General features: G+C 62.2%; 213 protein-coding genes, 3 tRNA genes and 4 pseudogenes (2 of these 220 cut by a window edge). 91 read left to right on the forward strand and 129 right to left on the reverse strand.

Going from position 1 to position 223,537, the window contains the following annotated elements:
* The 3 genes from CAF70_RS03535 to CAF70_RS03545 all read right to left on the reverse strand — a co-directional run.
* A protein-coding gene (locus CAF70_RS03535; RefSeq protein WP_085622456.1) for a FecR family protein crosses the window boundary here: on the reverse strand, positions 1-483 show its 5' portion. 354 nt of this gene lie to the left of the window's left edge; 483 of the gene's 837 nt are visible here — the first part of the coding sequence; the start codon lies at positions 481-483; its stop codon lies beyond the left edge, outside the window.
* Positions 480-1,004: an RNA polymerase sigma factor gene (locus CAF70_RS03540; protein ID WP_085622454.1), complete on the reverse strand. Its 525-nt coding sequence runs from the start codon at positions 1,002-1,004 to the stop codon at positions 480-482. The genes CAF70_RS03535 and CAF70_RS03540 overlap by 4 nt, the downstream gene beginning before the upstream one ends.
* 83 nt (positions 1,005-1,087) lie before the next feature.
* A complete protein-coding gene (locus tag CAF70_RS03545) occupies positions 1,088-1,483 on the reverse strand; it encodes a MerR family transcriptional regulator (protein WP_085622452.1) in 396 nt (131 codons plus the stop codon).
* 73 nt (positions 1,484-1,556) lie between these two features.
* Here CAF70_RS03545 and CAF70_RS03550 point away from each other — a divergent pair, with 73 nt between their 5' ends.
* Together CAF70_RS03550 and CAF70_RS03555 are read left to right on the forward strand one after the other, a co-directional pair.
* A complete protein-coding gene (locus CAF70_RS03550; RefSeq protein WP_085622450.1) occupies positions 1,557-2,657 on the forward strand; it encodes an SDR family oxidoreductase in 1,101 nt (366 codons plus the stop codon).
* 172 nt (positions 2,658-2,829) lie between these two features.
* Positions 2,830-4,341, forward strand: a complete 1,512-nt coding sequence (locus CAF70_RS03555) for a diguanylate cyclase domain-containing protein (RefSeq protein ID WP_085622448.1) — start codon at positions 2,830-2,832, stop codon at positions 4,339-4,341.
* A 28-nt stretch (positions 4,342-4,369) separates the two neighbouring features.
* On the opposite strand, the gene CAF70_RS03560 is transcribed toward CAF70_RS03555, so the two are convergent.
* The 4 genes from CAF70_RS03560 to CAF70_RS03575 all read right to left on the reverse strand — a co-directional run bounded on the left by CAF70_RS03560 (position 4,370) and on the right by CAF70_RS03575 (position 9,576).
* Positions 4,370-5,623: an OprD family porin gene (locus CAF70_RS03560; RefSeq protein ID WP_085622446.1), complete on the reverse strand. Its 1,254-nt coding sequence runs from the start codon at positions 5,621-5,623 to the stop codon at positions 4,370-4,372.
* Between the two features lie 58 nt (positions 5,624-5,681).
* Positions 5,682-6,986 carry a CitMHS family transporter gene (locus CAF70_RS03565; protein WP_085622444.1) on the reverse strand — a complete coding sequence of 435 codons (1,305 nt, stop codon included), beginning with the start codon at positions 6,984-6,986 and terminating at the stop codon, positions 5,682-5,684.
* A 123-nt stretch (positions 6,987-7,109) separates the two neighbouring features.
* On the reverse strand, positions 7,110-8,423 hold the full coding sequence (dctA, locus tag CAF70_RS03570; RefSeq protein ID WP_085622442.1) for a C4-dicarboxylate transporter DctA: 1,314 nt from the start codon (positions 8,421-8,423) through the stop codon (positions 7,110-7,112).
* A gap of 73 nt (positions 8,424-8,496) precedes the next feature.
* Positions 8,497-9,576 carry a 4-oxalomesaconate tautomerase gene (locus tag CAF70_RS03575; RefSeq protein WP_085622440.1) on the reverse strand — a complete coding sequence of 360 codons (1,080 nt, stop codon included), beginning with the start codon at positions 9,574-9,576 and terminating at the stop codon, positions 8,497-8,499.
* Positions 9,577-9,723: 147 nt separating this feature from the next.
* Between CAF70_RS03575 and CAF70_RS03580 the strand changes: the two genes are divergently transcribed.
* Positions 9,724-10,617 carry a LysR family transcriptional regulator gene (locus CAF70_RS03580; protein ID WP_085622438.1) on the forward strand — a complete coding sequence of 298 codons (894 nt, stop codon included), beginning with the start codon at positions 9,724-9,726 and terminating at the stop codon, positions 10,615-10,617.
* Between the two features lie 60 nt (positions 10,618-10,677).
* On the opposite strand, the gene tcuB is transcribed toward CAF70_RS03580, so the two are convergent.
* The 3 genes from tcuB to CAF70_RS03595 all read right to left on the reverse strand — a co-directional run bounded on the left by tcuB (position 10,678) and on the right by CAF70_RS03595 (position 14,363).
* Positions 10,678-11,859 carry a tricarballylate utilization 4Fe-4S protein TcuB gene (gene tcuB, locus CAF70_RS03585; protein WP_085622436.1) on the reverse strand — a complete coding sequence of 394 codons (1,182 nt, stop codon included), beginning with the start codon at positions 11,857-11,859 and terminating at the stop codon, positions 10,678-10,680.
* Entirely contained in the window at positions 11,840-13,294 is a 1,455-nt protein-coding gene (gene tcuA, locus CAF70_RS03590; protein ID WP_085622434.1) for an FAD-dependent tricarballylate dehydrogenase TcuA, read from the reverse strand. Before tcuA ends, tcuB begins: the two co-directional genes overlap by 20 nt.
* Positions 13,295-13,442: 148 nt before the next feature.
* Positions 13,443-14,363 carry a LysR family transcriptional regulator gene (locus CAF70_RS03595; protein ID WP_085622432.1) on the reverse strand — a complete coding sequence of 307 codons (921 nt, stop codon included), beginning with the start codon at positions 14,361-14,363 and terminating at the stop codon, positions 13,443-13,445.
* A 262-nt stretch (positions 14,364-14,625) separates the two neighbouring features.
* Between CAF70_RS03595 and CAF70_RS03600 the strand changes: the two genes are divergently transcribed.
* The 4 genes from CAF70_RS03600 to chrA all read left to right on the forward strand — a co-directional run bounded on the left by CAF70_RS03600 (position 14,626) and on the right by chrA (position 18,695).
* Positions 14,626-14,982: a metalloregulator ArsR/SmtB family transcription factor gene (locus tag CAF70_RS03600; RefSeq protein ID WP_085622428.1), complete on the forward strand. Its 357-nt coding sequence runs from the start codon at positions 14,626-14,628 to the stop codon at positions 14,980-14,982.
* A 33-nt stretch (positions 14,983-15,015) separates the two neighbouring features.
* Positions 15,016-16,020 carry an ArsJ-associated glyceraldehyde-3-phosphate dehydrogenase gene (locus tag CAF70_RS03605; RefSeq protein WP_085622426.1) on the forward strand — a complete coding sequence of 335 codons (1,005 nt, stop codon included), beginning with the start codon at positions 15,016-15,018 and terminating at the stop codon, positions 16,018-16,020.
* A 9-nt stretch (positions 16,021-16,029) separates the two neighbouring features.
* Positions 16,030-17,244, forward strand: coding sequence for an organoarsenical effux MFS transporter ArsJ (gene arsJ / locus CAF70_RS03610; RefSeq protein ID WP_085622424.1), 1,215 nt, complete (start codon positions 16,030-16,032; stop codon positions 17,242-17,244).
* Positions 17,245-17,324: 80 nt separating this feature from the next.
* On the forward strand, positions 17,325-18,695 hold the full coding sequence (gene chrA, locus CAF70_RS03615; protein ID WP_085622422.1) for a chromate efflux transporter: 1,371 nt from the start codon (positions 17,325-17,327) through the stop codon (positions 18,693-18,695).
* An 8-nt stretch (positions 18,696-18,703) separates the two neighbouring features.
* Here the strand turns inward: chrA and CAF70_RS03620 are convergent, their stop codons facing one another.
* The 4 genes from CAF70_RS03620 to CAF70_RS03630 form a co-directional block, all read right to left on the reverse strand.
* Positions 18,704-19,189 carry a glycine zipper domain-containing protein gene (locus tag CAF70_RS03620; protein ID WP_085622420.1) on the reverse strand — a complete coding sequence of 162 codons (486 nt, stop codon included), beginning with the start codon at positions 19,187-19,189 and terminating at the stop codon, positions 18,704-18,706.
* 147 nt (positions 19,190-19,336) lie between these two features.
* Entirely contained in the window at positions 19,337-20,020 is a 684-nt protein-coding gene (locus tag CAF70_RS03625) for a DUF2238 domain-containing protein (protein WP_085622418.1), read from the reverse strand.
* Entirely contained in the window at positions 19,998-20,147 is a 150-nt protein-coding gene (locus tag CAF70_RS27620; protein WP_178076343.1) for a hypothetical protein, read from the reverse strand. The genes CAF70_RS03625 and CAF70_RS27620 overlap by 23 nt, the downstream gene beginning before the upstream one ends.
* 8 nt (positions 20,148-20,155) lie before the next feature.
* A complete protein-coding gene (locus tag CAF70_RS03630) occupies positions 20,156-20,389 on the reverse strand; it encodes a PLDc N-terminal domain-containing protein (protein WP_085622416.1) in 234 nt (77 codons plus the stop codon).
* A 185-nt stretch (positions 20,390-20,574) separates the two neighbouring features.
* On the opposite strand from CAF70_RS03630, the gene CAF70_RS03635 reads away from it, so the two are divergent.
* The 8 genes from CAF70_RS03635 (at position 20,575) to CAF70_RS27550 (ending at position 24,655) form a co-directional block, all read left to right on the forward strand.
* Positions 20,575-21,078, forward strand: a complete 504-nt coding sequence (locus CAF70_RS03635) for a CinA family protein (RefSeq protein ID WP_085622414.1) — start codon at positions 20,575-20,577, stop codon at positions 21,076-21,078.
* A gap of 12 nt (positions 21,079-21,090) precedes the next feature.
* Positions 21,091-21,597: a hypothetical protein gene (locus CAF70_RS03640; RefSeq protein WP_085622412.1), complete on the forward strand. Its 507-nt coding sequence runs from the start codon at positions 21,091-21,093 to the stop codon at positions 21,595-21,597.
* A 9-nt stretch (positions 21,598-21,606) separates the two neighbouring features.
* Positions 21,607-22,050, forward strand: a complete 444-nt coding sequence (locus tag CAF70_RS03645) for a DUF421 domain-containing protein (RefSeq protein WP_085622410.1) — start codon at positions 21,607-21,609, stop codon at positions 22,048-22,050.
* A 148-nt stretch (positions 22,051-22,198) separates the two neighbouring features.
* Entirely contained in the window at positions 22,199-22,663 is a 465-nt protein-coding gene (locus CAF70_RS03650) for a hemerythrin domain-containing protein (RefSeq protein WP_085622408.1), read from the forward strand.
* Positions 22,663-22,908, forward strand: coding sequence for a hypothetical protein (locus CAF70_RS03655; protein WP_085622406.1), 246 nt, complete (start codon positions 22,663-22,665; stop codon positions 22,906-22,908). Before CAF70_RS03650 ends, CAF70_RS03655 begins: the two co-directional genes overlap by 1 nt.
* Positions 22,909-22,953: 45 nt before the next feature.
* Positions 22,954-23,091 (forward strand): hypothetical protein, encoded by a 138-nt coding sequence (locus tag CAF70_RS27545; protein ID WP_158090303.1) that lies wholly within the window; start codon positions 22,954-22,956, stop codon positions 23,089-23,091.
* Positions 23,092-23,174: 83 nt separating this feature from the next.
* Positions 23,175-24,284: a mechanosensitive ion channel family protein gene (locus CAF70_RS03660; RefSeq protein ID WP_085622404.1), complete on the forward strand. Its 1,110-nt coding sequence runs from the start codon at positions 23,175-23,177 to the stop codon at positions 24,282-24,284.
* A gap of 35 nt (positions 24,285-24,319) precedes the next feature.
* On the forward strand, positions 24,320-24,655 hold the full coding sequence (locus CAF70_RS27550; protein WP_158090304.1) for a hypothetical protein: 336 nt from the start codon (positions 24,320-24,322) through the stop codon (positions 24,653-24,655).
* 78 nt (positions 24,656-24,733) lie between these two features.
* On the opposite strand, the gene xth is transcribed toward CAF70_RS27550, so the two are convergent.
* The 3 genes from xth to CAF70_RS03680 form a co-directional block, all read right to left on the reverse strand.
* Complete coding sequence (xth, locus tag CAF70_RS03670) at positions 24,734-25,531, reverse strand: exodeoxyribonuclease III (protein WP_085622400.1); 798 nt, start codon at positions 25,529-25,531, stop codon at positions 24,734-24,736.
* A complete protein-coding gene (locus CAF70_RS03675) occupies positions 25,528-25,770 on the reverse strand; it encodes a hypothetical protein (RefSeq protein WP_003257678.1) in 243 nt (80 codons plus the stop codon). Before CAF70_RS03675 ends, xth begins: the two co-directional genes overlap by 4 nt.
* 250 nt (positions 25,771-26,020) lie before the next feature.
* Positions 26,021-26,635, reverse strand: a complete 615-nt coding sequence (locus CAF70_RS03680; RefSeq protein WP_085622398.1) for a hypothetical protein — start codon at positions 26,633-26,635, stop codon at positions 26,021-26,023.
* A gap of 889 nt (positions 26,636-27,524) precedes the next feature.
* Here CAF70_RS03680 and CAF70_RS03685 point away from each other — a divergent pair.
* Positions 27,525-28,313: a formate/nitrite transporter family protein gene (locus tag CAF70_RS03685; RefSeq protein WP_025339522.1), complete on the forward strand. Its 789-nt coding sequence runs from the start codon at positions 27,525-27,527 to the stop codon at positions 28,311-28,313.
* A gap of 134 nt (positions 28,314-28,447) precedes the next feature.
* Here CAF70_RS03685 and CAF70_RS03690 read toward each other — a convergent pair whose 3' ends face one another.
* The 8 genes from CAF70_RS03690 to CAF70_RS03725 form a co-directional block, all read right to left on the reverse strand.
* On the reverse strand, positions 28,448-29,125 hold the full coding sequence (locus CAF70_RS03690) for a GntR family transcriptional regulator (protein WP_046613855.1): 678 nt from the start codon (positions 29,123-29,125) through the stop codon (positions 28,448-28,450).
* 119 nt (positions 29,126-29,244) lie between these two features.
* The gene (locus tag CAF70_RS03695; protein WP_085622393.1) at positions 29,245-30,285 is read right to left on the reverse strand and encodes an ABC transporter permease; all 1,041 of its coding nucleotides are present in this window, start codon (positions 30,283-30,285) and stop codon (positions 29,245-29,247) included.
* Entirely contained in the window at positions 30,278-31,789 is a 1,512-nt protein-coding gene (locus CAF70_RS03700; protein WP_085622391.1) for a sugar ABC transporter ATP-binding protein, read from the reverse strand. Before CAF70_RS03700 ends, CAF70_RS03695 begins: the two co-directional genes overlap by 8 nt.
* Positions 31,790-31,843: 54 nt before the next feature.
* Positions 31,844-33,085 carry a sugar ABC transporter substrate-binding protein gene (locus CAF70_RS03705; RefSeq protein WP_178076344.1) on the reverse strand — a complete coding sequence of 414 codons (1,242 nt, stop codon included), beginning with the start codon at positions 33,083-33,085 and terminating at the stop codon, positions 31,844-31,846.
* A 32-nt stretch (positions 33,086-33,117) separates the two neighbouring features.
* The gene (locus CAF70_RS03710; RefSeq protein WP_085622387.1) at positions 33,118-34,626 is read right to left on the reverse strand and encodes an aldehyde dehydrogenase; all 1,509 of its coding nucleotides are present in this window, start codon (positions 34,624-34,626) and stop codon (positions 33,118-33,120) included.
* A 69-nt stretch (positions 34,627-34,695) separates the two neighbouring features.
* Positions 34,696-35,970: a carbohydrate porin gene (locus tag CAF70_RS03715; RefSeq protein WP_085622385.1), complete on the reverse strand. Its 1,275-nt coding sequence runs from the start codon at positions 35,968-35,970 to the stop codon at positions 34,696-34,698.
* Positions 35,971-36,091: 121 nt separating this feature from the next.
* Complete coding sequence (locus CAF70_RS03720; protein WP_085622383.1) at positions 36,092-37,264, reverse strand: iron-containing alcohol dehydrogenase; 1,173 nt, start codon at positions 37,262-37,264, stop codon at positions 36,092-36,094.
* Between the two features lie 4 nt (positions 37,265-37,268).
* The gene (locus tag CAF70_RS03725) at positions 37,269-38,465 is read right to left on the reverse strand and encodes a glycerol dehydrogenase (protein ID WP_085622381.1); all 1,197 of its coding nucleotides are present in this window, start codon (positions 38,463-38,465) and stop codon (positions 37,269-37,271) included.
* Between the two features lie 306 nt (positions 38,466-38,771).
* Here CAF70_RS03725 and CAF70_RS03730 point away from each other — a divergent pair, with 306 nt between their 5' ends.
* The 6 genes from CAF70_RS03730 to CAF70_RS03755 all read left to right on the forward strand — a co-directional run bounded on the left by CAF70_RS03730 (position 38,772) and on the right by CAF70_RS03755 (position 44,879).
* Positions 38,772-39,575, forward strand: a complete 804-nt coding sequence (locus CAF70_RS03730) for a shikimate dehydrogenase (RefSeq protein ID WP_085622379.1) — start codon at positions 38,772-38,774, stop codon at positions 39,573-39,575.
* Positions 39,576-39,659: 84 nt separating this feature from the next.
* Positions 39,660-40,352: an SDR family NAD(P)-dependent oxidoreductase gene (locus CAF70_RS03735; protein WP_085622377.1), complete on the forward strand. Its 693-nt coding sequence runs from the start codon at positions 39,660-39,662 to the stop codon at positions 40,350-40,352.
* Positions 40,353-40,493: 141 nt separating this feature from the next.
* Positions 40,494-41,585 carry a glycerol dehydrogenase gene (locus CAF70_RS03740; RefSeq protein ID WP_085622375.1) on the forward strand — a complete coding sequence of 364 codons (1,092 nt, stop codon included), beginning with the start codon at positions 40,494-40,496 and terminating at the stop codon, positions 41,583-41,585.
* A 48-nt stretch (positions 41,586-41,633) separates the two neighbouring features.
* A complete protein-coding gene (locus CAF70_RS03745; protein ID WP_085622373.1) occupies positions 41,634-42,521 on the forward strand; it encodes a transketolase in 888 nt (295 codons plus the stop codon).
* 3 nt (positions 42,522-42,524) lie between these two features.
* Positions 42,525-43,505: a transketolase family protein gene (locus tag CAF70_RS03750; protein ID WP_085622371.1), complete on the forward strand. Its 981-nt coding sequence runs from the start codon at positions 42,525-42,527 to the stop codon at positions 43,503-43,505.
* A gap of 63 nt (positions 43,506-43,568) precedes the next feature.
* On the forward strand, positions 43,569-44,879 hold the full coding sequence (locus CAF70_RS03755; protein ID WP_085622370.1) for an MFS transporter: 1,311 nt from the start codon (positions 43,569-43,571) through the stop codon (positions 44,877-44,879).
* A 39-nt stretch (positions 44,880-44,918) separates the two neighbouring features.
* On the opposite strand, the gene CAF70_RS03760 is transcribed toward CAF70_RS03755, so the two are convergent.
* Genes CAF70_RS03760 through CAF70_RS27625 form a run of 4 tightly spaced genes read right to left on the reverse strand, consistent with a single transcriptional unit; the run spans position 44,919 to position 50,792 of the window.
* Positions 44,919-46,301 (reverse strand): efflux transporter outer membrane subunit, encoded by a 1,383-nt coding sequence (locus CAF70_RS03760; protein WP_085622368.1) that lies wholly within the window; start codon positions 46,299-46,301, stop codon positions 44,919-44,921.
* Positions 46,298-49,471, reverse strand: a complete 3,174-nt coding sequence (locus tag CAF70_RS03765) for an efflux RND transporter permease subunit (RefSeq protein WP_085622366.1) — start codon at positions 49,469-49,471, stop codon at positions 46,298-46,300. The genes CAF70_RS03760 and CAF70_RS03765 overlap by 4 nt, the downstream gene beginning before the upstream one ends.
* Entirely contained in the window at positions 49,468-50,637 is a 1,170-nt protein-coding gene (locus tag CAF70_RS03770; protein ID WP_256573254.1) for an efflux RND transporter periplasmic adaptor subunit, read from the reverse strand. Before CAF70_RS03770 ends, CAF70_RS03765 begins: the two co-directional genes overlap by 4 nt.
* 17 nt (positions 50,638-50,654) lie before the next feature.
* Positions 50,655-50,792 carry a hypothetical protein gene (locus CAF70_RS27625; RefSeq protein ID WP_178076345.1) on the reverse strand — a complete coding sequence of 46 codons (138 nt, stop codon included), beginning with the start codon at positions 50,790-50,792 and terminating at the stop codon, positions 50,655-50,657.
* 415 nt (positions 50,793-51,207) lie between these two features.
* Here CAF70_RS27625 and CAF70_RS03775 point away from each other — a divergent pair, with 415 nt between their 5' ends.
* Positions 51,208-52,353 carry a redoxin domain-containing protein gene (locus tag CAF70_RS03775; protein ID WP_256573253.1) on the forward strand — a complete coding sequence of 382 codons (1,146 nt, stop codon included), beginning with the start codon at positions 51,208-51,210 and terminating at the stop codon, positions 52,351-52,353.
* Positions 52,354-52,516: 163 nt separating this feature from the next.
* On the opposite strand, the gene CAF70_RS03780 is transcribed toward CAF70_RS03775, so the two are convergent.
* From CAF70_RS03780 to pedF, 10 genes are all read right to left on the reverse strand, one after another.
* On the reverse strand, positions 52,517-54,244 hold the full coding sequence (locus tag CAF70_RS03780; RefSeq protein WP_085622362.1) for a NahK/ErcS family hybrid sensor histidine kinase/response regulator: 1,728 nt from the start codon (positions 54,242-54,244) through the stop codon (positions 52,517-52,519).
* Positions 54,228-55,391, reverse strand: a complete 1,164-nt coding sequence (gene ercA / locus CAF70_RS03785) for an alcohol dehydrogenase-like regulatory protein ErcA (protein WP_085622360.1) — start codon at positions 55,389-55,391, stop codon at positions 54,228-54,230. The genes CAF70_RS03780 and ercA overlap by 17 nt, the downstream gene beginning before the upstream one ends.
* A gap of 89 nt (positions 55,392-55,480) precedes the next feature.
* Positions 55,481-55,753 (reverse strand): pyrroloquinoline quinone biosynthesis peptide chaperone PqqD, encoded by a 273-nt coding sequence (gene pqqD, locus CAF70_RS03790; protein ID WP_085622357.1) that lies wholly within the window; start codon positions 55,751-55,753, stop codon positions 55,481-55,483.
* Positions 55,754-55,804: 51 nt separating this feature from the next.
* Positions 55,805-55,876 carry a pyrroloquinoline quinone precursor peptide PqqA gene (pqqA, locus tag CAF70_RS03795; protein WP_003253598.1) on the reverse strand — a complete coding sequence of 24 codons (72 nt, stop codon included), beginning with the start codon at positions 55,874-55,876 and terminating at the stop codon, positions 55,805-55,807.
* Positions 55,877-56,131: 255 nt separating this feature from the next.
* Positions 56,132-57,652 (reverse strand): aldehyde dehydrogenase family protein, encoded by a 1,521-nt coding sequence (locus CAF70_RS03800; RefSeq protein ID WP_085622355.1) that lies wholly within the window; start codon positions 57,650-57,652, stop codon positions 56,132-56,134.
* 162 nt (positions 57,653-57,814) lie between these two features.
* Entirely contained in the window at positions 57,815-59,599 is a 1,785-nt protein-coding gene (gene pedH / locus CAF70_RS03805; protein WP_085622353.1) for a PQQ-dependent alcohol dehydrogenase PedH, read from the reverse strand.
* Positions 59,600-59,756: 157 nt separating this feature from the next.
* The gene (locus tag CAF70_RS03810; RefSeq protein ID WP_085622351.1) at positions 59,757-60,689 is read right to left on the reverse strand and encodes a quinoprotein relay system zinc metallohydrolase 1; all 933 of its coding nucleotides are present in this window, start codon (positions 60,687-60,689) and stop codon (positions 59,757-59,759) included.
* Positions 60,690-60,729: 40 nt separating this feature from the next.
* The gene (locus tag CAF70_RS03815) at positions 60,730-61,497 is read right to left on the reverse strand and encodes a quinoprotein dehydrogenase-associated SoxYZ-like carrier (protein ID WP_085622348.1); all 768 of its coding nucleotides are present in this window, start codon (positions 61,495-61,497) and stop codon (positions 60,730-60,732) included.
* Between the two features lie 146 nt (positions 61,498-61,643).
* Complete coding sequence (locus tag CAF70_RS03825) at positions 61,644-62,519, reverse strand: ABC transporter substrate-binding protein (protein ID WP_085622344.1); 876 nt, start codon at positions 62,517-62,519, stop codon at positions 61,644-61,646.
* Positions 62,520-62,524: 5 nt separating this feature from the next.
* Positions 62,525-62,986 (reverse strand): cytochrome c-550 PedF, encoded by a 462-nt coding sequence (gene pedF / locus CAF70_RS03830; RefSeq protein ID WP_085622342.1) that lies wholly within the window; start codon positions 62,984-62,986, stop codon positions 62,525-62,527.
* A 253-nt stretch (positions 62,987-63,239) separates the two neighbouring features.
* On the opposite strand from pedF, the gene exaA reads away from it, so the two are divergent.
* On the forward strand, positions 63,240-65,132 hold the full coding sequence (gene exaA / locus CAF70_RS03835; RefSeq protein WP_085622340.1) for a quinoprotein ethanol dehydrogenase: 1,893 nt from the start codon (positions 63,240-63,242) through the stop codon (positions 65,130-65,132).
* A gap of 125 nt (positions 65,133-65,257) precedes the next feature.
* Positions 65,258-65,917, forward strand: a complete 660-nt coding sequence (locus tag CAF70_RS03840; protein WP_085622338.1) for a pentapeptide repeat-containing protein — start codon at positions 65,258-65,260, stop codon at positions 65,915-65,917.
* Between the two features lie 161 nt (positions 65,918-66,078).
* On the opposite strand, the gene CAF70_RS03850 is transcribed toward CAF70_RS03840, so the two are convergent.
* Positions 66,079-66,717: a response regulator transcription factor gene (locus CAF70_RS03850; protein WP_085622336.1), complete on the reverse strand. Its 639-nt coding sequence runs from the start codon at positions 66,715-66,717 to the stop codon at positions 66,079-66,081.
* The gene (locus tag CAF70_RS03855; RefSeq protein ID WP_085622334.1) at positions 66,717-67,991 is read right to left on the reverse strand and encodes a histidine kinase; all 1,275 of its coding nucleotides are present in this window, start codon (positions 67,989-67,991) and stop codon (positions 66,717-66,719) included. Before CAF70_RS03855 ends, CAF70_RS03850 begins: the two co-directional genes overlap by 1 nt.
* 154 nt (positions 67,992-68,145) lie before the next feature.
* On the opposite strand from CAF70_RS03855, the gene CAF70_RS03860 reads away from it, so the two are divergent.
* The 6 genes from CAF70_RS03860 (at position 68,146) to CAF70_RS03885 (ending at position 73,309) form a co-directional block, all read left to right on the forward strand.
* Positions 68,146-69,339 carry an ABC transporter substrate-binding protein gene (locus CAF70_RS03860; RefSeq protein WP_085622332.1) on the forward strand — a complete coding sequence of 398 codons (1,194 nt, stop codon included), beginning with the start codon at positions 68,146-68,148 and terminating at the stop codon, positions 69,337-69,339.
* A gap of 31 nt (positions 69,340-69,370) precedes the next feature.
* Positions 69,371-70,360 carry a YVTN family beta-propeller repeat protein gene (locus CAF70_RS03865; protein WP_085622330.1) on the forward strand — a complete coding sequence of 330 codons (990 nt, stop codon included), beginning with the start codon at positions 69,371-69,373 and terminating at the stop codon, positions 70,358-70,360.
* Positions 70,357-71,097, forward strand: a complete 741-nt coding sequence (locus CAF70_RS03870) for an ABC transporter ATP-binding protein (RefSeq protein ID WP_085622328.1) — start codon at positions 70,357-70,359, stop codon at positions 71,095-71,097. Before CAF70_RS03865 ends, CAF70_RS03870 begins: the two co-directional genes overlap by 4 nt.
* A complete protein-coding gene (locus CAF70_RS03875; protein ID WP_085622326.1) occupies positions 71,094-71,885 on the forward strand; it encodes an ABC transporter permease in 792 nt (263 codons plus the stop codon). Before CAF70_RS03870 ends, CAF70_RS03875 begins: the two co-directional genes overlap by 4 nt.
* Positions 71,886-72,024: 139 nt before the next feature.
* Positions 72,025-72,585: a PQQ-dependent catabolism-associated CXXCW motif protein gene (locus tag CAF70_RS03880; RefSeq protein ID WP_085622324.1), complete on the forward strand. Its 561-nt coding sequence runs from the start codon at positions 72,025-72,027 to the stop codon at positions 72,583-72,585.
* 58 nt (positions 72,586-72,643) lie between these two features.
* Positions 72,644-73,309: a response regulator transcription factor gene (locus CAF70_RS03885; RefSeq protein WP_085622322.1), complete on the forward strand. Its 666-nt coding sequence runs from the start codon at positions 72,644-72,646 to the stop codon at positions 73,307-73,309.
* Positions 73,310-73,415: 106 nt separating this feature from the next.
* Here the strand turns inward: CAF70_RS03885 and CAF70_RS03890 are convergent, their stop codons facing one another.
* The 4 genes from CAF70_RS03890 to CAF70_RS03905 form a co-directional block, all read right to left on the reverse strand.
* On the reverse strand, positions 73,416-75,314 hold the full coding sequence (locus CAF70_RS03890) for a NahK/ErcS family hybrid sensor histidine kinase/response regulator (RefSeq protein WP_085622320.1): 1,899 nt from the start codon (positions 75,312-75,314) through the stop codon (positions 73,416-73,418).
* Positions 75,283-76,446 (reverse strand): nitric oxide-sensing protein NosP, encoded by a 1,164-nt coding sequence (gene nosP, locus CAF70_RS03895; RefSeq protein WP_085622318.1) that lies wholly within the window; start codon positions 76,444-76,446, stop codon positions 75,283-75,285. Before nosP ends, CAF70_RS03890 begins: the two co-directional genes overlap by 32 nt.
* Before the next feature lie 272 nt (positions 76,447-76,718).
* Positions 76,719-77,903, reverse strand: coding sequence for a porin (locus CAF70_RS03900; protein ID WP_085622316.1), 1,185 nt, complete (start codon positions 77,901-77,903; stop codon positions 76,719-76,721).
* A 207-nt stretch (positions 77,904-78,110) separates the two neighbouring features.
* Entirely contained in the window at positions 78,111-78,998 is an 888-nt protein-coding gene (locus CAF70_RS03905) for a MerR family transcriptional regulator (protein WP_085622314.1), read from the reverse strand.
* Between the two features lie 154 nt (positions 78,999-79,152).
* On the opposite strand from CAF70_RS03905, the gene CAF70_RS03910 reads away from it, so the two are divergent.
* From CAF70_RS03910 to CAF70_RS03940, 7 genes are all read left to right on the forward strand, one after another.
* Positions 79,153-79,599: a PAS domain S-box protein gene (locus CAF70_RS03910; RefSeq protein ID WP_085622312.1), complete on the forward strand. Its 447-nt coding sequence runs from the start codon at positions 79,153-79,155 to the stop codon at positions 79,597-79,599.
* 101 nt (positions 79,600-79,700) lie between these two features.
* Positions 79,701-80,123 carry a nuclear transport factor 2 family protein gene (locus CAF70_RS03915; protein WP_085622310.1) on the forward strand — a complete coding sequence of 141 codons (423 nt, stop codon included), beginning with the start codon at positions 79,701-79,703 and terminating at the stop codon, positions 80,121-80,123.
* A complete protein-coding gene (locus CAF70_RS03920) occupies positions 80,120-80,887 on the forward strand; it encodes an SDR family oxidoreductase (protein ID WP_085622308.1) in 768 nt (255 codons plus the stop codon). Before CAF70_RS03915 ends, CAF70_RS03920 begins: the two co-directional genes overlap by 4 nt.
* Positions 80,878-82,125 carry an NAD(P)/FAD-dependent oxidoreductase gene (locus CAF70_RS03925; RefSeq protein WP_085622306.1) on the forward strand — a complete coding sequence of 416 codons (1,248 nt, stop codon included), beginning with the start codon at positions 80,878-80,880 and terminating at the stop codon, positions 82,123-82,125. Before CAF70_RS03920 ends, CAF70_RS03925 begins: the two co-directional genes overlap by 10 nt.
* Positions 82,122-82,931 carry a DUF1365 domain-containing protein gene (locus CAF70_RS03930; RefSeq protein WP_085622303.1) on the forward strand — a complete coding sequence of 270 codons (810 nt, stop codon included), beginning with the start codon at positions 82,122-82,124 and terminating at the stop codon, positions 82,929-82,931. The genes CAF70_RS03925 and CAF70_RS03930 overlap by 4 nt, the downstream gene beginning before the upstream one ends.
* Entirely contained in the window at positions 82,906-84,168 is a 1,263-nt protein-coding gene (locus CAF70_RS03935) for a cyclopropane-fatty-acyl-phospholipid synthase family protein (RefSeq protein WP_085622301.1), read from the forward strand. The genes CAF70_RS03930 and CAF70_RS03935 overlap by 26 nt, the downstream gene beginning before the upstream one ends.
* Entirely contained in the window at positions 84,168-84,656 is a 489-nt protein-coding gene (locus tag CAF70_RS03940) for a DUF2878 domain-containing protein (protein ID WP_085622299.1), read from the forward strand. Before CAF70_RS03935 ends, CAF70_RS03940 begins: the two co-directional genes overlap by 1 nt.
* Here the strand turns inward: CAF70_RS03940 and CAF70_RS03945 are convergent.
* The 14 genes from CAF70_RS03945 to pstS all read right to left on the reverse strand — a co-directional run bounded on the left by CAF70_RS03945 (position 84,594) and on the right by pstS (position 97,421).
* On the reverse strand, positions 84,594-84,776 hold the full coding sequence (locus tag CAF70_RS03945) for a DUF2256 domain-containing protein (protein WP_085622297.1): 183 nt from the start codon (positions 84,774-84,776) through the stop codon (positions 84,594-84,596). The genes CAF70_RS03940 and CAF70_RS03945 overlap by 63 nt on opposite strands.
* Complete coding sequence (locus tag CAF70_RS03950; RefSeq protein ID WP_085622295.1) at positions 84,773-86,299, reverse strand: cryptochrome/photolyase family protein; 1,527 nt, start codon at positions 86,297-86,299, stop codon at positions 84,773-84,775. Before CAF70_RS03950 ends, CAF70_RS03945 begins: the two co-directional genes overlap by 4 nt.
* Before the next feature lie 44 nt (positions 86,300-86,343).
* On the reverse strand, positions 86,344-86,865 hold the full coding sequence (locus CAF70_RS03955; protein WP_085622293.1) for a chalcone isomerase family protein: 522 nt from the start codon (positions 86,863-86,865) through the stop codon (positions 86,344-86,346).
* Between the two features lie 199 nt (positions 86,866-87,064).
* Positions 87,065-87,619: a helix-turn-helix domain-containing protein gene (locus tag CAF70_RS03960; protein WP_063913578.1), complete on the reverse strand. Its 555-nt coding sequence runs from the start codon at positions 87,617-87,619 to the stop codon at positions 87,065-87,067.
* 251 nt (positions 87,620-87,870) lie between these two features.
* Complete coding sequence (locus CAF70_RS03965) at positions 87,871-89,229, reverse strand: aspartate aminotransferase family protein (RefSeq protein ID WP_085622291.1); 1,359 nt, start codon at positions 89,227-89,229, stop codon at positions 87,871-87,873.
* Positions 89,230-89,298: 69 nt separating this feature from the next.
* Positions 89,299-90,072: a gamma-glutamyl-gamma-aminobutyrate hydrolase family protein gene (locus CAF70_RS03970; protein ID WP_085622289.1), complete on the reverse strand. Its 774-nt coding sequence runs from the start codon at positions 90,070-90,072 to the stop codon at positions 89,299-89,301.
* 72 nt (positions 90,073-90,144) lie between these two features.
* Positions 90,145-91,491: a glutamine synthetase family protein gene (locus tag CAF70_RS03975; RefSeq protein ID WP_085622287.1), complete on the reverse strand. Its 1,347-nt coding sequence runs from the start codon at positions 91,489-91,491 to the stop codon at positions 90,145-90,147.
* A 27-nt stretch (positions 91,492-91,518) separates the two neighbouring features.
* Complete coding sequence (locus CAF70_RS03980; RefSeq protein WP_085622286.1) at positions 91,519-92,073, reverse strand: helix-turn-helix domain-containing protein; 555 nt, start codon at positions 92,071-92,073, stop codon at positions 91,519-91,521.
* Between the two features lie 159 nt (positions 92,074-92,232).
* Positions 92,233-92,832 carry a hypothetical protein gene (locus tag CAF70_RS03985; RefSeq protein WP_085622284.1) on the reverse strand — a complete coding sequence of 200 codons (600 nt, stop codon included), beginning with the start codon at positions 92,830-92,832 and terminating at the stop codon, positions 92,233-92,235.
* On the reverse strand, positions 92,832-93,530 hold the full coding sequence (locus CAF70_RS03990) for a hypothetical protein (protein ID WP_085622282.1): 699 nt from the start codon (positions 93,528-93,530) through the stop codon (positions 92,832-92,834). Before CAF70_RS03990 ends, CAF70_RS03985 begins: the two co-directional genes overlap by 1 nt.
* A 93-nt stretch (positions 93,531-93,623) precedes the next feature.
* Positions 93,624-94,385, reverse strand: coding sequence for a phosphate ABC transporter ATP-binding protein PstB (pstB, locus tag CAF70_RS03995; protein ID WP_031324478.1), 762 nt, complete (start codon positions 94,383-94,385; stop codon positions 93,624-93,626).
* Positions 94,386-94,460: 75 nt separating this feature from the next.
* The gene (pstA, locus tag CAF70_RS04000) at positions 94,461-95,354 is read right to left on the reverse strand and encodes a phosphate ABC transporter permease PstA (RefSeq protein WP_085622277.1); all 894 of its coding nucleotides are present in this window, start codon (positions 95,352-95,354) and stop codon (positions 94,461-94,463) included.
* Positions 95,354-96,319 carry a phosphate ABC transporter permease subunit PstC gene (gene pstC / locus CAF70_RS04005; RefSeq protein WP_063913585.1) on the reverse strand — a complete coding sequence of 322 codons (966 nt, stop codon included), beginning with the start codon at positions 96,317-96,319 and terminating at the stop codon, positions 95,354-95,356. The genes pstA and pstC overlap by 1 nt, the downstream gene beginning before the upstream one ends.
* Before the next feature lie 70 nt (positions 96,320-96,389).
* On the reverse strand, positions 96,390-97,421 hold the full coding sequence (gene pstS / locus CAF70_RS04010; RefSeq protein ID WP_085622275.1) for a phosphate ABC transporter substrate-binding protein PstS: 1,032 nt from the start codon (positions 97,419-97,421) through the stop codon (positions 96,390-96,392).
* A gap of 267 nt (positions 97,422-97,688) precedes the next feature.
* Here pstS and CAF70_RS04015 point away from each other — a divergent pair, with 267 nt between their 5' ends.
* The 3 genes from CAF70_RS04015 (at position 97,689) to CAF70_RS04025 (ending at position 100,978) form a co-directional block, all read left to right on the forward strand.
* Positions 97,689-98,066: a termination factor Rho gene (locus CAF70_RS04015; protein WP_085622273.1), complete on the forward strand. Its 378-nt coding sequence runs from the start codon at positions 97,689-97,691 to the stop codon at positions 98,064-98,066.
* A gap of 385 nt (positions 98,067-98,451) precedes the next feature.
* The gene (locus CAF70_RS04020) at positions 98,452-99,327 is read left to right on the forward strand and encodes a universal stress protein (RefSeq protein ID WP_085622271.1); all 876 of its coding nucleotides are present in this window, start codon (positions 98,452-98,454) and stop codon (positions 99,325-99,327) included.
* A gap of 424 nt (positions 99,328-99,751) precedes the next feature.
* Positions 99,752-100,978, forward strand: a complete 1,227-nt coding sequence (locus CAF70_RS04025) for an MFS transporter (RefSeq protein WP_085622269.1) — start codon at positions 99,752-99,754, stop codon at positions 100,976-100,978.
* Between the two features lie 17 nt (positions 100,979-100,995).
* Here the strand turns inward: CAF70_RS04025 and CAF70_RS04030 are convergent, their stop codons facing one another.
* Positions 100,996-101,568 (reverse strand): hypothetical protein, encoded by a 573-nt coding sequence (locus tag CAF70_RS04030; RefSeq protein ID WP_256573252.1) that lies wholly within the window; start codon positions 101,566-101,568, stop codon positions 100,996-100,998.
* A gap of 66 nt (positions 101,569-101,634) precedes the next feature.
* Positions 101,635-102,396, reverse strand: coding sequence for a hypothetical protein (locus tag CAF70_RS04035; RefSeq protein ID WP_256573251.1), 762 nt, complete (start codon positions 102,394-102,396; stop codon positions 101,635-101,637).
* A gap of 286 nt (positions 102,397-102,682) precedes the next feature.
* Between CAF70_RS04035 and CAF70_RS04040 the strand changes: the two genes are divergently transcribed.
* The 3 genes from CAF70_RS04040 (at position 102,683) to CAF70_RS04050 (ending at position 105,538) form a co-directional block, all read left to right on the forward strand.
* Complete coding sequence (locus CAF70_RS04040; RefSeq protein WP_143491540.1) at positions 102,683-104,524, forward strand: potassium transporter Kup; 1,842 nt, start codon at positions 102,683-102,685, stop codon at positions 104,522-104,524.
* Between the two features lie 98 nt (positions 104,525-104,622).
* Entirely contained in the window at positions 104,623-105,072 is a 450-nt protein-coding gene (locus tag CAF70_RS27825) for a hypothetical protein (RefSeq protein ID WP_085622265.1), read from the forward strand.
* Between the two features lie 133 nt (positions 105,073-105,205).
* Positions 105,206-105,538: a hypothetical protein gene (locus tag CAF70_RS04050; protein WP_085622264.1), complete on the forward strand. Its 333-nt coding sequence runs from the start codon at positions 105,206-105,208 to the stop codon at positions 105,536-105,538.
* A gap of 85 nt (positions 105,539-105,623) precedes the next feature.
* On the opposite strand, the gene CAF70_RS04055 is transcribed toward CAF70_RS04050, so the two are convergent.
* Both CAF70_RS04055 and CAF70_RS04060 read right to left on the reverse strand, forming a co-directional pair.
* Complete coding sequence (locus CAF70_RS04055) at positions 105,624-106,328, reverse strand: SDR family oxidoreductase (RefSeq protein WP_085622262.1); 705 nt, start codon at positions 106,326-106,328, stop codon at positions 105,624-105,626.
* Positions 106,329-106,417: 89 nt separating this feature from the next.
* Positions 106,418-107,323, reverse strand: coding sequence for a LysR substrate-binding domain-containing protein (locus tag CAF70_RS04060; RefSeq protein ID WP_085622260.1), 906 nt, complete (start codon positions 107,321-107,323; stop codon positions 106,418-106,420).
* Between the two features lie 222 nt (positions 107,324-107,545).
* On the opposite strand from CAF70_RS04060, the gene CAF70_RS04065 reads away from it, so the two are divergent.
* A complete protein-coding gene (locus tag CAF70_RS04065; RefSeq protein WP_085622258.1) occupies positions 107,546-108,790 on the forward strand; it encodes a DUF1835 domain-containing protein in 1,245 nt (414 codons plus the stop codon).
* A 182-nt stretch (positions 108,791-108,972) separates the two neighbouring features.
* Here CAF70_RS04065 and CAF70_RS04070 read toward each other — a convergent pair whose 3' ends face one another.
* Entirely contained in the window at positions 108,973-110,472 is a 1,500-nt protein-coding gene (locus tag CAF70_RS04070) for a PLP-dependent aminotransferase family protein (RefSeq protein ID WP_085622256.1), read from the reverse strand.
* Positions 110,473-110,550: 78 nt separating this feature from the next.
* Here CAF70_RS04070 and CAF70_RS04075 point away from each other — a divergent pair, with 78 nt between their 5' ends.
* On the forward strand, positions 110,551-112,239 hold the full coding sequence (locus CAF70_RS04075) for an NAD(P)H dependent flavin oxidoreductase family protein (protein ID WP_143491534.1): 1,689 nt from the start codon (positions 110,551-110,553) through the stop codon (positions 112,237-112,239).
* Between the two features lie 46 nt (positions 112,240-112,285).
* On the forward strand, positions 112,286-112,762 hold the full coding sequence (locus tag CAF70_RS04080) for a GNAT family N-acetyltransferase (protein WP_085622252.1): 477 nt from the start codon (positions 112,286-112,288) through the stop codon (positions 112,760-112,762).
* Here CAF70_RS04080 and dapA read toward each other — a convergent pair.
* The 10 genes from dapA to CAF70_RS04130 all read right to left on the reverse strand — a co-directional run bounded on the left by dapA (position 112,748) and on the right by CAF70_RS04130 (position 127,925).
* Positions 112,748-113,614: a 4-hydroxy-tetrahydrodipicolinate synthase gene (dapA, locus tag CAF70_RS04085; protein ID WP_085622250.1), complete on the reverse strand. Its 867-nt coding sequence runs from the start codon at positions 113,612-113,614 to the stop codon at positions 112,748-112,750. The genes CAF70_RS04080 and dapA overlap by 15 nt on opposite strands.
* Positions 113,615-114,215: 601 nt before the next feature.
* Positions 114,216-117,734, reverse strand: a complete 3,519-nt coding sequence (gene bcsC, locus CAF70_RS04090; protein WP_085622248.1) for a cellulose synthase complex outer membrane protein BcsC — start codon at positions 117,732-117,734, stop codon at positions 114,216-114,218.
* Positions 117,722-118,837: a cellulose synthase complex periplasmic endoglucanase BcsZ gene (gene bcsZ / locus CAF70_RS04095; protein WP_085622245.1), complete on the reverse strand. Its 1,116-nt coding sequence runs from the start codon at positions 118,835-118,837 to the stop codon at positions 117,722-117,724. The genes bcsC and bcsZ overlap by 13 nt, the downstream gene beginning before the upstream one ends.
* Positions 118,837-121,119 carry a cellulose biosynthesis cyclic di-GMP-binding regulatory protein BcsB gene (bcsB, locus tag CAF70_RS04100; protein ID WP_085622244.1) on the reverse strand — a complete coding sequence of 761 codons (2,283 nt, stop codon included), beginning with the start codon at positions 121,117-121,119 and terminating at the stop codon, positions 118,837-118,839. The genes bcsZ and bcsB overlap by 1 nt, the downstream gene beginning before the upstream one ends.
* Positions 121,116-123,725 carry a UDP-forming cellulose synthase catalytic subunit gene (gene bcsA / locus CAF70_RS04105; RefSeq protein ID WP_085622242.1) on the reverse strand — a complete coding sequence of 870 codons (2,610 nt, stop codon included), beginning with the start codon at positions 123,723-123,725 and terminating at the stop codon, positions 121,116-121,118. The genes bcsB and bcsA overlap by 4 nt, the downstream gene beginning before the upstream one ends.
* Positions 123,722-124,429 (reverse strand): cellulose biosynthesis protein BcsQ, encoded by a 708-nt coding sequence (gene bcsQ, locus CAF70_RS04110; protein ID WP_085622240.1) that lies wholly within the window; start codon positions 124,427-124,429, stop codon positions 123,722-123,724. The genes bcsA and bcsQ overlap by 4 nt, the downstream gene beginning before the upstream one ends.
* Entirely contained in the window at positions 124,426-124,644 is a 219-nt protein-coding gene (gene bcsR, locus CAF70_RS04115) for a cellulose biosynthesis protein BcsR (protein WP_085622237.1), read from the reverse strand. Before bcsR ends, bcsQ begins: the two co-directional genes overlap by 4 nt.
* On the reverse strand, positions 124,641-126,260 hold the full coding sequence (gene bcsG / locus CAF70_RS04120) for a cellulose biosynthesis protein BcsG (RefSeq protein WP_085622235.1): 1,620 nt from the start codon (positions 126,258-126,260) through the stop codon (positions 124,641-124,643). The genes bcsR and bcsG overlap by 4 nt, the downstream gene beginning before the upstream one ends.
* Complete coding sequence (gene bcsF / locus CAF70_RS04125) at positions 126,253-126,438, reverse strand: cellulose biosynthesis protein BcsF (RefSeq protein ID WP_085622232.1); 186 nt, start codon at positions 126,436-126,438, stop codon at positions 126,253-126,255. The genes bcsG and bcsF overlap by 8 nt, the downstream gene beginning before the upstream one ends.
* The gene (locus CAF70_RS04130) at positions 126,435-127,925 is read right to left on the reverse strand and encodes a BcsE family c-di-GMP-binding protein (protein ID WP_085622230.1); all 1,491 of its coding nucleotides are present in this window, start codon (positions 127,923-127,925) and stop codon (positions 126,435-126,437) included. Before CAF70_RS04130 ends, bcsF begins: the two co-directional genes overlap by 4 nt.
* A 347-nt stretch (positions 127,926-128,272) precedes the next feature.
* Here CAF70_RS04130 and CAF70_RS04135 point away from each other — a divergent pair, with 347 nt between their 5' ends.
* On the forward strand, positions 128,273-130,126 hold the full coding sequence (locus CAF70_RS04135; RefSeq protein ID WP_085622228.1) for an ABC transporter ATP-binding protein: 1,854 nt from the start codon (positions 128,273-128,275) through the stop codon (positions 130,124-130,126).
* A gap of 122 nt (positions 130,127-130,248) precedes the next feature.
* Here CAF70_RS04135 and CAF70_RS04140 read toward each other — a convergent pair whose 3' ends face one another.
* Positions 130,249-131,076, reverse strand: coding sequence for an IclR family transcriptional regulator (locus CAF70_RS04140; protein WP_085622226.1), 828 nt, complete (start codon positions 131,074-131,076; stop codon positions 130,249-130,251).
* 247 nt (positions 131,077-131,323) lie between these two features.
* On the opposite strand from CAF70_RS04140, the gene CAF70_RS04145 reads away from it, so the two are divergent.
* From CAF70_RS04145 to CAF70_RS26220, 8 genes and pseudogenes are all read left to right on the forward strand, one after another.
* Entirely contained in the window at positions 131,324-132,343 is a 1,020-nt protein-coding gene (locus tag CAF70_RS04145; protein ID WP_085622225.1) for an ABC transporter ATP-binding protein, read from the forward strand.
* A complete protein-coding gene (locus tag CAF70_RS04150) occupies positions 132,340-133,209 on the forward strand; it encodes an ABC transporter permease (protein ID WP_085622223.1) in 870 nt (289 codons plus the stop codon). The genes CAF70_RS04145 and CAF70_RS04150 overlap by 4 nt, the downstream gene beginning before the upstream one ends.
* A 4-nt stretch (positions 133,210-133,213) precedes the next feature.
* Positions 133,214-134,008, forward strand: a complete 795-nt coding sequence (locus tag CAF70_RS04155) for an ABC transporter permease (protein ID WP_085622221.1) — start codon at positions 133,214-133,216, stop codon at positions 134,006-134,008.
* Positions 134,009-134,022: 14 nt separating this feature from the next.
* Positions 134,023-134,313: a (2Fe-2S)-binding protein gene (locus CAF70_RS04160; RefSeq protein WP_085622219.1), complete on the forward strand. Its 291-nt coding sequence runs from the start codon at positions 134,023-134,025 to the stop codon at positions 134,311-134,313.
* Positions 134,310-135,668, forward strand: a complete 1,359-nt coding sequence (locus tag CAF70_RS04165; RefSeq protein WP_085622217.1) for an NAD(P)/FAD-dependent oxidoreductase — start codon at positions 134,310-134,312, stop codon at positions 135,666-135,668. Before CAF70_RS04160 ends, CAF70_RS04165 begins: the two co-directional genes overlap by 4 nt.
* The gene (locus tag CAF70_RS04170; RefSeq protein ID WP_085622215.1) at positions 135,665-136,798 is read left to right on the forward strand and encodes an FAD-binding oxidoreductase; all 1,134 of its coding nucleotides are present in this window, start codon (positions 135,665-135,667) and stop codon (positions 136,796-136,798) included. Before CAF70_RS04165 ends, CAF70_RS04170 begins: the two co-directional genes overlap by 4 nt.
* Complete coding sequence (locus tag CAF70_RS04175; protein ID WP_085622213.1) at positions 136,795-137,838, forward strand: ABC transporter substrate-binding protein; 1,044 nt, start codon at positions 136,795-136,797, stop codon at positions 137,836-137,838. Before CAF70_RS04170 ends, CAF70_RS04175 begins: the two co-directional genes overlap by 4 nt.
* 270 nt (positions 137,839-138,108) lie before the next feature.
* Positions 138,109-138,270: pseudogene (locus CAF70_RS26220) on the forward strand (FAD-binding protein); the annotation flags it as partial.
* Positions 138,271-138,273: 3 nt separating this feature from the next.
* On the opposite strand, the gene tssM reads toward CAF70_RS26220, so the two are convergent.
* Genes tssM through vasI form a run of 3 tightly spaced genes read right to left on the reverse strand, consistent with a single transcriptional unit; the run spans position 138,274 to position 143,995 of the window.
* On the reverse strand, positions 138,274-141,897 hold the full coding sequence (tssM, locus tag CAF70_RS04180; RefSeq protein ID WP_085622211.1) for a type VI secretion system membrane subunit TssM: 3,624 nt from the start codon (positions 141,895-141,897) through the stop codon (positions 138,274-138,276).
* The gene (gene tssA, locus CAF70_RS04185; protein ID WP_085622209.1) at positions 141,894-143,360 is read right to left on the reverse strand and encodes a type VI secretion system protein TssA; all 1,467 of its coding nucleotides are present in this window, start codon (positions 143,358-143,360) and stop codon (positions 141,894-141,896) included. The genes tssM and tssA overlap by 4 nt, the downstream gene beginning before the upstream one ends.
* On the reverse strand, positions 143,348-143,995 hold the full coding sequence (gene vasI / locus CAF70_RS04190; protein WP_085622207.1) for a type VI secretion system-associated protein VasI: 648 nt from the start codon (positions 143,993-143,995) through the stop codon (positions 143,348-143,350). The genes tssA and vasI overlap by 13 nt, the downstream gene beginning before the upstream one ends.
* 309 nt (positions 143,996-144,304) lie before the next feature.
* Between vasI and tssB the strand changes: the two genes are divergently transcribed.
* The 9 genes and pseudogenes from tssB to CAF70_RS04225 all read left to right on the forward strand — a co-directional run bounded on the left by tssB (position 144,305) and on the right by CAF70_RS04225 (position 149,954).
* Positions 144,305-144,808: a type VI secretion system contractile sheath small subunit gene (gene tssB, locus CAF70_RS04195; protein WP_085622205.1), complete on the forward strand. Its 504-nt coding sequence runs from the start codon at positions 144,305-144,307 to the stop codon at positions 144,806-144,808.
* 17 nt (positions 144,809-144,825) lie between these two features.
* A pseudogene (tssC, locus tag CAF70_RS26225) lies at positions 144,826-145,554 on the forward strand (type VI secretion system contractile sheath large subunit); the annotation flags it as partial.
* Positions 145,551-145,982, forward strand: a pseudogene (tssK, locus tag CAF70_RS26230) (type VI secretion system baseplate subunit TssK); the annotation flags it as partial. The pseudogenes tssC and tssK, both read left to right, overlap by 4 nt.
* A gap of 1 nt (position 145,983) precedes the next feature.
* Positions 145,984-146,853 (forward strand): type IVB secretion system protein IcmH/DotU, encoded by an 870-nt coding sequence (gene icmH, locus CAF70_RS04205; protein WP_085622203.1) that lies wholly within the window; start codon positions 145,984-145,986, stop codon positions 146,851-146,853.
* 130 nt (positions 146,854-146,983) lie between these two features.
* Complete coding sequence (locus CAF70_RS04210; protein ID WP_085622201.1) at positions 146,984-147,493, forward strand: Hcp family type VI secretion system effector; 510 nt, start codon at positions 146,984-146,986, stop codon at positions 147,491-147,493.
* A 91-nt stretch (positions 147,494-147,584) separates the two neighbouring features.
* Positions 147,585-147,821, forward strand: a pseudogene (locus tag CAF70_RS04215) (contractile injection system protein, VgrG/Pvc8 family); the annotation flags it as partial.
* Positions 147,822-148,027: 206 nt separating this feature from the next.
* Positions 148,028-148,921, forward strand: coding sequence for a DUF6708 domain-containing protein (locus tag CAF70_RS04220; protein ID WP_085622197.1), 894 nt, complete (start codon positions 148,028-148,030; stop codon positions 148,919-148,921).
* A complete protein-coding gene (locus CAF70_RS27555; RefSeq protein ID WP_158090305.1) occupies positions 148,918-149,073 on the forward strand; it encodes a hypothetical protein in 156 nt (51 codons plus the stop codon). The genes CAF70_RS04220 and CAF70_RS27555 overlap by 4 nt, the downstream gene beginning before the upstream one ends.
* 2 nt (positions 149,074-149,075) lie before the next feature.
* Entirely contained in the window at positions 149,076-149,954 is an 879-nt protein-coding gene (locus CAF70_RS04225) for a DUF6708 domain-containing protein (RefSeq protein WP_085622195.1), read from the forward strand.
* Here the strand turns inward: CAF70_RS04225 and CAF70_RS04230 are convergent.
* The 3 genes from CAF70_RS04230 to CAF70_RS04240 all read right to left on the reverse strand — a co-directional run bounded on the left by CAF70_RS04230 (position 149,941) and on the right by CAF70_RS04240 (position 154,138).
* On the reverse strand, positions 149,941-150,753 hold the full coding sequence (locus CAF70_RS04230) for a class I SAM-dependent methyltransferase (RefSeq protein ID WP_085622193.1): 813 nt from the start codon (positions 150,751-150,753) through the stop codon (positions 149,941-149,943). The two genes, CAF70_RS04225 and CAF70_RS04230, sit on opposite strands and share 14 nt — an antisense overlap.
* A gap of 387 nt (positions 150,754-151,140) precedes the next feature.
* Positions 151,141-153,327, reverse strand: a complete 2,187-nt coding sequence (locus CAF70_RS04235) for an OsmC domain/YcaO domain-containing protein (protein WP_085622191.1) — start codon at positions 153,325-153,327, stop codon at positions 151,141-151,143.
* Positions 153,328-153,499: 172 nt separating this feature from the next.
* Positions 153,500-154,138: a LysE family translocator gene (locus tag CAF70_RS04240; protein ID WP_085622693.1), complete on the reverse strand. Its 639-nt coding sequence runs from the start codon at positions 154,136-154,138 to the stop codon at positions 153,500-153,502.
* Between the two features lie 112 nt (positions 154,139-154,250).
* On the opposite strand from CAF70_RS04240, the gene CAF70_RS04245 reads away from it, so the two are divergent.
* Positions 154,251-154,694, forward strand: coding sequence for an Lrp/AsnC family transcriptional regulator (locus CAF70_RS04245; protein WP_085622189.1), 444 nt, complete (start codon positions 154,251-154,253; stop codon positions 154,692-154,694).
* Positions 154,695-154,730: 36 nt separating this feature from the next.
* Here the strand turns inward: CAF70_RS04245 and CAF70_RS04250 are convergent, their stop codons facing one another.
* Both CAF70_RS04250 and CAF70_RS04255 read right to left on the reverse strand, forming a co-directional pair.
* Positions 154,731-156,122 (reverse strand): amino acid permease, encoded by a 1,392-nt coding sequence (locus CAF70_RS04250; protein WP_085622187.1) that lies wholly within the window; start codon positions 156,120-156,122, stop codon positions 154,731-154,733.
* An 80-nt stretch (positions 156,123-156,202) separates the two neighbouring features.
* The gene (locus CAF70_RS04255; protein WP_085622185.1) at positions 156,203-157,027 is read right to left on the reverse strand and encodes a phytanoyl-CoA dioxygenase family protein; all 825 of its coding nucleotides are present in this window, start codon (positions 157,025-157,027) and stop codon (positions 156,203-156,205) included.
* A gap of 138 nt (positions 157,028-157,165) precedes the next feature.
* On the opposite strand from CAF70_RS04255, the gene CAF70_RS04260 reads away from it, so the two are divergent.
* Complete coding sequence (locus CAF70_RS04260; RefSeq protein ID WP_085622183.1) at positions 157,166-158,074, forward strand: LysR family transcriptional regulator; 909 nt, start codon at positions 157,166-157,168, stop codon at positions 158,072-158,074.
* Positions 158,075-158,203: 129 nt separating this feature from the next.
* Here the strand turns inward: CAF70_RS04260 and CAF70_RS04265 are convergent, their stop codons facing one another.
* The 3 genes from CAF70_RS04265 to CAF70_RS04275 all read right to left on the reverse strand — a co-directional run bounded on the left by CAF70_RS04265 (position 158,204) and on the right by CAF70_RS04275 (position 162,307).
* Entirely contained in the window at positions 158,204-159,778 is a 1,575-nt protein-coding gene (locus tag CAF70_RS04265; RefSeq protein ID WP_085622181.1) for an aldehyde dehydrogenase (NADP(+)), read from the reverse strand.
* Positions 159,779-159,981: 203 nt separating this feature from the next.
* A complete protein-coding gene (araD1, locus tag CAF70_RS04270) occupies positions 159,982-160,971 on the reverse strand; it encodes an AraD1 family protein (RefSeq protein ID WP_085622179.1) in 990 nt (329 codons plus the stop codon).
* A gap of 28 nt (positions 160,972-160,999) precedes the next feature.
* Entirely contained in the window at positions 161,000-162,307 is a 1,308-nt protein-coding gene (locus CAF70_RS04275; protein WP_085622177.1) for an MFS transporter, read from the reverse strand.
* Between the two features lie 184 nt (positions 162,308-162,491).
* Between CAF70_RS04275 and CAF70_RS04280 the strand changes: the two genes are divergently transcribed.
* Complete coding sequence (locus tag CAF70_RS04280; protein WP_085622175.1) at positions 162,492-164,225, forward strand: IlvD/Edd family dehydratase; 1,734 nt, start codon at positions 162,492-162,494, stop codon at positions 164,223-164,225.
* Positions 164,226-164,954: 729 nt separating this feature from the next.
* Positions 164,955-165,677: a FadR/GntR family transcriptional regulator gene (locus CAF70_RS04285; protein WP_085622172.1), complete on the forward strand. Its 723-nt coding sequence runs from the start codon at positions 164,955-164,957 to the stop codon at positions 165,675-165,677.
* Between the two features lie 39 nt (positions 165,678-165,716).
* Here CAF70_RS04285 and glsB read toward each other — a convergent pair whose 3' ends face one another.
* Positions 165,717-166,625 (reverse strand): glutaminase B, encoded by a 909-nt coding sequence (gene glsB, locus CAF70_RS04290; protein ID WP_025752741.1) that lies wholly within the window; start codon positions 166,623-166,625, stop codon positions 165,717-165,719.
* Positions 166,626-166,839: 214 nt separating this feature from the next.
* Between glsB and CAF70_RS04295 the strand changes: the two genes are divergently transcribed.
* Positions 166,840-167,877, forward strand: coding sequence for a diguanylate cyclase (locus CAF70_RS04295; RefSeq protein ID WP_085622170.1), 1,038 nt, complete (start codon positions 166,840-166,842; stop codon positions 167,875-167,877).
* Between the two features lie 51 nt (positions 167,878-167,928).
* On the opposite strand, the gene CAF70_RS04300 is transcribed toward CAF70_RS04295, so the two are convergent.
* Positions 167,929-168,723, reverse strand: a complete 795-nt coding sequence (locus tag CAF70_RS04300) for an NYN domain-containing protein (RefSeq protein ID WP_085622691.1) — start codon at positions 168,721-168,723, stop codon at positions 167,929-167,931.
* A gap of 191 nt (positions 168,724-168,914) precedes the next feature.
* Entirely contained in the window at positions 168,915-169,577 is a 663-nt protein-coding gene (locus CAF70_RS04305; protein WP_085622168.1) for an HD domain-containing protein, read from the reverse strand.
* A 538-nt stretch (positions 169,578-170,115) separates the two neighbouring features.
* On the opposite strand from CAF70_RS04305, the gene CAF70_RS04310 reads away from it, so the two are divergent.
* The 4 genes from CAF70_RS04310 (at position 170,116) to CAF70_RS04325 (ending at position 173,234) form a co-directional block, all read left to right on the forward strand.
* The gene (locus CAF70_RS04310; RefSeq protein WP_085622166.1) at positions 170,116-170,358 is read left to right on the forward strand and encodes a hypothetical protein; all 243 of its coding nucleotides are present in this window, start codon (positions 170,116-170,118) and stop codon (positions 170,356-170,358) included.
* Between the two features lie 165 nt (positions 170,359-170,523).
* Entirely contained in the window at positions 170,524-170,787 is a 264-nt protein-coding gene (locus CAF70_RS04315; RefSeq protein ID WP_003250694.1) for a DUF3077 domain-containing protein, read from the forward strand.
* A gap of 521 nt (positions 170,788-171,308) precedes the next feature.
* Positions 171,309-172,733: a DNA (cytosine-5-)-methyltransferase gene (gene dcm / locus CAF70_RS04320; RefSeq protein WP_085622689.1), complete on the forward strand. Its 1,425-nt coding sequence runs from the start codon at positions 171,309-171,311 to the stop codon at positions 172,731-172,733.
* Between the two features lie 45 nt (positions 172,734-172,778).
* The gene (locus tag CAF70_RS04325) at positions 172,779-173,234 is read left to right on the forward strand and encodes a very short patch repair endonuclease (protein ID WP_085622164.1); all 456 of its coding nucleotides are present in this window, start codon (positions 172,779-172,781) and stop codon (positions 173,232-173,234) included.
* Between the two features lie 92 nt (positions 173,235-173,326).
* Here CAF70_RS04325 and CAF70_RS04330 read toward each other — a convergent pair whose 3' ends face one another.
* The 15 genes from CAF70_RS04330 to thrS form a co-directional block, all read right to left on the reverse strand.
* Complete coding sequence (locus CAF70_RS04330) at positions 173,327-174,640, reverse strand: type II restriction endonuclease (protein ID WP_256573250.1); 1,314 nt, start codon at positions 174,638-174,640, stop codon at positions 173,327-173,329.
* A gap of 257 nt (positions 174,641-174,897) precedes the next feature.
* Positions 174,898-175,254 (reverse strand): EcoRII N-terminal effector-binding domain-containing protein, encoded by a 357-nt coding sequence (locus tag CAF70_RS04335; protein WP_085622160.1) that lies wholly within the window; start codon positions 175,252-175,254, stop codon positions 174,898-174,900.
* 293 nt (positions 175,255-175,547) lie between these two features.
* Positions 175,548-177,659, reverse strand: coding sequence for an AIPR family protein (locus CAF70_RS04340; RefSeq protein WP_085622158.1), 2,112 nt, complete (start codon positions 177,657-177,659; stop codon positions 175,548-175,550).
* A gap of 2 nt (positions 177,660-177,661) precedes the next feature.
* The gene (locus CAF70_RS04345) at positions 177,662-178,627 is read right to left on the reverse strand and encodes a PD-(D/E)XK motif protein (protein ID WP_085622156.1); all 966 of its coding nucleotides are present in this window, start codon (positions 178,625-178,627) and stop codon (positions 177,662-177,664) included.
* Entirely contained in the window at positions 178,617-181,352 is a 2,736-nt protein-coding gene (locus tag CAF70_RS04350; protein WP_085622154.1) for a Z1 domain-containing protein, read from the reverse strand. Before CAF70_RS04350 ends, CAF70_RS04345 begins: the two co-directional genes overlap by 11 nt.
* A complete protein-coding gene (locus tag CAF70_RS04355; RefSeq protein WP_218191419.1) occupies positions 181,349-182,860 on the reverse strand; it encodes an ATP-binding protein in 1,512 nt (503 codons plus the stop codon). Before CAF70_RS04355 ends, CAF70_RS04350 begins: the two co-directional genes overlap by 4 nt.
* A gap of 513 nt (positions 182,861-183,373) precedes the next feature.
* Positions 183,374-183,450 (reverse strand) — tRNA-Pro (locus CAF70_RS04360).
* Positions 183,451-183,549: 99 nt separating this feature from the next.
* Entirely contained in the window at positions 183,550-183,906 is a 357-nt protein-coding gene (locus CAF70_RS04365; RefSeq protein ID WP_003250681.1) for a MerR family transcriptional regulator, read from the reverse strand.
* Complete coding sequence (gene ihfA / locus CAF70_RS04370) at positions 183,887-184,189, reverse strand: integration host factor subunit alpha (protein WP_003250679.1); 303 nt, start codon at positions 184,187-184,189, stop codon at positions 183,887-183,889. The genes CAF70_RS04365 and ihfA overlap by 20 nt, the downstream gene beginning before the upstream one ends.
* 4 nt (positions 184,190-184,193) lie before the next feature.
* A complete protein-coding gene (gene pheT, locus CAF70_RS04375; RefSeq protein WP_085622150.1) occupies positions 184,194-186,575 on the reverse strand; it encodes a phenylalanine--tRNA ligase subunit beta in 2,382 nt (793 codons plus the stop codon).
* A gap of 31 nt (positions 186,576-186,606) precedes the next feature.
* Positions 186,607-187,623 carry a phenylalanine--tRNA ligase subunit alpha gene (pheS, locus tag CAF70_RS04380; protein WP_085622148.1) on the reverse strand — a complete coding sequence of 339 codons (1,017 nt, stop codon included), beginning with the start codon at positions 187,621-187,623 and terminating at the stop codon, positions 186,607-186,609.
* Positions 187,624-187,732: 109 nt separating this feature from the next.
* Positions 187,733-188,089, reverse strand: a complete 357-nt coding sequence (gene rplT, locus CAF70_RS04385; protein WP_003250671.1) for a 50S ribosomal protein L20 — start codon at positions 188,087-188,089, stop codon at positions 187,733-187,735.
* Between the two features lie 27 nt (positions 188,090-188,116).
* Positions 188,117-188,311: a 50S ribosomal protein L35 gene (gene rpmI / locus CAF70_RS04390; protein WP_003250667.1), complete on the reverse strand. Its 195-nt coding sequence runs from the start codon at positions 188,309-188,311 to the stop codon at positions 188,117-188,119.
* 61 nt (positions 188,312-188,372) lie between these two features.
* The gene (gene infC / locus CAF70_RS04395) at positions 188,373-188,924 is read right to left on the reverse strand and encodes a translation initiation factor IF-3 (protein WP_177328455.1); all 552 of its coding nucleotides are present in this window, start codon (positions 188,922-188,924) and stop codon (positions 188,373-188,375) included.
* Positions 188,924-190,846, reverse strand: a complete 1,923-nt coding sequence (gene thrS / locus CAF70_RS04400; RefSeq protein WP_085622146.1) for a threonine--tRNA ligase — start codon at positions 190,844-190,846, stop codon at positions 188,924-188,926. The genes infC and thrS overlap by 1 nt, the downstream gene beginning before the upstream one ends.
* Before the next feature lie 337 nt (positions 190,847-191,183).
* Here thrS and CAF70_RS04405 point away from each other — a divergent pair, with 337 nt between their 5' ends.
* On the forward strand, positions 191,184-191,489 hold the full coding sequence (locus CAF70_RS04405) for a hypothetical protein (RefSeq protein WP_085622144.1): 306 nt from the start codon (positions 191,184-191,186) through the stop codon (positions 191,487-191,489).
* Positions 191,490-191,651: 162 nt separating this feature from the next.
* A complete protein-coding gene (locus tag CAF70_RS04410) occupies positions 191,652-191,864 on the forward strand; it encodes a cold-shock protein (protein ID WP_003250656.1) in 213 nt (70 codons plus the stop codon).
* A gap of 220 nt (positions 191,865-192,084) precedes the next feature.
* Here CAF70_RS04410 and CAF70_RS04415 read toward each other — a convergent pair whose 3' ends face one another.
* Positions 192,085-192,396 (reverse strand): I78 family peptidase inhibitor, encoded by a 312-nt coding sequence (locus CAF70_RS04415; protein ID WP_085622141.1) that lies wholly within the window; start codon positions 192,394-192,396, stop codon positions 192,085-192,087.
* A 276-nt stretch (positions 192,397-192,672) separates the two neighbouring features.
* On the opposite strand from CAF70_RS04415, the gene CAF70_RS04420 reads away from it, so the two are divergent.
* On the forward strand, positions 192,673-192,885 hold the full coding sequence (locus CAF70_RS04420) for a hypothetical protein (RefSeq protein ID WP_085622139.1): 213 nt from the start codon (positions 192,673-192,675) through the stop codon (positions 192,883-192,885).
* On the opposite strand, the gene CAF70_RS04425 is transcribed toward CAF70_RS04420, so the two are convergent.
* The 7 genes from CAF70_RS04425 to CAF70_RS04455 form a co-directional block, all read right to left on the reverse strand.
* On the reverse strand, positions 192,857-193,858 hold the full coding sequence (locus CAF70_RS04425) for a nucleoside hydrolase (RefSeq protein WP_085622137.1): 1,002 nt from the start codon (positions 193,856-193,858) through the stop codon (positions 192,857-192,859). The genes CAF70_RS04420 and CAF70_RS04425 overlap by 29 nt on opposite strands.
* A 223-nt stretch (positions 193,859-194,081) precedes the next feature.
* Positions 194,082-194,480: a D-ribose pyranase gene (rbsD, locus tag CAF70_RS04430; RefSeq protein ID WP_085622135.1), complete on the reverse strand. Its 399-nt coding sequence runs from the start codon at positions 194,478-194,480 to the stop codon at positions 194,082-194,084.
* A complete protein-coding gene (gene rbsK / locus CAF70_RS04435; protein WP_085622133.1) occupies positions 194,477-195,385 on the reverse strand; it encodes a ribokinase in 909 nt (302 codons plus the stop codon). Before rbsK ends, rbsD begins: the two co-directional genes overlap by 4 nt.
* A 15-nt stretch (positions 195,386-195,400) precedes the next feature.
* Positions 195,401-196,423, reverse strand: a complete 1,023-nt coding sequence (locus CAF70_RS04440; protein WP_085622132.1) for a LacI family DNA-binding transcriptional regulator — start codon at positions 196,421-196,423, stop codon at positions 195,401-195,403.
* Positions 196,424-196,427: 4 nt separating this feature from the next.
* Complete coding sequence (locus CAF70_RS04445) at positions 196,428-197,423, reverse strand: ABC transporter permease (protein WP_085622130.1); 996 nt, start codon at positions 197,421-197,423, stop codon at positions 196,428-196,430.
* Positions 197,420-198,973 (reverse strand): sugar ABC transporter ATP-binding protein, encoded by a 1,554-nt coding sequence (locus tag CAF70_RS04450; protein WP_085622128.1) that lies wholly within the window; start codon positions 198,971-198,973, stop codon positions 197,420-197,422. Before CAF70_RS04450 ends, CAF70_RS04445 begins: the two co-directional genes overlap by 4 nt.
* A gap of 21 nt (positions 198,974-198,994) precedes the next feature.
* Positions 198,995-199,951, reverse strand: a complete 957-nt coding sequence (locus tag CAF70_RS04455; protein ID WP_085622126.1) for a sugar ABC transporter substrate-binding protein — start codon at positions 199,949-199,951, stop codon at positions 198,995-198,997.
* 282 nt (positions 199,952-200,233) lie between these two features.
* Between CAF70_RS04455 and CAF70_RS04460 the strand changes: the two genes are divergently transcribed.
* Entirely contained in the window at positions 200,234-200,476 is a 243-nt protein-coding gene (locus tag CAF70_RS04460) for a DUF1654 domain-containing protein (RefSeq protein ID WP_085622124.1), read from the forward strand.
* A gap of 13 nt (positions 200,477-200,489) precedes the next feature.
* Here the strand turns inward: CAF70_RS04460 and CAF70_RS04465 are convergent, their stop codons facing one another.
* From CAF70_RS04465 to CAF70_RS04480, 4 genes are all read right to left on the reverse strand, one after another.
* Positions 200,490-200,915 carry a GTP pyrophosphokinase gene (locus CAF70_RS04465; protein ID WP_085622122.1) on the reverse strand — a complete coding sequence of 142 codons (426 nt, stop codon included), beginning with the start codon at positions 200,913-200,915 and terminating at the stop codon, positions 200,490-200,492.
* Between the two features lie 118 nt (positions 200,916-201,033).
* Positions 201,034-201,603: an SPOR domain-containing protein gene (locus CAF70_RS04470; RefSeq protein WP_085622120.1), complete on the reverse strand. Its 570-nt coding sequence runs from the start codon at positions 201,601-201,603 to the stop codon at positions 201,034-201,036.
* A 131-nt stretch (positions 201,604-201,734) separates the two neighbouring features.
* Positions 201,735-201,811, reverse strand: a tRNA-Val gene (locus tag CAF70_RS04475).
* Between the two features lie 154 nt (positions 201,812-201,965).
* A tRNA-Val gene (locus CAF70_RS04480) sits at positions 201,966-202,042 on the reverse strand.
* 203 nt (positions 202,043-202,245) lie between these two features.
* On the opposite strand from CAF70_RS04480, the gene CAF70_RS04485 reads away from it, so the two are divergent.
* Positions 202,246-203,529: an FAD-binding oxidoreductase gene (locus tag CAF70_RS04485; RefSeq protein ID WP_085622118.1), complete on the forward strand. Its 1,284-nt coding sequence runs from the start codon at positions 202,246-202,248 to the stop codon at positions 203,527-203,529.
* A gap of 112 nt (positions 203,530-203,641) precedes the next feature.
* Here the strand turns inward: CAF70_RS04485 and CAF70_RS04490 are convergent, their stop codons facing one another.
* Positions 203,642-204,376, reverse strand: a complete 735-nt coding sequence (locus tag CAF70_RS04490) for a peptidase C39 family protein (RefSeq protein ID WP_085622116.1) — start codon at positions 204,374-204,376, stop codon at positions 203,642-203,644.
* 166 nt (positions 204,377-204,542) lie between these two features.
* Between CAF70_RS04490 and CAF70_RS27635 the strand changes: the two genes are divergently transcribed.
* Positions 204,543-204,719: a hypothetical protein gene (locus tag CAF70_RS27635; protein WP_178076347.1), complete on the forward strand. Its 177-nt coding sequence runs from the start codon at positions 204,543-204,545 to the stop codon at positions 204,717-204,719.
* 130 nt (positions 204,720-204,849) lie between these two features.
* Here CAF70_RS27635 and CAF70_RS04495 read toward each other — a convergent pair whose 3' ends face one another.
* Both CAF70_RS04495 and CAF70_RS04500 read right to left on the reverse strand, forming a co-directional pair.
* Entirely contained in the window at positions 204,850-205,602 is a 753-nt protein-coding gene (locus tag CAF70_RS04495; protein ID WP_019096844.1) for a TerC family protein, read from the reverse strand.
* Positions 205,603-205,631: 29 nt separating this feature from the next.
* Positions 205,632-205,871, reverse strand: a complete 240-nt coding sequence (locus CAF70_RS04500) for a hypothetical protein (protein ID WP_085622114.1) — start codon at positions 205,869-205,871, stop codon at positions 205,632-205,634.
* A gap of 133 nt (positions 205,872-206,004) precedes the next feature.
* Here CAF70_RS04500 and nhaR point away from each other — a divergent pair, with 133 nt between their 5' ends.
* The 3 genes from nhaR (at position 206,005) to CAF70_RS04515 (ending at position 209,103) form a co-directional block, all read left to right on the forward strand.
* Positions 206,005-206,898 (forward strand): transcriptional activator NhaR, encoded by an 894-nt coding sequence (nhaR, locus tag CAF70_RS04505; protein ID WP_085622112.1) that lies wholly within the window; start codon positions 206,005-206,007, stop codon positions 206,896-206,898.
* 166 nt (positions 206,899-207,064) lie between these two features.
* Positions 207,065-208,276, forward strand: a complete 1,212-nt coding sequence (gene sstT, locus CAF70_RS04510; protein ID WP_085622110.1) for a serine/threonine transporter SstT — start codon at positions 207,065-207,067, stop codon at positions 208,274-208,276.
* A gap of 179 nt (positions 208,277-208,455) precedes the next feature.
* Entirely contained in the window at positions 208,456-209,103 is a 648-nt protein-coding gene (locus CAF70_RS04515; RefSeq protein ID WP_085622108.1) for a YceH family protein, read from the forward strand.
* A 4-nt stretch (positions 209,104-209,107) separates the two neighbouring features.
* Here CAF70_RS04515 and CAF70_RS04520 read toward each other — a convergent pair whose 3' ends face one another.
* The 8 genes from CAF70_RS04520 to CAF70_RS04560 form a co-directional block, all read right to left on the reverse strand.
* On the reverse strand, positions 209,108-209,296 hold the full coding sequence (locus CAF70_RS04520) for a hypothetical protein (protein ID WP_013973178.1): 189 nt from the start codon (positions 209,294-209,296) through the stop codon (positions 209,108-209,110).
* Between the two features lie 169 nt (positions 209,297-209,465).
* Positions 209,466-211,028, reverse strand: a complete 1,563-nt coding sequence (gene ahpF, locus CAF70_RS04525; protein ID WP_085622106.1) for an alkyl hydroperoxide reductase subunit F — start codon at positions 211,026-211,028, stop codon at positions 209,466-209,468.
* Positions 211,029-211,152: 124 nt separating this feature from the next.
* Positions 211,153-211,716 (reverse strand): alkyl hydroperoxide reductase subunit C, encoded by a 564-nt coding sequence (ahpC, locus tag CAF70_RS04530; protein WP_004375926.1) that lies wholly within the window; start codon positions 211,714-211,716, stop codon positions 211,153-211,155.
* 269 nt (positions 211,717-211,985) lie between these two features.
* Entirely contained in the window at positions 211,986-213,341 is a 1,356-nt protein-coding gene (gorA, locus tag CAF70_RS04535) for a glutathione-disulfide reductase (protein ID WP_085622104.1), read from the reverse strand.
* A gap of 97 nt (positions 213,342-213,438) precedes the next feature.
* On the reverse strand, positions 213,439-214,278 hold the full coding sequence (gene galU, locus CAF70_RS04540) for a UTP--glucose-1-phosphate uridylyltransferase GalU (RefSeq protein ID WP_085622102.1): 840 nt from the start codon (positions 214,276-214,278) through the stop codon (positions 213,439-213,441).
* A gap of 298 nt (positions 214,279-214,576) precedes the next feature.
* Positions 214,577-215,491: a c-type cytochrome gene (locus CAF70_RS04550; protein WP_085622098.1), complete on the reverse strand. Its 915-nt coding sequence runs from the start codon at positions 215,489-215,491 to the stop codon at positions 214,577-214,579.
* On the reverse strand, positions 215,488-216,138 hold the full coding sequence (locus CAF70_RS04555; protein ID WP_085622096.1) for a cytochrome c: 651 nt from the start codon (positions 216,136-216,138) through the stop codon (positions 215,488-215,490). Before CAF70_RS04555 ends, CAF70_RS04550 begins: the two co-directional genes overlap by 4 nt.
* Before the next feature lie 77 nt (positions 216,139-216,215).
* The gene (locus tag CAF70_RS04560) at positions 216,216-216,575 is read right to left on the reverse strand and encodes a hypothetical protein (protein WP_085622094.1); all 360 of its coding nucleotides are present in this window, start codon (positions 216,573-216,575) and stop codon (positions 216,216-216,218) included.
* A gap of 160 nt (positions 216,576-216,735) precedes the next feature.
* Between CAF70_RS04560 and CAF70_RS04565 the strand changes: the two genes are divergently transcribed.
* From CAF70_RS04565 to csrA, 8 genes are all read left to right on the forward strand, one after another.
* Positions 216,736-217,038, forward strand: coding sequence for a DUF1883 domain-containing protein (locus CAF70_RS04565; RefSeq protein ID WP_013973185.1), 303 nt, complete (start codon positions 216,736-216,738; stop codon positions 217,036-217,038).
* Between the two features lie 6 nt (positions 217,039-217,044).
* Positions 217,045-217,215 (forward strand): hypothetical protein, encoded by a 171-nt coding sequence (locus tag CAF70_RS27640; protein WP_166674275.1) that lies wholly within the window; start codon positions 217,045-217,047, stop codon positions 217,213-217,215.
* A gap of 44 nt (positions 217,216-217,259) precedes the next feature.
* The gene (locus CAF70_RS04570) at positions 217,260-218,348 is read left to right on the forward strand and encodes a nitronate monooxygenase family protein (protein WP_085622092.1); all 1,089 of its coding nucleotides are present in this window, start codon (positions 217,260-217,262) and stop codon (positions 218,346-218,348) included.
* A 180-nt stretch (positions 218,349-218,528) separates the two neighbouring features.
* A complete protein-coding gene (modA, locus tag CAF70_RS04575; RefSeq protein WP_085622090.1) occupies positions 218,529-219,287 on the forward strand; it encodes a molybdate ABC transporter substrate-binding protein in 759 nt (252 codons plus the stop codon).
* Positions 219,287-219,967, forward strand: a complete 681-nt coding sequence (modB, locus tag CAF70_RS04580; protein ID WP_085622088.1) for a molybdate ABC transporter permease subunit — start codon at positions 219,287-219,289, stop codon at positions 219,965-219,967. The genes modA and modB overlap by 1 nt, the downstream gene beginning before the upstream one ends.
* 1 nt (position 219,968) lies before the next feature.
* A complete protein-coding gene (gene modC / locus CAF70_RS04585; protein ID WP_085622086.1) occupies positions 219,969-221,060 on the forward strand; it encodes a molybdenum ABC transporter ATP-binding protein in 1,092 nt (363 codons plus the stop codon).
* A 57-nt stretch (positions 221,061-221,117) separates the two neighbouring features.
* Positions 221,118-222,140: a DNA topoisomerase IB gene (locus CAF70_RS04590; protein WP_085622084.1), complete on the forward strand. Its 1,023-nt coding sequence runs from the start codon at positions 221,118-221,120 to the stop codon at positions 222,138-222,140.
* Positions 222,141-222,393: 253 nt separating this feature from the next.
* Positions 222,394-222,591, forward strand: coding sequence for a carbon storage regulator CsrA (csrA, locus tag CAF70_RS04595; protein WP_004375914.1), 198 nt, complete (start codon positions 222,394-222,396; stop codon positions 222,589-222,591).
* A gap of 45 nt (positions 222,592-222,636) precedes the next feature.
* Here csrA and CAF70_RS04600 read toward each other — a convergent pair whose 3' ends face one another.
* Together CAF70_RS04600 and CAF70_RS04605 are read right to left on the reverse strand one after the other, a co-directional pair.
* Positions 222,637-222,990 carry a response regulator gene (locus CAF70_RS04600; protein WP_085622082.1) on the reverse strand — a complete coding sequence of 118 codons (354 nt, stop codon included), beginning with the start codon at positions 222,988-222,990 and terminating at the stop codon, positions 222,637-222,639.
* An 11-nt stretch (positions 222,991-223,001) separates the two neighbouring features.
* Positions 223,002-223,537 carry the final stretch of an ATPase domain-containing protein gene (locus tag CAF70_RS04605; RefSeq protein WP_085622080.1) on the reverse strand. The gene runs 910 nt beyond the window's last position, so only the last 536 of its 1,446 coding nucleotides appear in the window; its start codon lies beyond the right edge, outside the window; the stop codon is at positions 223,002-223,004.

The following is a 223,537-nucleotide window of genomic DNA, read 5'->3' on the forward strand; positions in this document are numbered from 1 at the left end:
CACGGCGACGTCCACGCGGCCACGGGCCAGGGTCACACGAACCGCGTCGTCATCCAGGCGGCGCACATTGAACAGCGTACCGCGCACCTCGACTTTCGCCAGGCCAGCTGACACTACGAAGGGGCGGTACACCGCCGAGGACACATCGAAGAGCGCCTGCCCGGCGCGCAGGTCGACTTCGCGGCTGAGCAGGCGCCAACTGATAGCGAGCTGCGTGTTACTGTCGAGCAGGAGTTTGCTGCCATCGCTCAGCAGCACAGCGCGGCGCTCACCTGTGGCGGTAGCGAAACGCTCGCTCTTGTAGGCGGGGTTCAGCCAGGCCAGGGTGGCAAAGGCGATCGCCACCGCTAGCGCGATACCTGCTGACTTTACCGCCCTGGAGGGCGCTGGCCTGGACGGCGGCAAGGGGAACAGGTGCTTGAGCGCTTCCCGGTGTCGCTCAAGCGCCTCGTCCAGTGGCGCCTGTTCGGGCTGCCTGGTCATGGATGCACCTCGTCGCGCCCAAGCCGTTGCCTGCACGCCGCCAACCCCAGGCGCAGGTGCTTTTCTACAGTCTTGATGGAAATACCGAGGCGAGCGGCTACTTCGGCCTGGGGAATTTCGTGAACCTTGTGCATGACAAAAACGGCCTGGCAGCGCGGTGGAAGGTCTGCGATAGCGCTCACAAGCAGTTGAAACTCGCGCTCGGCGTCATACCGGCTCATCGGGGTGGCTGCCGGGCAGGCTACCTCAGGGAGTTCGGCAACTGCCTCTACCCAGGCGCCTCGGCGGCGATCACTACGATAGCGGCTCACAGCGGTATCGTTGGAGATTTTTCGAAGCAAAGCCAGCGGGGTCCGCACGTCTTCTTTCTCACCGCGCTCCAGCAACTGCACGCACACATCGTGCACGACATCGCGCGCCATGCTTCTGTCACCGAAGCGTCGGCGAATGTGCTCCACCAGTTCGTCATAGTGACGTACCAATGTAGACAGCAGCGTCGGTTTGGCGGGATCGAACGACACGATGCATCCTGGAAGAGGGCTAGGCGCCGAAAAGAGGATGCAAGTGTAAATGAGAAATAGTTGCGAATAAACAGGCTACAGTGTCAGCCCTGCTGATGGGCAGGAACCTGAGCCATCGTGAGGCCGTTGGCAATGGCACTGGCTTCAAGCTTTACACGCTCTGCGTCGAGAAATACATAGGCGGCTTGCAGCGTGGCGATCTTCGCTTGCACTTCGGCCATCTTGCTGGCGACAAGGGCCGCGCCCTGGGCGCAATCGATCGTGTTACCCCGCTTGGCGGCAAGGATGTCGCCGATCTCGGCGAGTGAAAAACCGCCGCACTGGGCAGTCTGGATGAAGGCCAGATCAACAACGGTCTGGTCGCTATAGCTGCGGTAGTTGTTGGCTTGCCGATGGGCCACGATCAGCCCTAGTTGCTCGTAATAGCGCACTGTATGGCGGCCGACTCCGCTGCGGCGTTCCAGCTCTCCGATATTCACGAGAAAAAGCCCTTGACTGTAGAGTACGCTCTACACCTTAGCCTGCGCCGATCATCCAGACAAGGATTCAGACATGAGCGTGGAATGCTTCGTTACAGGCGGCAGTGGGTTTGTGGGTCAGCACCTGTTGGCACATCTCACCGCAACAGGGCACACGACCCGGGTGCTTATGCGCAACCCCGAAAACATCGAGCATCTGCGAGAGCAAGTAACCCGACTGGGCGGCGACCCTGCCTGTATTCATGCAGTTGAAGGAGATATCAGCAGGGAGGGGCTTGGACTCAGTGAAGCCGACAGACAACGCGTGTCTTCGGCCGCCGTTGTTTTCCACCTCGCGGCGCAATTTACCTGGGGCCTGACCATGGAGCAGGCCCGCGCAGTCAATGTACAAGGCGCACTGAGGGTCGCCAGGCTCGCAGCTGACCTGGGCGTCCGATTGCTGATGGTAGGCGGCTTCATGGTGCAGAATCTTGCCTACCTTGCAAGTATCGGGGTTGATAACGAGCACCCTGAAAACACCGATTGGCCGGCAGTCTACGACCACGCAGGCGGTTACGAAGGCAGCAAGCTGGAGTCCCATTTCGCAGTTATCCGTTACATGCAGGAAGCGGGTGCAGATTACTCGATCGTTCATCCTGCTACGGTGTGTGGCCATAGCGAGAGTGGGCACATTCCTGAAGGCCAACCCCTGGCCGAACTCATTCGAAATCTGGCCCTGGGCCGGTTCAAGGCTGTTCCCGGCTCCGCCAGGCACTGGTTGCCCTTGGTCAGCGTCGATTACCTGGTGAAGATGATGACCTGCGTGGCGTTCGACCCTGCAATGGCCAACCGGGAAGTCCTGGCACTTTTCGAAAATACCCCGAACTTGCAGGGTATGCTCGAGCAACTGGCAAAAACGCTGAATATCAAGGCACCCCGCCGCCATGTACCGATGGGGTTGCTCAAGTGGCTATTGAAGATCCCCGGCCTGGCGACCAGATTCGCGATCAGCCCCGAATCATTGAACTTCATTCAGACACAGCGCTTCGACATGCGTGAAAGCGAGCAACTGGCACTAAAGTATCAGTTGGCACATCCCGACATGGCGGGCACGTTGGAGAAGACCGTGCGCTACGTCCAGGGTTACTGGTCTGACTTCCCTGCTCACGCTAGTGCAAACCCTGTTGCAAGATAATGACGTCGCGCGCCCGCAGGAAAACTTCAGCCCGGGTCATTCTGTCGGACAGTACAACGATTTAGCTGTTATATTATTGCACATGAACCGGATAGTTACCTTCGGACTGTCTGGTTGGTTAAAGCGTGTCGACGCTCAACTTGATCCATAGGGAAAAGGCGCGTGAATTGACGTGAAGCGTGACATTCATCTCGTTGTGCTGTTGCTATTGGTCATAGGTTTTTCTCTCGCCTCGATAACGTTCTGGAAGGTCATGGCCTCCCGAGAGCGCGCACTGGAAGACATCAATGTCCATGGCCTGAACCTGACCCAGGCACTGTCCACCTATTCGGAAGGCATCGTCCGGCAAAGCTCGATGCTGCTGCTGGGCCTGGTCGAGCGCCTGGAAACCGAGGGCACCGCACCTGCGCAGATCGAACGGCTGGGTCAGCTGGTCAAACGCCAGCAACCCTTGATGCCGCCAATGAGCGGCATCACCATCTATGCCAAGGATGGTCGCTGGCTGATGTCGTCCAACCGCCCTACCCCCGTCGGGGCCAACAGCAGCGATCGGGCCTTTTTCATCCACCACCGTGACGACCCCTCCCGCGAGCCTTTCATCGGCCTGCCAATCCGTAGCCGCGTTACCCAGGAATGGGTGATCACCATCAGCAGGCGCTTCAACGATGACCGCGGTGAATTCGCCGGCGTCATTGCCATGACGTTTGGCGTGGAAAACTTCCTGCAGCTTTTCGGCAAGCTGGACGTCGGCCATGACGGTGCCATCGGGCTGGCCTTTACCGACGGTGCCATGCTGGTGCGCTATCCGTTTCGCGAGCAGGACATGGGGCGCAACTTTTCCAAGTCGCCAATCTTCGCCAAATACCTCATCGACCAGTCAGCCGGCACCGCATCGTTCACCTCCAGCCTGGACGGCGTAGAGCGCCTCTATGCATTTCGCAAGAGTGACAAGCTGCCGCTGGTGACAACGGTCGCGCTAGGCAAGCAAGAAGCGCTGGCAGCCTGGCGGCTGGAGGCGCTGCTGTCATCGCTGGTGGTGACAGCGCTGCTCGCACTGACCGGAACCATTGGCTGGCTGCTGATTCGGGCCATGAGCCGGCGAGGCGCGGTCGAAAGCGAACTTCGGCTGACCCAACAGCAACTGCTCGAGAGCAACCAGCAGCTCGAACGCCAGGCGATGCATGATGCGCTGACCGGGCTTGCCAACCGGCGCTGCTTTGACGAGGCGCTGACCCAGGAATTCCGCACGGCCCATCGCGACGGGACCACGCTGGCTTTACTGATGATCGACATCGATCATTTCAAACGCTACAACGACACCTACGGGCATCCGGCTGGCGATGCCTGCCTGCAGCAGATGGCCCACCTGCTCTCTTCATGCATCCGCCGCCCTCGCGACCTGCTGGCACGCTACGGGGGTGAGGAAATAGCGGTGATCCTGCCCGATACCGACAATGACGGCGCGACCGTCGTGGCCAGGCTGATGCTCGAGCGCCTGGCCTTGCAATCCATCCCTCACAAAGGCAGCCCGTTCGGGCATGTGACCGCCAGTATCGGCATTGCCTGCTCCGATGGCACGGTCCTCGACAACCCGACATCGCTGATTGAACGCGCTGATCAGGCGCTCTACATCGCCAAGCAGGCGGGCCGCAATCGCCTGCATATCGAGCGGGCGAAGGTATGAAGCCAATAACCTGGCAGCGAACCTGGCATTACCAGACCGCTATATCGTAGGTCAGATAAATCCGGTTGCTGTCGCGGCCTCGGGAAAAGTCGGAACGGTAGACATAGTTACGCAGTTTCACGCCCAACCCTTTCATGGGCCCGGCTTGCACTACATAGGCAAGCTCCACATCACGCTCCCACTCGCTGAGCCCGTCGTCAGCAGAGCGACCGTTGTCCCCGCTCAGGTAGCGCGCCATGAAGGTGAGCCCCGGGACACCAGCCGCTGCAAAGTTGTAGGCGTAGCTCGCCATCCAGGTCTTCTCTTCCTCCTCGATGAATTTGCCGATACCCACATTGCTGAACGAGTACACCGTCGCGCCGCTGATGTACGGCAGCCCGGCCTCGCCGTCGAGCACCTGGTAACCGGCACCGACCGTGTGCCCGGAGTGTGTGTACGACAGCTGCCCGCTGAACATGTCATTGTCGATCTCGCCACCGTGAGCGGCTCCGCTGTCGCGGCTCTTGAAATAGCGCAAGTCGGTGGTGAACACCCCGCCAGCCAACGGCAGGTCATGGACCAGGCCGACATAGTCCTGGCGGTAGAAGTGTTCGAGCTGGCCGTGGAAGTAGCTCAAGCGCAGCTGCTTGCTGACGGCATAGTCGGCACCGGCAAAGTTGAAGTCGCCAGACTCCCCGCCGCTGTAGCCATCCAGGAACAGGCCCGTGCTGTCGGAGGAATCCCGCTGCTTGAAGCGGTCCAGGTGGCCGGCAGTCAAGGTCAGGCCAGCGACATCGGTACTGGTCAGCTGCGTGCCTTGGTAGGTCTGCGGCAACAACCGCGCATCGTTGTAGACCAGCACCGGCGTCTTCGGCAGCAAGGTGCCATGCTTGACCACGGCCTGCCCCAGGCGCGCCTTGGCCGTCACCCCGGCACTGGCGAACTCGTCAGCAGCACGGCCATCGTCATGCACTGGCAGCAAGCCGGTACCGCTGCGGCCGCGGCCCGAATCAAGCCGTACGCCTACAAGCCCCAAGGCATCGAGCCCCAGGCCCAGCGGGCCTTGAGTGAACCCCGATTGGTAGTCCAGCAAAAAGCCCTGTGCCCACTCCACCCGCTCACTCTTGGCAGTTGCAGCAGCGCGGGCGCTCATGCCTTGTTCGTCGCGGAAGTTTTCGTTGAAGTAAACGTTGCGCAGCTGCAATTTGAGCTTGCCGTCGTCGATGAACCCGGCAGCGCCGGCCACAGGCAGCCAACCGCACAGCAGGCCACAGGTGGCCCCACGGAAAACAGTTAGGGACATGTTCGATACTCTGTTGTTGTTCTTGGATGAGGTGGGCGCCAGCAGCGCCCGAGGCAGATCAGACGAAGAAGGACAACGCACCCGTGAGCAAGGCCAGTGCGGTGATGACCAGCGATGTCAGCACCGCCCATTTCACGGTGGCCTTCTGGAAGTCGCCGATGTCGCGATCGACCATGCCCACCAGCAGCAATGTCGAGGCCACCAGCGGGCTCATCAGGTGCACCGGCTGCCCCAGCACCGAGGCGCGGGCGATTTCAATGGGGTCGATGCCGTAGGCAGCCGCAGCGTTGGCAAGGATCGGCACCACGCCAAAGTAGTAGGCGTCGTTGGACAGCACGAAGGTCAGCGGCATGCTGGTCAGCGCCACCACCAGCGGGAACCAGTGGCTCCACGCCTCGGGAATCCAGTCGACCAGGGTCTGCGCCAGCGCATCGACCATCTTGGTACCCGAGAAGATCCCCGCGAAGATGCCTGCGGCGAATACCAGCAGTACCACGGTCATGGCGTTGCCCGAATGGGCGAGGATGCGTTCTTTCTGCAGGTCCAGCTGCGGGTAGTTGATCATCAGCGCCGCGACGAAGCCGATCATGAACAGCAGTGCGGAGTGCATGACGCCCATCACCAGCGCTGTCATGACGGCAATCACCAGCACCAGGTTCACATAGGCCAGACGTGGGCGTTTATGGGGGTTGTCACCGAGGATTTCCTTGATGTAGCAATTGCCGCCGCCAGACTCCAGGGCGATGTTGCCGATGCGACGGCGCTCGGCTCGGCCCAGCAGGTAAGCGGTGAACACCACCCAGGCCGCACCGCCGATCACGGTCGGCAGCATCGGGATGAAATACTCGGTCGCATCCAGCCCGAGCGCGGCAATGGCCCGGGTGGCCGGCCCACCCCAGGGGCTCATGCCACTCATGATGCTCAGCGACAGCATGGACACCGTAGCCAGGATCATCGGGTTCATGCCAATACGCTTGTACAGCGGCAGCATGGCCGCGCAGGTAATCATGTAGGTGGTGGTGCCGTCACCGTCGAGCGCCACCAGCAGCGACAGCAGCGCGGTACCGATGGCGATCTTGATCGGGTCGCCATTGACGCGCTTGAGGATCTTGCGGATCAGCGGGTCGAACAGGCCGGCATCGATCATCAGGCCGAAGAACAGGATGGCGAACAGCAACAGGGCCGCCGAGGGCGCCACCATTTTCAAGCCATCGAGCATCATCTTGCCCAGTTCGGGGGCGAAGCCGCCGATTACCGCGAAGACAATGGGTACCACGGTGAGCGCAACGATCGGCGACAGGCGTTTGCTCATGATCAGGTAGGTGAAGGTCACCACCATGATCAGGCCCAGGAGTGCGAGCATGGTCTTTTCTCTTGTTTTTATTCTGTTGCGGCCATCGCCAAGGCAGACGGCCCCCTACCCCACTCGGCATCGCCGGGATGCTGAGTGGGATTCTAAGTCAACAATGGGAAGTGGAAGAGGCTTTCAGCCGTGATGCCGGGGCTCGGCAGACCAGTCGGCCTGCGCAACACCGGCCTTGTCCGGTACAGCCGTAGTGCCGTTCAGGCGGTGCAGCAAGGTTTCCCGGTCACAGGCATTTTCCGACAGCGAGATGACCACGGTGGCCACGGCATTGCTGGCCAGGCTGGTGAGGGCACGCGCCTCGGACATGAAGCGGTCGATGCCGATCAGCAAGGCAAGCCCTGCCAACGGGATGTCGTGAATCACCGTCAAGGTCGAGGCCAGCGCAACGAAGCCACTGCCGGTCACACCCGCGGCGCCTTTTGACGACAACAGCATGATCGCCAGCATGGTCACCGTCTGACCGAGGCTCAGATCGATATTGCAGGCTTGGGCGATGAACACCGCCGCCAGCGACAGGTAGATGGCAGTGCCGTCGAGGTTGAAGGAATAGCCGGTTGGCAGCACCAGCCCGACCACGCCTTTCTTGCAGCCCAGCTTCTCCAGTTTTTCCAGCATGCGTGGCAGCACGGGCTCGGTGGACGAGGTGCCGAGCACCACCAGGAACTCCTCGCGGAAATAGCGCAGCAGCTTCCACAGGCTGAAACCATGGGCACGGCAGATGCCGCCGAGCACCACCAGCACGAAAAACGCGCAGGCGATGTAGAGCGTACCGACCAGCTTGGCCAATGCCCCCAGGGACGTCACGCCATATTGCCCGACGGTGAAGGCCAGGGCACCGAAGGCGCCGACCGGGGCGAAACGCATCAGGTAGCCAAAGATGCGGAACACCATGGTCGAAGCAGACTCCAGTACATCGAGTACCGGCTTGCCCTTCTCGCCCATCGACGACAGGGCAAAACCGCTGAGTACCGCGATGAACAGCACCGGCAACACTTCACCCTTGTTGAACGCCCCGATGAATGTGTCGGGAATGATGTGCATGAAGAAGTCGACAACACTGAGCTTCGCCGCAGACGCGGCGTACTGGCCGAGCCCCTCGGTGCTGAGCGTGGCCGGGTCGATGTTCATGCCGACACCCGGGCGGAACAGGTACACCGCTGCCAGGCCGATCATCAGGCTGACCACGGTCAGTACCAGGAACAGCAGCAGGGTCTTGCTCATCAAACGCCCGAGCGAGCGTTTGTCGGTCATGCCGGCGATACCGGTGACGATGGTGCAGAAGACCACCGGCGCAATCATCATTTTGATCAGCTTGATGAACGCATCACCCAGCGGCTTGAGCGCAACGGCCTGTTGCGCCCAGAAGTGACCGACCACCACGCCCAGCAGGACGGCGCAGAGGATCTGGAAGTACAACGATTTGGCAAGTCTCATGAGGCATCACCCATTGTTCAAATTGTGCGGATGCGCTTGTTGCGAATGTACAGGTCTGGGCTACCGCCTGGGCTTACCCCGCCAACCTGCGGAATGTAGGGGCATAAACGAAACCTGAGAACAGCCGCCGGGCGGTTCGCACCACCGAGGCCTGAATCGTCTTGCCGTCGGCACCGCTGCGCGACAGCGCGACATCGATACCGCCACTTGGGTGTTCCAGGCGTACCTCGGTCAGTTGCTCGGCGCCCTCGCCCAGCAGTTCGCCGATGACTGTGCCTGGGCTGACGCAGGCAGTCGCCAGCCCGATCGCGCCGGTGATAGCCAGAGCGCGGTGGCAGTTGTGCGGCATGAAATAGCGAACCTGCAACGTGCCGTCATAGCGCGGCCTGGACACCAGCACCGGTTTCGGGATGACCATACCGCTGACATCACCAAGGCCCATGGCCTTGCCGGCCTTCAGGCGCAACGCTTCGAGGCGCTCGAGCAGACCGGCATCGGCATCGAGTTCGGCCGGGGTTTCCGAGCCGCTGACGCCCAGCTGGCTGGCTTCTACCACCATCATCGGCATGGCCATGTCGATGCAGGTGACTGCTACGCCATCAATCACATCCTTGGCCTTGCCAGTGGGGAACAGCTTGCCGGTCTTGCTGCCGACCGCATCGAGGAAAGTCAGGTGCACCGGGGCGGCAGTGCCCGGTACGCCATCGATCGCCGTACGGCCTTCGTAGCGCACGATGCCGCCGGGGGTTTCCACCAGCGAGTTGACGAAAGTACCGGTGTTGAGGTTGCGAATACGCACCAGCGTCTTGCCGTCCTGGCCTTTGACCAGGCCTTGTTCGATGGCGAACGGGCCAACGGCGCACAGCATGTTGCCGCAGTTGGGCGCGGTATCGACCCGGCGCTGGGCAACCATCACCTGCACGAACAGGTAGTCGACGTCGGCGTCGGCATGCAGCGAGGGGCTGACAATCGCTACCTTGCTGGTTTGCGGGCTACCGCCACCGATGCCGTCGATTTCCAGCTCATGCCCGGAGCCCATCAGGTTGAGCAGCAATTCGTCGCGTTCGACCACATTGGCAGGAAGGTCCCATGCATGGAAAAACGGGCCCTTGGAGGTGCCGCCGCGCATGAGTACGCAAGGAATTCGTTGCATGATTTCGCACTCTTGTTGATCAATGGACATCATTGATGCTGTGGAAACAAGATTGACAGGGATGGATAAATCAATCCAATGCAAATATCGTAGCTATTGTTCCGATTCAAGCATCAATACCAAACCTGGCCCAAAGAGCGATCCGAGATGGAATACGAGCTGCAAGACATACGATCTTTCGTGAAAATCGCCGAACTTGGCAGTTTCCATGAAGCCGCAGAAGCGTTGCACCTGTCGCAGCCTGCCCTGAGCCGGCGGATCAAGAAGCTTGAGGAAGGGCTGGGCACTTCGTTGCTGGAGCGCACCACACGCCGCGTCAGCCTGACCAGCGTCGGGCGTGACTTCCTGCCCAAGGCCAGGCGCCTGCTTGATGACTTCGAAGACTCGATCCTGAGCATTCGCGAACTCGCCGAGCGACAGACCGGGCAGGTCACCCTCGCCTGCATCCCGACCGCGGCGTTCTATTTCCTGCCTTCGGTGATCCGCGACTACAACGAGCAATACCCGAAGATCCGCATTCGTCTGCTGGACCTCAGCGCCAACGACGGGCTCGAAGCCGTGCTGCGGGGTGAGGCCGATTTCGGCATCAACATGATGAGCGGCCAGCATCCGGACATCGAGTTCGTCTCCCTGGTACAGGAGCATTTCGTGCTGGCCTGCCGCAGGGACCACAAGCTGGCGAACCGTGACGCCGTCACCTGGACAGAACTGGCCGACTACCGCTTGATCGGCGTAGGCCGACTGAGCGGCAACCGGATGCTGCTGGACCATGCCCTGTCCGGGCTCAACCTGCGGCCCAAGTGGTTCTATGAGGTTCAGCACCTGTCCACCTCGCTGGGCATGGTCGAGGCCGGGCTGGGCGTGTCGGCCATGCCCAGCCTGGCCATGCCCAACGCCGACCACCCGACGCTGGTCAGCGTGCCGCTGATCGAACCCCAGGTCACCCGCACCCTGGGGTTGGTGTATCGCCGAGGGGCGTCGCTGTCGCCAGCAGCGGAGAAGTTCGTGTCGATCCTGCTGGACAAGTGGCCCAACCGGTAAGCGAAACGCCTTGCGTTTCGCCCGGTGCGGCACAGGGGAAATACCGGCTGCGTGCATGCTTCACTCCCCGCCCAGGCCCAGCTCGTCAGGCCGGCGCTTCTCGATCGCGAACTTCAGCAGTGCCGCGCTGCGGAACAGGCCATGGGCAAACTTGCCATAGGGCAGCGTGATGAACAGCGCCATCACGGCGCCCAGATGGATCGCCAGCAGAATCGCCATCGCTGCGGTATCACGCAGGCCCAGCAACACAAGGCCCGTGGCGCTGACCAGCAGCAGAAGGAGGATGAACGCCCGGTCCATGGGGCGCTGGGCGACATCGCCCTGCTCCGGCGCCCTGCGCAGGTTCAGCGCCAATAGCCCTGCCGGCCCGACAATCAAGCCAATTCCGCCAAGTGTTCCGAGCAACACCGGGGCACTCAGTAGCGGGTAAGGTGCCTGCTGGCCCAGCAGGTAGTGGTACCCGGTGGCGACCACCGTGGCGGCAAAGCACAGCATGAACCCGTAGAAGGTGAAGTGATGGAAGCGTCGGCGCAAGAGCGTGTAGCGATCATCGGCATTGTTGCAACCTTGGCCGTGCCCACCGTCTAGGTACTTAAGGGTCAATGCCGCGCCTGATGCCTCGAACACGGCTCCTTTGGCCGGTTGCGCCAGCGCCTCGGCCGGCGAGACCGAACGCCAGAAGCGACGTACCGCCACCGCCAGCGCCACACCTGCAGCGGCAAAGACACTACCGAACATCAGCGCCAGAGCGTTGTGCGGGAAGACCGCATAGAAGTTCCCCGCCAACCGCCCGGGCAGCAGCGTGCCGTTGACGAACAAGGTCAGCAGCAGGAACAGTGACAAGGCTACGGTCAACGCAGTGGCGACATAGGTGCCGTTGTGTCGATACAGCCGTCCGAAGCGCGCCGGCCAGGCGTACTCGGCGTATGTCTGCCCGCGCACCTTGGCCATAGCCTGCGGCACGTTGACCGCGAATTCGTGGGGCTGCGCGTACTGGCAGGCATGCAGACAGGCGCCGCAGTTGTGGCACAGGTTGGCCAGGTAATGGATGTCGGCCTTGCCGAACTCCAGCCTGCGGGTCATCGCCGGGAAAACTGCGCAGAAGCCTTCGCAATAGCGGCAGGCGTTGCATATCCGCATTTGCCGGTCCACTTCCTGCTCCTCCAGGTTCAACACCGGGATCAGTTCGAGGGCCGACCGGGCGGCATCAGGCTGGCGTGGTTCAGGCAGTTGCGCAGTCATGGCAATTCTCTTTTTCTGGATGTACGTGACCGGCCGCCGCAGCGGCGCTGGTCCCGGCGATACGGCCGAAGGCGGTGCCGATGGACATGCCGACACCTGCGGTGTAGCCCTTGCCCAGCACATTGCCCGCCATCATCTCGCCGGCAACGAACAGGTTCGGGCTGGGACGCCCATCGAAATGGACGGCGGCGGTTTCATCGGTGCGCAGCCCCAGGTAGGTGAACGTCACGCCAGGACGCAGCGGGTAGCCGTAGTAAGGCGGTGTATCGATCGGGCGTGCCCAATGGCTTTTCACCGGTTCCAGGCCTACGGTGTGGCAGTCGTCCAGCCGGGTGTGATCGAAAGTGCCCACCTGGCAGGCCTGGTTGTAGGCATGCACGGTTTCGAGAAATGCCTGCACCGGCACACCGAGCAGGCCGGCCAATGCCTCCAGGCTATCGGCGGTAGCGCCCGGGAAAACCGGTGGCATGAAGCGCCCGAGGGCCTTGCGGTCGATGATCGAGAACCCCACCTGCCCAGGCTGATGCGCCACCAGGCGCCCCCAGATGGCATAGCGTTTGGGCCAGAAATCCTCGCCTTCATCGTAAAAGCGCTGGCCGTCGCGGTTGACCACCACGCCCAGCGACACACAATCGATGCGCGTGCAGATGCCGCCATCGTATAGCGGCGCGCGGGCATCGATCGCCACCATGTGCGCCTGGGTCGGGTCGCCGATCGTGTCGGCGCCCTGTTCGATCATGCGGCGCAACAGCACCCCGTCATTGAAACGCGTGCCACGGATCAGGAAATTGTCCGAAGGCCACTCCCCTCGCTCGTTCTGCCCCCAGGCCTCGCGCAACCACTGACGGTTGGACTCGAAACCGCCGGCGGCCAGCACACAGGTACGTGCCTCGATGCGCTCGGCGGGCAGCTGGCGCCCTTGAACCTCACGTGCCGGCACATGGGCCGCCACAAAGCGGCCGCCCTGCAGTTCGATGTCGGCTACCGGTGCGTCGTAGCGTATCTGTACGCCAAGGCTTTCGGCGCTGCGAAAGTAGGCATTGACCAGCGCCTTGCCGCCGCCCATGAAGAAGGCATTGGTCCGTGCGGTGTGCAGCGCACCCGACAACGACGGCTGGAAATGCACGCCATGGCGGCGCATCCACCCGCGACAACTGGAGGATGCGCGAATCACCAGGCGCGCGAGCTTTTCGTTGGTCTGGCCACCGGTGACCTTCAGCAGGTCCTGCCAGAACTCTTCCTCCGGGTACGCCTCGACCAGTACGTCCTGCGGGGCATCGTGCATGCAGCGCAGGTTACGCGTGTGTTGTGAATTGCCACCACGCCAGGCGCGGGGTGCGGCCTCGAGCAGCAGCACGCTGGCTCCGGCCTCTCGCGCCATCAGCGCGGCACAGAGGGCGGCATTGCCCCCTCCGATGACTAGCACATCGATCATTTCACCTCCCGATCACGAGGAGCCGAATGTTCGGGTGCTCCTCGTGGCCACGGACTTTAATGAGTGCCCGGAGGGTGCGAAACGCGATCGTCGAGGGGAGGCATTCAGTTTTTCTAAAGGGGTTGGATGGGGGAACCCAGAGTTCGGGTCAAAGCAACCGCGCCCCAGGCCATCGCCCCTGCTGCACCAGGTCCCGAGCGACCTCCTGCAGTACGATCCGTGTCGCCAATGCGGCCGGCGAGAGCTCGTCATCGGTCAGGCTGACAATCACATTGCGACGCTGCGCCTGTGCTTCATCGATGGCAAACACGCGCAAGCCCGCCTGATGCGCCCGGGCCACCGTCGCGCCGGGCTGGATGGTGGCGGCATGGCCCGCGCACACGCAATCCATCAACAGCGACAAACCATCGACTTCCATGACGATGCTGGCCTCCAGCCCTGCCCGCTCGAAAATCGAGCGCAACGTCGAGCGCAGGCCATGTTGTGTGCTGGGCATCACCAAGGGGAGCGTCGCGATCTGTTGCAACGTGAGCGACTCGCCCCACTCGGCCTTGACCAGCGGGGCGGGAACCAGCACGAACAACCGCTCGGTCAGAAGCGCCCGCACGTCCAGCCGCGGCCCCGTCTCTGCCTGGAACAGCACCGCCAGGTCGAGGTGCCGGGCATTGAGCTGGTTCATCAGATAACCAGACAGCATTTCCACCAGGTGCAGGCGGATGTCGGGATAGCGTTCGCGCATCCTGTCGATCAGCGCCAGGCCAAGAATCGAGGCAGTGGTCGGTGCCAGCCCCACGCTGGCATAGCCGCTCATGCGCCCGCTTTGCGCCGCCAGCACAGCATGCTCCGCCTGGCGAAGCGCCAGGCGCGCATGGTACTCGAAGGCCAGGCCCGCCGCCGTCGGCGAAACGCCGGTGCTCGAACGTGTCAAAAGCCGGGTACTCACCTCGCTCTCCAGCTTCGACAGTTGTTGGCTCAGTGCCGAGGCGCCGACCCCGAGTTCGACCGCTGCCCTGCCAAGGCTGCCGTACTCCAGAACACTCAGGAAATAGCGAAGCTGACGTAACTCCATACAGGTCTCTTTCAACGATGGGGGGGGCGGACCTGGAGCATGTTAAACGTATTTGCACAGCCTGGATCGACAGAACGCTACTGTGGATTAGCAGGGACACAAGGCCGCTCCTACAGGTTCTGTGCCTGCCTGGAACGTGATGCAGGCCAGGTGGGAGATTCTATGGCGCGATCCATGTGGGCAGCCTTGCAATACATGCGAAAATCCATATATTTGAAAAACCACATATATCAAGCATGGAAAGCGAACGCCAGAAACTGCCATGACTGAATCGCTGACCCCAACCCAGGTCTTCAAATGCCTCGCCGACGAAAACCGCATTCGGATGATGCTGCTGATCGCTCGCGAGGAAGAGCTATGCGTCTGTGAACTGATCTGCGCCCTGGAACAAAGCCAACCCAAGGTTTCCCGCCACCTCGCACAACTGCGCACCTGCGGCCTGCTTGAAGACCGCCGGCAAGGCCAGTGGGTTTACTACCGCCTGCATCCAGAACTGCCCGACTGGGTACGCGATGTCCTGTTCACAACGCTGCAGGCCAATCGCGAATGGTTGGGCACCAGCGCCAAACGACTGGACACCATGGGTGGCCGCCCTCGGCGCGTCGCTACCTGCTGCTGACCACTGCCCGGAAATACACTTGAGAACACGATCATGGCAATCAAAGTAGGTATCAACGGATTTGGCCGTATCGGTCGTCTGGCGCTGCGGGCGTCCTGGGACTGGCCGGAGTTCGAATTCGTCCGGATCAATGACCCGGCCGGCGATGCCGAGACCCACGCCCACCTGATCAACTTCGATTCAGTCCACGGGCGCTGGCATCGTGAAGCCGGGTCGGAAGGCGATGCGCTGGTGATCGATGGCACGCGCGTCAAGGTCACCGCGAACAAGGCGATCGCCGACACCGATTGGTCGGGCTGCGACCTGGTCATCGAGGCCAGCGGCAAAATGAAGTCGGTAGCCCTGCTGCAGGCCTACCTGGATCAGGGCGTCAAACGTGTGGTGGTCTGCGCTCCGGTAAAGGAGAACGGCGCGCTGAACGTGGTGATGGGCGTCAACCAGCACCTGTTCGACCCGGTACAACACCGTATCGTCACCGCTGCGTCCTGCACCACGAACTGCCTGGCCCCGGTGGTGAAGGTGATTCACGAGAACCTGGGCATCCGCCACGGCTCGATCACCACTATTCACGACCTGACCAATACCCAGAGCATCCTCGATACGCCACACAAGGACCTGCGTCGCGCCCGCGCCTCGGGCATGAGCCTGATCCCGACCACCACGGGCTCGGCCACCGCAATTGCCGAAATCTTCCCCGAGTTGCGTGGCAAGCTGAACGGCCATGCCGTACGCGTCCCGCTGGCCAACGCCTCGCTGACCGACTGCGTGTTCGAGGTGGCACGCGAGACCACGGCTGAAGAGGTCAATACGTTGCTGAAGGCAGCTGCCGAAGGCCCGTTGAAGGGTATCCTGGGCTACGAACAGCGCCCGCTGGTGTCCATCGACTACCGTACCGATCCGCGCTCGTCAATCATCGATGCGCTGTCGACGCTCGTGGTCAATGGTACCCAGGTGAAGATCTACGCCTGGTACGACAACGAGTGGGGCTACGCCAACCGTGCAGCGGAACTGGCCCGAATGGTCGGCATGGCGGAGTAATCGGCAACCATGAAGGCGTTGTCAGCCCTGCCTGCCCAAGTGCGTCAGTACCTGCTGGTTACCGGCAACTACTGGGCCTTCACCCTTACCGACGGCGCTTTGCGCATGTTGGTTGTGCTGCATTTCCATTCGCTGGGCTACACGCCGCTGCAGATCGCGGCGCTGTTCCTGTTCTACGAAGTATTCGGCGTTTTCACCAATCTGGTGGGCGGCTACCTCGGCGCCCGCCTGGGTCTCAACCGCACCATGAACATCGGCCTGGGCATGCAGGTGCTGGCCTTGCTGATGCTCACGGTACCGGCAGACTGGCTGACAGTGCCCTGGGTGATGACGGCCCAGGCGTTGTCCGGCATCGCCAAGGACCTGAACAAGATGAGCGCCAAGAGCGCCATCAAACTTCTGGTGCCGGACAGCCAGCAAGGCACCCTGTACAAGTGGGTAGCCATTCTCACCGGTTCGAAAAACGCGCTCAAGGGCGTGGGTTTCTTCCTTGGCGGCGCCCTGCTCGCCCTGCTCGGTTTCACCCTGGCGGTGCTGGCCATGGCAGCGTTATTGGCATTGATCTGGATCGGCAGCCTGATCCTGCTGAAGAAGGACCTGGGCAAAACCAAGGCCAGACCGAAGTTTCGCGACATGCTGTCCAAGAGTCGGGCCATCAACATCCTCTCGGCTGCTCGGCTGTTTCTCTTTGGCGCCCGTGACGTCTGGTTTGTGGTGGCATTGCCGGTGTACCTGAGCACCACGTTTGCCTGGGACTTCTGGCTGGTCGGCGGCTTTCTGGCAGCTTGGATAATCGGCTACGGCATCGTACAGTCGCTTGCCCCCCACATTACTGGCAAGGAGCGCGGCCAGGTACCCGATGGTCGAGCGGCTTTCATCTGGGCGATCATCCTGGCCGGGCTGCCTGCGCTCATCGCCCTGGGCCTGTCGGCAGGCTGGTCAGCCCGGCTGGTGCTGCTTGGCGGGCTGACGCTGTTCGGCGTACTGTTCGCCGTGAACTCGTCACTGCACAGCTACCTGATCATCAGTTATGCCAAGGAAGACGGGGTATCACTGGATGTGGGCTTCTATTACATGTCCAACGCACTAGGGCGGCTGGTCGGTACGCTGCTTTCCGGCTGGGTGTTCCAGGCATACGGGCTGCAAGCCTGCCTGTGGATCTCCACAGCCTTCGTTCTGCTGGCTGCCCTGGTCTCGATCGGCTTGCCAAAGAGCAAGCATTGACGATGACGATCAACTGACAACCGTCGCCGGCGGCATCTTCGACGGGCTACTGACGGCTTTCGCGAGTGAGGAAGTTCATAATGGTTGACAGCACCTCTGCAGTGGGCGAACAGCCACCGGCGCAAGTGGCTCTGCGCCCGGTCGGACTGTTTGAAGCATTCCTGTTCTGGCTCAAGCTCGGCTTCATCAGCTTTGGTGGGCCCGCCGGGCAGATCTCGATCATGCACCAGGAGCTGGTCGAGCGGCGGAGGTGGATCAGCGAAAAACGATTCTTGCATGCGCTGAACTACTGCATGTTGTTGCCCGGCCCTGAGGCGCAGCAGCTAGCCACCTACATCGGCTGGCTCATGCACCGCAGCTGGGGCGGTATAATTGCCGGCGCATTGTTCGTGCTGCCTTCGCTGTTCATCCTGATTGGTTTGTCCTGGGTATACATCGCCTTCGGAGAGGTGCCGGTGGTCGCCGGGATCTTCTATGGCATCAAGCCGGCGGTCACGGCCATTGTCGTCCACGCAGCCCATCGCATAGGGTCGCGAGCGCTGAAGAACGGCTGGCTGTGGGCCATGGCCGGGGCCTCGTTCGTGGCGATCTTCGCGCTCAACGTGCCCTTCCCGCTGATCGTGCTGGCAGCCGCCATCATCGGTTACCTGGGCGGCCGCTTCGCCCCCGGCAAGTTCGTGATCGGTGGCGGGCATGGGCCCGCGAAGAACAGTTATGGCCCGGCCCTGATCGATGACGACACCCCGCCTCCCGAGCATGCCCGTTTCAATGGGTGGCACGTTCTGCGCCTGTTGCTGGTCGCTGCAGCGCTGTGGGCCCTGCCCATGGGGCTGCTTGCGCTGTCGTCTGGCTGGGACGCTACCCTGACCCAAATGGGCTGGTTCTTTACCAAGGCTGCCTTGATGACGTTTGGCGGGGCATATGCCGTGCTGCCCTATGTCTACCAAGGCGCTGTCGGGCATTACGGGTGGCTGACTCCAACCCAGATGATCGATGGGCTCGCCTTGGGCGAAACCACGCCAGGGCCGCTGATCATGGTGGTTGCCTTTGTCGGCTTCGTTGGCGGCTACGTGCATCCAATGTTCGGTGCCGAACACCCGTTCCTCGCCGGCGCGGTCGCGGCAACCCTCGTCACCTGGTTCACCTTCCTGCCTTCGTTCATCTTCATCCTGGCCGGTGGCCCGGTGGTGGAGTCGACTCACAATGAAATGAAATTCACCGCCCCCCTGACAGGGATCACCGCCGCTGTGGTGGGAGTGATCCTGAACCTCGCCATGTTCTTCGGCTACCATGTGCTCTGGCCAAAGGGTCTCGCAGGGGCATTTGACTGGCCTTCAGCGGTCATTGCGGTTGCTGCAGCGGTTGCCTTGTTCCGCTTCAAGCGGGGTGTGATCCAGGTGCTGCTGGCCTGCGCCCTGGTTGGCCTGGCAGTCCACATGTTGCGGGTTTGAGGCCAGGGTCAGTCGTCGTAACGGTGGTGCTTGCGCCAGCCATAGTGGTGGCCACGATCATGACGGTGACGACGCCAGCCGCGATCATCGTCATCGTAGTCATCATCACGATAACGATGCCCACTCTCGTCATCGTAGTCCCGGCCCATGTGATTGCCCAAGGCACCACCCACACCGCCACCGGCTGCGGCGCCGATCATGCTGCCAGTGGTGCCGCCCATCTTGCGTCCCACCACGTTACCGCCCGCTGCACCCAGTGCGCCGCCAATGGCCGCCTCGCCACGGCTGTGCTTGTTGGCGCCCACCGCACTACCGGCCGCGCCCCCCAGGCCGGCGCCGATTGCCGAGCCAGTGCTGCCGCCGATCGATTGACCGACTACCGAGCCCAATACCCCACCCAATGCGCCACCTATACCGGCTTCGGTATTGCCGCCAGCCGACGCAACGCCGCTCAGCAGACCCAGTGACAACAAGAGAATCGAGGAGTACTTCATTTGTAAAAGCCTCAAAGGGAAACCGAGGCGATCCTGAGGCTCTGAACAGGGGCATACAATAAAAATCCGACGAATAACCCGACTTGAAAAAATTCTCCAAGCGACTGTTTTTTCGATGAAACTTCGGGAAGGCTGGCCGGTCTCAGGTTAATTGTGAAAGGCCCTTGCAGCGGTGGAGAGGCCTTTCTTTTTGCCCAGCGTTGCATGGATCAACGTGACGAGTGCACCAAGCAAAGCCAAAGCCATATCCTTCTGCGCATCCCAAGGGTCTTGCTGGGTTGCAAGAAAGGCTTGCGCCCGGTCATCGCCCAGGTATTGGCCGCCTATCCACTCCAGTAGCTCGTACAACGCCGATGTGGCAAGCACGAAAGAAACCGTGCACAACGCCAACCAAAGGCCGCGCAGCATGGCTTGGCGCTGGAGCAACTCCCTGATCGGCAAGGCGAACAGCAGGCCGTAGCTCAGGTGCACCAGGCGATCGAACTGATTACGGTGCCAGCCCATCCAGGCATTCAGAGAGTGATCGGTAAGCGCATACAGCCAAGCGTCATAAGGTACCTTGGCATAGGTGAAGTGCGCGCCCAACTCATGAATCGCCAGCATCACTACGATTGCCAGATAAGCCTGCCGCGAGAAGCGCCAGTAGCGCAGGGTCGCAGCCAAGGTGAGCAGGAGTGCTAAAGGCAAGACGTTCTCGAGCCACCAGTCTGCACGGTCAAGCGGTGCAACCCCGGAGGCAAGCACAATGGCCATTGCCGTCCCCAGCAAACCCGCCGCCTGATGTGGCGTGGCCGGCGACACCGGCAATTCAACGCTTGCGCTGTGTTTCATCACGCGCGGTTTTCTGCGCAGTAGAATCATGCGACGTGCCCGTGGAACCATCGGGACGCTGCGCATCGTTGTCGCGCTCCTCTTCACCGCGGGTTCCGCTGCGAGGTGCCACCGTTTCTTTTTTCATAGCCCCTCCTAACCCTTGCTATGTTCCGACGAAGACGGCCCCGTGCCGCGCTTGATTCCACGCGGGCCGAGCACACCCCAGATGGCCAGGCCCACGACAGGCAGCACCAACAGCAACAACGCCCACATCGCCTTCGTCACATCGCTCTTGTCACTGCGGAAAACACTGACGATGGCCCACAGATCGAGCAACAGAATGATCGCTGCCACAGCGATCCAGAAATACGTCACAGGCTCGGTCACGATCGCTTCTCCTTTGTCTGAACGGGCAGCAGTGCGTGATTCGCGCTACCCCTCCTACCCAGAGGAAACCAGCGGACGCAACAAAGTTCAGGTTGCTTTCCCCGCCATTGATGGGTGGCCCTCACGCAATGAACCAATCCCGCAGGAAACACGTCCACCACAAAACAACGCATGAGTGACCGACCATGGCGATCGACCCTGTACTCGAGGCCCTTGATTACCTCAAGGCCAACAAACTGGTGCTGACCACCGCGGAGTCCTGCACGGCTGGCGCCATGGTCGCGCTGTTGGCGGCAGTACCCGGTACCGGCGAAGTGCTGGAAAGCGGCTACGTGGTGTACTCGCCAAGTGCCAAGAAACGCCTGCTCGGCGTCAGCCCACAGACTATCGAACGCTACGGCCTGACCAGTGAGGCAGTAGCCTGGGAGATGGCGCTCGGCGCATTGAAAGACAGCGACGCCACCGTCGCCATCGCCAGCACGGGTGTCGCCGGGCCTGAGCCGCAGGATGCCATCGCCCCGGGCACCGTGTGCTTTGCCTGGGCCTTTGCCGGCGAGCCCTTGGCCGTGTTTACCCGCAGCCAGCGTTTTTTTGGCGAGCGCGCGGAGGTGATCCGCCAGGGCGCACTCTATGGGTTGTCGCACATTGCCCATTACCACCAACGCTGGCTGCGCGGTGAGCGCGCCTGAGGGGCCTGGAGCATGGACGAAGAGGAGTTTATTTCAAGGCGCCACCCAGTCGAGGAAGACATGCGGATGCAGCAGCGCGTCTGGCGTTTCGAACGGGTGGGCTGGTATGCCCTGGTGCTGGTCGTGCTGCTGGGCCTGGCCGGGGTTTTCGGCAACGGCCCGCTCAGTAACGCCCAGCTCACGAGTGAAGACGGCCGGGTGCATGTGGAATATCAGCGCCTGAGCCGCAGCGGCACCACCGACAACCTGCGCATCACGGTTCGCGGTACTGCCGGGGAGCCTGTGATGTTGCTACTTGGGGGGACCTTGCTGCGCGAAGCCAGCATCGAAACGCTGCAGCCAGAGCCGCAAGTGTCGCAATCCCACGGCAGATCGCTGCTGCTCCAGCTTGGCACCAGCAAAAAGGGTATCGCCACCCTTTACCTGACCCTGCGCAGCGAATACGTCGGCCCTCTCGAAGGTGTTGTCAGGGCGGGGCCGAACAGCGTCGTGCATTTCTCGACCTTTCTCTACCCGTAGGAGCGCGCCATGGACTCCATTCTCCGTGCGGCAGGCATGTACATCGCGCTGATGCTGCTGTTTCGGGTGGCTGGCAGGCGCTCGCTGGCAGACCTGACCACCTTCGACTTCGTCCTGCTGCTGATCATCGGTGAAGCCACCCAGCAGGCTTTGCTTGGCGAGGACTTTTCGTTCACCAACGCCATGCTGGTGATCGCCACGCTGATCGTCCTGGATGTCGGCCTGTCACTGGCCAAGCTCAACTCCAGGCGCCTGGCCCGCCTGGTCGACGGCCACGCGACACTGGTCGTGGATCAGGGGCGCTTTCTGCATCACCGAATGCGGCGGGCACGGCTGACCGAGGACGACATTCTCGAATCGGCCCGGGACAGCCAGGGTATCGAAAGTGTCAGCCAGATCAAGTTCGCCATCGTCGAGCGCAACGGCAAGATCTCGATCATCCCGCAGGAATGACCCAGCCTGGCCGGTGCAGCCTGTGCGGCTCCTTGAGCGAGCGGCTTTTCGCGATACCGGTACGTTGATCATCCGCTTTGAACCTTGGCGCACGCGCCCTACTCCATCGAAGGCAATCGTGATTTTTACAGCCCGAAAGAGGTGCCGCATGAACGCTATCGAATTGTTGGTCCAGGACCATGAACTGGTGAAGAAGCTGCTGGAGGAACTCTCCTCCACCACCGAGCGCGCGGTTAAAAAGCGTGCCGAGCTGCTCGAGCGCATCAAACAGGAGGTGACCATCCACACCGCTCTGGAGGAAGAAATCCTGTACCCGGCCATCAAGCAGGCCGGCGGCAAGGAAGAAGCGAAGATGTATTACGAAGCCAAGGAGGAGCACCGCACGGTCGATTCGCTGGTACTGCCGGACCTGCTGCAAACCGAGACCGGTAGCGTCGAGTTCGCCGGTCGGGTCAAGGTCATGAAGGAACTGTTGGAGCACCATATCGAGGAAGAAGAAAGCGAGCTGTTCCCGACCGCCCGCAAGCTGCTCGGCAAGCAGGCACTGGATGAGCTCGGCCAGGCCATGGAAGCACAGAAGAAACTGCTCAAGGGCGAACAGCGTGCCGCGTGATGGAGGCCTGGATCGACTTTCTTGAATGGCCCGCCATGGCCCTGACGGTACTTGCCGCCTGGTGCATCGGTTCGCGGCGCCCAGGCCGGCGCAAGCTAGGTTTCTGCTGCTTCATTGCCAGCAATGTGTTGTGGGCCATCTGGGGATGGCAAGCGCAAGCCTGGGCGCTGATTCTCCTGCAGGTTTGCCTGTGCGCCATGAACCTGCGGGGCTGGAAGAAAAATACTGCAGTGGAGTCGGGCTGAACGTCCGCTCCTGCACCCGAAAGCCCAACGACGAGGAACCAGACCATGATTGAACCCAACGACCCTGACCCTTACGTGGACGAAATACCGCACAACCCTGGCGAACCTGTACCTGAACCGGACCAGGAAGCACCCGACTGGCCTGAAGGCCAGGTACCGCCGGAGGAACAGTCCGACGGCTGAGGCTCAACCATCGAGCGGCGTTGCCTGCTGCGCCGGCAATGCCGCCCCCAGTCCCCCTTCCTGCGCAAGGAGGCAAGCGTCTCATGAGTGATCGCATCATCGCCTTGTTCACCGATACCACACTGTTCGGAATATCCGTTCTCAACCTGTTGCTGGCACTGACCGTAGCCTTGCTGACATTCCTCGTGGCGCGGGCAGCCATCAGTTTCATGCTGCATCGTGTCAGGCGCTGGTCCGAGCATGACGGCGCGTTGAGCCAGGTACTGGCCAAAGTGCTCGGCGGGACCAGCAATTTTCTGTTGTTCCTTGCCTCGCTGCTGGTGGGCCTGAGCATGCTCGACCTGCCCGAGCGCTGGCTGACCCGGGTCGGTAGCCTGTGGTTCGTGGTCGCGGCATTGCAGATCGGGTTGTGGGCCAACCGTGCCATCGGCCTGGGCCTGAATCGCTACTTCGCCCGGCACCGTACCGACGGCCTTAACCAGGGCAGCGCGCTGGCCACGCTGTCGGCATGGGGGGCGCGGGTGCTGTTGTGGTCAGTGGTGCTGCTGGCAATGCTCTCCAACCTGGGCGTGAACATCACCGCCTTCGTCGCCAGCCTGGGGGTAGGCGGTATCGCTGTTGCGCTGGCCGTGCAGAACATCCTTGGCGACCTGTTCGCCTCGCTATCCATCGCCGTGGACAAACCGTTCGAGGTGGGCGATTTCATCGTCATCGGCCCGCTGGCCGGCACGGTGGAACATGTGGGGCTGAAAACCACACGTATCCGCAGCCTGGGCGGCGAGCAGATCGTCATGGCCAACGCCAGCATGATCAGCAGCACCATCCAGAACTACAAGCGCCTGCAGGAACGGCGGATCGTGTTCGAGTTCGGCCTGTCCTATGACACGCCAACCGAGGCAGTGAAAAAAGCGCCCGCCATCGTCGAGGAAGCGATCAAAGCCCAGCAGCAGGTGCGCTTCGACCGTGCCCACCTGCGCGGCTTCGGCAAAGAGGCGCTGGAATTCGAGTGCGTCTATATCGTCCAGGACCCCGGCTACAACCTGTACATGGACATCCAGCAAGCGATCAATTTCCACCTGCTCGAGCGCTTCTCGAAAGTCGGTGCCAAGTTCGCCGTCCCGGTACGCGCGATCAAGGTCACTGCCCTGCCCGAGCAATCAATGCGCGGGGCGCAGAATGCCCATGTGGGATAACCCCCATGCCGGCCAACCAGCAAAGGAGTATCACCATGAAAATCCTGAAGCCCCATTCACTACTGTTGGCGCTGTGCCTGGGTGCCAGCGCACCTGTCGCCCTGGCAGCCACCGACATGAACGATCAACGTGCGCCAGGCACCCAGACACATGAAGGCGAGCACAGGGACGCCCAAGGGGGCGCGACCGGTTCAGGAACACCGGCGGATGCCATGGGTACAGGGTCTGGCGGTACCGATAGCAATGGTACTGACAAGACCGGCGGGGATGGCACCACCAACGGGTCGGGTAGCGGCCACGGTGGAACGGGCAATGGCGGTCCCGGTAGCGGAAACGGTGGCTCGGGCTCCGGCAGCGGTTCCGGTAGTTGAAGGTTTATCGCCCTGCGCGCGAATGACTGCCCACGAGTGCCTGCGCTACAGCGCGGGCGCACACCGGCCCTGACAGCGCTACGCCCGTCGACGACGCGTGCCCAGCTCGACCCAGGTGGGTGCATGGTCGCTGGCCTTGGGTTCGTTACGCACCCAGGCATCGACGCCAGCCCGCTTCAGGTAAGGCGCCAGTTCGGGGTTGAGCAACAGGTGGTCGATGCGTAACCCGGCGTTGCGTGCCCAGTGGTTGCGGAAATAATCCCAGAAGGTGTAGATGCGTTCGTCCGGATACAGATGGCGAATGGCATCGACCCAGCCCTGCTTCAGCAGCTGCTGAAAGCACGCGCGTGACTCGGGCTGCAGCAGTGCATCCTTCAACCAGGAGCGTGTGTCGTAGATGTCCATGTCGGTCGGCACGACATTGAAGTCGCCCGCCAGTACCGTGGGATGGCCGCTGCCATACAACCCTGCCGCATGCGCGATCAGGCACTCGAACCAACGGAGTTTGTAATCGAATTTCGGCCCGGGTTGCGGGTTGCCATTCGGCAGATACAGGCAGGCTACCAGCACCCCGTGCACCGCAGCTTCAAGGTAACGGCTCTGGTTGTCGTCCTCCATGCCAGGCAGGCCCCGACGTACTTCCAGGGGTTCGCTACCTCGCGCCAGAATGGCCACGCCGTTCCAGGCAGGCTGCCCTTGGTAGAGGCTGCCATAACCCGCCGCTTCGAGCGCCTGGTGCGGAAACTGCTGGTCCGCCGCCTTGAGCTCCTGCAGGCAGGCGATGTCGGGCTTTTCCCTCTCCAGCCAGGCCAGCAGTGCGGGTAGCCGGCTACGAATGCCGTTTATATTGAACGTGGCAATCTTCAGCGCTTTCATGCGTCGGGGTCGCTCACATGGGCCTGCACGGCATCTTCCAGGGCGCGCACATGGGCGTCATCGGCCAATGCCTTGAGTGCCAGCCAGTCGTCCCAGTCGATGGCACCATCGTCACGCAGGGCCTCGGCAGTGCGCAGCAGTTCATGGTGGTAGGCATCCGGCGACTCACGGCGGTAACTGATGTCGTCGTACTGGGCGTACCAGGCCTCGAGCTCGGGGATACTGCGTTCAATGCTCATGATGGAGCCCTCACGGTGTCCTTTGCATTAAGAGCCCCACCATCGAGCGACGTTCAAATTCAACGCCACGGCCTGTCGCGCCGAGAATAAATATCACTGGTTGGCGCATCCTTTGTAGGAGCAGCCTTGTGCTGCTCCTCCAGAACCCCCACCTGCCGCCAGGCGAGCCGCTCAGATGCTGTGCATGAAACGAGCTCGCCGCGAACCAGGTTGCCCGGTTCGCGGCGTAATCGAAGCGTTGCTCAGGTAATCAGACAGGAATGCCTGCCAGCCGCCAGACAGGCGCTGGAACCGGTTCGGCCTGGCTGCGGTTGCGCGCCCACTGGGTCAGGGCAGCCATCGTGGCAAAGCCGAGCAGGATCAGTACCGGATAGGCCAGCAGCAACTCGGTCAGCGAGTATTTCCAGGCCAGCGGGCGGCCCACGCCGAGCATCGCCGCATACAGCCAGGACACACCCGACAATGCGCCGGAGAACAGCGCGAACATGCGCACGCCAAAATTCAGGTCAAGCAAGTTGCCCGCTTTGAGCAGAGCAGGCAGAACATAGCGGTGCAACAACATGCCGTTAAAGGTCAACAACATGACAATAATAACTTTCGCTTGAAGTTTTGGATTGGCAAAATAGTTCATACCTTTATCAAGGTAGTCAATCCCAATCACCGCAATGCCCGTGAGCCACAAGAATATCAAGGCATTGGCCACGGACTTCTGCAAACGCGCCATATGCTGACTGTCATGTCCGGTTCCTTTATGACCTTTCAACAAGTTCCTGACCATCTCGGCATCGCTGGCAAACACCAGGCCAATGGCGATGCAACAGGCCAGCAAATGCACGTAAATTACCGACAACCGCACCAGCTCCATGGATTCTTTCTGCCCGAACAGGCTAATAATTGTATTAATCTCCACGACGTTTTCTCCACGTAATGCGTTAGCGCTAGATGACCTTGCCATAGGCGTGCGAACACGTTTTATCGCAGCGGCAAGACCAAATTCAGATCGTTAGTTTAAATAGAGGATCGTTATTCAATACACACGGTGGCTCACCCGAAGAGCCGCGGTTGGGCATGGCATTGCTCCACTGGTCCGAATAAAAAAGCCCCATGAGCATCCCTGCGATGCCGATGAGGTTGAACGTCCATAAGTTCAGGGGGGAAGGTGCGAGGTGCGCTCACACTGAAAGCACCTGCTGGCAAATAGGAGTCAGCGTCACCCAAATCGTTCATTTCTCAAGTAAAACGACCGACAGGCGGTACACTTTTAAATGTTACTTAGTTTGCTAAGTTATTGCAATTTGACCGAGTGGAAAGTTTTTCGAATGAATGGATCCAAACTTGGCAAGCGACTTCGAATGCTCTATTTCGCTGTTTTACAGTTGTCGTTTTGCCAGCAGCCATGGCTGAAGTGCCATCAGTCAGGCCAGAAGCAGCCCTGTTCTGATCGCCAGGCACAGCCAACGACCCGCATGTCGTCTTCAGGCTGCCCTGCGACCGCCGCTTGCCTTGGGTGATGCCAGGCAGCACCAACCGCGTGGTGCAGACCTGCGGATGTCATCGACGCGGTCTATCAACTCATCCGTTCCATCGATTTGACCGCGTCAAATTGCCTCATGTAGCTTGCCGCCCTCTTCGAAGCTGGCCCAAAGCTGTGCGTTACACCTTTGCGCCAGCTGCGCAGCCTGTCCCCGTGCTGATCAGCCCCACCACGGCGTGCCTACCTATTGCGTCGCCGTCACTGTGTTCGAGTTTGCGAAATGTCCGTCAATAGCCCCACCCGTATCACCGAGCTCGTCATCGAGAGCGGCGTCAAAAAAGCCCATCTATCCACGCATGCGACACTGGTCCTGGGGTTTCTCGCAGGTGCATTCATTTCGCTGGGGTTTCTCCTGGCCATCCACGTCAGCACCATGATCCCGGTACAGTGGGCCTCGTTCGGCACACTGCTGGGCGCCGCGGTATTCCCTATCGGCCTGATCCTGGTGATCCTGGCCGGTGGCGAACTGCTCACCGGCAACATGATGAGCTTGCCCTTGGCGATGTTCGCCCGGCGTATCGGCCCAGGCGCCGTGGCGCGCAACTGGCTGCTGGTGACTGTCGCCAACCTGTTGGGTGCACTGTTCGTTGCCGGGTGCTTCGGCCACCTGCTGGGCCTGACCGAGGGGGCCTACCTGAACAAGATGTTGGCGGCTGCGACCAGCAAGACCAACGCCGACTTCCTCCACGCCTTCGTCTCCGGAATCGGCTGCAACTGGCTGGTGTGCCTGGCAGTGTGGCTGTCGTATGCCAGCCGTGAAATGAGCGGCAAGATTCTCGGCATCTGGTTCCCGATCATGGCGTTCGTCGCCATCGGTTTCCAGCACGTGGTAGCCAACATGTTCCTGATTCCGGCAGCGATCTTTGCCGGCTACTTGAGCTGGGGGCAGTTGGTGGAGAACCTGGTGGCCGTGTTCCTGGGGAATGCAGTGGGTGGGGCGATCTTCGTGGGGTTGGCGTATTACGTGTCCTACGGTGTGCCTTCGCAGGAAGCGTGCGAGGTGCAGTGAAGCATTGTGGTCAGGCACGCTTGTGCAGGTGATGTGCCCTGCACAAGCGTGCCTGACCGTTCGTCACTATCCCCTGGGCCACGCTGGGCGACACGAAGTTCGGCCGGATGCTGACGGCGATCACGCATCCGCCATCAACCTTGGGCCAGCGACTTGCGCTCCAACCACTCCACCATCAACTCCCCCCAAGCAATATCCGCTTGCAGGGCTGCCTTGGCCTTTGCCGAATCGCGCTTGCGCAAGGCTTCGAGTACTTCGAAGTGCTTGTGCTTGGCGCTGGCCAGCTCCGCTTTGGGCACTTCGGCATGGAAGGTGCTGAGCAGCGGCCCCATCATCACCCACATGTTCTCCAGGGTCTTGAAGATCACCGGCATGCGTGCGGCGGCAATCAGACCGAAGTGGAACTCGCGGTTGAGCAGCGAAGCCTGCTTGTAGTCGGTGCTGACAGCCGCCTGGAAGGCCGTTTGCACCTCTTCCAGATGCCCCAGCTCGGCGGCGGAAATTCGCTCGGCCGCCATGCCTGCCGCCTCGCCCTCCAGCAAGTGGCGGATCAGCTGGATTTCCCGCAGTTGGCTGACGGTCAGCTCCGGCACATAGATGGAGGTGGCGGCCTTCATGTCCAGCGCATGATCACTGACAAGGCGAAAGATCGCCTCGCGCACCGGTGTGATCGACACCCCGAACTCCTCGGCCAAGGCACTGATGCGCAGGCGGTCACCCGGTTGATACTGGCCGTCCATCAATGCCGTACGGATGATGCTGTAGACCCGCTCGCTCAGGTTGCCTTTATCCAGTGGCTTGTGAACTGTCACGCTTGTTCTCTCTTGTCTGTTGAATAGCACAGGGCCGACCGCTGGCGGGAAGCGCCGGGCGACATAGCGAAGACGCATGATACATCATCGCCCATGCCGCGCCATCTCGCCCGAACGGTTCAGATCCGTGCGTCGCGTCGGCCCACCCCCTGCAGCAGCACCGCCACCACGATGATCGCGCCCTTGATGATCTGTTGCGGGTACGCCGGGACGCTGAGCAGGTTCATGATGTTGCCGATCAACCCAAGCACCAGCACCCCGACCACGGTGTAGAACAAACTGCCCTTGCCGCCGGACAACAGCGCACCGCCGATCACGCAGGCGGCAATGGCATCCAGTTCCAGGGCCATGCCGGCACTGGGCGTGGCGACCCCGGAACGCGAGGCAATGACCACCCCGGCAAGGGCGCTGAGCCCGCCGCAAATCGCATAGGCCGCCAGCTTGTAGCGCTCCACCGCAATCCCCGCCAGGCGCACGGCAGTCTCGTTGCTGCCACTGGCAATGATCAACCGGCCAAAAGCGTTGTAGCGCAGGATCAGGGCGAACACGCCGATCACCAGCACCGCCAGCCACACCGGCCAAGGCACCCCGAACACTCCATCGGCCTGGCGGCCGAAGTCACGCAACAGGCCGGCAGCCGACTGGCTGTCGGCCAGCCGCTGTGGCTGGCCGTTGGAGAGGATGAACGCCAGGCCACGGGCAATGGTCATCATCGCCAGCGTGGAAATGAACGGGGCCATGCGAAAATAGGCCACGAAGCTGCCGGTAACCAGGCCCATCAATACCCCCGCCCCCACCGCGATGGCCACCGCCAGCAACAACCCGAGGCTGCCCTCCAGCGGCAGCAGATTCAGGCTCATCGCCACGACCACCCCGCCCACTGCTGCTACCGAGGCAACCGACAGGTCGATACCGGCGGTGAGGATGACGATCAGCATGCCGATGCTGACCAGTACCAGCGGCGTCAGTTGCCGCAGCAGGTTGCCCAGGTTCTGCCAGGTGAAAAAGTCCGCCGACAGGCTGCTGGCCACGGCTACCAGCACCAGCAGCATCACCAGTGCGTTGTGTTGCAGGAACAGCCGGCGCACAACGCGCCCCAGCGGCTGCCCAGACTCGCCCGGCAGCGAGGTGGCGGCCAGTTTGCTCAAGTTGTTATCCATGGTGTTCGACTCCCATCGCCAGACAGATCATTGCTTGTTCTTCGATTGCATCACCACCAAGTTCGCCGGCGATGGCACCATCGCGCATCACCAGCACCCGGTCGCACATGCCGATCAGCTCGGTCATTTCCGAGGACACCAGGATGATCGCCACCCCGGCCTCGGCCAGTTCGTTGATGACCCGGTAGATCTCGGTCTTGGCACCGACATCTACACCACGGGTCGGCTCGTCGAGGATCAGCACCCGGCAGCCGGCGTCGACCCACTTCATCAGCGCCACCTTCTGCTGATTCCCCCCCGACAGATCACCCACCGCCTGCTCTATCGAGCCGGTCTTCAGGCGCAACTGCTGACGTAGCGCCTCGACCCCGGCGCGCTCACGGGCGCCATCGATCCAGCCGAAACGACTGGTGTAGGGCGAGCCGGGCCGCAAAGCGGCGTTGACGCGGATCGACATCTCCAGCAGCACGCCCTGCTGCTTGCGGTCTTCGGGCAGCAGGCCGATGCCATTGCCGATCGCCTCGCGCGGGCTGCGGTTGCGCAGTTGGCGGCCGTCCAGGTGAACAGTGCCGGCGCTGCTGCGCTCTGCGCCGAACAGCGCGCGCATGGTTTCGGTGCGCCCCGAGCCGACCAGGCCGCTGAAGCCCAGCACCTCACCGGCGTGGGCCTGGAAACTGACATTACGTACCAGTGGCCCGGCGCTCAGCCCCTCGACCCGCAGGCGGGCCTCACCGATACTTGCCTGGCGTGGCGGGAACAGGTCGCTCAGCTCACGGCCGATCATCATCTGCACCAGCCCGCGCTCGTCGATGGCTGACAGCGGCAGGGTGCCGACGGTACGGCCATCCTTGAGCACCGTGGCGCGGTCGCAGATGCGGAAGATCTCGTCCATGCGGTGCGAGACGTAGATGATGCACACGCCCTTGCGCCGCAATTCACCCAAGATGCGAAACAACTGCTCGGTCTCGTGTGTGGTGAGCACCGCGGTCGGTTCGTCGAACACCAGCACCGAGGCGTTGCGCGACAGGGCCTTGGCGATTTCCACCGCCTGTTGATGGGCCACCGGCAACTCGCCCACTGCCCGGCGTTCGTCGATGTTGGCAAACCCCAGCTCATCGAGTATTCGCCGCGCCTTGTCACGTAGTATCGGCCACTGCACCCGCCACCTGTTCGCGCCCAGGTCGTCGATGCAGATGTTCTCCGCCACCGACAGGTGCGGCGCCAGGGCGAACTCCTGGTAGATCACCGATACGCCAAGTCGCAACGCATCGCCCGGTTTGCCGATACTCACCGGCTGCTCGTGCAACAGCACCTCGCCAGCATCGCGCACGTAGGCCCCGGCGAGGATCTTCATCAGGGTCGATTTGCCCGCGCCGTTCTCACCCATCAGCGCATGCACTTCACCCATGTTGGCGCTGAAACTCGCACCACTGAGCGCACTGATGCCGCCAAACGCCTTGTGGATGTCGCGCAGCTCGACGGCGGTCTTGTGTATTGCATTCATCGGTCTTACCTCTGCAAGCGGCGCGTTGCCCAGGCAGGCGCCGCAACCGTCGGATCAGCGCATGGCTGCCTTGAGCTGGTCGATTGAGCGGAATGCCGGTAGCCGCTCGACCGTGGCAGGGCCCTGTTCGAGCTCGATGAACTGGTCGACGTTGGCGGGGGTTATCAGCTCCACCGGAAAGTACGACGCCAACGGCAGATTGTTGGCCTGCAGCCGGCCGTCAAGGATCTGGTGGATCAGCTCGATGGCCGCCACGCCGGTCTGCGAACCACTGTTACTGGCACTGACCAGCAGCTTGCCCTGCTTGATCAGATCCAGCGCAACCTTGAAGCTGCCAGCTGCCGCAGCGACCCGTACCTGCCCGGCCTTGCCGGCATTGTCCACGGCATTGATGGCGCCGATGGCGATGAAGTCGTTCTCCGCCAGGATCAGGTTCAGGCGCTCACCATGGGCACTGAGGATGTCCTCGCTGGCGGCCAGGCCGCCCTCCTCGGTCCATTCGCCTCGGCCCCAGGCCAGCACGTTGAAACCCCCTTCAGGCCAGCTGAAACTGCCCTTGGCTTTGACCTGCTGGAACAGCTCGAAACCCTTGAGCAGCGCATCCTCCTTCGACAGGCCGAGTTTGCGCTGCTCGGCACGGGCCTGGACGATCCCCGAGATCATGCCGTTCAGGCGGCTCTCGGAGGTCGAGTTGCCCATTACACCGATGACCATGGCAGCGTTGATCTCGCTGCCCGGGTCAGTGTGCTCGACCACATAGCGCCCGGCCTCGACACCACTGCCGTAGGGGTTACCGGTGCTGGTGGTGATCACCGGTGCACGCGCGTCGGGCGCAGTGCCGACGGTGATTACCGGGATCCCGGCCGCCACCGCCCGCTCGACATCGGCAACGGAACCGAGGATGTCGGTAGGGTCGATAACGATCACATCCACCCCCATGGTGATGAAGTTGTCGACCTGGGCGCTCTGGCGGGCCACATCGCCGTCGGCCACCTGCACCTGCATGTCATAGCCGTAACGCTCGGCCAGGCTGCGCGCGTCGTCGATCATCGAGACGAACCAGGGGTTGCCCAGGGTGATTTCGGTCCAGCCAATGCGTAACCGTTCCCCCTTCTGCTTCAAGGGCAAACCCTTGTCGATGCCGGTACGATCGGCCATTTGCGGGTCCACCAGGCCGGACAACGCCGTGTTGGGTATCAGCTGGTACAGCGGGTGGCGCGCCTCGGCGGCGGCCGGCCCGGCGAGCAGCGTGGCAAGGCCGAAGGCGGCCAGGGTACGGGCAACTGTGCTTTTCATATTGTTTTTCTCCAGGGTTGCCAGGCAAAAGGTCACAACTCGATCCACGTGGACTTGAGCTCCGAGTACTTGTCCAGGGCATGCAACGAGCGGTCGCGGCCGTTGCCGGACTGCTTGAAGCCACCGAACGGCATGCTGATGTCGCCCCCATCGAAGCAGTTGACCCACACGCTGCCCGCACGCAGGCCACGGGCCATCTGGTGGGCCCGCGAGAGGTCGCGGGTCCACAGGCTTGCGGCCAGGCCATACGGGGTATCGTTGGCGATGCGCAGGGCATCGAGGTGGTCACGGGCGGTGATGACTGAAAGTACCGGGCCGAAGATCTCCTCTCGGGCGATGGTCATGTCGTTACTGACGTTGTCGAAAATGGTCGGCGGGATGTAGAAGCCCTCGGCGCCCAGGCCTTGCTTGACCCGTTCACCACCGAGGATCAGCTGTGCGCCCTCCTGCACGCCTTTGTCGATATAGCCCAACACCCTTTGCAGCTGGCTGGCATCGACGATGGCGCCAAGCTGGGTGGTTGGGTCCAGTGGGTCACCGACGGCGATGGTGCGTGCCACCTTCAGCACCTCGGCAACGAACTCGGCGCGGATGCCAGCTTCGACAATCAGCCGCGAAGGCGCCACGCAGACTTCGCCCTGGTTGAAGAACATCGAGCGGGCCGCAGTGGTCGCGGCCTTCTCCAGGTCACGGCAGTCATCGAGAATGATGTTCGGGGTCTTCCCGCCGCACTCCAGCCACACCCGCTTCATGTTCGACTGCCCCGCGTACTGCAGGAACAGCTTGCCGACCTCGCCGGAGCCGGTGAACACCAGGCTATCAACGTCCATGTGCAGGCCCAACGCCTTGCCCGCGGTGGGGCCAAAGCCCGGCAACACGTTGAACACACCGGCCGGGATACCGGCTTCGGCGGCCAACTGGGCAATGCGCAGGGCAGTCAGGGGTGATTGCTCGGCGGGCTTGAGGACCACCGAGTTGCCCATGGCCAGGGCGGGTGCGACCTTCCACATGGCCATCAGCATCGGGAAGTTCCAGGGGGTGACCGCCGCCACCACGCCGATCGCTTCGCGGGTCACCAAGCCCAGGGCCGAGGGCCCCGACGGTGCGACTTCGTCATACAGCTTGTCGCAGCTTTCGGCGTACCACTGCAGGCAATCGAGCACCGCGTGCACATCGAACCCGGCGCTCTCGCTGATGGGCTTGCCCATGTCGAGGGTTTCCAGTAACGCCAACTCTTCCATGTGCTGCTCGAACAAGGCAGCGAAGCGCAGCATGACGCGCTTGCGCTCCTTCGGTGTGCGCTGCGACCACACACCACTGTCGAAGGCACGCCGCGCGGCCTTCACGGCCATCTCTACATCCTCGGCCTGGCACGAGGCAACCTGGTTGAGCACGCGCCCGTCGCGCGGCGAAATATTGGCAAAGGTCTCGCCACTCAAGGCATCGACAAAGCGGCCGTCGATGAAGGCCTGGCCGAGCAACTGGAGCTCGCTGGCACGCTGCTGCACGGTGGTGAGGTCAATGAAACTGGCAAGGCTCATGGGGATTCTCCATTGGATACATGATGCATCATAAAAACAGCGAGACGTCGGCCTGACGCCGGCACTGCACTAGAAGCTGATTTCGGTCTTCAGGCCCCAGATCACGACACTGCGGTCATGCTCGAAGCCGCCGGGGTTGCGTACGTACTGCAGGTTGGGGCGCAGGGTCAGTGCCGGTGTCAGTTGCAACCCGTAATAGAGTTCGACCGGGTACTCGACATCGGCTCGCCGGGGCAGGCCGCTGGCCTGCTGCACACGCCGCGCCGAACGCGGGTTGACCTCCAGGCGGCCCAACGCCAGCCCGATCTCGTCCTGCGGGCGCTGGGCCAGAGGCCCACGAATGAACGCGCCCAGGTGCCAGAGCCGCTCGACACTGGAAACGTCCCGGTCGGACTGGATGAAGTTGGTGAAAAGCGTCAGGCCACGCGCAGCATTGTCGGGGTTGCGGTAGACCTGCTGTTCGGCCATGGCGTAATAGCCGCTGGCCTGGTCGTGCTGCGCGGGTGCCGCGCCGGTCAAGCCGATGGGTTGCCCATCGATGTCCTGGTACAGGTCATCAAAGTCGCCAGTATTGCGCCACACGCCAACCCGGTAGCTGCCAGGCAGGCCACCAAGCACCGGCTTCCAGGCCAGTTCGCCAACCGCCAGGTAACCGGTGGTGCCCGAGGGGCCGCCGAAGTTCAACCCTTGGCTGTTCTCGGTAAAGTGCGGGTTTACCTGGTACACCGAGGTGTTCAGCCACCAGTCATCGGCCAACTGCGCCGCCAGGCTCGCGCCCCATTGGCTGACCGGCCAGGTGAACCAGTTGGGGGTGATGTAGCCAGGCACCGTGCCGCAGAAGGTCAGGTTCTGGAACGTGCAGGAAAACGGAAATACATCGCCACTCATGGGCAGCCGGCCGATCTTGAACAGCAAACGCTCATCGAGCAGTGCCTGCTGGTAATAGAACTGCACCAGCCGGGTGACACTGCCATAACCGTAGATTTCCTGGGCGGCCAACAAGGTGCCTGTGTCGGCTTCGCGGGTCAGGCTTTCACCGTTGCGGTTGGTGAAGGTGATGCGAAACGCGGCCCCCTGCCACCCCAACAGGCGCTGCAGGTCGAAGCGGGCGTCGGCCATCAGCTGGTCGCTGTAGGTGCCCTTGTGCTGCGCCCCTCCCTGGGTGTTGTAGGCCAGTTCATTGACATAGGTGAACTGCAGGTCCACTCCCTGCTCATGCAGACGAGTGCGCTGCCCCTGCCAGTCACCGAACAGGAAATTGCCGGGTGAGTAGTTGTCGGCCTGGGCCTGCTGCAAGGCGCACACGCCCAGCAACCCGACCCCGATCAAGGTGGTTCTTGTCATTGCGATCTGTTCCCGAAACTGTTTTCTTGTGGTTTTTGTTCAGCTTTGCGAGCGTGCAACGAGGGCGCCTGGTGTCACTGCCCTGGCAGCGCGCAAGGCGGCCAGGGCTGGGTGACGCCAACTACAGGCATTGGCGGACGATTTCGGCCACCTCATGCTGGTCACGAACGGGTTTGGGGTGGCAGGCCAGGTCCTGGTTGAAGCTGGTCCACACCACCTGAGCGAACTCATCGACCTGCTCGGGTTTGAGGCCATAGCTGCCGAACGTGTCCCGTACGCCCAGTCGGGTGAAGTGGGCGCTGACGATCTCAGGCAGGCGCGCGGCGCGCTCGCTTGGCGGCAAGGTATGAGTGCCCGGGTCGAGGATCTCGGCCACCCGGGCGAACTTGTCCTCGGCCACCGGCAGGGTCCAGCGGATCACCTGCGGCGTGCTGGCTGCCACCGTGCCGCCATGGGGCGCATCGGTCATGGCGCCCAATGGCTGGCCCAGCGCATGGGATACGGTGACCCCGGCGCCGGCAATGGCCATGCCACCGAGGGTCGACGCAAAGGCCATGCGCGCCCTCGCCTCCAGGTCGTCCCCATGCTCCACGCAGCGCAGGGCATTGGCGGCAAACAGGCGGATCGACTCCAGCGCGACCATTTCCACCCAGGGTGTGGCATGGATGCTGATGAATGCTTCCAGTGCGTGGCAGAAAGTATCCACGGCAGTCAGCGCCGTCAGCCGTGGCGGCTTGGAAACCAGGATTTGCGGGTCGATCAACGCCACATCCGGGTAGATGTGCGGGTTGACAATGGCACACTTGAGGCCCAGCTCAGGATTGTTGATCACCGCGAATGGTGTCGCCTCGGTCCCGGTCCCAGAGGTGGTCGGCACCACCAGCAGCGGCAGACCACGGGACTGCGGCCTCGTCACCGGCTCACCGAGACGCTCGGTGTAGTCCCAACAGCGGCCGCCATGTACAGCGACGAACGCCACGGCCTTTGCCGAGTCGATGGCGCTGCCGCCACCGATCGCCACCACAGCCTGGCAGCCGCTGTCACGCACCAGTGCCACTGCGCGGTCAATGGTGGTATGGCGCGGGTTGGGCACGATGTCGTAGAACTCGAGGACAGTGATGCCACGCTCGGCGAAACTGCCGAGCACCTTGGCGACCAGCTCGCTGCCTTCAAGGAACGGGTCGACCATCAACAGCACCTTGTTGCCGAACGGCGCGACCTTTTCGCCCATGCGGCGGATTGCACCTACCTCGAAGTCCAGTTTGACCGGCAGGCTTGCCTGAAACGCTTTCATCTACTTACCTCTGCTCGTGGCGAATGACTGATGGCAGACGCGGGCTGGCCGAACGCGCCAGAACCGATCCGCCGTTCTTGTAGAACTCCCCCAGGTCGCTGGCGGCAAGCAGTGCCGCGCGCATCTCCCACTCAGTGACGTCGAAGGGCTCGACGCGGCTGGTCTGCTGCGGCGAGGCCGCCACCTGCACCACCCGTTGCAGCTCCTGCTCGCTGAGGTCCGCCAGGCCCAGGTCGGCGAAACACACCGGCAGGCCAACCGCCAGGCACAGTCGCAGCAGGCCATCCAGCTCGCTGGCCGGCGCGCCCTCGAGCACCAGCATCACCAGGGTGCCGAAAGCCACGTATTCGCCGTGGTAGGCCGTGGCCCGTGGACCCAGCTCACTGAAGCCGCAATACACGGCATGAGCGGTGGCCACTCCGTTGCTCTCGAAACCGATGCCGCTCATCAGTGCGTTGGCCTCGATCACCCGGTTCAGCGCCTTGGTCACCTGCTGCTGCGCACAGGCCCGCACGGCTTGCACCGCATCGGCCTGCAACACCTGGTGGCACAGATGGGCGATGGCCATCGAGGTGAGGGTCGGCTTGCCGCCGCCCGCGCTCGATTGCAGGCCACCGCCGGCCATACCAAGAAAGTTGTCGTGGTCGCCCTGCACGCAGGTGCGTGCCTCGTAGTAGGTCGCCAGAGCATCGCCGATGCCAGCAACCAACAGGCGCACCGGTGCCTGGGCGATGATCCAGGTATCCACCACCACCACGTCCGGGCTGCGCTCGTGGAACAGCACATCGTCGAAGGCTCCGTCCGGGTGGTAGAGCACCGACAAGGCGCTGGTGGGGGCATCGTTGGAGACCACCGTGGGCACGATGCACAGCGGCAGCCGCCCCTGCTGGGCAACCGCCTTGGCGGCGTCGAGCACCTTGCCACCACCCACTCCGACCACCCCGTCACAGCCCAGTCGCTCGCGCAACGCACACAGCCGCTGCACCTCGGCTCGGGTGACTTCGCCTTCGAATACGGCGTAATGCAGGGCATGTTCAGGGCTGTCGAAGCTGATGGCCAGGGTCTGCTGCAGGCTATCCAGACGGCCCTGGCTGGTGATGATCAGGAAGCGCTGGCCAAACCAGGCGATATGCCGGTAAAGGCGTTCAAGTTCCTTGTAGCCCTGAATGTAGCGACCGGGCGCGGCGAATATCTGGGTCATTCGCACCTCCCGTCACGCAGGGCAGGCAATGCATGAAGCATTCCGTGCATGAGGTCATCCTCGCCTTTCGTAGAAGGCCTTGTTGTTTTTGATATCAGGACGTTCAGCGGCCGCAGCCGACTGGAGGCATGATATATCATGTTTGATTTTCAACTCGCAAGATCAAGTCTTTTGACTTTCATGCAAAAGACTTTTGCGGCACGGATGGGGATTGACTAATGATATATGATGCATTTATGAATCTAATAACGAACGCGGCGCTGGCCCGCGCTCTGCCTTTCCACGCCAGCTTTCAAGGAAACAGCCATGCCTGTCACCGGCACTACCCGGGTGGTGGTACATCTCACCTACCCAGCCAAGCACCTGCGAACACCGTCCTTGTTCAACCCGCTTCTTGAACGCCTGGGGCATGACGGTGTGCTGGTGCCCTGGGAGGTTTCGCCCGACAACCTGGCCTCGGCCTGGGCTGGGCTGCGTGGTATCGAAAACCTCGCCGGGGTGATCGTGACCGTGCCCCACAAGATCGAGGTGGCCCACCTGTGCGACGAGCTGCTGGGCACCGCCGAAATGCTCAAGGTGTGCAACGTCGCGCGTCGTCTGCCCGATGGCCGCTTCGTCGGGCGCATGTTCGATGGCGAAGGCTACGTACGTGGCCTGAAGAACCAGGGCCATGACCTGGCCGGCCGACGTGTGCTACTGCTCGGCGCCGGTGGTGCCGCCACCGGTATCGCCCATGCCCTGCTCAGTGAGCCAATCACCCGGCTGGTAATCGCCAACCGTTCGCTGGCCAAGGCCGAAGCACTCGCCGCGCAGTTGCGCACACTGATGCCTGGTCGAGATATCGCTGCGGGTGCGGCCGATGCACGCGGCTTCGATGTGGTGATCAACGCCACCGCATTGGGCCTGAAGGCAGACGATCCGCTGCCGCTGGCGGCCGATACCTTGCAGCCGGTCACGCTGGTGGGCGAGGTGGTGATGAATCCTGATGTCACCCCGTTGCTCGAGGCGGCCCAGGCCCGTGGCTGCCCCATCCACAAGGGCGTGCACATGCTCACCGGGCAGCTCGAGCTGCTGGCCGATTTCCTGTTTGGCGCAGCGCCCGGTCGCTGACGCGCCCTGTGCCTTTGTCGGCCTGTTCGCGGGGCGCCTGGGTCAGGCCCCACCCATGTACACATCCCGAAAGGAGCTACACCCATGAGCAAGATTGCAATCATCACCGGCGGCGGCTCGGGCATCGGCCTGGCAACCGCGCAGCGCCTGCTTGCCGATGGCTATCAGGTGCACACCCTGGGCCTGGGCGAACCTGAGGCACGGGTCGAAGGCATCCACTATCAGGTGCTGGACGTGACCAGCGATGCCGAGGTCAATGGCTTCTTCAGCCGCTTCGAACGCGTCGATGCCCTGGTCAATGCCGCCGGCGTGATCGACCACAACCGGGAATGGCAAATCGACGGTTTCAACCGCGTGCTCGACGTCAACCTGACCGCCGTCCTGCGCATCAGCAATGCCGCCTTGCCGGGCCTGAAAGTGGCGCGCGGCGCGGTGATCAACTTCGCTTCGATGTGGGGCATCTTCGGCTCGGCCAAGACCCCCGCCTACGCCTCGAGCAAGGCCGCGATCAGCGAGCTGACCCGTTGCCAGGCGGTGGCCTGGGCCGCCGACGGTGTGCGCGCCAATGCCGTGGCCCCGGGCTGGATCCTCACCCAGCTGTCGCGCCAAGCCTACGAAGACCCGACCCGCTCGGCCGGCATTCTGTCACGCATCCCGATGAACGCCTGGGGTAAACCTGAGGACGTGGCCAATGCCATCGCCTTCCTGGCGTCTGACGGCGCCCGCTATATCACCGGCACCACGCTGGCCATCGATGGCGGCTATTCCATCGCCTGATATCCCATTCGGCAGACAGATGGCTACCACTGCCCCCGAAGAAGCTTGACGGCCATAACGCATGATATATGATGCATCACAACTGACGCAGACCCCTGAGGTCTCGCATAACAACAACAAGCAGTCATAAAGAGGTGCCGTATGAATCTGGTATTCGGCTCACCCGGGCGCTATGTGCAAGGCCCCGGTGTTCTTGACGAGGCAGGCCAGTACCTGGCCCATTGCGGCCGCCGAGCCGTCGTGGTCATCGACAGCTTCGTGATCGGCCTGGTCAAGGAGCGCCTCGACGCCACCTGCGCCCGCGCCGACGTGCAACTGCACTACATCACCTTCGATGGCGAAATCACTGCCAAGGGCATCGCCGGCCTGCGCCAATCGGCCGCGCGCTTTGACTTCGACGTGGTTCTGGCGGTCGGTGGCGGCAAATCGATCGATGCCGGCAAGGCGCTGGCCCACACGTGTGGTGCGGCGCTGGTGAGCATGCCCACGGTCGCCTCCAACGATGCGCCTACTTCGAAAAACTTCGTGGTCTACGACGAGCATCACCAACTCAGCGAAGTCGGCCACCTGCTCAGCAGCCCACGCTATGTCCTGGTCGACACCCGCCTGATAGCCCAGGCCCCGCGCCCCTTCCTGCTGGCCGGCATCGCCGACGCACTGACCAAGAAGTTCGAAGCCGAGCAGTGCCTCAAAGCCGGTGGCGTGAACATGTTTGGCGCTCGCCCGTCGATTGCCGGGGTCACCCTGGCCCGCGAATGCTATAGCGTGCTGCGCGCCCATGCCGAAGAGGGCCTGGCGCTGGCCGGCAGCGGCCAGGTCAACGAAGCGTTCGAGCGCCTGATCGAAGCCGTGTTGCTGATGAGCGGCCTGGGCTTCGAGAGTGGCGGCCTGTCCATCGCCCACGCGATGACCCGTGGCCTGTCGAAGATCCCCGGTGCCCGCGACCAGGTGCATGGCTGGCAGGTTGCCTATGGTCTGTTGGTGCAACTGGTACTTGAAGACCGCGAAGCGGCGTTCATGGCCGAGTTGCTGGCCTTCTACCGACGCATCGGGCTGCCCTGCAACCTGGCCGAACTGGGTGTGACGTGCGTCGACGACGCCACCTTGCTGAAGGTCGCCGAACCCACCCTGCAAGCCCCCCACGCACGCAACTTCGTGCGTGGCAACGGCCAACCCCTACACAGCGGTGAACTGATCGAAGCCATGCGCGCGCTCGAATCCCTGACCCGCTGATTTCCCCCGGCAACACCCACCCTGCTATGCCTGCATTTGGAGGTAGAGATGGCTACACCCCGTAAAACCCTCGAGGCCTGGAAAGCCAGCGATTTCGTGCCCAGCGCCGAGACCGTCGCCCACCTGCGCGAACGGGCGAAATTCGTCCGCCTGGAAACCATCCGCCTGATCGAGATCGCCAAGACTGGCCACTACACCTCGGTGTTCTCCGCTGCCGAACTGTTCTCGGCGCTGTACTACGACGTGATGAACCTGCGCCCCGAGGAGCCGGACTGGGCCGGGCGCGACCGCTTCCTGATGGGCAAGGGCCACGCCGCCGTTGGCCAGTTCCCGATACTTGCCGACCTCGGCATGTTCCCCAAGGCGTGGCTGGATGACTACACGCGACTGGGTAGCCCTCTGGGCGATCACCCTGATATGCGCAAGGTACCCGGCATCGACTTCTCTTCCGGCTCCATCGGCCACGCCCTTTCCGGCGGCCTGGGCATGTGCCTGGCCCAGCGCTTCACAGGCGAAAGCTACGACGTGTTCGTCATGCTTGGTGACGGCGAAATGCAGGAAGGCCAGGTCTGGGAAGCTGCCATGGGTGCCGCCCACCACAAGGCCAACCGGTTGATCGCGATCGTCGACCGCAACGGCTTCCAGCTCGACGGCAGCGTAGACGACGTGATCGGCGTCGAGCCACTGGACGAGAAATGGCGCGCTTTCGGCTGGGAGGTGCACGTCATCGACGGCCACGACATCCGCGCGGTGGCCACCACTCTGCGCAAGGTCAAGGCCGACGAAAGCCGCGACAAGCCGGTGTGCATCATCGCCAAGACCGTCAAGGGCAAAGGCGTTTCCTATATGGAAACCGAACCGGGCTGGCACCTGGGCTACCTGGACCCTGAAGACGCCAAACGCGCGATCGCTGAAATCGAAGCCAAGGAGATCTGAAACATGAACGCCCCCCTGTCCCCCAACTCCTGGCAATACCGTGGCCTGAATGCCATGAACCCAGGGCTGTCCTACCTCTCCGATGCCCTGATCGAACTGGCCCGCGAAGGCCACCCGGTGATGGCCGGCTCGGCAGACCTGCAGTATTCCAATGGCCTTAACAAGTTCGCCACGGCGTTCCCGGACCGCTACATCCAGTTCGGCATCTCCGAGCAGAACATGGTCACCGCTGCCGCCGGCCTGGCCACCTGCGGGGTGATGCCGTTCGTGGCGACCTTCGCCTCGTTCCTGGGCCTGCTGTGCTGCGAACAGATCCGCATGGACGTGGCCTACTCGGCCCAGCCGGTGCGCCTGATCGGCCACCATACCGGGATCTCGCTGGGCTTCTACGGCACCTCGCACCATGCCACCGAGGATATCGCCACCATGCGCTCGATCGCCGACCTGGCGGTGGTCTCGCCCTCCGACGGCGCGCAATTGGCGGCAGCGATCAAGGCCTCGGCCAGCTATGACAAGCCGGTGTACTTCCGCATCGGCCGCGGCCGCGACCCGATCATCTACGAGCACGGCACAACCTTCGAGTTCGGCAAGGCCACCGAGCACTTGCAGGGTGAAGAGCTGACCATCATCGCCTGTGGCATTACCGTGCACCCGGCGCTTGCCGCGGCCCGCAAGCTCAATGCCGAAGGCCGTTCGGTGGGGGTGATCGACATGGCCTCGATCAAGCCGATCGACCGCGAGTCGATCCTCCAGGCCGCTGCGCGCAGCAAGCGGATGATGACCGTCGAGGAGCATAACGTGCTCGGTGGCCTGGGCGCCGCGGTGGCCGAGGTGCTGGCTGACGAAGGCGTCGGGGTCAAGCTCAAGCGCCATGGCATCTACGACGAATACAGCCTGATCGCGCCGCCGACCCACCTGTATCAGCACTACAAGCTCGATGCCGCCGGTATCGAGGAAGTGGCCCTGGCCCACATGGCGAGCTGACCCACCCGCAGTACGGGCAGCGCCAGCCCGGGTGCTGCCCGCCCAATTCGCTCGGAGACTACAATGAACAACATGACCGAGACCCTGCCAGGCAGCGTTGCCCACGCTGCGCCTGACGCCACACGCCTGCGTCGCAAGTCCTTGCTTGCTACCGGCGTCGGCAACCTGCTGGAGTGGTTCGACTGGACCCTTTACACCGTTGCCTCCGTCTACATTGCCAGTGCCTTGTTCGACAAGAGCAACCCCACCTCGGCGCTACTCGCCACCCTGGCGGTGTTCGCCGCAGGTTTCCTGTTGCGGCCATTGGGCGGCATCGTCTTCGGTATCCTCGCCGACCGCCTCGGCCGACGCACCGTGCTGCTCAGCACCATGCTGCTGATGGCCGGCGCCAGCCTGCTGATCGCATTCATCCCTTCCTATGAATCGATCGGCAGTTGGGCTTCCGGGTTACTGCTCTGTGCGCGCTTGATCCAGGGCTTCGCCCACGGTGGAGAGACCACCACGTCCTACGCCTACATCGCCGAGATCGCCCCGCCAAAACGCCGGGGGTTGTGGTCGAGCACGGTGTTCTTCGCGGTGGGCAGCGGCTCGCTGCTGGCAACCTTCTACATGGCCCTGCTGACCTCGATGCTGAGTACCGAGCAGATGCAGGACTGGGGCTGGCGCATCCCCTTCGCCACCGGCGGCCTGCTGGCGGTAATTGCCCTGTGGCTGCGCCGCAACATGATGGAAAGCGACCACAGCCCTGGCACCGGCAGCGCAACGCAGCACACTACTTGCTGGAGCCGCGGGCAGGTACTGCAACACGGTGTGCGGTTGTTCCTGTATGAAGCAGGCGCCACCCTGACCTACTACACCTGGGTCACGTCGGCATCGATCTATGCCATGAGCGTGAAGGGCATGGACCCGCACAACGCCTTCATGATGAGCTGCGTCGCCCAGGTCATCTACCTCGCCTTCCTGCCGGTCTGCGGCTGGGTCTCGGACCAGGTGGGGCGCAAGGTCTGTGCACTGATTTCGCTGCTGGGTATCGCGGCAACCCTGTTCCCTCTGTGGGGCATGATCTCCAGCGAGCCTTGGACCCTGATGGTGGCGCAAACTGCCGGCCTGATGCTGGTGGCCTTCATCACCGGCTGCAAGCCCGCGTCGATTTCCGAGCAAGTCCCTACCCGTTATCGCACGCGGATGTTCGGTGTGTGCATTTCGTTGGGTGTGGCGGTGTTCGGGGGTACCGCTTCGTACGTGACGACCTGGCTTTACTCGGAGCAGATTGGCTGGGTGTTCAATGTCTACCTGATCGTCGTGGCGCTGATTGCCAGTGGCGTGGTGCTGATGTGGAAGAACAACCACGGCATCCCGATCGATCAGGTTTGAGTCGTGAACGCTGGGGCTGCCAGGCAGCCCCCATTACGCTTACCCGCCTAACGCACTGACCAGCGCCGCCTGGTTCTGCCACTGGGCAGTGCGTACCGTGGCCAGGGCATCCAGGGCACTGAGCTGGCTGCGCTGGGCCTCCAGCACATCGAGGAACGGCGCCTCGCCAGCCTGCCATGAACGGCGGATCTGCTCGAAGGCCGAGGTCGACTGCTCGCTGGCACGGGCCAGCAGTACCTGGCGTTCCGCATTGCGCTGGGCCGCCGCGAGCGCCGATTCCACCTCCGACACCGCCACCAGCACCGTGCGCCGGTAATTGAGCAATGCCTCCCGCGCCTCGGCATCCCGGACCTGTACCTGCGCCTTGCGCCGGCCACCATCGAACAATGGCGCGCTGGCGTTGACGCCAGCCAGCCAGAAGGTCGAATTGGCCAGCGTGGCCGCGCTCATGCCATTGATCAACGAACCCAACGCTGCCGACAGGCTCAGACGTGGCATCAGCTCTGCCTTGGCCACGCCAACCCGCGCATAGGCAGCAACCACCCGTGCCTCGGCAGCCTTCACGTCCGGACGCCGACGCAGCAGGTCCGCAGGTGTGCCAGCATCCTGCAGGGCCACCTCACGCACTCTCGCCGGGCTGGCATGCATCTGCCCGTACAACTCGGCACTGGGCACGGCCAGCAACACTGAAAGCCGATGCATGGTGCGCTGCCACTCCAGGCGCAGCGCCGGCACTCGGGCCGCCGTGCGGTCGGCCTGGGCGCGGGCCCGCAGCAGGTCGGCTTCCGGGCTGCTGCCCGCCGCGTACAACTGCTCGCTCAACTGCAAGGTCTCGGCCTGGCTCTGGGCACTCTGGCGGACGATCTCCAGGCGCTGCTCCAGGCCGCGCGCCTGGGCATAGGCCTGGACCACTTCGCCCACCAGCGCAACCCGTACTGCACGGGCTTGCTCTTCACTTGCCGTCACCTCCGCGTCAGCCGCGCGGACGCCTTCGCGGATGCGGCCAAACAGGTCTAGCTCCCAACTTGCGCCCAGGCCCAGCGATACCGGCGCATCGATCAATGCCTCGCTGTAGCCGGTCTGGTAGGCCGAGGTGCGCTGGCGTGCGGCACTGGCGTCGAGGTCCAGGACCGGGCTGCCGACCGCAGCGCTGACTGTCCTCAGGGCCCGGGCCGCATCGATGCGCGCCAGGGCAACCTGCAGATCGAGGTTATCGTCCAGCGCCCGCTGCACCAGGCGGTCGAGCAGCGGATCCTGATAGCCGCGCCACCACTGCTCGGTCACAGCCAGCGGTGCTTCGGAGCGGGCATTGAGGTAATGCTGCACAGGTGCAGCGCTGGGCGGCGGCAAGCTTGGGGCGGCGCATGCAGCCAGCAGCGCCGCAGTAAAACCCAGTACGGGGAAACGAAGACACATGTTCATCGCTGGTAGTCCTGTTCGACAGCCTGGGGCTGTGACGATACCTGCCGTTCGCCGCCGGCAAGGCGGCGAACCAGCACATAGAAAATCGGTGTGAACATCAGGCCGAACAGGGTTACCCCGATCATCCCGAAGAACACCGCAGCCCCCACCGCCAGGCGCATCTCGGAGCCGGCCCCCTCGGACAGCACCAGCGGCAAGACACCGAGGATGAACGCCAGCGAGGTCATCAGGATCGGCCGCAGACGCAGGCGACAGGCCTCCACCACCGCCTCGACGATACCCTGCCCTTCCTTCTCCAGCTGCCGGGCCACTTCGACGATGAGAATGGCGTTCTTCGCCGCCAGGCCCACCAGTACGATGAAGCCGATCTGGGTGAGGATGTTGATGTCCTGGCCCATCAGGCGCACGCCGCCGGCCGCGGCCAGCAGGCACATCGGCACGATCAGCAGGATCGCCAGCGGCAGGCTCCAGCTGCCGTACTGCGCCGCCAGCACCAGGTAGACGAACACCACACAGAGCGGGAAGACCAGCAGGCCCATGTTGCCGGCGGTGGTCTGCTGGTAGCTCAGGTCGGTCCATTGGTAGCTGATGCCCGCCGGCAGATTCGCCTTGGCCAGGCGTTCCATGGTCTCGATGGCATAGGTCGAGCCCAGGCCAGGCAAGGTGTCACCGTTGATCTCGGCGGTCGGGAACAGGTTGTAACGCGGGAAGCGCTCTACCCCCAGGGCCTCGTGCAGCTGCGTCACGCTGGCCAGCGGGACCATCTGTCCGGCCTGGTTGCGCACCTTGACCCGAGCCAGGTCTTCTGGCGTGACCCGGTAAGGCAGGTCGGCCTGGGCAGTGACACGGTACGTGCGGCCGACCAGGTTGAAGTCGTTGATGTAGGTGGAGCCGAAGTAGGTCTCGATGGCCTGGTTGATCTGGCTGCTTGGCACGCCGAGCATCTCGGCGCGCTCACGGTCGAGCTCGACGAACACCTGCGGAGTGCTGGCCGAAAACGGCGAATACACGCCCGTCATGCCCGGTGTGGCGTTGGCGGCGGCAATCAGCTGCGCCGTGGCCTTGGCCAGCGCGTCACTGCCTAGCCCGGCACGGTCCTGCAGACGCAGGGAGAAACCACCGGTACTGCCCAGCCCCTGCACCGGCGGCGGCGTGGCGACGATCACCGACGCACCGCTGACCGCTTTCAGGCGCTCGCGCAGGTCGGCCGCGATCACATCCGATGTCCGGCCCTTCAGCTTGCGCTTGGACCAAGGTTCGAACACCGGGGCCAGGCCCGCCGAGTTGGACGAGTTGGTCCCGGTGACCATCGAGAAGCCCGAGAAGGTCGGCACCCTGTCCACACCCGGTACCTGCAGGGCGATGGCTTCGATCTGCTGGGAAATTGCGTTGGTACGCTCCAGCGATGCACCATCGGGCAGTTGCACGATCACCACCAGGTAGCCACGGTCCTGCGCCGGGATGAAGCCCTTGGGCGTGGACACCAGCAGGTAAGCGGTGGCGGCGATCAGTACGGCATATACGGCCAGCATCAGCGGCGTCCTGGCAACCAGGCCGCGGACGCTGCCGGCATAGCCGTCGGAAAGCCGGGCAAAGCCCCGGTTGAACGCTTCGGCAGCGCGCCGCGGCAGGCCTGGCAGGCCGGCACGCAACGGCGCATGGCCACCGTGACGGCGCAGGATCATCGCCGCCAGCGCCGGCGACAGGGTCAGCGAGTTGAACAGCGAAATGGCCGTGGCCACCGCGATGGTCACGCCGAACTGGCGGAAGAATTCGCCGGAAATCCCCGGGATGAACGCCGTGGGAATGAACACCGCACAGAGCACCAGGGTGATCGCCACCAGCGCACCGCCAATCTCCTGCATGGTGACGATGGTCGCCTGTACCGGGCTCTTGCCCTCGCCCAGGTGGCGCTCGACGTTCTCCACCACGACGATGGCGTTGTCGACCACGATCCCTACCGCCAGCACCAGGCCGAACAGGGTCAGGTTGTTGATCGAGTAACCCAGCAGCGCCATCACCGCGAAGGTACCCACCAGTGACACCGGAATGGCCAGGATCGGAATGATCGACGGCCGCCAGCCCTGGAGGAACAACAGCACCACCAGCACCACGAGGATTACCGCCTCGTAGATGGTCTTGCCCAGCTCACCGATACTGTCGGCGATGAACGCCGTGGGGTTGTAGCCGATGCTGTATTCGATGCCCTCCGGGAAGTCCTTGCTCAGTTGCTGCATGGTCTGCTCCACCACCTGCATGGTCGCCAGGGCGTTGGCGCCCGGACGCTGCAGCACCTGCAGGCCGATGGCCGGGTTGCGCAGGTAATAGGTGTTGTTGACGTAGGCCAGCCCGGCGATCTCGGTACGCGCCACGTCCTTCAGGCGCACCAGGCGGCCCGCCTCGCCGGACTTGAGCACGATGTTGTCGAAGTCAGCCGGTTCCTTGAGCCGCCCTTCGAAGATCAGGTTCGGCTGAAACGCCTGGGAGGCCACCGGTGGTTGGGCGATGACACCGCCGGCCACCTGGGTGTTCTGCGCACGCACGGCGGCGATGATGTCGCCCGGGGTCAGGTCGAAGGCGGCGACGCGCTCCGGGTCCAGCCAGATGCGCATCGAATACTCACGCGCGCCCAGCGGGTTTATGTCGCCAACGCCGTCGATGCGCTTGAGGGTATCGGCCACGGTGCGAATGGCGAAGTTCGACACGTACAGCTGGTCGTAGGTGCCCTTGGGCGAGGAAATGAAAATGGTCGACAGCTGGGTCGGCGAGGACTTGCGCACCGACACACCGCTGCGCTGCACCGGCTCGGGCAGGCGTGGCGTGGCCAGGGCGACGCGGTTCTGCACCAGTACCTGGGCCTTGTCGACGTCGGTGCCGCCCTTGAAGGTCACGGTCAGGTTCAGGCTGCCATCGGAGGTGGCCTGGCTGTACATGTAGAGCATGTCCTCGACGCCGTTGACCTCCTGCTCCAGCGGGATAGCCAGGGTCTCGGCGACGGTCTGTGCCGAGGCCCCCGGGTAGGTGGCCTGGACCACCACCGTGGGTGGCGCGATGTCGGGGTACTCGGAAGTCGGCAGCACCAGGTAGGCCAGGCCGCCGACGATCATCAGCACCACCGAGAGGACGATCGCCAGCACTGGCTGGTCGATCGAGGTGCGTCCCAGGTTCATAGCGGCGCCTCCTGGGCCGGGTTGACGGCGGCCACCCCGGGCAGGCTGCGCTGCTCACCGATCGCGGTATCGCCGGCGCGCACCCGTTGCAGGCCATCGACGATGACCCGGTCGTCGGCCTGCAGGCCGCTGACCACTTCACGCAGGCCGTCATGCAGCTTGCCCAGCTGTACCGGGCGCAGTTCGACGTGGTTCTGTGCATCGAGCACATACAGCACCTTGCGCGTCGCATCGATGCCTACGGCCGTATCCGGCACCAGCAAGGCCTCGTAGGCCGGACGCGCGGAAAACTGCACGCGGCCGAACTGGCCCGGGCTCAACGCCAGGTCCGGGTTGCTGACCCGCGCGCGCTGGCGCAGGGTGCCGGTGGATGGGTCCAGGCGGTTATCGATGAAATCCATGCGCCCGCTCAGCGATGGCTGGAGCTCGCCTGGCAGGGCGATGCGCACCTGGCTGCCGGCGATGTTACCGGCCGACTGGCGGCGGTACTTCAGGTAGCTTTGCTCGTCGATATCGAAGTAGATGTCGATGGGGTCGAGCGAGACGATGGTGGTCAGCAGCGTGGCATCGTTGCTGCCGCCGTTGACCAGGTTGCCTTCACTGATCAGCTTGCGGCTGATACGCCCGCTCATGGGCGCGGTGATACGGGTGAACTCGAGGTCCAGGCGAGCGCTGGCCAGCGCGCCTTCGGCGCTGAGCACTTCGGCGCGGGCCGCCTCGCGCGCTTGCAGGCGCTGGTCGTACAGGCTCTGGGCAATGGTCCTGGAATCGATCAGCACCTTGGCGCGGGCATACTCCTGTTCGGCCAGGGCCTGTTGCGAACGGGCCTGGGCCAGTTTGCCCTGGGCCTGGGTCACCGCCGCCTGGAAGCTGCGCGAGTCGATGACGAACAGCAGATCGCCCTTCTTCACGATCGCACCGTCCCGGAAGGCCACCTTCTCCAGGTAGCCGCTGACGCGCGAGCGTACCTCCACCGAATCGGTAGCCTCGAACCGGCCGGTAAAGCTGTCCCAGTCACTGATGGTCGACTTCAACGGTTGGCTCACCACCACACTCGGCGCCGTCGGCGCACTCTCTTGCGCCTGCGGGCCACAGCCGACCAGCAATGCCGCCAGCGACAAGGCGAACAGCGCCCTTTTGCCCGTTACGGGCAGTTTCACGTTCATGAACTCCATAACCGGCGTCATTCCCTGAAGGCGTGGGCGTTGAAGGAATGGTTGCGCTCGACGAATGCCGACGACTCCTCGGCGTGAACAGCCAGGGTGGACGACAGGGTGACCAGGGTGGCGAACGCGAGCAGGGCGTGCTTGATGGCGGTCATGGTGAAAGCCTCAGTATTTGAAAGTGAGGCGAATTCTTCGAAATTGCGGGTGCAAGAGAAATAGCGCCGCGAACAAATCAATATTGTGCGCTGTTCACGAATATAAACTTTTGAGGATGATGCAGTCCTGGACTTTTGCCCGGAAGACAAAGGTGATTGTCACCTTATAAACCGGCTGAGTAGACGTCACAGAGTTCCATCTGGTGAACGATCGAACATGGAAGACCCGAGCGACCTGTATTACTTCGCCCAAGTTGTCGAACACGGATTCCGGGACGCTGTGTCCCACCCCACGAACAACGACCAAGGCAGTTCGAGACTGCTCGTTGATTCATGCCCGGCCATCCCGATGCAGAGCGATCCAGGGTGATCTAGCCTTAGGCAAAGCCACTCCGCCAGCGGTCGCAGCGTGGCCATGCATGCGGCAAATGAACTGAACCTGCCTGAAATGCCGCCGATCATGCGACAAGGGGGCGAAATGAGCTCGAAGTTTCTTGAAACCGGTACGCCCGCACCTTGGTTTTTCTGTCGAACCGCTACCCGAGAGCAATTTTGCTTCGACTCCGTCGCCGGCCGTTACATCGTGCTGTGTTTCTTTGGTTCGGCCAATGATTCCGTCACACGCACGATCCTGGCAGAGATTCAGGCGAACCGCAGTCTCTTCGATGATGATCGAGTGTCTTTCTTCGGGATCTCGACTGACCCGGCAGACGAGGCCTTGGGGCGCGTGCAGGACCACATACCCGGCATCCGCTATTTCTGGGATTTCGATCGCGCGGTAAGCGAACGATACGGGGCCACCAGCAGCAACGGCCATACGACGCGCGTGACCTATGTCGTCGACCCCCGACTACGAGTCCTGGCGGTCAACCCGATCACCGAATCAGCCGAGCAGCATGTGCAGTCCTTGATTCGCCTGCTCAAGCGCCTGCCCGCGCCGACACCGCCACATCGCGCCGGGCCACATGCCCCGGTGATCGTGGTGCCCAGGGTATTCGAAGCGTCACTGTGCAAGGCGCTGATCGATTACTACGACGAACAGGGCGGCAAGGAGTCGGGATTCATGGTCGAGCGCGAGGGCAAGACAGTTGAAATTGCCGATCGCAGCCACAAGCGGCGACGCGACAGCATGATTCAGGATCAAGCGCTCAAAGCGGCCTGCACCAGGCGCATCAGGGACCGCCTGATGCCCGAGATACACAAGGCTTTCCAGTTCGAAGTGACGCGCATCGAGCGCTACCTGGTGGCTTGTTATTGCAGCAAGGAAGGCGGGCATTTCAGCCCGCATCGGGATAACACCACCAAAGGCACCGCACATAGACGATTCGCTGTATCGCTGTTCCTCAATTCCGGTGAGTACGAAGGTGGCTTGTTACGCTTCCCGGAGTATGGGCGTGCGCTGTACAGCGCCCCCGTCGGAGGGGCCGTGGTGTTTTCCTGCTCCCTGCTGCACGAGGCAACGCCTGTCTGCGACGGGAAGCGCTACATGTTCCTGCCCTTCCTCTACGACGAGGCCGCACGCGTGATCCGCGAGCAGAATCTGCAGGTTTTCGAACGATGACGAGGAACTGAACCGCTGGCGAATTTCCCGGCCTGGCATCCGCAACACTGAGTCCCATTTCGGGAACAGCTACCTGGCACTGCGCGAACCCCTGTAGGAGCGGCCCTGTCGCGACACAAGGCCGCTCCTACAAGGGGCCGCGCAAGGCCGTGGAGTTGAGGCATCAGCCCAGCAACTGGCTCAACACTGCGCGAAGCTTCCCCGGTTTGACGGGTTTGTTCAGCAATGGCGCGCCGAGTTTGTTCAAGGCGCGTCGGCACTGATCGCTGCGGTCAGCAGTGATGATCACCGCGGGAATGGCGACACCGAAATGTTCGCGCAAATGCCTGACCACCTCGCAGCCGACCACGCCGTGGTCCAGGTGAAAATCCGCCAGGATCAATTCCGGTGCCCGCCCCTGCAGCGCCAGCAAGGCTCCGGCCTGGTCGGTCGCGGTAACCACTTCGCAGCCCCACTGCCCGAGCAGTGCGCCCATGCTCTCGAGGATGCTCACTTCGTTGTCCACTACCAGCAGGCGGCGGCCCGGCAACGGGTTGCCGGCGCCCGGCTGCGGCGAAGCCTGGTGAACAGGCTCCGGCATGGCTTCGCCGATCGGCACCTCGATGCTGAACATCGAGCCACGCCCTGGCCACGAGCGCACCTCGACCCGGTAGCCGAGAATCTTGGCAATCCGTTCGACGATGGCCAGCCCCAGGCCCACGCCCTTGCGGTCGGCGGCGCGGCCAACATCCAGTTGATTGAACTCGAGGAAAATGGCCTGCAGCCGATCCGCCGCAATGCCCCGCCCGGTATCCCACACCTCCAGGCGCAAGTGATCGCCGCGGCGCCTGGCCCCCAGCAGAATCCTGCCCTCGTCGGTATAACGGCAGGCGTTGCTGAGAAAGTTGCGCAGGATACGCGTCATCAGCCGCAGGTCGGTACTGATGGCGTAGTCGCCAATGCGCGCGCGCAGCTTCAGGCCTGCCGCATCGGCCACCGTGCAGAACTCCGAGACCAGTGGCCCGAACAGTTCGTCGAGGCGGTACAGCGCCACGTCCGGCTTGACCGCCGCCTGGTCGAGCCGGGAAATGTCCAGCAGGTCGGTCAGCAGATCTTCGGCGCCCTCCAGGGCCTGGTGGGTACGCTCCACCAGCACTTTTTCCGCTTCTGGCAGTGGCCGTTCGCGCAAGGTCGATATCAGCAGCCGCGCGGCGTTCAACGGTTGCAACAGGTCGTGGCTGGCGGCAGCGAGGTACTTGTCCTTGCTGCGGTTGGCGGTTTGCGCGGCGTCGCGGGCATCGCGCAGGGCGCGGGCGATCTGCTTGCGCTCGGCGATCTGCTGTTGCAGGTTGCGGTTGGCCTCCAGCAGTTCATCGGTGCGGGCGGCCACCCGTTGCTCGAGTTCGTCATTCAGTTGCTGCAGGCGCTGCTGGGCCAGCTTGCGTTCGGTGATGTCGGCGACAAAGCCTTCCACCAGCCCTTCCTGGCCGGGCTTGAGCAACAGGTTCATCAGCACATCGAGGTGGCTGCCGTCCTTGCGCCGCAAGCGGGTTTCGTAGCCGTGCAGGCTGCGTTCACGGGCGAGGGTCGCGGTTATGGCGTGCAGCTCTTCGGCCCCGCCAACAAACAGGTTGGCGGCAAGGTCCGTCAGCGGAAACAGCAACGCTTGCGGGTTGTCGTAACCAAGCATGCGTGCCAACGCCGGGTTGGCGGCACGCATGCCGTCTTGCAGGCTGGCCTGGAAAATCCCGTGCACGGCGTTTTCGAACAGCCATTTATAGCGGTTGCGTTCGGCCTCCAGCTCGTCCAGACGCGCCGCCAGCTCCGGGTAATGGCTCTTGCGCGCCGAGTGGTCGCCCAGCCCCAGCAGCCCGGCCAGCGCCCGCTGCTGCTCGTCAGAGGGCCTCGCCATAGACGACCTCGACATCACGCTGGCTCGACGCACGCGGGTTGGTGAGGATGCACGGGTCATCCATGGCGTGTTGCGACAGGAACGGGATATCGGCCGTGCGCACCCCATGCAGGCCCAGGGTTTCGTGGAAACCGATGGCATGCTTCAGCGCGATCAGGTGCTCCACCAGGCGCGCGCAGATCTGCCGGTGGTTGAGGCCGCGGCAGTCGATGCCCAGCACTTCGGCGATCACCTTGAAACGCTCCGGCGCCGAGCTGTAGTTGAACGCCACCACGTGCTCCACCAGCACCGCATTGCACAAGCCGTGCGGCAGGTCGAGGAACCCGCCCAGGCTGTGCGACATGGCGTGGACAGCCCCCAGGATCGCGTTGGAAAACGCCAGCCCCGCCTGCATGCTGCCCAGCATGATCTTCTCGCGCAGGGCGATATCGCTGGGGTTGGCGATCATTTCCACCAGGTTGCCGTTGATCAGGCGCATGGCCTCCAGCGCATGGGGGTCGGTCAGCGGGCCGTGGCCAGTGGAAACGAAGGCTTCGATGGCATGCACCAGCGCATCGATGCCGGTGCAGGCCGACAGGAACGGGTCCATGCTCAGGGTGGTTTGCGGATCGATCAGCGACACGTCCGGCACCACCGCCTTGCTGACGATGGAGAACTTCATGCGCTCCTGCTGGTTGGAAATGATCACGAACTGCGACACGTCCGCCGAGGTGCCGGCCGTGGTCGGGATCAGGATCAGTGGCGGGCTGGGCACGCGGATCATGTCCACGCCTTCGAATTCGAGGATGCTGCGCCCGTGGGCGACCACGATGCCGATGGCCTTGCCGCAATCCATCGGGCTGCCGCCGCCAACCGCGACAATCACATCACAATGGTTTTGCCGATAGATCTCGGCACCGAGCATCACCTCTTCCACCCGCGGGTTGGGCGATACGGCGCTGTACAGGCAGTAGTCGATGCCCTGGGCCTGCAGGCTGGCCTCCACGTCCGCCACCCAACCGGCGGCAATCACACCGGGGTCGCTGACCACCAGCACCTTGCGCGCACCGAAGGTCTTGGCGTAATTGGCAACGTTATGCCGGCAGCCGGCACCAAAGATGATCTCGGGCGAAACGAACTTGCGAAGCGGGCTGAAACTCTGGCTCATCGGAAAGCCTGTTCTTATTGTTCTGGAAGGTAACCGCCAGCGTAAAGCATCCCGTGACGAAAGCAACCAGACCAAAGCGGGGGCACGGCTCATTCGATCCAGTACTTGGCACGGGCCACCTCCAGGAACGCCAGAATGTCTTCGTCGAGCCCCGCTACACCGGGAAAGCGCTGTGCCAGGCGGTCGATGACCGCCGCCACGCTGCGCTGACCGTCCAGCAACTCGAGCACCCAGCCGGCGCTGGCGTTGAGCTCGATGATGCCCTCGGGGTACAACAGCACATGGCACGCCTGGTGCGGCTCCCAGCGCAGGCGAAAGCCTTTGCGCAAGGCCAGGGCTTGCTCACGATCGATCAGGTTCACAGGCGGGTGCGCGAGAGAAGACCGGCCATCGCGACGATGGCCGGACAGGCATCAACGATTGGCGAAGTACATCGTCACTTCGAAGCCGATGCGCAGGTCGGTAAAGGCGGGTTTAGTCCACATGGGGCAGTCCTCTTGTTGTGCCGGGCGATTCCGGTACAGGCATTAATGCACGAGGGGCGACGGGGCCGAATGCTACTTTGGGACAGGTTTGCGGGGTGCGTTGGTAGGGGTAACACGGAGCTGCTGTGGATCTGTGCATGGCAGTGCAGTGCCGGCCTCTTCGCGGGCTCGCCCGCTCCCACAGGGACTGCACAAGTTTCAAGACCAGTGCAATACCTGTGGGAGCGGGCGAGCCCGCGAAGGCCGCGAAGAGGTTTAGAAGAAGCCCAGCGGGTTGATGTCGTAGCTCACCAGCAGGTTCTTGGTCTGCTGGTAGTGATCGAGCATCATCTTGTGCGTCTCGCGGCCTACCCCGGACTTCTTGTAGCCACCGAACGCCGCATGCGCCGGGTACAGGTGGTAGCAGTTGGTCCACACACGCCCGGCCTTGATCCCACGGCCCATGCGATACGCACGGTTGATGTCACGGGTCCACAACCCCGCGCCCAGGCCAAACTCGCTGTCGTTGGCGATCGCCAGCGCTTCGGCTTCGTCCTTGAAGGTGGTCACGCCGACCACCGGGCCGAAGATTTCCTCCTGGAACACGCGCATCTTGTTGTTGCCCTTGAGCAGGGTCGGCTGGATGTAGTAACCGCTGGCCAGGTCGCCGTCGAGCCGCTCGGCACCGCCACCGGTGAGCAGCTGCGCGCCCTCCTCGCGGGCTATCTGCAGGTAGGAAAGGATCTTGTCATATTGCTGCTCCGAGGCCTGGGCGCCGACCATGGTCTCGGTGTCCAGCGGGTTGCCACGGGTAATTTTGGCGATCTTCTTCATCACCTCGGCCATGAACGGCTCGTAGATCGACTCCTGGATCAGCGCCCGCGATGGGCAGGTGCACACTTCACCCTGGTTGAAGAACGCCAGCACCAGGCCTTCGGCGGCCTTTTCGATGAACGCGGGCTCGGCCTGCATGATGTCTTCGAAGAAGATGTTCGGCGACTTGCCGCCCAGTTCGACGGTGGACGGGATGATGTTCTCGGCCGCGCACTTCATGATGTGCGAGCCGACCGGGGTGGAGCCGGTAAAGGCGATCTTGGCGATGCGCTTGCTGGTGGCCAAGGCCTCGCCGGCTTCACGGCCAAAGCCCTGGACGATGTTCAGCACGCCTGCCGGCAGCAGGTCGGCGATCAGCTCGGCGAAAATGGTGATCGACAGTGGTGTCTGTTCCGCTGGCTTGAGTACCACGCAGTTGCCGGCGGCCAGTGCCGGAGCGAGTTTCCACGCGGCCATCAGCAGCGGGAAGTTCCATGGGATGATCTGCCCGACCACGCCCAGCGGCTCGTGGATATGGTAGGCCACGGTGCCTTCGTTGATCTCGGCGGCGCCGCCTTCCTGGGCCCGGATGCAGCCGGCGAAGTAGCGGAAGTGGTCCGCCGCCAGCGGCACGTCTGCGTTGAGGGTTTCGCGCACGGCCTTGCCGTTGTCCCAGCTTTCGGTAACCGCCAGTACTTCAAGATTCTGCTCGATGCGGTCGGCGATTTTCAGCAGCGCCAGCGCACGGTCCTGCACCGAGGTCTTGCCCCAGGCCTCGGCAGCGGCATGGGCGGCGTCCAGGGCCCGCTCGATGTCCTCGGCACCAGAGCGCGGGAACTCGGCAATCGGCTGGCCGTTGACCGGCGAGCTGTTGGTGAAGTACTGGCCGCCCAGCGGCGGCACGAATTCGCCGTTGATGAAATTGCCGTAGCGTGGCTTGAAGGACACGATGGCGCCTGGGGTTCCGGGTTGTGCGTAGATCATGCTGAGCCTCTGTGGGTCGATGCCTGTCCGGCGACAGGCGATGAGCCGATGGTAAAAAGCCCCGCCTGCCGGGCGAATGCATCGTTGGCAGCGGGGCTCTCGTCATTTGGTAGTAAGGCCGCTTGCTGCAGTGTCCCTGGCAGCAAGCGGCAGGTGACCGGCTTAGCGACTGGCGCTTGCCGTTTGCAGTTGCTTGGGCAGCTTGAAGGTCCAGAGCATGCCGCCCTGGTTGAAGTCCTTGACCCGCTTGGCCACTTCGCCGCCCCACAGCGGCACCGCGCCGCCCCAGCCGGAAACCACCGAAACGTACTGTTCGCCGTCCATTTCCCAGGTTACTGGCGAGCCGAGCACGCCGGAGCCGGTCTGGAACTCCCAGACCTTGTCGCCAGTCTTGGCGTTGAACGCCTGCAGGAAGCCTTCCGGCGTGCCGGTGAACACCAGGTTGCCCTTGGTAGTCAGTACCCCGCCCCACAGCGGCGCATAGTTCTTGTGGCGCCAGACTTCCTTGCCGCTGACCGGGTCGATGGCGCGCAACACGCCGATGTAGTCTTCATTGAGCGGCTTGATGGTGAAGCCGGCGCCGAGGAATGCCGCGCCCTTCTTGTAGGCGATGCCTTCGTTCCAGATGTCCATGCCCCACTCGTTGGAGGGCACGTAGAACAGGCCAGTGTCCTTGTTGTAGGCCATCGGCATCCAGTTCTTGGCACCGAGGAACGCCGGGGCCACGAATACCGAGCTGCCCTTGGCCTCGCTACCCGGTGCGCCCGGCCGGCTGGCCTCGTTGTAGATCGGCCGACCATCCTTGTCCAGGCCGGTGGCCCAGGTGATCTTGTCGACGAAGGGGAAGCCGCGGATAAACTTGCCGTTGGTGCGGTCCAGCACGTAGAAGAAGCCGTTGCGGTCAGCAGTGGCAGCGGCCTTGACCTCCTTGCCGCCGTCCTTGTAGTTGAACGAAATCAGCTCGTTGACGCCGTCGAAGTCCCAGCCATCATGCGGCGTGCTCTGGAAGTGCCACTTGATGGTGCCATCGTCGGGGTTCAGGGCCAGGCGCGACGAGGAGTACAGGTTGTCGCCCGGACGCAAATGCGAGTTCCACGGTGCCGGGTTGCCGGTGCCAAACAGGATCAGGTTGGTTTCCGGGTCGTAGTAACCACCCAACCAGGGCGCCGCTCCGCCGGTCTTCCACAGGTCGCCGGGCCAGGTCTTGCCCGCCTCGCCGCCGGAAATGCCGTTTTCGATCGCCTTGCCGTCCTTGTACACGTAGCCCATGTGCCCTTCCACGGTCGGGCGCATCCACAGCAGTTCGCCGTTTTCCGGGTTGTAGGCCTGGATCTTGCCCACCACGCCAAACTCGCCACCGGCAACACCGGTGATCAGCTTGCCGTTGACGATCATCGGCGCGGCACTGATGGAGTAGCCTTCCTTGTGGTCGGCCACCTTCTTGCTCCAGACCACCTTGCCGGTGTCCTTGTTCAGCGCCACCAGCTTGGCATCGAGGGTGCCGAAGAACACCAGGTTGCCGTACAGCGCCACACCGCGGTTGATCACGTCGCAGCACGGGCGGATGTCATCGGGCAGGCGCGCATCGTATTGCCACAGCTTCTTGCCGGTACGCGCGTCCACGGCGAACACCCGCGAGTAGGAGCCGGTCAGGTACATCACCCCGTCCTTGACCAGCGGCTGGGCCTGCTGGCCGCGCTGTTTCTCGCCCCCGAAGGAAAACGCCCAGACCGGCCGCAGGTCCTTGACGTTGTCGGTATTGAGCAGGTTCAGCGGGCTATAGCGCTGGCCCTGCACGCCCAGGCCATTGGTCACGATCTGCTGCGGGTTCTTCGGGTCCTGGAGAATTTCTTCATTGCTGACAGCGGCGTGGGCTGCACCGGCAAGCAGCATGGCGCTGAGCACCAGGCTCAAGGCGAACACGGGACGACGTGGGGATCGGGTCATGACGGCTACCTTTGGTTTTTTTGTTGTATCCGGGAAAACTTCCCGGTGTGTCGGGAATTCTTGGGCCCGACCCGATTGCCAACAATTGCCCGCAGTGCGGAGTTTTCTAGTTCCTTGGTATGGGACTGGGCACTGACGCGATCCCTGAGCGGCCTTGTCAGCCCTTGCTGTCCACGCGCCGCAGCTGCTGGCGTTCGTAACGCGGGTACAGGTGGCTGACACTGCGAATCAGCTCGTAACGGGTCAGGCTGATACCGGCAAACCGCTCGGGGATCGGGCTGCGGATCATTTCGGCCATGTCATCGCCACGCGCCGCGCCGTCACGCATCAGCCCATCCAGCCAGCCCAGATAATCACGCATCTGGGCAAACGGCCGGGTATCGCTGGCCAGCGGCCCGTGACCGGGTACCAGTTGCTTCCAGGGCAGCGCCTGCAAGGTGTCCAGGTCCTTTAGCCAAACTTCCAGCCCCGGGCTGTTGGGCGTGGTCAGCGCGCGCTCGTAAAACACCAGGTCGCCGGCGAACAGCACGCCGGTGGTTTCATCCAGAATTGCCAGGTCGGCCCCGGTATGCCCGCCCAGCGCCAGCAGCCGCAGGCGGTGCCCGCCCACCTCATGGATACCCGGCTCCAGCACCCGGGTCGGCAGTACCACCTCGGTACCGCGCATCCAGTCACCGACCAGGCGGTACATGTTCTCGGCCATGGCCTCGCCCTGTTGGCGCAGCAGCTCGCGGGTGCCGGCCAGGGCGCCGATTGGCACATCGGCAAAGGCCTGGTTGCCCAGTACGTGGTCGGGGTGATGGTGGGTCAGCAGCACCTCGACCACCGGCTTGGCGGTGGTGGCCGCAATGGCCTGGCGCAAGGCCTCCCCGTAGCGTTTCGACGGCCCGCTGTCGATCACCACCACCCCGCTGTCGGTGACGATGAACGCGGTGTTGACAATATTGCCGCCGTTGTCCTTGGCAAAATTGTCGGTGCTGCCCTCCAGCAGCCAGGTGCCCTCGGCGATCTGCCGGGGCTTGAGCCGATAGTCCAGGTCGGCCCAGGCCGGCAAGCCCAGGCACAGCAGCAACAGCAGAATGCAACGCATGACGGGCGCCTCTGGTCGGGGGTGAAGTCAGGCAACACGCTCAGGGCACTGCCGCCTCGAACTGGTTGCCGCTGTTGTCCTGCAACACCAACCGGGTCGGCCCGGGGCCCTGAATGTCGAAGCCCAGGTTGGGGTTTTCGCTGACTGCCGGGTACAGTTCCAGGCTGGCCAGGCGCTGGCCGTCCGCGCCTTGCAGCTCGGCATGGTTGAGGAAGAATTCGGGAATGCCGCTGACCAGGCCATTGTCCATCGGGTGGGCCACCTGCAGGCGCAGGCGGCTGCTGTCGCCGCGCGGGTAGCGCCCGCCGAGGACTTCACCAAGGTGCTCCTCCCAGCCGGGCTGAGTGCGTACCACGCTGGGTGCGGTGCAACCGCCACCGGCGGCATCGATCAGGGTCGAGCCGACATGCCACAGGCCGTCGCGCGTCAGCACCGCAGCGCGCAGCGGTGTAGCCTGTTCGATACGGATACGGATCGACAACCAGGGCAGCACGCGCTCGCCAGGCTGGAAGTCGACAATGCGCGGCAGCGGGTTGAGTTCGGCCCAGGCGAGGATCCGCACCACCTCGCCGCTGAACGCCCGGGCGTCGATCTCCAGCGGTACCTGGCGGGCGTCCTCGGCAAAGGGTGGCGCCAGCAGCTTGACCCGGTCATCGAACACGAATGCGGCCTGGCCGAGCAGCTGCTTGTGGTAGAAGTCCCACATCACTGACGGCACCGGGTCCTTCTGGCTACCTGGCTCACTGGCCTGGGCCTGTGCGGCCCAGGGCATCCAGCAGGCCAGCAGCAACGTTGCTCGCCAGTTCATCGCCCACTCCTTGATGAAACAATTGTCCATTGAGCCAGCGCCGCCCCTGTGGGAGCGGGCGTGTCCGCAAACACGGGCGAAGCCCGTGCCATCCTCCGCGGTGCCTGCTTCGCGGGCATGCCCGCTCCCACAGGGATACGCATGCGCTACTGATACATTTCCGGGACTTGATAGCGCAGACCGTAGTGGGCATAAATCGCTTTCATCCGCCCATCGCGAATCAACGCCTCAAGCGCCTCCTCCACCGCATAGGCCAGTTGCCGGTTGCTTTCATGCACCGCCATGCCGATCTCCCAGGCCTGCTTGCCCAGGTTCGGGTAGGCGTTTTCCGCCAGGGCCAGTTGCGGGTCGGCGGTGCGGTGCAGCTGCCAGTCAACCTCGCCGCGCATCGCCATCACCGCGTCGACCTGGCCGGCCTGCATGGCATCGAAGGCCTGCTGCACATTGGGGTAATGATGGGTTTTTGCACCCAGCATGCCGTTGAACACTGACGTCAGGTAGAACGACGGCACGCTGTCCACCTCGACCCCGATCGGGTGCTGCCGGAACACCGCGACACTGGCCACCGAGGGCAGGCGGCGGCGATCATAGGCGACCTGCCAGCGCTCCTCCTGATAAGGGCCGAACATGACCACCTGGGCGTTTTCCAGCTCGCCTACCTCGTTGCGTCGCTGCGCATAGGCATGGTCGTATGGCACCCGCATCATCAGGTCGGCCAGTTGCTGGTGGCGCAGCGGGCTGCCGCGCCAGATGTAGTCGCGCAGATCGTCGTCGAGCTTTTCTCCCGGCGGCGCCCAGATCAGCTGCAAGCGCACCCCCAACGCCGCCGCCAGTGCCTGCGCCAGCTCGACATCGACACCGCGTGGCTGGCCGTGGTCCTGGAAGCTATAGGGCGCAAAGTCCTTGTACACCGCCACCTTCAGCTCACCGGCAGCGATGATCGCGTCGTAGCTGCGCACCTGTGCCTGCGCCGCTGCGCAACACAACAGCAGGCCGCTCAACAGCACCGCCAACAGACGCATGGCCGTCACTCCTCGACGTGCACGCTGTCCAGGTAGGTACGCACCGCCCACAGGGCTTCCTGGCTCAGGTAGTCGGCCATTTTCGGCATGTACACCCGGCCGTCGCGAACGGCGCCATGGCGTACCCGTTCGACGAACCATTCATCCCCCGCCTCGCCGGCATCGAGCATGCGCAAATCCGGGGCGATACCGCCGGACTTGGCCTCCAGGCCATGGCAGGCGGCGCAGTTCTGGTTGTAGGCGGAGGCACCGATTTCCACGGCCTTGTCGTGCTCGGGAGAGGTGCGGTACGGGTTGACCGCCGCCCAGCCATCGGCGTCCAGGGTAACGCCGGCGTCCTTGATCGGGGTCAGGCCCTGGGTTTCCACGGCCTGCGGCACCACATTGCCATGTGCCCAGGCCGTGCCAGTCAGCACTGCACTGGCAAGCAGCCCGGCAGCCAGCAAGACGTTGCGTTTTGTTGTCATTTTTATGCCCTCACGATTGCACGCAGGCCTCAACCACAGAGGCCGTGCCGCCATCTTAGAAACAGCCCGCAGGCGGCCGAATGCTGCTTTGGTGGCCGCGCCTTACTCCCTTGGTAGTAGGGCTTGTGGCGAAGGGCCAAATGAGGTGCCCTGCGGGAACTATTCCCGGCAAGGGCGGGAATTTTTCCGTATCCGGCTACGCCCGCCCCGTCCCACCCTGTGCAGGCCAAAACCTCCACTGGGAACTGCAACCATGACAACAAGAACGCTACCCGCCCCTTCCCCTCTGGCCCTCAGCGTGCGGGCCCTGCTGCTGGCCGGTAGCCTGGCCCTCGGCAGCATGGCCACTGCGGCCACCGCCCCGGCACCTGCCAGCAAGAACGTGACCTGGGAAGACATCGCCAACGACCACCTGACCACCCAGGACGTGCTGCAATACGGCATGGGTACCAACGCCCAGCGCTGGAGCCCGCTGGCCCAGGTCAACGACCAGAACGTGTTCAAGCTGACCCCGGCGTGGTCCTACTCCTTTGGGGACGAGAAACAGCGCGGCCAGGAATCCCAGGCCATCGTCAGCGACGGCGTGGTCTACGTCACCGGCTCCTATTCGCGGGTGTTCGCCCTCGATGCCAAGACTGGCAAGCGCCTGTGGACCTACAACCACCGGCTGCCGGACAACATTCGCCCCTGCTGCGATGTGGTCAACCGCGGCGCGGCGATCTACGGTGACAAGATCTACTTCGGCACCCTGGACGCGCGGGTCATCGCCCTCGACAAGCGCACCGGCAAAGTGGTGTGGAACAAGAAGTTCGGTGACCACGCCGCCGGCTACACCATGACCGGCGCGCCAGTGCTGATCAAGGACAAGACCAGCGGCAAGGTACTGCTGATCCACGGCAGCTCCGGCGATGAATTCGGCGTGGTCGGCCAGCTGTTCGCCCGCGACCCGGACACCGGCGAAGAGGTGTGGATGCGGCCCTTCGTCGAAGGCCACATGGGCCGCCTGAACGGCAAGGACAGCACCCCGACCGGTGACGTCAAGGCGCCGTCCTGGCCGGACGACCCCACCACCGAAACCGGCAAGGTCGAAGCCTGGAGCCACGGCGGCGGTGCGCCTTGGCAAAGCGCCAGCTTCGACCCCGAGAGCAACACCATCATTGTCGGCGCTGGCAACCCCGGCCCCTGGAACACCTGGGCGCGCACCTCGAAGGACGGCAACCCGCAGGACTTCGACAGCCTGTACACCTCTGGGCAGGTCGGCGTCGACCCGAGCACCGGTGAGGTGAAATGGTTCTACCAGCATACGCCCAACGACGCCTGGGATTTCTCCGGCAACAACGAGCTGGTGCTGTTCGACTACAAGGGCAAGGACGGCAAAGTGGTCAAGGCCACCGGCCACGCCGACCGCAACGGATTCTTCTATGTGGTGGACCGCAGCAACGGCAAACTGCAGAACGCCTTCCCCTTCGTCGACAACATCACCTGGGCCAGCCACATCGACCTCAAGACCGGTCGCCCGGTGGAGAACCCCGGTCAACGCCCGCCCAAGCCGCTGCCAGGTGAAACCAAGGGCAAACCGGTGGAAGTCTCGCCACCGTTCCTGGGCGGCAAAAACTGGAACCCCATGGCCTACAGCCAGGACACCGGCCTGTTCTACATCCCCGGCAACCAGTGGAAGGAGGAATACTGGACCGAGGAAGTGAACTACAAGAAGGGCTCGGCCTACCTGGGCATGGGCTTCCGCATCAAGCGCATGTACGACGACCACGTCGGCACCTTGCGCGCCATGGACCCGACCACCGGCAAACTGGTGTGGGAGCACAAGGAACACCTGCCGCTGTGGGCTGGCGTGCTGGCGACCAAGGGCAACCTGGTGTTCACCGGCACCGGCGACGGCTTCTTCAAGGCCTTCGACGCCAAAACGGGCAAGGAGCTGTGGAAGTTCCAGACCGGCAGCGGCATCGTCTCGCCGCCGATCACCTGGGAACAGGACGGCGAGCAGTACATCGGCGTGACCGTGGGCTACGGCGGCGCAGTACCGCTGTGGGGCGGCGACATGGCCGAGCTGACCAAGCCGGTGGCCCAGGGCGGTTCGTTCTGGGTATTCAAGATCCCCAGCTGGGACAACAAGACTGCACAGCGGTGACTGCCTGAGCTGACCTGCGGTGCAGCCTGTCGCTTGTAGGAGCTGCCTTGTGCTGCTCCTGCAGGCGATGGGCCGCAAAGCGGCCCCAGCATGTATACCCGACTTCACATCGAGAGCCTTTCGCCATGAACTACCTGCCACTTGCCTTGCTGATCGTGCTGTCCCCTGCCATGGCCGAGAATGCCGACGACGCTGGCAACGATCCCCCTCTTACCATCAACGGCTGCGTGATTGCCGAGGCCAGCCAGTGCCCGGGGGCAGACCTGCGCGGTGCCAACCTGGCCAACCAGGACCTGCGCAAGATGAACCTGGCCGGCGCCGACCTGCGCGATGCCGACCTGCGCCATGCCCGGCTGGACCTGGCCAACCTGGAAAAGGCCAGCCTGCAAGGCGCCAACCTGACCCGCGCCAGCCTGCAGCAGAGCAACCTGCGCCTGGCCGACCTGAGCCATGGCCGGCTTGTGGCCATTCAGGGCTGGGGCCTGTTTGCCCAGGGTGCGCAATTTGCCGACGCCGACCTGAGCGCGGCCTACCTGCAGTTCGCCAGGTTGTCAGGGGCAAAGATGCACCAGGCCAACCTGCGCGCGGCGGACCTGGAAATGGCCTGGCTGAGCAAGGCTGACCTGCAAGGGGCCGACCTTGGCGATGCCAACCTGCAGGAGGCCAAGTTTGGCCAGAGCAACCTGGCCCGCGCCGATCTGCGCGGGGCGCGGCAGCATTACGGGAATTTTCAGGAGGCCAACATGGAGGGGTGCAAGGGGTGCCCTGAGACCTGGGACAATTGAGCAAAGCGTGCTTGGGCACATTGTTCCCCTGTGGGAGCGGGTTCACCCGCGAACACCGGCGAAGCCGGTGCCATATACCGAGTCGCCTCATTCGCGGGTGAACCCGCTCCCACAGAGTCACTGCTAAATCCATCAGTCATATGTTGGCCTTCAAAGAAACCTCACCCCGCCACCCGCACCACCCCCAGATCAATCCCCAGGTGCACCAACTCGGCATGCGAACTGACCTGCAACTTGCTCTTGAGCAAGGTCAGGTGGTTGGACACGGTCTTGGCGCTGATGCACAGCTGCTCGGCAATCCCCCGCACCGGTGTGCCCTTGGCCAGCATCACGAAAATCTCCAGCTCACGCTGGGTCATGCGCTGCAGGCGCGGGTCATTGGCATTCTGCTGTGAGGTGCAGGCCAGCTGGGTGGCCAAGGGCTGTTCGATATAGGCATGCCCCGCCAACACCCGCTGCACCGCCTCGATCAGCACTTCGGGTGCCGAGTTCTTGGTCAGGTATCCCGAGGCCCCGGCATCCAGCGCCTGGCGCACCAACGGCAGTTCGTCATGCATGCTGAAGAACAGCACCCGTAATTGCGGCAAGCGCTGGCGCAGGCGCCGGGTGGTTTCCAGGCCACTGATACCTGGCAGGCCGAAATCCATGATCACCAGGTTGGGCACTTGCTCCTGAACCCGCGCCAGCGCCTCTTCGCCACTGGCAGCCTCACGCACCTGTACTGTCGGCAGTACCGCACGCAGCAGGCTGGCATAGCCCTGGCGGACCACGGCGTGGTCATCGACCAACACGATATTCATCACACCTCCATGGGAATGTTCAGGGCCAGCGCCCAGCCGGCACCCGGGCGGCTGAGGATGCGCAGCTCACCACCGAGGCTGCGGGCGCGCTCGGCCATCGAGTGCAGGCCAACTCCGGGGCGCTGGGGCTGGCTCGCGCCGCGACCGTTGTCGCGAACCAGCAGGCGCAAGCCCTTGGCGCTGCGTTGCAGGCGTACCCGCACCTGGCTGGCGCCGGCGTGCCGGGCGACGTTGGTCAACGCCTCCTGCAGCAAGCGATACAAATGCGTACGGCTCGCCCCAGGCAGCACCGGCAGTTGCTCACCGACCCGCAGGCGGCAATCGATACCCTGGCTGGCCTGCCATTGGCTCACCAGCAGGCCGAAGGCCTCGGCCAGCGGCATGTGCTGCAACGCCAGCGGATACAGGTCATGCACCAAGGCGCGGAAACCCTGCTGCAGGCGTTCGCAATCGAGCTCCAGGGTACGTGTTGTCTGCACCACCTGGGTGGGCTGGTCGGCCACCATGCGCAGCAGGCAGAGCTGGGCGCGAATACCCGCCAGGTATTGCCCCAGGTCGTCGTGCAGGGTCTGCGCCAGGTGGGTGCGTTCCTGCTCCTGCACCGCCAGCAGGGCCTGGGTCAGCTGGGTATTGTCGGCCCGGGCCTGCTCCAGGGAGGCGGTCATGTGGTTGAAGTGCCCGGCCAGCTGGCGCGCCTCCGGCAGGCCGGCCTCGCGCAGGCGCGTGGTCAATTGCCCGCCCGAGACCTGGCGCAAAGCCTGCAGCAGATCGTCCAGCAAGCCCATGCCCCGCCGCACCGCCCAGCGGATGGTCAACAAGCTCAGCAACAACGCCACGCCGCACAAAACCACCAGCTGCTGCAGGGAGTCGCGGACTTCATCGATTTCATCCCGGGCATCCACGGCTATCAGCACCCGGCGGCCGTCACCCAGTTCCAGCAGCCGGCTGCTGTGGTGGCGCTGGCCAAGCAGTTGGCGGCCCAGCCAGGCATCCAGGCCGGCCTCCCGCGGCAGGCGCGCGGCTTCATCCGCCGCCAGCCAGTGCACTCGCACATGGCGCAGGCGTTGCGTCAACCGTGGTTGCAGGCGCTGCGGATCGCGCTCGGCGGTGTCGCCGAGGTACGCCACCACGGCCTCGGCCGACTGCAACTCCCTCTCCACATCAGCCACCGCCTGATGCAACAGTACCGCGGCACAGGCCAGCGTCACCATCGCGAAGCAACACGTGACCCCGAGGTTGATCCGCCACTGGGCCGACAGGTTGACGAGGCGCATGGGGTGGTTCTCCTCCAAGGGTGCTGCGGCCCATCGTAAAACCCGGGCCCGCGTGGTGAATTACTACCTTGGTACCGGCCGAGCGCTACTTTCTGCATATTCCCCCCTCCCGACGGGCTTCCTATGCTGGCGCCATCTGCCGTGGAGTTGCCTTATGCGCCAGCCTGCCCATCTTGCCCTGACCTGCCTGCTGGCCCTGGCCGCGACGCTTTCTGCGAGCCCGGCGCCCGCCGCACAGGCCCAGGCCGCGGCCCCCTTGCAGGTACGCATCGGCTACCTTGGCTATCGCCCCGATCCCGGCCCGCTGCTGTCCAATATCATCCCTGAGCCCGTCGATGCCGGGCTACAGGGCGCTGAACTGGCGATCGTCGACAGCAACAGCAGCGGGCGTTTTCTCAAGCAGGAGTTCCACCTGGCCAACGCCAGCGTCGATAGCCCCGAAGCCCTGCTGCAAGCCGCCAGGGCCCAGCATGACCAGGGCCTGCGGCTGTTCGTGGTAAATGCCCCAGCCGCCAGCCTGCGTGCGCTGTCTGCCGCCCTGCCCGACAGCCTGCTGTTCAACGCCGGCAGCCCGGACGACAGCCTGCGCAGCAGCCAGTGCCTGGGCAATGTGCTGCACAGCCTGCCCAGCCGCGCCATGCTGGCCGATGCCCTTGCGCAGTTCCTTGTGCTGCGCAAATGGCCACGGGCGCTGTTGATCGTCGGCCAGACCGACGATGACCGGGCCTACGCGGCGGCCTTGCGCCGCGCCATGAAGCGCTTCGGCATGCAGCTGGTGGCGGAGAAAGCCTGGACATTCGACAACGACCAGCGCCGCAGCGCCCAGGCCGATATGCCGCTGTTCACGCAAACCGCCGAGTACGACGTGGTGCTGGTGGCCGACGAGCGCGGCGACTTCGGCGAGTACCTGCCCTACCAGACCTGGTACCCACGCCCAGTGGCCGGCACTCAGGGCCTGACCCCCACCGGCTGGCACAAGACAGTGGAAACTTTCGGCGCGGCGCAATTGCAAAAGCGCTTCGAAGCCCAGGCCGGGCGCTGGATGAACGACCGCGACTTCGCCGCATGGATGGCCGTGCGCAGCATGGCCAGCGCGGTGAGCAAACTGCGCCAGGCCGAGCCCCGCGCCCTGCAGCAACTGCTGCTCAGCGAGCAGTTGCCGCTGGACGGTTTCAAGGGCCGCAAGCTCAGCTACCGCCCCTGGAACGGCGAGCTGCGCCAGCCGATCCCGTTGGTGCAGCCGCGGGCCCTGGTCAGCACGTCGCCGCAGGAGGGCTTCCTGCACCCGTTCAACGAAATGGATAGCCTGGGCTACGACAAGCCCGAAGTGACCTGCGCCTACCCCTGAACCGATAACCACAACAAAAAAGGATTTCGCCATGCGTCGCTCCCCATTTCACCGGGCACTGCTTTACCCCAGCCTGCTGTCGGGCGCCCTGGCCCTTGCCAGCGGGCACGCCGTGGCCGCGACTGCCTGGGTGTCGAACGAGAAGGACAACAGCCTCAGCCTGATCGACATGCAGACCCTGCAAGTCACCGGCACCCTGCCGGTGGGCCAGCGCCCGCGCGGCCTGCTGCTGTCGCACGACAACAGGCTGCTGTACATCTGCGCCAGTGATTCGGACCGGGTTCAGGTGATGGACGTGGCCACCCGCAAGATCATCAAGGAACTGCCCTCCGGCAAGGACCCCGAGCAGTTCGCCCTGCACCCCAACGACCGCTGGTTGTACGTGTCCAACGAGGACGACGCGCTGGTGACGGTGATCGATACCCAGACCGACAAGGTGCTCGGGCAGATCGACGTCGGCATCGAGCCCGAAGGCATGGCGGTGAGCCCGGATGGCAAGTGGGCGGTGAACACCAGCGAAACCACCAACATGCTGCACTGGATCGACACCAGCACCCAGACCCTGGCCGAAAGCACCCCGGTGGACCAGCGGCCGCGCTTCGTCGAATTCAGCCAGGACGGTTCGCGGCTGTGGGCTTCGGCGGAAATCGGCGGCACGGTAACCATCCTCGATGTCGCCAGCCGCCAGGTACTGAAAACCCTGAACTTCCAGATCAAGGGCGTGCACCCGGACAAGGTCCAGCCGGTGGGCATCAAGCTCAGCGCCGATGGCAAGTACGCGTTCGTCGCCCTGGGCCCGGCCAACCATGTGGCTGTGGTCGATGCCAGGACTTATGAAGTACTCGACTACCTGCTGGTGGGCCGGCGCGTCTGGCAACTGGCGTTCACCCCGGACCAGAGCCAGTTGCTGGCCACCAACGGGGTCAGCGGCGACGTTTCGGTGATCGATGCCAAAAACCTCAAGGTGCTCAAGTCGGTGAAGGTTGGCCGCTACCCCTGGGGCGTGGTGGTGACGCCATGAATACCCTCGAAGTCAGTGACGTGAGCTTTGCCTACGGCCAGCGCGAGGCGCTCAGGCAGGTCAGCTTCAGCCTGGTGCCGGGGCGCTTCGCCGCCTTGCTGGGCCCCAACGGTGCCGGCAAGTCGACCTTGATCGCCCTGCTTACCCGGCTGTACGACCTGCAGCACGGCGACATCCGCGTGTGCGGCTGCTCGCTGCGCAACGCAGCGAGTGCGGCCTTGCACCAGCTGGGCGTGGTGTTCCAGCAAAGCACCCTGGACCTGGACCTGAGCGTGGAGCAGAACCTGCGCTACCACGCCTCGCTGCATGGCCTGTCGCGGCGCCAGGGCAGTATTCGGGTCGATGCCGAGCTGGCCCGCCAGGGCCTCGATGAACGCCGACGTGAGCCGGTCCGGGCGCTGAACATCGGCCATCGGCGCCGGGTGGAGATTGCCCGCGCGCTGCTGCACGAGCCGCGCTTGCTGTTGCTCGACGAGGCCAGCGTCGGCCTTGACCCGGCCAGCCGCCTGGCGCTCAACCAGCACCTGCGGCTGCTGTGCCGCGAGCAGCGCCTGAGTGTGCTGTGGACCACGCATCTGCTTGACGAAGTGCAGCCCAACGATGACTTGCTGATCCTGCATCAAGGGCGCCTGGTGGCCAGCGGCACGGCCGATGCCCTTAGCCTGGAGCATGGCGGCGACCTCGACCATGCCTTTGCCCGCCTGACCAGCGCCCCCTCAGGAGCCAACGCCCGATGAACGCTTACTGGCAGTGCTTCAATGGCATTCTCCTGCGCGAATGCCTACGTTTCGTCCTGCAGCGCACACGCTTTCTCAGCGCCCTGGTGCGCCCGTTGCTGTGGCTGCTGGTGTTCGCCGCCGGCTTTCGCGCGGCCTTGGGTATCGCGATCATCGAACCCTACGACACCTACATCCCCTACGAGGTGTACATCATCCCGGGCTTGGCCTGCATGATCCTGCTGTTCAACGGCATGCAGGGCTCGCTGTCGATGGTGTATGACCGGGAAATGGGCAGCATGCGCGTGCTGCTGACCAGCCCGTTGCCGCGGCCCTTCCTGCTCGGCAGCAAGCTGCTGGCAACCTCGTTGATTTCCCTGCTGCAGGTGTACGCGTTCCTCGCCATCGCCTGGCTGTATGGCGTGCAGCCACCGGCCGCAGGCTTGTTGCTGGCGCTGCCGGCGTTGTTGCTGGTGGCGCTGATGCTCAGCGCCCTGGGGCTGTTGCTGTCGAACGCGATTCGCCAGCTGGAGAACTTTGCCGGGGTGATGAATTTCGTGATTTTCCCTCTGTTCTTCCTGTCCTCGGCGCTATACCCGTTGTGGAAAATGCGCGAAGCCAGCCAGTGGCTGTATTGGCTGTGCGCGGTCAACCCGTTCACCCATGCCGTGGAACTGGTGCGCTTTGCCTTGTATGAACGCTTCAACCCACTGGCGCTGGTGGTATGCCTGGTGCTGACCGTGCTGTTCAGCCTGCTGGCGATCCTTACCTTCAACCCCCAGCATGCGGCGCTGCGCAAGCCGCGCTGACTGGCCGCAATCCAATTGTCCCACAGGGTTGCGCGCCCGGTTTTCTAATACTTTAGTACTGCCTTTGCTGTCTGATCGTCGCATTCACAATGCACCGCCACTGGCATGTAATGGGCCTATAACAAAAAGGATAAACCCCATGCCACGTGCCCTGCCCCGGCTGCCACGCCCCTTGCTGGCGGCGCTTTCCCTGAGCCTGTCGCTGGGCTTCGCCCAGGCCGACACCACGCCGCTGTTCTCCGCCGAGGGCTATCGCACCACCCTCTACCGCAGCCCGACCCCACAGCAGGTCGACGGCGGCCAGGTCATCGACACCACCAGGCTGCAAGGCCTGCTGGGGCACACCCCCAAGCCGGTGCTGATCGACGTTTACCGCCGCCAGTGGCTGCAAGGCCGCTTCATCGAAGATGAGCCCCACGCCAACATCCCCGGCAGCCGCTGGCTGGCCAACACCGGCGACGGCGAGCTGAGCCCGGCGTGGCACGATTACTTCGTGCGCAACCTGCAACAAGTCACCGCCGGGCGCATGGAGCAACCGCTGGTCTTTTACTGCCGCTCCGATTGCTGGTTAAGCTGGAACGCGGTAAAACGCGCCAAAGCCCTGGGCTATAAGAGTCTGTATTGGTACCGCGACGGCCTGGACGCCTGGCAGCAGGCCAACCTGCCACTGCAGCCGGCGCAGCCAGAACCCTTCCCCTGAATTCATCGCCTGCGAACGCGTGCCCCGCTCCATCCAATAAAAACGAGGTGAAAAGGCCATGTACAAAATTCTGATTGCCGACGATCACCCCCTGTTTCGCGAAGCCATCCACAACGTTATCAGCGATGGCTTCCAGGGCAGCGAAATCATCGAAACTGCCGACCTGGACAGCGCCCTGGCGCTGACCCACGAGCACGATGACCTCGACCTTATCCTGCTCGACCTGAACATGCCCGGCATGCATGGCCTCAATGGCCTGATCACCCTGCGCAACGAGGCACCGACCACGCCGGTAGTGATCGTCTCGGCCGAGCAGGAGAAGCAGATCGTGCTACAGGCCATCACTTATGGCGCGGTGGGTTTCATCACCAAGTCCTCGCCACGCTCGCAGATGATCGAAGCGATCGAGCAGATCCTCAACGGCAATGTCTACCTGCCGCCCGACATCATCCGCGCCCAGAAAAGCAGCAGCAGCCGGCGCCTGAACGATGCCCCGAGCTTCCCGCCAGAGATGCTCCAGGCCCTGACCCGCAAGCAGCTGCTGGTGCTCGAACGCATGACCAAAGGCGAATCGAACAAACAGATCGCCTACACCCTGGATATCGCCGAGACCACAGTGAAGGCCCACGTTTCGGCGATCCTGCGCAAACTCAACGTGCACAACCGGGTGCAGGCCATTCTCAGTGCCGGTGATATCGATTTCGCTGATTACCTGCGGCGTTGACCTGTTCCGGCCTCTTCGCGGGCTTGCCCGCTCCCACAGGTATTGCGCAACACTGAAACCTGCGGGAATCCTGTGGGAGCGGGCAAGCCCGCGAAGAGGCCGGCGGCTATGACACACTGCTGCCCAGCAAATGGCTCATCGCCGCCTTCAGCCTCATCGGCCGCACTGGCTTGTGCATCAAGGTGTGGCCCAGCTCGCGGATCTGTTGCTTGAGCTCGTTGCTGTAGTTGGCGGTGATCATCATCGCCGGCAAGGGCTGGGCGCGGCGGGCATTGATCCGCGCCACGGCATCGACACCATTGCAGTCGTTGTCCAGGTGGTAGTCGGCGATCAGCAGGTCGGCCTCGGCATGGTAGTTGTCCACCTGGCGCGCCAGGTCCTCCTCCGACAGCGCGGTGACTACTTGGCAGCCCCACCCCTCCAGCAGGGTGCGCATGCCGGCGCAAATCGCCGCATCGTTATCCAGCACCCATACCCGCGCCCCGCGCAGCCGTTCGAGCATCGGCTCGCTGATCGCCTGGCTCGGCTGGGCCTTGGGCGCGGTGGCACTCAGCGGCACCTCCACCGCGAATACCGAGCCTTTGCCAAGCCACGAGCGCACCCGAATCCGGTGGCCGAGGATGCCTGCGATCTTTTCCACGATCGCCAGGCCCAGGCCCAACCCACGGTCCTGGTCCGGGCGCTGCACATCGCCGCGCCTGAACTCCTGGAACATTTCTTCCAGGTGCTCCTCGGCAATACCAATTCCGCTGTCCCATACTTCGATCCGCAGACCGCCACGCAGGCGTCGACAACCCAGCACCACGCGGCCGCTGGGGGTGTAGCGAATGGCATTGGTGAGCAGGTTGCGCAGGATCCGCGCCAGCAGCTGGATGTCACTGCGCACCACGGCAGAGCAACCCACGAAATGCAGCTCCAGCCCTTCGCTGCGCGCCACCTGGGCGTATTCGGCAGCGAGGTTGTCCATCAGTTCGTGCAGGGCGAACGGGGCGACATCCGCCTTGATCACACCGGCATCAAGCTTGGAAATGTCCACCAGCGTACCTAGCAGGTTCTCCACATCCGCCAGGGAGTTGCTCACATTACGCACCAGGTGAGCACTGTTCTGCGGCTCGCGGTGCTCGAGCAAGGCACTGGTGAACAGCCGCGCCGCATTCAGCGGTTGCAGCAGGTCATGGCTGACGGCGGCAAGAAACTTGGTTTTCGACAGGTTGGCCTGCTCGGCCTCGCGCTTGGCCTCGCGCAGGCGCGATTCCACCCGGCTGCGCTCCTCGATTTCGCGCAGCAACTGCTCGTTGAGGCTGGTCAGCTCGGCGGTGCGCTCGCGTACCCGCTGCTCCAGGTGCTGATAGGCCTGGTGCAACGCCTGTGCGGTATTACGCCGTTCGGTGATGTCGCGGATCAACACGAAGATGCCCACCACTTCACCGTTGGCCAGGCGGTTCGGCACGTAGGAGCGCAGCATGTAACGTTCCTGGCCCTTGATATTGGTTTCGGCGAACTCGAAGGTTACGCTCTCCCCTGCCAGCGCCCGCGCCACGTAGGCCTCCAGGCGCTGGTAATGCTGCTCGCTGTGGGCCTCGCGCAGGCTCTGGCCCAGCATCACGCCGCGGGGCCAGCAGTACCATTCTTCATAGACCTTGTTGGTAAATTCGTAGACCAGGTCGGCATTCAGGTAGGCGATCAGCGCCGGCACATGGTCGGTGATCAGGCGAATCTGGTGCTGGTGGGCGGTCTCGGCCCGCTGCCGCGCCTCGCTGAGGAGGTGGTTGACGGCCTTGAGCTCGGCCATCGCCTGGTTCAGCGCTTCGGTACGCTCGCGCACCTGCTCGGCCAGCACCACCGAATGCTGGAACGCGGCATAAGGGTCGTTGCCCCGCGTCACGCCAGACTCGATACGCTCGATCAGCGCGCCGTTGATACGCTGCAGCTTGTGGTTATGGTGCTGCAGCCGGGCGACCTCAGCCTGCAGTTCAGCGACCGACAGGAGGCCGGTTGCGGGCAATGGCGACCCCGGTAAAGGTCTGGTTGATGTGCATGCCATTGAACTGTTCTCCGTAGGTGTTGAAACCGATCACCCGCTGCTCGCGCAGAAACGCGCCGATCGGCTCCAGGCCGTGCCGGGCTTCCAGCTCCAGCCGCCGCAGGAAGCAATCGCAGCCGATGGTCAGCAGCAGCGGGCCGAGGCGCTGCTGCAAGCCGTCGAACAACTGGTGCAGGTTGGGCAACAGCGGGCCTGGAGTCATGGCGGTAAGCACGATGCCGTTTTCCACCGCGCAGTAGAAACTCAGGCTCAGGTCCGGGTGCACTTGCTGGATCGCCCGCACGTAATACTGGTCATGGATGCGCACAGCCAGTGGATGAGCGGCGAAGACCCGATGATCGAGCTCGGCCACCGGCACGCCGATGTGCCTGGCGTATTCCTCGGCAGCAGGCTCGGCATTCAGCTCGATGACCCGGCGCTGGGCACTGTCGGCGCTGGTGACCACCAGCTTTTCCTGGCGCGGCAGGATGTGGTGGGTGGTAAACACTTCGAAGTCGAGCCAGGTATTGACCAGCACCACCACCGCCGCGCCGTGGCGGAACGCGCCGCCGTAATACACGTGGGTGCGGGTCAGGTAGTTGTCATCGCCGGCCGAACCGCCGAAATGCGGGATGTCACCCAGGGCCGCACTTAGGGCGGCGAGCACCATCTCCTCGCGGCTGGACAAGCCATCGAGCAGGGTCAGGGCAAAGCTGTGGCCCTTGATCGGCGCCAGGGTATTGCTGCGGCAGGTGCCGACCAGGCGCTCGACCATCTGCTGGGCGTCGATCAGGCTGAAGCGCTCCATTTCATCGATCAGCTCGGTGGCGATGGAAAAGTGCCGATGATCGAACCCGACTGCCGTTATGCAATTACGGCCATAGCCCTGCGGGGTGATTTCGCCGGCGCTGGTGCAGCCGACCAGGCGGATACCACCAAAACCCTGCTCCAGGGCCTCGCCCAGGGCCTGCAGGTCGTATTCGGCAGAGCAGAAGAACAGCACGAAGCCCAGGTGCGGGTGCAGCAACTGCGCCGCCAGCTCCTGGGCTGCCTGCCGGGCGTCGGTGGCCTGGGACATGGCGCTGACCACCCCGTCGTTGTGAGCCTGTTGCATCGTGGTCTCCGGCGCGGGTGGCTGAGTGATGAGTGTACGAAGGCGATCATCGAGGACGAATGCTACTTGGGTAGCGGGTGGGCGGTTCGATGGGTGTAAAAACCACCATCCGGGGCCGCCTTGCGGCCCATCGCCGGCAAGCCAGTTCCCACCTCGACCGCATCGACTTCAAGCCATGTGCAGTACCTGTGGGAGCTGGCTTGCCGGCGATGGGCTGCGCAGCAGCCCACGACCACGGTGCGATGCGCACACCGTGGCTGGAGGCAAGGTCACTACCAGGTCAACACCGCCCCCACCGCAAAGGTATCGGTGTCTTCGTTCTGGTCACTGGTTTCATGCCCATCGATGGAGAACTGGTTGTACTCGGCAACCAGCTTGAGGTTGTCGTTGACGTCATGGAACAGCGCCACGCCGCGGGTTTCGTAATCCGCACCACTGCCCACCGCGCCGTTGCCATCGTCCTTGGTCTTGCCATAGGACAGCGCCACGCGGTTCTTGCCGACCTTGTAGGAGCCCTGCAGCAGGTAGCCATCGCTGTCGACATTGCGCAAGGTCGGTTCGCCAGCGTTATTGGTGAAGAACGGGTTGATGCCCTTGGCCTGGAACCCCGAACCGGTCAGCGACAGCCCACCCATCTTCGCCTGCACACCGTAGCCGACACCTTTGGAGGTGACCGACTGCACCGCCGGGTCGGTGTTGTCGGAGGTCTGATAGCTGCCGTTGAGCCAGCTGTAGATCTGCGCCCCACCCAGGTCGAACTGGTAGGTGATCTCGCTCTCGGTACGCGGGTTCTCCTGGTAGGCCTTGCCGGTCGGGCTGCTGTCGTTGGTGTCTACCGGGTCCATGATGCCCACCGCTACCCGCAGGCCGTCCATCACTGGGGTGCGGTAGGTGATCTGCGAGGTGGGGAACGGGTACGGGTAGCCACTACCGATGTTGCCGAACGACACCCCGCCGCCATCCACCAGCCCCAGGGTGTCACTGACCTGGCCATAACCGGCCAGCAGCTCGTCGAGCAGAATGTTGGAACGGGCGAACAGCCCGAAGTCCTTGCCGATCAGCACCTCGCCCCACTCTGGGTTGGCCACGGTACCGTAGAACTGGCGCACGTCGATGGCGGTATCGGTGCCGTTGGTTTCGCTGTCGTTGATGGTCACCCAGAACGAGGCACGCGCTCCGAGCTTCAGGTCATCCACCTGCTTGCCCATGTTGAAGCCCAGGTAGTTGGGCAGAAAGCCCATCTTCACCCGGGACTGGCGGCGATCGAACTGCTCGCCCTGCCGATCAACATCGCTGTTGACGTAGAAGGCGTTGATGTAGCCGTCGGTGGAAAACGTCGTCTGGTCCTTGTCGTACAGCATGATCTCGGCCTGGGCGAGGCTGCTCAGGCAAAGGGTCGACAGGCTGACGGTAACAGCCGTCAGCAAACGTGAGGACAGGTTCTTATTGTTGTACATGGCGCGCTCCGAAACGGGGACGGGATGTCGGAGGCGATTATCAGAAGCTGGCAAACAGCCAGAAACACTGCCTTGGAAGGGCTTGGCAGGCGCTTTGGGCCGGCGCGCAGGGCGCGATGATTCAGACCCAGGACCGGGTTACGTCCAGAGGCAAGACTTCTGGCCTAACCCACAGGAGCAGGTAGGGATCAATACCGCAGGCCCCGGTCAGAGGTCCAGTGCACCCTTGAGCAACGCATTGAGCGTGCTTGCGGCGTCAGCGCGTTGCTCGTCCAGCAGACACAACGGCAGGCCTTGCCAGGCTGTTGGCGAATCGGCCAGCCCCTCGCCAATCAAGGCCAGCGGGCAAGCGATCTGCATTTGCAGCGATCGCAGGCGCCTGGCCAAGGCAGCGTCCACCGGCACCTGGACCTTGATCACCAGTGCTGCTGGCTGCATGGCCGCACACAGCATGGGGATTTCTTCCAGCGGCTGCCCGCACCCGAGTACTTCGACGCGTTGCTGCTCGTTGCTCAACAACAGCCCGGCGCACAATACCTGCAGTTCGGCTTGCCCCTCGGTGCCCACCAGCAGCACGTGCGGCGCATCGGCCTGGTTCATCTGCAGGCGCAGCAGCAGGCGGGCGCGCAAGAACATGTCAAGGAACAGCCATTGACTACGCTGCCCTGGCTCAAGGCCTGAAGCCAGGCCATGCCAGACCGGCATCAGCACCTCACACAGCACGGTGGCCTTCGGCAGGATGGTGAACAACTGCCCATGGATGGCTTCCAGCGCTTGTGTATCGAATGCCCTGGTTGCGCGCTCCACGGCGGCGCGCCAGTCGTCGAAGCCGGAGCGCTGGCGCACCGGCGCATCTGGCTGACCGGCGAGAATGTCGCCTACCTTGCTGATGGGCACGCCATTGCCGGTCCAGTGCAAGATGTCGCGTATGCGCTGGACATCCCGCGCCGTGTACAGGCGATGGCCGCCCTCGGTGCGCTGCGGGCTTATCAGTCCATGGCGCCGCTCCCAGGCCCGCAAGGTCACCGGATTGATGCCGGTCAGGCTGACCACATCGCGCATGGGTAGCAAATCGGCTGGGGTGGCGTCAGTCATGATGGGGGTTTATCTGGGGGGTGGCACATTCTAAACCCATATGCACCTTCTGCGGCGAGCCTCCTTGGTTCATCATGCAACAAACGGCGCCGAGGCCTTCTGCACGCAGGCCAGGCTGCGCACTTCGTATACGAAATGCCTGTAGGTGGGCCCCATGATCAACGCGAAACTCCTGCAACTGATGGTCGAGCATTCCAACGATGGCATCGTCGTCGCAGAGCAAGAAGGCGACGACAGCATCCTTATCTACGTCAACCCTGCCTTCGAACGCCTGACCGGCTATCGCGCCGACGAAATCCTGTATCAGGACTGCCGTTTTCTTCAGGGTAAAGATCATGACCAGGCGGCCCTCGCCAACATCCGCGAGGCAATCCGTGGAGGCCTCCCGTGCTGCCAGGTACTTCGCAATTACCGCAAGGACGGGAGCCTGTTCTGGAACGAATTATCCATCACGCCCGTGCACAACGAGGCGGATCAGTTGACGTACTACATAGGCATCCAGCGCGACGTCACAGCGCAGGTTTTCGCCGAGGAAAAGCTGCGCGAGCTAGAGGCCGAGGTAGCTGAATTGCGTCGGCAACTGGGCCAGGCGGAGCGCTGAGCAAACCTGTACAAGATCGTTGACTTGTATAGATTTACGCTTAGACTTCAGCTATACCTGTACAGCAAGCCATTTTTGTACAGGATTCCCTGGAGCCCAGCATGTCAGCGTATCTGCAGCAATTCGCCGAGCACTTCACCAGACTCGACGGGGGCAACCTCGACACCCTTGAAAAGCTGTACAGCGACGATGTGACTTTTCGGGATCCATTGCATCAGATCCAAGGGCTTCGGGCTCTGCAGGCATACCTGGCGCAGCAGTACGCCAACGCTCACGATATTCGCTATCACTTCTCCAGCATCGACGAGGTGACGCCTGGTCAAGGTTACCTGCGTTGGACCCTGCAGTTCCGCCATCCACGCCTGTCCCGTGGTCAGCAGATCAGCTTGCAGGGATGCAGTTACCTGCAATGGCATGACCGGGTGCATTTTCACCAGGACTATTTCGACGCTGCGGCCTTGCTGTACGAACATGTTCCGGTGATGGGCGGTGCGATTCGATGGCTCAAAGGCCGGATGGCATGAGCCGCTGCTGGCTGACTGGCGCAAGCAGCGGTATCGGAGCCGCACTTGCGCGTTGCCTGCTGGAACAAGGCCACCACGTTGCCTTGGGCGCACGCCATGCGGATCGTCTCGCGCCATTGGCTGAACGCTTCCCCGGGCAGGTGCTGCTGGCCACTGGCGACCTTGACGACCCTGTACAGGTAGCCGGGATGGCAACCCGTATCGAGCAGGCCTGGGGGGCGCTGGACCAGGTGATCCTCAATGCAGGCACCTGCGAATACCTGGAACCGGGCCGTTTCGACCCTGCCCTGGTCGAGCGCGTGCTGCGTACCAATTTCCTTGCTGTCAGCTACTGCCTGGCGGCGGCCTTGCCCCTGCTTCGCGCCGGTCAGCACCCTCACCTGGTGGTGATGGGCAGTTCGGTGACCTGGCTGGCCTTGCCCCGCGCCGGCGCCTATGGCGCGTCCAAGGCAGCCGTGCGCTATCTGGTGGAATCGCAGCGCATCGACCTGGCCCGCGAAGGCATCGCCGTCACCCTCGTCAGCCCAGGCTTTGTGGACACGCCATTGACCCGGCGCAACGACTTTCCCATGCCGCAGCTATGGTCGGCGCAGCGCGCAGCCAGCCATATTGCCAGACGCCTTCCCGAGCGCCCGCTGGAAATCAACTTCCCCTGGTTCTTCACCCTGGTGTTGCGCCTGCTTGGCGCACTGCCCGCACGCCTGCGCCTGGCGCTTGGGCAACGCCTCGCCCGTCATGAACAGGAAGATGATCCATGCGTATAGCAATCATTGGCAGCGGCATCGCAGGGCTGTCCTGCGCTCACCTGCTGTCACGCAGGCATGAGGTTACGGTTTTCGAAGCCGGGCAATGGATCGGGGGCCACACGCATACCCTCGACGTGATCTGGCAAGGTGAACGCCATGCGATAGATACCGGCTTCATTGTCTTCAATGACTGGACCTATCCGCACTTCATCCGCTTGCTCGAGCACTTGAAGGTGGCCTCACGGCCGACCGAAATGAGTTTCTCGGTGCATGATCCGCTCACCGGCCTGGAATACAACGGGCACGACCTGAACACCCTGTTTGCCCAGCGCCGCAACCTGCTGTCACCGGGCTTCTGGGGGATGCTACGGGATATTCTGCGTTTCAATCGTCAGGCGCTCGCCGACCTGGATAACCAGCGTATCGATACCAACGCTACCCTCGGCGCCTACCTCCAGGCGCAGCGGTATGGGCAGCGCTTCATCGATCATTACATCGTACCGATGGGGTCGGCGATCTGGTCGATGTCCCGCGCGGACATGCTCGGCTTCCCACTCGCGTTCTTTGTGCGGTTCTGTCGCAACCACGGCTTGTTGTCGGTCAACCAACGCCCACAGTGGCGTGTGGTCGAAGGGGGCTCGCGCAGCTATGTCGGTCCGCTGTGCCGGCCGTTTGCCGGGCGCATCCGCCTCAACTGCAAGGTTTACCGGGTCCGCCGCGACGAAGGTGGCGTCACCCTGATGAGCGCTGCCGGTACCGAGCGTTTCGACAATGTGGTGTTCGCCTGCCATAGCGACCAGGCCCTGGCGCTGCTGGAAGCGCCAAGCGTGCAGGAACGGGAAGTGCTCGGCGCCATCGGCTATGCCAGCAATGATGTGGTACTGCACACCGATACCCGTCTGCTACCCCGCCGCAAACGTGCATGGGCCAGCTGGAACTACCGTCTCGGCGGGCCACCGCAGGCCCCTGCCGCGCTGACCTACAACATGAACATTCTGCAAGGTATCCAGGCGCCGGTGACTTTCTGCGTGAGCCTGAACCAGACCGCACTGGTGGATCCGGCACAGGTCATCGCCCGCATCCGGTACGACCATCCGCAATACAGCCTTGCGGCGTGCGCCGCGCAGGCACGCCAGGCGCAGCTGCAGGGTCATCTCAACAGTTACTTCTGCGGCGCCTACTGGGGCAACGGCTTTCACGAAGATGGCGTAGTCAGTGCGCTGAAAGTGGCCGCGCATTTCGGAGAGCACCTGTGAACAGCAGCCTTTGCACGGGATGGGTCAGCCACCGGCGCCTGACGCCGCGGCCCCACGCGTTCCGCTACAGGATCGGCATGTTCTACCTGGACCTGGACGAGCAGGCCTGGCTGACAGGCCTGTCACGCTGGCTGTGGCGCTGGCGCCTGGCGCCGCTGAGCTGGCGCCAGGCAGATTACCTGCCAGCTCGGACCCGCCAGGGCGAGACGCTAGCCCAGGCTGCACGCTTGCTGGTGCAGAAGGCGACGGGAGACATGCCCGGAGGGCCGGTGCACCTGCTCACGCAATTGCGTTGCTGGGGGCTGTCGTTCAACCCGGTGAGCTTCTATTTCTGCCATGACCGCGACGGGCGGCTGACGGCGATCCTGCTGGAGGTGCGAAACACGCCATGGCACGAGCGCTTTCATTACGTGCTGCCGGTGCAAGAAAACCTTGCCAGGCCCTTCACCGTCGCCAAGGCCTTCCATGTGTCGCCATTCATGCCACTGCACATGGACTATCGCTTGCGCTTCACCCTGGACGCTGAACATGTACGCATCCACATGGAGAACTGGCAAGCGGATCGCAAGGTGTTCGAGGCCGACCTGGCCCTGCAGCGCCAGCCGCTGGATAAAGCCGCCGTGCACCGATACGTACTGGCCTTCCCATGGATGAGCCTGCGCACCGTCCTGGCCATCTACTGGCAGGCACTGCGCCTGTTGTTCAAACGCACGCCCATCCATGACCACACGCCCAGCCAGAGTGACCTGGCGCTCGGCCATTGCTGCGAGGACCCTGATGATGTCGAACCCCACCCTGAGCGTTAGCAAGTTCGCCGGCCTCGGGCCATTGTTCGGTGGCCTGGCACGAAACGCCGTGCTCACCCGTCTGGGCAGGCTGCGCCATGGCCACCTGCGCCTGCTCAGCCATGGGCAGCAATGGAGCTTCGGTGACGCCGACAGCCCATTGCAGGCCGAAGTGGAGATCCTTGATGACATCACCTGGAGCCTGATAGCCGGCAATGGCTCGATCGGTGCTGGCGAAGCCTACATCCACGGCTATTGGCGAAGCCCCGATCTGGCGCTGGTGACTCGCCTGTTCGTCGCAAACCTTGAGGTACTTGACGCACTCGAGGGCGGCCTGGCCCGCTTCGGCCGCCCGGCCCTGCGGTTGCAGCACAAACTCAACCGCAACAGCAGGCGCGGTGCCCGCCGCAATATTCTGGCGCACTACGATCTGGGCAATGCCCTGTTCGAGCGGCTGCTAGACCCCACCATGATGTATTCGGCAGCTCAATTCGAACACCCTGGGCAGACGCTTGAGCAAGCCCAGTTGCACAAGCTGGAGCGTATCTGCCAGAAGCTGGAACTATGCCCTGACGACCACCTGCTGGAGATCGGTTGCGGTTGGGGCAGCCTGGCGATCCATGCCGCCACCCGATATGGCTGCAGGGTCACCACAACGACGCTCTCCGAAGCGCAGTACAGTCACACCCTGCAGCGCGTTCAGGCCTTGGGGCTGGAGCAGCGCGTGAAGGTGCTTCGCGAAGACTACCGCGATCTTCAGGGCAGCTTCGACAAACTGGTCTCGATCGAGATGATCGAAGCCGTCGGACATCGTTACCTGCCGGTGTATTTCCGCCAGTGTGCCTCTTTACTCAAGCCCGACGGCCTGATGCTGTTGCAGGCAATCACGATCCGCGACCAGCGCTATGCGCAGGCGCGGCGGTCGGTCGATTTCATCCAGCGCTACATCTTCCCCGGCGGCGCCCTGCCTTCGTTGAGCGTGTTGCTGGAAACTGCCAGCCGGCACACCGCCCTCAACCTCCTGCACATGGAAGATTTCGGCCAGGACTATGCCCGCACCCTGCAGCATTGGCGAGAAAACCTGCGCCAGGCACGCACGGCATTGACTGAGCTGGGCTATGACGAGATGTTCCAGCGCCTGTGGGAGTTCTACCTGTGTTACTGCAAAGGCGGTTTCGAGGAGCGCACCATCGGTGTCGCGCATCTGCTCTGGGCAGCGCCCCAGGCACGGCGTGCACCCTTGCCTGGCAGTGCCTGATGAGCCGTCGCCAGCTGGTCGCCAATGCCCTGTGGTTACAGGCTGGCTGGTGGCTCTGCGTACTTGGCGCCGGAACCCCGCTGCTCGCGGTGCTGGTGATTGCCGGCCTGGCCATACACCTGAGCCTGTGCCCGGATCTCCACGCAGATCTAATGGCGCTGTTGCGCGTAACGCCGGTCGGGTGGGTACTGGATAGCGTGCTGGGCGCGCTGGGCGTGTTCGGCTTCGACACCTGGCCACTGCCGCTGTGGCTCGCGCTGCTGTGGCTGGTGCTGGCCAGCGGCATGCGTCACAGCCTGGCATGGGCGGGCAGGCACTGGCGGTGGGGTGCGCTGCTGGGTGCTCTTGGCGGCCCTCTGGCCTATGTAGGCGGAGCGAGGCTGGCCAATGTTGAGCTGCCCATGGGCCCACTGCAAACCGGCCTGCTACTGATGCCGATATGGGCCGTTACCCTGCCCCTGCTCGTGCGCCTCGCGGCGCGGTGCTGACTTGCGGCATCGTTCAGAGCAGTAGCGCACCTGCGCCCAGCAACGCGCCCAGCGCTTGCGCCAGTTGAACGGTAGTCCGCACACCACACAGACCTTGCTGGGCAAAAGACCCTTTTTCATATCGGCTGCGCTGCATCGAGTCGTGCCAGTAGTGCCTGCCCACGCTGCCAGATGGCATCGCGGCGCTCGGCCGACATGCCATCGAGGCTTCGATAGACCAGCGCCAGACGCGGGTTAGCCGAAAGCAGGGGGCAATGGCGAATCAGAAAATGCCAGTACAAGGCATTGAACGGGCAGGCATCCTCCCCGGTCGCCTGGCCAACCCTGTAACTGCACGCCTTGCAATGGTCGGACATGCGCTGGATGTAACGACCACTGGCGCAGTAGGGCTTGGAACCCAGGTAGCCGCCATCGGCGTACATCACCATACCCAGCGTGTTGGGCAGCTCGACCCAGTCGAAGGCATCCATGTAGACCGCCAGGTACCACTCACAGATCGCGGCTGGAGCAATACCGGCCAGCAAGGCAAAGTTGCCGGTGACCATAAGCCGCTGGATATGGTGAGCGTAGCCCAGGCGAAGGGTCTGGCCGATGGCCTGTTCCATGCAGCGCATGCGGGTGCGCCCGGTCCAGTAGAATTCCGGCAACGCTCGCTCGTTGCCCAGGTAGTTGAGCGCGGCATACTCCGGCATGCGCAGCCAATAGATGCCATGTACATATTCGCGCCAGCCGATCAGCTGGCGAATAAAACCCTCGGCTGCATTGACAGGCACCCGCCCCTCACGCCAGGCCTTGTCGACCTCATCGCACAGGCAACGTACGTCCAGAAGCCCGATGTTCAGCGCTGCGCTGATGCGCGCATGGAACAGGTACGGCTCGCCCTCGGCCATCGCGTCCTGGTAATCACCGAAAGCCGCCAGGCCGAACTCCAGAAAGTGTTGCCAGAGCTGCAGTGCCTCGGCATGGGTCACAGGGTAGTCGAAACCGTCGATGGCTCCGTAGTGGTCACTGAAGCGTTGACGTACCAGGGCAATGACCGCTGCCGTGATCTCATCCTGCTCGAAATGCGCGGCGAAGGGGCCACGTAGCTGGCGAGGCAGGGGTTTGCGATTGTCGCCATCGAGATTCCAGGTTCCACCTGCCGGGCTACCGTCAGGCTCCAGCAGCAGGCCGGTACGCTTGCGCATGCCACGGTAGAAGTGCTCCATGCGCAGTTGGCCGCGTTCCCGGGCCCAGCGCGCGAAGGCTTCGCGAGAGCAAAGAAATCGCGTGTCGCGATGCCACACAAGCGGCAGCGCAGCATTGCGCAACGCCTGCTCCAGGCGCCACTCACCGCACTCGGTCAGGTGAATGTGCGTGGCTCCCAGGGCTTTCTGCCAGCGCCGCAACTCGCCCACGATGGTACCGCTGTTGCCGTCATCGTCGAGCTGCACATAGTGCACTTGCCAACCGCGCTCACGCAGCGCCTGGGCGAAGTGCCGCATGGCACTGAAGATCAGAACGATCTTCAGCGGATGATGCGGCACGTAGCGGGCCTCCCCTTCCACCTCCGCCATCAGCAAAGCATCGCGGGCAGGATCGAGGGCTTTCAGGCTTGCCAGGTCGAACGACAGCTGGTCACCCAATACCAGGCCCAGGCGCATCGTTCAGGCTACTCCTGGCTGGTCAGCGTTACCGCTACGCAGATTCATGGCACGCCCTCCAGCAGACGCTGACGCAGTTGTTGATCCCTGGCCTGCGGATCGAGCCAGATGGCGAAGAACGCCCGGGCAAAGACCGGGTCGGCGATCGCCCGGCTGAGTTTGCCATCGACGTAGAAGCGGCAACCCTGCCCCGGCATGTACAAGCCGGTAATGCGCATCCCAGGGCGTACATCCACGAACGCCTGCTGCATTGCCCGGGTCCACGCCGCGCGCCGCTGCGGTGTCACGCTATCAGGACCCAGGCGGTACATCTCCTCGAGGCTGGCCTGTACCAGCATGTCTCTGGACAACCTTCGGTGATAGGCGAGCTCAAGGGCAAAAGGCCGGTTCCAGTCCTGAACCGGACCTGCTGCCCATAGCTGTGCGGTGTAAAGGCGCAGGCCGAACCAGGTGAACTCACCGGAGCCCAGCCGTTGTGCCGCCGGGAGCTCCGCTCGCCAGTCCGCCGCCTCGGACAGGGCTGTCAGTAGCAGGCAAAGCCAGGCCCAACGAGCAGTGCGCCCCATATTGACCTCGAGCACCCAGAAAATTGTACAACACAGGCAATTATGTACAGCTTTTAACCGAGTTGTACAATTTTTACCTGCCGACCCTGGCGCGACATGGCGGCGGAACGGGTGAAAGTGGCCGATGACCTATGTGGCACTGTCGGCGCAGATCGGGTCGATCAGCGACAATCATCTTGGCGAGTGGTACAGCTACGCGTCAGCTGAACACCCAGAGCACACGGGTGGGCTTGTCGGTGAGGTTGGCGTAACGAAAACTGGCGTGAGGTTGCAGCTGAAAACTGTCACTGGCGCGCAGCGTTACCGGCTCGCCGCCATCCAGCCAGACGGTCAGCTCGCCTTCGAGCACGAAGCAGCCCTGCTCCGAGCTGTCGTCCAGGTACTCCTCGCCACTGCTGGCGCCCGGCTCCAGGTGGCTGTCGAGCATGGAGAACGCACCCGTTATCGTCGGGGACGCCAGCACATCGGTGATGCCGCCGGCCAGGTGCAGCGTACGACGCTCGTGCGGGCGGGTAACCCAGTCGAGCTCGCGGGGCTTGTCCAGCTTGTAGAAATAGGCAGTGGAGACACCAAGCTCTTCGCTGATGGCCGTGAGGTCGGCCACGGTTGGCCGCGACACGCCCCGTTCTACCTGGGACAGAAAGCCCACCGAACGGCCGATGCGCTGGGCCAGTTCGCCCAGTGTCAGGCCCTTGAACTTGCGCAGGTCGCGAATCAGTACGGCCAGGCCTTCGATCTCTTCGTGCACTTTCATGGTTGAATCGCGACTTTCGGATGGGAAAATTGATGCCCTGAAAAGTACATGATTCATTTCACAAAGCAAGATGCTTCATGGCGATCTTGGGACTGCTTTGCATGCAGCCCTTCGCGGGCACGCCCGCTCCCACAGGGATCGCGCTTCTCCTGAAGCCGGCGCCGAACCTGTGGGAGCGGGCGTGCCCGCGAAGGGGCGCAAAGCGGCCCCAAACCATTCAACTGACTGGCGCCAGCCCCAGGGCTCGCCCCTTACCGGACAGCCTCGTACGTCAGGTCCAGGCACTTGCGGGCTTTTTCCACCAGTTCGTCGATCTCCTCGATGCTGATCACCAGCGGCGGCGCGATGATCATGGTGTCGCCCACGGCGCGCATGATCAGGCCGTTGTCGAAGCAGTGCTGGCGACAGATCATGCCGACACCTTTGCCCTCGTAGCGGGCGCGGGTGGCCTTGTCCTTCACCAGTTCGATCGCGCCGAGCATGCCCAGGCCGCGTACCTCGCCTACCAGCGGGTGGTCGGCCAGCTCGCGCAGGCGTTGTTGCAAGTAAGGAGCGGTCTTGCCGTGCACCTGCTCGATGATCTGTTCGTCACGCAGTATCCGCAGGTTCTCCAGGCCCACCGCCGCCGCAACCGGGTGGCCGGAATAGGTGAAACCGTGGTTGAAGTCGCCGCCTTCGCTGATGACTTTGGCCACTTCTTCACGCACGATCACGCCGCCCATGGGGATATAGCCGGAGGTCAGGCCCTTGGCGATGGTCATCAGGTCGGGCTTGAGGTCGTAGTAGTCGCTACCGAACCACTCGCCTGTACGGCCGAAACCGCAGATCACTTCGTCGGCGACGAACAGGATGTCGTACCTGGCCAGGATCTCCTTCACCTTCGGCCAGTAGGTCTGCGGCGGAATGATCACACCGCCGGCGCCCTGGATCGGTTCGGCGATGAAAGCAGCGACGTTGTCCACGCCAACTTCGAGGATCTTCTTCTCCAGCTGTTCGGCCGCCCACACGCCGAAGTCAGCCTCGGTCATGTTGCCGCCTTCGCCATACCAGTACGGCTGCGGGATATGCACGATATCCGGGATCAGCCCGCCCTGCTGGTGCATGCCGCTCATGCCGCCCAGGCCCGCGCCGGCCACGGTGGAGCCGTGGTAGCCGTTGATGCGGCCGATGATGACCTTCTTGTTCTTCTGGCCCTTGAGCGCCCAGTAATGGCGGACCATGCGCAGCACGGTGTCGTTGCCTTCGGACCCGGAACCGGTGAAGAACACATGGTCCATGCCTTGCGGGGCCACATCAGCGATGGCCTTGGCCAGTTCCAGCGCGGGTGGGTGCGCGGTCTGGAAGAACAGGTTGTAGTACGGCAGCTGCCTCATCTGGCGGCTGGCGACATCGGCCAGCTCATCGCGGCCATAGCCCACCGCCACGCACCACAGGCCGGCCATGCCATCGAGAATCTTGTGGCCTTCGCTGTCCCAGAGGTACACGCCCTTGGCCGAGGTGATGATGCGCGGGCCTTTCTCGGCCAGTTGTTTCACATCGCTGAACGGCGCCAGGTGGTGGTCGCGGCTCATCGCTTGCCAGGCAAGGGTCTGCGAATGCTGCTCACTCATTGACTTCACTCCATCAAATTGCGCAGCTGTGCTACGCGGGTACTTTTTTGTAATTGGGAAAGATCGCTGTCAGGCGGACTTCAACAGCATCTGGCGCAGTACCGAGCGATGCCGGCAAGCCTTGCCAAAGGACTGGAAGATGGTCAGGTAATGGGGGTTATCCATGACCTGGAACTCGGGGTGCCATTGCACGGCCAGGGCAAAGCCTTTGCCGTTCTCGACCGAAATCGCCTCCACCAGGCCGTCGGGTGCCAGCGCTTCCACCCTGAGCCCGGGGGCCAGAACATCGATGCCTTGGCCGTGGATGGAATTGACGTCGAAAATCGCCGGCAAGCCCATGCGATCAAGCAGCCCCCCTGGCTCTACATGCATGGTGTGGCGCGGGCCATACTGCTTTTCGATGGGCTCGCCTTTGCCTTCGCGGTGGTCCATGAACACGCCGGCCTCGTGGACCTTCTGGTGCAAGGTGCCGCCCAGTGCCACGTTCATTTCCTGGAAGCCACGGCAAATGCCCAGCACCGGTACACCGGCAGCGATGGCCGCGCGCATCAGCGGCAACGTGGTGGCATCACGCAGCGGGTCGTGCCGGGTGCCCTCGGCGCTGGCCTGGCCGTTGTAGTGGAACGGCTCGATATTGGACGGCGAACCGGTGAAGATCAGCCCGTCCACCACGTCGAGAATGTCGGCGCTGTCCATCAGCTCGCCAAGGCTGGGTATCACGATGGGTAAGCCACACGCTGCCTTGGCCGCCGCGCGTGCGTACTTCTCGGCGATGGTCTGGGTGGCATGCTGCTCAATCATGCTGGTGCATGCGGTAATGCCAATAACGGGCACACGTGGCATATCTTCCTCCGGCAAATCGGTATTGCGCGTGGTATTGAAACGTTGGAAAGGCGGCTGTTCGGGCAGCAGCAGCTACAGGAACCAGCGGTATTCGCGGGCATCGATGTGGCGCATGAAGTCCAGTTGCTCCTGGTATTTGTTCTCGCAATAAACCATGACGAACTCACTGCCCAGGCCTTCTTTGACCACTGGGTGGTGGCGCATGGCGGCCAGGGCGCTGAGGGCATCCTTGGGGAAGTCGATGCCGCTCTGGCGGTTGTCGTTCAGCGGGGCGATGGGCTCGATGCCACGATCCAGGCCATGCTCCATCCCGGTCAGGATGGCCGCCAGCACCAGGTACGGGTTGGCGTCGGCACCGGCAAGGCGGTGTTCGATGCGCAGGTTGCGCGGGTCGGACTCGGGGATGCGAATACACGCATCGCGGTCTTCGAAGCCCCAGCTGGCCTTGCTCGCCGCGTTGACCATGGCGCCGTAACGGCGGTAGGCATTGTGGTTGGGGGCGAAGATCGGCATGCAGTGGGGCAGCAGTTCCAGGCACCCTGCCACCGCATGGCGCAGCTTGCGCTGGTCATCGCCGGCGAGGATGTTGTTGCCAGCGTTGTCGTACAGGCTGACGTGCACATGCATGCCGCTGCCCGGTGCGTCGAGGTACGGCTTGCTCATGAAACTGGCACGGTAGCCATGCTTCATCGCGATGCCACGGGTACTGCGGCAGAACAGCGCCGACCAGTCCGCTGCGCTCAGGGGATCGTCGCTATGCGAGAAGTTGATCTCGAACTGGCCCGGGCCCAGCTCAGCGGTGATGACGTTCGCCGGCACGCCCTGCTCGTTGGCACCATCGACCATCTCGTGCAGCACCGGTGCGAACCGCGACAGCCGCTCGATGTGCATGTTCGGCTGGTCGTCCTGGTCATCGGTCGCCTTGTCGCGTGGGTACTGTGGCAGGCCGTTATCGAGCTTGCGGTCGAACAGGTAGAACTCCAGTTCGAAGGCCACCACCGGGCGAATGCCGCGCCTGGCCAGGCGCTGGATCACGCGGGCCAGCACCTCGCGGGGCTCGAACTCGATGGGCTTGGCGGTGCCGTCGGAGGTGATGAGCATCTGCGCGATCAGCTCTTTCTCCCAGCGCACGGGTTTGAGCGTCCCTGGCACCAGGCGGCGGGCAGCATCCGGGTCGCCGTCGGCAAAACAGTAGTCACCGATTGGGTAGAGGCCACCCTGGGTGCCCAGCAGTACGCAGTTCTGCGGCAATTTCAGCGGCGTGCCAGCTGCGACTTTTTCCAGCATGTCCATGGGGTAGCGCTTGCCGTAGAAGTGCCCGGGGATATCCAGCGCAATCAGGTCGACATAACGTATTTCTGGGTGCTGCGCCCGGAACGAGCGCACTTCAGTCAGCAGATCCGGAAAGACGACACTCATCTTCTTGTCCTTGTGAGGTGAACGAATTCAATTGAAAACCCAGAGCACGCGGGTGGTTTTCTCCGTCAGGTTGGCGTAACGGAACTGCGCGTGGGGGTGCAGCTGGAAGCAGTCGTTGGCCTGCAGGGTCACGGCGTCGCCATGGTCCAGCCATACCGTGAGTTCGCCTTCGAGCACGAAGCAGCCCTGCTCGGAGCGGTCGGTCAGGTACAGCTCGCCACTGCTGGCGCCTGGCTCGAGGTGGCTGTCGAGCATGGAGAACGCGCCGCCGATGGTGGGCGAAGCCAGCACATCGGTGATGCCCGACTCGAGGTACAGCGTGCGTCGCTCGTGGGGGCGCGTGACCCAGCTGATGCTGCGCGGTTTGCTCAGGTTGTAGAAATACGCGGTTGATACGCCGAGCGCTTCACTGATGGCAGTGAGGTCTGCCACGGTGGGGCGAGAAACTCCGCGTTCAACCTGGGACAGAAAGCCGACCGAGCGGTTGATGCGCTCGGCCAGTTCGCCCAGGGTCAGGTTCTTGAATTTGCGCAGGTCGTGAATAAGGATCGCGAGGGCTTCAACCTCTTCGTGCATCTTCATCGTTTGAAACTGCCGTGAAATTTTTAGAGTTATTTTTCATGAAAAATTACATGAAAAATTTCACGAGTCAAGCCAAACCCGAAAATGGGAAGCCGCGCATGGGGATGTGGGGGGTAACGAGTAGCGAAGAGGCGTAACGGGAAAAGGACCTTGAAGCCCTCAGGATGCGAGGGCCTGCGAACGCTGCCGTACCGGCATCTCGTAGCGGTGCGGTTGCTGCCAGGCCAGCTGTGCCTGGACATCAGTCGCGGCATCCATCACCTTCTGCGCCCAGTTCTCATCCTTGGGGCACACCACCACCACGCGAAAACCGTGGTCGACGCCTTCAAGCCGCACGCCTTCGGAATCATCGACATGCAAGTCGATATCGAAGGCCGACGGCAACTTGGAGGGCGCATTCTCAAGCCCGTTCACGGCCAGGATATGCTGGTGCCGGTCACTGTTGACCACGCCATCGACACGGATACCGTAGAGCATCAGCCAACGGCGGATGTAGGACGGCGTGCGCCCCGACGAGGTGTAGATCCAGATGCTGCAACCCTGGCGGCGCAGGTCGCGGATCAGCGAGCGCGTGCCACTGCGCAGGGGTTCACCCAACCAGCGGTGGACGAACGCCGGCAGCTTGCTGTCCTCGGCTGCGGCGTGGTCGGCCTGGCAGGCAAGCGTGTCGTCGATATCGAACGAAATGCGTACCTGCGGGCGATTGAACGTGCGCTCGATGGCTTGCCGCCCGCGCTGGAGCAGTGAAGGCGTTGGCATCAGCGGCACCTCTCGCGCGCCGGCACCGATGTGCAGCCCAGGAAGAACTTGCCGGGCTCCGGCGCCTTCGCTTCAAGGAAGGCTGCGTACTTTTTCTTGATCTTGGGTAGTTCGTACAAGGCCTTGACACCATGCTTGGCGGAGTTGCGTATGACCGAGGACGGGTTGAAGTAACCCTCGGCGTTGTCCAGCGACAGCACGAAGGGCGGTAGCCCCGCGCGCATCAGCAAGTAGCTGACAATGAGCGACCCCGTGCGGTTGTTGCCTTCGATGAACAGCTGCGGCTTGCTGAGAATGCGAACGTAGACACCTGCCGCGCGCTTCCAGATCGAGTCGCTGCCATACGAGCAGTACCAGTTGTAGAGGTCCTTGATGCCGCCCTCCACATTATTGAAAAAGTGCGCCTCGGTCGCCGCCAGGTGCGGGGCAAACTCCAGCCTGCGCGCCGGGTCGTTGCCGCACAGCACGGTGGCATTGATCTCCAGCATAAGGTTCAGTTGCTGAAGGTCGAAAAGGTCGACGCCCCGGGCGACATAGTCGTCAATCAGGGCATAGCCTTCAACCACATTCAGCAGCACCTCGTCGGTAAACGGATCCCGCGGTTCGGTGAAGTGCTGGCTGAGTTCGGCAAAGCGGGCCTGCACCTCACGCAGTGCGCGCTCTACCGCTGGCAGATCAAGACGACACGTCGCTCGCATTGGAAATCCCTGGTAACACTTGACGGAAGGTAATGCGGCCGGGTGTTGCTGCCTTCCTGGCTGCAACACCCGGCCACCTTGGCGCATGAGGCCTCAGCTGAATTTGCCGCTGATGTAGTCGGCGGTCAGCTGCTCACGCGGGTTCTGGAAAATCTGCGTGGTCGGGCCCATCTCGACCAGGTAACCGGTACGGGTGCCCTTGGAGATGTCGACCGAGAAGAACGCGGTGGTGTCGGCCACACGAATAGCCTGCTGCATGTTGTGGGTCACCAGGGCGATGGTGTAGTCCTTCTTCAACTCGACCATCAGCTCTTCTACCCGGCGGGTGGCAATCGGGTCGAGCGCCGAGCAGGGTTCGTCCAGCAGCAGCACTTCCGGCTCGGTAGCAATGGCGCGGGCAATGCACAGACGCTGCTGCTGGCCTCCGGACAGGGCCAGGCCGCTGACCTTGAGCTTGTCCTTCACTTCGTCCCACAGCGCGGCGCCCTGCAGGGCGTGCTTGACGCGGTCGCCGATGTCGCCCTTGTACCGGTTCAGGCGCAGGCCGAAGGCGACATTGTCGAAGATGCTCATCGAGAACGGGTTGGGCTGCTGGAACACCATGCCGATGTAGCGGCGTACCACCACAGGGTCAACGCCCTTGCCATAGACATCCTGGCCCAGGAAGTGCACATGGCCTTCGAAGCGGAAGCCCTTCACCAGGTCGTTCATGCGGTTCAAGCTACGCAGCACGGTACTCTTGCCGCAGCCGGACGGTCCGATGAAACCGGTGATCTCGTTTTTCCTGATCGGCACATGGCTGTCGCGAACGGCCATGAAATTGCCGTAGAAGATCTTGTCCAGCTTGCAGTCCATGACGATGGGGGCTTCGCTGACCATGGGAGCGGCTTTTGGCGCAGTGGAAACGTTCAAGGTCGGATGCTCCCTTTCTCAATACTTGGGCTTGCCGAATACTCGGCTCAGAATGTTGATTACCAGCACGATCATCACCAATACCAGCGAGGCCGCCCAGGCGAGCTCGAGCTGGTTGTCGAACGGCATGCCGGAGAAGTTGTAGATCAGTACGGCAAGCGAGGCCGTCGGGTTCATGACCGCGAGGTCGCCGTCATGCAGGATCCAGTAGTTGCTGAACAGCGCGGTGAACAGCAGCGGCGCGGTCTCGCCGGCGGCACGGGCCACGGCCAGCATCACGCCGGTCAGGATGGCCGGCAGGCCGGTGGGCAGGACGATTTTCCAGATCACCTGGGCACGGGTGCAGCCCATGCCGTAGGCGGCATCCTTCATGATCTTGGGCACCATCTTCATCGACTCTTCAGCGGTCAGCACGACGATGGGCAGCATCAGTACCGCCAAGGCCACACCACCTGCCGGTGCGGAGTAGGTGCCGGTAGTCATCACCACCAGGGCGTAGGCAAATACGCCGGCCAGGATCGACGGCAGGCCGGTGAGCATCTTGGCGGCGAAGCGCGCGGCGTTGGCCAGCTTGCTGTCCGGCCCGAGTTCGGCCAGGAACACCGCGGCCAGGATACCGACCGGCACAGCGATGGCCGCGGCAATGCCGACCATGACGAAGGTGCCGGCCATGGCGTTGCCGAAGCCCCCGCCCATCTCGAAACCGGTGGGTGGCAGCTCGGTGAACACCTCCAGGTTGAGCCGCGCACCGCCACGGGTGATCAGCATGTACAGCACGGAAATCAGCGGCACGCTGGCCACCAATGCCGCGAACCAGGCCAGCGTGGTCAATACCAGGCTGCGCAACGAACGGCCTTCCAGCTTGCGCTGCAGGCTGGGCAAAGCGTTTGCAGGGGTGCTGAGGTTGGTCATTATTTGTTACCCCGCTGGGCGTAGAGCATGATCATCGAACCGAGCACGTTCACCAACAGGGTGATGAACATCAGTACCAGTGCGGCATACATCAGCACCTCGACCTCGTTCGGGCCGGCCTCCGGGAAGTTCAGGGCCAGCAAGGCCGCCAGCGTGTTGGCCGGAGCGAACAAGGACAGGGAAATGGTGTTGGCATTGCCCACCAGCATGGCCAGCGCCATGGTTTCACCCAGCGCACGGCCCAGGCCGAGCACCAGCGAACCGAAGATGCCGGTGGCTGCCGATGGCACCATTACCTTGAGGATGGCTTCCCAGTGGGTGGCGCCCAGGCCGTAGGCGGCCTGCTTGGTCTTCATCGGCACGCTGGTCAAGGCATCCTGCGAAACGGCAGCGATGGTCGGCAGAATCATGATCGCCAGTACCAGCGCGGCAGGCAGCAGCCCGGGCCCGCTCAGCGAAGTGCCGAAAAAGGGAATCCAGCCCAGCTCGCTGTTCAGCCAGGTGGTCAGCGGGCGAATGGCCGGGATGACCACATAGATCCCCCACAGGCCGTAAACGACGCTGGGGATGGCAGCGAGCAGCTCGACGATGGTGCGAAACACCGACGCCAGCCTGGCCGGGAGAAAGTCCTGGGTCAGGAAAATGGCCATGCTGATGCCGAAGAAACCGGCTATCAACAGGGCGATCAGGGCGCTGTAAAGCGTGCCCCAGATCGCTGGCAGAATACCGTACTTGCCTTGGTTGACGTCCCAGACACTGCCGAACAGCACGTCAAAGCCATGCTTCTCGATACCAGGCAGTGCCTTGCGGCCCACTTCGTAGACCAGCGCGAAGACCAGCGCCAGCACCAGCACCACACCGATACGTGCAAGCGCACGGAAGGTGCGATCGACCAGGAAGTCTTTCGCGGACGGTGGCTGGCACGCGGAGTCGGGATTGGCCGGGATGGCAAAAGGTGTGTTCATTGGCAAGTTCCGGGACAGAGGGCAAACACACCCGGCATGGCCAAGGCCATACCGGGAGCGCCTGGGCGTGTTACTGGATGTTGGCGGACGCTTTGCGCACCTGATCGACAACCGACGGTGGCAGCGGGATGTAGCCCATCGAGTCGGCGATCTTCTGGCCTTCGGTCAGGCTGTACTCGACCATGTCGCGCATGGCCTTGGCCTTGGCCGGGTTACCGTTGTCCTTGCGGAAGATCATCCAGGTGTAGGAAGTGATCGGGTACGACTTGGCACCGTCCGGGTCAGGCAGCCAGGCCACCAGGTTTTCCGGCATGTTCACCGCTGCCAGTGCCTCGGCACCGCTCTCGGCGTTCGGCACGACGTATTGGCCGGCCTTGTTCTGCAGCTGGGCGAAGTCGACCTTGGCCAGCTTGGCGAAGCCGTATTCGATGTAGCCGATGGCGCCTGGCGTCTGGCGGACGGTGGCGGTTACGCCGTCGTTCTTCGGCGACTTGATGAACTTGTCGCTGGCCGGCCAGTTGACGGTGTTGCCTTCACCCAGCGCTTGCTGGAAGTCGGCGTTGATGGCCGACAGGTGCTTGGTGAATACCGCAGTGGTACCGCTGGAATCGGCACGCACGACCACGGTGATCGGCGTGGCTGGCAGTTTCAGCTCAGGGTTGGCCGCGACGATTTGCGGGTCGTTCCACTGGGTGATCTTGCCGAGGAAGATGTTGGAGTACACATCGCGTGGCAGCTTCAGCCCTTTCGGGTTGCCTGGCAGGTTGTAGGCCAGGACGATCTCGCCAGCGGTCATTGGCAGCAACTGGACGCCCTCGCCGACCTTGGCGATTTCTTCAGCTTTCATTGCCGAGTCGCTGGCGGCGAAGTCGACGGTTTTATTCAGAAAGTCCTGAACCCCCGCCCCACTGCCCTTGGACTGGTAGTCAACGGTGACACCGTCGGTTTCCTTGCTGAAGGCCTTGAACCAGGTCAGGTAGATGGGTGCAGGGAAACTGGCACCGGAACCGGTCAGGCGGACGTTCTCTGCGGCAAAGGATGCCGAAGTGGCGCAAAGAGAAACGGCAACGGCGAGTGCAGCAGACTTCATCAGGCGTATCATCGAAAAGCGCTCCGTGTGATGGCCGGCACACTTTGCAGCAGCAATGTTACAGCTTTGTGACCAATGAATTGCAGGCCGCACGGTAGAGCCTTCCTGGTGCGCCATCATGGCAGCACCAGAAGCTGGCTCAACCCTAAGGCCTCGATGTGTCGGTTGAATGACGGTTTCCAGCAGGCAACTGGCTTGGGCACCACTCGTCGATTGACGGGCACTCTGGCGTTGCCCCGGCATTCAACCGCTCATGCACACCAGACGGGAGTGAATGCCATGCCACGCGGCGACAAGGACAAATACACCGACAAGCAGAAGCGCAAGGCTGAACATATAGAGGAAAGCTACGAGCACAAAGGCGTGCCAAAAGACCAGGCCGAAGCGCGCGCCTGGGCCACCGTCAACAAGCAGTCCGGGGGAGGTGAGAAAAAAGGAGGCTCGGGGCAATCCACATCTTCCAGCGAAAAGAAAACTGCCCGCTCTGACTCCGCCAAACGTGCAGCGAAGTCACGCCAGGGTCATTCCCGCACATCGGACAGCTCGCTGGAAACCCAGAGCAAGCAAAGCCTGATGAAAGAAGCGCGCAGCAAAGACATCAAAGGGCGTTCCACCATGACCAAGGCAGAATTGGTGGAAGCGCTCAGACACGCATGACACAAAGCCCGGCAGGCGCGGTCCCTGAAGGAGCGGCTTTAGCCGCGAAGAATCCAGCGCGGTGCATGGCACCGGCTGTGTCGGTATTTGCGGTTCAAACCCAAAGCAATTCCTGCCGACCCGCTGACTCGGCAAAGAATGCTGGCGGCGTTCGAACAGGGCTATCCGCCGAATTCGCCTCTGCGCGGGTAAGCCTGCTCTACCTATAATGCGCAAAAGTGGTCAACCCGAGCTCGGGGCCTCACTCCATTGATGCACGTCAAGCCGCCGGGCCGGGTTCGCGCGACGATGGTTGTTAGCAAGGAACGTATCGACAACCGCCATGCACCGTGCTCAAGGCTATCGCCATCGATCACCGTGCGCGGCTTTGGACAAGGAGCCCCACATGAGCCAACTTAACCACGTACTGGTAGCCACCGACCTGTCCACCTCCGCCCGCAACGCGGCAGAACGCGCTGCATATCTGAGCAAGGCGCAACAGGCATCACTGGACCTGCTGTACGTTGCCAACCCGGCCCCCTTCGAGCGCCTGAAGCAGTTGGCGGCACCGGGTGACGATCTGCTGAAGCGGGTACTGGATACCGCAGGCGAAAAAATTCGTGCACTGGCTGCAATGCTGTTCCAGCGCTATGACATCGCCGCTGGTGTGCAAGTCGCGCACGGCTCGGTGACCACGGAAATCACTCGTGTGGTACAGGACAAATGCAGCAACCTGCTGGTGTGCGGGGCGAAGGGCCAGAGCGTGATGCGGCGCCTGCTGCTGGGCTCCACTGTGCAGAAAATGCTGAACCGCATGCCCTGCCCTTTGCTGGTGGTGAAGCAGGCCCCCCGCGATGCGTACCGCACTGTACTGGTTGCGGTGGATTTTTCTTCTTCGTCGCAGCGCGCCATCGCACTGGCAAAAGCCATTGCCCCACAGGCCGAGCTCATTCTGCTGCATGTGTACGAGGCGCCGTTCGAAAGCAGCATGCGCTTCGCCCACATCGATCACGACACCCTCACGCATTATCGCAATGTCATCCGCAAAGATGCGCTGAAGCAGCTTGCGGCGCTGAGCGAAAGCAGCGGCGTGGCCGATGCGCGGCAAATCGTCGTGCATGGTGACCCTGCCTGGCGAATTGCCGAGCAGGAGCAGGAGCTGGAATGCGACCTGATCGTGGTCGGCAAGCAAGGGGAAAGCGCCCTTGAAGAGCTGCTGATTGGCAGCGTCACCAAGCATGTGCTGAACGAATCCCAATGCGATGTGCTGGTGTCGCCATAGGGCCCACTGATGGGGAGGACGCTTGTGCGTCCTCCACCGAAGCCCGCACTATCCATGACGGCGCCTGCTTCGCGGGTAAACCCGCTCCCACAGCGGATCGCGCCAGCGTTCAGGTTGTGAGCAAGACCGCTGCGCCCCCAGGTCCTTTCTGGTCTCAAGCTGTACGCAAACCGGTGGGAGCGGGTTCACCCGCGAACACGGGCGAAGCCCGTGCCATCCTCCGCAGCACCTGCTTGCGGAACCTGTAGCATTACTCCCGGCCAACAGCGCGTGCCCTGCGCAAGGCGTTTCATCGATTGCGCTGATGATTATTATCGAGCGCCCCGCCTGTTGGCCTGGTAAAACGCCCCCTACAATCGCCAGCAAAATTTCCCCGCTCCTTGCGCCTGCCTCAGGCGCGATCCCCGTCTTGGAATCCAATACCATGCCAAGTGCCAGCCAGGCCCCTCGCGGCCGCCCCGAACATGATCAACAAAGCGTCAGCCAGCAGTGGCTGGCCATTCTCTCCGTCGCGGTCGGTGCCTTCGCCCTGGTGACCAGCGAGTTTCTGCCGGTGGGCGTACTCAACGATGTCGCCAGCGACCTCGGTATCAGCGCAGGCCAGGCCGGCCTGATGGTCACCCTGCCCGGCATCATGGCCGCCCTCGCCGCCCCGTTGCTGTCGGTAGGCATTGGCGCCCTGGACCGTCGCTACCTGCTGATCGGCCTGACGCTCATCATGATCATCGCCAACGCGGTGGTGGCCTACGCCAGCGACTTCGCCCTGCTGCTGTTCGGCCGCGTGCTGCTGGGCATCAGTATCGGCGGTTTCTGGGCAACGGCCATTGCCCTTAGCGGCCGCCTGGCGCCCAAAGGCGTGGGCGTGGCCCAGGCCACCTCGATCATCATGGTCGGCGTGACCCTGGCCACCGTGCTGGGCGTACCGGTAGGCACCTGGCTAAGCGGCCTGATGGGCTGGCGCATGACCTTCCTGGTAACCGCGCTACTGGGCGTACCGGTGCTGCTGGCTCAGGTCCTGTTGCTACCGCGGCTCAACCCGGACAAGGCCATTCGCATCAGCGACCTGCCGGCCCTGTTCATCAACCCACAAGCGCGGGTTGGCCTGATCGCCGTTTTGCTGATCGGCCTGGCGCACTTTGCCGCGTATACCTATGTCGCCCCGTTCTTCAAGCAAAGCTCCGGCTTCGATGGGCCGACCATTGGCTCGTTGCTGCTGCTCTATGGCGTGGCCGGGGTATTCGGCAATATCTTCGCCGGTTTCGCCGCCAATCGCAGCGTGCGCCATACCCTGCTGTTGGTGGCATTGATGATCGGCACCAGCACCGCCCTGTTCCCCCACTTCGCCACCGGCATGACCGGCGCCGCGATGCTGATCGGGCTGTGGGGTTTCGCCTTCGGCGCCTTCCCGGCCTGCGCCAGCATCTGGATGTTCGTCGTCGCGCCCAAGGATGTCGAACGCGGCATGCCGCTGTTCGTCGCCATGTTCCAGGTGATCATTGCGCTTGGCTCGTTCTTCGGCGGGCGGATCGTCGACCAGCTGGGCAGTTCGGTACTGTTGAGCCTGGCCACGGCCCTGGTGGGATGCGGTTTCGCTACCGTACTGGTGCTGGGCCGCAACGTCAGCAACAGCCTGGCGGCCCAACCTGGCTGACCACTTACATCAGCCATTCAACGGGACGTCTCCACTTTCAACACTTCGGTGTGTATTGCATCAACTGTCTGCCCCACCTGCAGTTGCGGGATCAACGCCTGCCCCTTGGGATCATTCACCGTGATGACTTGCTCGTTGCCATCCGGCTTGAGCACGGTCACCCGGTGGTTGGGCGCGTCGATGCTGGCGATTTTCGACGTCAGCGTGACGGTCCGGTACACCTCACCTGCCGGCAGGCTGCCGGGGTCGGCGCGGTTGATCCAGGCATCATTACTGACACTTGGCTCACCGCCGACGCTGGTTTCAAGAACATAATCGATCGAGCGGGTGATGCGCATGTCTACCTTGTCCCCGACCTGCAGGTTGCGCGCGGCCTTGGCCTGGTCGGTGAGCTGGATGGCAATCGGGCGCTTGTCGAGGCCCTCGATGGTGACCTGGTACTTGTCGGGGTCGACAGCCAATACCCGGGTTTCAAAGCGCTCGCTTACCGCGTCGCTGGCCAAGGGCATTTCGGCAGCATGTGCGGCCAGTCCCGCACTCACGAGCGACACGAAGGTAAAAGCGAACACATGGCGGTGCGATCGTTTCATGAACCAGCTTCTCCAGAAAGTGATAGCAGGCAGCACGAAGCCTCGCGCCGCCGCCCCGACAAGATTTCAGAACTGCCAGATAGGCCCGTGGGTGCCGAAGCAGGCATTTTCCAGCGTATCGCTGCGCACGCCATGCTGGGTGACCGTGCCCCACTCGTTGACTTCGAAGATGAGCTGTGGCTCGCGCGCCTTGCCATTGCGCACATGGACGCTGTCGTAGACCTTGATGCCCTTGCCCGCGCTGGCAACACGCGTCTCGACCCAGGCGTTCGGCTCGTTGGCATTCTCCAGGCGTGCCAGCAACGCGTTATGCAATGGCAGGTAACGGCCGTCCATGGCCCGGCAGTCGATATTGATGCCCCTGACCGTATGCTCGGCCTGCGCCGTGCTGAAATGCAGCCGCGCACCAAAATCACGCTGCAAGCGCTGCACATAGGTCAGGCCATCACCAGCTGCCGTCTTGGTCAGTGAAGTGATTTCGGGTTTTCTTCGCAGGTCCTGCCGGCAGAGTGCTTCGCGCAGGTAATAACGATGGGAAACATGCTCCCCGGACGGTTTGTGCTTCGCAGAAAGCACAAGCACATTGCCCTCTTCGAACAGCATCGAAGTTTCCGCGCCATAGTCGCTGGCAGGGTTCCAGACAGTTGCCGGCAGGCCCGAAGCCAATGCCACACATTGTGGCCCCGACGACGTGGCGCGAAGTTCGTAGAGCGGAGACTGGAGAAAGGCGCTTGGCGTATCGGCACACACCGAACCGGCCAGCGAAGCAAGTACCGAAAAACAGGTTCCGAGAATTGGGAAAGTTCGCTTCACGATGCGCTCATGCACGATTAAGTTGTCGAAAAGAGCATAGGATGCCTTTCTATCTTCTGTAACTTTTTCTTCACTCGACCCGGGCAGCGACTGGCCGCCATCGACCGAGGCGCCTGGGCATGGCGCATGACTATTTTTTTACGCATTTTTTACGACTGGCCCGACAGCCTGAAGCAATACTGGGCGCGCGATGCCCAGGGATGGCATGCACTTTTTACCCGCCCGTCCAGAGAAGCCCTTCGTGAGCCAGTCCACCGCCATCGCAAATCAATCCCTTCCCGGCAAGTCCAACTCCATCGGTATGCTCGTCGCCGCTGTCGGCGTGGTGTATGGCGACATTGGCACCAGCCCGCTGTACACCCTCAAGGAAGTATTCGCCGGGCACTACGGTGTGCAGGCCAACATTGCCGGTGTACTGGGCGTTTTGTCGCTGGTGTTCTGGTCGTTGCTGTGGGTGGTGTCGCTCAAGTACGTGCTGTTCATCCTGCGTGCCGACAACCAGGGCGAAGGCGGCATCATGGCCCTGACCGCCCTGGCCCATCGGGCGGCGGCGCCTTACCAGCGGCTGGGCAAGGTGCTGGTGCTGCTCGGCTTGTTCGGCGCTGCGCTGTTTTACGGCGACAGCATGATCACCCCGGCGATTTCCGTGCTGTCAGCCGTCGAGGGGCTGCAACTGGCCTTCGACGGAATCGAGCATTGGGTCGTGCCGCTGTCGGTGGTGGTGCTGGTGGCGCTGTTCGTGATCCAGAAGCACGGCACCGCGCGCATCGGCATCCTCTTCGGGCCGATCATGGTGCTGTGGTTCATCGTGCTGGGTGCGCTGGGGCTGCATGGCATCGTCCAGCGCCCGGAAGTACTGCAGGCGCTCAACCCGGTGTGGGCGGTGAAGTTCTTCCTGCTGCACCCGGGCATGGGCGTGGCGATTCTGGGCGCGGTGGTACTGGCCCTGACCGGCGCCGAAGCGCTGTACGCCGACATGGGGCACTTTGGCCGCAAGCCGATTGCCCGGGCCTGGTTCCTGCTGGTGCTGCCCGGCCTGGTGCTGAACTACTTCGGCCAGGGCGCGTTGATCCTCGGCGACCCTCAGGCAGTACGCAACCCGTTCTATCTACTGGCGCCCGAATGGGCACTGCTGCCCATGGTCGGGCTGGCCACCCTGGCCACCATCATCGCGTCCCAGGCTGTTATCTCAGGTGCCTTCTCGCTGACGCGCCAGGCCATCCAGCTAGGGTACGTACCGCGCATGTTCATCCAGCACACCTCCAGCGAGGAACAGGGGCAGATCTACATTGGCATGGTGAACTGGGCGCTGATGGTGGGCGTGGTGCTGCTGGTGGTCGGCTTCGAGTCGTCCGGGGCACTTGCGGCAGCCTATGGCGTAGCCGTGACCGGGACCATGCTGATTACCACGCTGCTGGCTTCGGCGGTGGTGCTGTTGCTGTGGAAGGCACCACGCTGGCTGGCTGTGCCGATGCTGCTGGCGTTCCTGCTGGTCGACAGCCTGTATTTTGCCGCCAATGCGCCAAAAATCCTCCAGGGCGGCGCATTCCCGGTGATTGCAGGCTTGGCACTGTTCGTGCTGATGACCACCTGGAAGCGCGGGCGCAGGATGATCGTGGAGCGGCTGGACGAGAGTTCGCTGCCGCTGGACCTGTTCATCGCCAGCCACAAGGCCCAGCCGCCTCACCGCGTGAGCGGTACTGCCGTGTTCCTGTCCGCCAGGCCCGAGGCGGTGCCCCACGCCCTGCTGCACAACCTGCTGCATAACCAGGTGCTGCATGAGCAGGTGGTGCTGCTGACCGTGGTGTTCGAGGATGAGCCACGGGTCAACGCCGGCAAGCGCTACGAGGTCGAGGCTTTTGGTGACGGGTTCTTCCGTATGAACCTGCATTTCGGCTTCATGGAAGAGCCCGACGTGCCGTTGGCATTGAGCCGCTGCCAGGGTTCGGACCTGGAGTTCGGCCCCATGCGCACCACCTATTTTCTCAGCCGGGAGACGGTCATTGCCGGCAAGCAGATGGGCATGGCCCGCTGGCGGGAGCACTTGTTTGCCTTCCTGCTGAAGAATGCCAACAGCAACCTGAAGTACTTCCAGCTGCCGCTGAACCGGGTGATCGAGCTGGGTACTCAGGTCGAGATCTGAGCAGGCATGATCCTTCTGTCAGGACAATAGAACTTGCACAGCCGCCGCATGTCTTATCAGCAGCTGAGCTCTACCTGCGCCGTTGGAGGCGAAACAACATGAAAAAAACCTTGGTAGCCGTGTTTGCGTGTGCTCTGGCATTCGGCGCAACGGCAATGTTACCTGCCGATATATCGCCGATGGGTTCCGCATATGCCAAAGGTGGCGGTGGCGGTGGCGGCCACGGTGGTGGTGGTGGCCACGGCGGCGGCAATGGCGGTGGACGTGGTGCCGGCATGGGTGGTGGGCACAACGGCACTGGCAATGGTGCAGGCCTGGCGGGTGATCATGCCGGCAAGGCTACGCGCGATCACGGCGTGAGCGGCAAACATTATGGAAGCTCACGCAACCAGGACAATGGCCACGGTACCACTACCTCAGGCATTGCCCAGTCCAAAGATACTCGCGGCTTGACGAAATCCACCGCTATCTCGGGTACTACACCCGGTGATCATAATGCCAAGGGGCTGAGCGGCGCGGTACAAAACTCTACGAAGAACGATCGATGAGTGAAGGCTGCCAGGCGCTTGAAGTGCCTGGCAGCCAACTGCATCGAACGGCTGCGCACTGCGGAACTTGGAAGGCAACCTTATGTCGTATCCGCACCCAAGCTCTCCCTGCGCCTTCTGGAGGCGAACAAACATGAAAAAAACCCTCGTAGCCGTCTTTACCTGTGCCCTGGCGTTCGGCGCAACTGCATTGTTGCCTGCTGATGTTTCGCCGATCGGCACCGCATATGCCAAAGGCGGTGGCAACGGCGGCGGACACGGTGGCGGCAGGGGTGGCTTCAACGGCAATGGCGCCGGCTACGAGAGTGACCATGCCGGCAAGGCCACCCGCAACCATGGCGAAAGCGGCAATCACTATGGAAGCTTGCGCAACGATGACAACGGCCGTGGTACCACCCGGTCAGCCATTGCCAATTCCAAGGAGCACAGCAAGCCAGGGCGCTCCTCTTCGAAGCATGGTTGGTAACTGAAAGCGCGCGCAGGCTTACTCCCACAGGTATGGCGCATTGCTTTGGCAAGACAGGTGCTCCCCTGCCCAAGCCCCGCGGAGGTCAGACACTGCGCGTCAGGCCACCATCAACCTTGATGTTCTGCCCGGTGATATAAGCCGCCCCGTCGCTGGCCAGGAATGCAATGGTGGCGGCAATTTCCTCGCTGGTGCCATAGCGCCTGAGCGGTACGCTGTCGCGCCGCTGCTCAGTGGCTGGCAGGCTGTCGATCCAGCCAGGCAGTACGTTGTTGATGCGCACGTTGTCCGCGGCATAGGTGTCGGCGAAGATCTTGCTGAACGCCGCCAGGCCCGAGCGGAACACCGCCGATGTGGGGAACATTTCGTTGGGTTCGAAGGCCCAGGCGGTAGAGATGTTGATGATCACTCCGGCCTTCTGCCGTTGCATGATTGGCGTGACCAGGCGCGCCGGGCGGATGACATTGAGCAGGTACGTGTCCATGCCCTTGTGCCAGTCTTCGTCGCTGATCTCCAGGATCGGCGCGCGCGGGCCGTGACCGGCGCTGTTGACCAGCACATCGACGCGCCCCCACTTCCCCACCACGGCATCCACCAGCCGCTGCAGGTCTTCGACCGACTGGTTGCTGCCGGTAACACCGATACCGCCCAGCTCGTTGGCCAGCGCTTCGCCCTTGCCAGAGGACGACAGAATGCCGACCTTGAAGCCGTCGGCGGCCAGGCGACGTGCTGCTGCTGCGCCCATGCCGCTGCCACCGGCGGTGATGATGGCTACTTTTTCCCCAGACATATTGCCTCCTTCGGCGATGGAACCCTGTGTTTGCAAGTGCATTCACACTAGCAGCCACACAGCTGTGGAGGGAGGCAGCCGGACTTCGTCTAGCCAGTAGATTTTCTTTCGTCAGCCTGGGCCTTGAGCCACGCCCTGACGATTTGCAGCGCTGCTGGCGACTGGCCCTTGCGCGGCCATACCAGGTAGAACGCCTTGTCCAGCCGCAATTGCTGAGGGAACACCTGCACCAATCGGCCCGCAGCGATGTCGTCGCTGACAAAGGCACGGCTGGCCAGCGTGATGCCCTGTCCGCCAATGGCAGCTTCGATGGCCAGCGAGGTCTGGTTGAAGCGCACGGTCTTCGCCGTGGGTGCCGGGTGGCCAGGGAACACCGCGGCGCAGAACTGCGGCCAGAAGTTGTGCGCATCGTGCAACGCCACATAGCGCTGCAAGGCGGCAAAACCCTCTGGCCAGCCCACTTCGGCCAACAGCGCCGGGCTTGCCACCGCGACCACCGGCTGCTCCATCAGCAACTCGGCGTTCAGCCCGGTACCGAACGGCGGCTGCCCATAACGCACGGCCAGGTCCACACCATCGGTATGAAAGTGCGAAAGCCGGTCGGTGGCCAGTACCCGCAGGTCAATCTCGGGGTTGCGCTCGGCAAAGTGCCCTAACTTGGGGATCAGCCATTTCGAAGCGAAGGTTGGCGTTACGCTGACCGTGAGATGGGAAGGTGCCGGGCGCAGCAGCCGCGTGGCTTCGTCGATCATCGCCAAGGCGCTGCGCACGCTGGTGCTATAGGCATGCCCGGCATCGGTCAGGCCAAGGCCGCGTGGCAAACGCTCGAACAGGCGCACCTCCAGGCCGGCCTCCAGCCCGCGAATCTGTTGGGCAACGGCGGCCTGGGTGACGCCGAGCTCCTCGGCAGCCAGGCGAAAGTTCAAGTGACGCGCTACCACTTCAAACACCCGTAGCGCATTGAGTGAGGGCAACCCGGGAAAACCTGCAGGCATGGCGATGATTTTTCTATTGGCTGATCAGCAGCTTTGCACCGAGGCTATCCTCATCGGCCGAGGAAGTCGATGCTTTGCAGTCGCTCGCATTACCCGGTAAAGTCAGCGCCAGGGCGCTGGCTGCGCCTGCGGTCCGCGCGAAGGGGTTGCCCGAGCCATGCGTCATCACATTTCCATACCAGCTCCCGGCTTGTCGGCGGACCGAGCCCCAAAGGAGTTGGCATGTCAACCATCAACGCATCCCGCCACCACGGCCTGCTCGACCTGCCCGCCTTGCGCAAACGCGCCAAGCGCTTGCTCAGCGCCCTGAAAAACCACGCAGCGGACGACACCCGCGAGCAGCTACGCGCGCTCGGTTTGCCTGGCCCTGACTACCGGCTTGCCGATACTCAATGGCTGGTGGCCCGCGAGGCCGGCTTTGCCAGCTGGCCCAAGCTCAAGGCGCATGCCGATGCCGTCGCTTTCGCGGCACGCCACCCGGGCTTCACCGCCGATGACGAGGCTGCCGTGCAGCATTGGCGCTGCGGCAACGACATCGCCCACAGTTTGCGCACGGCCGGTTTTGCCGGTGCCTTCCAGATGTTCGACGACCCCATGGTCATGGGGCCCGTGCCCGCATTGCCCGAGCAGCAGTATTGGCAGGTCCGCACCGCTTACCTACAGCAGGCGTTCAACCTGGGCGCCGAGGACATCGAGCAGCGCCAAGCGGCACAGCGCAGCGCCCTGGCCGGGTTGAACAGTGACAGCAAGCTCGTGCTGTGGTGCGAGGGTGACGCTTACGACCAGCTGTTCCTGATCCGCGTGCTTGCCAGCCTGCCCAGCCTGCCGCGCCGGTTGGAGCTGATCGAAATCAGCCAGGTACCTGGCGTCGAGCGCTTCATCGGTATCGGCCAGCTGGCCCCGGACCTGCTTGCCTGGCTATGGCCGCAACGTCGCGCGCTGGGTGAGGAGGCACTGGCCCTGGCCCGCCAGGCCTGGGCGGCCTATACCGCGCCTGACCCGAGGGGCTGGGCTGCCCTGGCGGGCCTCCAGCATGCGGCGTTGCCGTTGCTGGGCCGGGCCCTGGCGCGGCAACTGCAGGAACTGCCGGGGGCGAACGACGGTTTGAGTCTCACGGAGCGCCTGCTGTTGCGCGTTCTGGCGTCACGCGGCGAGCTGCCGGCCGGACGTGTGTTTGCCCAGTTGATGATGGAGGATGAACCGCTGCCTTACCTGGGCGACCTGATGTTCCATGTTCTGCTGCAGCCTCTGATCCATGCGCCGCACCCGCTGCTGCTGGAGGGCCCGGGCGAGTCCTGGGCACAACGGCCGTTGCGGCTGACCGCGCTTGCCGAACAGGTGCTCGCCGGGCAGGCGCACTGGCTTGACCACAGCCCTGCGCCGCGCTGGGTGGGCGGAGTGCTTGTCGATGCCGCGGACAGGCCCTGGGTGGTCAGCGAACAAGGCGAAGTGTGGCAGCGCAAATAGCCCGCTCAAGCCTGATCAGGCAACGCGGGGGATGGCACCGGCGTTGCCGGTGTTCGCGGGCATGCCCGCTCCCACAGAACAACACATGACTCATTGGTTTAGTGAGGTTCTGTGGGAGCAGCCTAGTGCTGCTCCTGCAAAGGGATTGCGCCAGCTTTCAATGTTTGAGCAAGACCGTTGCACTACAGGACCGATGTTGCAATCGCCTTCGCCGCTTGCGCCAAACGTTGCACAGCCAGCCGGATTTCATCCATGTCCAGTGAGGCGAACCCGAGGCGCAAGGCATTTTCCGCCTGACCGAACGGCGAAAACTGCCGGCCGCTGCGTACCACCAGGTCCAACTCCAACGCCTTGCCAACCAACTGATCCACATCGATCCCGTCAGCAAACCTCACCCACAGCGCCAGCCCACCTTCCGGTTCGCGCACGGTTACCTGCTCGCCAAAGGCATCACGCAAGCAAGCCAACAGAGCCTCCCGACGCCGGCGATACTCCCGGGCAACCCTTCGCAAGTGCTTCTTCAGTTCACCATCATTGATCAGGTCCGCCAGCATCTGCTGCATCACCGCATCGCCTTGCCCCAGGGTCAGCGTCGCCCTGCGCTCGAGCACCGCGATCACCTCTGCCGGTGCCACGATGAAACTGCAACGGAACGTACTGCCCAAGGACTTGGACAGTGAACCCATGTAGATCACGTGCCGCTGCTGACGGTCGCTGGCCAACGGCAGGTAAGGCCGCCCGGCAAAGTGGTACTCATGGTCGTAGTCTTCCTCGACCACGCAAAAGTCGTGCTGCCGCGCCAGTTCCAGCAATTGCTGCCGGCGCCCGGCAGGCAGGCTGACCGTGGTGGGGAACTGGTGATGGGGAGTGATGTACAGCATGCGTACCCTGTGCAGCCGGCACAGTGCATCGATCTGCTCGACCCGGCAGCCCTCGTCATCCAGGTCCACGGTGACCAGCCGGGCCCCCAGCTGGCGGAAGATCTCCCACGCGGGCGGATAGCTCAGCCGCTCGACCAGCACAACGTCACCGGGCTTGAGCAGCACGCTAGCCACCAGGTACAGCGACATCTGCACGCCCTGGGTCAGGCAGATATGCTCGGCGCCAACGTTCAGGCTGCGATTGTGCCGCAGCATGTCGGCCAGGGCGCTGCGCAGGTTATGGCTGCTGCACGCGCTGCCATGGCGCACGGTGTTGGCGGTGAAGCTGTTGCGCAAGGCATTACGGTAATAGCGGTGCAGGACGGTCTGCGGCAGCAGGCGGTGGTCACAGGCACCGTTGTCGAAGAACAGCGCCCCCGGCCGATCCTGCTGTGCGGCAGCCTGTTCGTTGGCCGTGAAGTAGGCAACGGCAGGCTCCTCTGGCAGCACCAGGGCGAAGGGCCGCGCGGCATCGGGCTCGGGCAGGGTGCCGATCGCCAGTTGCCGACTGACGAAGGTGCCGCGGCGTTGCACGCTTTCCAGCCAGCCTTTGGTCTCGGCTTCCTCGTAGGCGAGGATCACTGTCTTGCGATTGACGTTCAGCAGTTGCGCCATTTCCCGCGTTCCGGGTAACGGCGTGCCGGGGCGCAGGCGGCCCTCGGTGATCGCGGCGACCAGGCCCTCGACAATCTGCCTGTACGAAGCCTGCGGCTGCGCCCCGTCGAGCTTGAGCAGCGGCTGCCATTTTCGAAGCTGGACCATGTGAATTAACCAAAACTGGAGGTTCTACTGGTCCTGGACTATAGCAACAATCGAACCTCCATTTGCCCCGAGGTGCTCATGCAAAACCGCCATGTCATTGAAGTGTCGCCCTCGGGCAAAACCTTCGACGCCAGCCAGGAACTGCTGCTCGATGCCATGCTCGCCAGCGGCCTGCCGGTACCCTTCTCCTGCCGCCGCGGCGCCTGCGGGTCGTGCAAGGTCAAGGTGGTGTCAGGGCAGTACCGGGACACGCAGCGGGCGGCAGACACGCCCGCGCCCTGCTACCCTCTGGCAGCTGACGAAATGTTGCTGTGCCAGAGCCATGCCTGCACTGACATGTGCCTGGAAATTCCCGGCTGGTCCCTGGACACGCCGGCACTGGAAATCCACGCACAGGTTCGTGGCAAACGCGACCTTAGCGCCGATATCGTCGAACTGGTGCTGCAGCCTGCACAACCATTGGCGGTACGGGCGGGCCAATACGTACGCTTCCGGCTCGACAACGGTGACAGCCGCTGTTTTTCGATCGCCAACCTGCCCGCCCAAGACCAGGGGCAACTGGTGTTTCACATCCGCAAGGTCAGGGGCGGCCTGTTTACCGAACACCTGCTACCAAGCCTGCAGGCAGGTGACACCTTGAAGCTCGAAGGGCCGGTGGGTGCCTGCACCTGGCAGCACGAGGGCCAGCGCCCACTGGTGCTGTTCGCCACCGGTACGGGTTACGCCGGCATCAAGCCATTGCTGTTGACCGCCCTGGCAGGCGATGCCGAGGTCACGTTGTACTGGGGTGGCAGATCGAACGCGGACTTCTATGACCGTGAGTTTCTCGACCAGGCCAGCCGTGCACACGCTCACTTTCACTGGCACCCGGTGCTGTCGGACCAGGCGCGGGTGCAGCAGCTGGCGCTGGCCCAGGCCCATCGCTGGGCCGACACCCAGGTCTATGCCTGCGGCAATGCCGCGATGATCCGCCAGGCGCGCGAACAGTGCCTCGCGGCGGGCCTGCAGCCCCATCACTTTGTCGCCGAGGCTTTCGTTGCCAGCGGCGCACTGGCGCCCGAAGCGTCAACAGCCAGGCCATTGCACCCGGCGCTGGAAAAGGTCGGCCCGCGCTACTCGCCGGACGGCATGCTCGCGGCGCGCGAGCAGTCGGTAAGGGCCGTGGCGGCGATCGCCAGCCAGCTACAAGTCGGCATGACCACCGCCCAGGCGCTGGAGATGGCCGGGCAAACCTTGCAGGCGATGGGCGCATCGCACACCTGGCACCCCACCTACATCCGTTTTGGCGACGACACCATACGCACGCCGCGCCAAGGCATCGATCTGCAACGTACATTACGGCCCACGGATATCGTCGTGGTCGATGTCGGCCCGGTGTGGGATGGTTATGAGGGCGACTATGGCGACACCTTCGTGTTTGGCCAGCATGAGCTGCACCACGCCTGCGTCAAGGCGCTGCATGAAGTGTTCGAGGAAACCCGCCAGGCCTGGGGCCGTGGCCTGACCGGGCGCGAACTGTATGATTTCGCCGAGCGCAGTGCCCAGGCAAAAGGCTGGCAGCTGGAGCGCAACCTGGCCGGGCATCGCATCGCCGACTTCCCGCATGTTCTGTATGGGCAAGACAAACTGGCCGAGGTCGAAATCGTCCCGAGCGAGGTGGTGTGGGTGCTGGAGATTCAGTTGTGCCACCCTACCGAACCGGTCGGGGCATTTTTCGAGGATATCCTGGTCGGTGAAGTCGCCCTGGCGCGCTCCTTGACCCAGTAACAGGTTAAAGTTGGCAACAGGACAATGCCAGACACGGACGACTACCATGCACATACGCAAACTCACCCCGGACGACCTCCCTTACGCCAGCACCATGTGCCTGGACGCCTTCATGCAGGCGGTCGCGCCCGCGCTGTCGGCACAAGGCATCGAAACCTTCACCAAGGTGGCCGCGCCCCTGGCGTTTGCCGAGCGCATGCAGGGCGACAACCTGATACTGGTCTGCGTCGTGGAGGGTGTCATCGCGGGGTTGATCGAACTCAAGGAAGGCCGCCACGTGGCGATGCTGTTCATTGCACCAGGCAGGCAACGGCAAGGCATCGGCGCGCGCCTCATGAGCGCCGCGCTCGAGCATGCCAGGGCTGAAATCGTGACGGTCAGGGCATCGTTGTCTTCCGTGCCGGCCTACCAGCGCTACGGTTTCAACCTGGCAGGTCAAGTTGGCGAGTTCGCCGGACTGACCTACCAGCCGATGGAAATGCCCCTGCGGCCACGTGCTGCCGCCGTCTCAGGCGCCGAGTGAGTCCAGCACGCCTTGCAACTTGCCACGGGTGGTTTCCGTGCAGGCCTGCATGGGCTCACGCAGCTCGTCAGCAATCAGGTCTTGCGCCTGCAATGCCGCTTTGATCACGGCCGGGTTAGGCTCGGCAAAGGCCATTTTCATCCACGGCAGCAACTGGTAGAACGTGCCGCGTGCGGCTACCCAATCACCATGGTCGACCTGCTGCAACATCCGCACGTACAGGTCGGCCCGCACATGCGCCGAAGCCGAAATGGCCCCCGCACCGCCCAGGCACAGGTTGTTGAAGATCTGAATGTCTTCACCCGCCAAAACCTGGGCGTGGCCGTCCTGGATCAGCGCCATGGTGGTCTCGCTGTCACCGCTGCAGTCCTTGACCGCTGCGATGCGCGGGTGGCGCACGATGCGGCGCAGGGTTTCCCGCTCGATGCGCACCCCGGTACGGTAGGGAATGTCGTAGACGATCACCGGCACGCTGGCGGCATCCGCCACAGTATTGAAGAACGCCTCGATGCCGGCCTGCGAAGGCCGGATGTAGCAAGGTGCCGGGACCAGAAGCCCGCCAATGTCACGCCGCTGGATTTCAGCCTGGAAGGCCAGCAATTCGCGCAGGTTGTAACCCGACAGGCCCATCACCACCCTGCCCGGCTCCACCCAGGCCAGTACAGCATCCAGCACGGCCAGTTGCTCGGCCTTGGACAGCGCCGCCGCTTCGCCCGTGGTGCCGCACACCACAAACCCGGCCACCCCTTCTTCGAGCAGCTTCTTCACCAGTTTTTCCAGGCCGGCGAAGTCGATTTCATTGGCGCGCAATGGCGTGACAAGGGCGATCCAGATACCACGGAAATTCGACATGCAAAACTCCTGATGTTGACCGAAAGTCAGCGTCAGCAGGGCGGAGAGTCGAAGTGGTCTGGCAGGAATACCTGGCGCCTTCTGTCTCGTCAGCCCACCTGACGAGACAGCGCGCCTCGGTCAGATGAGCGGCTGTTTCTTGGATTTCTTGGATTTCTTGGCAACGGCAACGCACGCGCCTGCCTGGGCAATAAAGCCCGAAGCGGAAATGGCGTGGTTGGAGATGGACATGCTGGAAAGCCCGTTGCGTGGATATGGCTGGATAATGGTGTGGCGGCGTAGCTTGTGTCAACACTGAATTGGCAAGCGCTTTGCCCCTGAGGGTGCAACTGTCTTGCTCAAAATCCAATGGCTTGCTCAACACCTGTGGGCAAGCCCGCGAACACCGGCGCAGCCGGTGCCATCCACCGCGTCGCCTGCTTCGCGGGCACGCCCGCTCCCACAGGGATGGCGCTTGGCACGAGGTGGCCCCATGCCTGTAGCGGCAATAGCCTTGCTCCAGGACCTTGAAGCCTGCGCGGTCGGTGTGGGAGCGGGCAAGCCCGCGAACATCGGCGCAGCCGGTGCCATCCACCGCGGTGCCACAGGGCTGCATCTGCAATCAACGCCACTCGCTATAGGGCTCCAGCGGTGTGACCGGCAGCGCCAGGTTGCCACGCCATGGCTCGAACAGGTAGCGCAGGTAGAGCATGCCATGGCTAGGCGCATAGTCATCGCTGTGCTGCCAGTCGAAACCGCCACCCAATACCCAATGGTCGCTCAGGCGCCGCTCGAACAGCCCGCGCAGGCGGTAGCCTAGCCCGCTGCTGTCGCTGGCGTCGTTCATGGCGTCGATGTTGGAATCGACGTCATATAGCGCCAGCACCTTGCGGTTGAGGTGCGCATCCGGGTACAGGCGGCTGCGGCCGCTGTGGGCCTGGGACCAGCTGACGGAACCTTCCAGCAGCACCGACCAGTCGTAGTTGCGCCAGGCATAACTGACCGGCACGCCCACCGATGTGTAGCGCTGCGGGCTGTAGTAGCCGCCCTGGCCCAGGCTGTAACCACCCAGGTCCTTGCCGTGACGCCAGTGCATCAGTGTCAGGCCCACGCGCACGCGCTCGTCGGCTTTTTCCACCACCCGGTGGTACCAGCCGGCCATGGCCCGGGTGCGCTGGTTGTCGGCGACGTTCTCGCCATACAGCCAGTGGTGCCCCAGGCTGGCCCAGACCCCGTTGTCACCGCCCTGGTCCCAGCTCAGGCCGAGCGTGGCGCCATTGGCCGTGACCCCACCCCAGCGCACGCCCGTCGGGCGGTCACGTGCCCCCGCAAACGATAACAGCGAGTTGCTCATCGGCCGCCGTGAAGCGGTCAGCGACCAGCCGACCTGACCGAGGTCGCCATTGACCGTTGCGCCACCCAACCAGTTGTCGATGGCATACCCCTGAGTGGCTCCCAGATCAAAGGCCCAGCGGCTGCCCTGCCAGCCCAGCGCCAGCACGCTACCGTCCGCCGTTTGCGAACCGCCCCGGCACGCGGGGAGCGACTTGCCGTCGGCGGTGCGGCCAACAAACTGGCAGCTACCGAAATCCGGGGTATAACCCCCTTGGTCGTTCTGTTCGAACGAGCCCGCATCCATGCCGATGCGCTCGACCCGCGCAAAGGCGGTGCCGTCCTGCCAAGGGGTATCGACATGCAGCAGGGTTGACTGGGTACTCAGTTCGGACGTGCCGGGTGTACCGTCGTCCTCGCGCCAGCCGTAGTCGTGCATCAGCGTCACATGAGTATTGCGCTGGCGATACAGTGCATCGACGTCGCTGCGCAGGCTGCGTGCCAGCCAGTAGTCGTCATCCTGCTCACGGCTGGCCAGCGTCAGTGCACGGTCGTCCCGTGGCGACACGGCGGCATGTTCGAGCAACTGCGCGTCGGCCATCGCTGCGGCGTAAAGGTCCAGCGCCCGTTGCGGGTCATCCTGCGCCACCAGGCGAGCAGCGTCGCGTCGCAACAAGGGATCGGGGCGAGGCTGCTGTGCTGCGATCTGCTCGAGCATTCCGGCCGCCTGATCGTGTTCGCCCAAGGCGACCCAGACCGCTGCCAGGCGCCGCTGGGCGTTGCTGTCATCGGCAGCCAGTTGTGGCACCTGCACCGCCAGCATGTGCCGGGCCTGTGCCAGGTTGCCTTCAGCCACCGCACTTTCGATCACGCCAAGGCGCGCCTTGGGTTGCCCAGGTTGCACGGCAAGCACGCGCTGGTAATAGCCGCGCGCTTTGCCCGGCTCACCGTTCGCCGCCGCCCAGTCAGCCAACAGCATCAGGTCGTCGATGCTGCCTTCGCCACGCGCCAGGCTGGCCTCAAGCAGGCTGCTCGCTTCAGCCGTGCGGCCTTGCGCTTGCAGTTGCTGCGCCGAAGCCAGGGTCATGCGACGGTGGATCCGCTGCTGCAACGCATGCATGTCAGCGTTCCAGGCCGTCTGCGGCACAGCACCGAGGCTATCCAGGGCCAGCGCATCGCGGTCACTGGACTCCAGGAACAGTCCGTGGGCATAGCGGGTGGCGGGATCGCCCGGCTGGCGCTGCACGATCCTGGCAAATGCCGCGTCGGCCTCGGCGGTGCGCCCCAGGTGGCGCAGGCTGTTGGCCAACTGGTAGACCAGCCAGGGCTCATCGGGGGCCAAGGCCGTGGCCTGGCCCAGCGCCTGGCTGGCCGCCGCCCAATCCTGACGCTGCAGGGCCTGGTCACCTTGCTGGCGCAGGCGGGCGAGCTCCAGGCTACGGCGCAGGCTGGCGAACTGCGCTTGCTGGCGGGGCGGCAGGCTGTCCAGGTAGGCCTGCGCCTTGTCGGGCGACTGCGCCTGGTACACACGCATCAGGCCGCGCACGGCACTTTCGTTTTCCGGTGCCATGCGCCGAACCTGCAGGAATTGCCGCTCGGCGGCCGCTGTATCACCCTCGGCCAGCGAGACATCCGCCAGGCCAAGCAAGGCGTATTCCTCCTTCGGGCGCTGCTGGCGTGCCTGCTGGTAATAGGCACGGGCTGCGCGCATGTCTTTCGCCTGTAGTGCCCGCTCCCCTTTGCTGAGCAGAGCCCAATACTGGCTGGACGACTCCAGGTCCTTCCACTGGCTGATCCAGTAGGTGTCCTGCTCCTTGGCACTTGCCGCCCGGAACGCCGTATTGGCCTCTTCATAGCGGCTTTGCCGCATCAGTGCATACCCCAGGGAGCCGTGCAAACTGGCATCGTCCGGATACTGGCGCAATGCCCGGCGCAACTGCGTCTCGGCTTCAGCGTTACGGCCTTTGTCGAGCAATGCCAAGCCCCGCTGGCCAGCCTGCCAGGACGGGTCGGCCAGCAGTTTGCGCTGCTGTTGCAGGGTCTCGCTGGCCTGCGCCAACAATGGTGAGGCCGGGTAGCGCTGGAGAAAAGCTTGCCAGGCCGCGGCGCTGGCGGTACTAACCGCTTGCCCGGACAGGTAGTCGAACTCACGCTGGGCAGCGGCATCCCGTGCGCCAGGGTCGCGCGACAACTGGTCGAGCAAGGCCAAGGCTTCGCGGTCGCGCTTTTCGGCAAATAGCCAGCCGGCCAGGGTCTGGCGCAACCCGGCACTGCCTGGGTACTGCCGGTCCAGTTGCTGCAGCTGCCTGATTGCCTCGGGGCGCTGGCCGGGAAGGTTGCCGCGCACGCGCCAGTAATCCAGGGCCAGTTCCAGGCTTGGCGGTTCACCAGCAAACAACTGTTCATAGGCCGCCAGCGCCTCTTCATTACGCCCGGTGACAGCCAGCAGGCGAGCCTGCTGCAATTGCCGCGCGCGCTCAGGTTGCTGCAGCTCGAGCAGGCGCCTGGCCTGGCGGGCCTGCACGCTGCCGGGCGCAATGGCACTGATCCGGGCACTCAACTGCTCGGCCTGGGTGCTGTTCTTTTCGCGCAATGCCAGGCTCAAGGCCGCCAGCAACACGTCCGGGTTGCGCGGCTCGAGCAATTGCAACCGCCCCAGTGCATCGCGCACCAGGTCGTCACGATGCAGCGCCTCGCCGCGACGCACCTGGTCCAGCAGCCATTGGCGCTGTTCGTCGGCATCCTTGGGTTGCGCGGTGGCCTGGCAGGTCACCGCCGCCAGCATCAGTACGCCAATCATTCGCTGCATGGCGTGCTCCAGGCCGGCAACAGGCGGCCGTGCGGGTCAAAACGGTAACGGCCTTGGTCCCAGCCCTGGCCAAACAGCGCCAATACCTGGCTGTAATAGGCCTTGGCTTCAACTGGCTGCTCGTGCAAACGCTGTCGCTGGGCCGCCAGGCCTGCGACGTGCTCCGGCGACGCCGCCAGCAACGGCAGCAACGCCGCAGAGAAACCTGCCGGGCCATGGCCACTGGTAACACCGCTGTGCGCATCCACCTGCTCTGGCGGCAGGCCCTGGCGCGCGGTCAACGCCGCCATCGGCGCGTAGTGGGCCACCAGCTCGGCACGCTGCGGCGCGTCCTTGGCCAGCATGCCGACCCACAGGTAGACGCGGATGGCATCGTAGTCACCCTCACTGCCATGCTGCGGGTCCGCCGCCAGTTCACCGGCTGGCGTCCACAGCAGCCAGTCCGGGGCAAAGCCCTTTGGCGACGAAGCAAGCCACAAACGCCGCGTGTTGGCTGCCAGTTCGCCCCACAACGGGTCGACCAGGTTGAAGCGATCGAACAACTGCAGCGGCAAATAGCTGGGGTTCAAGCGGGTACCGCGGGCATCTTCGAAGCCGTAGTCCCCAGGCAGCAGCATCAGCCCAAGGCCCGGCAGCTTGCGTACGGTCTGCGCGGCGATACGCCACAGCAGGCGCTGACCCAGCTGCGCGTAGGCCGGCTCGTCCCACAGCCGCCCGGCTTCCAGCAGGCTGTAGGCAATCCACAGGTCGGCATCGCTGGCGTTGTTGGCATCCAGCACCTGCCACTGCTGCTGGCCGTTGCGGCCCCACAGCCAGGCGGGCAGATGCCGGGCCAGGTCACCCTGCGCCAGGTTGTTGCCGGTCCAGCGCAGCAACTGCGCGAAAGCTTGCCGGTCATTGCCCACCAGGGCGAAGAACAGCGCATAGCTCTGCCCTTCCGAAGTGGTGATCAGGCGCTCGTCGCTCGGGTCGATGACCCGACCGTCGACACTCACCAGTTCGGCCTTGAAGCGGTCCCAGGCGGGCCATGGGCAAGCCGGTGCGGCACTCGTGATAACGGGCAGGCCCAAGGCGACCAGCCCTACCAGCCACTGACGCATCATCACACCGCCTCACCCAGGCGACGCTTGCCTGCCCAGCGCAGTGCCCGCCACAACAGGAAGGCGAACAGCACCACGCAAATGGCCGCGATCGCCGCCAGCAGCACCGGGTGCTCGGACAGGTGGAACCACAGCAGCAGCCACCATGGCAGCGCGCCAACGAAGTAGTGCTCGCCGACGAACTGGCTGCTGACGCCGCTGCTACGCACCAGCGTCACCGAACCGGCCACCGCATCGAGCTTGCCGACATCGCCGAGCACATCGCGCAGCAGCGCGTAGTCGCTATCGCTGTTGGCCAGCAGGGCGACGACGCTGCGCTGCTCGTGGAACGGCGACTTCAGCCCGGTGATGGCCGCAATCGGTGCCTGCGCGCTGACGGCCACACGGCTGCTCGCGGCCACCGGCGCGGTATCGAAGCGGTGACTGCCCGGCAGCCCCGCGCTACGGCCCTGCAGCAGCCAGTCGCGCTGGGCGCTGAGCAGCAGGCCAAGGTCGGGTGCATCCGCCAGGGCCTCTGGCAGGCTGCCGAGCAGCAGCAAGTCGGCATCGGCCGCTGCGGCCTGCTTCCAGTCGTCGACCAGCTGCAGGCCGAGCGCCGGGTAACCGATCTGCCCGGCCAGCCCACCGACCGCATCGAGCAAGGTGCCCACCTGCATCGCCGTGGGCTTGGCCGGCATGACGACCAGCGTTTCGGAAAGGTCGGCCATGCGGCTGAACGGGAAGCCGCTGCGGGCGAACGCGCGCAGGTCGGGCATGGCGATGTAGTGGTGGTAACCGGACAAGTCGATGGTCGAGTTGTCGTCGATCGCTGCCCGCACGTCCACCGGCAACGAGGTCTGGCAGCGGTCGCGCTGGGCGCTGCCCAGGGTGCTGGCAAAACTGAAGTCGAAGCGCAGGCGGTTGCGGTCACCGATCTTCAATGCCGGTACCAGCGACTTCTCGGACAATGCGCTGTTGTCACCGGACAGCACTGCCAGGCGCATTTCTTCCAGTGTGCCGCCACGCCGGTCATTGCCCACCAGCGGCATGCTGGTGATGTACTGGTCGTTGACGCTGATGCTCAGGCGCGATTCGTCGCTTACTGCCGGGGCCGTGTAGCGGTACAGCGTACGCAGCGGAATGCCCTGGTTGCGCCAGACGAACAGGTCGGGGGGCAGGTTCAGTTCCAGCGTCACCGGCCGCGGTTGCAGGCCGCTGACCTGCAACTGCTCGGGGTAATCGAGCAACTCGGCGAAGCGTACCGGGCGGTCGGTGCGCGTCCAGTTCGGCGCATCGTAGGGCTGGCGCGGTTGCAGCGCCGTCATTTGCTCGATCTTCACCCGGGCGCCGCGGAACAGGTTGTTGCCAACTGCCAGCGCCGAGGCGGCCTTGACCAGATCATCGTCGTTGCGGCCGAGCACCAGCAGCACCTTGCTGAAGCGGTCGCCCGGGTGGTCGATCATCTGCAGTACCGGGCCGTCGACCAGCGGGAACTGCTGCAGGTCGGCGAGGAAGCCCGGGCGACGGTCGTTGCTGGCAAACACGATGCTCGGCGTGGGTTCATCGCCACGGGCCGGCAGGCGGTCGTACAGCACCGGGAAACTCGCCTTGCGCCAACCGGCCTGGCTGCCGAAGTAGGACGCCAGGATCGCCGCCGCACGCTGCTCGCCCAGGCTCGGCACGCCGCTGAACACCACCGGCAGCGTTACCTTGCCGGTATCGCGCACATCAAAGAACGGCAGCGGGAAGTACGCCAGGTCGTTGTCCAGGGCCAGGGCCTGCTCATGCAGCTGTACCTGGCTCTTGCGGTTCAGGTTCAGCCACAGGCCGCTGTGCGCCGGGTCTTCGCAGATGTCGGTGTAATGCCCGACGAACTCCAGGCGAACCCGGTTGAAGTCGCTGAGCAGCTTGGGGTCCAGCGGCAGCTGGCGGCGCACGCGCTGGCCAAGCTGGTCTTTTTCCACCGGCACCACACCCATCAACTCGTCATTGAGGTACACACGCAGATGCGACAGGTTCGGCAACAGGGCGGGCGAAGGGGTGTAGTCCAGCTGCAGGCTGGCCTCGGTGGCCAGGCGGTCGCGCCGCAGGCCGAATTCGATATGCTCGCTGTTGCGTACCCCCAGCAGCAGGCTGTCGGACGCATGCCCGAGCTGCTCGAAGGTTTTCGCAACCGGCCAGTTCGGTACCGTGGGTACGGCTGGCTCGGCAAGCGGAGCTACAGAGGTGGCAGCGGCGCTCTGCGACAAGGCAGCAAACAGTGCCATCGCCAGGCCCCAGGTACGCGCGGGATAACCAGTCATCATGCGTCTCGATCAACAAGGTTCAAGGAAGGGACAGGCAGCGGCGTGCGGGGCCTGTAGCTGGCCAGCCAGTTCGCCAGCACCTGCAGTGGGCGCAGCCATGCCCGCAGCCATGGCGGCAAGTGCTCGACCAGCCGCAGGTAACCGACACCGCCCAGCTTCAGCACGTCGACCAGGCTGCGCAGCGGGCGATCGTCCTCGTGCTGCGCATTCCAGCCAAGCCAGGCATCGGCGCGGGCAAAGGTGCAATGGACCAGGTCGATACGTTGTTGCTGGCTGAGGTCGTGGAACACCAGGCCCACGTGCTGCCCGACGGTACGGGTGACGCAAGCCTGGAAGGCGAACTCGCGCTGGCCACGGTTGAGCAGCAGGCGAACCTGTTCACCTGCCTGCAACTCAAGGCCCTGGTGCAGCTGCAGGCCGACACCGCCGTCGGAGTAGTCAACCAGGGTGCAGGGGTAAGCGTGACCGCTGGCCAGCACCAGCCCCGCCGGCAAGCGCATCTGCACCCGGTGGGCGCGGCGCACCTGGCGCACCTCGGCGGCCACGGCGACGGCGGCGCCGATGATCAGAAGGTTGTAGATCACCCACAGCGAGCTGACGATCACCGTGCCGATTTCCGCCGCCGGGCCGGTGAACAGGCGCCACACGGCAAAGCCCAGGCCTGCCACGTTGAGCGCCGCCAGCCACAGGTAGGGTTGGGCGATACGCCAGTCGAACTGCTCCTGCGCCATCAGGCCGCCCTTGGCGGTGACGTTGAACTTGCCCTTCTTCGGCGCGAACAGCGCAACCGTGGTCGGACGGGCGATGTACCAGGCCAGCACGGTCTCGTACACCTCGCCCCAGAAGGTCTGTCGGTACTTGCCCTGCATGCGCGAGTTGGTCAGGCTGGCGTGGATCATGTGCGGCAGCACGTACAGCAAAATCATCAACGCCGGCGCGTAGATGATGTAGGCATGCAGCAACAGGAACGCCAACGGCGCGGTCAGGAATACCAGCCTTGGCAGGCCGGCCAGGAAGTGCAGCATCGCGTTGGCATAGCACACCCGCTGGAACAGGCTCAGCCCACGGCCGAACAGCGGGTTGTCGGTGCGGAAGATCTGCACCATGCCACGGGCCCAGCGAATGCGCTGGCCAATGTGCGCCGACAGGCTCTCGGTGGCCAGGCCGGCTGCCTGCGGAATGCTCAGGTAGGCCGATGACCAACCTTGGCGGTGCATGCGCAAGGCGGTATGGGCATCTTCGGTCACGGTTTCGACGGCAAAGCCGCCGATGCTCTCCAGCGCGGTACGGCGCAGCACGGCACATGAGCCGCAGAAGAACGCCGCGTTCCACATGTCGTTGCCGTCCTGGATCAGGCCGTAGAACAGCTCGCCTTCATTGGGGCGACGGCGGAACGAGCCCAGGTTGCGCTCGAACGGGTCGGGCGAGAAGAAATGGTGCGGCGTCTGCACCAGCGCCAGCTTCGGGTCCTTGAGGAACCAGCCCACGGTCAATTGCAGGAAGGAACGTACCGGCACGTGGTCACAGTCGAAAATGGCGATCAACTCGCTGTCGGTCACCCCCAGCGCATGGTTGAGGTTACCGGCCTTGGCGTGCTTGTTGTCCGGCCGCACGATGTAGCCCACCCCGACTTCGTCGGCGAACGCACGGAACGCCTCGCGCCGGCCGTCGTCGAGGATATAGATGCGCAGGCACTCGCGCGGCCAGTCCAGGCCAAGGGCCGCCAGCACCGTGGTGCGCACCACCGACAAGTCTTCGTTGTAGGTGGGGATCATCAGGTCGACGGTCGGCCAGTGCGAAGGGTTTGTCGGCAGGTTCGCCGGCTTGCGCTGCAACGGCCAGCTGGTCTGGATGTAGCCCAGGATCAGCACGAACCACGAATAGGTTTCTGCCGCCAGCAGGATCACCCCGCACACAAGGCCCGTGGTGTCGTTCCAGTTCAGGGTCGAGGTATACCGCCACCACAGGTAGCGGCAGGAAATGAGGGTCGACAGCACGATCAGCATCAGGGTCGGGAAGCGGCCCGGAATGTGCCGCACCAGCATGGCGATGCCCAGTAGCAGGAAGATGAACACCAATTGCGCCAGGTAGCCGAACGGTTCGGTCACGCACAGCACGGCCAGGCCGATGGCGCCCACGGTCAGCACGCTGTAGAACGCCCAGCGGGCAAACACGCTCAAGCCGCGCAAGCGTGCCGAGGCTTGCTGCTTGAAAGCGCTGGCTTTGTAGCGCGCAGGCAGCTGCTGCAGGCGCTCGATCAGCAGGCCACGGTAGTAGCGCAGTACCTGCAGCATGCCGCGCAGCTGCGCACGCACTGCGCCCCAGGTGCGGCGGGCAAACCCCGGTTCGCGTGGCAGCGGTTGGCGCCGGACCAGCAGCCACAGGCTCTGGATCAACAGGCGTAAGGGGTCGCCCAGGCTTGGGCGCTTGCCCGCCAGTTGCGGGTACAGGCGCTGTCGCTCGGCCAGCAGGGCCTGCCAGGCGGGCGACTCCAGGCGCAGGAACAGGAAGGCCAGCCACACGCCAAGGGTAAACAGCCAGGCGACCGGCTGCCGCGCGCCACGTGCGCTGAACCAGCCATAGGCAGACAAGGGGTTCAGGGTCACGTCCGGCGCCTCGTCAGGCAGCGCACCGCCAGGCTCTGCACGTCCCGGCAAGCCAGGCTCTGCGGCGCGTAATGGCCAAGCGGTGCCTTGCACGCCAGGGCCTCGAGGAAGGCCTCGTCGCGGTGCACCACCTGAATCGGCAGGCGATCACGGAACAGGTCGCGCCACACCATCAGCAGGTCGCTCTGCAAGCGGCTGGCCGGGTCGTAGCGGTTGACCAACAGCAGGTCGTACTGCTCGACCGGGCGGCGACCGAGCAGCAGATGGCTGGCCATTTCGGCCTCGGCCACCAATACCCGCACATCGGTCTGGACATGCTGGCCAGCGGCATCGGCCGGCAGCTGCGGCAGGTCGAACAGCAACCAGTCGAAGTGTTCGCCCAGCTCGGCCTGGCGAGCGCGCCAGGCTTCAGCGTCGGGCAACGGCGGCCGCATACCAGCAGGCAAATTGCCGAACGGCATCAGGCTCAGGCCATCGAGCACCTCGTACAAGGCATCGCTGAACGGCCGCCCTTCCCGCTCGGCATGCGCCCAGCCCTCGCGCGTGTCGAGCGGCAGGTTGAAGTGCAGCCCGAGCAGGTTGCTTGGGCACAGGTCGACCAGCAGCACCCGCTCCCCTGCCCCCTGCAACGCATAGCCCAGCGCGGCCAGCAAGGCACTGCGCCCCAGGCCACCGCGTACCCCATGCAACGCCAGGCTGGTCATGGCGACAGCACCTCGCGCTGTGGCGCCGTCGCGTACAACGTGCCCTGGGCGCTGGCCCGGCAGCTTTCGCCCAGCAGCGGCCAGCGCTGCAGAGCCTGCTGGACGCCCACCAGCAAGGAGATGTCCTGATAGTTCAGGTCCGGCATGTCCAGGTGCTGGCGCAACTGGGCGATATCGTCGCTGCGGTCGGCAGGGTCTGCCTTGCCAGTGATCATGGTCGCTCCTTCGGGATCGGCTGCCAGTCGGGCTGGCCTTGCAGGCGCATGTAGGCGCGCCCCTGGTAGTTCAACACCTGTGCACCTGCGGTTTCCGCGACCGGTTCGGTGGTTGGCAGGTCGCTCAACAGGCTCGGCACATCCAGCACCTGTTGCTGGCCCAGGCCCGCATACACACGCGAGATCAGCTCGGACAGCGCCAGGTAGCTGGTGGGTGCCGAGACGTGCAGCGGTTCGCTGCGGGCAGGCTGGCCCATGCCGATGAACTTCAGGCCCACCGGCACATGGGTAATCGACGGTGTGGGGATTTCACGCATGCCCGCCAGCTGCATGCGGTCACCATGCAGCGCGGCGCCGTGTTCCGGGACAATGGCCACGACCACGCGGCGGCCGCTGCGCTCCAGTTCATCGAGGAAGCTGCCCAGCTCGCCGAACAGACGGGTGGCGCGGGTAGCGTAATCGGCCACACGGGTACCGCCGTCAGCGGTGACGATACGGTTGCCGTCATGCAGGCTGATGCTGTTGTAGAACAGCGACACATGCTCGGCCGACGCGCCTTGGCGCTGCCCCCACCAGCGGCGCAGCACCTCCAGGTCGCTGGCGATCGGCGAGCCGTCGAAGCCGACCAGCGCCCGCGGGAAGTCGGTGCTGCGCAGGCCGGGTTGGGGCATGTGCTGTTGGGTGATGTCGCCGATGAAGTTGTCGAAGCGGCCGCTGTGGTTGAGCAAGGTATTGCTCTGGAAACCGAGCCTGGCCAGGTTCTGGAACAACAGGCACTGCTCCGGGGCGGGCTGGTACAGGCCGGCGTGGGACGCCTGCCCGCAGCTGGCACGCAGCACGCGGATGGCGGCCGGGCCGCTATAGGAGGTGGCGGAATTGAACTGGTCGAAGACCACGTCCAGGCGCGAGAACAGCGGGTTGTCCCGCAGCCCGACGGCGGACAGGTCATCCCAGGCCAGCGAGCAGATGTTGATCACCAGCAGGTCGAACGGCTGCTCATCGGCTTGCATGGCCGGGAATGCGGTCACCCGTTCACGCTCACTGGCGAAGAACCGCTCGAGCCAGCTGTCGAGCGTGGCATTGTCGGCAACCGCAGTGGCCTGCGCCTGCTCGGCGGGGCTGGCAGCTGCAGCGCCAGGCGCCTGGCCCGCGCTGAACCCCAGCGATGGCAGGCCGCCAACGGCCAGCCACACCAGCCCCAGCAGGCTCAGGGTGCTCAGCCGCAGCCAATGGCGCAGGTACAGGTAACCCACCAGCAACAGTGCCAGCGCCCCCAGCAGGTTCCAGTTGATGAAGCGGCCGAGCAGTTCGAGCAAGTAATCCCACGAAAAATCGAACACCCCCGGCTGCGCCAGCAGGCGGCTGAAGGGCGGCAGCCAGGTGTCCTGGTAGAACAACGCGATGCCGATCGGTACTGCCGCCAGTTGCCGCGCAATACGCAGCCACTTGCCCGGCAACGGAACCAGCAGAAACGCGGCGAACAGCAGGTTCGGCAGCGCCTGGAAGTCGAGCATGCCAAGGGCGACCAGCAGGAACTTGGCGAGGAAATAGAGGTTCCACCCTCCCAGCCCAGGCCAACGGGCCAGTGCCGGGAGGGTTGTGGAGGTATTAGTCATTACGGGGGTCCTGGCGAGCAGCGCGGTGGCGTACACCCCGCGGTTTCAGGTAACGGGGTGGCAGGCGGCGGCGCAACTTGTCACGCAGCGTGGCACGCAGGCGCGACAGCAGCAGGGCAAGCGCCAAGGTGACCAGCGCCGTGATGCCGATCACTTGCAGCAGTTGCACGAAGTTCATGCGCTCCCCCGCTTGCCCAGGGCAACCCGGCGCGGCGCCAGGGCCGGCCGAGCCTGGGCGGACAGATGCGCCGCCGCGTCGAGCCGCGGTGGCCGTGGCACGCTGTCGTCGAGGAAGGCCGGGGTGCCCAGGCTATCGACACCGGCAAGCACCTCCTGGCTGATGAACAGCTCTTTCCACGACAACTGGAAGATATGGTCAAGGGCTTGCTCGACACCTTCGGAGCGGCAGGCGAACAGGAACAGGAACAGCACATCGCCGACCACGCAGGCGATGTCACCGTCGCGGCGGAACACCGTGCGCGAGCAGGCTTGCAGCGGGGTCAGGCCAGGGGCCGGGCGCAACACCAGCAACTGGTGGACAATTTCGCCGTTGCGCATGCCGTGCCACATGGTCTGCACGGCTTCGGCGAACGCGCGCGGCGCCACCAGCCCACAGATGGCCAGCGGCCGCAGGCGTGTGAGCAAGGCATCGAAATCGCCTGGCAGGTGCCGGCGCCAGAGGTAACCCTGGATGCTCTCGACCATGGTCAGGAAGCGTGACAGGCTGGCGCCGAACGGCACGATCTGGCTGGCCCCGCAGGCCAGCAACAACTGTTCATCCTGATAGCGCAGGGTCGGCGCCATCTCGCGCACCACCAGCTTCAGGGCACTGCCACGCAACTGGCGCAAGCGGTGCAGCTGGCGCGCCAGGTTATCCAGGCGCTGCCCGCCGTCCATGGCGAAGATGACGGTGGCGGAAACCGCCAGGCTGGCTTTGGCACCCAGTTCTTCAAGGCTCTCGCAGACCTGCCAGTGCTCGGAGAAGGCTGGCGCGCCTTCCAGCACCGGGCGCTGGGCCAGGCACAGCAGCTCGTCGCCACCGGTGTCGGCGGGGGCCTGTGGCGCCCCGGCAGCAGCAAAGCCCGTTTCAAGACGCGCCAGTTCCACGTCACGTGTGCCGGTTTTGCCGAGCGGGTTGCTCCAGAAATGCTGCAGGTAGCGGACCCCGCCTTTGCCGCGGTACACCTGGGCCAGGCCATCGACGCCCTGGTTGAAGGCGCGCAGGCGCTCAACCAGCCCGGCGCTCTGGCCGCTGCTGATGACCAGCAATAGCGCGGCCTCGGCCAACAACACCGGGCGCAGCGTATTGCACCAGCGTTCAACGTTGCCGCTACCCCAGGCTTCGGCGGGCGCCAGCAGCACCAGCACGCGCCCGGCCGCGTCGATACGCGGCAGGTCATCGACCAGATGCAGCACGGCTTGCGGGGTGGCTTCGTACAGCGCCAGTTCGGCAGGGCCCTGCGCGGCATCGAGCGCACCAAGCACGTCAGCCATGGCTTGCGCATCGGCGACCAAGGCTCCCCGAACAGGCTCGGGCAGGCCCCCGACCACTTGGCGGCAGAGCAAGGTGGCGTCTTCTGCGTTGTCACAGGCCAACCAATACAGTCCTTGTACATGAAGCTGACTGCTTTCGGCGCCTACGCCGGAAATAGCCAACCACGGCATTCCATTCGTCAAAACACTGGCTCTGCAAAATGAGGTTGAACGGTTTGAGAAACGACAGTAACTGATCTGCCGCTGACGTTTGATGACGTGCGTCAAAAAAACGGCAAAATGATAATTTTTTTGTAACAGCGTCAATTGTACAGCACTAAGGCAAAATGAGATCAAGGGGAAATGTAATAAATTGCAAAGTTTTGTTAACAACCGCCGTAGGGTCAGTGTCAGTCAGTTAAGGTTTGCCGGTTTGCGCAGGGCTGCATTGCAGCCCACGCCCGGCTTGTCGACAGGCGCATACCTCGCTGTGCTTTATGGCCACGGGCCAGGCAAGCATTGATTTTCCGGAGACACGCATGCTTCGCATCTTTGAGCGCAGGCTCGACCCCTTCCCCCCTGACGAGGTGCCACCGCCCCCGATGGGCCTGTTGCGCTTCATGTGGGCCTGTACCCGCGGCGCCCGTGGCTACATCCTGGCACTGGCATTGCTCAGTGCCGGCGTATCGATCTACGAAGCCTGGCTGTTCGCCTTCCTTGGCCAGGTAGTCGACCTGCTCTCGGCCTGGCAGGCCGGCGGCACCGTTGGCCCAGAAGAAACCCGTGTGCTGTGGGGTATCGGCATCGTCCTGCTGGTCAGCATCGGGCTGGTGGCGCTACGTACCATGGTTCAGCATCAGGTACTGGCGATCAACTTGCCGCTGCGGCTGCGCTGGGACTTCCACCGGCTGATGCTGCGCCAGAGCTTGTCGTTCTTCTCTGACGAGTTTTCCGGCCGGGTGACCACCAAGGTGATGCAGACGGCGCTGGCAGTACGTGATGTGTTGTTCACCCTCATCGAAATCCTGCCCGGGATCGGCGTGTACTTCATCGCGATCATTGCCTTGGCCGGTGGCTTTGCCCTGAACCTGATGTTGCCGTTCATTGCCTGGGTCGTGCTGTTCGGCCTGGCCATGCTGTATTTCGTACCGCGCCTGGGCAAAGTCGGCCAGGAGCAGGCCAATGCCCGCTCGTCGATGACCGGGCGAGTTTCCGACGCCTACACCAACATCACCACGGTGAAACTGTTCTCGCACGCCAATCGCGAAGCGCATTTTGCGCGCGCCGCCATGGAGGACTTCAAGCAGACCGGCTTTCGCCAGATGCGCCTGGTCAGCCAGTTCGAAATCGTCAACCAGGCGCTGGTGGTGGGCTTGATCATTGCGGCTGGCGGCTATGCACTGTGGTTGTGGCACCAAGGCCAGGTCGGCACCGGGGCGGTGGCGGCGATCACCGCCATGGCCTTGCGTATCAACGGCATGTCGCACTGGATCATGTGGGAAATCACCTCGCTGTTCGAAAACATCGGCACCGTGCAGGACGGCATGGCCACCCTCACCCGCGGCCCCAAGGTGAAGGATGCGCCGGATGCCGTTGAGCTGGTAACCACGGGGGGCGCGGTGAGCTTCGACAAGGTCAGCTTCAACTACAACGGCGAGCGCCAGGTGCTAGACGGCCTGAGCCTGCACATCCGCGCGGGCGAAAAAGTCGGCCTGGTCGGCCGCTCCGGCGCCGGCAAGTCTACCTTGATCAACCTGCTGCTGCGCTTCTATGACGTGGACCGTGGTGAAATCCGCATCGACGGGCAGAACGTGGCCAAGGTCACCCAGGACAGCCTGCGTGGCGCCATCGGCATGGTCACTCAGGACACTTCGCTGCTGCACCGCTCGATTCGCGACAACATCGCCTATGGCCGCCCCGATGCGACCGAGGCGCAGATCCGCGCCGCTGCGGCCAATGCCCAGGCCGATGGCTTCATCAGCCAGCTTAGCGACCGCCAGGGCAACACCGGTTACGACACCTTGGTGGGCGAGCGCGGCATCAAGCTGTCTGGCGGCCAGCGCCAACGCATCGCCATTGCCCGGGTGATGCTGAAGAACGCACCGATCCTGCTGCTGGACGAAGCCACCAGTGCGCTGGACTCGGAAGTGGAGGTGGCCATTCAGGAGAGCCTGGATGAAATGATGAAGGGCAAGACCGTTATCGCCATCGCCCACCGGTTGTCGACGATTGCGGCCATGGACCGGCTGATCGTGATGGATGAAGGGCGCATCATCGAGCAAGGCACCCATGCGGAACTGCTGGCGAAAAAGGGTACTTATGCGCGCTTGTGGCAGCACCAGAGTGGTGGGTTCCTGGGTGAGGACCAAGGTGTGGCCGAGGTGATGGAGTAGCTGTACTGCCTCACGCCTCTGGCCCGCGCGGTTCCTTGTGGAAGCACCGACTTCCAGGCATGCACGGGATCAGCAGGAGCAGCCTTGTGCTGCGAAGACGCCGGAACTCCCACGGGAATGGCTCAACCAAACACATGCGAAGGCCGGCGCAGCACCGGGTCGAACGGGTTGACCCGCTCGCCGATCGCAGCCGCCTCGCGCTTGAGCAGCGCCACCACGGTCGGCATGCGGTTGGGCCCCAGGCGGTCGCTTATGGTCGCCACGCTCAGGGCCGCCACCGCATGGCCGTTACGATCGAGAATCGGCACCGCCAGGCCGGCCATGCCATCGAGCACGCCGGTGTTACGCCCGGCGTAGCCGAGGCTGCGCACATTGTCGATTTCGGCGCGCAGCATGACTTCGTCGTAATGGTGAAAATCCTTCAGCCGCGGCAGGTTGTAACGGATCACCTCGTCACGCTCCTCCTCCGGCAGGAAGGCCAGTATGGCAAGGCTGCCCTGCCCCACCCCCAAGGCTACACGGCCGCCAATATCACCTGTGAAGGTACGGATCGGGTATGGCCCTTCGCTGCGGTCCAGGCATACCGCATCGAACCCCGAACGCGCCAGCAGGAACAGCGAATCGCCCAGCGACGCCGATAGCCGCAGCAGGCTGGGGCGTACCACATCGCGCAGGTTGCCAACTTGGCCGGCCTTGGCCGCCAGGGCAAAAAAATCCAGGCTCAGCCGGTAACGCTTGGTGGTAGCACACTGGTCGACCATGCCCTCTTCAATCAGGCTGCGCAGCAGGCGGTGGGTGGTGGGTTGTGCCAGGCCCACCCGCTGTGCCAGCTGGCTGACCTTCTCACCCTCACCGCCGCATTCACCCAGCGCCCGCAATACGGCAAACAAACGGGACACCGCACTGACACCCACTTCCCTGGCTTGCTCGTTTCGTTTATCGGAATCCATTTTTCGCTAAACCCTGTGAAATTCCAGTCAGCGGAATAATTTCAAATTAGCTGTCACTCAGTGAAATTACCCTTTGTCGTCATCCTAATCATTGCCCTACTCTCCGGTCCATAGGGCGATATCACAACATCGGCCGCCGCCACAGCGCGAGCGCCAACGTCCGTAAAGCGTTGCTTTTCGCCGCTGGCGCTCTGCCCACCCTGAAACTGCCGGTTGACCCCGGTTCCGTTTGCGATGGAGCACAGCCATGACCTTTCTGTTGATCGACAAGCTTTGCAAGCGCTATGGCGCCACGGAGGCAGTGGCTAGCTCGTCACTGGCCATCGAAAAAGGCGAGTTCGTCTCTCTGCTGGGCCCTTCGGGCTGCGGCAAGACCACCACCCTGCAAATGATTGCCGGCTTCGTCGAGGTCACCAGCGGCCGCATTGTCCTCGACGGCCGCGACATCACCCACGCCAAGCCGGCCAGCCGAGGCCTGGGCGTGGTGTTTCAGAGCTACGCACTGTTCCCGCACATGACCGTGCGCGACAACGTCGCCTTCGGCCTGCGCATGCGCAAGGTGGCCAACGCCGACATCGCCCGTCGGGTCGACCAGGCCCTGGCGCTGGTGCGCCTGGACAAGCATGCCGAGCGCTACCCACGCGAGCTCTCCGGCGGCCAGCGCCAGCGTGTGGCCCTGGCCCGCGCGCTGGTGATCGAACCGCCGGTGCTGCTGCTGGACGAACCGCTGTCCAACCTGGATGCCCACCTGCGTGAAGAAATGCAGTTCGAGATCTGCCGCATCCAGAACGAGGTCGGAATTACGACCTTGATGGTCACCCACGACCAGGCCGAGGCCTTGTCGATCAGCGACCGGGTGGTAGTGATGGAAGCCGGGCGCATCACCCAGGTCGATGACCCCTACCGCCTCTACGAACACCCGGGTACACCTTTCATTTCCGACTTTGTGGGCAAGGCCAACCGCCTGCGCGGCGTAACCGGCCCCGGTGGGCAACCACAGGCCAATGCCCAGGGCCCACTGACCCTCAGCCTGCGCCCGGAGAAGATCAGCCTGGGCCCGGCCGGCAGCGGCAAGCTGGCAGGCCGCATCAGCTGCCGCTACTTCCTCGGCAGCCAATGGCTGTACCGGGTCGACACCGCCCTGGGCAACCTGGCCGTGGTTAGTGCCAACGACGGCAGCACACCGCTGGATGAAGGCGCCCAGGTCGGCCTGGACTGGAACGATGCCCTGCTGCGGGTGCTGAACGCTGGCGAGGTGGCGGCATGAGCGCGGCAAAGCTGCACAGCAGCGCCTGGGGCTACGGCCTGAGCAGCCCGGCCCTGCTGTTGTTCCTGGCCTTGCTGGTGCTGCCACTGGGGCTGACCGTGCTGCTGTCGTTCAACGCCTTCGACTACGGCAGCGGCATCCAGGCCGGCCAGTACACGCTTAACCATTATCTGAGCCTGGTGACCGACACCTACTACTACGAGATCTTCTTCCGCACCTTCTGGATCAGCGCGCTGGTTACCTTGCTGTGCGTGCTGATCGGCATTCCCGAGGCCTTGGTGCTCAGCCGCATGGGCGCGCCGTGGCGCTCGATCTTCCTGATCCTGGTGCTGACACCACTGCTGATTTCGGTGGTGGTGCGAGCCTTCGGCTGGAGTTTGCTGCTGGGCGCCGACGGCCTGGTCAACCAGGGCATAACTGCCCTCGGCGGGCAGCCGGTGAAGCTGCTGTATACGCCATTTGCAGTGATCATCGGCCTGGTCCACGTGATGCTGCCGTTCATGATCATCCCGGTATGGACCTCGCTGCAGAAGCTCGACCCGGCCGCCGAACAGGCCGCACTGTCATTGGGCGCCAGCCAATGGACGGTGTTCCGCCGCATCGTGCTGCCACAGATCATGCCCGGCGTGCTGTCGGGCACGCTGATCGTGTTCGGCCTGGCCGCCAGCTCGTTCGCCATCCCCGGCCTGCTGGGTGGGCGCCGGCTGAAGATGGTCGCCACCATGATCTACGACCAGTACCTGGCCGAACTGAACTGGCCGATGGGCGCCACCATCGCCGTGGCCTTGCTGCTGATCAACCTGCTGGTGATGCTCAGCTGGAACCGGCTGGTCGAACGCCGCTACAAACGCGCACTTGGAGTCTGAACCGATGACCCGTAATGGCCCGATGGCCCTGTCCTTTCACGCCCTGGTGATGCTGTTCATGCTCGCCCCGCTGGTGGTGGTGTGCCTGGTGGCATTCACCCCGGAAAACACCCTGAGCCTGCCCACGGCCGGTTTCTCGCTGCGCTGGTTCAGCGCCGTTTTCGAACGTGCCGATTTCCTCGATGCGTTCTACAACAGCCTGCAACTCGCGGCCCTGGCTGCCTCGCTGGCAACCTTGATCGCCGTGCCGGCGGGCCTGGCGATCACCCGCTACAGCTTCCCCGGCCAAGGTTTCCTCAACGGCCTGCTGCTGTCGCCGATCATCATCCCGCACCTGGTGCTGGGTGTGGCCCTGCTGCGGCTGTTCGCCCTGCTGGGCGTCAATGGCAGCTTCGCCTGGCTGGTGTTCGCCCATGTGGTGGTGATCACCCCCTACGTGCTGCGCCTGGTACTGGCTGCAGCCATCGGCATCGACCGCAGCGCCGAACAGGCCGCGCAAAGCCTGGGGGCTGGCCGGGTCACGCTGTTCTGCAAGGTCACCCTGCCGATGATCCTGCCCGGTGTGGCCGGCGGCTGGCTGCTGGCGTTCATCAACAGCTTCGACGAAGTGACCCTGTCGATCTTCGTCACCTCGCCCGCCACGCAGACCCTGCCAGTGCGCATGTACGTATACGCCACCGAATCCATCGACCCGATGATGGCCGCCGTATCGGCGCTGGTGATCGCCGTCACGGCCCTGACCATGGTCGCCCTGGACCGGGTATATGGCCTGGACCGCGTACTGGTAGGCAAGCAATGACAAGGAATGCGCCTATGCCTCTGTTCAAGCGCGTGGCCGAACACGACCGTGAGCCGCTGCCCTTTCTGCTCGACGGCCAACCGGCCAACGGCATGCGCGGCGATACCCTGTTGACCGCCATCCTGACCAATGCCGGGCACCTGCGCGGCAGCGATTTCAGCGCCGAGCCACGCGCCGGCTTCTGCCTGATGGGCGCTTGCCAGGACTGCTGGGTACGCCTGCAGGATGGCCGTCGGGTACGCGCCTGCTCGACGCTCCTGGAACCGGGCCAGTGCGTGACCCGCGACCCGGGGCGCCAGCCATGAGTGCAATCGTGATCATCGGCGCCGGCCCGGCCGGCATCCGCGCCGCGCAAACCCTGGTGGCCCACGGAGTACGCCCGGTACTGCTGGACGAGGCCAGCCGTGGCGGCGGGCAGATCTATCGCCAGCAGCCAGCCAACTTTCACCGCCCGGCCAAAGCCTTGTATGGCTTCGAGGCCGACAAGGCCCAGGCCCTGCACAGCACCCTTGAACAGTTGCGCAAGCAGATCGACTACCGCCCCGAAACCCTGGTGTGGAACGCCGAGGAGCAGGTGCTGGATACCCTGCAGCAGGGGCAGCTGGCCGACCGCCTGGCGTTCGACCGGGTGATCGTCGCCACCGGTGCCACCGACCGGGTGTTGCCGATACCCGGCTGGACCCTGCCCGGCGTCTATACCTTGGGCGCTGCACAAATCGCCCTGAAATTCCAGGGCTGCGCGATCGGTGAACGGGTGGTGCTGGCTGGCAGCGGGCCGCTGCTGTACTTGGTGGCGTACCAGTACGCCAAGGCCGGCGCTATGGTCAGCGCGGTGCTCGACACGTCGCCGTTCAGCGCCCAGGTACGTGCCCTGCCACGCCTGCTGCTGCAACCGGGCACCTTTGCCAAGGGCCTTTACTATCGCGCCTGGCTGGCCCGCAAGGGTGTACCGGTGCACCAGGGCGTGGTCCTGCTGGGTATCGACGGCGAGCAACGCGCCAGCGGGATACGCTGGTCGCACAATGGCCAGCAATATGAACTGGCGTGCGACGCCGTGGCATTCGCCCACGCCCTGCGCAGTGAAACCCAACTGGCCGACCTGCTGGGGTGCCAGTTCGCCTGGAGCGCGCTCAACCGCGCCTGGCTGCCAGTACGTGATGCCCAGGGCCGGGCCAGTAGCCCCGGGGTGTACCTGGCGGGCGACGGTGCTGGCATTCTCGGTGCCGACGGTGCCGAGATGAGCGGCGAACTGGCCGCCCTGACACTGCTGGCCGACCTCGGCAAGCCCGGTAACCTGCAACGCCAGCAGCAACTGGAAAAGCGCCTGGCCACCCTGCAGCGCTTCCGCCAGGGGCTGGAGCAGGCATTTCCATTTCCCGAGCAGTGGGCCAGGCAAGCCCCGGACCAGCTCACCGTGTGCCGCTGCGAGCAGATCAGCGCCGGGGAAATCCGCGCCACGGTGCGTGCCGGGCACTGGGAGATAAACCGGGTCAAAGCCATGTGCCGCGTCGGCATGGGCCGCTGCCAGGGCCGCGTGTGTGGTGCCGCTGCCGCCGAGCTGATCGCCTGCGAAAGCGGTCGGGCCATTGACCAGGTCGGGCGCCTGCGCGGTCAGGCGCCGGTCAAGCCCCTGCCCTTCGGCCTGGAGATAAAACCATGAAGCTGATCGAAGTGGACGCCATCGTCGTCGGCGGCGGCATCATCGGCAGCAGCGCTGCCCTGACCCTGGCCCGCGCGGGCCAGCAGGTGGCATTGCTGGAACGCGACTTCTGCGGCTCACACTCCAGCGGGGTGAACTATGGCGGCGTGCGCCGCCAGGGCCGCTCGTTGGCCCAGCTGCCATTGTCGATCCGCGCCCATGCCATCTGGGGCAATCTGCGCGAATGGATCGGCATCGATGGCGAATACGCGCGCAGCGGCCACCTGAAGCTGGCACGCAGTGAAACCGACTTCGATGCCTTGAAGGCCTATGCCCGGCGCACCGAGGCTTTTGACTTGCGCCTGCAACTGCTTGAACGACGCGAACTGCGCCAGCGCTTCCCCTGGGTAGGCGATATCGCCGTCGGCGCCTCGTACTGCCCCGAGGACGGCCACGCCAACCCACGGCTGGTGTCACCGGCCTTCGCCCAGGCGGCCAGACGCAGCGGCGCCCAGGTGCAGGAGCAGTGCACGGTACTGGAGGTGGGCCACGACGGCCACCGCTTCAGCGTGCACACCAGCAGCGGCCAATGTTTCAAGGCAGCCTGGCTGTTGAATTGCGCCGGCGCCTGGTCGGCGCAACTGGCCGAGCAATTCGGCGAACCAGTGCCGCTGACCGCCGCCCACCCGGCCATGCTGGTCACCGAGCCGCTGCCGCTGTTCATGACCGCCAGCACCGGGGTCGAAGGCGGCGGCATCTACGCCCGCCAGGTGGCGCGTGGCAACTGCGTGCTGGGCGGCGGGCGCGGTTTTGCCCTGACCCCGACCACCGCACGCCCGGGCCAGGCCGCAGTGCTGGATATCCTGCGCAACGCCACCGAACTGTACCCGGCACTGGCCGGCGCCCAGGCCATTCGCACCTGGAGCGGTACCGAGGGCTATCTGCCCGACGACGAACCGGTGCTGGGCCCCAGCCTGTACCAGCCTGGCCTGCTGCATGGCTTCGGCTTTGCCGGTGCCGGCTTCCAGATTGGCCCGGCCGCCGGAGAAGCATTGGCGCAATGCATCCTGCACGGCGCGCCGGCAATCAGCCTGGCGGCCTTTTCCATCAACCGCTTTCAGCCCAACCACCACAAGGAAAACCTGTCATGACGCACAAGCAACGTTTGCTCGCCCTGTTCTGCACCGTGCCCGGCCTGTTCACCTGCCTGCCCGCCATGGCACAACCCACGCTGTACCTGGGCATGAACGGCGGCACCATGGAACGGCTGTTCAGCGACAACATTCTGCCCAGGTTCGAGCAGGCCAACGGGGTGAAGGTGGTGATCGTCCCCGGCACCTCGGCCGACATCCTGGCCAAGGTCCAGGCCACCCCGAAAAAGCCGTCGATCCATGTGATGGTGCTGGATGACGGCATCATGTACCGCGCCATCGGCATGGGCCTGTGCAGCACGCTCAAGCCCAACCCGACCTTGGCCCAGTTGCCGGAAAAGGCCCTGATCAAGGACAAGGCCGCCGCAGTCAGCCTGGGTGTGACCGGGCTTGCCTATAACAGCCGCCTGTTCAAGGCCAATGGCTGGGCAGCGCCCACCTCGTGGAACGACCTGGCCGACCCGCGCTTCAAGGACAAGGTGGTGTTCCAGTCGATGGCATCGTCCACCTTCGGCCTGCATGGTTTCCTGATGTACAACCGCCTGCACGGCGGCAGCGATACCGACGTCAACCCGGGCTTCACGGCCTGGCAGAAGAACGTGGGGCCGAACGTGCTGGAGTACATCCCCAACTCGGCCAAGCTCTCGGAAATGGTACAGACCGACGAAGCCGCGCTATTCCCGCTCACCCCCACCCAGGTAACAGCGCTGAAGCTCAAAGGCATCCCGGTAGAGTACGCCGCGCCCAAGGAAGGTGCCGTGGTGCTCAACCAGGCCGAATGTGTCACGGCCAACAACGACCAGCCGGAGCTTGCGCAAAAGCTCGCCGAGTTCCTGCTCAGCCCCGAGGCGCAGTCGCCGGCCCTGGAGCTGGGTGACCAGATCCCGTCCAACCCCAACACCCCAACCAGCGACAAGACCCGTGGCCAGGTCGCAGCCATGCAGACCTACCTGCAGACTGCCGTGACCATCGACTGGGACCAGGTCAACACCCAGCGCCCGGAATGGAACGCCCGCTGGAATCGCCAGATCGAGAGATAAACCAAGGGCCTGGCCCGCTACCACAGGTACAGCGCGCATCCAGACCAAAGCGCTGTCCCTGTGGGAGATCCCCCAGCCCTTTTGGGCTTCGCTGTCGCGCAGGTAACTCCGCCGGCAAGCGCGGCGCATTTAGTGTGGGAGCCGAGCTTGCCGGCGATGGGCTGCGCAGCGGCCCCAAACCCAAGTCAACACAATCCGTCAGAATGGAGTCGCCTGCATTGGGGCTGCTTCGCAGCCCATCGCCGGCAAGCGCGGCTCCCACAAAGACCTGTGCTGGACCACGCGATGCAGCCGATTCCGGGGCTGCATGCGGTGGGCAATGACATGCACAGTGTGATGGGTGGGTATTACCCGAGTGGCGGGATTACCCTGGGGCCGGGGATGACGTTTGGTTACCTGGCTGGTAGAGCGTTGAGTTTGTACCGGCCCTGATCTTCATAACAGCGGCTCATCCGACTGCCTCCCCTGCGCCACCTTGGGTGGCTGTTGCAACAAACCTCGTGGCAATCGGAAGCCCTTGAAAGGCTCCTGGGTAATCGGGTTGAAGGCTTTCTCGGCATTCAACCGGTAGCGCATCACCCCGTCGCCCGCCCTGAAGCTCAAATCCACACTGGTTGCCGTCCTCCCATTGAGCGAGCCACGGCTGAGCAGGCGGAACATCGACCAAGGGCCGCGGTACTCCAGGCTGCTGCTATTTCCGTTCTGCCTGAGCAAGGTGAGGTTGCTGCGCACTTGCTGCCCTTGGGTATTGGGCCAGACGATACCGGCGATCTGGCTTGGGCCATGAGTGTAGGAAATCAACTGGCCATCCAGATCCAGCAAGCTGGTACGTTGATTCGCACTCAGCCCCAACGGCTCAATACTGAACTGCACACTCAGATTGCCACGCTGATCGAAGAAGGTTTCACGGATGCGTTCAGCCAGCTCCAACTGCTCGATCACATCGTCGCGAATCAGCGACTGCCCGTGCTGACCGGACTGCAGGGCTTCGAGGTTTTCCTTCAGGAAGATCTTCAGGTACTGATCATTGAACTGTTGCAGACGCCCCTTTGGTCCGAAGAATGCCTCAAAGTCATCCAGGGAGGCATCGGGCGCCCTCACCACAAAGGGGTAGCGGCCTGCCAGGCGCTGCTGGAAGAAACTGTAAACCTCAGCATCCCAGCGGCGCTCCAACTCGCGCAGCGCTTCAACGTTCAGCACTTGCGCTGTCTGATCTGCCACCTTTCGGACTTGGTGATTGACGGGTTCCGGCAAGCCCGTTGCCACTCGTTGCAAGGTACTGATCGGGTCGTGCCCTGTCATCGAGAAGCGCTGATGCACGGCTTGCAGAGCGGCCTTGCCTCGGTCCGGGCTGTCCTGCACTGCCTTGGCATAGTCATGTACGGCCGCAATGGCGGCGAGGGTCTCATCGTAGTAGCTCGGTTTTTCACCTGCTGCCTGCAACATGGCACTCAGGCCCGAAAATGCCCGCTGGATGGCCAACGCTTGCTGCATCTCGGGCTTGCTGCTTGCTGGTCGACGCGCTTCTGCCTCGCTCGGTATATCAAGCCCCGCTGGCAATGAAAGCACAGTGTTGTCCCTCACCGTATCCAGCAGCCGATGCAGCGGAGCAGCGGGCCCGGTCAATTGCTCCAGGATGGCGACACCATGGTCCAGATCTCGGAAATCAGCCACCGAAAAGGCATTCAAGGCACGCCGCCAGCTATCAATGTAATCGGTGCTGTACAGGCTGCGCAGGCGTTCTGTCAGCACATCACGATCGGTGTCCGAGTAATCGAGCTGACTTCGCTCGCCCAACGCCCACTGGTCGATCATCGCCATGTCGGCGAACCGCTGGCTACGCGGTTCAAAGTACTCCTTGAAGCCTCTGGCGGTGAGCATAGGCGCAAGCAAGACACCGTCATTGCCCAGCCTGGAGCCAGAAGCCGACTGATAGACCACATCGAACGCTGGCCCCACCTGATGACGCAGGTCCAAGCCTGTGTGCAGCTGCTCCTGGGCCTGTTGTTTGAGGCTTGCATAGACCCGCTCCGGCAGCGGCACCTTTCGCAAGGTCTGCTGCACCTCGGCGACACGCTGGCGGTAATGTTGCAGATCGGTATCGGCATAGGCCAAGGCGTATTTCAGATGCTGCATGAGGTTGCGCTGCAGTTGCCCCTGGCCCGGGAAAGCCTGTTGCCACTGGCGGGCCATCCAGTCCTCAACCCAACCTGGCCGGCGGTTCTGGCGATCCTCGAGCATCCGGTACACCCTGAGCGAGGCCATCTGCTGCTCACTGCCTGGGGAAGCCGCGCTCATGGCGTCGATCACGCCACTGGCCAAGGCCGGCAAGAAGCGCTTGGAGAGCAAGCTCAGGTAGGCCTCATCAATCGAGGGGCCAATGGTGCGCCCCTGGTACAGGCCAAATTCAGCAACACCCGGCCAGGCCGCTCGATAATCGCCAAATACCACTACTGCATCACGGATCTGGTCCAGTGGCTCCAGCAAGTTGCGCCCGGTCGGGTCCAGGCGCTGGTCCACCTGGTGACGGCTGTACTCCCGGCTCTTGGCAAGCACGCTGGCTGCCTTGGTGCCGTTGATATCGAAATAGCGCTGCCAGGTGGCGATGACGACACAGAACGCCAGGATACCTACGCCGAAACCCATCCATGACAACTGGCGCTTGTTACGTGCCACCCTGACATTGTCGCCGGCGAGGCCGGCCTCCTGGTAGATGACTCTCCGGAAGGCCTGCTGAATGAAGTAGACCAATGACTTTCCTTGCGCCTTGCCTTCACGCAGGGGGAGCTTTGTCTCGTAGGGTTGAGCCGCCTCACGAACGAATGCATTGAGCATGTCACCTTGCTGCACCACCGACGAAAAATAGACGCCACGTACCAGTGCTGGTGTGGTAAACCGATCGCTCGCCAACGTTTCACGCAGGAAACCCAGCAATATCGGGCGCAGGCCAACCAGTTGCGCATACAAGGAGAACAGCCGCGCCCGGGGCGGCGCACTGCCCAGCCCGTCAAGTTGGTCAAATACCTGCTCGAACAGCCCCCTGATCAAGCGACCGTAGCATTCATCGTATTCGTCCAACCAGGCGTCGAACGAATCGACCGCATCCAGTTTGAAGGTGAACCCTAGCAGTTTCTCCCGCCGGGAGGCCGAGAGCTTGCTGTAGAGCTGGTCGAAGCCATCCAGCAGATCGAATTTGGATAGCACCACATACAACGGCAGGCGCGAACCAAGCTGGCTACTCACCTCGTACAGACGCGTGCGCAGGACGTGAGCCAAAGCGATACGTTGCTCGGACGTACCATGAACCAGTGCCGGCAGGTCGATGATCAGTACTAATCCATTGAGGGCTCTCTGACTGCGATTGTGCAGTAGCCATTCCAGCAGGTGGTTCCACAACCTGGCTGGAGTTCCGGACGGCAAAGATTCAGGGGCTTTCAAGTGCTCGGATAACGAGCCTGCCGATGCTTCCTGGCGGATGAAAACACCAGGTGGGTCGATGATCACCGCGTCATTGCTGACCCACCAGCCTACCGGGTAGGCAAGCACTTCAACCTGGTAGCCGCGCGCCTGGGCGCGGTCGATGCGGGTCAGGGAAAAATTCTGGTCGGTACGTTCAACGAAGCTGCTCTTGCCGGAATGTTCATCACCCAACACCAGGTACCACGGCAGCCGGTACAAGGCTCTGCGCCCGCCGGCACTGTCGAGATATCGCGCAAGCCCCTGGTTCAATGCCTTCTCTTGGGCGTGGACAAGCGGTAACGCGCGATCCAGTTCGACGGCCACTGCCTCCTTGCGTTGCGCTTGCAGATGGCGAAAGCGCGTGCTCAATACAATAAGCCCGCAAAGTAGCGGTACCACCACGAGCACCAGGCTTGCCACCATGCGATGAGCCACCTCGGCTAGCGGTTGTTGCTCACGCCACGTCCATTGCGGCCCGAGCCACCAGATGGCGATCAGCATCAGCACGGCGCCAAGCCCGAGCAGCAACGGCATCGCCAGGCCAATGCGGGTAACCAGGGGCAAGCCCCAGCGTTTGAGTGGTTTCCATAGTGGATTCATGAGGGCTCTGGATCCTTGTTCTGATCTGCCAATGCTGAAGATGTCGCATAGTGCTGAAGCCCCTGGAAAACCTCGGGTTCCCAGGCAGCAGCAGTGGTTTGCTGCATCGTCCTGGCTACGCCGGCGCACAATTCCCGGGCCAGCCAGGAAACACCTCGGGTCGTCAGCAAATCGGCGGCGATGAGCGTGGTGTGGGAGCGTTCACGAGGGGAATGGAGATCTGCTTGCATCCCTTGCAGCCTCAAGAGAACCTGCTCTACACCAATACCCTCCAGCTGAGAGACGAGCTCCTCCCGCAGACTGCGGAACTCCTGAAAAGCAGCGCCTTGGTCAGCCACTCTGGCTCTGCCTTTGAGCCAGGCCAGACATTGGCCATCGACGAACACCGTGCCATCGCTGAAGCACAGTTGCTGTAACGAAGGAAGGCGCTGTACAAACCGCGCGGTCGTACTGCGAATGGCCTCGCTGACCTCGGTCATCGCCAACTGCGACGCTACAGTCGCAGCCAGGAAGCTGCCGCGGATCCAATAAGGGGCTGCCGTGATGCTTTTCTCGATCCGATGCAGTAACGCCACATCAATCGAAGTACTGGTTGCAGCATTTTCGTAAGCAGCGACAACTTCCGGCGGTACCGCTATCAGTCCCGTGCAGTGCCGCTGTTTGACGGCAGGTGCGGTCTGGATATGGGCCCATAAGCCGAAGCGACGTAGCTGGTAGCCAACCGGGTCGTAGGGATCCTGTTGATTGATGAGTTCGGCCAAATTCAACACGGCACGGCGCGTTTCGCGCTCGTTGCCAATTGAAGGCCGGGGCACTGGCCTTGCAATGACGTCAGCCAGTGACGCTGGTTGGCTGCTTGCAATCGGGGAGATGGGCGCAGCAGCCTCGCCGACACCATTGGCAAGGTCCGTGTGTTCAAGTAACAGCCGCTCCAGCTCACTCAGAACAGCCGCATCCAGTTGTGCGGCGTCTTGTTGCTGGATCAAACGCGTCAACGCATCCCGCGCGGCCACTGCATGAGCAGGGGTGTACGTGAAACGGTCAAGACGCGGTAGCGCTTCGATCAAGCGATTAAGCACAAGGCCAACCAGTTTGCGCTTGCCCAGGAAGCCTTTGGGCCCCGGTTTTGGATGAGCGGCTTCCCAATAGCGTTCCACCATGCCGGCAAGCAACGCCAAAGTGACGCTCCAGCGCTCCCAGCAACCGCTGCGCAGCCACACGACACTCAGGTGTGCGACGATCCGCACGTGCTTGCACTGCTGGCCCAGATACTGACAAGACGCCTCTTCGATGTAGCTCCAGTCGATTGAAGCCTCCTGTAGCCCGCCCAGCTTGACCATCTCTTGGTCAATGGCCTGGTAGGTTTCGTCCTCCATGTCGAACAGGCCAGCCGGTACTGCCGGATCGATCGGCATAAGCAACCGGGTGAGTTGCTTTTCCCCCCACCCAGTTACCAGCGACATGTGCTACGCGCCTTGCTGATCAATGGGTCCAGCCCCTGGGCATCGAACACAAGGCCATCAACCTCGGGGTTGTCACTGAGCAGCCGTATGCGTTGAGCCCCGATCAACTTCTTGATCTGCTCGATGGCTGGCAGGCCCCGCCCCGCATCCAGCACCTGGCCGTTCTCCATCACCTGCCAGGGCCTTGCAACCGTTGATCCACGCATGCCCTGCAACTGCACCTTCACCCATCTCGCGTCCAGGGGCCGCGCGGTGATCAACTGCAGCCTGGAGATGCCCTCCACGCAACTGATGGCCAGGTACGGGCGCAGGGCGGCCGATGCAATTGCCGGTGCTGAAATCACCAGCCCATGCAACCGCCAATCCCCCTCACCCGTACTTGCGAGAAAGGTCAGGTCATCTGGCCCTCGCGCGGTTTCGTTTGCCATTACTCGTAGCACACTGGGTGCCTCTTGCTCGGCTGCAGACCACTGCCGCTTTGTTACATATGCGGGTGTATTCGCGGCTTCATCAAAACAAGCCAGACGCTCCACGTTAGACACAATTCGAGGGCAGTCCCGCACTGGGCTCGCAAACGCCGGCGGCAGGCCAAATATCAACGAGAGAACAATGCCACAGGAATAGCGGGCAATCATCTTAAGTCCACTCTCTTTGAAATAGTAAATACGTCCTACATGATAAGTAGCGCTTTCCTACAAGATCAGCCAAGCACCCTGAACAAAGTACGAAACACCAAACCTAACGAAATCGACCGGAGCCTAGTACATTACCAACAAACAATACAAACAAATATTTTCTTACATCTTTTCACTCGACTCTCACCACTTTTCGAGCGCATGGTTTTTATGCGCAAAAACTTGAGCACAGACACACGTTTATTATTAAACATGAACTTGTAGGAAACTTCCTACATAAAAGGCGAAACAAGAAAAGGATATCAGGCAATGAGCAAGCCCTCCGGTTCCGTTGCGCCCAAAGAGCGCATCAATATCAAATACGTACCGGCCACCAGTGGCGAACAAGCCGAAGTAGAGCTACCTCACAAAATGCTTGTTTTAGGCGACTTCGGCCTGGGTGACAACCGCGCCCTGGAAGACCGTACGGTCATGCGCATTGACAAACACACCTTCAACAATGTGCTGAGCGATGCCGAGGTGCGCCTGGATATGTCGGTGCCATCCATGCTCAGCGCGGTCCCGGATGCGGAACTGGCAGTCAATCTGCGGTTCAAGTCGATCAACGACTTCGGCCCCGATGGCATCGCCCGTCAGGTACCGGAGCTGAACAAACTGCTTCAACTGCGCGAAGCGTTAGTCGCCCTGAAAGGCCCGCTGGGCAACGTGCCAACTTTCCGCAAGCAACTGCAACATCTGTTGAACGATGAGCACGCCCGCAAACAACTCGCGAAAGAACTCGACCTGGTGCTCGAGGCGCCAAAAGCAGACTGAGACAACGGAGCGTCCCAATGCCGAAGCCAAGCAATACTACCGTCGCCGCTGAAGTAACTACCGACACATTGAGCAACACCACCTTGCTCGACCAGCTGATGGCAGAAACCAAGTTGGTGCCTGCTCAAGAGGGCTATCAGGTTGCTCGCCAGGGTGTATCTGCGTTCATCGCCGAAATCCTCAAAAGCAATGACCCGGATCAACTGATCAACAAGCATCGCGTCGACCAGATGATTGCAGAGCTGGATCGGGTACTCAGCAAACAGATGGATGCCATTCTTCATCAGCCCGAATTTCAACAGCTTGAATCCTCGTGGCGTAGCCTCAAGCTTCTGGTGGACCGCACGGACTTCCGCGAGAATATAAAGCTCGAAGTGTTGCATGTGTGCAAGGAAGACTTGCTCGATGACTTCGAGAACGCGGCCGACATCACCTGCAGTGGCGTTTACAAACACGTCTATACCGCAGGCTACGGCCAATTTGGCGGTGAACCAGTTGCCGCCATGGTCGGTAACTACAGCTTCGGCCCCTCCTCCCCGGACATCAAGCTACTGAGCTATATGGCCTCTGTCGGGGCCATGTCGCATGCGCCATTCCTGGCGGCGCCTTCTCCGGAGTTCTTCAACCTCAGCAGCTTTGAGGAATTGCCGAACCTCAAGGAGATCAAGGACATCTTCGCCGGCCCACGGCATGCCAAATGGCGTGCTTTCCGCGAAAGTGAAGATGCCCGTTACACCGCACTGACACGCTACGCCGAGCACTAGGTACTGTCCTGCAACCGCGCGCCGTGTCGTTACCACTGCAGACACTGGACTACGGCGTGATGACGACCACGCTGGAGGACCGCCGGCTGATCGATGAGGCTGATTTTATCCTTGCGGTGCGCGCCCACCTGCCCCCTCAGGTGCTGCGCCAGATGTTCGTGCAGAAAGTCAAAGTCACTTCACTCGAATCACTGAACGAGCTGGTGCCATTGCAACTACCAGGTATCCCGTTGACCCCGTTACCGGTGGCGCCTCGCGACCTTCCTTTCCATGCAGGCTTCAACTACTTCGAACTGGATCGGCGTGACCCGGCGTGGGCACGCATGAAGACCGCGAGCGGCTTCGGTATCCACATTGCGGGCGACTTCCCCGGCCTTGAGCTGCAACTTTGGGCAATCAGGAGTGAATGAGATGGAAGAGAAAAGCAATGCCCCTATCGATACCACAAATGTCGAAGGCACGCGGCTGCACTCGAAGCTCAGGACGCCATTACCCGGTAACCCACCCACTTCGACAACGTCTGAAGCCCAGGAGCAGAAGCCAAAGCCAGAACCCGCTCACGAAGGCTACCCGGCTGATCCAGACTTCCAGCTACGGGGCGGCTACGACAATCTGATGGTGGATGCGGCTGCACCGCTGTTCGGCCTGGCCATACGCCTGCGCACCCTGGACGAATTGCCAAACATCAAAGATGTACACCAGAAAGTGCGCAAGCAGATCGAGAACATTCAGGAAGAAATAAGCCAACACGGCTACGAACCCGCTCAAGCGCTGGCGTATTCGTACGCTCTATGTCTGTACATCGATGAAGCGGTGATGGAACGACCCTGGGGCAAGAACAGCTGCTGGAGCCAGGAACCACTGCTCAGCATCTTCCACGATGAAACCTGGGGCGGGGAGAAATTTTTTACGGTGCTGTCCCGCCTGATGCAGGAGCCCGCTCGCTATCAGGACGTATTGGAATTCATGTACTTCGTGTTGTGCCTTGGCCTGAGGGGCAAGTACGCCATTGCGCCAAAGGGCGAAGAAACGCTGAACGCACTCATCCACCAACTTCACGGGATGCTACGTGAACTGCGCGGCCCTACCCCGGAAGACGTATGTGACCCCTACACCCATGTGGCTCCGCGCAATTTCCGTATGAACCGGCAATTGCCGTGGTGGAGCCCTTTGGTGATTTCCGTACTTGCCATGGCCGTGGCCTATGGAATCTATAGCTATCGCCTGCACCTGATTACTACCGAGGTGCTGGAATCACTCAACGGAATTTTACAGCAATAAGTAGCTGAAGTTCGGCACCCATAACTTCAACGAATTGGCGAGGCTCCGTCTCGTTAACAAGTCCATCGTTTCCGATGGCCACGCCTTTACAAATATTGGCGTGTACACCTACTGAAATCAGGAGCACATCATGGCATCACCAGCCTATTTAAAAATCACCGGCAAGGTACAAGGCAACATCAGTGAGGGCGCCAGCACTTCCGAGTCGATTGGCAACATTTATCAATCGGAGTTCGCCGATGAAATCATGGTGCAAAAAATCGAGCACGAGATAAACACCCCGATCGACCCACAGAACGGCCAGCCCTCGGGAAAGCGCGTGCACGGCCCTTACAAAGTCACCTTCACCACCAACAAATCAAAGCCCTTGCTGCTGGAATCGATCTGCAAGGCAGAGTTGCTCCCAGAGGTTGTAATCACGCAATACAGAGCCACCAGCGAAGATCCAAACGAGTTGTATTACAGAACCACGCTTACGGACGCGACCATCATCAAACTTAGAACCGAGCAACCCCACGCACAAGAAGACACACCCACGCCCCGACACCAAGAGGTTGAAGTCTGGTTCTCCTACCGGAAAATTACTGAATGCCACGAGGTCTGCGGCACCGAAGGATCCGATGACTGGCAAAAGACTTGAAACACCAGCACTCCACTGAGGCATTGAGTGTTCCGGGCAGATCTACTGCCTGGACACCCTTAAACTATCAGACGGCAGACAAGGAATTCTTATGCCTAGCCAATCTGACCTGCATTACAGCTTTCGACCTCTCGCTAGCCGGTTAGAGTTCGAGGTGGTTTCCTTTACCCTCAAGGAAGGTATCAGCACTAATTTCCAATTAGAGCTGGAATTGATCAGCCATGAAAACGATTTAGACTTCGGTCAATTGCTCGATAAACCTGCACTGTTCACCATCTCCCGTGCAAACTGCCCTTTGCGACATGTCCATGGTCTGATCAGCACGTTCAGAAGCATTTGAGGAAGCCCCAGCGCATTCAACCAAAAGGAAACGTACATGAACGACGCCTCCGTCAACTGGATCCTCTCGAGCTCAACTTGCTCAATACACACTACAAAACAACGCCATTTCGCGATTCACCCTGCCTACGGTACCAATCACGGGTTGGACAAAGTCAATGACATCCATTTAACTTTCCGTTTTGAGCGCTGATCATGGCTACCATCTGGCTATTCAATACGACATCCGACTCAGGTCATAAACCTGCTATCGGCGGACAGCTATTAAGCTGTTCCGAAAATACTTTATCCCTACGAAATCCTTGGGTAACAGACTCTGTTTTCATGGGAAAGTTGTACTGCGCACTGATTATAGCGCTAATGATCGGATTTTACCCTGCCCTACTATCCGACAAAGCCTGGAAGCCATCTACCTTCAACCTCATCTTAATTACCGGAACAACGCTTGGACCGTTTATCTTCCTTCCATTCCTAGCATATCGAATATATTTCATAAGACGACTATCAAGTTTCTGTCTTAACCGGAAAACTAAAAAAATCTACTATCAACGCTTGAGTAAAGTACTAGTCTTTGATTGGGATAATACCGGAGGGGGGATTTTCAAGCGCACTGAGTTTGGCGGTTCATCGTTCAGCACCAGCTATGCCCTCGCCTTCGCCCCTCGCCGGGCGGACGGCAGCCTCCACCAAAAGGATTGCCTCTGGGTCGACAGCAACGAACCCACCGAACCCGGCGTCAAGCACGTTGCCGAAGTCTGGGAATACCTCCGCCACTTCATGGATCACGGCCCGGACAAGCTCCCCCCGCCCGGCGAACCCAACTGGTGGCACAAGCCGCTGCATGCCATCTGCCTGACCCCGGCAGAGGCCTGGCGCCACTACGCCCCCTGGCGAACCGGCGAACCCGGTGAAATGCAAGGCAAGAAGAACTGGCAACTGCCGTTCTGGGCCGTACTGTTCCCCTACAACATCACGCTGGCGATCTGCTGGTACGGCATCTGTCGCCTGTTCAATGTCCGAGCAGCCCCACCGCCCCCAGAAGCATTTGAGGAAGCCCCAGCGCATTCAACCAAAAGGAAACGTACATGAACGACGCCTCCGTCAACTGGATCCTCTCGAGCTCAACTTGCTCAATACACACTACAAAACAACGCCATTTCGCGATTCACCCTGCCTACGGTACCAATCACGGGTTGGAAAAAGTCAATGACATCCATTCAATTTTCCGTTTTGAGCGCTGATCATGGCTACCATCTGGCTATTCAATACGACATCCGACTCAGGTCATAAACCTGCTATCGGCGGACAGCTATTAAGCTGTTCCGAAAATACTTTATCCCTACGAAATCCTTGGGTAACAGACTCTGTTTTCATGGGAAAGCTGTACTGCGCATTGATTATCACACTCATGATTGGCCTATACCCTTTCCTGCTATCCAGCGAAGCATGGGCCCCTTATACGTTCAATCCCGTTTTGATCATCGTAATTATGCTTGGACCTTTAATTTTCCTTCCATTCTTGGTTTATCGAATATACTTCATAAAAGGTCTATCAAGTATCTACCTCAACCGAACCTCCAAAAAAATCTACTATCAACGATTGAGCAAGGTATTAGTCTTTGATTGGAATAATACCGGAGGGGGGATTTTCAAGCGCACTGAGTTTGGCGGTTCATCGTTCAGCACCAGCTACGCCCTCGCCTTCGCCCCTCGTCGAGCGGACGGCAGCCTTCACCAAAAGGATTGTCTCTGGGTCGACAGCAACGAACCCACCGAACCCGGCGTCAAGCACGTTGCCGAAGTCTGGGAATACCTCCGCCACTTCATGGATCACGGCCCGGACAAGCTCCCCTCGCCCGGCGAACCCAACTGGTGGCACAAGCCACTGCATGCCATCTGCCTGACCCCGGCAGAAGCCTGGCGCCACTACGCCCCCTGGCGAACCGGCGAACCCGGTGAAATGCAGGGCAAGAAGAACTGGCAATTGCCGTTCTGGGCCGTACTGTTTCCTTACAACCTGACCGTCGCCATCGCTTGGTACTTCGTCTGCAAGCTTTTCAATGTCCGGGCAGCGCCACCACCGGCAGAGGCCTTCGAAGGAGCACCTGCTAACCCCGAATGACCACCACCTCAAGGTATTCACTCGGCACCACCAATGACCCAGAGCCCCCCACATTACTTTCATTCAGCAACTGGGTCAGATCCCGCTCCAGCGCCCCGGCCGCCTCCGGCTCCAGCGAGGCAAACGCCTTGTGCACCGGCCCGTACCACGTGCGGAACACTTCGATGAAATGCGCCGCCGAGCGATAGCGGAAGTTGAAGTGCTGGCGGCTGACCCTCAATTCGCCTAGCGCCGCCTCGAACATAACGCGCAACTGTTCTTCATCACCCCAGCGTGAAGGCGGCAGAGCCCCGGCTGGTGGCGGCACATGCCGCCCGAGGGTCTTGAACATCTGCCCGACGAAGCCTTGCGGGGTCCAGTTGGCCAGCCCGATCCGGCCACCGGGCCGGCACACTCGAGCCAACTCGCGCGCGGCCTGGGCCTGGTCGGGGGCGAACATCACGCCGAAGGTGGAAAGCACGGCATCGAAGGTGCCGTCGGCAAATGGCAGCGCTTCGGCATCGGCGGTCTGGAACACCACGTTGAGGTGCTCGGCCCGCGCCCGTTCTTCGCCGCGCTTGAGCAATTCGGGCACATAGTCGGTGGAGGTGACACGGCAACCGCGCCGGGCGGCGGCCAGGGTGGCATTGCCGTTGCCGGCGGCGACATCCAGCACCTGCTCGTCCCAGCGAAGGTCACAGGCTTCGGCCAGGCGCTCGCCAACCAGTTGCAGGGTGGTGCCGATTACCGCGTAGTCGCCACTGGCCCACGCGGCTTGCTGGCGGGCTTTGAGGGCATTGGTATCCAAAGGGGTGCTCATGGTCTGCGCCTTTTGTCGTGCGCGGCCGAGGTCCTTCTGGCGGTCAACGCGCCATGGATTCAGGGGATAGGAGCAAAACGCTACGCGCCTGGCAGGCGAAACGGCAAGACAGATTGGGGATAGCGGCAAGAACAAAGCGCTATATGAAGGCTACCGGGCCCAATCGCCAGCAAGCCACCACCCCTTCAAGTATCACCATACAAGCGGCTTTAGCCGCGAAGAATCCAACGCGGTGCATGGCACCGGCTGCGCCGGTGTTCGCGGCTAAAGCCGCTCCCACAGTGTCCCTGCCCATTCAATGAGTTATGTGCAGTTCTATGAGAGCTGGCTTGCCGGCGATGAGGCCAGAACAGGCAGTACAAGATAGCGATTGGAGCACTGCGGCTATCAGGCGAACTTGGCCCGGGCCGCGTGCAGCTTCTTGTAGCTTTCAACAAGGCGCAGGTGGCGATCGAGGCCTTCGAGCTTCATGCTGGTCGGCGTCAGGCCATGGAAGCGCACGCTGCCGTCCACCGAACCCAGCACCGCGTCCATGCGCGGGTTACCGAACATACGGCGGAAGTTGGCTTCGTAGTCGTCCATTTCCAGCTCGTCGTCCAGCAGCACTTCCAGCACCACGTTCAGCGCCTGGTAGAACAGCCCGCGCTCGACGGTGTTGTCGTTGAACTGCAGGAACGCTTCGACCAGCTCCTTGGCATCCTCGAAGCGCTGCACCGCCAGGCAGATCAGCAACTTCAATTCGAGAATGGTCAGCTGGCCCCACACCGTGTTCTCGTCGAACTCCACGCCAATCAGCGTGGTAATGGTGGTGTAGTCATCCACATCGCAGTTGTCCAGGCGCTTGAGCAGCAGCTTGAGGGAACGGTTGTCGAGGCTGTGCAGGTTGAGGATGTCGGCGCGGAACGACAAGGCGCGGTTGGTGTTGTCCCAGATCAGGTCCTCGACCGGGTAGATCTCCGAATAACCCGGCACCAGGATACGGCAGGCGGTAGCGCCAAGGTTGTCGTACACCGCCATGTACACTTCCTTGCCCAGGTCTTCGAGGATGCCGAACAGGGTCGCGGCTTCCTGCACGTTGGAATCCTCGCCGTGACCGGAGAAGTCCCACTCGACGAATTCGAAGTCGGCCTTGGCACTGAAGAAGCGCCACGACACCACGCCGCTGGAGTCGATGAAGTGCTCCACGAAGTTGTTCGGCTCGGTCAGCGCGTGGCTTTCGAAGGTCGGTTGCGGCAGGTCGTTCAAGCCTTCGAAGCTACGCCCCTGCAGCAGTTCGGTGAGGCTGCGCTCCAGCGCCACCTCCAGGCTCGGGTGGGCGCCGAACGAAGCGAACACGCCACCGGTGCGCGGGTTCATCAAGGTCACGCACATCACCGGGAACTCGCCCCCCAGCGACGCATCCTTGACCAGCACGGGGAAGCCCTGCTCTTCCAGGCCCTGGATGCCGGCGACGATGGCCGGGTACTTGGCCAGCACCTCCTGCGGCACATCCGGCAGGCACAGCTCGCCTTCGAGGATTTCGCGCTTCACCGCGCGCTCGAAGATTTCCGACAGGCACTGCACCTGCGCCTCGGCCAAGGTGTTGCCGGCGCTCATGCCGTTGCTGAGGAACAGGTTTTCGATCAGGTTGGACGGGAAGTACACCACCTGCTGGTCGGACTGGCGCACGAACGGCAACGAGCAGATGCCGCGCGCGGTGTTGCCCGAGTTGGTGTCGTACAGGTGCGAGCCACGCAATTCACCGTCCGGGTTGTAGATGGCCAGGCAGTGCTCATCGAGAATTTCGGCCGGCAGCGCATCGCGCGGGCCGGGTTTGAACCACTGCTCGTTCGGGTAGTGCACGAACGGCGCGTTGGCCAGGTCCTCGCCCCAGAACTGGTCGTTATAGAAGAAGTTGCAGTTCAACCGCTCGATGAACTCGCCCAGCGCCGAGGCCAGCGCTGCCTCCTTTGTCGCGCCCTTGCCGTTGGTGAAGCACATCGGCGACTGGGCGTCGCGCACGTGCAGCGACCACACGTTAGGCACGATGTTGCGCCACGAGGCGATTTCGATCTTCATCCCCAAGCCGGCGAGGATGCCCGACATGTTGGCGATGGTCTGCTCAAGCGGCAGGTCCTTGCCGGGGATGTAGGTGCTGGTGTCCGCCACCGGCATCAGCAGGCCCTGGGCATCGGCATCGAGGTTGTCGACCACTTCGATAACGAACTCGGGGCCGGTCTGCACGACCTTCTTCACCGTGCAGCGGTCGATGGAGCGCAGGATGCCCTGGCGGTCCTTCTCGGAAATGTCCTCGGGCAGTTCGACCTGGATCTTGAAGACCTGGTTGTAGCGGTTTTCCGGGTCGACGATGTTGTTCTGCGACAGGCGAATGTTCTCGGTAGGGATGTCGCGGGTCTGGCAGTACAGCTTGACAAAGTAAGCCGCGCACAAGGCCGAAGACGCCAGGAAATAGTCGAACGGCCCCGGGGCCGAGCCATCCCCCTTGTAGCGGATCGGTTGGTCGGCGATCACCGTGAAGTCGTCGAACTTGGCTTCGAGACGGAGATTGTCGAGAAAATTGACCTTGATTTCCATGCGGGATTACCGTGATTTAAGCGTGCAAAACGAAATTGGCCGGCATTATCCGGGTTTTTCTGCCGGAAGTCCTGTTTGCCTGACCGGCCCTATCGCCGGCAGGCCGGCTCCCACAGGGATCGCGCCAGCTTTTAGAAATTGAGCAAGACAGTTGCTACCACAGGGAACGCTGCTACAAAACCAGGCGCAACCCGATGACCACCTGGGCAAAGCCGAAGGTGCCGATAGCGACTGCGGACATTGCTGAGATGACCCGCATGAACGAGACGGACATCTTCTTGCGCAATGCCGCCGTCAGCCCACTCAGGCACAGCCACCAGGCAGCAGAGCCCAAGAAGACTCCAGCCAGCATCGAGCAAGTGCCAAGCCACATTGCTTCACCCGCCTGCGGCTCGCCGGACAGCGGGTCGAGTGCCGCAAAAATGGCAATGAAGGCCAATATTGTCATGGGGTTGGACAGGGTTAACCCGAACGCTGTCAGGAAGTCGCGAGTGAGTTCCGTAGAGGCTACCGCCTCTGCTGCATGCTTGGGGTTCAGCGCGTCGCGGGCAATGCCCCAGGCCAGCCACACCAGGAACGCACCACCCACCACCTTCAGAAATATTGCCAGCGACGGTGCAGACAGGGCGACCCCGGTAATGCCAATTGCCCCAAGCAACCCATAAAGGGTATCGGCGCTTGCAGCCCCTAGCCCTGTCGCAAGCCCTGAGCGAAAGCCACGCTTCAGGCTCCGCTGGACGCAGAGCAGGCCAATCGGGCCGACCGGTGCAGCGATTGAAAAGCCAATAACAAACGCCTTGATGAACAACATGAGCCCCTCCATACGGTGCGCTTCGGTCATGGAGGCATGGTAGGCATAGCTCGGGTGGGGCAGAATGGGTTTTCCAAGGAAAATTCTTCTTTTGCCTAAGGAATTAAGCCACATGGATGATATTGACTGGAAAATCCTTGAGCGCCTTCAGGGCAACGGTCGCATGACCTATACAGAGCTTGCACGGCATGTCCACCTCTCAGTGCCTGCCGTCACCGAGCGTGTCAGGCGCCTTGAGGAAGACGGCGTGATCGAGGGCTATGTGGCGCGGGTCAACCCGATAAAAGCGGGTTATCTGGTTGGGGCAATGCTGGCCATGACAGTACCCCAACCGGCTAAAGCAAAATTCCTCAAGCTGTTAGGTTCGATTCCGGAAGTGCTGGAGTGTCATCACATAACAGGCGCAGATTCCTACATCTTCCGTGTAGTCGCCGCCAGCATGACCGATCTGGAGCGACTAATCGAAAAGATCAACATCTATGGAGAAACGCGAACGTCCATCGTGATGTCTACCCCGATCCCCGCACGGGCACTTGAACGCCCCACTCGATCGTGACCCGGAATGGTTCGAAGGGATATGCCGGGCACAGCCTCAAGCGTTGGCCGACAGCTGACGCGGAGCACGCACACCCCACAACCAGTAACCCAGGGATAGCAGCAGCAACCAGCCGACCCCGACATACATGGCTGTGCGGCTGGCCGGGAACCAACCGAGCACACCAAAAATGAATACCATGAAAGCGATGGCGCAGGCTGGCCCTACCGGCCACAGTGGCACACGATAATCCAGTGCAGCCGCCTGCTCCTTGCTCATGCCGCGCCGCATGGCCACTTGAGAAAGCAGGATCATCAACCAGACCCAGACAATGGAGAACGTGACCACCGCAGCGAGCACCAGGAACAAGTCTTCTGGTACCAGGTAGTTCAATACCACGCCCAGAAGCAGCGCTACGCCCATCACTGCAACCGTCATCCACGGCACACCGAAACGCGACAACGATGCGAAACCGGCTGGTGCCTGGCCGTCCTGAGCCATACCGTACATCATGCGCCCAGCGCTGAAGATATCGCTATTGATGGCTGAAACAGCTGCTGAAATAACCACGATGTTCAACACGGTTGCCGCTGAACTGATACCAAGACCACTGAAGATCTGCACGAACGGGCTACCGTGGCTGCCAATGCTGGTCCAAGGGTAAATGGCCATGAGCACCAACAGGGTAAGAATGTAGAACAGCAGTATGCGCAAAGGCACCGAGTTGATAGCCTTCGGCAATACGCGCTTCGGGTCCCTTGCCTCGCCTGCGGTGATGCCGATCATTTCGACCCCGCCAAAGGCGAACATCACGACAGTGAAGGAAGCGATCATTCCGCTGACGCCATTAGGGAAGAACCCGCCGTGGTTCCACAGGTTCGAGATTCCGGCAACCGTGCCTGCCTCGTCATTCAACTGGATGCCCAGTAGCAGCACAGCGGCGCCTGCCACAATCATGGCAACGATCGCAGTCACCTTCAGCAACGACAACCAGAACTCCATCTCCCCGAACACTTTCACGCTGCACAGGTTCAGCGCCCCGATAAAGAACACGATCCCAAGCACCCAGATCCACGCCGGTGTTACAGGGAACCACAGCCCCATGTAAACGCCAAAGGCCGTCACGTCTGCCAGGCATACCACCAACATCGAGAACGCGTAGCTCCAACCTGTCAGAAAGCCAAAGTAACGACCGAGGTACTGGCTGGCATAGTGGCCGAAAGAGCCTGACACCGGGTTATGAACCGCCATTTCGCCAAGGGCGCGCATCATCATGTAAATGGCTGCGCCACCGATCAGATAGGCCAGCAGAACTGAGGGCCCGGCCAACTTGATTGCCGATGCCGAGCCATAAAACAGCCCCGTACCGATAGCCGAGCCTAACGCCATGAAACGAATATGCCGGGTAGAAAGACCCCGCTTCAACTGGTGTGAAGATTGAGCGCTCATAGGTACCTTCTTGGTTTTATTATCAGGTCCGCACAACGTTAATGCCGTGCGGTTTTATCAGGCACGCATTATTCCAATCATCAAGCCCTTGGCCACAGCACCGGAAACAGTTCGTGGTTCATTTCGGCGCCGCTGGCCAGTTGCGTTTCGAGGCCGGGGAACGGTGGCGAGGTTTTCCACTGGCGCGGTGCGTGAGTAATGTCGTCGCCGAGGAAACGCACCGAGAAGGCTCGACGCCGACGATTGCCCCCGACACCGCCAGAAGCGTGCAAGGTGAGCATGTGGAAGAACACCGCGTCGCCTGGGGAGAGCGCCCAACCGAGGATGTTCCAGGCGCTGCGATCGGCCTCGATATCCGGCAGGTCCGCAAGGCTGCCTTCCGGGAACCATTGCGCCTGGCTGTCGAGGAAGCTGCGTGGCATCAGCCAGGGCCCGAGGTGCGAGCCCCCCACGAATTCAAGGGTGGATTCTCTCGAGACCGGGTCGACTGGCATCCACATGCTGCAGTTCTGGCGCCCGTCGATGTTGTAATAGGGCTGGTCCTGATGCCAGGGCGTTCGCTGGCGCGTGTTTGGCTCCTTGACCAGCAGGTGATCGTGATAAAGCCGGGCTGTCTCGCTGTTCATGAGTTGCGCTGCAACACTACCCACCCGGCTTTCAAAGATGAACTGGCGATAGGCCGGAATATCACCCCAGTTGCAGAAGTCTTCGAAGAACCAACCCGGGTCGTCAGGGCGGCTGGCCACTTTGGCGCGCTCGCTCGGGGCCTTCAGGTTCTGTTCAATACCGGTTTCGAGCAGTGCAACTTCTTCCGGCGTGAACAAGTTACGTACGCAGACGGCACCATCGCGCTGGAATGCCGCGATGGTTTCTTCACTTAGTTGAAATTCGGTGGACTGTTTCATAAAGCACCCTTTGGTCTTTTTATTGGGCAACAGCACCACTGCCAAGTATCAAGCGGAACAAGCAAGGTGCACCGCGAGTATTGCTTTTCAGCTACGATAGGAAAAGAATATATTTCCTAATTCCGAGTATAGGAAAAGATGATAGGGTTCTCGTTCAGGCAGCTCGAGTACTTCGTCGCCGTGGCCGAACACGGCAGTATCAGCGCCGCGGCGAGAGCCCGGCACGTTTCGCAGCCATCGGTTTCGGTTGCTATCGCCCAGCTCGAAGAGGCGCTGAACGAGCGGCTGTTCCGGCGCCAGGTAAGCCGCGGGCTGGAGCTGACGTCAGCAGGCACGCGCTTACTGGCCCAGGCACGCGATATCATCGGCATGGCCATTGCCATGAATCAGAACGCGGATACCACCCAAGGCTCGCTGCGCGGCAACCTGTCGCTGATCTGTTTTCAAGACTTGGGCCCCTACTACGCGCCGCGCCTTCTATCGAGCTTTCGCAAGCAGTATCCCGATGTCGAGGTCACGCTGTTCGAGACTGACCTGGCAGACGTACACCGCCACCTGAGCGCCGGTAAAGCCGAGCTCGCACTGACTTACGACATAGGCCTCGACCCCTCGCTGCCACGCCAGGTGCTGGCTGAGCTGAAACCCTACGCACTCATCGCCACTGACCATCGCCTGGCCCAGTTGGCAGCGATACCGCTGCATGAGCTGGCGCAAGAGTGTTTGATTCTTGAGGACATTGCACAAACGCGTGAGTATTTTCTTTCGCTGTTCTGGGCGCATAACCTGCAACCGCGCACCCAGCAATTTACCCAGACCTTCGAGATGCAACGGGGGCTCGTCGCGCATGGCTACGGGGTTGCCCTGTCATGCACCCGGCCCGCCGGGGACCACTGCTATGACGGTACACCGCTGTTGTGCCGGCCTTTGCTGGAAGAGGTATCACCACAAAAAGTCGTGCTGGCGCAATCAGGCGCGATGCACCCATCACCGGTGGCGGAGGCGTTCCAGAGTTGGGTTGCTCGGGAGATAGCCAGTGGCGGTACCTGAGGTCGCTCACTCAAGAAAGCGCCCCTGTGAGAGCGGGTTCACCCGCGAACACCGGCGAAGCCGGTGCCAGCCATGCCTGCCGTAAGCCGCCAGGCTGGGCCTGGCGGGAGTAACCTGACAGCGCTTGCGTCAGGCCAGCGCCTCGCGGCTGTGCTGGCCATCGACCAGGCGCTGCAGGCCCAGCGGGTTGCCGTTTTTCAGGGCATCGGGCAATAGTGCGTCCGGGTAGTCCTGGTAGCAAACCGGTCGCAAGAAGCGGTCGATGGCCAAGGTGCCGACCGAGGTGCCACGAGCATCGGAGGTGGCCGGGTATGGCCCGCCATGCACCATCGCATCGCACACTTCAACGCCGGTCGGGTAGCCGTTGACCAACAATCGCCCGGCCTTGCGCTGCAGCACCGGCACCAGCGCGGCGAAACGCTGGAAGTCTTCCGGCTCGGCAATCAGGGTTGCGGTCAGTTGCCCATGCAGGGCTTGCACGGCGCGGCGCAGTTCGGCTTCGTCGGCTACTGCGACAGCCACCGTGGCAGGCCCGAAGACCTCTTCCTGAAGCAGTGCGTCACCGTTCAGCAGCAAGCTCACATCGGCCTGGAACAGCTGCGCCTGGGCCTGGTCACCCGCCTGCTCGGCACCGGCCAGATGGCGCACGCCCGGGTGCTGGTGCAGGCGTTGCACACCTTGGCTATAGCTGCGCAAGGTGCCGGCATTGAGCATGGTCTGCCCGGGCTGATCGGCCAGTTGCGCGCCGAGGGCCGTGAGGAAGGTGCTGAACGCTTCGCCGGCAATACCAATGACCAGCCCGGGGTTGGTGCAGAACTGCCCGCAGCCCAGCACCACCGAACCGGCCAGTTCCCTGGCCACCTGCTCGCCACGGGCCTGCAAGGCCGCCGGCAAGACCAGCACCGGGTTGATGCTGCTCATTTCGGCGAATACCGGGATCGGCTGTGGGCGCGCCGCAGCCAGCTCGCACAGGGCACGGCCGCCCTTGAGCGAGCCGGTAAAGCCCACCGCCTGAATCGCCGGGTGACGGACCAGCGCTTCGCCGACACCGGCACCGTAGATCATGTTGAACACGCCGGCGGGCATGCCGGTGGCGAGCACTGCGCGCTCGATCGCCTCGGCCACCTGCTCGGCCGTGGCCATGTGGCCGCTATGCGCCTTGACCACCACCGGGCAGCCGGCGGCCAGCGCTGCGGCGGTGTCACCGCCGGCGGTAGAGAAGGCCAGCGGGAAATTGCTGGCGCCGAACACGGCTACCGGACCGACCCCGGTGCGGTACTGGCGCAGGTCGGGACGCGGCAGCGGCTGGCGCTGTGGCTGGGCGCGGTCGATGCGCGCGCCGAGGAAGTCGCCGCGGCGCAGCACCGTGGCGAACAGGCGCATCTGGTTGCTGGTACGCGCCCGTTCGCCCTGGATGCGCCCGGCCGGCAGCGCGGTTTCGCGGCACACGGTGGCAATGAAGGTGTCGTCCAGCGCATCCAGCTGGTCGGCAATGGCATCGAGGAACTGCGCACGGCGCTGCGGCGCCATGGCGTTGTATTCGGCAAAGGCCGCTTCGGCTGCCTGCGCGGCGGCGTCCACTTCTTCAGGTGTGGCCTGGGCAAAGGCCAGTGGCAAGGCTTCGCCGGTACGCGCATCGAGGCTGTGCAGGCGCACGCTGCCGGCGGCGCTGCGCTGGCCGCCAATGAAGTTGCTTCCGGTCATGGTTGACTCCTGTAAATGAGAAGGAAGGTTCAGATGCTTGTGTCAGGCAGTTGGCCCTAAGGGGCTGCTGCGCAGCCCATCGCAGGCAAGCCAGCTCCCACAGGGACCGCGCAATTCCGGAGGCCGCGCTGTACCTGTGGGAGCGGGCGAGCCCGCGAAGGGCCGCAAAGCGGCCCCGATTCATCAACCGGCTGGCAGCGAGCTCAAAGGCTTTTCACCACCCCGGGGCGTACCTGCGCAGGTGCTGATGCAATGCCGTTGCGCAGCGGCTGGCCAAAGGCATCGAGGCTGACCTCGAAGGTATCGCCCGGGCGCGCCTGGATGCCGTCGGCGAATGACAGCGTGGCGGTACCGAAGTAATGCACGTGAATATCGCCAGCGCGCAGGAACTGCGGGTACTTGAAGTGGTGGAACTCGAGGTTCTCGAAGCTGTGGCACATGTTCTGCTCGCCCGACAGGAACGGCTTGCGCCACAGTTCCTGGCCGTCGCGCAGGATGCGGCTGGTGCCTTCCAGGTGGGCCGGCAGCGCGCCCAGGCGCAGCTCGGGGCCGAAGCTGCAGGCGCGCAGCTTGGAGTGGGCCAGGTACAGGTAATTGCGCCGCTCCATCACATGGTCGGAAAACTCGTTGCCCAGCGCGTAACCGAGGCGATACGGCGTGCCATCGGCACCGATCAGGTACAGCCCGACCAGCTCCGGCTCCTCGCCGGCATCTTCGGCAAATGCCGGCAGCGGCAGGTCGGCGCCAGGGCGCACGACGATGCCGCCGTCGCCCTTGTAGAACCATTCCGGCTGCGCGCCCTCCTCGCCTGCCGACGGCCGACCGCCATCGAGCCCCCACTGGAACATGCGCATGCTGTCGGTCACGGCGCCTTCGGCCTGCTGCTGGTGCATCTTGTCGCGGGTGGCGGCACTGCCCAGGTGGGTAAGCCCGGTGCCGGTGACCAGGCAATGCGCCGGGTCCGGATGATCCAGCGGTGGCAATACGCGGCCTTCGGCCAGCAGGGCCAGGTAGTCGTGACGCTCGCCCAGGCCTGCAGCCTGCACTTCGCTGGCCAGGTCACGGCCGGCGGCAATGGCTTGCAGGGCCAGCTCGCGGGTACTGCCGGCGCCACGTACTTCCAGGGCGTACTCGCCTTCCACCACGCCCACCCGGCGCTCGCCGGTGGCGGTTTCGAATTGAATCAATCGCATGCTTGTGCTCGCTTTTCGGTTGCGAAAGTTAGCGGGGGGCCGGGGCTACCCGCGTAGAAGCCAGGCGCTGACGGCGCTCGAGGCGGTTGTAGACCACACCAGTGAGCAGCAAGCCGAACAGCATCACCGCTGCCAGGAAATACAGGCCCGACGACAACTGCCCGGTGTGCTCCTTGAGCGCGCCGATGCCGAACGGGCCGAGATAGCCGCCAAGGTTGCCGATGGAGTTGATGAGCGCGATGCCCGCAGCGGCACTGGCACCGGAGAAGAACCGGCCTGGCAAGGTCCAGAAAATGGCCGTGCAGGAGAACAGCGCAAACGCCACCAGGCACAGCGCCGCCAGTTGCAGGCCGGGCACGCTCAGCCAGGCACTGAGGAACAGGCCGATCGCACCCAAGGCGTACAACAGGCCAAGGTGGCCGTAGCGGTCGTTCAACCGGTCAGAGCTGCGCGGCACGATCAGCAGGCCGATGATGCCGAACAGGTAAGGCACGGCCGAAACGAAACCGGTCACCAGGTCACTGCCGCCAAACTGGTGGATGAGTGTCGGCAGCCACAGGCCCAGGCCGTAGATGCTCAGGGTCACCGGCAGGTAGAACAGCGCCAGCAAAAGCACCCGGCTGTCCTTCAGGGCATGCAGCGGATTGCCATGGCGGGTCTGGCCGAACTCGCGCAGGTCATTGGCCAGCTGTTCCTGCAGCCAGCTGCGTTGCTCGTCGCTGAGCCAGCGCACCTTGGCCGGGCTGTCTGGCAGCAGCCGCAAGGTGGGCCAGGCCAGCAGCACCGCCGGTGTACCGATGCAGATGAACAGCCATTGCCAGCCATGCAGGCCGTATGTGCCATCAAGCCCCAGCAGCGCGCCCGAAAGCGGCCCGGTGATCAGCATTGCCAGCGGCTGGGAGAGGATGAAGAAGCCGAGGATCTTGCCCCGATGGCGCACCGGGTACCACTGGGTGATGTAGTACAGCACGCCGGGGAAGAAGCCCGCCTCGGCCGCCCCCAGCAGGAAGCGCATCACGTAGAACCCGTTGGGCCCGGTGACGAAGGCCATGCCGACGGTGATCGCGCCCCAGGTGACCAGGATGCGGGCGAACCAGCGGCGCGCGCCAAAGCGGTCGAGCAACAGGTTGCTCGGCACCTCGAACAGGAAGTAACCAATGAAGAAGAGCCCGGCACCAAGGCCATAGGCCGCGTCACCCAGGCCGATGTCGGCGCCCATGTGCAGCTTGGCGAAGCCCACCGCGGAACGGTCGACATAGGCCACCAGGTACAGCAGGACCAGAAAAGGGATGAGTTTCAGTGTGATCAGGCGGACGAGCCGCTGCTCCTGAATCATGGCGATGTCTCCAATTGTTCTTGTAATGGGTACAACACCTGGCCGGGGACTTTTTGGCAGACCTCTGACCTGGGAGAATGATCTTATAGTATTACTAATTGCGCCAACAAGCCTTCACAGAGACCATTTTTATCAGTACAGTCGATCGCACAACGACAAATAGTAATACTAATTAGGTGTCCCCATGTCTGATCCCAAACGCCCACTGCGCTCCGCCCAATGGTTCGGAACCGCTGACAAGAACGGTTTCATGTACCGCAGCTGGATGAAGAACCAGGGCATCCCGGACCATGAATTCCAGGGCAAGCCGATCATCGGTATCTGCAACACCTGGTCGGAGCTGACCCCGTGCAACGCGCACTTCCGCAAGATTGCCGAGCACGTCAAGAAGGGTGTGCTGGAGGCTGGCGGCTTCCCGGTGGAGTTCCCGGTGTTCTCCAGCGGCGAATCCAACCTGCGCCCCACCGCCATGCTTACCCGCAACCTGGCCAGTATGGATGTGGAAGAAGCGATCCGTGGCAACCCGGTGGACGCGGTGGTGCTGCTGACCGGCTGTGACAAGACCACACCGGCGTTGCTGATGGGCGCGGCGAGCTGTGACGTGCCGGCGATCGTGGTTACCGGTGGGCCGATGCTGAACGGTAAGCACAAAGGCAAGGACATTGGTGCCGGCACCATCGTCTGGCAGATGCACGAGGCCTACAAGGCCGGCCAGATCGACCTCAACGAGTTCCTCTCGGCCGAAGCCGGCATGTCGCGCTCGGCGGGTACCTGCAACACCATGGGCACCGCCTCGACCATGGCCTGCATGGCCGAGGCGCTGGGCACCTCGCTGCCGCACAACGCCGCCATCCCGGCGGTGGATGCACGCCGTTACGTGCTGGCCCACCTGTCGGGCATGCGCATTGTCGACATGGTGCGCGAAGACCTGCGCCTGTCGAAAATCCTCACCCGCGAAGCCTTCGAGAACGCCATCCGCGTCAACGCCGCCATCGGCGGCTCGACCAACGCGGTGATTCACCTCAAGGCCATTGCCGGGCGCATCGGCGTGGACCTGCAGCTGGAAGACTGGACCCGCATCGGCCGTGGTACGCCAACCCTGGTGGACCTGCAGCCCTCGGGCCGTTTCCTGATGGAAGAGTTCTACTATGCCGGCGGCCTGCCTGCGGTCATCCGCCGCCTGGGCGAAAACGGCCTGCTGCCCAACCCTGCCGCGCTGACTGCCAACGGCAAGAGCCTGTGGGACAACTGCCAGGCCGCACCACTGTATGACGAAGAGGTGATCCGCCCGATCGACAAGCCGCTGGTTGCCGATGGCGGCATCTGCATCCTGCGTGGCAACCTGGCGCCCAAGGGTGCGGTGCTCAAGCCATCGGCCGCCACCCCGGCTCTGATGCAGCATCGTGGCCGTGCGGTGGTGTTCGAGAATTTCGACGACTACAAGGCACGCATCAACGACCCCGAGCTGGATGTGGACGCCAGTTCCGTGCTGGTGATGAAGCACTGCGGGCCCAAGGGCTACCCGGGCATGGCCGAGGTCGGCAACATGGGCCTGCCGGCCAAGCTGCTGGCCCAAGGGGTGACCGACATGGTGCGCATTTCCGATGCCCGCATGAGCGGCACCGCCTACGGCACCGTGGTACTGCATGTGGCGCCGGAAGCGGCCGCAGGCGGGCCATTGGCTGCCGTGCGTGAGGGTGACTGGATCGAACTGGATTGCAAGGAAGGCCGCCTGCACCTGGACATCTCTGACCAGGAGCTGGCCGGCCGCCTGGCCGACCTGCAAGCCCCGCCGCAGTTGATCAGTGGTGGTTACGCCAGGCTGTACCTGGACCATGTGATGCAGGCTGACGAAGGTTGCGACTTCGACTTCCTGGTCGGTTGCCGAGGGGCGGCGGTGCCCAAGCACTCGCACTAAGGCCTGACGTCATTGGGGCTGCTGCGCAGCCCATCGCCGGCAAGCCAGGCTCCCACAGGGACCGCGAAAGCCTTGAGGCTTGCGCCGTACCTGTGGGAGCCTGGCTTGCCAGCGATGGGCTGCGCAGCAGCCCCAAATCGCTTGACTGACTGGCATCAGGGCATGCGCGCGAACACCGGCAAAGCCGGTGCCATCCATAGCGTCGCCTGCTTCGCGGGCACGCCCGCTCCCACAGGTACTGCGCCGGCTTCGAGCTAACTCTACACCTGTGGGAGCGGCCGCGGCCGCGAACACCGGCAAAGCCGGTGCCATCCTCCGCGTCGCCTGCTTCGCGGGCATACCCGCTCCCACAGGCACTGCGCTGGCTTCGAGTTAACACTACACCTGTGGGAGCGGCCGCGGCCGCGAACACCGGCAAAGCCGGTGCCATCCATAGCGTCGCCTGCTTCGCGGGCACGCCCGCTCCCACAGGTACTGCGCTGGCTTCGAACTGACACTACACCTGTGGGAGCGGCCGCGGCCGCGAACACCGGCAAAGCCGGTGCCATCCTCCGCGTCGCCTGCTTCGCGGGCATGCCCGCTCCCACAGGTACTGCGCTGGCTTCGAGCTGACGCTACACCTGTGGGAGCGGCTTCAGCCGCGAACACCGGCGCAGCCGGTGCCATGCCCCGCGTTGACGCGCTAATGCTATGATGCTGCCCCCGCCCGAAGGATCCGCCGCGCCCCACATGAACTACCGCCAGCCCACCACGCGCAAGAGCATGCACGCCACCCTGGTCCAGGACCTTGGCGTCCAGATCGTCTCCGGCCAACTCGCACCCGGGCAGAAGCTGCCTTCCGAGGCCAGCCTGTGCGAAGCCTACGCAATCAGCCGGCCGGTATTCCGCGAGGCCATGCGCGCCCTTACCGCCAAGGGCCTGATCGAAGCACGCCCACGGGTAGGCACCCTGGTCCGGCCGCGCCACGACTGGCACATGCTCGACCCCGACGTGCTGCACTGGCTGATGCAGGCCACGCCACAGCAGGAATTCTTCAACATGCTGAGCAGCGTACGCTGGGTCATCGAGCCGGCTGCCGCCGCGCTGGCCGCCACCAACGCCAGCGCCGAGGATGTCGATTCGATCGCCGAGGCCTACCAGCGCATGGAAGCCGCACGCAACCACGAAGAACGCCTGCAACCGGACCTGGACTTCCACGCCCGCATCGCCGACGCCACCCACAACGACCTGCTGGCCTACCTGTGCAACATGCTGTCGATGGCGCTGCGCGAGTCGGTGCGCTACTCCAACCAGCGCGCGAACTTCGACCAGCTCGCCCTGCCCCGGCACAAGGCGATTCTGACCGCTATCCAGAACGGCGACGCATTGGGCGCGCGGCATGCTTCACTGGTACAGCTTGAAGACGCCCGCGTGGCCCTGGCCAAGGTACTGGGACAGGACCCAACGAGCTGAGGTGTCAACCGGGCCTACCTCAGCCACCGAGCCCGCCGATCAGAACACCGACCAGCCGATACGCGAACTGAGCAGTTCGAGCGCCGCCATCCCAGCCAGGGAGTTACCCGCAGCATTCAGCTCCGGCGACCACACGCACACCGTGAACTGCCCCGGCACGATCGCCACAATCCCGCCCCCTACACCACTCTTGCCCGGCAACCCCACTCGATAGGCGAAATTCCCTGCTTCGTCATACAGCCCGCTGGTAGCCATGATCGAGTTCACCTGCTGGGTCTGGCGGCGGGTCAGAATCTGCTCACCGCTGTGCTTGCAGAACCCATCGTTGGCCAGGAAACAGAACGCCCGAGCCAGATCAAGGCAGTTCATCTGCAGCGCGCAGTAACTGAAATAGCTACGCAGCACCGCCTCCACCTCGTTATGGAAGTTGCCGAACGACTGCATCAGGTAAGCCATGGCCGCGTTACGCGCGCGGAATTGATACTCCGAATCGGCGACGCGGGCATCGATCGAGATGTGCGGATTGCCCGACAACCGCCGCACGAAATCACGCATCGACAACGTGGGTGCTGCAAAGCGCGACTGGTTGATATCGCAGATCACCAACGCACCCGCATTGATAAAGGGATTGCGCGGCCGCCCACGCTCGAACTCCAGCTGCACCAGCGAGTTGAACGGCTGGCCGGAAGGCTCATGGCCAAGCCGCTGCCAAATGGCTTCCCCCGAGTGCCCAATCGCCTGCACCAGGCTGAACACCTTGGAAATGCTCTGCACCGAAAACGGCACCAGCGCGTCGCCTGCGCAGTGATAGCTGCCATCGTTGCCATAGACTGCGATACCCAACTGGTTCGCAGGCACATCGGCCAACGCAGGAATGTAGTCAGCCACTTTGCCCTTGCCGATCAAGGGACGTACTTCTTCGAGAATCTCGTTCAACAGCGTTTGCATGGAAGGCCCTGTATCAGTCCCCCAGGCGACGGCTAAGGGGGTAGCATTCTTGACGAAGGTTGAGCGGAAGAAATCACACACTCGGCAAGAAATGCCCAGCCACCCCTGTAGCGCGTGGCTTCTCGCCATCACCTATGCTGTGCTTGTTTTGACAGATAGAGTACATGCACCCGCCAGGTGCAGAAGCAACCAACCAAGGACTGGAGAACCAAGAATGCCAGCTTGCCCGTTACCCGCTGACGAAGCGCTTCGCCAGCGCACGCTCGATGACATGAACCTGGTCGATACACCGGCCGAGCATTACCTCGATACCCTGGTGCGGCTCACCCAGGACCTTGCCCATGTGGACACTGTGCTTATCAGCCTCATCGACCAGGACCGCCAGTGGTTCAAGGCCCGAATAGGGCTTGAGGCAAGCGAGACGACGCGCAGTATTTCCTTCTGCGGCTACGCCATTCTCGGCGAGGGTACCCTGATGGTCCCCGACGCTACGTGCGACGGGCGATTCGTCGACAACCCGCTCGTGCTCAACGAGCCCTATATCCGCTTTTACGCCGGCCACCCCTTGCGCGCCGGGAACGGCAAAGCCATTGGTACGCTGTGCATGTTCGACCCGCGCCCGCGCGTGCTCAGCGAGGCGCAGCAAGCGAACTTCAGGGACCTGGCCACACTTGCCGAGGGATACTTGCAACTGCGCACCTTGGCACAGGTGAACCGCGATCTGCGGCTTGAAATGGATCGCGAGCAGCGCAAGGCCCTGCTCGACCCTTTGACACAACTGTGGAACCGCGGCGCGCTGACGGCGTTTGAGGAGCATGAACGGCGATTGGCAGAGGTGAACGGCCTGCAGCTGGGTGCGGTGTATGCCGACCTGGATCACTTCAAAGCCATCAACGACAAGTACGGCCATGGCGGCGGTGACAAAGTGCTTTGCGAAACTGCCCGTCGCCTGCGTGCTGCCCTTCGCCCTGATGACCTGCTGGTGCGCCATGGGGGTGAGGAGTTCGTCGCAGTTTTGCATGTTAAAGACAGCGAAGAGCTGACACGGATTGCTGAGCGGATTCGCGAACAGGTGGGTGCCAGCCCGATGCAGTTGCCCTGTGGTCAGTTGAACGTAACCTTGAGCATAGGGTGCACCCTGTTCGCCAATGGGGAAACGCTGGATGACGCACTAGACCGCGCCGACAAGGGGCTCTATACCGCCAAACAGAACGGGCGTGATCGGGTTGTCTATGTAGCGCCGCCGCTCTGAGACAGACACGATCCGGGCTGTACGGTATTGCTTCTGCACATCAGCCCGAAACTAGCGGGAGGTTTTGTGGCGAACGTAAAGTGCGGCCGTGCCCCCGGAAACCGGCCGCGCCTGCAGCTCGAATACATGTGGATGCCCCTTTATCAAATCGCTCAGCTTCTTGAAACCATGCGTGCGCGAATCGAACTCAGGTCGGAGCTTGGTCATGTTGGCACCCAACGCCCCCAGGTTCGCCCAGCCCTCCTCGTCAGCGAGATCGTCCAGAATCTTGCTGATAAAGCTAACTGGAGCTTTGGGCTTTTTAGGAGCGACTACTTCTGTATTCGGCTTACCAGCCCCTGCAGTAGCATCAACCTCCCCTGCCACCTCCTCGCTGCCAGAAGGCAAAACCTCCTCCCGCAAAAGCTCGGTGTAGATAAACTTGTCGCAGGCAGCCACGAATGGTTTCGGTGTTTTTTCCTCCCCAAACCCATAAACGGTCAGACCTTCCTCACGCATGCGCGAAGCTAGCCGAGTGAAGTCGCTGTCGCTCGAAACCAGGCAAAAACCGTCAAAGCGTCGGGTGTAGAGCAGGTCCATCGCATCGATGATCAACGAGCTGTCGGTTGCGTTCTTCCCTTTTGTGTAGGCGAATTGCTGTATGGGTTGAATGGAGTGATCGAGAAGTACCTTTTTCCAGCCACCCAGTTGGGGGCCGGTCCAGTCGCCATAGATGCGTTTCACGCTCGCCACACCGTACTTGGCAATTTCCTCGAACAGCCCCTCAACGATGGCGGCCGGGGCATTGTCGGCATCAATCAGTACAGCGAGGTGTTTCTGTGAGTGGTTCGCGCTATAAGTGGCCATGATCCGTCCTTGAAAAGAACCAACCATATCGTCAACGGTTCCAGAAATCTCCTCCTTTTCAATATTCAATCGGATCGGCTTGCGGGGTCTTCTGAGCCTGTATTACCTGGCGCGGTCAGCAGTAATCGGCGGAAAAGCAGCCACAGACCAATCGCATTCTTGAACTGTTAAAGGGTTTGGGTTCACGCGCTTCAGCCTGCACCGCAGGCTCCGATCTCATCCAGGAAATCCGCAAGAAACACTTCAAGCCGAGCATGACGTTCAGCAGCCAGCCGAGCCCCTTCAGCAGTTTTAAAACCTGACGCAAGCTTGAGCAGCTTGGTATGAAAGTGCTCGATCGCATACGCCTTGTCCTGATACTCCCTCCCCCACGCAGCGGGGTTCTTGAAATCGTACAGCGCCGACCCCATTCGCCCGGAAACGTAAAAACACCGGGCGATACCCACTGCACCAATGGCGTCCAGGCGATCGCTGTCCTGAAGAATCCTGGCCTCAAGGGTGAGTGGTTCGAAGCCTGCCGAGTAGCTGTGGGTTTTGACTGCATGCGCCACCTGCTCGATGCGCTGCAAGGGCCAGCCCATATCAGCCAGGATTGACGCCGCCTTTTGCGCGGACAGCGTTGACGCCTGCCCACGTAAGGGCGAGTTCTTTTCTACCGCAACACAATCATGCAGCACAGTCGCGGCAAGTAGCACTTCCAGGTCGCCGCCTTCTACGAGCTGTATCCGTTGCGCGTTGACCCATACGCGATGGATGTGGGACAGGTCGTGGGAGCCATCCTGCTGGTCGGCTGGCAAGTACTTCAGTAGGTCAGCGGCAAAGCGCTGGAAAGGGGCAAAAGCTTCGATAGTCATCTTCGGTGCATTCCATAGGCTGTCTCTTGGCGTCCGTTGTCAGGGGATAAGCACATGACCTGCCTTGGGCCAGATGAGCGAGTCAGTTTCAAGGCATGAGCGGCGAAAGTCCATGCCGAACCGTTTGTTGGCATGGCGACATAACTGGATACAGGGATGCGTGAGTGGGAAGCTTTTTGAGATCCACAAACCGTTAACAGAGCAGCCGGCGTTGCATGCTGTGAAGGTGAATGGGCAAAAAAAGTCAGAATTAACCCCTTCCTTGTAGGCCATTTCCCAAAGATACTCCCTGCGCCTGTTTTTCGTTGCACATGACCAACGTGGATTTTAGTCTCGGCTCGTCGCTGCCAATTCAGCGACCGGTTTTGACGGACCGATGACGCTGTCCTCATGTGCACACTTTTATGGTGGCTGTACGTGCGGGCACCCTGTGGTGCGCCGAGTGCCAACGTCTCGGTCCGTCAACCCGCGTACAGCTACCACCCATTGCTTGACGGCATGGCCGTGGTAGTTCTTCCTTCTACGTTGGAGCTTCACCATGCTCAAGATCGTTCCCGATCCGCCTCACAAAACTCTTTGCCTTGAAGACACCCTGATCCAAGCCACGGACTACGCACTATGCGCGGCGACCGTCGTGCATCAGGCAATGCTGCTGCAGCCCAAGTCGCCGGCGTCGATTCTGATGATGGCTTCGATGCATGAGCTGGAGACGCTGCGAGCTTTGCTTGAGTCCGCAATAGTCCAGGTGCAGATGCCCACTGAGCCTCGGACTGCGCACTAAGGCTTCATGGATGTGTCGCTTGGGCTGCCCTTATCGCCCGCAATCCCAGGTCCCACATAGATATGAGCTGCACCACAGATCTCGAGACCTGCGCAGCACCTGTGGGAGCTGGCTTGCCGGCGATTAGGCCAGACCAGGCACTAGAGATTTCGGGAAAATAGAACGATGTCCACAGAAGAAACCAAATTCACCGTCGGCAAAACCACCTTCTACCAAGGTGAAAACCAGACCCATCCCCTCTTTCGCATTGAAGCCGGCATCCCTTGCCAGAGTGCCCGCGAACAGGCCTCGGAGCTTATGGGCTACGCACGGGATATGACCTTGGACGGCTTGATGGAAGACAAACCCCAGCTGATCTGGGCTTCACATTACCTCTGCGCATTGGCCAAGGCACTGATGGATGATGCCGAGCTGGGCATGATGCGCTGAAGCGCCAACATTCCTACCTAGGGATGTCTTCTGAAGCTGGATCGATGTCCACCTTTCTGAAGGCATTCCGTCGGTCTGCACCACTCCACTTTAAACAGCTCGCTGCTAGCCGCGGACAGGCCTCTATCCGCTATCACGCCCCCAAAAATCATTATCGTAACGCTGCCCGTCACCTCCAACGGCGCAGACATACTCGCCATGCTTTCGATTCGGTGGGCGCGCTTACATCCGCAACCAATCCTTTCGGACCGCCTACTGCAACCCCTTAGGCCGCTCAGGTCTGAAAGGAAAGCAAATCACGAAGACGGCTCAGTCCAGCACCAAAGCAGGCAAAGTGCCGCTGCGGCTGACCACAATCATCCTGAGACAAAAAAGCAGCTGATCACTATACTGGCTGCATATACAGTAAAAATAGACCGAGCTATGCCCGCTGACGTGGCAAATGGGCGGTTTACAAAAATCTGATAAGGAATAAAATGGTGACATTTCATCACACGTTTGACCCAGAGGAATACGGACTCATGAATCTTTTCGAACCTCACGCTCTCGAGTCCGCAGAGACCGAATTACAAGGCTCTCAGGAGCTACAGCCGCAGCAAGACCTAGCGTTGCTTCGCCAGTTGCTAGAGATCTACGATCAAAAGCAAATCGCGTCAAAGTTGAATGAAATTGGCTCCACTCATTGCCGAGAAACCGTGAACCGGTGGGTGAAGGGCAAAGCTGTCCCTAGGCTTAACCACCGGGAATTCGTCCATCTACAGTCCTTGCTACCCAAGCGACCCGAAGGTAAGACTTCTTTCCGCTTCATCGATCTCTTTGCGGGTATTGGAGGCATTCGCAAAGGCTTTGAGGCGATCGGTGGTGAGTGTGTGTTCACATCCGAATGGAACGAGCATGCTGTCCGCACCTACAAAGCCAACCACTACTGTGATCCCACCCGCCATCGCTTCAATCAGGACATCCGCACTGCAACTCTTTCCGATCAGCCGGATATAAGCGAAGAAGAGGCTTACCGCCACATCGATCAAGTTATCCCAGATCACGATGTGCTCCTCGCAGGTTTTCCCTGCCAGCCTTTTTCGCTGGCTGGTGTGTCCAAGAAAAACTCCTTGGGGCGCAAGCATGGCTTTGAGTGCGAGACACAAGGCACACTTTTCTTCGATGTCGCACGGATTCTAGCAGCGAAAAAACCCGCAGCATTTCTCCTTGAAAATGTAAAAAATCTCAAGAGTCATGACAAAGGTAAGACTTTCCGCATTATTTGCGAGACATTGAATGAGCTGGGTTACGAGGTGGCAGATGTCGACGCCCCTAAAGGCCAAGACCCTAAAGTAATTGATGCCCGACACTTCGTTCCCCAGCATCGGGAGCGAATTGTGCTCGTAGGATTCCGAAGGGATCTTAACGTTCACGGCGGCTTCACCCTTAAAGACATCGAAAAACTGTATCCGACGGAACGGCCGACATTCGGCGAACTTCTTGACGAGAACGTTGACGCCAAATACATCCTGACGCCGAAGCTTTGGGAATACCTTTATAAGTACGCTGAAAAACATCGCCAGAAAGGCAATGGATTCGGATTTGGCCTCACTCGATCAAATGATGTAGCCCGCACATTGTCTGCCCGATATCATAAGGACGGCTCTGAGATTCTCGTTGATCGTGGCTTCAATGAAAAACTGGATTTCTACGGAGAACTGAATCAAATTAATCGCCCTCGCCGACTAACGCCACATGAATGCGCCAGGTTGATGGGGTTCGACAAACCCGGTCAAAGCAGCTTCGTTATCCCAGTTTCTGATACGCAGGCCTATCGACAATTCGGAAACTCCGTCGCTGTCCCGGTATTTGAGGCAGTTGCCAAACTTATGCAAAGTCGTATTTTGGCCGCAAAATCCAAAACAGACCAGAACCAACCACAGATGGAGTTCACACTCCCAGTATAGTTAATTATAACACTAGGGCGCACAGCGCCCTTACTGGAGTAAAACGTGATAGACATCGTAAACTCGGCAACACGCTCACGCATGATGTCGGGCATTAGAGGGAAAAATACTTCACCTGAGCTTTTGATACGAAAAGCACTACATTCGCGAGGCTTTCGCTACCGCATCCACCCGTCCGAGCTTCCGGGAAAACCGGACTTATTACTACCAAAGTTCAACGCAGCAATTTTTATTCATGGGTGCTTCTGGCATGGCCACGATTGCAGATATTTCAAGACACCCAAAACAAGAACAGAGTTCTGGCTAAACAAAATCGAAAGCAATAAGATTAGAGACCAAAAGCAAATAAAAGCACTTAGCAGCTTAGGATGGCGAGTACTAGTAGTGTGGGAGTGCGCGATACGCCAAATGAAATCAAACAACAACACAGCTTTAATTGAGCTTATCAGCGAATGGATTCTATCCGACTCAACAAATCAAACCATAGCCGAGAACCACTAACAGCCCGCAAAATTTAAGAATCTCGAGATGACAGATGGAGCCCAAACTCAAGCTAGCGACTCCACCTTCAGCTCAGAAACCGCTTTCTGCAACTAGTAGATCAAGGTAGATCGCTTGCTTTTTATTTCATGGCTGAAAAAATCAGAAAACGTAATCACGTTCCCACAGTCATAATATACAGATTCGTTACCCTTCTTCTTTAATGATTCGGGAACGACTAGCGTTATAGAGTTCCGCTCCATTTCCTCTACTGCCTCAACGGACACGCGATCATCAACCGTTGCCAAGAAAATAGCCCCCAATGGCTTTTCTAACGCCAACTGTTTCCAGCGCTCACGCAATGTGGTTTTTAGAGACAGGATAACCGCCTCGCCTTCAGTGTTAAGTTCTTTAACGTTCGGCAAAACGAAATCCGGGCGTCGCCCTCCAAAGACCACTTGAGGCTGATAGTGTATACGACCATCACGCAGTAAGCGCTCGACATGTCGCTCAAATGAAAGACCTGCACGACTTTTCCTTGTTTGCGCCGCACTTAAAAAAATTGAGTCAAGCAGATGAAATTCTCGTACCAGATTAGCCAAAGGATGACCATCGGCGCGCATGATTATTTTTGCAACTTGCGCTGCCCTAAACCTCAGCTCAGCTCTTTTATATAACGAATATTCAATATCCCGACTAATCCGCATGACGGCGTCACCAGGGTTTTTGATACGATAGGGATCCATATTAGCTTTACGTGACTCTTCAAGCCAAACGGACTGTGCTTCCTTGGCAAGGATATCAGGCGAAGGGAGCTTCTGATCAGCGATAAACTTCTCTAACTCCCCCAAACTGACAGCCTGCATCAAATCAGCTACAAGCCTGTCAACATCAGACACAGGCTTGATCAACAATGCCGGATCAAAAAAACCATAATGAAAACTAGAGTTTAACTTGAACTCAGTTTCAATGATCTCTGCCTCGTCACTGACTGAATCCACCACCATACACCAATACTCAACTCCCGAAGAGGCGAACGTGAGCTTCCCAACGATCAATAGAGAAGCGGGGGAAACCTCTCTAAACTGCTCCTTGGGCACTCCGGTATGGTGCCACTCATATCGTGGCTTTTCTTTACCCGCCACGCCTGGGTTTCGTAAAGAATAGTGTTTTATCGTAGATGCTCTGATCTCGGCAGAAGCTGGCCACAAGGTATCATATTCGACCTCAAAAATATGCGGCTTATCAGGGTTTATATTTTTCAACTTCGGAAAAAAATCTGACTCCGCAATTTCCTTAGGAATATAAAATCCGTTTTGATGACCATTTTCAGAGGTGTCCGCCCACGAGGTATCATTACGCGAAAGCTTTTTTATGAAAACTCGCTGACTTTTTGCAACCCATTCAAAGATTTCGTTCCAACCCAAATGACATCCCACAAAGACCTCCGACACTCAACAACCAAATACCAAACTTCTCGAATACGCGCACGCAAAATAATATGCATACAACCTCAGCATATCATGCTAAAACATTACACAAACGATAAATACGTTTAACCTACTTACAGAAACCGGCAAGCGCACCAGCCACACCAAGCCTTGATTAGCCCTCGTTTCCCGCAAGGATTTCACCAATATCAACAACCCACTTTTTTAATAAACCAACCTCATCAGATGCTTCGCTAACTAACAATAACGGCTATATTATAGTGCGGACTCCCTGGATCCCGCCGCAATATAAAAACATCACCTTCTCTAGCACCAACCTCCTGCAAATACGTCATAATGCATGTGATACGGTATTCATCACGAGTACCATTCTCATCATGAAGCTTATTATTGTAGTAAACAAATCGAAGATCGTGTCGCCTGCCACGTTCATCTACACAAATCAAACAAGCATCGGGGTTTTTAACGTTGAAATCGAGAGCCGGTAGCAAAGCATGCCTTGCATCGCTTTTCTGAATGAGAATACCGCCCTGATGAGTTCCAGTGGCACCGACATCATTTGAGCTGAGAGTCTTTCTAAGCACGTCCATATTTAGAGACCTCAAAATAGCAACAAGGCAAGGCGATCTACAGTCTAAGACTTAAGAACCGCAGAATCAGCGCTCTGCTATATTAGTGCAGTGCAGGAGATCAAGTCCAGGGAGTCGCTTTTATATAAGCCCAACCTTGCCTGATCGGTACGTTCCTCGCTCAAAGACTTGCACACCGTTGACCCTCCGCAGGACCCACCCCAAAATGCTTTTGTACAATATTTTGAGCTTTGCTACAACTCTAATTCGACGTAACATTTTATGTTCAACACTTCGAAGAACTAGATGCTACCTTAAGGACGACTACCACCCACGACAGCTAACTTTTCAGCCATACTAATTGATAAAACCCCATTCGCATTTAGTCTTTCCAGAAGCGCAAGTACATATTTTGACTGTTTTTCGGTAGGAATTTGACGCGGCATTGAAACGCAGACCCTAAGAACTTGCTCGTCCTTCGCGGTCAGACTTCCCGACGCTCTCCCTTGCTCCCAGACTCCTTGCCAGAAGTCCGCTCCTAATTTCACCGTCACTGATTGAGCTTCAATCCCAGCGATCTCGCGCTGCAGTTCCTTCGCGTCGTGTTCGTTTTTTCGCACGTTTTCCTTGAATGCCAAGCAACGATCAAATCCGCGACCGTAGTTAATCTTCCTAGACTGCAGCACACTCCAACAAGCCTGTTGCTTAGCCCATTCTGAGAAATTTCGCATACCTGCAGCAGGCTGAGTAATGACATTATTAGCTTCTTCAGCGGCAAGAAGAAGAGCCTTAGCAAGTTCGTCGGAAACCATTTGTCGTTTAACGACCGTGTCGAGGTCAAGGACCTCATCAGCTCTGTTCGCATCATGGAAAATTTTTGCCATGGCATATGTTACGATGTTTGCACGGTAGCCTCCCTCGTACCAGGCCTGCTTCGGAATTTCGCTTTCTAGAGTTCGGAAAATAATCGCCTTAGCGATCAACCTTCTATACCAGAGCTCATCATATCTAGACTCGCTCTTTGACCATTTTTCACCTATTTCACTGGCAAATAGTGAGAAATTCTTTTGAGCACCACGCGAAACAATATGCGGCAACCCGGCCGCCGAATTCTCATATTTAGCCAAGTCAGTCTTACTAAAAAGCTGCGCTTTTGGAAACTCAAGGTCAAATTTCCTCTGATCACTACCATTACGCCGGCCGCGCTCATTGATATACTGCCCGCGAGAGCGCTCATAAAACCATTTACTATCGTGCCGTTCCCCCTCACGCGCAGCAAAAATCACTTTGCGAGAAAAGGTTTCTATTCGGATATGGAACGGATGGTTCGAGAAGAAATCTGCAGCGTTAACCTTGTTTTGGGTGTTCGCATACTCCGATATTTTCGGTACGACTTCCTCCGACTGCTCCGCAGCTACAACTGTCAGCTTCATCTGTACGAAAACACGTTCCAACTGCTCACGGCAGGCCCTAAGGGCGGCATGAATCGAGCCTGTTGTCTGTGCACCATTTACTATTTGGAGATTACTAATCGAAGAAATTGCCAAGCCTGAGTCTGTCAAAACACATTGCACGCCATCTGCCGTTGCCGATAACCCGTTATTATAGGGAAAGAATAGCTCCGGCTCTTCCTTGATAGTTTTCTGAATCCCCTTGTTAGTTTTTGCCCTAGCCTGAAGGAAGGTACGAACATTAGCCTCAAGAAGGCGAGCCCCCCATACATCATAGATGGCGGCAAGCAACTGCCCGGGGATAATCAGCAGATAACTTTCTAAAGCAGCACCAGTCTGCGAAGCTTTGAGTGCTGGAATCGGAGTTCCGAACTCACGCGAAAAGTCAATGACCAGATCTTCGCGCGCTTGGCCGGAACGATCGAATCGCTCAATTCGGGCCAAATCCCAAACGGACCAAGTTACCGGAACACCATCCAGGTCCTGTAACTTTACTGAGTCATCACGACTGACATACCTACGGTTTGAGATAAGAATCAGCTTGACCTTAGTGATCTGCGACCACGTCGCAATTATCAAATCGGAGACTTGAAATGCAGGGCTCACCTCATTCAGAGCATCACGAAATGCCTCAGTTCTAGCCTGCTTGAGGAAACGGATGAGCGGGTTAAGAATGGGTGGGATGTCAGCCTTACCGAATGTTGAAAGTTCCTCACTATCAGCGAAATCACAAACGACAAGACCAAGAATTCCTTCGCTGTCTCGCGGGTCGCCCGCATACCCGTCGATCCTGATCCTCTGCGTGCCCTCTCCTCTTTCATAGAAAGCACGGTCAGCCGTCTCGAGCTCACCGGCTTCTGTCAGCCGGGCGACCATCTGATCGAAGAATGCCTCGACCATCATTATTCCAGTTGCATCTGCTTCGCGGCGGACATCCGCCATAAGGCTCTGGTGATACTCGTGTATACCATTCATCGCTATTCTTCCTTGATAAGAGTCGAACACACGCTCATCCAGTCAGTCAGGAAGGGGCTGCAGGCAGAAAGTGCGAGCGCATAAGTCACACCTGAAACGCCAAGCGGAGCAGGAGCGGTAATACGGGGGAACCCTTCCGCGACTGCATAAAAATCAGGAAGCGAGACGATCCAGCGCCAGCTCGAGTAATCGTGCAGGACATCATAACCCGCATCGGCCAGGTGCAGATCCCAGTCTAGTATCGCTGATGGCTCCGCTCGCTCGAGAAACTCCTCCACCTCGGTCACATACTCCGTCAGCGTCCGACCATGGGGTGACTGCACTTTGTCGACAGCAAGGACACCCAGCCAGAGATGACGACTTGGGACATCAGCAAGCTGATGCTCATTGGTGATCTTCACGAACGGTTGAGAGGCGCCGCGCCGCGCCTTCACCTCGATGCATCCCGACTTTAATTCGAAGTCTTTCGGTGCACCTGCTGGCCCCGTCCATGTAGCAAGAGCCGCTTTGGCACCCAAGGTAGCAATGAGGAGTTTCAGAACCTCAATTTCACCAATCAGACCTTTTTGCGCCTCTTCCGGTAGCGCGTCAGTTCTCCCCCCTCTAAGCAGATAATGCCAACGGAAGGTTCTCCGGATGGCACGCTCAAGCGCCTCGGCCTCTGTGTTCGCAAGCTCGCCCGCCGCCATGACATCTCGACAGAGTGTCTCAAAGAGTTCGAGCTGCGCACTGTCCTTAAGGCGTATGTAGAGGATCGGGCCACCCGGTAGCATCTGAAACTGAACCTCAAGACTTCTGAGCTTTGGGAGGTCCGGAGCCGGTTTAGGCAGATCTCTCAATTGCAGAACAAGCGCGACATCAGTTCGCGGCATCACAGCCCAGAACCAATCCCACCGAGCTGAAGCTGAAACCCGTCGCGTATCAACCCGGCCTGCCTCGAGCCCGGACCATGGCGTCTCATTCAACATCACCGCACGCCTCCTCTTCTATTTCCTCCTCGCCAAACATTTCGCGCATACGAATGGTATTTACTATGTAGTCCACGGTGCCACCCTGAACGTCAGATGGCGGGAAACAGATGCTCCAAGCAAGGACGATAGGCGGCAGCTTTTCGGATGAGACGGTGGGAGCCACGAATCGAAGGATGATTAGAGGGTGACGCCCAGGCACCTCGCAAAAAATGCGAGGCGGAAGCGTCTTAGGGGGCTCCTTGCCTTGTCGGTCGCATTCCTCGCGAAAGGCTTGTGTAGCGGTCTGGATCTGCGTTGCCGTCAGGCCGATGCGCTCGTCACCAGGAGAACCAACCCTCCTGCTAGAGCCACTGATCGCAAGCACTCCTTGCCGCATATCGGGCTCGCCAACCGACCTGGAGAATGGGATCATTGTGAGGCCGGGCGCCAGCTCCTCCTCCTCCGCATCTGCCTTTTGGGCACTGGCGAACAAGACGTCCCACTCCTTCATTTCGGAGTCGGAGCGAGCATCGATGTAATCCCCCATTAGCCGTGGATCTGTCAATGGGTCGGCCGCATCGGCACGAAATGCCCGAAGGAAATCCCGTATTAGATGGACGGGAACCGATTGGTAAAGCCTGCCTTTTGAAACAGGATCCACGGGCCCCCTGCAAGCCATGATGGCTGTAGCCAGATCCTGCCCAGCCTTCCGGTTACGATCCAACTGGACAGAATCCATGCGAATTCGAGTGGTCTCGATCAGCTTACCAGCCAGACCGACCTTCATAGGAAACTCACGGCCAGTCCCCATCTTGTTTCGTGCAGTCACGATCAGGGACTCCGGATGGCTGCGAACTGCCAGTCCGAACTGTTCCGGTGTAGCCTTCGCCAGCTCCATTCGTTTCAACTGAACCTGCAGATCGTCCATGGCCTCGTGGATATGGGAATACCAGCCCACACCATCAGCGGGGATCCACACGCGACAAAGATCTTCATATCCAGGTCGATAGCCGAACCAACGCCCCATTTGCATGAGTGTGTCGTACATCATCGAGTTTCGTAGGAAGTAACTGATCATCAGCCCCTCCAGAGTCAACCCACGTGACAAAGAGAAGCCGCCGACGGCTATGACCGTCACGCCATGTTCGTCCCCCTGATCATAGTCAAGTGGCTGAGACCGCTTTGAAGCATTGACCTCGACGACCTTTACTGCAACCAAAACCTGGTGCAGCCGAGCTTGAACCTCAGGCCATCCGGCACTCTCTGCGTCTGCGTACTCTGCCTTCCAAACCGCGTGGAGCGCTGCGATCTCCGCGTTTTGCAATGCGGCTCGGCCCTTGCCGCCGTCGACTGCAACCGCGTCTCTGATCTGGCCGACAATATCAGCGACCCTTGATCGCAAACGTCCTTGGACATCTGTGAAACGAGAAGCATTAATCAGCATCGAAGCATGAGACGCTTGCTGCCCCCGTACATTGCGAACTGCCCGGGCGACGATGAAAGTTTGCACGGCACGAATAAGGCTATCTGGCAACACATCGACAGGATGGTCGATCTTGTGCTTCATTGCGAGGATATCTTCGTTGTCATCGATTAGACGAACGTGCCGATCTCGGGCGTCGAGAAATACCTTTTGTGCGCCGAAATAGTTCGACGGTGCGTCTAGACCTATTATGAAATGACGCGGGAATAGGTCCTGCTTAAGAGCGTCGTCGTCGGTGTCCGGATCAATAAAGATGTTAGCAAACGGTGTGGCTGTGTAACCAACATAACAGCTGCGATGAAACAGCGAGAGCAGTTCTCGAATCTGTCCATTGATTCGGGTGACCTCATCGCGGGAATAGGCGGTATTGATCGACGCGTTGTCAGCTTCGTCGTCAATCAGAAGCATCGATTGACTAACCATCTGACTACCCTGATGAACGGAGTGCTCCTTGAGCCATTCCAACAGGTTCCTCAGAGTGCTGGAGTTCTTTTTAATTACCAGTACGACGGGAACGTTGTATTGCCCGATCTGGCTGGTGTTAGTGGTCGCCGTTGCCTTGTTAAAATCGCGCAGGGTATTAGTAAGCGAAACCGGAAATTCGCGCTGGTCGAATTGACCAACGCCTATGATTTTCTGCCGCTGTGCCTTATTGGTGTGAGCCAGCCGCCCTGTGTCACGACCAATAAACCCTTCGTCAATTCGGGCTTGGGTCTGGTTGCGCAGATTGTTATGAATACCGGCGATAACAACGATAAGGCGATAACCTGCGTCGGCCGCCTTACATATCAGACCAGTGTAGTTCGCCGTCTTGCCACTCTGCACGTGCCCGACTACCATGCCGCGGCGACTCCACGGATTCGTGTTCGCCGGATCACCGAGGCGATCAAGCACTCGATCAGTCACCTCATCGGTTGCCTCAATCACCGCTTTTGGCATCCCCTTGAGGTTCAACAGCTGCCGGTAACGACTCCAGTAGAAATCCCCAACTTCCCCTTTGATCCGCGCATCGTGCAGCCAAGGACGAAACTCCTTGGCATCAACGACTGCACCGAACCCCATGCTGATGCCCTCCTTCTCCTCGATGAGCCGAGCGAGCTGCTCTGCCTCATCGTCATCAATCTTTCCCACAAATATCTCCATGCCGCGTATTTCGCGGATGGTGTCCCGGATTGATTGGGCAGTCAGAGGCCCTTTTTGCTTTATCGGCACCAAGTACATCGCTGCCATGCCTTCAAGACTGCTCAGGAGGGGATTCATTTTATTTCCTTCATCTCTATAGTTGTCGAGATAATTCGCTGAGTATCGGACCAAGCCGAACGGAAGGGGTCTACATCTTTCATCAGCGACATGATTTCCTTGATGTCCTTCTTGGCTTCTGTAAGAACTGATAGCGTCGCCTTCACGGCCTGGGTCAACGCGTCTTCATCGACACGGTCAGGAACAATTTGCTCCGCGGTGCCTGCCATGTCGGCATGCAGCGCTTCAAGGGGTAACGAAGCGCCCACAAGGGCGATACAGTTGAAAAATCCACGCCGTAGTTCAAGTGGCAAATTTTCAGCAAATCCAGAGAATGCAGGATGATCGATGTTCGGCCGATACCGAATCTGTCCATCGGCCAACACTCGATTCCACATCGGGAGCCGCTCGTGGTCAACAAGCTTCTGCCCGCGCTTCATGTACGTCCGCTTCGAGCCACTCTGAATGCGCTCGATCACTTTCTGGAGGCGGTCACGGACGGCTGGAGGAAGTTGGGCAGACGACTTCTTGACGTCGATCTTCCAGTCGGCATCCATGCTGTTGGGAATATCGATCCTGACCCGGGAAAGTTTGGTTAGCTCGGACTGTCGGCAGAGTCCAAACCAGGTACCGAAGAGAATAAGACGCTTTCCTCGGTACAGGTAGAAACCCTGTGACTTTAGATGCCCTTCCGGGCCAGCAACATCCTCCCATTCAGACTTGCTCATCTGCTTATGGTGAGGAAGTGTAAAACTCTGGACTTCCACTTCACCATGACTTAGAGCAATTTTTTCTTCTGGATCCGCTATAGTAGCTGGATTGTTTTTCACGAAGGGATCAAGCGGCTGCAGCTGACGGCCGTTCAAGAAAATCCCCAGTGACTTCGTGCCCTGCATGAACCGGTGAAAAACCAAGCGCAGATGTCGTTCGGTTTCGGCAATTCTTCGATTGATGATTTGTGCCCGCTTGTCAATGTTATGCGAGACCCCTCCAGTCAATCGGTCCAGCTTCTGCCAGAGAACCAGCGTGCCCGTATTACCAATCTGGTCCACACCCGGGATTTCCGCAACGTCATCCGGCAGCTGCACAGCCCATTCGTTCCACTCAGCAACGTCATCGAGATCCCAAATCGCAGCAGAAATCTCCCCATTTTTTCGAGAGACTACTGTTAGTCGTCGGCATTGCGAAAAGCTAGCACTCTTCAAACCAAGCCCGAACCTCCCGAGGTCCGGCTCATCACGTGCTGCAAGAGGGTTCTTGCTCCCAGGGCGCATCGCAGCAATAAGCTCATCTTCGGTCATCCCTCCACCGTCATCCACAACGGCGATCAAGGGGGCCTCGCTACATGCTTCAGTGATAATTCGAACATGCTTCGCCCCCGCCGTAATGGAGTTGTCGATAATGTCGGATATCGCAGTCTCTAACGAGTACCCTATATCCCTCAATCCCTCGACAAGAGAAGCTGCATGAGGTGTTGCGTCTGCTCGTCTTGAGGTCGCCTTTCGATGCATTTCCTTAACAATATCCATTTATCAAGTAGAATTACTGAGCGCAGATCACTCGCCGAATTTGATCCTACTAGAAAAAAACCTATGAATCCATAAGCATTAACTTGAATACTCATGCACTACAATTGTAGCCCTCCGCAAACTTAACGAAGCGCGTCAACATTTTACGGTCCTCTTTAAGCAGGCCAAACATGCGCTCGACAATGCCACGCTCTCGCATTTTTGCCAATCAACAACCTCGACAAGCTAGGCGCAAGCCAGAACCTCATTGAGCGCAGCGGGATAACAAGCCGCATTCGGTGTCGGCGATAGTAGCGACCTTGCGTCACAAGCTTTGCCGTCGACTAACCACTTGCAGAGCTTGCGCGAACGGGCACACTGACTAGATGAAGAAATCGGCAACCACATCTTCGGCCTCGCGCCCAGAAGCCAGAACGCTTTGCGACCCGCTACCCAACTACTAAGACCCAAGCCTAAAATCAATAGACAAAAAAAATCCAGTCACCGCTAAGTGACTGGATTTTTAGGGATTTTTGGTCGGGACGGAGTGATTCGAACACTCGACCCCTTGCACCCCATGCAAGTGCGCTACCGGGCTGCGCTACGCCCCGACTACATTCTCATAACCTCTGAGAACGCTGAAGAATTTACCCTAACCTCCTGATAAATGGAAGCTTTTTCTCAAAAAATTTTCACTCATCACCAACAGGTCACTTCTTCAACACCACCAACACATCTTCCAATTCAACAATCATCTGCCGAATCAGCTGCTTGTACTGGCTAGACTCATCCTTGGCCTCATCACTGGAAAGCCTCAACCGAGCCCCGCCAATGGTGAATCCCTGGTCATAAAGCAGCGCACGAATCTGGCGAATCATCAGCACATCCTGCCGCTGATAATACCGCCGGTTCCCCCGCCGCTTCACGGGATTGAGCTGATCGAACTCCTGCTCCCAATACCGCAGCACGTGCGGTTTTACCGCACAAAGCTCACTCACCTCACCAATGGTGAAGTACCTTTTGCCCGGTATGGGGGGCAGTTCGTCGTTATGGCTTGGTTCCAGCATAGGCCTCAACCCGGGCCTTCAACTTCTGCCCTGGACGAAAGGTGACGACGCGCCGTGCGGTGATCGGGATTTCTTCCCCTGTCTTGGGGTTGCGGCCCGGCCGCTGGCGTTTGTCGCGAAGGTCGAAGTTGCCGAAACCGGACAGCTTGACCTGCTCGTTCTCTTCAAGTGCGTGCCGAATTTCTTCAAAAAACAGCTCGACCAGCTCCTTGGCCTCACGCTTGTTAAGCCCCAGCTCCTCGTACAGCCTTTCGGCCATCTCAGCTTTCGTCAGAGCACCCATGCCGTTATTTCCTTAACGTGGTGTTCAACCTTTGTTCGAGCGAGGTGAGGATGTTTTGCAGGGTAGTGTTCACCTCATCGTCGTTAAGAGTGCGCGATGGATGCTGCCAGGTCAAGCCAACGGCAAGGCTTTTTCTATCAGGATCAATGCCTTTACCTTGGTAGACGTCAAACAGCCTGAGGTCTGTAAGCCATTCGCCTGCATTGTCACGAATTACTTCAAGCACCGCGCTAGAAGCTACATCACGTCCTGCGATCAAAGCCAGGTCACGACGGGTTTCCGGGAACTTGGACAGCTCGCTGAATTTCGGCAGGCGGCCTTCGACCACGTCGCCCAGCACCAGCTCGAACAGGAACACCGGGCGGTCCAGGTCCAGGGCTTTGGCCAGCTCTGGGTGGATGGCGCCGAGGTAGCCGACCAGCTTGCCGTCACGCTCGATGGCGGCGGTCTGGCCTGGGTGCAGGGCTGGGTGCTTGCCGGCGCTGAAGGTGAAGTCGCTCAGGGCGCCGGAGTAGCCCAGCAGGGCTTCCACGTCGGCTTTAACGTCGAAGAAGTCGACGCTGTCGCGGCCGTTGGCCCAGCCTTCTGGCAGGCGGCTACCGGTGACAACGCCGGCGATCATCGGCTGCTGTTGCAGGTCGCCGAGCTGGCCGACGAAGCGCAGGCCGCTTTCGAACAGGCGCACGCGGTCTTGCTGGCGGTTCAGGTTGTGTTGCAGTGCCTTGACCAGGCCCGGCCACAGGGACGCACGCATGGCGGCCATGTCGCTGGAGATGGGGTTGGCCAGCAGCAGCGGCTCTACGCCCGGGCTGAACAGTTCGAACAGTTTCGGGTCGATGAAGCTGTAGGTGATGGCTTCCTGGTAGCCGCGGGCAACCAGCAGGCGGCGCAGGGTCGGCAGGTCACCGCGGGTTTCCGGCTTGCCTTTCGGCGCCAGGCGGGCTTGCGGGTAGCGAACCGGCAGGTTGTTGTAACCATACAGGCGGGCCAGCTCTTCGATCAGGTCCACTTCCAGGCTGATGTCGAAGCGGTGGCTTGGGACGTTGACGGTCCACTGCCCTTCCCCGTTACGAGTCGTGGTCAGTTCCAGGGCGTTAAGCAGTTGCTCGACCTGGGCTGAGTCCATTTCCATGCCGAGCATCTGGGTGATGCGTTCGGCGCGCAGGGTGACCGGGGCCACTTGCGGCAGGTGCTGTTCGCTGACGGCTTCGACCACCGGGCCGGCTTCGCCGCCGACGATGTCCAGCAGCAGCTGGGTGGCGCGCTCCATGGCTTCGCGGGCCAGTTGCGAGTCCACGCCGCGCTCGTAGCGGTGCGAGGCATCGGTGTGCAGGCCGTAGGAACGGGCTTTACCGGCAACGGAAATCGGCTCGAAGAAGGCGCTTTCCAGGAACAGGTCGCGGGTTTTCTCGGTGTTCACACCGCTGTGCTCGCCACCCATGACGCCGGCGATGGCCAGGGCGCGGGTGTGGTCGGCGATGACCAGGGTGTCGGCGCGCAGGGCCACTTCCTGGCCGTCGAGCAGGACGAGCTTCTCGCCCTCTTCAGCCATGCGTACGCGGATGCCGCCGTTGATTTCTGCCAGGTCGAAGGCGTGCATCGGCTGGCCGAGTTCGAGCATCACGTAGTTGGTGATGTCGACGGCTGCGTCGATGCTGCGCACGTCGCTGCGGCGCAGGCGCTCGACCATCCACAGCGGGGTCGGCTTGCTGAGGTCGACGTTGCGGATGACACGGCCCAGGTAGCGTGGGCAGGCAGCCGGGGCGCTGACTTCGACCGGGCGCACTTCGTCGTGGGCAGCCGCTACGGCTGGCACTACCGGGCGGGTGACCGGGGTGTCGTACAGGGCGCTGACGTCGCGGGCCAGGCCTGCGATGGACAGGCAGTCGCCGCGGTTGGGGGTGAGGCCGATTTCGATGCTGGCGTCGTCCAGGCTCAGGTATTGGCGAATGTCTTCGCCAACCGGGGCGTCGGCAGCCAGTTCCAGCAGGCCGTCGTTCTCTTCGCTGATCTGCAGCTCGGCAGCCGAGCACAGCATGCCGAAGGACTCGACACCGCGCAGCTTGGCCTTCTTGATCTTGAAGTCGCCTGGCAGTTCGGCGCCGATCATGGCGAACGGAATCTTGATGCCTGGGCGGGCGTTAGGGGCGCCGCACACGACCTGGAAGGTTTCCTGGCCGTTGCTTACCTGGCACACGCGCAGCTTGTCGGCGTCCGGGTGTTGTTCGGTGGCGAGGATCTCGCCGACGACGATGCCGCTGAACTGGCCGGCAGCGGGGGTAACGCTGTCGACTTCCAGGCCGGCCATGGACAGGCGGGCGACCAGTTCATCACGGGAGACTTGCGGGTTTACCCAACCGCGCAGCCACTGTTCACTGAATTTCATGCTGTTCTCCTAGAATGTGCGTCGATTGGGCCTAGCGGAATTGGGCAAGGAACCGCAGGTCGTTATCGAAGAACAGACGCAAATCGTTGACGCCGTAGCGCAGCATGGCCAGGCGCTCGGCGCCCATGCCGAAGGCGAAGCCCTGGAACTCTTCAGGGTCGATGCCGGACATGCGCAGTACGTTCGGGTGCACCATGCCGCAGCCCATCACTTCCAGCCAGCCGGTCTGCTTGCACACGCGACAGCCGTTGCCGGAACACATCACGCACTGGATGTCGACTTCGGCGGACGGCTCGGTGAAGGGGAAGAACGATGGGCGGAAACGTACCGCCAGTTCTTTTTCGAAGAACACGCGCAGGAATTCTTCGATGGTGCCCTTGAGGTCGGCGAAGTTGATATCGCGATCGATCAGCAGGCCTTCGACCTGGTGGAACATCGGCGAGTGGGTAATGTCCGAGTCGCAGCGGTACACGCGGCCCGGGCAGACAATGCGGATTGGCGGCTGGCTGGACTCCATGGTCCGCACCTGCACCGGCGAGGTGTGGGTGCGCAGCAGCATGTTGGCATTGAAGTAGAAGGTGTCGTGCATCGCGCGGGCCGGGTGGTGGCCGGGGATGTTGAGCGCTTCGAAGTTGTGATAGTCGTCTTCCACCTCTGGGCCTTCGGCAATGCCGTAGCCGATGTGGGTGAAGAACTGCTCGATGCGCTCGAGTGTACGGGTGATCGGGTGCAGGCCACCGGTGGCCTGGCCGCGGCCTGGCAGGGTGACGTCAATGCATTCCGCAGCCAGGCGAGCGCTAAGCTCGGCTTCTTCGAAGGCGGCCTTGCGGGCATTGAGCACAACGGTGACGCGCTCTTTGGCGTCGTTGATCAGCGCGCCGACTTTCGGCCGCTCTTCGGCTGGCAGGTTGCCCAGGGTCTTCATCACCTGGGTCAGCTCGCCTTTCTTGCCGAGATAGTTAACCCGGATCTGTTCCAGGGTATTGATGTCTTCAGCGCGCTCCACAGCCTCCAGGGCTTGGGAGACCAACGCATCCAGGTTTTCCATGTACAGACTCCAGATACGAAAATAGGGGAAGAGCTTTGAAGGCTCTTCCCCTATCGATGACGTTCAATGCCCGACGGCGCTAGCGCCGCCGGGTGATTGTCGCGGGTACTTAAGCCAGAACGGCTTTAGCTTTCTCGACAATCGCAGCAAACGCCGCTTTTTCGTTCACTGCCAGATCGGCCAGAACCTTACGGTCGATTTCGATCGAAGCCTTTTTCAGGCCAGCAATCAGACGGCTGTAGGACAGACCGTTGGTGCGGGCACCGGCGTTGATACGAGCGATCCACAGTGCGCGGAACTGACGCTTCTTCTGACGACGGTCACGGTAGGCATATTGACCAGCCTTGATGACAGCCTGCTTGGCAACGCGGAATACGCGCGAGCGTGCACCGTAGTAGCCTTTAGCCAGTTTCAGAATTTTCTTGTGACGCTTACGAGCGATGACGCCACGCTTAACACGAGCCATGAGTAACTTCCTCTATCTAAACCAGAATTAACGTACGCGCAGCATGCGCTCGACTTTTGCCACGTCAGACGGGTGCAGCAGGCTGGCACCGCGCAGTTGACGCTTACGCTTGGTCGACATTTTGGTCAGGATGTGGCTCTTGAAAGCGTGCTTGTGCTTGAAGCCGGAAGCGGTCTTCAGGAAGCGCTTCGCAGCACCGCTCTTGGTTTTCATTTTTGGCATGTTGGAACTCCGCATTCGATAAAATTACACAATAATCATCAGGCCTGCCGTGCCCGGGAGATTACTTCTTCTTTTTGGGGGCGATGACCATCATAAGCTGGCGTCCTTCCATCTTCGGATGCTGCTCAACGGAGCCGTATTCGGCGAGGTCGGCTTCGACCCGCTTCAACAGCTCCATGCCCAGCTCCTGGTGGGCCATCTCACGGCCGCGGAATCTCAGAGAGATCTTGGCTTTGTCCCCATCGGTAAGGAAACGTACCAGGTTGCGTAGTTTTACCTGGTAATCCCCTTCTTCCGTCCCTGGACGAAACTTGATTTCTTTAATCTGGATCTGCTTCTGGTTCTTCTTGGCTTCGTTGGCCTGCTTCTTCTTCTCGAAGAGGTGCTTGCCGTAGTCCATCACCTTGCAGACAGGCGGTACCGCGTCTGCAGAGATCTCCACCAGATCCAGCTTCGCTTCTTCAGCGATACGAAGCGCTTCATCAATCGAGACGATGCCAACCTGCTCGCCATCAGCGCCAATTAACCGAACCTCGCGGGCCGAGATATTCTCGTTGATCGGGGCCTTCGGTACAGCACGCTTATCGTTTCTCATTTCACGCTTAATAGTCATTACTCCGATTCTTGGCGTCCACGCCGGGAAACCGCTTGTGTCAGGAGCTCAGCGAACTGGGCGACGGGCATGGAGCCCAGGTCTGCGCCTTCGCGAGTACGCACAGCGACGGTTCGTGTTTCGACTTCGCGATCCCCTATAACCAAAAGGTACGGGACCTTGAGCAAAGTATGCTCGCGGATTTTAAAGCCGATCTTCTCATTTCTCAAGTCCGACTTGGCACGGAAACCGCTACCGTTCAGGGTATTTTCCACCTCGAGGGCGAAATCGGCCTGCTTGTCGGTGATGTTCATGATCACGGCCTGGGTTGGTGCCAGCCAGGCCGGGAACACGCCAGCGTAGTGCTCGATCAGCATGCCGATGAAGCGTTCGAACGAGCCGAGGATGGCGCGGTGCAGCATGACCGGGCGCACTCGGCTGTTATCTTCGGCGATATAGCTGGCATCCAGGCGTTCTGGCAGGTTCGGGTCGTACTGCAGGGTACCGCACTGCCAGTTGCGGCCGAGGCAGTCGCGCAGGGTGAACTCGATCTTCGGGCCGTAGAAGGCGCCCTCGCCCGGCTGGTATTCCCACTCCAGGCCCGACTCGTTCAGGGCGTCGGCCAGTGCGCCTTCGGCACGGTCCCACAGCTCTTCGGAACCCACGCGCTTGGCCGGGCGGGTCGACAGCTTCATGGCGATGTCGGTGAAGCCGAAGTCCTTGTACACGTCCAGGGTCAGCTTGATGAAGTCGGCGGCCTCTTTCTTCACCTGTTCTTCGGTGCAGAAGATGTGCGCGTCGTCCTGCACGAAGCCACGCACGCGCATGATGCCGTGCAGGGCGCCGGACGGCTCGTTACGGTGGCAGGCACCGAACTCGGCCAGGCGCAGCGGCAGGTCGCGGTAGCTCTTCAGGCCCTGGTTGAACACTTGCACGTGGCACGGGCAGTTCATCGGTTTTACCGCGTAGTCACGGCTTTCCGACGAAGTGGTGAACATGTTCTCGGCGTAGTTGGACCAGTGGCCGGAACGCTCCCAGAGGATGCGGTCGACAACCTGCGGGGTCTTGATTTCCTGGTAGCCGTTGACGCGCTGGACCTGGCGCATGTACTGCTCGAGTACCTGGTACACGGTCCAGCCGTTGGCGTGCCAGAACACCATGCCCGGGGCTTCTTCCTGCAGGTGGAACAGGTCGAGCTGCTTGCCGATCTTGCGGTGGTCGCGTTTTTCGGCTTCTTCGATGCGCTGGATATACGCAGCCAGCTGCTTCTTGTCGGCCCAGGCGGTGCCGTACACGCGTTGCAGCTGTTCGTTCTTGGCATCACCGCGCCAGTAGGCACCGGACAGCTTGGTCAGCTTGAATGCCTTGAGGAAGCGGGTGTTCGGCACGTGCGGGCCACGGCACATGTCGACGTATTCTTCGTGGTAGTACAGGCCCATGGCCTGCTCGTCCGGCATGTCTTCGACCAGGCGCAGCTTGTAGTCTTCGCCACGGGCCTTGAACACGTCGATGACTTCGGCACGCGGGGTCACCTTCTTGATGACGTCGTAGTCCTTGTCGATCAGCTCCATCATGCGCTTTTCGATGGCGGCCATGTCTTCAGGGGTGAAGGGGCGCTCGTAGGCGATGTCGTAGTAGAAGCCTTCGTCGATGACCGGGCCGATGACCATCTTGGCGGTCGGGTACAGCTGCTTCACGGCGTGGCCGACCAGGTGGGCGCACGAGTGACGGATGATCTCCAGTCCCTCTTCATCTTTAGGGGTGATGATCTGCAGGGTGGCGTCGTTGCTGATCAGGTCGCAGGCATCGACCAGCTTGCCGTCGACCTTGCCGGCCACGGTGGCCTTGGCCAGGCCGGCGCCGATGGAAGCGGCGACTTCGGCTACGGATACGGCGTGATCGAACGAACGTTGACTGCCATCGGGAAGAGTAATAACGGGCATGGCGCCTCCTCTCCTAGTGGTGACCCCTACCAAAGGTCACGTGGGTTGGGATGAGCCAGTACAAGATCCGACCTGCCTTCCCGCAAAGGAAGCCTGCCTCACAGTGGCAGAAGCCTTTCGGCTTGCAAGGGACGAACCAGAGTGACTGGAAAGAAAAAAGATAGCTGCAAGCTGCACGTTGTCAGCTGCAAGCCGGGCATGCTAGCACGCGGGTTGCGTGCCAGGCAGAAATATTTGGAAATTACAGACTTCGGCTGAACTTACACGGAAAAATTCCTATCAGACCTTGGGAAGCAACCTACTCTTGATGAGACCTTAACCCAAGGAGTAACTGGTTATGCGAGTTCCGTCTCTTCTGGCCCTGGCGGCCGCTGGGGCCCTGCTGCTGCCCATGGCTGCGAACGCCGGCAACTTCCCGGCCGGGAAGGAGGCCGCCTACATGACCCAGTGCACGCAAGTGGCACAAGGCCAAGGCGTTGATGCTGCGACCGCGAAAAAACACTGCGACTGTGGCGCGCAAACCATCAAAAAGAATTTCACCGACGCGGAAATTGCCGACCTGGACAGCAACGATGGCGTGGACGCCAAGCTGATGCAGAAGGCGCAGAAGGTCGTGAAACAGGCCTGCGCACCGAAGAGCTGAAACCTTAAAGCCAGAGCAGACCAGCCATTCTTTGAGCTGGATCAAGATCCGGCGAAGGTAAAAGGCGCTAGATGCGCAGAATTAGACTATGATGTGTTCCGTGCTCCGTAGCCTCGGCCGCATTGCACCACTGAAAAAACTAAATGTTCTGGAGATTCACCCATGTCCAATCGCCAACAAGGCACCGTCAAATGGTTCAATGATGAGAAAGGCTACGGCTTCATCACCCCAGCAGGCGGCGGCGACGACCTGTTCGTTCACTTCAAGGCCATCGAATCTGACGGCTTCAAGAGCCTGAAAGAAGGCCAGACTGTTTCCTTCGTCGCCGAGCGCGGCCAGAAGGGCATGCAGGCTGCACAGGTTCGTCCGGAGTAATTCGGATAGCTGTAAAAAAACCCGCCCTTGTGGCGGGTTTTTTTATGGGTATCTGCCAGGCTGCACGCACTCGCTTTCCTGTAGAAGCGGCCTTGTGTCGCGATGGGGCGCGCAGCGGCCCCAGGGTTTCAGCTTCGCAGCGTCAATTGCCGGGGCCGCTTTGCGGCCCTGTCGCGACACAAGGCCGCTCCTACAGGGGCCGCGCAGCCCACATAATCGGTCAACCGCAATTGACGCGAATCACCTTGCCCTGCTCGTCCACATTCAGGTTCAGGCGCTCGGAGCGGTACTCCAGGGTGACCACGTCGTGCGGCTTGAGAATGCGGGCCATCTGCGAGCCACTGGCCTTGCGTGCCTGCTCCAGCAGCTCGGCGCTAGCAGGCTTGCCAATGGCAAAATCGGCGCCGCTGGCTTCGCAGCGGCCATCGTTGCCTGCCGGTGCAGCGCCACCAGCAGAACTGCCACCAGCGCTGCAACCAGCCAGCACAGCAGCCACCGCCAGGGTTGCCAGGTAAGCACGGGTACGGAACATGAAGCCTCCTAAATCGGTCCGGGAACTGTCTGATCCGACCGTTCCACTCATCATTTGTTGCAAAACCGGTCAAGTCTGCCTGAACTCGCTGGTAGAGGCGAAAGCGCAATCGTGACCGGATTTTGCACAACCCGCTGCGTTTGCCATATGCTTAAGCCACAAGGTCACTGACGCAAAGTCATGATTTAGTGCAAGAAGTGGAGCGCACCCGGCCTCCATCGAACACCAGGGTCAGGTGTTCGCCCCTTCGTCCTGGGCCCCAAGCGAGAGCCTTTCATGAGCAGCCACAGCATCGATGCCGATATCAAGGTCAAATGGGCCGAGGGCCAGAGCGCGTACAGCCCTGGCACACCGGAAGAGTTGCTGTTGATTGCCATCGACCTGCTGGTGCGCGATCGCGGCGCCGAGGCGGCGCGCAGCTTTATCGACCAGGTGTTCGAGCGCTTCGCGCCGAACACGGCTATTCCAATCGCGCCAAACGGGCGCTGAGCAGGTCGAACAGGCCCTGAGCATCGCCCTGCTCTACCCACATCACATTGGCTGGCTGCTTTAACACGCCATACCAGTCGGCCAGGGTCTGGCCGAAGCTGGGGCCTTCGCGGCTGTCGATGCTCATGTGGATGCGCCGGCCGCTGAACAGCTCGGGCTTGAGCAGGTAGGCGATGACACTGGCGTCGTGCACCGGGCCGCCGGGCATGCCGTACAGGTCCATGTCGTGGGTTATGTAGGCGTTGAGGATATCCACCACCCGTTTGCTGGCCTTGTTGTTCACCGCTGCCAGCTGCTTGAGGCGGGCGTCGCTGGTCAGCAGCTTGTGGGTGACGTCCAGCGGCAGGTAGGTCAGTTGCACGCCGCTGGCCAGCACCACTTCGGCGGCATGCGGGTCGGCATAGAGGTTGAATTCTGCCGCCGGGGTGATGTTGCCGCCGTTGAAATGCGCACCGCCCATTACCACCACTTGCTTGATGCCTTTGGCGATGTCCGGGCGCTGGATCAGCGCCAGGGCCAGGTTGGTCTGCGGGCCGAGCATGGCGATGGTGATGCTGTGCGGTTTGGCGGCGCCCAGTGTGTCGACCAGATATTGCACGGCATTGCCCTGGGCCAGTGGCGCTTTCGGTTCGTGGACCTGGACGCCGGTGAGGCCTTCTTCGCCGTGCACTTCGGCGGCGTAGACCGGCTTGCGCACCAGCGGGCGCGCGGCGCCGGCGTATACGGGGATGTCTTCGCGACCGGCCCATTCGCGGGCCAGGCGGGCGTTGCGCGAGGTGTTTTCCAGGCGCACATTGCCGGCCACGGTGGTGATGGCGCGGATGTTGAGCTCGTCGGGCGAGGCCATGGCCAGGAACAGCGCGACCACATCGTCGGCGCCGGGGTCGGTGTCGATGATCAGGTCGATGGGGGCGGCCTGGAGGGTGGTTGCTGCGGCCATGAGGGCGATTCCTTGTAGCAGGGGTTTGAGCATGGGTGGCACTCCTGTTGCCTGGGTTGGTATTCCTGAAACACCGCAAATCCCTGTGGGAGCGGGTTTACCCGCGAAGAAAGCAACGCGGTGAATGGCACCGGCTTCGCCGGTGTTCGCGGGTGAACCCGCTCCCACACGGGGCCTGCGGTAAATGGCACCGGCGTTGCCGGTGTTCGCGGGCATGCCCGCTCCCACAGGGATCTGCGTTGGGCAAGACGACGAGTTAGAAGGTTACGCCGGAGATCAGCGCGATGTTGCTGTAGGGTTGGCATTCGCCAGTACGCACGACCGCACGGGCACTGCGCGACAGCACTTTGAAATCTTCATGGCTCAGCCATTCGCGCTTGCCCAGCTTGCCCTTGAGCCGCTCGATCTCGACCAGCGCCGGCGGCACCACTTTGTGCATCTCTTCGGCCAGCACATGGCGCTCCACCTGCAACTCGCTCAGCACAACCCGCAACACGCTGGCGAAATCCGGCAGACCAGGCGTGACGGCCAGGTCGATCAGTTCGACGCCCGGCGGCACCGGCAACCCGGCATCGCCGATTACCAGAATGTCGCCATGCCCCATGCCGGCAATGGTCCGCGACAGGGCGATGTTCAGCAGCGGGGTTTTCTTCATGGCGCAAGCTCCGCCAGGTAAGGAATCGACGGCTGGGCGCCGGCGCGGGTAACCGACAGGGCCGCGGCGCGCTGGCCGAAAGCGATGGCTTCGCCCTCCTCCAGGCCGCGTACCAGGCCAGCGGCAAAGCCACCAATGAAGGTGTCGCCGGCGGCAGTGGTGTCCAGCGGCTGCACCACCGGTGCGGGGAAGTGCTGATGGCCCTTGGGGGTGACCAGCAAGGCACCTTGCGCGCCCAGGGTGATGATCACTTTGCCCGCGCCCAGTTGCAGCAAGCGCTCGCCGGCACGCCGGGCACTGTCCAGGTCAGTCACCGCCACGCCGGTCAGGGCTTCGGCCTCGCTTTCGTTGGGCGTCAGGTAGTCGATGTGGGCGAACCAGTCCGCCGGCAAGGGGCCGGTCGCCGGTGCCGGGTTCAGGATCACCTGCTTGCCCAGTGCACGCCCCCTGGCCAGGGTCCAGGCCACGGTGTCGGCCGGCACTTCCAACTGGCAGATGATCACCTCGGCCGCCTGCAGCAGCGCATCGAACCGCTGCACCGACTGCGGCGTCAGCAGGCCGTTGCCACCGGGAATGATGACAATGCAGTTCTGGCTGGCGGCATCCACGGTGATAAGCGCCACACCGCTGGACACGCCCTGGCAGGTGATGACGCCCTGGCTGTCGATGCCTTCCACATACAAGGCCCGGTGCAGTTGCCGGCCATAATCATCATCGCCGACGTTGCCGATCATCGCCACGCTGCCACCCAGGCGCGCAACGGCCACCGCCTGGTTGGCCCCCTTGCCGCCCGGCGCGGTGAAAAAGCTTTCGCCGGGGAGTGTTTCGCCGGCCCGGGGTAGGCGTTGGGCGCGGACCACCAGGTCCATGTTGAGGCTACCGACTACCACGACCTTGGCATTCATGACATTTCCTTAGCATCAGCGGCAAGCGTTGAACAGGTCCGGGCGCGGCCCGGTGGACTCGCGCAGCACGATGCGCGGGGCGACGATACGTTGCTCTGCCGCGCCCTGCCGCGGTGTGCCGATACGTGCCAGCAACAGCGACGCGGCGCTCTCGCCCAACGCGCGGATCGACTGGCCCACCGTGGTCAACGGCGGGTACACATAGCGGCTGAGTTCGATGTCGTCAAAGCCGATCACCGACAGCTCGCCGGGCACGTTGATATTGCGTTCGGCTGCGGCGCGCAGCACGCCGAAACCGATCATGTCGTTGCCGGCGAAAATCGCCGTGGGCCGCTTGCCCTCCAGCAACCGGGCTGCCGCTGCATGGCCACCCGGGCTGGTGAAGTCGCAGTGCAGCACGCGGTTGGCCAGCACCGGTACGCCGGCCTCGGCCATGGCGCGGCGGAAGCCGCTCAGGCGCAGCTGGGTCACCCCGGTCTCGGCAGGGCCACCAATGTAGGCGATGTCGCGGTGGCCAAGCTCCAGCAGGTGCCGGGTGGCCAGGTAGGCGCCCTGCTCGTGGTCGATGCGCACCAGGTCGGCATCGACGCCATCCAGTTCGCGGTCGACGATCACCATGGGCGTGCGCACGCCAGCCAGGCTTTGCAGCAGGTCGCCGTCCTGGCCGACCGAAGCCACCACCAGGCCGTCGATGCGTTTTTCCAGCAGCACGCGCAGGTAGCTGCGCTGCTTCTGCGGGTTGTCGTCAGAGTTGCACAGAATCACGCAGTAGCCGTTGCGTTCGCAGGCGTCTTCGATACCCCGTGCCAGCTCGGCGAAGTACGGGTTGACGCTGTTGGGCACCAGCAAGCCGATGGTGGCCGTGCTGCGCGCCTTCAGCGAGCGGGCCACGGCGCTGGGCACGTAGTCGAGTTCGGCGATGGCGGCTTCGACTTTCAGCCGCACCTGCTCGCTTACCGGCCGGGTCTTGTTCAGCACATGGGACACAGTGGTGTAGGAAATACCCGCCAGTGCCGCGACGTCTTTGATGGTTGCCATGTTCTCAGTTCCGCCGGCCTGCGCGCCGGCTACGGTAAGTGTCGAGCACCACGGCGATGACAATCACCGCCCCGGTGATGATGCGTTTGGTCGGTTCGCTGGCCCCGATCTGCGCCAGCCCTGCAGCCAGCACCGAAATGATCAGCACGCCAAAGAAGGTACTGATGACCGAGCCACGGCCGCCCATCAGGCTGGTGCCACCAATTACCACGGCGGCGATCACCTGCAGCTCCAGGCCGGAACCGGCATTGGGGTCGGCCGCTTCCAGGCGCGAGATCTGGAACAGCGCAGCCAGGCCGGCAAGCAGGCCCATCAGGGCGAACACCAGCACCTTGTAGGGGCGCGGGTCGATGCCGGCCAGGCGCACGGCCTCTTCGTTGGTGCCGATGCCGATCAGGTAGCGGCCGAACACCGTGCGGGTCAGCACCAGCTGGGCCAGCACGATCACCAGCAAGGCGATGATGAAGGCCGGCGAGATGCCGAACGCGATGGGGTTGGAGAACCAGGCATAGGCATCGCCGATATAGGCGGTACGCGAGTCGGTGAACTGGTAGGCCAGGCCACGGGCCATTTCCAGCACGCCGAGCGAGACGATGAACGACGGAATGCGCCAGGCCACGGTGACGCCGCCGGTAATGCTGCCGGCCAGCGCGGCCACGGCCATGCCCAGCAGGGCCGAGGGCAGCACGCCCCAGCCCCAGCCGAGGATCGCCACGCTAACCGTCGAGGCCGCCAGCGCCAGTACCGAGCCCACCGACAGGTCGATGCCGCCGATGATCAGCACGAAGGTCATCCCCACTGCCAGTACCATCAGGTCGGGGATCTGGTTGGCCAGGGTACTGAAGGTGTTGTACGACCAGAAGTGGCTGCTGAGGAACGAGAACAGCACGATCATCGCCAGCAAGGCGCCGGCCAGGCCCAGGTATGTACCCAGGCCAAGATAGGTGCCACTGCGGCGCACCGGTGCGGTGCCTTGGCTGTCGAGCGGGGTGGTTTTCATGCATCCATCCTGGGAGCTGCTTCATGCAGCAGTGCGTCACGTTTCTGATAACCGGCAAAGGCCGCAGCCAGCAGCTGGTCCTGGCTCCAATGGTCACGCTCGAAGGTTTCGATCAGGCGGCCAGCCGACAGCACGGCGATGCGGTCGCAGATCAGCATCAGCTCGCGCAGGTCGCTGGATACCACCACCAGGGCCTTGCCCTGGCGCGCAAGTTCGGCCAGCAGGCCATAGATGTCGAACTTGGCGCCGACGTCGATACCACGGGTGGGCTCGTCGAACAGCAACACCTGGCAGTCGCGCTCCAGCCACCGGCCTATCACCACCTTTTGCTGGTTGCCGCCAGACAGCTCGCCTACCACCTGCTGCGGGCCGGCGCTGCGAATGCGCATGGCCTGGATCTGGCGCTCGGCCAATGCCGCTTCGGCCTCGCCATCGAGCACCCCGGCCCGTGATACCGCGCCGAGGTTGCCCAGGGCGATATTGGCGCTGATCGACTGCGTCAGCAGCAGGCCTTCGCCTTTGCGGTCTTCGGTGATCAGCGCGATACCGGCCTGCACGGCAGCCTTGGGCGAGTCGATGGTGACCGCCTGCGGTGGCTGGCCGAGGGCGATGCTGCCGCTGTCGGCACGGTCGGCGCCGTAGATCAGGCGCAACAGCTCGGTACGGCCGGCCCCGATCAGGCCGGAGATGCCGAAGATCTCCCCTGCCCTGACCTCGAACGACACTCCACGCACCTTGTCGCCACGGCTGAGCTTGTCGACCTTGAGCAGCGGCGCGCCGATCTGCCGGCGGCCCAGGTCGATATGCTCGCCCAGCTCGCGGCCGACCATCAGGTTGACCAGTTCGGCGCTGCTGTAGCGCTGGATCGGCTCGTCGCACACCAGCTTGCCGTCACGCAGCACGACGATGCGCTGGGCCACACGCTGCAGTTCTTCCAGGCGATGGGAAATGTAGACGATGGCCACGCCACGTTGGCGCAGGCGCTCGATCTGGGTGAACAGCAGCTCCACCTCGCGCGCGGTGAGCATGGCGGTGGGTTCGTCGAAGATCAGCACATGGCAATCGCCGATCAGGTTGCGGGCGATCTCGACCATTTGCTGGTGGCCGATGCCCAGCTCGCCGACCGGGGTATCCGGGTCGATGGCGTCGAGGCCGACCTGGGCCATGGCGGCCGTGGCCAGTTGGCGCAGGCGCTTCTGGCTGATCCAGCCGAAGCGGCCGGGCAGGTTGTCGAGGAACAGGTTTTCCGCCACGGTCAGCGTGGGCAGCAGGTTCAGCTCCTGCATGACCATGCGCACGCCGAGGCGCTCGGCCTCGCTGCGGCTGCCAGGCGCGTAGGCCTGGCCGCGGTAGTGCATATGCCCGGTGGTAGGGGTTTCCAGGCCACTGATGAGCTTGGACAGGGTGCTTTTGCCAGCGCCGTTCTCACCTGTCAGCGCCAGCACTTCGCCGGCCCGCAGGCTCAGGCTGACCTCGCTGAGCACGGGTTGGGCGTAGGTCTTGCCCAGGCCGCTGGCGGCGAGTACCACTTCATTGGCCGATGCAGGCATGGCCGTATCTCCTGCCAGCGATCAGGGCTTGGTGATGAGTTGGACCGGGGTCTGGATGACGTTGTCGGCATCCACGTCGGGTTTCTCGCCCTTGACCATTTTCAGCGCCGCCTGGATGCCGTACACCGCCTGCTGGCTGGCCGCCTGGTCGAGGGTGGCAAGTACACGGCCATCGGCGAGCATCGGCTTGATGGCGTTGATGTTGTCGTAGCCCACCACTTGCACCTGCCCGGTCTTGCCAGCGGCACGCACGGCCGACACGGCGCCCAGGGCCATGCTGTCGTTACCGGCCAGCAGGGCTTTCAGGTCGGGGTATTCGTTGAGCATGGAGGCGGCGACGGCGTTGCCTTTGTCGATTTCCCAATTGCCGCTCTGCACCGAGACGATCTTGACTTGCGCGGCCTCCATGGCGTCCTTGAAACCGGCGGTACGCTGCTGGGCGTTGGTGGTGGTCGGCACGCCTTCGATAATGCCGACCTGGTCGCCGGCCTTGAGCTTCTCGTTGGCCAGAAAATCGCCGACCAGGCGCGCGCCCTTGCGGTTGTCGGGACCCACGAAGGGTACGCTGATGCCTTTGCTCTTGAGCAGCGCCGGGTCCAGGCGGTTGTCGATGTTGATCACCACCACGCCTTGGTCCATGGCCTTCTTCACCGCCGAAACCAGCGCCTTGGAGTCGGCCGGGGCAATGACCAGGGCCTTGGCGCCTGCGTTGACCATTTGCTCGACGATGCGGATCTGCTCGCCGGTGTCGGTCTCGTTCTTGATGCCGTTGGCGATCAGCTCGAATTCATCGGCGTGGGCTTTCTGGTAGTCCTTGGCGCCGTCTTCCATGGTGCGGAAGAACTCATTGGCCAGCGACTTCATGACCAGGGCGACCTTGGGCTTGTCTTCGGCGTGGGCGGCGGAAAATGGCAGGGCCAGGGACAGCGAGGAAATGACTGCGAGGGCCAGCAGACGACCGGGGAACGGCAGTTTCATGGACGAGGACTCCGGATCTTGTGTTTTTTGTCGGATCGCAAACGTTTGCGTTGACTCACTATGGAAACAGGACCGGGGTTTGTCAAATCCGTTTGGCTGTCGGAGGTCAAGTCGAGCCAGGGGCAGTTTATCCGGAATTTTTCCGAAAAGACGATCGTCTTTTCCCCGCTTGCCCGGAATCCCGCGGCTCAGCGTAAAGCGCAGTTTTTGGCCTGACAGGCTGTTGCGAAATTACTTACGGTGAAATACTGTATGTGCATACAGCAAAACAAGGAAACGCCTGTGTCCAGCACCGCCTCCGCCACCCCGAGCAGCTATGAACAACTGGGTGTGCGCATCCAGAAGATCATCAACAGCCCCACTGCCCAGCGCAGCCGCGCAGCGCTGATCTTCCGCCTGGAACAGGAAACCCCGGAAGACTGGGAAACCCTGCTCGAGGAAATCGCCGAGAACGATAACGTCACCCTCGCCCACCGCGACGATGGCGGCGTGCAGATTTTCTGGACAGTACCGAAGGAAGACTGACCGCGCATCAACCTCAAGTCAGTGCCTGCAGGTAGGCGCTGGCTTCACGATAACGCGCCAGCCGCGCCAGGTCGGCGGGGCCCGGGCAGGGGATGCGCGAAAGGTCACTGTTGTCGGCCAGGTCGGCCAGCTTGACGGTGCGCGCCAGCGGGTCATCGCCCAGGCGCACCACGAAGTCCTGGTAGGCCTCGCCCTCACGGCGGCTGAGCGCCAGCAAGGCGGCAAGGATTTTCAGCGCGAACCCCTCGCGCGCCAGGTCGGACAGCGTCAGCGAGGTGTCTTCGATCACATCGTGAAGCACCGCGACAATCCGTTGTTCAGGTGTGGAAACCCGCATCATCACGCGTAGCGGGTGGAGGATATAAGCTGCCCCACCCTTGTCGTATTGCCCTTCATGCGCCCTGGCGGCCACGGCAATGGCCCGCTCCAGTGTAGACATGAGGCCCTCCCCGTTCGGCTTCTTCCTGCCAAGCATAGCCAAAACTGTGCGGACAGTGTCTAGCGCAGGTGTGGCTGTGCCGCTCAAAGCTTGCGCGCGCCACCCTGTAGGAGCGTTTTTAGCGCGTGGCGCCGTGCTGGATGACCACCGAATCGGTACCCAGCTTGGCCATTACCTCGGCCTTGCGTGCTTCAGCCTCCTCACGGCTCGGGAACGGCCCCATCAGCACCACCGGCTTGCCGTCGCGGTACTCCACCGAGGAGGGAATGCCCTTTTCGATCAGGCGTGCGGTCATGTCGCTGAGCGCACCCATGTTGGCACCCTGGATCACCTCCACGTCCCAGCCCTGCGGGGCCGGCTGGCCAGCCAGGGCTTCGGCGCGGCGCTGCAGCTCGGCGCCGCCGCACATCTCGCGGATGCGCAGGTTGTTACCGCTGTCGTCGACGATGATTTCGTACTGGCCATCGCGCTTGATCGCCACGTAGCTGCGGTAGGCCTCGTACTGCCCGGCATCATCCTTGCCACGAACCTGGCCGCAGATGGTGCCCTGAGTGTCGATCCGCACGTTGCCGAACTTGGCGGTTTTAGGGTTGTGCAGGTGTTCGGCCACCTGTTTGTGCACGCCTTCGACCTCGTTCTCACAGCCCGCCAGGGCCAGCACTGCCATTACCACAGCCAGTTTGCGCACGCGTGTACCTCCAGTTTCGAAGGGGCGGATTCTAGCATGCCGGGCAATGCCCCGAACCGCGACCAAACGTTACACGCTGCTTCGCGCGCATAGCAAAAAGGGCGATCATTGCTGATCGCCCTTTTTCGATTTGGTAGGCACAATTGGACTCGAACCAACGACCCCCACCATGTCAAGGTGGTGCTCTAACCAACTGAGCTATGTGCCTGTCGTGTGGTGCGCATATTAGTGACCGAATGCGTACCTGTAAAGCGTTTTTTTGAGAAAAATCAAAAACTTTCGAATCTGAGCGCATCGCGCTGCCCACAAAAATCGGGCAATGAAAAAAGGGGTGACCCTTGCGGATCACCCCTTCTTCGATTTGGTAGGCACAATTGGACTCGAACCAACGACCCCCACCATGTCAAGGTGGTGCTCTAACCAACTGAGCTATGTGCCTGTCGTGTGGTGCGCATTCTACTCATTCCAAAAACCCTGTCAACACTTTTTTTTGCGCTAACCTACTGAATCTTAAACTCTTTATAGAAAGGCGCGCTGACAGGTACCGAGTAAAGGATTTTCAACGGACGACTAGCGGGTGTTTATTATTATTGATAGCATCGGTACATTCGTTAAAAATATAAAACACGAGGTTCCTGCAGCATGGCTAACACCCCCTACCCCCAGTCCTACTACGCCGCCTCGGCCAACCCGGTGCCGCCACGTCCGGCGCTGCAGGGTGAGGTGGAAACCGATGTGTGCATCATCGGTGCCGGCTACACCGGCCTGTCCAGCGCCCTGTTCCTGCTGGAGAACGGCTTCAAGGTGAGCATCGTCGAAGCAGCCAAGGTCGGCTTCGGCGCGTCGGGCCGCAACGGCGGCCAGATCGTCAACAGCTACAGCCGCGACATCGACGTCATCGAACGCACCGTCGGCCCACGGGAGGCCCAACTGCTGGGCCAGATGGCTTTCGAAGGCGGGCGCATCATTCGTGAGCGCGTGGCCAAGTACAACATCCAGTGCGACCTGAAGGACGGTGGCGTGTTCGCTGCCCTCACCAGCAAGCAGATGGGCCACCTGGAGTCGCAAAAGCGCCTGTGGGAACGCTTTGGCCACAACCAGCTGGAGCTGATGGACCAGAAGCGCATCCGCGAAGTGGTGGCCTGCGACAACTATGTGGGCGGCATGCTGGACATGAGCGGCGGCCACATCCACCCGCTGAACCTGGCCCTGGGCGAAGCCGCCGCGGTCGAGTCGCTGGGCGGCATCATCTATGAGCAAACCCCGGCCATCCGCATCGAGCGTGGCGCCAACCCGGTGGTACACACCCCACAGGGCAAGGTCCGCGCCAAGTTCATCATCGTCGCCGGCAACGCCTACCTGGGCAACCTGGTGCCTGAGCTGGCCAGCAAGTCCATGCCATGCGGCACCCAGGTGATCACCACCGAGCCACTGGGCGACGAACTGGCGCGCACCCTGCTGCCGCAGGACTACTGCGTCGAGGACTGCAACTACCTGCTCGACTACTACCGCCTGACCAGCGACAAGCGCCTGATCTTCGGCGGTGGCGTGGTGTACGGCGCGCGTGACCCGGCCAACATCGAGGCGATCATCCGGCCGAAGATGCTCAAGGCCTTCCCGCAGCTGAAGAACGTGAAGATCGACTACGCCTGGACCGGCAACTTCCTGCTGACCCTGTCGCGCCTGCCGCAGGTTGGCCGTATCGGTGACAACATCTACTACTCGCAGGGCTGCTCGGGTCACGGCGTGACCTACACCCACCTGGCGGGCAAGGTGCTGGCCGAGGCCATGCGTGGCCAGGCCGAGCGCTTCGACGCCTTCGCCGGCCTGCCGCACTACCCGTTCCCGGGTGGCCAGATGCTGCGCGTACCGTTCAGCGCCCTTGGCGCCTGGTACTACAGCCTGCGCGATCGCCTGGGCTTCTGATGTAGGCAGGCCTGGCCTCTTCGCGGGCACGCCCGCTCCCACAGGGACCGTGCAAGCAGCACAAATCCTGTGGGAGCGGGCGTGCCCGCGAAAGGGCCGGTACAGACAAAAGCTATTTGTTCAGGCTACTCACAGCCTGCTTCGCCGCAATTTCCTGCCCCGCCCGGGCCAGTTCATCCGCAGCCTGCAACCAGCGCTGGCGGTCCACCTGGGCCGGCAGTTGCCGTGGTGGCTGCACCAGCACCGCCCAACTGCCAAGTTTCGCCCACGCCGAGGCGAAGGCATCGAACCCCATCACCTGCCGCCGGTGCATGCCCGAGCGCAACAGCACCCGCTGCTTGTAGCGGTCGTAGCCGATCAGCACGGCATACCGTGGCTCGCTCCACCAGGCCGAACCCTCCTCGTAACGCAGCAGCACCGGGTTGCCCGCCGCCACCTGGGTCAACAGTGCGTCCAGTTGCTTGTCCAGCGGATACACCACCATGCCGTAGTCGCGCGCCACCCGGGGGATGCCCGTGTCCAGCGCCTCGGCGCCCTGAGGCAGGTCCAGCGGTTTGTCCAGCAGCCCCGGCGTGATCGGTGCCCCTTGTTGCGACAGCACCGCCGCCAACGCCATGGCCCCGCTGTGGTTGGCGTTGCCACGGTAGAACGGCACGCTGCTGATCTCGACCCGCTGCGGCAGGCCCTTGAGGTTGTTGGAGGGTGCGCTGGCACAACCGGCCAGGCTGGCCGCTACCAGGCAGGCCGCCAGCAGCCGACGGGGGGTGGTCTTGAAGGAATGTTGCTGCATGGACACTCGCTTGCTCCAACGCCAGGCAGGCAGCGCCCGGCTCTGGCCACCGATCATAGGTCGGACAGCGGCGCGGGTATAGTCCGACACCGGTTAGGAGCGAATCGGACCAAGCAATAGACCTTTGGTCAATGGAACGTCACAGGCGAAAGGCTAGACTAAAGCAGTGTCTGGAAGGCCAGCGCCGGCTGACCGAGCGTGGCCTGTAGAGATGGAGGCACAGATGAGCCTGACCCTGGCAATCCTCATGCTGTTGGGCATGTGGCTGAGCGTCGCAGCCGCCATGCTGTGGGGTGTACTGCGTATCGTGCGGCGTCATTCTCACCACCACCTGCCACCGCAGGTCCCCGCCAAGCCACAGCCTGTGCGCCGGGAGCGGCGGCATGCCGGGGTGCACTGACTCCAGGTTTCCTTGACCCCGTTCGCGGGCTTGCCCGCTCCCACAGGGACCGCGTCAGCCAGATAGCTACGCGGTCCCTGTGGGAGCGGGCAAGCCCGCGAACGGGGCGCAAGCGCCCCGCTGTTTCACATCAACCTTCAGCCGCCTCACGCTTCAACCGCGCCCGACGAGCGAGGATGTTGAGGATTTCGATCGCCGTCGAGAAGGCCATGGCCGCGTACACATAACCCTTCGGTACATGGGCGCCAAAACCTTCGGCAATCAGCGTCATGCCGATCATGATCAGGAAGCCCAGGGCCAGCATCACCACGGTCGGGTTGTCGTTGATGAAGTTGGCCAGCGGGTCGGCGGCCACCATCATGACGATCACTGCGGTGATCACGGCAATGATCATGATCGGCAGGTGCTCGGTCATGCCCACGGCGGTGATGATGCTGTCGACCGAGAAGACGATGTCCAGCAACAGAATCTGGAAGATCGCTGCGGCAAAGCCCAGGGTAACCGTCGACGACACCTTGGCTTCTTCCTTGGCGCCGTGCGGGTCGACGTTTTCGTGGATTTCCTTGGTCGCCTTCCACAGCAGGAACAGGCCACCGGCAATCAGGATCACATCCTTCCACGAGAAGGCGTTGCCGAACACTTCGAACACCGGGTCGGTCAACTGGACGATCCAGGCCACCGTGCTGAGCAAGGCCAGGCGCATGACCAAGGCCATGCTGATACCGATACGGCGCGCCTTGGAGCGGTACTCCACCGGCAGTTTGTTGGTCAGGATCGAGATGAAGATCAGGTTGTCGATACCCAGTACAACTTCCATGGCCACCAGGGTAGCCAGGGCAACCCAGGCGGTGGGGCTAGCGGCGAGTTCCAGCAAGTATTCCATTGGTCAAATCCTGCAGCAGCGGTTGGGGGTCAGATTTCCTGGGTTTCTTCTTTCTTGTCGGCGTCCTTGGGCTTGTGCCCTTCGCTGCCGATGGCCTCGCTCAACGCCTGCTGCGCGGCCTTGTTGGTGTCGTCGATGGCCTGCTTGGCCGACTGTGCGGCCTGGTCGAGCATCTGCTGGGCAGATTTCTCGGCCTGTTCGCAACCGGCCAGGGTGAACAGGGCCAAGGCCAGCACCAGCGGCGTGCCGATGGATTTGAGTTGCAGCATGGGTTCCTCGCTTGTCGATAGTCCGGCGGCGCACAGGGCGCCTGATGGAGCCGCATTCTAAAGAGCGTAATACATCAGGAAAATTCGTTTTTTCAGCGGTTATACTTCGGTTTTTACGAATCCGGAAAACCCGATGCTCAACTATCGGCAATTGCACTACTTCTGGGCCGTGGCCAAGACCGGCAGCATCGCCCGCGCCAGCGAACAGTTGAACCTGACGCCGCAAACCATCAGTGGGCAGATCAGCCTGTTCGAACAGACCTACGGCCTGGACCTGTTCCAGCGCGTCGGGCGACAGCTGGAACTGACCGAAACAGGGCGACAGACGCTGAGCTATGCCGAGCAGATGTTCCAGCTGGGTGGCGAACTCGAAGCCATGCTGCGGGCCGGCCCGCAGGAGCAGATCCTGTTCCGCGTGGGCGTGGCGGACGTGGTGCCCAAGTCCATCGTCTACCGCCTGCTGGCGCCGACCATGGAGCTGGACGATGTTCTGCGCATCAACTGCCGCGAAGACAAGCTCGAACGGCTGCTGGCCGACCTGGCGATCCAGCGCCTGGACCTGGTGATTTCCGACAGCCCCATGCCCAGCCATCTGGACATCAAGGGCTATAGCCAGAAGCTGGGCGAGTGCGGGTTGAGCTTCTTTGCCACCCCGGCGCTGGCGCAACGCCTGGAAGGCCCCTTCCCCGCCTGCCTGCAGGATGCGCCATTGCTCATTCCCGGGCAGGAAACCGTGGTCCGCAGCCGCCTGCTGCGCTGGCTGGCCGAGCAGCAGGTGCAGCCGCGGATCGTGGGCGAGTTCGATGACAGCGCCTTGATGCAGGCATTCGGGCAGTCGGGCAGCGGCATCTTCGTCGCGCCCAGCGTGATCGCCGAGGAAGTGTGCCGCCAGTACGGCGTGGCGCTGATCGGGCAGACCGAGGCCGTGCACGAGTCGTTCTATGCCATTTCGGTGGAGCGCAAGGTCAAGCACCCGGGGATCGTGGCGATTACCGAGGGCGCGCGGCGGGAGTTGTTTCACTGGTGACCGAGATGGCCTCTTCGCGGGTAAACCCGCTCCCACAAGATCTCCACAGGTTTCGAATACCGCGATGAACCTGTGGGAGCGGGTTTACCCGCGAAGAGGCCGGAACAGTCCTGCAAGGCTCTATGGTAAAGTCCCGAACTTTCCAGATTCCGAGACCCCGCTGCACATGACCCCCGTCCTTCGCTTCCTCAATCGCACCAGCCTGGTGACGCAGATCGTCATCGGGCTGATCGCCGGCATCGCCCTGGCCCTGCTTGCGCCCGCCATCGCCCGGGACATGGCCTTCCTCGGGAAAGTGTTCGTCAGCGCCCTCAAGGCGGTGGCACCCGTGCTGGTGTTCATCCTGGTAATGGCCTCGATCGCCAACCACCGCCACGGCCAGGAAACGCACATTCGCCCGATCCTCTGGCTGTATCTGCTGGGTACCTTTGGCGCCGCGGTAGTCGCCGTGGTCGCCAGCATGCTGTTCCCGTCCAACCTGGTGCTGAGCACCGGCGACGCTACGCTGAGCGCGCCGGGCGGTATCACCGAGGTGCTGCAGAACCTGCTGCTGAGTGCGGTCGACAACCCGATCAACGCCCTGCTCAACGCCAACTTCATCGGCATACTGACCTGGGCCATCGGCCTGGGCGTGGCCCTGCGCCATGCTGGCGAAACCACCCGCACCGTGGTCGAGGACCTGTCCAACGGCGTGACCCTGATCGTGCGCGTGATCATCCGCTTCGCCCCGCTGGGCATCTTTGGCCTGGTCAGCGCCACCCTGGCCCAGTCGGGCCTGGACGCCCTGCTCGGCTACCTGCACCTGTTGGCGGTGCTGATCGGCTGCATGCTGTTCGTGGCGCTGGTGATGAACCCGCTGATCGTATACTGGAAAATCCGCCGCAACCCGTACCCGCTGACCCTGCTGTGCCTGCGTGAAAGCGGTATCACCGCATTCTTCACCCGCAGCTCGGCGGCCAATATTCCGGTGAACCTGGCCCTGTCGGAGCGCCTTGGCCTGCATGAGGACACTTATTCGGTATCGATCCCGCTGGGTGCGACCATCAACATGGCCGGCGCCGCCATCACCATTACCGTGCTGACCCTGGCGGCGGTGCATACCCTGGGTATTCCGGTAGACATGCCAACCGCTGTGCTGCTCAGCGTGGTGGCGGCGGTGTGTGCCTGCGGCGCGTCGGGTGTGGCCGGCGGCTCGTTGCTGCTGATTCCGCTGGCGTGCAGCCTGTTTGGCATCCCGAGCGAAATTGCCATGCAGGTGGTGGCGGTGGGCTTCATCATCGGCGTGCTGCAGGACTCGGCCGAAACGGCGCTGAATTCCTCGACCGATGTGCTGTTTACTGCAGCTGCGTGCCAGGCCGAAGAGCAGCGCACCGCTTGAGATTGCCGGGGCCGCTTTGCGGCCCTTTCGCCGGCAAGCCAGCTCCCACAGGTACAGCGCCGGCCTGTGGCATTGTGCAGTACCTGTGGGAGCTGGCTTGCCGGCGATGATGCCAGTGATTGCTTAAGCCAGGCGCTTTACCTAGGCTAGTGGCCTTTCCCCAGCAATGAGACAGGGCCATGTCAGAACACGAAACTGCCGGCGAAGGCCGCTTCAACAGCATCGAGATCCGTATTCTCGGCGCGCTGATCGAGAAGCAGGCCACCAGCCCGGAAAGCTACCCGCTGACCCTCAATGCCCTGGTCCTGGCCTGCAACCAGAAGACCAGCCGCGAGCCGGTGATGAACCTCACCCAAGGCCAGGTCGGCCAGGCCCTGCGCGCCCTCGAAGGGCAAGACATGACCCGCCTGCAGATGGGCAGCCGCGCCGACCGCTGGGAACACCGGGTGGACAAGGCGCTGGAGCTGGTGCCCGCGCAACTGGTACTGATGGGCCTGATGTTCCTGCGCGGGCCGCAAACCCTCAATGAGCTGCTGACCCGCAGCAACCGCCTGCACGACTTCGACGACACCGAGCAGATCCAGCACCAACTGGAGCGCCTGGTGTCGCGCGGCCTGGCCTTGCACCTGCCACGCCAGGCCGGCCAGCGCGAAGACCGTTACACACATGCCTTGGGTGACCCGGCGGAAATCGAGGCGATCCTGGCTGCACGGCAGCAGGAAGGTGGTGCACGCAGCAGCGGCGGCACTGTGTCGGAAGAACGCATCGAAGCCCTCGAAGCCCGCATCGCGGCGCTGGAGGCACGCCTGGCAGAGCTGGAAGGCTGAGCCGTCACGGCTCGGGGTCGGGGAAGTTGCGGCAGCTCTTGCGCTCGGCCAGCTCCCGGTCACTGGGGCGCTGGTCAACGAACACGGTACGGCCGTCGGCATAGATTTCCAGGTAGCCCCAGTGCAGGTCCTGCTCTTGCTGCCCGGGCTTTGGGGGGACTAGCCACCAGGGTTCGCGGCTTATCAGGGTCATGGGTGGGATTCCTGAGGGTGTCTGCAGTAATCATAGACATCCTCGGGTTCACCTTTGTCAGTTCTGACGCATTCGCGGGCATGCCCGCTCCCACAGGATTCTTCACAAATCTCAAGACCTGTGCAGTACCTGTGGGAGCGGGCATGCCCGCGAAAGGGCCGGTACAGGCTTACGCCGGTGCCGAAGTGCGGATCAGGTGGTCGAAGGCCGCCAGCGATGCCTTGGCCCCCTCACCCACCGCAATCACGATCTGCTTGTACGGCACAGTCGTCACGTCACCCGCCGCAAACACACCGTGGATGCTGGTCTGGCCCTTGGCATCGACGATGATCTCGCCACGCGGCGACAGCTCGACGGTGCCTTTGAGCCAGTCGGTGTTCGGCAGCAGGCCGATCTGCACGAAGATGCCTTCCAACGCCACTTCATGCTGTTGGTCGGTGGTGCGGTCCTTGTAGCGCAGGCCGGTCACTTTCTCGCCATTGCCCAGCACTTCGGTGGTCAGCGCACTGGTGATCACCTTCACGTTCGGCAGGCTGTGCAACTTGCGTTGCAGTACCGCATCGGCACGCAGCTGGCTGTCGAACTCGATCAGCGTTACCTGGGCGACGATACCGGCCAGGTCGATGGCCGCTTCCACACCCGAGTTGCCACCACCGATCACTGCCACGCGCTTGCCCTTGAACAGGGGGCCGTCACAGTGCGGGCAGTAGGCCACGCCACGGGCGCGGTATTCCTGCTCGCCCGGCACGTTCATTTCGCGCCAGCGGGCACCGGTGGCCAGGATCACGGTCTTGGCTTTGAGCGAGGCGCCGCCGGCCAGACGTACTTCGTGCAGGCCGCCATCAGTGGCCGGGATCAGCGCTTCACCGCGCTGCAGGTTCATGATGTCCACGTCGTACTGCTTGACATGCTCTTCCAGCGCCGTGGCCAGCTTCGGCCCTTCGGTTTCCTGTACCGAGATGAAGTTCTCGATGGCCAGGGTGTCGAGCACCTGGCCGCCGAAACGCTCGGCCGCAATACCGGTGCGGATGCCTTTACGTGCGGCATAGATGGCTGCCGAGGCGCCGGCCGGGCCACCGCCGACCACCAGCACATCGAAGGCGTCCTTGGCGTTGATCTTCTCGGCCTGACGAGCACCGGCGTTCGTGTCGATCTTGCCGAGGATTTCTTCCAGGCCCATGCGGCCTTGGCCGAACACTTCGCCGTTCAGGTAGATGCTCGGTACCGCCATGATCTTGCGCGACTCGACTTCACCCTGGAACAGCGCGCCGTCGATAGCCACGTGGCGCACGTTGGGGTTGAGCACCGCCATCAGATTCAGCGCCTGGACTACATCCGGGCAGTTCTGGCACGACAGGGAGAAGTAGGTTTCGAAGGTGAATTCGCCTTCCAGTGCCTGGATCTGCTCGATCACTTCGGCACTGGCCTTGGACGGGTGGCCGCCGACTTGCAGCAATGCCAGCACCAGCGAGGTGAATTCGTGGCCCATGGGGATGCCGGCGAAGCGCAGGTTTATGTCGGCTCCCGGGCGGTTCAGCGAGAACGAGGGACGACGGGCATCGCTGCCGTCCGCGCTGAGGGTAATCAGGTTCGACAGGCTGGCAATTTCCACCAGCAGGTCGTGCAATTCGCGGGACTTCGCGCCGTCGTCGAGGGAAGCAACGATCTCGATCGGCTGGGTGACCCGCTCCAGGTAGGTTTTCAGTTGCGATTTAAGCGTGGCGTCCAACATACGGGCGATTCCTTTTTCAAAACTCGGATACAAAAACGCCCAGGCGAGGTCGCCCGGGCGTTTGACGGGGCGGTGAGTACTTCAGCTTTGGCGGCTGCTTACCGCCCGCGACTGGTGCACAGTCTTAGATCTTGCCGACCAGATCCAGGGATGGGGCGAGAGTGGCTTCGCCTTCTTTCCACTTGGCTGGGCAAACTTCGCCCGGGTGAGCGGCAACGTACTGGGCAGCCTTCACTTTGCGCAGCAGTTCGGCAGCATCGCGGCCTACACCACCGTCGTTCAGCTCGACGATCTTGATCTGGCCTTCCGGGTTGATCACGAAGGTACCGCGATCGGCCAGGCCGGCTTCTTCGATCAGCACGTCGAAGTTGCGCGAGATGACGTGGGTCGGGTCACCGATCAGCGGGTACTGGATCTTGCCGATGGTGTCCGAAGTGTCGTGCCAGGCTTTGTGGGTGAAGTGGGTGTCGGTGGACACGCCGTAGATTTCCACGCCCAGCTTCTGGAACTCGGCGTAGTTGTCAGCAAGGTCGCCCAGCTCGGTCGGGCAGACGAAGGTGAAGTCGGCCGGGTAGAAGAACACGACAGACCACTTGCCTTTCAGGTCGGCTTCGCTGACCTGAACGAACTCGCCCTTGTGGTAGGCGGTGGCGTTGAACGGTTTGACCTGGCTGTTGATGATTGGCATGAGAGACGCTCCTTCATGGGGTTGGAAACAGTTGACGGAGAGAATCCTAACCGCTGGTCCCGATAAAGGCTCATTGGCAAAGCTCATGCTTTTGATTGGTTTTGGCTATAACCGGGGTTTATTAATAGAAGGGAATGGGCTGAGCAAAGGATTGCGCAGGTATTCAAGGGCTTCATCGCCAGCAAGCCAGCTCCCACAGGTACAGCATAGGCCTTGAGACTTATGCAATACCTGGGGGAGCTGGCTTGCCGGCGATGAGGCCAGTGGCATCAGCGGGTGGCTGTGCGCATGGTCACGAACTCTTCGGCCGCGGTCGGGTGCACGCCAATGGTTTCGTCGAACTGTTGCTTGGTTGCACCGGCCTTCAGGGCGACGCCCAGGCCCTGGATGATCTCGCCGGCGTCGGGGCCAACCATGTGACAGCCCAGCACCTTGTCGGTCTCGGCATCGACCACCAGCTTCATCAGGGTCTTTTCCTGGATATCGGTCAGGGTCAGTTTCATCGCACGGAAACGGCTTTCGAACACCTGCACCTTGTGCCCGGCCTCCAGCGCCTGCTCCTCGGTCAGGCCCACGGTGCCGATGGGCGGCTGGCTGAAGACGGCGGTAGGGATGTTCTGGTAGTCCACCGGGCGGTATTGCTCGGGCTTGAACAGGCGCCGGGCCACGGCCATGCCTTCGGCCAGCGCCACCGGGGTAAGCTGCACGCGGCCGATCACGTCACCGATGGCCAGGATCGACGGTGCGGTGGTCTGGTACTGGTCGTCAACGCGAATGAAACCGCGCGCGTCCAGTTCCACGCCGGTGTTTTCCAGGCCCAGGTTGTCGAGCATCGGGCGGCGGCCGGTGGCGTAAAACACACAATCGGCGACCAGCTCGCGGCCGTCGTTTAGCGTGGCCTTGAGGCTGCCGTCCTCGAGCTTGTCGATGCGCTGGATGTCGGCGTTGAACTGCAGGTCGAGGCCGCGCTTTTCCAGCTCTTCCTTCAGGTGCGTGCGTACCGAACCGTCGAAGCCGCGCAGGAACAGGTCGCCACGGTACAGCAGCGTGGTAGCCGCCCCCAGGCCCTGGAAGATGCCGGCGAACTCGACGGCGATGTAGCCACCGCCCACCACCAGCACCCGGCGTGGCAGGTCCTTGAGGTAGAAGGCTTCATTTGAGGTAATGGCCAGTTCCTTGCCCGGGATGTCCGGCACCTGTGGCCAGCCGCCGGTGGCGATGAGGATGTGCTCGGCGGTGTAGCGCTGGCCTTCCACTTCCACTTCATTGGCACCGGTCAGGCGCGCATGGCCCTGCAGCAGGGTGACCCCGCTGTTGAGCAGCAGATTGCGGTAGATGCCGTTAAGGCGCTCGATTTCCCGGTTCTTGTTGGCGATCAGGGTGCCCCAGTCGAAATGCCCTTCTTCGAGGGTCCAGCCGAAACCGGCAGCCTGCTCCAGTTCGTCGGCAACGTGCGCGCCGTACACCAGCAGTTTTTTCGGCACGCAGCCCACGTTGACGCAGGTACCGCCCAGGTAGCGGCTCTCGGCCACTGCCACCTTTGCGCCGAAGCCGGCGGCAAACCGCGCCGCACGCACACCGCCGGACCCGGCGCCAATCACGAACAGATCAAAATCGTAGGCCATGTATTCACTCTCCTAGGCAGGCGCCCAGCATAACGCCGTTAGCCGCCGCAAACAAAAAAGCCACCCCGAAGGGTGGCTTTCAGGCCAGCAGGACTTATCAGTAAGCCTTGCCAGTCTTGTAGTAGTTCTCGAAGCAGAAGTTGGTCGCGTCGATGTAGCCTTCAGCGCCACCGCAGTCGAAACGCTTGCCCTTGAACTTGTAGGCGATCACGCAGCCGTCCTTGGCCTGTTGCAGCAGGGCGTCGGTGATCTGGATCTCGCCGCCCTTGCCAGGCTCGGTATTGGCGATGATGTCGAAGATGTCCGGGGTCAGGATGTAGCGGCCGATGATCGCCAGGTTCGACGGGGCGTCTTCGGGCTTGGGCTTCTCGACCATATTGGTCACGCGGTAAATGTCGTCACGGATCATTTCGCCGGCGATCACACCGTACTTGTTGGTTTCCTGCGGGTCGACTTCCTGGATGGCAACGATCGAGCAGCGGTACTGTTTGAACAGCTTGACCATCTGGGTCAGTACGCCGTCACCTTCCGGGTTCACGCACAGGTCGTCCGCCAGCACCACGGCGAACGGCTCATCGCCGATCAGCGGGCGGCCAGTGAGGATGGCGTGGCCCAGGCCTTTCATTTCGGTCTGGCGGGTGTAGGAGAACGAGCACTCGTCGAGCAGGCGACGGATACCGACCAGGTATTTTTCCTTGTCGGTGCCCTTGATCTGGTTTTCCAGCTCGTAGCTGATGTCGAAGTGGTCTTCCAGAGCACGCTTGCCGCGCCCGGTGACGATGGAGATCTCGTTCAGACCGGCATCCAGTGCCTCCTCAACGCCATACTGGATCAGTGGCTTGTTGACCACCGGCAGCATTTCCTTTGGCATGGCTTTGGTAGCAGGCAGGAAGCGGGTGCCGTAACCGGCTGCCGGGAACAAGCATTTTTTGATCATATACGTCCTTACAAAAGGCTAGGCCTGTGGAATTCGGCGCAGTCTAATCAGGCGGCAGTCACCTTACAATGCCCCCACCCGTGCCGACCGATTGCATGATAGAGATAACCCAGTGTAGATAGTTCCGGGGGATCGTAAATATTGCTGTCATCAATGACCATTGGATGACAGGGATGCGCTTGCCTGTGCCGGCCTCTTCGCGGGCTTGCCCGCTCCCACAGGTACTGCACAGTATCAAGACCTGTGGCGATCCTGTGGGAGCGGGCAAGCCCGCGAAGAGGCCGGCACAGGCCATAGATCAACTACCAGTGCCCTGCCCGATCAGCACCCCATCGACCTTCTGCCCATACAGGTTAACGCCGTCATTGGCATGGAACTTCACCCGCGTCTTCTCGATGGAGCCTTCCACCAGCCGCGGATCCTGGGGCCGTTCATGGCGGTTGATCCAGGCCGCCACATCCCAGGCCTGCTGATCACTCAGGCTGCCCGGCTTGCCCAGTGGCATGTTGTACTTGATGAACGACGCCGCGGTGTTGATACGGTGCATGCCGGCGCCCCAGTTATAGGAATCCTTACCCCACAGCGGCGGCATCACATACTCGCCCGCCACCTTCTGCCCTTCACCATTGTCGCCGTGGCAAATCGCACACTGCTCGCGATAAACCTGCTGGCCGCGTTTGAAGTCGTACCCGCCCTTGGGCTGCGGCACCTCGGGGTATCCGCGCCCGGCAATCTCCACACCGGTAGGGGCCTTGGTCGACAGCCAGTACGAATACACCGCCAGCGCGGTCATCTGCGGGCTATCGGCAGCAGGTGGCTTGCCGTTCATGCTGAACTGGAAGCAGCCCTGGATACGCTCGGCGTAGGTGTTGACCTTGTCGTTTTTCTTGCGGTACGCAGGGTACATCGGGTACGCCCCCCACATCGGCGCGGAATGCGCCAGCCGCCCCTGGTCAAGGTGGCAGTTGCTGCAGTTCATGCCGTTGCCGACGGCCTCGGGCATCAGCCTGCGGGTGTCGACGAACAGGGCATGGCCCTCGCGCACCATCTTGCCAAAGGCATTGTCAGGCAACTCGCTTTCCGCTGGCGGCACGAACTGTGGCGCAGCCTGCACGCCAGGCACTTTCAACTGCGACTGGTCTTCCATGGCGATCTCGGCGGCCTGGGCGCTGCCCACGGCCAGCAGCAACAGGGCTGGAATCATCGGTTTCATGGCTTGACCTCCTGGCTGGCGGGGTGGGCGAAGAACTCGGCAACGGCCTTGATCTCGTCATCGGTCATGGCTTTGGCCACACCGACCATCAGCTGGTTGGGGTCATTGCTGCGGGTGCCGTCACGCCAGGCGTTGAGCTGCGCCACCAGGTAACTGGCGGGCTGGCCGGCCAAGGGCGGGAAGTGTTCGCCAACCCCGCCGCTGCCCGGGCCATGGCATTGCACACAGCCAGGAATCTGCCGGCTCCAGTCGCCGTACAGGGCCATGCGGGTGGTGGGGTCATCGGCAATCTGCTGGCGACGCAGGTCGCGTGCGGGGTCTGCCGGCAGGCTGGCCAGGTAGCTGCTGACCGCCTTGATCTCATCCTCGCTCAGGGCCTTGGCAAGCGGCTCCATCACTGCCTGCTTGCGGCTGCCACTGCGCCAGTCATGCAATTGCTTGCTGAGGTAGGCGGCCGGTAGCCCGGCCAGGCGCGGGAAGCCGGCAGCGGCAATGCCCTTGCCGTCCGGGCCATGGCAACCCAGGCAAGCCATGGCGGCGGGGTTGGCCCCGCCCTGGGTGAAGACTTTCTGGCCATCGGCGGCATGCGCCGTGGGCCAGGCCAGGATCAGCAGGCTGCCGATCACGGCGCGACTCAACGGTGTCATCACGAATCTCCTTTTCTATTGTTATAAGCTTAGGCTTAAAACATATAAGCAAAAGGAGCGCGATCAGTTGCCCTGGATCAACTCCCGGAGATGCATTGGGTGGCTGCGGTGCGCACGTCGCCCAGGCGCAACGGGAAGTTGTTCAGCCGCTCGTACAGTTTGATGCTGCTGCCGCTGCCCCGCTTGTCGATGTCCACCAGCGCCGCCGGGCCCACACCCGAGCTGATCTTCTGCGGCACGATCAGCCGCAGGCCATCGCCACGCGGCTCTTCCACCAGCGGGTCGCGGGTATCGGCCAGCTTCTGCTTGATGCAATCGGCATATGCGCGCGGGGACTTGCCGGAGATCACATCCAGCGTTTCACGCGATTGTTCCAGTTCCGTAACACTCACACAGCCACCCAGCGTCACCGCCAACGCCGCCACCATCCACTTCATTTGCAGCACCTCTGCCTTCAAGAATCCGCTTCGACCACGACCAGGCGGTTTTGCTCCCTGCTTTGGCAGATTTATCTGCGCCTGGCGGAACAGCGCGGCAGTCTAACCCGACATCGTGGTATCGTTTGCCTTTGCAGAACCAATCCTTGCGGAGCATCACATGAAATTCGTACACCAGCGCGAGCACCTGAACGAGGACGACATCGTCGTCATCGAGTGCTCCCAGCGCTGCAATATCCGCCTGATGAACGACGCCAACTTCCGCAGCTTCAAGAATGGCGGCCGTCACACCTATCACGGCGGCCATTTCGACAAGTTCCCGGCGAAGATCACCGTGCCCAGCACCGGTTTCTGGAACATCACCATCGACACCGTGACCACCCGCCCGATCTCGGTTACCCGCAAGCCGACGTTGACCCACAAGATCAAGATCATCCGTCGTTCGTCGTCGAAACTCAGGTAAGGCCCCATGACCCAGACCACCAAATACGTCATCAAGTACAAGCTCGACGGCCAGCGCCGCTGGGATTTCGCGCTAATGCCCGATGCTTCCCACGAACAAGCCCTGGAAGCGCTGCGCAAGATTCATGGTGAAGACGCCGAGAAGATCAGCGACATCCAGGTCAGCAAGGCCTTGTAGATACCCGCCCCCGCCGCACCACTCGCCCGCGCAAGGAGAACCGCATGAGCCACTGGCCCGACCGCCGCATCCTCGACCTGCTGGGCATCGAGTTGCCCATTCTGCAAGCGCCCATGGCCGGTGCGACGGGCTCGGGCATGGCCATCGCCGTGGGCCTGGCGGGCGGCCTGGGCGCCCTGCCCTGCGCCATGCTCACCGGCGACCAGGTGCGCGCCGAGATCGCCGCCTTCCGCGCCGGCTGCCCGGGCCGCCCGCTGAACCTGAACTTCTTCTGCCACCAGCCGCCAGCGCCCGACGCCGAGCGCGATGCACGCTGGAAGCAGGCGCTCGAGCCCTATTACAACGAAGTGGGTGCCGACTTCGCTGCTCCTACGCCGGTGTCCAACCGCGCGCCTTTCGACGAACAGAGCTGCCAGCTGGTCGAGCAACTGCGCCCGGAGGTGGTGAGTTTCCACTTCGGCCTGCCCCAGGCAGACCTGCTGCAACGGGTCAAGGCCAGCGGGGCCAAGGTACTGTCCAGCGCCACCACCGTCGAAGAAGCCGTGTGGCTGCAGCGCCACGGCTGTGATGCGATCATTGCCATGGGCTACGAAGCGGGCGGCCATCGCGGCATGTTCCTCAGCGACGACATCACCAGCCAGATAGGCACCTTCGCCCTGGTGCCGCAGGTGGCCGATGCGGTCAGCGTGCCGGTGATTGCCGCCGGCGGCATTGCGGACCACCGCGGCCTGTTGGCGGCGCTGGCCCTGGGTGCTTCGGCCGTGCAGATCGGAACGGCTTACCTGTTCTGCCCTGAAGCCAAGGTCTCGCCGGCGCATCGCCAGGCCCTGGACAGCGCGCCTGCCAGCGACACGGCGCTGACCAACCTGTTCACCGGCCGACCGGCGCGTGGCATCAACAACCGCATCATGCGCGAGCTGGGGCCGATGAGCGACCTGGCGCCGCGCTTCCCGCTGGCCGGGGGGGCATTGATGCCTTTGCGAGCGATTACGGATCCACAGGGCAAGAGCGATTTCAGCAACCTGTGGTCGGGGCAGGCGTTGCGGCTGGGCAGGCATATGCCGGCGGGTGCGTTGACCCGGGAGATTGCCGAAAAGGCGCTGGCAGTAGTCGGGCGCCAGGTATCTGCATAAGCAGGCTCGGCCTCTTCGCGGGCACAGGTTCACCACTGGTTTTGAATGCTGCGCAGTACTGTGGGAGCGGGCAAGCCCGCGAAGAGGCCTGACCTGCCCATGCATAATCCTGCCCCTTCCCGGCCCCTGGCCTATCGCTATATAGTTAAGGATATAACGATACCCCCAAGGAGCTGCTCGATGCGTATCCGCCCTTCCTGTCTGGCCGCCACCGCCCTGGCCAGCCTGCTCGCCTTCAACACTGCCTGGGCCGGGGAAGTCCAGGTCGCGGTCGCAGCGAACTTCACAGCCCCCATCCAGGCCATTGCCAAGGCCTTCGAAAAAGACACCGGCCACAAGCTGGTCGCGGCCTACGGCGCCACCGGCCAGTTCTACGCACAAATCATGAACGGCGCGCCTTTCGAGGTATTCCTCGCTGCCGACGACAGCACCCCGGCCAAGCTCGAGCAGGAAAAGGCCATTGTCCCGGGCTCGCGCTTCACCTACGCCATCGGCACCCTGGCCCTGTGGTCGGCCACACCCGGCTATGTCGACGCCAACGGCGAAGTGCTGAAGAACAACACATTCAGGCACCTGTCCATCGCCAACCCGAAAACCGCACCTTACGGCCTGGCCGCGACCCAGGTGCTGGACAAGCTGAACCTGACCGAAGCCACCAGGCCCAAGCTGGTCGAAGGGCAGAACATCACCCAGGCATTCCAGTTCGTCTCCACCGGCAACGCCGAACTGGGCTTTGTCGCCCTGTCGCAAATCTACAAGGACGGCAAGGTCGAGAGCGGTTCGGCCTGGATCGTCCCCTCGTCGCTGCACGCGCCTATCCGCCAGGACGCGGTGATCCTCGAAAAAGGCAAGGACAACCCCGCCGCCAAGGCCCTGGTCGACTACCTGAAAGGGCCGAAAGCCGCGGCGGTGATCAAATCCTACGGTTATGAAATCTGATGCCGCTGGACGCCAGTGACCTGGGCGCCATCTGGCTGACCGTGAAACTGGCCAGTCTGACCACCCTGATCCTGCTGATCGTCGGCACGCCCATTGCCTGGTGGCTGGCGCGCACGCGCTCGTGGTTGCGTGGGCCGGTGGGCGCGGTGGTGGCCTTGCCGCTGGTGTTGCCCCCCACGGTGATCGGCTTCTACCTGCTGATCGCCCTCGGCCCGCATGGCTGGCTGGGCCAGGCGACCCAGGCGCTGGGCCTGGGCAGCGTGGTGTTCAGTTTCACCGGGCTGGTGATCGGCTCGGTGATCTACTCCATGCCCTTCGTGGTCCAGCCGCTGCAGAACGCCTTCGGCGCCATTGGCCAGCGCCCGCTGGAAGTGGCCGCCACACTGCGCGCCAGCCCCTGGGACAGCTTCGTCCACGTGGTGCTGCCGCTGGCCCGGCCAGGCTTCATCACCGCCAGCATCCTCGGCTTCGCCCATACGGTGGGTGAGTTCGGCGTGGTGTTGATGATTGGCGGCAACATCCCCGACAAGACACGCGTGGTCTCGGTGCAGATCTTCGACCATGTAGAGGCCATGGCCTATTCGCAAGCACACTGGCTGGCCGGCGCCATGCTGGTGTTCTCGTTCCTGGTGCTGCTCCTGCTGTACGCTGGACGCCGCGGCAAAGCCGGTTGGAGCTGAAATGAGTGCATCGATTGTGGCGCGTCTGAAACTGGCGCGCGACGACTTCACCCTGGACGTCGACCTGCACCTGCCCGGGCACGGCATCAGCGCGCTGTTCGGCCACTCGGGGTCTGGCAAGACCAGCTGCCTGCGTTGCCTGGCCGGGCTGGAACGGGCCGCCAGCGCCTATATCGAAGTCAACGGCGAAGTCTGGGAGGACAGTGCCCGCGGCTACTTCCAGGCACCGCACCTGCGCCCGGTTGGCTACGTGTTCCAGGAGGCCAGCCTGTTCCCGCACCTGTCGGTACGCGGCAACCTGGAATTCGGCTGGCGGCGGGTGGCTGCGGCCGAGCGCAAGGTCAGCCTTGAACAGGCCTGCCAGTTACTGGGTATCGGCCACTTGCTGGCACGCCGCCCGGCAACCTTGTCCGGAGGCGAGGCGCAGCGGGTAGGCATTGCCCGCGCCCTGCTCAGCAGCCCGCGCCTGCTGTTGATGGACGAGCCGTTGGCGGCCCTCGACGGGCCGCGCAAGCGCGAGATCCTGCCCTACCTGGAGCGCCTGCACGACGAACTGGACATCCCGCTGGTGTATGTCAGCCATGCCCTGGAGGAAGTGGCGCGTCTGGCCGACCACCTGGTGTTGCTGGAGCAAGGCCAGACAGTGGCCAGCGGCCCGATCGGCGAAACCCTGGCCCGCCTCGACCTGTCGCTGGCCCAGGGCGAGGATGCCGGCGTGGTGTTCGAGGGCCTGGTGGTAGGCCATGACCCGTATTACGACCTGCTCGACCTGCGCCTGCCCGGCAAGGATGGGCCGCTGCTGCGCATTGCCCACCCGGCCCAGGTGATGGGCAGCTCACTGCGGGTCAAGGTGCAGGCCCGTGACGTCAGCCTGGCCCTGGCAGCCGATAGCACTTCGAGCATCCTCAACCGCTTGCCGGTGCGCGTGCGCGAAAGCCGCCCGGCTGCCAACCCGGCGCATGTGCTGGTCAGCCTGGATGCCGGCGGCATCGCCCTGCTCGCGCGCATCACCCGCTTCTCGGCAGACCAGCTCGGCCTGCACCCGGGCCAGGTGCTGTTTGCCCAGATCAAGTCGGTGGCGTTGCTGGGCTGAGCATCGGCCCTGCGGCTGCTGTCCATTGATCAGTGAACTGATCGAGGCCTGCCAACCATGCTCGACTGCCCCCTGCCGCCCAGCCTGCACTACGTCGACGACAGCCAGCCGGGCCTGACCCGGCGACGCTGGCGGGGCCGTTTCATCTACCTGGATGCAAACGGCCAGCGGGTGCGCGACAGCGATACCCTCGCCCGCATCGCCGCACTGGTTATCCCCCCGGCCTATACCGAGGTGTGGATTTGCGCCGACCCGCAGGGCCACCTGCAAGCGACGGGCCGCGATGCCCGTGGCCGCAAGCAATACCGCTACCATGCGCAGTGGCGCGAAGTACGCGACCAGCACAAGTACGGGCGCATGCTGGCGTTTGCCCAAGCCCTGCCGAAACTGCGCGCACAACTGCACGCCCACCTTGCCCGGCCGGGCCTGGACCGGGAAAAGGTGATGGCGCTGGTGATCAGCCTGTTGGACCACACCCTTATCCGTATCGGCAACCAGCGTTACCTGCGTGACAACCAGTCCTATGGGCTGACCACCCTGCGCAACCGTCATGTCCAGGTGAAGGGCAGCAGCATTCGCTTCCAGTTCCGCGGCAAGCGCGGCGTCGAACACAACGTCAGCCTGAACGATCGGCGCCTGGCCAATCTGCTCAAGCGCTGCATGGAGTTGCCCGGGCAAGCGTTGTTCCAGTACCTGGACGACGACGGCCGGCGCCACAGCGTCGGCTCCAGCGAGGTCAACCAGTTTCTGCAGCAGCTGACCGGTGCCGACTTCACCGCCAAGGATTACCGCACCTGGGCCGGTAGCAGCCTGGCCCTGGAGCTGCTCAGGCCCTTGGCCTGGGAGCCCGAGAGCGAAGCCAGGCGCCAGGTCGCCGCCATCGTCCGCCAGGTTGCCACACGCCTGGGCAATACGCCGGCGGTGTGCCGGCGTTGCTACATTCACCCGGCGGTACTTGAACACTACGCCCTGGGGCAGTTGGCCAACTTGCCGAAGAACCGTGTACGCAAGGGTCTGGACCGTGAAGAAGTAGCCTTGCTGTTGTTTCTTCAGGCACTCGAGGAACAGAACGACCATTGACCCGGTCTATTCAGCCCATGTTGCGAAGAAATTTCCCATTGGCCGCCAAGCCCCCTATTCTTGCCACCGAGCACCTTGGCCGACAAACCGCTGGCGGTTTGCGTCGGCACCTGCGACTGAAGACACGCAACAGAATTTGTCTGTCGGGGAATTACTATCCGCCGAAAGCGTCTTTAATGAGAAGGAAGAGGGACAAGCTCCCGCCGCCGTGGCAACTAGCCCGACGGACTTTTACATCACCAAGGAGAACTACATGCTGATACTCACCCGCAAGGTTGGCGAAAGCATCGTCATCAACGATGACATCAAAGTCACCATTCTGGGCGTCAAAGGGATGCAAGTGAGGATCGGTATCGATGCACCGAAAGACGTCCAGGTCCATCGCGAAGAGATCTTCAAGCGTATCCAGGCCGGCAGCCCGGCCCCGGAAAAGCACGACGACTCGCACTGAGCGACCTGCCTCAAGCCGCACGGACGCGCTTGATCGCCCCGCGCCTCAGGTGCCCAGCAGTTCGCGCACCTTGGCGATCATACAGTCCATGTCGAACGGTTTGTCGAACACCGCGGCGAACAGTTCCGGGCATCCCTGGTTGGCCTGCGCGCCACTCATGAGGATGACCGGCAACTCGCTCAAGGCCGGGTCTTCACGCATCGAGCGCACCAGTTCCTCACCGTTGAGCAGCGGCATCATGTAGTCGGTGATGACCAGCTGAACGCGCTTTTCCTTCAGTGCCTCCAGCGCCTTGCAGCCGTTGCTCGCCTTTTCCACGAGGAAACCTTCGTCCTCCAGGGCAAAACCGAGGATGTCGGCGATCAGGTACTCGTCATCGACAATCAGGATGGTGTTCATCGCCCGCACCGTCACCCGCTTGCCTGCGGCACCGGCGTTCCCGAAAGCACACCGCAGGCACCTTCGAACGCCTTGCGCAGGGTAATGCCCTGCGGCCCGATCAGCAGCTCGTGCAAGGCAGGGTCATGGTGGCTGTCACGCACCTTGAGGATCGACAGCATGCGCCGCAGTTGCGAATCCAGCTCGACGAAGCGCATCAGCATCAGGTTGTCGACGATACTCGACAGGTCCGGGGCCGGGGCGCTGATTTCCGCGCCGAAGATGTCGCGCATTTCCCAGGTCAGCATCACGCTGATATCGCGCGCGCGCAACTCGCCGACCAGTGCGCGGAAAAACGCATTGAGCCGCGCCGGGTCGGTGGCCAGGCGGCTGAACGCCCCCAGGCTGTCGATCAACACGCGCTTGCTGCCGTGCGCTGCGACCCGCTCGAGCAGGCGCGCACCGACCTGGTCCAGCAGGCCCTCGGTGGTCGGCTGCCAGCACAGCTGCAGGCTGCCGTCCTGCTCCATGGCGGCAAAATCGTAACCTAGCGACACGGCCTTGATAC

Source organism: Pseudomonas sp. B19(2017) (assembly GCF_002113165.1).
Lineage (GTDB): Bacteria > Pseudomonadota > Gammaproteobacteria > Pseudomonadales > Pseudomonadaceae > Aquipseudomonas.

What these genes read in the sequence shown, in the direction of transcription:
- ercA (WP_085622360.1), bottom strand. Translation starts at nt 55,391, where the DNA reads ATGAGCCAGAGTTTCAGCCCGCTTCGCAAGTTCGTTTCGCCCGAGATC.
- CAF70_RS04015 (WP_085622273.1), top strand. Translation starts at nt 97,689, where the DNA reads ATGCCACGCGGCGACAAGGACAAATACACCGACAAGCAGAAGCGCAAG.
- CAF70_RS04055 (WP_085622262.1), bottom strand. Translation starts at nt 106,328, where the DNA reads ATGTCTGGGGAAAAAGTAGCCATCATCACCGCCGGTGGCAGCGGCATG.
- CAF70_RS03920 (WP_085622308.1), top strand. Translation starts at nt 80,120, where the DNA reads ATGAGCCGCTGCTGGCTGACTGGCGCAAGCAGCGGTATCGGAGCCGCA.
- CAF70_RS03740 (WP_085622375.1), top strand. Translation starts at nt 40,494, where the DNA reads ATGAATCTGGTATTCGGCTCACCCGGGCGCTATGTGCAAGGCCCCGGT.
- CAF70_RS03960 (WP_063913578.1), bottom strand. Translation starts at nt 87,619, where the DNA reads ATGAAAGTGCACGAAGAGATCGAAGGCCTGGCCGTACTGATTCGCGAC.
- CAF70_RS04145 (WP_085622225.1), top strand. Translation starts at nt 131,324, where the DNA reads ATGACCTTTCTGTTGATCGACAAGCTTTGCAAGCGCTATGGCGCCACG.
- CAF70_RS04485 (WP_085622118.1), top strand. Translation starts at nt 202,246, where the DNA reads ATGGCTAACACCCCCTACCCCCAGTCCTACTACGCCGCCTCGGCCAAC.
- pheT (WP_085622150.1), bottom strand. Translation starts at nt 186,575, where the DNA reads ATGAAATTCAGTGAACAGTGGCTGCGCGGTTGGGTAAACCCGCAAGTC.
- dcm (WP_085622689.1), top strand. Translation starts at nt 171,309, where the DNA reads ATGAATCTTTTCGAACCTCACGCTCTCGAGTCCGCAGAGACCGAATTA.
- CAF70_RS04550 (WP_085622098.1), bottom strand. Translation starts at nt 215,491, where the DNA reads ATGAAACCGATGATTCCAGCCCTGTTGCTGCTGGCCGTGGGCAGCGCC.
- CAF70_RS04230 (WP_085622193.1), bottom strand. Translation starts at nt 150,753, where the DNA reads ATGAGCACCCCTTTGGATACCAATGCCCTCAAAGCCCGCCAGCAAGCC.
- CAF70_RS04345 (WP_085622156.1), bottom strand. Translation starts at nt 178,627, where the DNA reads ATGTTGAATGAGACGCCATGGTCCGGGCTCGAGGCAGGCCGGGTTGAT.
- CAF70_RS04555 (WP_085622096.1), bottom strand. Translation starts at nt 216,138, where the DNA reads ATGACACCGTTGAGTCGCGCCGTGATCGGCAGCCTGCTGATCCTGGCC.
- CAF70_RS03565 (WP_085622444.1), bottom strand. Translation starts at nt 6,986, where the DNA reads ATGCTCGCACTCCTGGGCCTGATCATGGTGGTGACCTTCACCTACCTG.
- bcsB (WP_085622244.1), bottom strand. Translation starts at nt 121,119, where the DNA reads ATGATGACTGGTTATCCCGCGCGTACCTGGGGCCTGGCGATGGCACTG.
- arsJ (WP_085622424.1), top strand. Translation starts at nt 16,030, where the DNA reads ATGAAGGCGTTGTCAGCCCTGCCTGCCCAAGTGCGTCAGTACCTGCTG.
- CAF70_RS03645 (WP_085622410.1), top strand. Translation starts at nt 21,607, where the DNA reads ATGGACTCCATTCTCCGTGCGGCAGGCATGTACATCGCGCTGATGCTG.
- CAF70_RS27625 (WP_178076345.1), bottom strand. Translation starts at nt 50,792, where the DNA reads ATGACCGCCATCAAGCACGCCCTGCTCGCGTTCGCCACCCTGGTCACC.
- CAF70_RS03685 (WP_025339522.1), top strand. Translation starts at nt 27,525, where the DNA reads ATGTCCGTCAATAGCCCCACCCGTATCACCGAGCTCGTCATCGAGAGC.
- CAF70_RS03560 (WP_085622446.1), bottom strand. Translation starts at nt 5,623, where the DNA reads ATGTCCCTAACTGTTTTCCGTGGGGCCACCTGTGGCCTGCTGTGCGGT.
- CAF70_RS04425 (WP_085622137.1), bottom strand. Translation starts at nt 193,858, where the DNA reads ATGCTCAAACCCCTGCTACAAGGAATCGCCCTCATGGCCGCAGCAACC.
- CAF70_RS03865 (WP_085622330.1), top strand. Translation starts at nt 69,371, where the DNA reads ATGCGTCGCTCCCCATTTCACCGGGCACTGCTTTACCCCAGCCTGCTG.
- bcsZ (WP_085622245.1), bottom strand. Translation starts at nt 118,837, where the DNA reads ATGATGCGTCAGTGGCTGGTAGGGCTGGTCGCCTTGGGCCTGCCCGTT.
- CAF70_RS03575 (WP_085622440.1), bottom strand. Translation starts at nt 9,576, where the DNA reads ATGCAACGAATTCCTTGCGTACTCATGCGCGGCGGCACCTCCAAGGGC.
- CAF70_RS03770 (WP_256573254.1), bottom strand. Translation starts at nt 50,637, where the DNA reads ATGAACGTGAAACTGCCCGTAACGGGCAAAAGGGCGCTGTTCGCCTTG.
- pstS (WP_085622275.1), bottom strand. Translation starts at nt 97,421, where the DNA reads ATGATACGCCTGATGAAGTCTGCTGCACTCGCCGTTGCCGTTTCTCTT.
- sstT (WP_085622110.1), top strand. Translation starts at nt 207,065, where the DNA reads ATGACCCCCGTCCTTCGCTTCCTCAATCGCACCAGCCTGGTGACGCAG.
- CAF70_RS27545 (WP_158090303.1), top strand. Translation starts at nt 22,954, where the DNA reads ATGATTGAACCCAACGACCCTGACCCTTACGTGGACGAAATACCGCAC.
- araD1 (WP_085622179.1), bottom strand. Translation starts at nt 160,971, where the DNA reads ATGCGATTGATTCAATTCGAAACCGCCACCGGCGAGCGCCGGGTGGGC.
- CAF70_RS03745 (WP_085622373.1), top strand. Translation starts at nt 41,634, where the DNA reads ATGGCTACACCCCGTAAAACCCTCGAGGCCTGGAAAGCCAGCGATTTC.
- tssA (WP_085622209.1), bottom strand. Translation starts at nt 143,360, where the DNA reads ATGTCGCTGGTAACTGGGTGGGGGGAAAAGCAACTCACCCGGTTGCTT.
- pedH (WP_085622353.1), bottom strand. Translation starts at nt 59,599, where the DNA reads ATGACCCGATCCCCACGTCGTCCCGTGTTCGCCTTGAGCCTGGTGCTC.
- CAF70_RS03975 (WP_085622287.1), bottom strand. Translation starts at nt 91,491, where the DNA reads ATGAGTGTCGTCTTTCCGGATCTGCTGACTGAAGTGCGCTCGTTCCGG.
- galU (WP_085622102.1), bottom strand. Translation starts at nt 214,278, where the DNA reads ATGATCAAAAAATGCTTGTTCCCGGCAGCCGGTTACGGCACCCGCTTC.
- CAF70_RS04500 (WP_085622114.1), bottom strand. Translation starts at nt 205,871, where the DNA reads ATGCTGCAACTCAAATCCATCGGCACGCCGCTGGTGCTGGCCTTGGCC.
- CAF70_RS03850 (WP_085622336.1), bottom strand. Translation starts at nt 66,717, where the DNA reads ATGAATATCGTGTTGGTCGATGACCACGCCGTGGTCCGCCAGGGCTAT.
- CAF70_RS04570 (WP_085622092.1), top strand. Translation starts at nt 217,260, where the DNA reads ATGAGCCACTGGCCCGACCGCCGCATCCTCGACCTGCTGGGCATCGAG.
- CAF70_RS03660 (WP_085622404.1), top strand. Translation starts at nt 23,175, where the DNA reads ATGAGTGATCGCATCATCGCCTTGTTCACCGATACCACACTGTTCGGA.
- CAF70_RS03760 (WP_085622368.1), bottom strand. Translation starts at nt 46,301, where the DNA reads ATGAACATGTGTCTTCGTTTCCCCGTACTGGGTTTTACTGCGGCGCTG.
- CAF70_RS03970 (WP_085622289.1), bottom strand. Translation starts at nt 90,072, where the DNA reads ATGCCACGTGTGCCCGTTATTGGCATTACCGCATGCACCAGCATGATT.
- CAF70_RS04420 (WP_085622139.1), top strand. Translation starts at nt 192,673, where the DNA reads ATGAGCAGCCACAGCATCGATGCCGATATCAAGGTCAAATGGGCCGAG.
- CAF70_RS04025 (WP_085622269.1), top strand. Translation starts at nt 99,752, where the DNA reads ATGCCAAGTGCCAGCCAGGCCCCTCGCGGCCGCCCCGAACATGATCAA.
- CAF70_RS04560 (WP_085622094.1), bottom strand. Translation starts at nt 216,575, where the DNA reads ATGAAGTGGATGGTGGCGGCGTTGGCGGTGACGCTGGGTGGCTGTGTG.
- CAF70_RS04280 (WP_085622175.1), top strand. Translation starts at nt 162,492, where the DNA reads ATGTCTGATCCCAAACGCCCACTGCGCTCCGCCCAATGGTTCGGAACC.
- modC (WP_085622086.1), top strand. Translation starts at nt 219,969, where the DNA reads ATGAGTGCATCGATTGTGGCGCGTCTGAAACTGGCGCGCGACGACTTC.
- CAF70_RS03765 (WP_085622366.1), bottom strand. Translation starts at nt 49,471, where the DNA reads ATGAACCTGGGACGCACCTCGATCGACCAGCCAGTGCTGGCGATCGTC.
- CAF70_RS04495 (WP_019096844.1), bottom strand. Translation starts at nt 205,602, where the DNA reads ATGGAATACTTGCTGGAACTCGCCGCTAGCCCCACCGCCTGGGTTGCC.
- CAF70_RS03780 (WP_085622362.1), bottom strand. Translation starts at nt 54,244, where the DNA reads ATGGCGAGGCCCTCTGACGAGCAGCAGCGGGCGCTGGCCGGGCTGCTG.
- CAF70_RS03985 (WP_085622284.1), bottom strand. Translation starts at nt 92,832, where the DNA reads ATGCCAACGCCTTCACTGCTCCAGCGCGGGCGGCAAGCCATCGAGCGC.
- CAF70_RS04070 (WP_085622256.1), bottom strand. Translation starts at nt 110,472, where the DNA reads ATGGTCCAGCTTCGAAAATGGCAGCCGCTGCTCAAGCTCGACGGGGCG.
- CAF70_RS04040 (WP_143491540.1), top strand. Translation starts at nt 102,683, where the DNA reads ATGCTCGTCGCCGCTGTCGGCGTGGTGTATGGCGACATTGGCACCAGC.
- CAF70_RS03990 (WP_085622282.1), bottom strand. Translation starts at nt 93,530, where the DNA reads ATGCGAGCGACGTGTCGTCTTGATCTGCCAGCGGTAGAGCGCGCACTG.
- CAF70_RS03730 (WP_085622379.1), top strand. Translation starts at nt 38,772, where the DNA reads ATGCCTGTCACCGGCACTACCCGGGTGGTGGTACATCTCACCTACCCA.
- CAF70_RS04030 (WP_256573252.1), bottom strand. Translation starts at nt 101,568, where the DNA reads ATGAAACGATCGCACCGCCATGTGTTCGCTTTTACCTTCGTGTCGCTC.
- CAF70_RS03875 (WP_085622326.1), top strand. Translation starts at nt 71,094, where the DNA reads ATGAACGCTTACTGGCAGTGCTTCAATGGCATTCTCCTGCGCGAATGC.
- CAF70_RS04060 (WP_085622260.1), bottom strand. Translation starts at nt 107,323, where the DNA reads ATGCCTGCAGGTTTTCCCGGGTTGCCCTCACTCAATGCGCTACGGGTG.
- CAF70_RS04080 (WP_085622252.1), top strand. Translation starts at nt 112,286, where the DNA reads ATGCACATACGCAAACTCACCCCGGACGACCTCCCTTACGCCAGCACC.
- CAF70_RS03965 (WP_085622291.1), bottom strand. Translation starts at nt 89,229, where the DNA reads ATGAGTGAGCAGCATTCGCAGACCCTTGCCTGGCAAGCGATGAGCCGC.
- CAF70_RS04355 (WP_218191419.1), bottom strand. Translation starts at nt 182,860, where the DNA reads ATGGATATTGTTAAGGAAATGCATCGAAAGGCGACCTCAAGACGAGCA.
- CAF70_RS03935 (WP_085622301.1), top strand. Translation starts at nt 82,906, where the DNA reads ATGTCGAACCCCACCCTGAGCGTTAGCAAGTTCGCCGGCCTCGGGCCA.
- CAF70_RS04515 (WP_085622108.1), top strand. Translation starts at nt 208,456, where the DNA reads ATGTCAGAACACGAAACTGCCGGCGAAGGCCGCTTCAACAGCATCGAG.
- CAF70_RS03750 (WP_085622371.1), top strand. Translation starts at nt 42,525, where the DNA reads ATGAACGCCCCCCTGTCCCCCAACTCCTGGCAATACCGTGGCCTGAAT.
- CAF70_RS04350 (WP_085622154.1), bottom strand. Translation starts at nt 181,352, where the DNA reads ATGAATCCCCTCCTGAGCAGTCTTGAAGGCATGGCAGCGATGTACTTG.
- pstB (WP_031324478.1), bottom strand. Translation starts at nt 94,385, where the DNA reads ATGGACTGCAAGCTGGACAAGATCTTCTACGGCAATTTCATGGCCGTT.
- CAF70_RS04150 (WP_085622223.1), top strand. Translation starts at nt 132,340, where the DNA reads ATGAGCGCGGCAAAGCTGCACAGCAGCGCCTGGGGCTACGGCCTGAGC.
- CAF70_RS03910 (WP_085622312.1), top strand. Translation starts at nt 79,153, where the DNA reads ATGATCAACGCGAAACTCCTGCAACTGATGGTCGAGCATTCCAACGAT.
- CAF70_RS04265 (WP_085622181.1), bottom strand. Translation starts at nt 159,778, where the DNA reads ATGACCGGAAGCAACTTCATTGGCGGCCAGCGCAGCGCCGCCGGCAGC.
- CAF70_RS04225 (WP_085622195.1), top strand. Translation starts at nt 149,076, where the DNA reads ATGGCTACCATCTGGCTATTCAATACGACATCCGACTCAGGTCATAAA.
- bcsF (WP_085622232.1), bottom strand. Translation starts at nt 126,438, where the DNA reads ATGAACTTCGTGCAACTGCTGCAAGTGATCGGCATCACGGCGCTGGTC.
- ahpC (WP_004375926.1), bottom strand. Translation starts at nt 211,716, where the DNA reads ATGCCAATCATCAACAGCCAGGTCAAACCGTTCAACGCCACCGCCTAC.
- CAF70_RS04220 (WP_085622197.1), top strand. Translation starts at nt 148,028, where the DNA reads ATGGCTACCATCTGGCTATTCAATACGACATCCGACTCAGGTCATAAA.
- pstC (WP_063913585.1), bottom strand. Translation starts at nt 96,319, where the DNA reads ATGAACACACCTTTTGCCATCCCGGCCAATCCCGACTCCGCGTGCCAG.
- CAF70_RS27550 (WP_158090304.1), top strand. Translation starts at nt 24,320, where the DNA reads ATGAAAATCCTGAAGCCCCATTCACTACTGTTGGCGCTGTGCCTGGGT.
- CAF70_RS04240 (WP_085622693.1), bottom strand. Translation starts at nt 154,138, where the DNA reads ATGTTGTTCATCAAGGCGTTTGTTATTGGCTTTTCAATCGCTGCACCG.
- CAF70_RS04440 (WP_085622132.1), bottom strand. Translation starts at nt 196,423, where the DNA reads ATGGCAACCATCAAAGACGTCGCGGCACTGGCGGGTATTTCCTACACC.
- CAF70_RS03900 (WP_085622316.1), bottom strand. Translation starts at nt 77,903, where the DNA reads ATGTACAACAATAAGAACCTGTCCTCACGTTTGCTGACGGCTGTTACC.
- CAF70_RS03705 (WP_178076344.1), bottom strand. Translation starts at nt 33,085, where the DNA reads ATGAAAAGCACAGTTGCCCGTACCCTGGCCGCCTTCGGCCTTGCCACG.
- CAF70_RS03925 (WP_085622306.1), top strand. Translation starts at nt 80,878, where the DNA reads ATGCGTATAGCAATCATTGGCAGCGGCATCGCAGGGCTGTCCTGCGCT.
- CAF70_RS03625 (WP_085622418.1), bottom strand. Translation starts at nt 20,020, where the DNA reads ATGAAACACAGCGCAAGCGTTGAATTGCCGGTGTCGCCGGCCACGCCA.
- CAF70_RS27825 (WP_085622265.1), top strand. Translation starts at nt 104,623, where the DNA reads ATGAAAAAAACCTTGGTAGCCGTGTTTGCGTGTGCTCTGGCATTCGGC.
- modB (WP_085622088.1), top strand. Translation starts at nt 219,287, where the DNA reads ATGCCGCTGGACGCCAGTGACCTGGGCGCCATCTGGCTGACCGTGAAA.
- bcsC (WP_085622248.1), bottom strand. Translation starts at nt 117,734, where the DNA reads ATGCAGCGAATGATTGGCGTACTGATGCTGGCGGCGGTGACCTGCCAG.
- tssM (WP_085622211.1), bottom strand. Translation starts at nt 141,897, where the DNA reads ATGAATCCACTATGGAAACCACTCAAACGCTGGGGCTTGCCCCTGGTT.
- csrA (WP_004375914.1), top strand. Translation starts at nt 222,394, where the DNA reads ATGCTGATACTCACCCGCAAGGTTGGCGAAAGCATCGTCATCAACGAT.
- CAF70_RS04170 (WP_085622215.1), top strand. Translation starts at nt 135,665, where the DNA reads ATGAAGCTGATCGAAGTGGACGCCATCGTCGTCGGCGGCGGCATCATC.
- CAF70_RS04340 (WP_085622158.1), bottom strand. Translation starts at nt 177,659, where the DNA reads ATGAATGGTATACACGAGTATCACCAGAGCCTTATGGCGGATGTCCGC.
- CAF70_RS04315 (WP_003250694.1), top strand. Translation starts at nt 170,524, where the DNA reads ATGTCCACAGAAGAAACCAAATTCACCGTCGGCAAAACCACCTTCTAC.
- CAF70_RS04300 (WP_085622691.1), bottom strand. Translation starts at nt 168,723, where the DNA reads ATGGCCACTTATAGCGCGAACCACTCACAGAAACACCTCGCTGTACTG.
- CAF70_RS03550 (WP_085622450.1), top strand. Translation starts at nt 1,557, where the DNA reads ATGAGCGTGGAATGCTTCGTTACAGGCGGCAGTGGGTTTGTGGGTCAG.
- CAF70_RS04415 (WP_085622141.1), bottom strand. Translation starts at nt 192,396, where the DNA reads ATGTTCCGTACCCGTGCTTACCTGGCAACCCTGGCGGTGGCTGCTGTG.
- CAF70_RS03825 (WP_085622344.1), bottom strand. Translation starts at nt 62,519, where the DNA reads ATGCGTCTGTTGGCGGTGCTGTTGAGCGGCCTGCTGTTGTGTTGCGCA.
- CAF70_RS03640 (WP_085622412.1), top strand. Translation starts at nt 21,091, where the DNA reads ATGGACGAAGAGGAGTTTATTTCAAGGCGCCACCCAGTCGAGGAAGAC.
- CAF70_RS03870 (WP_085622328.1), top strand. Translation starts at nt 70,357, where the DNA reads ATGAATACCCTCGAAGTCAGTGACGTGAGCTTTGCCTACGGCCAGCGC.
- CAF70_RS04600 (WP_085622082.1), bottom strand. Translation starts at nt 222,990, where the DNA reads ATGAACACCATCCTGATTGTCGATGACGAGTACCTGATCGCCGACATC.
- ahpF (WP_085622106.1), bottom strand. Translation starts at nt 211,028, where the DNA reads ATGTTGGACGCCACGCTTAAATCGCAACTGAAAACCTACCTGGAGCGG.
- CAF70_RS03885 (WP_085622322.1), top strand. Translation starts at nt 72,644, where the DNA reads ATGTACAAAATTCTGATTGCCGACGATCACCCCCTGTTTCGCGAAGCC.
- CAF70_RS04405 (WP_085622144.1), top strand. Translation starts at nt 191,184, where the DNA reads ATGCGAGTTCCGTCTCTTCTGGCCCTGGCGGCCGCTGGGGCCCTGCTG.
- CAF70_RS27555 (WP_158090305.1), top strand. Translation starts at nt 148,918, where the DNA reads ATGAACGACGCCTCCGTCAACTGGATCCTCTCGAGCTCAACTTGCTCA.
- CAF70_RS04160 (WP_085622219.1), top strand. Translation starts at nt 134,023, where the DNA reads ATGCCTCTGTTCAAGCGCGTGGCCGAACACGACCGTGAGCCGCTGCCC.
- pedF (WP_085622342.1), bottom strand. Translation starts at nt 62,986, where the DNA reads ATGACAACAAAACGCAACGTCTTGCTGGCTGCCGGGCTGCTTGCCAGT.
- CAF70_RS03725 (WP_085622381.1), bottom strand. Translation starts at nt 38,465, where the DNA reads ATGACCCAGATATTCGCCGCGCCCGGTCGCTACATTCAGGGCTACAAG.
- CAF70_RS03580 (WP_085622438.1), top strand. Translation starts at nt 9,724, where the DNA reads ATGGAATACGAGCTGCAAGACATACGATCTTTCGTGAAAATCGCCGAA.
- CAF70_RS04565 (WP_013973185.1), top strand. Translation starts at nt 216,736, where the DNA reads ATGAAATTCGTACACCAGCGCGAGCACCTGAACGAGGACGACATCGTC.
- CAF70_RS27635 (WP_178076347.1), top strand. Translation starts at nt 204,543, where the DNA reads ATGAGCCTGACCCTGGCAATCCTCATGCTGTTGGGCATGTGGCTGAGC.
- bcsQ (WP_085622240.1), bottom strand. Translation starts at nt 124,429, where the DNA reads ATGACCAGCCTGGCGTTGCATGGGGTACGCGGTGGCCTGGGGCGCAGT.
- CAF70_RS04410 (WP_003250656.1), top strand. Translation starts at nt 191,652, where the DNA reads ATGTCCAATCGCCAACAAGGCACCGTCAAATGGTTCAATGATGAGAAA.
- CAF70_RS04445 (WP_085622130.1), bottom strand. Translation starts at nt 197,423, where the DNA reads ATGAAAACCACCCCGCTCGACAGCCAAGGCACCGCACCGGTGCGCCGC.
- tcuA (WP_085622434.1), bottom strand. Translation starts at nt 13,294, where the DNA reads ATGATCGATGTGCTAGTCATCGGAGGGGGCAATGCCGCCCTCTGTGCC.
- CAF70_RS03810 (WP_085622351.1), bottom strand. Translation starts at nt 60,689, where the DNA reads ATGCGTTGCATTCTGCTGTTGCTGCTGTGCCTGGGCTTGCCGGCCTGG.
- CAF70_RS03815 (WP_085622348.1), bottom strand. Translation starts at nt 61,497, where the DNA reads ATGAACTGGCGAGCAACGTTGCTGCTGGCCTGCTGGATGCCCTGGGCC.
- ihfA (WP_003250679.1), bottom strand. Translation starts at nt 184,189, where the DNA reads ATGGGTGCTCTGACGAAAGCTGAGATGGCCGAAAGGCTGTACGAGGAG.
- rbsK (WP_085622133.1), bottom strand. Translation starts at nt 195,385, where the DNA reads ATGAATGCCAAGGTCGTGGTAGTCGGTAGCCTCAACATGGACCTGGTG.
- CAF70_RS03650 (WP_085622408.1), top strand. Translation starts at nt 22,199, where the DNA reads ATGAACGCTATCGAATTGTTGGTCCAGGACCATGAACTGGTGAAGAAG.
- CAF70_RS04075 (WP_143491534.1), top strand. Translation starts at nt 110,551, where the DNA reads ATGCAAAACCGCCATGTCATTGAAGTGTCGCCCTCGGGCAAAACCTTC.
- CAF70_RS04165 (WP_085622217.1), top strand. Translation starts at nt 134,310, where the DNA reads ATGAGTGCAATCGTGATCATCGGCGCCGGCCCGGCCGGCATCCGCGCC.
- CAF70_RS04365 (WP_003250681.1), bottom strand. Translation starts at nt 183,906, where the DNA reads ATGCTGGAACCAAGCCATAACGACGAACTGCCCCCCATACCGGGCAAA.
- CAF70_RS03905 (WP_085622314.1), bottom strand. Translation starts at nt 78,998, where the DNA reads ATGACTGACGCCACCCCAGCCGATTTGCTACCCATGCGCGATGTGGTC.
- CAF70_RS27640 (WP_166674275.1), top strand. Translation starts at nt 217,045, where the DNA reads ATGACCCAGACCACCAAATACGTCATCAAGTACAAGCTCGACGGCCAG.
- CAF70_RS04310 (WP_085622166.1), top strand. Translation starts at nt 170,116, where the DNA reads ATGCTCAAGATCGTTCCCGATCCGCCTCACAAAACTCTTTGCCTTGAA.
- CAF70_RS04590 (WP_085622084.1), top strand. Translation starts at nt 221,118, where the DNA reads ATGCTCGACTGCCCCCTGCCGCCCAGCCTGCACTACGTCGACGACAGC.
- CAF70_RS03945 (WP_085622297.1), bottom strand. Translation starts at nt 84,776, where the DNA reads ATGAAAAAGGGTCTTTTGCCCAGCAAGGTCTGTGTGGTGTGCGGACTA.
- CAF70_RS04260 (WP_085622183.1), top strand. Translation starts at nt 157,166, where the DNA reads ATGATAGGGTTCTCGTTCAGGCAGCTCGAGTACTTCGTCGCCGTGGCC.
- CAF70_RS27620 (WP_178076343.1), bottom strand. Translation starts at nt 20,147, where the DNA reads ATGAAAAAAGAAACGGTGGCACCTCGCAGCGGAACCCGCGGTGAAGAG.
- CAF70_RS03680 (WP_085622398.1), bottom strand. Translation starts at nt 26,635, where the DNA reads ATGGAGCTGGTGCGGTTGTCGGTAATTTACGTGCATTTGCTGGCCTGT.
- CAF70_RS03720 (WP_085622383.1), bottom strand. Translation starts at nt 37,264, where the DNA reads ATGAAAGCGTTTCAGGCAAGCCTGCCGGTCAAACTGGACTTCGAGGTA.
- CAF70_RS04465 (WP_085622122.1), bottom strand. Translation starts at nt 200,915, where the DNA reads ATGTCTACACTGGAGCGGGCCATTGCCGTGGCCGCCAGGGCGCATGAA.
- CAF70_RS04050 (WP_085622264.1), top strand. Translation starts at nt 105,206, where the DNA reads ATGAAAAAAACCCTCGTAGCCGTCTTTACCTGTGCCCTGGCGTTCGGC.
- vasI (WP_085622207.1), bottom strand. Translation starts at nt 143,995, where the DNA reads ATGATTGCCCGCTATTCCTGTGGCATTGTTCTCTCGTTGATATTTGGC.
- CAF70_RS03915 (WP_085622310.1), top strand. Translation starts at nt 79,701, where the DNA reads ATGTCAGCGTATCTGCAGCAATTCGCCGAGCACTTCACCAGACTCGAC.
- xth (WP_085622400.1), bottom strand. Translation starts at nt 25,531, where the DNA reads ATGAAAGCGCTGAAGATTGCCACGTTCAATATAAACGGCATTCGTAGC.
- bcsG (WP_085622235.1), bottom strand. Translation starts at nt 126,260, where the DNA reads ATGACTAATACCTCCACAACCCTCCCGGCACTGGCCCGTTGGCCTGGG.
- rplT (WP_003250671.1), bottom strand. Translation starts at nt 188,089, where the DNA reads ATGGCTCGTGTTAAGCGTGGCGTCATCGCTCGTAAGCGTCACAAGAAA.
- CAF70_RS04140 (WP_085622226.1), bottom strand. Translation starts at nt 131,076, where the DNA reads ATGGATTCCGATAAACGAAACGAGCAAGCCAGGGAAGTGGGTGTCAGT.
- CAF70_RS03600 (WP_085622428.1), top strand. Translation starts at nt 14,626, where the DNA reads ATGACTGAATCGCTGACCCCAACCCAGGTCTTCAAATGCCTCGCCGAC.
- CAF70_RS03880 (WP_085622324.1), top strand. Translation starts at nt 72,025, where the DNA reads ATGCCACGTGCCCTGCCCCGGCTGCCACGCCCCTTGCTGGCGGCGCTT.
- CAF70_RS04175 (WP_085622213.1), top strand. Translation starts at nt 136,795, where the DNA reads ATGACGCACAAGCAACGTTTGCTCGCCCTGTTCTGCACCGTGCCCGGC.
- rpmI (WP_003250667.1), bottom strand. Translation starts at nt 188,311, where the DNA reads ATGCCAAAAATGAAAACCAAGAGCGGTGCTGCGAAGCGCTTCCTGAAG.
- CAF70_RS03695 (WP_085622393.1), bottom strand. Translation starts at nt 30,285, where the DNA reads ATGGATAACAACTTGAGCAAACTGGCCGCCACCTCGCTGCCGGGCGAG.
- CAF70_RS04130 (WP_085622230.1), bottom strand. Translation starts at nt 127,925, where the DNA reads ATGCCGTGGTTGGCTATTTCCGGCGTAGGCGCCGAAAGCAGTCAGCTT.
- CAF70_RS03950 (WP_085622295.1), bottom strand. Translation starts at nt 86,299, where the DNA reads ATGCGCCTGGGCCTGGTATTGGGTGACCAGCTGTCGTTCGACCTGGCA.
- CAF70_RS03710 (WP_085622387.1), bottom strand. Translation starts at nt 34,626, where the DNA reads ATGAGCCTTGCCAGTTTCATTGACCTCACCACCGTGCAGCAGCGTGCC.
- gorA (WP_085622104.1), bottom strand. Translation starts at nt 213,341, where the DNA reads ATGGCCTACGATTTTGATCTGTTCGTGATTGGCGCCGGGTCCGGCGGT.
- dapA (WP_085622250.1), bottom strand. Translation starts at nt 113,614, where the DNA reads ATGTCGAATTTCCGTGGTATCTGGATCGCCCTTGTCACGCCATTGCGC.
- CAF70_RS04520 (WP_013973178.1), bottom strand. Translation starts at nt 209,296, where the DNA reads ATGACCCTGATAAGCCGCGAACCCTGGTGGCTAGTCCCCCCAAAGCCC.
- CAF70_RS04305 (WP_085622168.1), bottom strand. Translation starts at nt 169,577, where the DNA reads ATGACTATCGAAGCTTTTGCCCCTTTCCAGCGCTTTGCCGCTGACCTA.
- CAF70_RS04155 (WP_085622221.1), top strand. Translation starts at nt 133,214, where the DNA reads ATGACCCGTAATGGCCCGATGGCCCTGTCCTTTCACGCCCTGGTGATG.
- chrA (WP_085622422.1), top strand. Translation starts at nt 17,325, where the DNA reads ATGGTTGACAGCACCTCTGCAGTGGGCGAACAGCCACCGGCGCAAGTG.
- CAF70_RS03635 (WP_085622414.1), top strand. Translation starts at nt 20,575, where the DNA reads ATGGCGATCGACCCTGTACTCGAGGCCCTTGATTACCTCAAGGCCAAC.
- CAF70_RS03800 (WP_085622355.1), bottom strand. Translation starts at nt 57,652, where the DNA reads ATGATCTACGCACAACCCGGAACCCCAGGCGCCATCGTGTCCTTCAAG.
- CAF70_RS03735 (WP_085622377.1), top strand. Translation starts at nt 39,660, where the DNA reads ATGAGCAAGATTGCAATCATCACCGGCGGCGGCTCGGGCATCGGCCTG.
- CAF70_RS03980 (WP_085622286.1), bottom strand. Translation starts at nt 92,073, where the DNA reads ATGAAGATGCACGAAGAGGTTGAAGCCCTCGCGATCCTTATTCACGAC.
- nhaR (WP_085622112.1), top strand. Translation starts at nt 206,005, where the DNA reads ATGCTCAACTATCGGCAATTGCACTACTTCTGGGCCGTGGCCAAGACC.
- CAF70_RS04250 (WP_085622187.1), bottom strand. Translation starts at nt 156,122, where the DNA reads ATGAGCGCTCAATCTTCACACCAGTTGAAGCGGGGTCTTTCTACCCGG.
- CAF70_RS03940 (WP_085622299.1), top strand. Translation starts at nt 84,168, where the DNA reads ATGAGCCGTCGCCAGCTGGTCGCCAATGCCCTGTGGTTACAGGCTGGC.
- CAF70_RS04295 (WP_085622170.1), top strand. Translation starts at nt 166,840, where the DNA reads ATGCCAGCTTGCCCGTTACCCGCTGACGAAGCGCTTCGCCAGCGCACG.
- CAF70_RS04455 (WP_085622126.1), bottom strand. Translation starts at nt 199,951, where the DNA reads ATGAAACTGCCGTTCCCCGGTCGTCTGCTGGCCCTCGCAGTCATTTCC.
- CAF70_RS03605 (WP_085622426.1), top strand. Translation starts at nt 15,016, where the DNA reads ATGGCAATCAAAGTAGGTATCAACGGATTTGGCCGTATCGGTCGTCTG.
- glsB (WP_025752741.1), bottom strand. Translation starts at nt 166,625, where the DNA reads ATGCAAACGCTGTTGAACGAGATTCTCGAAGAAGTACGTCCCTTGATC.
- nosP (WP_085622318.1), bottom strand. Translation starts at nt 76,446, where the DNA reads ATGCAACAGGCTCACAACGACGGGGTGGTCAGCGCCATGTCCCAGGCC.
- dctA (WP_085622442.1), bottom strand. Translation starts at nt 8,423, where the DNA reads ATGAGACTTGCCAAATCGTTGTACTTCCAGATCCTCTGCGCCGTCCTG.
- CAF70_RS04450 (WP_085622128.1), bottom strand. Translation starts at nt 198,973, where the DNA reads ATGCCTGCATCGGCCAATGAAGTGGTACTCGCCGCCAGCGGCCTGGGC.
- bcsR (WP_085622237.1), bottom strand. Translation starts at nt 124,644, where the DNA reads ATGATCACTGGCAAGGCAGACCCTGCCGACCGCAGCGACGATATCGCC.
- CAF70_RS04490 (WP_085622116.1), bottom strand. Translation starts at nt 204,376, where the DNA reads ATGATCGGTGGCCAGAGCCGGGCGCTGCCTGCCTGGCGTTGGAGCAAG.
- CAF70_RS03700 (WP_085622391.1), bottom strand. Translation starts at nt 31,789, where the DNA reads ATGAATGCAATACACAAGACCGCCGTCGAGCTGCGCGACATCCACAAG.
- pstA (WP_085622277.1), bottom strand. Translation starts at nt 95,354, where the DNA reads ATGACCAACCTCAGCACCCCTGCAAACGCTTTGCCCAGCCTGCAGCGC.
- CAF70_RS03840 (WP_085622338.1), top strand. Translation starts at nt 65,258, where the DNA reads ATGAACTACCTGCCACTTGCCTTGCTGATCGTGCTGTCCCCTGCCATG.
- CAF70_RS04335 (WP_085622160.1), bottom strand. Translation starts at nt 175,254, where the DNA reads ATGGACGTGCTTAGAAAGACTCTCAGCTCAAATGATGTCGGTGCCACT.
- CAF70_RS04135 (WP_085622228.1), top strand. Translation starts at nt 128,273, where the DNA reads ATGCTTCGCATCTTTGAGCGCAGGCTCGACCCCTTCCCCCCTGACGAG.
- icmH (WP_085622203.1), top strand. Translation starts at nt 145,984, where the DNA reads ATGGAAGAGAAAAGCAATGCCCCTATCGATACCACAAATGTCGAAGGC.
- exaA (WP_085622340.1), top strand. Translation starts at nt 63,240, where the DNA reads ATGACAACAAGAACGCTACCCGCCCCTTCCCCTCTGGCCCTCAGCGTG.
- CAF70_RS03755 (WP_085622370.1), top strand. Translation starts at nt 43,569, where the DNA reads ATGAACAACATGACCGAGACCCTGCCAGGCAGCGTTGCCCACGCTGCG.
- CAF70_RS03595 (WP_085622432.1), bottom strand. Translation starts at nt 14,363, where the DNA reads ATGGAGTTACGTCAGCTTCGCTATTTCCTGAGTGTTCTGGAGTACGGC.
- rbsD (WP_085622135.1), bottom strand. Translation starts at nt 194,480, where the DNA reads ATGAAGAAAACCCCGCTGCTGAACATCGCCCTGTCGCGGACCATTGCC.
- CAF70_RS03955 (WP_085622293.1), bottom strand. Translation starts at nt 86,865, where the DNA reads ATGGGGCGCACTGCTCGTTGGGCCTGGCTTTGCCTGCTACTGACAGCC.
- CAF70_RS03620 (WP_085622420.1), bottom strand. Translation starts at nt 19,189, where the DNA reads ATGAAGTACTCCTCGATTCTCTTGTTGTCACTGGGTCTGCTGAGCGGC.
- CAF70_RS03655 (WP_085622406.1), top strand. Translation starts at nt 22,663, where the DNA reads ATGGAGGCCTGGATCGACTTTCTTGAATGGCCCGCCATGGCCCTGACG.
- pheS (WP_085622148.1), bottom strand. Translation starts at nt 187,623, where the DNA reads ATGGAAAACCTGGATGCGTTGGTCTCCCAAGCCCTGGAGGCTGTGGAG.
- CAF70_RS03715 (WP_085622385.1), bottom strand. Translation starts at nt 35,970, where the DNA reads ATGACAAGAACCACCTTGATCGGGGTCGGGTTGCTGGGCGTGTGCGCC.
- CAF70_RS04020 (WP_085622271.1), top strand. Translation starts at nt 98,452, where the DNA reads ATGAGCCAACTTAACCACGTACTGGTAGCCACCGACCTGTCCACCTCC.
- CAF70_RS04210 (WP_085622201.1), top strand. Translation starts at nt 146,984, where the DNA reads ATGGCATCACCAGCCTATTTAAAAATCACCGGCAAGGTACAAGGCAAC.
- CAF70_RS04255 (WP_085622185.1), bottom strand. Translation starts at nt 157,027, where the DNA reads ATGAAACAGTCCACCGAATTTCAACTAAGTGAAGAAACCATCGCGGCA.
- thrS (WP_085622146.1), bottom strand. Translation starts at nt 190,846, where the DNA reads ATGCCCGTTATTACTCTTCCCGATGGCAGTCAACGTTCGTTCGATCAC.
- CAF70_RS04275 (WP_085622177.1), bottom strand. Translation starts at nt 162,307, where the DNA reads ATGATTCAGGAGCAGCGGCTCGTCCGCCTGATCACACTGAAACTCATC.
- CAF70_RS03855 (WP_085622334.1), bottom strand. Translation starts at nt 67,991, where the DNA reads ATGCGCCTCGTCAACCTGTCGGCCCAGTGGCGGATCAACCTCGGGGTC.
- CAF70_RS03775 (WP_256573253.1), top strand. Translation starts at nt 51,208, where the DNA reads ATGCATGCGGCAAATGAACTGAACCTGCCTGAAATGCCGCCGATCATG.
- CAF70_RS04245 (WP_085622189.1), top strand. Translation starts at nt 154,251, where the DNA reads ATGGATGATATTGACTGGAAAATCCTTGAGCGCCTTCAGGGCAACGGT.
- tssB (WP_085622205.1), top strand. Translation starts at nt 144,305, where the DNA reads ATGAGCAAGCCCTCCGGTTCCGTTGCGCCCAAAGAGCGCATCAATATC.
- infC (WP_177328455.1), bottom strand. Translation starts at nt 188,924, where the DNA reads ATGACTATTAAGCGTGAAATGAGAAACGATAAGCGTGCTGTACCGAAG.
- CAF70_RS03860 (WP_085622332.1), top strand. Translation starts at nt 68,146, where the DNA reads ATGCGCCAGCCTGCCCATCTTGCCCTGACCTGCCTGCTGGCCCTGGCC.
- CAF70_RS04285 (WP_085622172.1), top strand. Translation starts at nt 164,955, where the DNA reads ATGAACTACCGCCAGCCCACCACGCGCAAGAGCATGCACGCCACCCTG.
- modA (WP_085622090.1), top strand. Translation starts at nt 218,529, where the DNA reads ATGCGTATCCGCCCTTCCTGTCTGGCCGCCACCGCCCTGGCCAGCCTG.
- CAF70_RS04065 (WP_085622258.1), top strand. Translation starts at nt 107,546, where the DNA reads ATGTCAACCATCAACGCATCCCGCCACCACGGCCTGCTCGACCTGCCC.
- tcuB (WP_085622436.1), bottom strand. Translation starts at nt 11,859, where the DNA reads ATGACTGCGCAACTGCCTGAACCACGCCAGCCTGATGCCGCCCGGTCG.
- CAF70_RS03675 (WP_003257678.1), bottom strand. Translation starts at nt 25,770, where the DNA reads ATGAGCATTGAACGCAGTATCCCCGAGCTCGAGGCCTGGTACGCCCAG.
- CAF70_RS04235 (WP_085622191.1), bottom strand. Translation starts at nt 153,327, where the DNA reads ATGGAAATCAAGGTCAATTTTCTCGACAATCTCCGTCTCGAAGCCAAG.